Origin of the sequence: Paenibacillus dauci (assembly GCF_000971985.1) — a bacterium.
GTDB classification, from domain to species: Bacteria; Bacillota; Bacilli; order Paenibacillales; family Paenibacillaceae; genus Saccharibacillus; species Saccharibacillus dauci.
In genome coordinates this window covers 519,042-749,727 of the sequence record NZ_LAQQ01000001.1, presented here as the reverse complement: position 1 = coordinate 749,727, position 230,686 = coordinate 519,042, and the positions used below count along the sequence as shown (strand labels likewise).

The following is a 230,686-nucleotide window of genomic DNA, read 5'->3' as shown; positions in this document are numbered from 1 at the left end:
CGGCATGCGTGAGCTCTACTGTACTTGTATTACGCTGAAACAGCAGCACTCCAAGTTCTTTTTCCAGTTTGGATAGCTGCTGACTGAGTGAAGGCTGCGCGATATGTAGCTTCTCTGCTGCCCGTGAAAAATTGCGCTCTGCAGCAATTTGCAGTGCATATTGTAATTGTCTGAGTTCCATAATACGTCCCCTTTAGTTCACATTCTCTTATAAGATAAACCTATAACTTCTATAGATATAATATCTTAGACCTATCGCACACACAATGTTATATTGTAATCATTATAAAAAAGCCTGTTGAAACGATACAGACAGCCGATAAAGTAACTAACCATAATTTCCACAAATTTCAAATTTGAAAAAGTGGAAAGACAATTATTTAGCAGTAAAAGCAGCAGTGCATTTTCAGGTCCGATCTATACGGGAGGCGGGTTGACGCTATCCCACCGAAAATGCAGCTGCTTGGGATTACAATCCATGATGGGGTGAGAATAATGAGCAAAAAGACATTGTATGAGAAAATCTGGGATAACCACGTAATTCATCAGGAAGAAGGCAAGCCAAGCGTATTGTACATCGACCTGCATCTCGTTCACGAAGTAACTTCTCCACAGGCATTTGAAGGACTGCGTCTGAGCAACCGTCAAGTTCGTCGCCCGGAACTTACTTTCGCTACGATGGATCACAATGTGCCAACCTTTGACCGTTACAATATTACCGATCCGATCTCCAAGCAGCAGATTGATACACTGACTCAGAATTGTCGTGACTTTGGTGTGAAGCTGTTCGATCTGGATACAATCGACCAGGGCGTAGTTCACGTTATGGGACCTGAACTCGGTCTGACCCATCCGGGTAAAACAATTGTTTGCGGAGACAGCCATACATCGACTCATGGTGCATTTGGCGCTCTGGCATTCGGTATCGGTACGAGTGAAGTAGAGCATGTACTGGCTACCCAGTGTCTACAGCAATCCACCTCCAAAACGATGGAAATCCGCTTTGTGGGTTCACGCAAGCCTGGTGTAACCGCCAAGGATATGATCCTCGGTGTGATTGCCAAATACGGAACAGACTTTGCGACAGGGTATGTTATCGAATATACAGGCGAGGCAATTCGTGAACTGTCCATGGAAGAGCGTATGACTGTATGTAACATGTCTATTGAAGGCGGAGCACGTGCAGGATTGATTGCACCGGATGAGACGACATTCTCTTATCTGCGCGGACGTCAGTATGTGCCGCAGGGTGCAGCATTTGACGAAGCAGTTGCCCGCTGGAAGGAATTAACTACCGATGAAGGCGCATCTTATGACACGATCTTGGAATTTGACGTAGATGCCCTGATTCCACAGGTGACCTGGGGTACAAGCCCGGGAATGGGAACTGATATTACGTCGGCTGTACCAAATCCTGCTGATTTTACAACTGAAAATGAACGCAGAGCCGCTGAAAAAGCGCTTGAATATATGGATCTCGCACCAGGTACACCAATGTCCGAGATTCCGGTTGATTATGTATTTATCGGTTCCTGTACAAACGGACGGATTGAAGATCTGCGTGCTGCCGCTGAAGTGGCTCGCGGTTACAAAGTATCCGATCGCCTGACAGCGATCGTCGTCCCGGGCTCCGGCCGTGTCAAAATCCAGGCAGAAAAAGAAGGACTGGATGTGATCTTCAAGGAAGCAGGATTTGAATGGCGTGAAGCAGGATGCAGTATGTGTCTCGCGATGAATCCGGATGTACTGAAGCCGGGACAACGCTGCGCATCTACATCCAATCGTAATTTTGAAGGGCGTCAGGGTCGTGGTGGACGTACGCATCTGGTATCTCCTGCAATGGCAGCCGCTGCAGCGATTACCGGTCGCTTTACCGATGTTCGTGATTGGGAATTCAAATCCGAGCCGGTATTGAACTAATTGACTTACGAGCGTGCCGTGTGAACCCAATATAAAATTCATACACACAGTCTCGCTTCATTTATAACGGTAGAGAAAACTGCAGACTTATGTACGGTATTTAGAGAGGAGTCTATATCAATGGAACCATTCAAACAGTTAAACGGTATTGTCGCACCGGTGGACCGGGTCAATGTAGATACAGATGCCATTATTCCCAAGCAATTTTTGAAACGGATTGAACGGACAGGCTTTGGCCAGTTCCTGTTCTACGAATGGCGCTGGGATGAAGAAGGTAATGTGAATGAGAATTTTGATATGAACAAACCGCGTTACCAGGGAGCCTCTGTTTTGGTATCCCGTGCCAATTTTGGCTGTGGATCTTCCCGTGAGCATGCGCCATGGGCGATTATGGATTATGGATTCCGCTGTGTAATTGCACCATCTTTTGCAGATATCTTCTATAATAACTGCTTCAAAAATGGTATTCTTCCTATCAAGCTCTCCGAAGAGCAGGTACAGGATCTGTTCGAACGTACAGCTGAACATGAAGGATACCGTCTCAATGTGGATCTGGAGAACAAGCAGCTCACAGATGAGTATGGACTGCATATTAATTTTGATCTGGACGAGCATCGCCGGCAGTTCCTGCTGCAGGGACTGGACGATATTGGTCTGACGCTGCAGCATGAGTCCGAGATTACAGCTTATGAGCAATCCAGAGGTGCACACCTGTTTGTCTGAGTATCCAGGTCAGCAAGATGCTCCGATGTAATTTGTAGTTGTGTTTTTACAAATAGTTATTACAAAAATGCATAACTCTGTCGATATTAGCTACGACAGAGTTATGTATTTTTTTTGGTGAATGCCAATCCGGCGCAGACGGTGCAGGCTCTGCGATCTCGATCACTTGCGTCCAAAATGAACAGGGGATAATCGAGAAAAGCATCCGGAAATGAAAATTCACTCGCAACTTTTGGAGAGCATAAGCGTCTAATATGTCGTCTGGTAATAACATTTGCCGGTACAGCCGTGCTGGGTAGTTCGGTAATCAAAACGGGAATGGTAGGGGTGAAGAATGAAGAAATTAGGTTTTTTAGTCTTTTTGTTGGTGTTTATGTGGTCCTTTCCCCATATCGGCGAAGCTGCCACAGACACGAAAGTTGTACTGAACGGTCAACAACTCAGCATTCCGGAAGAAGTGCAGAATGTCAAAGGTTCGGTGATGGTGCCGATTCGGGTGATTTCCCAGAATCTTGGTTATCAAGTGAAATGGGATCAATCTGCCGGTCAGGTCAATATTGATGGAGAAGGCAAGTCCATTCAGTTGTATATTGGCAAGAATGCAGCTTCTGTAGACAACAAAACGTATAGCTTAAATACCGCACCGGTAATCAAAAATGGTACAACAATGGTACCGATCCGACTGGTAAGTGAACAGATGGGTATCGGAGTACACTGGAACAACAGCGACAAAATTGTCACATTGACATCGACGGGCACGAGCACCGGCGGAGGAACGACTTCGGACGCGGACAATGCAACTTCCGAAAACGGTCTTGCACTGGTGAACGGCATCAGCTTCAGTGAAAGTCGCCTGCTGGTGACGCTGGACAAGAGCGTGACGCCAAAAGTATCCAAAATGGATTCACCAAATCGGATCGTCGTTGATCTGCCAAATGCTGATTTTGGCGGCGGATTCGCACAGGGACAGAATGCCGAAGCAGGACAGATTGCTACGCTAGCTGTACCAAACAACGATAATGTCTCTCAGGTTCGCTACTCTCAGTATAGTACCGACCCATCGAGTGTACGTATTGTAATCGATCTGAAAAAAGCCAAAAATTACGAAGTCTTCAACGAAGGACAAGGACTGCTGATTGTGGATCTGACAGCAGACAATGGTACGACCAAACAGCCAGATTCCAGCACAGGTGCAACCCAGCCGGGTTCATCGGTAGGTAATTCCGGTAAAAAGGTAGTGGTAATCGATGCAGGTCACGGCGACCAGGATCCGGGTGCCGTAGGCTCCCAAACTACCGAGAAAAGGTTGAACCTTGGACTGGCTCTCAAAGTAGAAGCACTGCTCAAAGATGATCCGAATATTGATGTCATTCTGACACGCTCGGATGATACCTTCCTCGAACTGAAGGAGCGTGTCAAAGTAGCCGAGAAGTTGAATGCGGATGTATTTGTATCCATTCATGCGAACAGCAGCGGTTCATCGGCAGCTTCAGGCACAGAGACGTACTATCAGCGCAGCAGCAGCAAAAAGCTGGCACAGACAATTCACAAGTACTTTGTAGCTGCTACAGGCTTCAAAGATCGTGGCGTACAATATGGTAACTTCCATGTTATTCGCGAAACCACTATGCCGGCTGTACTGCTGGAAGTTGGATTTATCAGCAACAGAACGGAAGAGTCCAAAATGATGGATTCCGCCAAGCAGGATCAGATCGCTGCATCTGTAGTGAAAGGGATCAAAGAATACCTGGGCGTATCCTGATCCATTTTGTAGCAGAAGAATATGAATCTACAATAATTCGTTCTAATCGAACCAGTCGCTCCCATCCGCAGGGAGGGCTGGTTCTTTTTTATTCCATTTTCTGTAATATTGTTAGCGTCTGAGTGATTGTAATCCATGACAATAAAATTACTGAAATTTCATGTAAAGTATAGTGCAATTACAGTCAGAACATGTTAAGATACGAATTGTATTGTCATTGAAGATGGAGCAACAGAGTCTGACACGTAATCCAGCAATCCCATCATCAGGTACCGTGAGACGATACCGTCTGCATCACGATCCATATCGTGAACAGGCGGTTTTTTGCAGGAGGAATGAAAATGAATGCCGCTACCGTAAGACATATTCTGGACACGCTTGCCGGCATGTTTCCCGATGCCCACTGCGAACTTAATCATAGTAATGCCTTTGAATTGACGATTGCCGTTCTGCTTTCTGCACAGTGTACAGACGCAACAGTCAATAAGGTAACGGTTGATTTATTTCAGAAATACCGTACACCGCAAGATTATCTGAACGTGCCGCTGGAAGAGTTGGAACAGGATATACGGCGAATCGGGTTGTATCGCAGCAAAGCCAAGCATATCCAGAATTTATGCCGGATTCTGATCGAACAGTATGGCGGCGATGTACCGAGTGAGCACGATCTGCTCGTACAGCTGCCGGGTGTAGGCCGCAAAACGGCCAACGTCGTAGTATCCAATGCTTTCGGTGTGCCTGCTTTTGCCGTGGATACACATGTAGAACGGGTATCCAAACGACTGGGTCTTGCCAATTGGAAAGACAATGTACTGGAAGTTGAACGTAAACTGACGAAACGGGTACCGCGTGAAGAATGGACGCTATCCCATCATCGATTTATTTTTTTCGGAAGGTATCATTGCAAGGCGCAAAACCCGGCCTGTCAGATCTGTCCATTGCTTGATATTTGCCGTGAAGGCAAAAAAAGAATGAAAACGTCCCTTGTCATCAAGGACAAGCCGGCTAAGCCGCGTGTGTCCAGAGCGAAGGACAAGCAATCTAATACTACAACATAAAAAGAGGTCGAACGTTATGAAATGCATTTCCGTCTACACTGATAACTTTGAACAATTCTCCGATATCTTCGAACAGATCGTTGCCGAAGAATTGGTTGAAAACGAAGAAAAAGTAGTTGAAGGCATTACTGTCAACTATTCTGGTGATGTACCGGAACATTACCTCGAGCGCATGGCACAAAAACGCGATGTCGTGGTTATGAAAGACAAAGGCAGAGGCATTACAATTCTGCAGCACGGCAAATTGTTTGAAGTTCTGGTTCCGGTTGCGGAAACAGAAGCAAGCGTAGTTTAATACAAAATCAATACATGATGTTTACACAGAAAGGCTGCTTGGCCATATTTTTTTGTGTGAACAGCTCCAAAGCTTTTTATACTGCAGGTCCTGTACAGGTACCTATGTATAAAAAGCTTTTTTGCTATAACGCTATAGATGATCTTTAAAATGAATCGCTGGTTTCCGATACATCCTATACAATGCTACAATACAGATAAGGATAAATTTTAAAATAATGCTCCGGAGTGATCGTAATGATCCGTACCGGCTATTAAAAAGAACACAACGATTGGACCATCATCAGAAAGTGACGGAGGACATACTGATGCAAGCGATTACAACGCAGAGAGAAGATTCATTTGAACCTATTCTGGAGCAGCTCGCCCAGGAACTAAACCGACAGGGCAATTACGCAGCTGCCCAAAAAGCACATGATTTGCAGCAGAAATACCGTTCGGAGGAACTGGTACTGGCTTTTTGCGGTCATTTCTCGGCAGGCAAATCCAGTCTCATGAACTGGCTGTGCGGCAAGCAGGTACTGCCGACCAGTCCGGTACCGACTACAGCCAATATTGCTGCGATTCGCTGCGGAGAACCGCGTGCGCTCGTTCATGTACATGCAGGCGACGATCTGGAGATCGATCTGGACAAGCTGGACGAATATTGTAAAAACGGTGGCGATTACGAATCTGTAGAATTATGGGACCAGATTCCACTGCTTGGACAGCATGGAGTACTGCTGGATACGCCTGGCGTGGATTCCACAGATGCTGCTCATGAAGCAGCTACTTATTCAGCACTGCATCGCGCCGATGTGGTCTTTTATGTGATGGATTATAATCATGTGCAGTCCGAGACGAATCTTTCGTTTGCTCGCACATTGTATGAACGTGGCAAACCACTGTATCTGATTGTTAACCAGATTGACAAGCATGAAGATCAGGAGCTGTCTTTTGCAGAATATCGCAAAGGGGTAGAGCAGGCTTTTGCCAGACGGGGCATTGAACCGGCAGGTGTGTTATATGTCTCACGTCAGGTTCCAGAGCATACGTATGGTCGGCTGGAACGTCTTCGTGAAGTGATTGGCGAGCTGCTCGAAGATCATGTGCCACTGATGCGCTACAGCCTGTCTCAGGCTGCATGGGAGCTGGCAGAAGAGCACAGCAAGTGGCTGAATGAACAGATGTCCCACGACTCCGATGATCAGGAGCTCGATCAAGATACACAATATTCTGTGGAAGAAGAGACTGAGGAGGATTCTTTTTCAGAAGAATTGGTGCAGGATCTTCCGAGCTTAAACGGAAAGATCACTCAGCTGCAGCAGCAACAGGATGAGCTGAATGGTAACTTCAAAAAGCTGCGTGACACATGGAGCTGGGAGATTGGCCGATTGGTAGAGCAGGCGAACCTGACACCGGCAGCGCTGCGTGATCTTGCACAGCTCTATCTGGAGGGTGAGCGTCCCGGTTTCAAAAAAGGACTGTTTGCTTCCCGCGAAAAAACGATGCAGGAACGCGAACAGCGCAGGCAGACCTTTTTGCAGGCGTATCAGGAGCAGGTTGCTGCCAACCTGGATGTACATGTACGAGGGCTGCTGCGCGGTTGGAGTCGGGAGCATGAACTGTGGAACGAGGAACAGGAGACAGCTCTGACCGCATCGCTTCCAGAGATTACGGTTGCTGATATCGAAGCAGGTACCGGCAAGGATATGGCGATATCGGGAGAGTATGTGCTCAATTATACACGTGCACTGCGGGAGCAGACGGCTGCGAAGTATCGCCGTGCAGCACTGGAAGCAGCAGATCGTCTATTGGAACAGCTGCAACCGGAAGTAGAACGCCAGACTGCCGATATAGAGGCTGAGAAACAGCAGCTGCAAGCACGTTATGATGATCTTGTCCGTCAGCAGGAAGCGGAGCAGCAGCTGCAACAGCAAGATCTATCAGTGCGCAGTATTCTGCCAAAGCGGGAGACTACAGTGCCTGACTGGCTGCCCCGTATCGAAGCCGGTGTGCAGGCAGGGCAGAATACAGCATCGGATACACAACATGTGAGTTACAATAATCCGTTAAATCCTGCATCTGCCAAAGCAGGAGACACAGAGCAATCGGTGACCAATCAACAGGATAATAACGATAATCAGCTATCAGCGAATGTGCCATCAGCCGAATCAACTGGAAAAGATGCTGATTCGGCTGCTATCCATAGAAATGGATTGCATACAGCTCCACCTTCTTCGGCAGCACAGCAGGAAGGAGCTTCGGCACGCCAGCAGCGTCTGCTGGGTACAGCAGAGCGCCTGCGCAGTACAGCCGGCAAGATTGCTGAACTACCGGGAATGGCGTCCCAGGCGGAAGAATTGCGCCGCCGTGCAGGGATTATGGAAGATGGCAAGTTTACACTGGCCTTATTCGGTGCGTTCAGTGCAGGCAAATCCTCTTTTGCCAATGCATTGCTTGGCGGCTCGGTCCTGCCGGTCTCTCCTCATCCAATGACAGCAGCTATCACCCAAATTATGGGAGCGGATAGTCATCATGCTCATGGAACAGCTGTAGTCTTTTTGAAAGACGCGGAAGAAATGCAGGAAGATATCAGCGGAGCACTGCGTCTACTTGGATTGCCCGATCGCTCGTTGGAGCAGGATTGGCGCAAGGCGGTTGCCGGATTGACTCCTTCACGTATCCATCCTTCGGCACGTGCGCATTACAACTTTATTATGGCTGCGGCAGCAGGATGGGAACAGATGGCGGATCGGCTTGGTCAGCAGGTCGAAGTCGATATGGATGCTTTCCGTGGTTATGTATCGGAAGAGCAGCAATCTTGCTTTGTCCGCCGAATTGACCTGTATTATGATTGTGATCTGACTCGTCAGGGAATGGTACTGGTGGATACACCGGGCGCCGATTCGGTTAATGCGCGTCATACCGGCGTTACTTTTGAATATATGAAATCTGCAGATGCACTGGTATTCGTAACCTATTACAATCATGCGTTTACAGCAGGTGATCGTCAGCTGCTGGAACAGCTTGGACGCGTCAAAGGCAGTCTGGCACTGGACAATATGTTCTTTATCGTTAATGCCTCTGATCTGGCTTCCTCTGAAGAAGAGAAAAATGATGTAGTAGGACGGATTGTTCGTGAACTGAATACGGCAGGCATTCGTGAACCGAATATTCATGCGCTGTCGAGCCGCCGTGCGCTGCACGGACAGGATGAAGGGTTCCGGGGGTTCCAGCAGAGTTTTAATACATTCGCTGATGAGACATTGGCAGGTCTGGCTGTGCATGCAGCGCTGGAAGAGATCGGCCGTATCCGGGATATGATCATATCCTGGGAAGAAGCTGCCAGACAGGGCGAAGCCTACCGTCAGCAGCGCAGACAGCAGTTGATGACAGAGCAGCAGACGGCCCGCGAAGCTGTCAGTGGTATTGCCCGTACGGAGCCTGATCGCAGGGTACAGGAGGAGAGCGGGGAGCTACTGTTCCATGTACGCCAACGTGTACGCCTCAAAACACTGGAATGGATACCGGAAATCTTCAACCCGGCACAGCTGAATCAGGAATCTGCGGATCTCAAAGCCGACTTTGCAGCCTGCGGACGTGAACTGCAGCGGAGAGTTGGTATTGAACTGGAACAGGAAGTGCTGGCAACTACGCTGCGGATGGAGAAGGCTGCGCGTCAGCTGATCAGCGAACGGATGAGAACCTATGGACGTGAAGCGGAAGCTGCTACAACCGGATTGCGTCTGTCCATATATGAACCATCCGGCTGGGAGACGCCACAGCTGCCACCACTGGGCTTGTCCCAGGCAGTAGATTGGAAATCGCTCTGGTCCATGTTCCGGAATCCACGTCATTTCTTTGAACAGGGAGGACGTGAAAAGCTGCGAAACGAGGTGACTGCTCGAATCGACAGTATGATTGGTCAGTTGCTGGAGGAGCAGCGTGAACGACTCGCCATTTATTATATTGACGGTCTGAATACACGCTTCCGGGAGACGATAGAAGAGATGCACCGTCAAATTGCCGAATGGGCAGAAGCAACCGAGGCTTCACTTCGTATGTCCGACGGACCCGAACGGTGGCATCAGCTTGCTGCCGAACTGGATGAACTGGCAGCCGATTCAGCCACATCTCAGCTTCATCATTAACAATATAATTGTGCATTAAACTTATAGAAGACTGTTCATGGTACAGAACAGTCTTCTTTTTTTGTATATTTAATACTTCCTTATTATTATATAAGTAGATAGAAAATTAGTGTTTCAAATTTGAAATTATAACGCTTTTACTTTCAACACTAAAACAATAGTTTACAAAAATCGGGACTGTGGAATAAACCGCTGTTATTAGGAGCATTTTGCATGATTTCATTATAATGGGGTCATTATATATTGATTATGGCATTAATTTAACATCATCGGCTGTAAACGGTCTCTTATCCTCTTTGCGGGCAATTGGCGACGGTGGTAAGCTTCATTATGCTAATTAACCTGACAGGTGATTGAAGGAGGAACAACATGGACGTTCTCAGGCAACTGCAAGGCTTTTACCGTGAAAAAAAGAGCTATTTTTACCTCTCCATCTTTTGTCTTGCAACCGCTACCGCGCTTGGATTGGTTTATCCGAATCTGCTGAGGTACCTGATTGATGATATTATCAGACTCAGGCGGTATGACCAGGTGCCTATGCTGGTTATCGGCTTGTTCATCGTTACGATTTTGAAAGCATGCATGCAGTTCCTGCATGGATTTTTTGGAGGGCGACTCGGTAATTTTCTCGCCTACCGGCTTCGTAATGCCTGCTATGAAAAGCTTCAGTTTTTATCCTTCCGTTATTATGATACTGCCAAAACAGGAGACCTGATGTCCCGTCTGACCGGAGATCTGGAGGCGATCCGTAACTTTATCGGGTTTGGCTTTGCCCAGCTGCTCAATGTATTCCTTATGGTCATCTTCGGTTCCATAGTCATGTTCTCGCTGAACTGGCAGCTCACTCTCGTTACTCTTATTTCGATCCCATTTCTGGTGTATGTCGCTTTGCGTTTTGAATCACGTATCCATCCGGCTTTTCAGGAGATGCGTCTGGCATTAAGTTCCCTTACCACAGCTGTACAGGAAAATATAACCGGTGTGCGCACGATCAAGTCATTTGCCCGTGAAGCACATGAAGTGGACAAATTCTCGCTGCGTAATGAGCGTTACCGCACCAACCAGATTTTTGCTTCTTCCCTGTGGAGCCGCTATTTCCCTGTTATGGAGCTGCTCGCTTCGGTATGTATCGTTATTTTGCTCGGATTTGGCGGTACACTGGTCATTCAGGGTTCTATGACACTTGGGGAACTAGTCGCTTTTTTCACCCTGATCTGGTACATAATTGGCCCGATGTGGGGACTTGGCTTTCACATTAACAACTATACCCAGTCCAAAGCTTCGACCGAACGGATTCTGGAAATCCTGAATCAGCCGGTAGATATCAAGGATGAGCATACAGCCAAGCCTATGCATGAAATCAAAGGCCATGTCGTGTTTGACCATGTGACTTTTGCTTACGGCAACAAGCTGGCTGCCGTTGTGGATATCAACTTGGATGCACCTCCCGGTTCGGTAATCGGTCTGCTAGGCGGCACAGGCTCGGGCAAATCGACCATTATTCAGCTCTTAATGCGTGCTTATAACGTTAACGAAGGACGGATTACACTGGATGGTACCGATATACGGGATATACGGATCGAAGATCTGCGCGCACAGATCGCCTCTGTATTCCAGGAGACCTTCCTGTTCTCTTCCACCATCAAGAATAATATCGCTTATGGCATGGAAGAAGTGACGATGGAAGAGATTATCCGTGCAGCCACACTTGCCAAAGCGCATGAGTTCATTATGGAGCTGCCCAAAGGGTATGATACGATCGTCGGTGAACGTGGTCTCGGATTATCGGGTGGACAAAAACAGCGTCTCGCGATTGCCCGGGCACTGCTCAAAAATCCGAAAATTCTGATTCTGGACGATGCAACCAGTGCCGTCGATATGGCGACAGAACACGAGATTCAATCCGGCTTCCAGGAAGTAATGCGAGGACGGACAACCTTTATTATTGCTCACCGGATATCTTCACTGCGTCATGCGGATGAGATTCTGGTATTGGAAGAAGGGCGTGTTATTCAGCGCGGCAAGCATGAGCAGCTGATTGCGGCTGCCGGCCCTTATCAGGATATCTATCAGGTACAGTATGCTGATCATATTTCCCGTCAGCAGGAAATTGATGATTCGGATCATCCGGAAGAATGGAACAGAGAGATGCCGCAGCCCGGCAGCGGAGAGCAGGTGAGATACCATGAGTAATCCTTCCATGAATAATATATCGGTGGATGACAAGCGAAAGGTCGCTGATACATCCGCCTCGGTACGGGTCGAGGAACGATTCATTTACCAGGATGACGAGCTGATTGATAAAGCATTCAACTGGGGACAATTCAGCCGGCTGTTCAGTTATATGAAGCCATATGCGAGGCAGCTGCTTCCATTTATCCTGCTCATGATGGTGCTGGGTACCGTGACCAAGCTGGCAGTTCCATTGATTACAGGTATGGCGATCGACCGAGCTATTCAGCCGGCCAATGGTATGCCAAGCCTCAAGCTGCTGTATGGGTTGACTGCACTGGCACTTGTACTGTATCTGATTCAGTGGGCAGCCAACGCATACCGGATCAAATACACTAATATTATTGGACAAAGAGTGATCTATGATCTTCGCTCAGATCTGTTCAGTCATATTCAGCGGTTGTCTTTTTCTTTCTTTGACAAAAGGCCGGCAGGCTCGGTACTCGTTCGTGTCACGAATGATGTCAATTCATTGCAGGATCTGTTTACCAATGGAGCCGTTAACGTAATGATTGACTGTGTACAGCTCCTGGGAATAGTCGTTATTTTATTGTTTATCAACTGGAAGCTGGGGCTTGCTGTAATGCTGACGGTGCCGATCATGTTCTTCGTCTCTACCAAGCTTCGCAAAGTGATCCGCCGTTCCTGGCAGGAAGTACGAATGAAGAATTCGCGCATTAACTCCCATTTGAATGAATCGATTCAGGGAATCCGGGTTACCCAGGCCTATACTCAGGAAAAGCAGAACATGAAGTATTTTGACAATATGAATCTATCGAGCAAGCAATCATGGGACAAAGCATCCGCGATGAACCAGATGTTTGGACCGATGATTGAGGTGACTGGAGGACTCGGCTCTGTTATTCTGTTCGGGTTCGGTACGATGCTGATTGCCAGCGGCGAGATTGAGATTGGTATTCTGGTGGCTTTTGCCAACTACGTCAGCAACTTCTGGGATCCGATTAACCGGCTTGGTAATATGTATAATCAGCTGCTGGTCGCAATGGCTTCCTCGGAACGGATATTCGAATTTATGGATGAAGAACCGTCGGTAGCAGACAAACCCGGTGCACAACCGATGCCTCGTATCCGCGGGGATATTGTGTTCAAAGATGTTATATTTGAATATGAGCCCGGTCGTCCGGCACTCAAAGGAATCAATTTGAACGTACAAGCTGGACAATCGATCGCTCTGGTTGGTCATACCGGCTCGGGCAAATCCACTATTATCAATCTGATTAGTCGGTTCTATGATATCAAAAGCGGCCACATTACGATCGATGGCCGGGATCTGCGTGATGTGACCCTGGAGAGTCTACGCAGCCAGATCAGTATCGTGCTGCAGGATACGTTTATTTTCTCGGGAACGATCCGCGACAATATCAGGTTCGGTCGTCTGGATGCGACTGACGAAGAGGTGGAAGCTGCTGCCAAAGCCGTTCATGCGCATGTATTTATCGAGAAGCTGGCCAAAGGATATGATACCGAAGTCGAAGAACGCGGGAACGTACTGTCGATGGGACAGCGTCAGCTGCTTTCCTTTGCCCGGGCACTGCTGGCTGATCCGCGCATTCTCATACTGGATGAAGCGACCGCCAGCATCGATACAGAGACCGAGCTGCGGATTCAGGAAGCACTCAAGGTACTGCTGCAGGGTAGAACATCCTTTATCGTCGCTCACCGATTATCGACGATCCGTCATGCAGATCATATTGTTGTTCTCGATCATGGAGAGATTAAGGAAGAGGGTACCCATGAACAGCTGATTCAGCGTAAAGGGGTATACAACGGATTGATAGAAGCACAATTCCGTTTTTTGTAAAATATAAAATAATAGACATAATTAAAATGATGATATCAACATCCTTTTATTTCCATTCACACCCTTTATCTACTGAAGCAGTAAACAGCAGATAGAGGGTGTTTTATTTTCGAAATGACTTCCTGTAAAAAGCAGGAAACAAGTAAATATACAAAATGTGACAAAATTTTTGAATGAAAGCGTAATCATTTTATAAATTTCGAGATTTGTTCAAAAATTTAAGTAAAGTGGGTTGCAATCTAACTTGGAAGGTAAGAAAATAAGAGTGTCAACACATTGTAAAGTTCATCATCAACATCGTCGGGAATTTTACAATGTGTTAATCACTTAACAGCCAAGAAAATAGACAAAGAGCACAATCTGTACCAACGGAGAGTTTTGCAGTTCGAGTTGTATGCAAGCTTAACGCAGTGTAAAAAGTGGATAAGGGAGTGCTGTTTATTATGTGGGGGGCCCCAATGTCTCGCCAGGCGAAGAAGATTCTGATGCTTGGCAGTGGAGAACTTGGTAAAGAAGTAGTGATCGAAGCTCAGCGTCTCGGCGTGGAATGTATCGCTGTAGACCGTTATCCGGATGCACCTGCCATGCAGGTCGCTCACCGTTCTCATGTCATTGATATGCTGAATGGACAGCAGCTCAGGGAAGTTATTGCCCTGGAGCAACCGGATCTGATCGTACCCGAAATTGAAGCGATTGCGACGGATGTGCTGGTAGAGCTGGAGCAGGAAGGCTATCATGTCGTTCCTACCGCTACAGCTGCGAGATTAACGATGGATCGTGAGGGGATACGCCGTTTGGCTGCCGAGACACTCGGTTTGCCTACAGCAGCGTACCGGTTCGCGGATAATCTCGATCAGCTCAAAGCAGCCGTCGCCGAATTAGGAACACCCTGCGTAGTAAAACCTCTGATGAGCTCGTCCGGTAAAGGACAAAGCGTATGCCGTACTCCGCAGGATGCGGAGGATTGCTGGAACACGGCGCTCGAAGGAGCCAGAGGCAAGTCAGTACGGGTCATCGTCGAAGCCTTTGTCCATTTTGAAAGTGAAATTACACTGCTAACGGTGCGTTCAGCCTCAGGTACCCTGTATTGTCCGCCTATTGGACATATTCAGCGGGATGGAGATTATGTCGAGTCATGGCAGCCGCATTACATGACTGCGGAACAGCTGGCAGAAGCACAGCATATCGCCGGCACTATTACCGGACATCTGGGAGGATACGGATTGTTCGGAGTAGAGCTGTTTCTTACGGCGGATGGAGTGGTATTCAGCGAAGTATCGCCAAGGCCGCATGATACGGGTATGGTTACGATGGTAACCCAGGACTTGTCCGAATTTGCCCTGCATGTGCGGGCGATTCTCGGTTTTGAGATTCCTGGCGTCCATCTGCTTACCCCTGGCGCATCGGCAACACTCAAGGCAACACAGACTTCAAAAGATTTTGTTGTTGGCGGACTGGAAGAAGCATTGAAGCTGCCGCGTACGCAAGTACGGGTATTCGGCAAACCGGAGACCAAACCGGGACGCCGAATGGCAGTGGCACTCAGTGCGGACGAAAGTGTGGAAATCGCGCGGAAGCGTGCCGTAGAAGCGGCCGCTCTGCTAAAAGAGGAGTATGTACATGTCGACTAGTGTATTAATGCCTGTTGCGGAAGTCCGTAAATTCGAAAGTAAAGATGTTCAAGCTTTGACTGGCCTGATGCGTGAACTTTGTTATCCTATGACGGAGAGTGTATTGCGTGACCGGATGGCTGCCCTGGAAGGCAAGCCGCAATTTATGACACTTGTTGCCGAGCGTGAAGGACAGGTTGTAGGTATGATTGCCCTGTATCGCAAAACCTCATATGACACCGGTCATAAGACTTCCCAGATCACAGGTCTGGTTATCTCGGAAGCCTACCGTAACCAGGGAATTGGTCGTGAATTGATTACAACAGCCGAACGCCAGGCGCGTGAAGCTGGAGATCATTCCGTATTTGTCACCGGAATGAACCGTGACGAGCGTCTGTCTTCTTGCTCATTCTACCAGCATATGGGCTATGAGAAGATTGGCTGTAATTTTATCAAGCAAATGTAAGCAAGCACGGATACACAAGAACAGCTCCCTGAATAAGGGGGCTGTTTTTTTGGTTAGCTGATTTGGAATTTATTCTATACATAGAATGATGTAACCCGAATTTATAAAATGCAGCAAAAGGAGAAAAAATGAGCGATAAATATGCTATTTATAATTGGGATGAAGAGAATATAGGCTACTGTCAAAAAGTATGGCTGGAAAATGACGAATCCAGCAGGCAGCATCTGAAGATCTATGAATTTCGTAAAAATCCGGAGTATACCCCTGTCCCAAAACTGGATCGTATTAACCTGGGTATCCTGGATACTTATGGATCAGTGATCGGTTATTATGATTTTCCGATAAAAAGAGTCCTACAGCCCGAAGGCGCCGCTTCTTTTGCTGAAAATGGAGACTGGGAACTGCTGGTTCATACCTATGAACAGGTATCCCGAACCCGGCGTATTCTGGAAATGTGGGATCTGCTTCGCGATCCGGATCTGCGGCAGACCGGTCTATGGGTCGATTTTACCCTGGAAGAACGTAAAATCTGGCAAACGGTTGTCCGGACCTATGCGCTGCAGACCAATTCCTGGAGAAATCAGGGACTGGAGGGGATAACCATTCATCTGGATGGACGTCTGATTACAGATCAATATGCTTTTTTCTTGATGTTGGGCGAACAGCTGAATGGGCCGGCGGGCTACTATGGCAGTAGTCTGGACGCAATGGATGACTGTCTGTGTGGCGATTTTGGACCAGTGCCGCCTTTTACAGTGATCTGGTCACATTATCAATATATGGAGAACAATCAATTGCTGCAGAGACAAAATCAGAATGGTTATACCATGTTGAAGGTCATTCAGACAGCCATCTCTATTCTGGACAATCATGGAGTTACTATCATTAGACAGTAAACCAAGAAAAATAGCGTTTTTTGTCTTTTCACTGCACACATTTCATGCAAAGTTGCCGATATATAGGAATAAATGGTAGAATCTTAGGCGGATTTGAACATACTCATTTCACAGGAGGATTTGTACTTATTATGAAATTCATACAACTGAAACGCATCGCCATGTCGGCAGCGGCTGCCGGACTTCTTGCAGCTAGCCTGGTCACACCAGCAAATGCACAGGCAGCATCTAATCATTTACAGCATACGCATAAGACATACGTTAAATTATCTTCGGAACGCACACTGACTGGACAAAGCGCAGCTACTGCTACAGCGGATACGTATGCTTTTGCCACTCAAGTCGTTGATCTGGTTAATCAGGAACGCAGCAAGGCTGGTCTGAAAGCGCTGGTCGTAGACACCAATCTCCAGACTCTGGCACAGGACAAAGCCATGGATATGTACAAAAACAATTATTTCAGCCATACTTCACCAACGTACGGATCTCCATTCGACATGATGAAGACATACAAAATCAGTTACCGTGCAGCAGGCGAGAATATTGCCAAAGGCCAGACTTCTCCGGCACAGGTAATGAATTCATGGATGAACAGTTCCGGTCACAAAGCCAATATACTGAGTAAAAATTATACGCATATTGCTGTGGGCTATGTGAATGGCATCTGGGTTCAGGAATTTATCGGTAAATAAATATAAATGTGTATACACGTAGACGAACGCTCCGGATGAATCAGAGCTGTAAAGACCCCTGCAGGATGCTTCGCTTGTCGAGCATGCTGCAAGGGTCTTTTTAATTAGAACAGATCTGTACAATCGAAGACTGTTCATGATGATAGGTAGATGAAATGGCGGGAATGTTCATTTCACGTTCTATTGACAATCCAGAGGGTACTCCCTAGTATAAAGTTACATTTCAACCGATGAATAACATCGCAAGATGGGGGAATTACAGTCATGGAGACGATCAAATATTGCAGTAAAAATGATAAGTTAGGCACAAAGCAGGTATATCAGGATATCAAAGAACAGTTTTCCGAAATAGATCAGCAGCGCAAAGGCTGTCTGAGTGAGTGCAAAACCTGCCGCCGTCAGCCTTTTGCCAAAATTGGTAAGAAGCAGCTGGTCTGCGGTGATTCTCCAGAACATCTGTATAAGCAGCTAACAGCAATCATCAGTCAGTCTGCCTCTTATCCAACAGCCGAAAAAAAGCCGAAATCCGGGAAATTCGCAGACTCTGCCCTGATTCACTATACGTTCAATTCACAGGACAAGAATGAACTGACTATATCGCTGGATATGAATTCAGCTGCCAAATTGGCCAAAAAACTCAAAGCACTGCAACAATCTGGTGAATTACGCAAAATGAAAGCAATCCGTTCCAAAAAAACTTCTTCCATCAAAGCAAAGCTCATTCTGGCTATGGCAGAAGGGAATAAGGATCAACTGAAAAGGAAGAAAAATACGCTAAAGCTGCATCTCACAGCCCATACCCTGCAGGAGCTGCAAGCGATACTCATCCGCTATATGCAAAAAGGCGAATTATCTACCTCCCATTCATACACACTGCAGCAGTCGGGATCCAGCGAAGAAGTCCAATTGCATCTGGTAGCATTGAAATCTATGCAGCATGCAATAACCGGTTAACTGCCTTATTAAGATCCTACGATATCAGCAGGAGTACTCATAAGGTCAATATAGCAGGTATAAATAAAAAGCCACAGTGTCCAGAAATCAGACGCTGTGGCTTTTATTTATACTATGGGGTTCAGTCTATACAAGCTGACACACCCTTGGATGGGACATGTGGGGATCGAACCCGCGACCTGCCGATTAAGAGTCGGATGCTCTACCAGCTGAGCTAATGTCCCGCAATAGATGGCTGTACTCTGGTCATTAACAAGCGTAACAGCAAATTAATACGCATAACAACTATTACTCTGGATAGTATACACCTACATCACACATTTGTCCAATTCACTGCCTGATAGCACATAATGAACACCGCACACATAAGGAACTTGCAAAGATACAGATCCAAATAAAGTGAAAAGCAGCCTGTTGTCGAATGAAATTCACATCTTCTGCTGGGTCGCCTGCTTCATCTACAGATAGATGGGGAAATAATAAAGAAGCACTTGCAGCTGGAATCCATTTGTCGGATGAATCAACTACATACAAGAAGAGGTGGAGATGCTATGAAGAAGACCTGGTGGAAAGAAAGTGTCGTGTATCAGATCTATCCGCGCAGCTTTATGGACAGTAATGGAGATGGAATAGGTGATATCCCTGGTATTATCAGCAAGTTAGATTATCTTCAGCTGCTGGGGGTGCATGTGATCTGGCTCTGCCCGGTATATGAGTCTCCCAATGATGATAACGGTTACGATATCAGCAATTACCAGAATATTATGGATGAATTCGGCACGCTGGATGATTGGGAACGACTGCTGGATGGCCTGCATCAGCGCGGAATGAAGCTGATTATGGATCTGGTCGTCAATCACAGTTCCGATGAGCATGCCTGGTTTGTGGAATCGCGTAAATCCACTGATAACCCCTATCGCGATTATTATATTTGGCGACCGGGAAAAGAAGGACGCGAGCCCAACGACTGGAGTTCTTTTTTCAGCGGATCGGCCTGGCAGTATGATGAGACGACAGAAGAATATTATCTGCACCTGTTCTCCAAAAAGCAGCCTGATCTGAACTGGGAAAACCCGACCGTACGGGAAGAAGTATACAAAATGATGACCTGGTGGCTGGATAAAGGGATTGATGGATTCCGAATGGACGTGATCAACCTGATTTCCAAAGATCCCAAGCTGCCTGATGCACGCGAAGAAACGCCGGAGCTGGGCACCGCAGAGCCTGATCACAAGTTTCCATATCATTTTGGCGGCAAACATTTTGTCAATGGTCCACGGGTGCATGAGTACTTGCAGGAAATGAACGAGAAAGTACTGTCCAAATACGATATTATGACGGTTGGTGAAGCGATCAATGTAACGCCGGAAGATGGAGCTTTGTATGTGGGCGAAGACCGTAATGAGCTGAATATGGTTTTTCATTTTGAATTGATGCGGGTAGATGCCGGCAAGGGCGGCAAATGGGATATCCGTCCATGGGAGCTTACCGAGATCAAGGCAATTATCAGCAAATGGCAGACTCTGCTGCATAACAAGGGCTGGAACAGCAATTATATGAACAACCATGATCAGGCGCGAATGGTATCACGGTTCGGCAATGATACCCGTTATCGCAAGGAGTCTGCCAAAATGCTGGGGACGCTGCTGCATACTTTGCAGGGAACACCTTATATTTATCAGGGTGAAGAGATTGGGATGACCAATATCCGTATGCCGTCTATTGATGATTATCAGGATATTGAAACGTTAAACATGTACCAGGAATATACAGCTGCCGGTATAGATCCTGATAAAGTGATGGAGTCCATCTATATCAAGAGCCGGGATAATGCGCGTACACCAATGCAGTGGGATGATTCGGAACATGCCGGATTTACAACAGGTCAGCCATGGATGACGGTTAATCCGAATCATGACAAAATCAATGTAGCCGAAGCATTAAAAGATCAGGAGTCCATTTTCTATTATTATCAGAAATTGATTACTCTACGCGGAGAGAATGATATTCTTGTCTACGGAGATTATCGTCTGCTGCTGCCGGATGATGAGCAGATTTATGCTTATGTTCGCACATATGAAGAAAAGCAGCTGCTGGTTGTGCTGAACTTCAGTGAGCAGCCGGTGCATTTCCAGCTGGAAGACAGTGTGGAGTATGAGCGGTACCAGCTGCTGATCAGCAATTATGCAGTAGATGAACAGCAGGATATCCGCGAGATTGATCTGCAACCCTATGAAGCCAGAGTGTATATACTCAACCAGTAATTCCTAATCAGTAATTCCCAATCAGGCTAACGCTCAGTTTACTGACGGGGTATAAAATAAAGGTGTATGTACCAATAAATTCATTTCATCATGTCGGCAGTATGAACTGCCAATATCATATCGGGAAAGGGACGCTCTAACCGCTTCGCCAATCAAGCACGATCTGCATTTGGCTTCGGTATGACAGCGTCCTTTTCTGTCTTTTTTCACAATAATACCACTTCCAAATGGTCGGCATGTAATAGATAGCTGCTGATCATTTGGAAGTTGTATACATAGTGTATATAATGAAAATTAACACTTACTATTATTCAATACTTGGAGGTCACAGGATGAAACCATCTTCATCATCGGCACGAATATGGAGAATTACCAGCATTGCTTCCATCGTAACAACGTTACTGCTGATTAGCGGTTTTGTATATGCGATAAATGATGTCGTTAATCCGGTAGGTAGTTCCTATACAGCAGAAAGTTCTACGGACAGTGCTGCACAAAATGGATCCCAGGCAGCAGTTGATCCAGCGACAGAAGGAATACGCGTTGCTGCACTTGGTGACTCGCTCGCCAAAGGAACAGGTGACGATGAGGGCAGCGGATTTGTACGCCGTACCGTTAATCTGCTTCAGCAGCAGGGAGTAGATGCCAAGCTGGTGGCCAACCTGGGAATCAACGGACAGAAAACAGGACAGGTCATCGAATCGCTGGATGAATCCGGTGTCCAGCATACCCTTCGCCAGGCGAATGTAATTATGCTGTCGATTGGAGCCAATGATTTGTTCAATGGCGGAGAAGCGCTGGGAAATCTGGATGAACAGGCGCCTACCGCGAACCAGCTGCTGACCAATCAGCCTAAGGCTGCGGCACGATTGCAAAAGATTCTGGATCGATTGGCGAAGATCAATCCAGATGCACAGATTATTTACCTTGGTCTATATAATCCGTTTGGAGACCTCAAGGAACTTCGGATACCAGGCAATCAGGCGGTAAGTGCCTGGAATATGAAGGCTGCAGGGATTACAAATACCAATGAGCATATGATGGTTATCCCTACATTTGATCTGTTCCAGAATAATCTGGATCAGTATCTGTCTGCGGATCATTTCCATCCCAATGGTGACGGTTATGAACAGATTGCCACGCGTATTGTTCAAAGCATCCGTTAACCGCTATCCTGCACAAAGTTGGGAGCTATTATGCAGCAGTCATTTACTCGGTAATTTACAAAATGTTATGTGATGATCTGCTGCTATAAATCAAGCATCCTTTTGAATGAATATAGTACAGGCTACAGGAGGGAAGAGTGACTAATGAATATATCCAATCCCGATTTGACTTCTTCGTCTGCCAGTAGTGAGCAGACAGAATCAGAAATTGTATTATCGGCTATAAAAGTAAAGAAAAAGATCGGCAAGCGCTGGATTATCAAGGATGTGACTTTTAATGTACGGGCAGGCGAAATCTTTGGATTTCTCGGCCCCAACGGAGCAGGCAAGACGACAACGATTCGTATGCTGGTCAATCTGATTCGCCCAACCGAAGGAAAGATTACGATCTGTGGATACGATGTAACCCGTCAACCGGAAAAGGCACTGGCTTACGTAGGCTCGATCGTCGAGAATCCCGAGATGTATCCATATCTGACCGGCTGGGAGAATCTACAGCACTTTGCTCGTATGCAGCCGGGGGTGGACGAGCAGCGAATTCAGGAAGTAACCGAGATCGTACGTCTGGACGAGCGGATTCACGATAAAGTAAGCAAGTACTCGCTGGGAATGCGCCAGCGTCTCGGGATTGCCCAGGCACTGCTTGGCAGACCGAGGTTGCTCATTCTGGATGAGCCGACCAATGGACTTGATCCCAAAGGTATCCGGGATATGCGTCTGTTCATTCGCGAGTTGGCTGCGCAGGGCATGGCTGTATTCGTATCCAGCCATCTGCTCAGTGAAATTCAGCTGCTTTGTGACCGCGTTGCTATTGTAGGCAATGGGAAGGTTATAGCGGTAGGTAGTGTAAATGAACTGGTAGAAGACAGGGAACATCTTGTCGTATGGGAGCTGGAACCTACCGAACAGGGAGCACGCATTCTCGAAGAACTCCCCGATATTACAGTGCTGGATCTGGAATCTGCACATCTGGACAACGACACGGCTGCATCACTGAAGCTGAACAGCATTATTACCCGGACACCGGAAGAACAAATATCGACGACTATTCAGGCTCTTGTCAGCGCCAATATCCAGATTCATAATGTACGCAAATTAAATCCTACCCTGGAGCAGCTGTTCCTCGGCATTACGGAGGGTGAGACGATTGAATAGCATCTGGCCGCTTGTACAGAATGAGACGATCAAGATTATCAAGAAAAAGCGGTTCTATGTCATCCTGCTCGTGCTGCTGGTGCTGGTACCGATGTTTACTTATGCACAGATGCGTCAGGCACAGGAGAACCGTACCAAGTTTGGTGACGACTGGCGAACCGAGCTGCAGCAGGCGATTACCGATAACCAGAACTCACTGGGCAGTGACAGGGTACCGGAAGAATGGAAAAAATACCGTCGTATCTTTATTCAGCAGATGCAGTATTATTTGCAAAATGATGTGAATCCAAATGAACCGGGCGGTGTTACCTTTACCCGTGAATTTCTCAATAATTCCAGCAGTCTGTTTATTCCGCTGCTGATTATGACGATTGCTTCGGATCTGGTATCCGGTGAACGAACGGGGGGCACGATCAAAATGCTGCTTACCCGGCCGGTACGACGATGGAAAATCTTGTTCAGCAAGCTGATTACGCTGACGATGTTTGTGTCACTGATCGTTGTATCGACTTTTATTATCTGTTATGCCATATCGGGACTGGTATTCGGGTATTCGGGCTTTACCATTCCTGTATTTACCGGCTTCCAGCCAAGCGAGGCAGGAGTGGATATGGCTACCGTTCATGCGGTGGATCAGTGGCAGTTTATTCTGATGCAGATGGGATTGATCTGGTTTGTCGGACTGACTGTGGGGCTACTTGCCTTTATGGTATCGGTACTGGTGCGTAGTACAGCAGCCAGTATTGTGATTATGATGGCAGCGCTGATCGCCGGTACAATTCTGACCAATATGGCTTCTTCCTGGAGTAGCGCCAAATATCTGTTTATGGTCAATCTGGGCCTGACCAATTATCTATCAGGTAGTCCTGCACCGATTGAAGGCATGACCCTGCCGTTCTCGCTGGCTGTGCTCGCGATCTGGGCGGCTGCTTCACTTGTCGTATCTTTTGCGGTATTTACCAAGCGGGATGTAATGAACTAGCATAGTATGCATCTTGCCGCCTTGTATTTGCAGATTTCTCGGCAGGTAAAGTAGCGCATTCGATAGTGCAGTAATCATGAGCTGTTCATACATTTGACAATCCGTTACAATGAATAAGTCTGCCCGGTATGATGCCAATGCATCCAGGGCAGGCTTATTTTGGATAGGAACGACTCCTGCAAAAGAAAGGGAGTGAGCGTGAATGAAGAGTGAGCCTGTGCAGGCAGAATGGGAAAAATTGATGCTTACAAGACTGGCTGGCCGTTTTCCTGTATTTGACTATGCGTATGAATGGAATGATGATTCGGTCTATATGTGCTATGGAGGATTTGGTTCTTTTATTCTGGCTATTATTTATGCCTTCAGAGATTGTGACCATACAGAATATAATTACTATGAGCAGACGATTCAAACATTTTATACATCCAAGGACAAGCTGGAACAGGAGATTTCGTTCATTTTTGAGTTTGTGGAGGAACTATTCGACGACTGTGACGAACGAACAAGAGATGTACTAAACTGCTGCATTTTTGAAGCGCTAATGGGTAGCAGCGAAGCGGAACTTGAATTTCTGCACCATATGAGTCCTGAAATTATCAATTATTACAAAGGTATACGCTGGTCTTCCTAATCCTTTGCAACATTTGCTTTACGAATAGCATGGATTGCTTTAGAATAAAGAAATGGAAACATGTGTTTGCATTATGAGCGAACAATGTGCGTATAAATTACATTTTATGTAAATCATAATGTGTGGTAGGCTTGCGCCTTATGGTATGCTTATGCAAAGCTGCAGGTTGACTGGAATGGTATAATGATCCTTTCCGATACCGAAAATGATTGTTCAGCTGGCTATGGCGTAATTTTGGACAAACCATTATACTACTAAAGCGTAGGTTGAGAAGTACGAAGCATGATTGCAATAAATAAAGGGGGGCCATGAATGGTCGAACAGATCGATTCACTTACAAATTCATCCCAAAGCGGCGCTAATCCGCCAGCTACAGGGTATGATGCTGACGACATTCAGGTGCTCGAAGGGCTTGTTGCCGTACGGAAGCGTCCGGGGATGTATATCGGTAGTACAAGTTCGTCTGGACTGCATCATCTTGTCTGGGAGATTGTGGACAATGCAGTCGACGAGCATCTTGCAAAGCATTGCGACAAAATTGAAATTAGCCTAAACAAAGACGGTTCCGTAACCGTATACGATAACGGCCGGGGAATTCCGACGGGAATGCACAAAAGCGGCATCCCAACGCCTCAGGTCGTATTTACCATTTTGCATGCCGGCGGTAAATTCGGCGGCGGAGGATACAAAAAATCCGGTGGTCTGCATGGCGTAGGAGCTTCGGTTACCAATGCACTCTCCGAATGGCTGGAAGTAGAAATTTACCGGGATGGCGGTATTCACCGTCAGCGGTTCGAGTACTGGATGGACAAAAAGGGCAAGGAGCATGTCGGTGAGCCTGTAACCGGTCTGGAAGTGATCGGCAAGACCAAAGTCACCGGTACCAAAGTTACCTTCAAACCGGATATCCGGGTATTCCAGAACGGGATTGCACTTAACTATGATACACTGTCCGAGCGTCTGCAGGAGATTGCCTTCCTGAACTCGGGACTGGAAATTCTGCTCAGCGACGAGCGCAATGACAAAGCTGATCGTTTCTATTACGAAGGCGGCGCCAGCCAGTTCGTCGAATATCTGAACGAAGGCAAGGATGTATTGCATGATGTGATTCATTTTAATGCAGAGCGTGAAGATATCGAGGTAGAGATTGCGCTGCAATATAACGCAGGTTATACCGAGACGATCGCTTCCTTTGTCAATTCGATTCCTACACGCGGAGGCGGTACGCACGAGACCGGATTCAAGACGGCGTACACCCGTGTTCTGAATGATTATGCCCGCAAAAATGCCATGCTGAAGGAAAAAGAAAAGAATCTGGAGGGCGGCGATCTGCGTGAAGGCATGATGGCTGTTATCAGCGTCAAGATGGCCGAAGTGGAATTTGTCGGTCAGACCAAGGATCAGCTGGGTAGCTCCTCTGCACGCGGAGCTGTAGATGCAGTCGTAGCAGAGAGTATGCAGCGTTTTCTCGAAGAAAACCCTCAGGTCAGCCAGAAGCTGATCAAAAAGGCAATCCAAGCATCCAGAGCGCGTGAAGCTGCGCGCAAGGCACGTGACGATATGCGTACGGGCCGCAAACGCAGCGAGAGTTCCAATCTGAACGGCAAGCTGAGTCCGGCACAATCCAAGGACTTTTCCCGCAACGAGCTGTTTATTGTAGAGGGTGATTCTGCCGGTGGATCTGCCAAGCAGGGACGTGACTCCAAGATTCAGGCCATTTTGCCGCTTAAAGGCAAGCCGATGAATCCGGAGAAATCCAAGTTGGCAGATGTAATGAAAAATGAGGAATATCGCGCGATCACTTCGGCAATTGGTGCTGGTATTGGTCCCGAGTTTGCAATTGAAGACAGCAATTATTCCAAAATCATTATCATGACCGATGCGGATACGGATGGAGCGCATATTCAGGTGCTGTTGCTGACGTTCTTCTATCGGTATATGAAGCCGCTGATTGACCAGGGACGTATCTATATCGCTCAGCCGCCGCTGTTCAAGATTACTCAGCGTTCCGGCAAAAAGACCAATGAACGTTATGCATGGACTGATGAGCAATTGGAAAAATCACTCAAGGAATTTGGACGCAATGTAGAACTGCAGCGTTACAAAGGTCTTGGCGAGATGAATCCCGATCAGTTATGGGAGACAACGATGAATCCCGAGAGCCGTACGCTGTTGCAGGTACAGATCGAGGATGCTGCCAAGGCAGAACGTCGTGTATCTACACTGATGGGTGATAAGGTTGATCCGCGCAAACGCTGGATCGTCGAAAATGTCGATTTTACAGAATACGAAGAATAATATTCTAATACAACAATGCACGCTATAGACGGCAATCAGGAATGAGACACACCAGCTTTCAGGGATGGTTTTCATTCCTTTTTGCACGAATAGCTATTTATATGCTGATTATGCTTGATAAAATAATCCGGCTGCGGCCGGAAGGTAAGGTGAACGGATGGCTACAAATGAACAGTATATGCCGGCGTTTCTTGAAGAAGTCGTCGGAGACCGATTTGGTCGTTATTCCAAATATATTATCCAGGATCGTGCGATTCCCGATGTACGGGACGGACTAAAACCGGTACAACGCCGTATTCTTTACGCGATGTACGAATCCGGCAATACACCGGAAAAAGGCTATCGTAAATCTGCAAAAACCGTCGGTGATGTGATGGGTAACTATCACCCGCACGGTGACTCTTCCATCTATGATGGTATGGTACGTATGGCACAACCATGGAAAATGGGACATACGCTGGTTGATGGTCATGGTAACTGGGGTTCTCCCGATGATGATCCGGCAGCAGCCATGCGTTACACGGAAGCGCGCCTTTCGTCTATTGCCATGGAGATTTTGCGCGATATTGACCGAAATACCGTGCAGTTCAAGGACAATTTCGATAACACGACCAAGGAACCAACGGTTCTGCCGGCACGTTATCCGAATCTGCTGGTTAATGGAGTCAGTGGTATTTCTTCCGGTTTTGCGACCGAGATTCCACCGCACAGCCTGCGCGAAGTAATCGAAGCCTGTATTGCTCTCATGGAGAATCCATCGATGGAACTGGATGAACTGATGAACTATGTCAAAGGTCCGGATTTCCCGACAGGCGGCATTATCATGGGCGGCAGCGGTATTCGTGATGCTTATGAGACCGGCAAAGGACGCATCTATGTGCGCTCCAAAACCGAGATCGAGACTATGCGTGGCGGTAAGCAGCAGATTGTCATTACCGAGATTCCATACCAGGTTGTCAAGGTACGTCTGGTGACAGCGATGGAGAATATCCGTCTGGAGAAAAAAGTCGAAGGGATCGCCGAAGTGCGCGACGAGAGCGGACGCGATGGTCTGCGTGTCGTTGTCGAACTGAAAAAAGACGCTGATGCCGAAGGTATTCTGGCTTATCTGCTCAAAAAAACCGATCTGCAGGTAGCTTATAATTTTAATATGGTGGCTATTGTTAACAAAGCCCCACAGCAGCTGGGTCTGAAAAACATCCTGCAGGCGTATATCGCTCACCAGCGTGAAGTGGTAACCCGCCGCACACGCTATGATCTGGACAAACTGGAAGATCGTGCGCATGTACTGGAAGGACTCGCCAAAGCACTGAATATTCTGGATGAAGTAATTGCAGCAATCAAGGCATCCAAAAATCGTCAGGATGCCCATCAAAATCTGCAGTGGATGTTCGGACTGACCGAGCGTCAGGCAGATGCGATTCTGAGCCTGCAATTATACCGTCTAACCAATCTGGAGATCAATCAGGTAGAAAAAGAACTGAGCGATATTCAGAAAAAAATCAAAAATCTTCAATCGATTCTGGACAGTGACAAAAAGCTGATCGGTGTGATCAAAAAAGAATTGATGGAAAGTTATGATAAATACGGAATCGAGCGCCGCTCCGAGATCCGTGATGAAGTGGAAGAATTAAAAGTCAATCTGGAAGTTATGGTGAACTCGGAGGATGTGCTGGTTACTCTGTCCAATGGTGGATACATCAAGCGTACAAGCATGATGTCATTTAATCGTTCAGGTGCAGAGCGCAGCGGTTCAGGCGCCAAGGAAGATGACTTTATTCGTCAGGTGATCGATGTCAATACGCTGGACAGCCTTTTGATCTTCACGCAGCGCGGTCAGTATTTCCTGCTGCCTGTGCATCAGATTCCAGATTTCAAATGGAAAGAGACCGGTACGGCCATTGTCAACGTGATCTCGATGACACGGGAAGACCGAATTGTGGACATTATTCCGGTACGCAATCTTGAAGAAGAGACAGGCAGTCTCGTATTTGTTACCAAGCGGGGACAGGTCAAGCGAACAGAAGTCAAAGATTATGCAACCAAGCGCTCGGGAGCTGTAGCAGCCTGCAAGCTGGGTGAAGGTGATGAAGTCATATCCGTCAGCCGTGGCGATCAGGCGCGTGACCTGATGCTGATTACCCGTAATGGAATGAGCATCCGCTTCCGGGCGGAGGAAGTCAGTCCAATGGGCAGGGTATCGACAGGGGTACGGGGTATACAGTTGATGGATAATGATGAAGTAGCGATTTCCCTATGGGTAGATGGAGAAGAAGACGGACAACTCATGGTCATGACCGATCTGGGTTATGCCAAACGCACCTCCATGCTGCAATATCAGACACAGAGCCGCGGAGGCAAAGGGGTATCGACCTTTGAACTCAAAGAAGGCAAACGCGTGAAGCCAAATGGCAACTGTATTATTGCTGCTTTTATCTGCAGGGACAATCGATCCTTCATAGCGATGGTACCGCCGAACCGTACGATTCCATTTAACAGCAAGCTAGCAGTGCAAACGGATGAACGACGACATATTGGCAAATCGATTGTCACGCTCGACAAAAATGATACGATTATCGCTGTATTGGAAGACTTGTCATCATCGGCTACCAATAAGTAAGCAATCAAAAGGAAAATAACAAGCAACGAACAATAAATACTAAATACAAATAGCCAAAAAAGCTTTTCCCTGTATTCTTTGACTATCCCAAGAATACATGTGGAAAAGCTTTTTTGGTTTGTTCTATCCATTTAATTATTTTATAGACTCATTTATTCTGTGAAATTTATTTCGATTCACCCGATTGATTACTCACCAAGTTGAACCCGAATCTGTTCATATACCGCTTCATTCCATTGCGTCCATGGACGCGTACGCGGAGGAAGCGAGACAAACGTCATCATTTCCTTGGAGACCGGATGTGGTATACCTGTGCATACCGACCAGAGAGCCAATTGCTCGCCTTTGCTGTTAACGTCGGCGCCATATTTCTGATCGCCATACAGTGGATGACCGCTGTGAGCCATCTGCACACGAATCTGATGGGAACGTCCGGTATGCAGATGAATCAGTACGAGAGATAGTTCTCCCGTACTGGCAATAACTTCGTAATCAAGCACAGCATCTTTGCCACCGGCAGTTCCTGGTTTGACGACAGCGACTGTATTCGTCCGCGAATCCTTGAGCAGTGTATCTTTTAAAGTACCCTGTGTACGCGCAGGTACACCTCTTACAACAGCAGCATACTGTTTAATCATACTGCGACTGCGTACCGTCTCAGATAAACGGGAAGCGGCTTTGGACGTTTTGGCAAATACCATTGCGCCACCAACCGGACGATCAAGCCGGTGCACCAGACCGAGAAATACATTGCCTGGCTTATTATGTCGTTCCTTGAGATCTGCTTTGAGCAGGGTCAGCATATCAGGATCGCCGGTATTATCTTCCTGGGAAGGAATATTCACCGGTTTCACTACAGCCAGTACATGATTATCCTCGAATAAAACGGGAATAGATGTGTTCGGTGTACTCATACCTGATCAGCTCTCCCAGCGACCCAGGATACCGCATGGCAGGGTCATTCCGGAATTGGTAATCGGCAGACCAATCTCTCCCGAGGAAATGGTTCCGCCATACTGCTGCTTCATTGTCATACTCAGAATGTTGGACAATACGGTTGGAGCCAGACCCGTAGTATACGAGTTGATCAGCATGAACAGCGGCTGATCAGACATGATGCTCATGCAGGATTCCAGGAACGGATACAGACTCTGTTCCAGTTTCCACATTTCTCCACCTGGTCCGCGTCCATAGGAGGGAGGATCCATAATAATTGCATCATATTTATTACCGCGGCGCTGTTCACGCTGAACAAACTTGAATACATCATCTGTAATAAAGCGTACCGGACGATCGCCGATACCGGACAGTTGATGATTTTCTTTCGCCCACTGCACCATACCTTTGGCTGCATCGACATGTACTACTTCCGCGCCTGCCGAAGAAGCAGCTACTGTTGCTCCGCCTGTGTAAGCAAACAGATTAAGCACAGAGATGGGACGTCCGGCGTTGCGAATTTTGTCCATCATCCAGCTCCAGTTGGCTGCCTGCTCAGGGAACAGACCGGTATGCTTAAAGTTGGTCGGTTTGATGTGGAATTTCAGCTGTTGATAACCCAGCTCCCATTTTTCCGGAATTTTGCGTTTCCATTCCCATTCGCCACCACCGGAGGAACTGCGATGATAATGACCGTGTACCTGATTCCAGCGTGGATCATCGGATTTTTTGGGCCAGATGATCTGTGGGTCGGGACGACGCAGCAGGATTTCTCCCCAGCGCTCCAAGCGCTCTCCATCACCGGTATCGATTAATTCATAGTCTTTCCATTGATCTGCAATATACATGTGTAACCATCCTTATGATTTATTTCTTTCAGAGCCCGGGTAAGCTGTACAAAAATCCATTTATTCTGTAAACAGGAAACATCGTTTCTTGGCAGCTTTGAATGTAGGCTACAGAAACACGAAAATAGACAATAATAACCCGCTCGTCAAATAGGTTTACCGCATTTTATTGTACAACAATAGAAGGATAGGCGCTACAGATGTTTCGGTTTGGACAGCCGGATAAGCAGATGAATCCGAAGTAGGAAGAGACCGATCAACGAAGGAGATACGTGCATATTTTGCTCAGAACAGAGATATAATAAACATAAACAGGATTTATTATCATTAAATGGATAATTCTGTTGGTAAGAAAAGAAGGAGGGCTGGAGAGAAGCAGAGAGACATCGAAGATCAACGCATGGATATCAGCGTCATTTATAGAGCGATCATCCATTCATAATCAAGAGTATCGGTTCGATACATTCGCTGTTTGTGGACATGGTTATATTCTGTTTCCCTGAAAATGATACGAGGAAGGAGCGTTACAATGAAGTCAGCCAACGTTGGATCGGCACTGCATTGCAAAATAAAACAAAATCAACGTTCACGGAAGAAATACGCAGACATTCCTATCATACCGCATGCAGCGATAGACGAACAGACCATTCCGCTTGGTTTGTCTGCTTCTTCGCACAGTTCCCCCAATAAACAGGCAGGTTTGTATTATTGTACATCTCCAGTGCAATATCCCAACACATTGTTGACTGAGCAATGGATCACCGAGCAGCTGCTAACCGAAGAACGACGTCGCATTGCAAGGGATATTCATAATGTTGTCAGTCATACACTGATCATTTCCGTGATCCAGCTGGACGCAGCCCAAAAGCTGCTGGATATCAATCCAACTGTGACACGCGAAAAGCTCGAATCTTCTCAGGAATTGATCCGGCACGGAATCGAGGAGATTCGGCGATTTATTCATCATATGGCCAGCCAGACTCCCTCGATGAATCTAGCCTCCGAAATTGCTCTTATTATTAATAATATTCATAAACACACTTCTATTGAGATTGATTGTGCCGTCGGATCTCTCCCGGAGCTTGCTTATTCCCAGCAGAAATTGATCTGTCAGGCGCTGCAGGAAGGAATTACGAACGGAATCCGGCATGGACGTAGCGGCTGTTTCCGGTTTTGGCTGCATCAGCAGAACGAGCAGATCATATTCAAACTTGCCAATAAAGGTAGCTGCCCATCTCAGGTTCATTTTGGGTTTGGATTAAGTACATTACAGCAGCGGGTCGAAGATTGGGGAGGGATGCTTAATTTGTATTCGAACACTCCTGCCTGGACCCAACTGTTTATTCGGATGCCGGTATGTAATGTGGCGGGAGAAGCTTATGAATGAGCTGAAATTGCTGGTGGCGGATGATCAGACGCTAATGAGGGAAGGGCTAAAGACCATACTGGAATTGGAAGAAGACATCATCGTCGTGAATACAGCTGCGAACGGCCAGGAAGCCTGGGAAATGGTACACCGGAACGAGCCGGATATTGTGCTACTGGATATTCAGATGCCGGTTATGGATGGAATATGCTGCGCCCGTCAAATCAAACAGCATCATCCCGATATAATTGTGCTGCTGCTCTCTACCTTTATGGATGAGCAATATATTATGGAAGGCATGAGAAGTGGAGCCAATGGTTATCTGCTCAAGGATATGGACAGCCGTCTATTGATTCAGACGATTCGCAGTGTGACAGCCGGCCAGTTTACGATGCCGGCAGCTGTCGCTATTCAACTGGCAGAAACGATAAATCGGCGATCGTTAGAGGCTGACCGAGCTGTTTTCGGCCAGTTCGCTGATTTTACAAGGAGGGAGCAGGAGATTATCACGCTTATGAGAAAGGGGCTTTCCAATAAGCAGATTGCCCAGCAACTATATATCCATAGTGGAACTGTACGTAACTACATCAGTATTATTTATGCAAAAATGGGTGTGAATGATCGCACGAGTGCACTCATGTATCTGCAGGCCAAATAACTTCAGACTTTCTGATGCCACTTGACCGGTCTCTATAGACCGGTTTTGCACAGCGTTTGATTACATTACAGTAATGGAATTATATTACATAACGAATGACAGCAATCACTATGAAAATGACTGTGTCATCCTGTATAAAAGAGATACAGCCAATCCCGGGCACACTGGCTGCTGATATCTATAAAATCAGGCATAAAAAAGGCCACCTAGTACAAAGGTGGCCCCATCATAAGCAGTGTATAATACGGTGATTACTCGGTTGGACTAAGAGTCCAGGAATTGTCTGCGTTCAGTGTTGCCGTCATGGAATACACATTAGCCGGGAAATCAATCTGCTGTGTATGTGTAATCCCTTCTATATTCATAACCTGACCCTGAGTGTAGTTGCCGAAAGTGATCCAGTATTCCGGATGGGGGGTGAAAATTTCTTCATAATTGGGCTGTGTGGGAATAATAAAGGTTCCCGCTCCGGACATGCCTACTCCTGCCGCACCGAGAGAGGAAGGGACGGTTTCATCAAAAGCCATCGTCAGCTGACCGGCTACCCCTTTTACAGGAGTCTGAAAAAAGAAGCCATATTGATCACGGGAAAGAGTGATACTGTTGCTGCTTTGCAGGGAAGGAACATCAATCGTCTGAGAAGCATCAAAGATAACGCCGGGCTTCAACGTACCTGTCTCCGACCAGACAAAGCAATAATCAACCGACCAGTCGAAACGGACTTTGGTGTTGCTGTGAGCACCTTCGGTCAACCAGGCAAGTGATTGAATCGAAGAGGAGCTGCTTTGCTTTGGCAGGGTCTGATACAAACAGGCATGTCCCGCATTGGATGAATTATTGACAAAAACCACTTCATATTGCTGTCCCATAGATATTCCTCCCGGATATGTTTTTTTGGAATAGCGGCCGCTATCACTGTTCAGAAGCGGTTTGTCGCTCCTATATAGAATGGAATCGACAGACCTTGATTTACAAACGATTTCCGAAAATAAATTGGTTGAATATGGAAATTACGCTTCGTATAATTGGAGCTAATCCATACCGCAAGTAAATTGCAGCAAAGGAGGTGATATCAAGTGAATCCTGTGTTGTGTACTTATGAGGAATGTTTGGTCGAGCTCAAACGAAGTGCATGGCGTCTGCAGAGCAAGACAAGAGCACATATCAAGCGAGAGTGCGAGTGGGCAGAGGATTACAACGAAGTCGATAGTGCGTGCAGTCAATTGCAGCAGTTATGCGAAGAGGAGTTTATTCAGTATGCACTCAGCCATATTTCCTCATCAAAAGCCAGGCTGATTATTCAAAAGCTGTATGTGGAAGATCTGTCGGAGAAACAGGTGGCAGAGCAACTCAATCTGACCCAGCAGGCGGTGAACAGGTGGAAAAACAAAGCGCTGCAGGAACTAAGGAGCAAAAAGAATTTGCTGAAATATGTGCAGCTATAGTACAGGCAGAGGAAGGAAGCCAGGAGCGGTTGATCGCCTATTTTCAGCAGGATATGCAAAAACTCAGCCGGTATATTCGGCTGCCCGAGGAGGAGATCATGCAGGCCCTGCAGACCGATTTGCTGGAATATGTAATTCGCAAAATAAAAAGCACAGAGTTCCAATCCTAAGATTGAGTATCTGTGCTCTTTGAGACAGACTTAACAAGCGGCAACTTGTTAGGTACACTCCTCTTTGGGAGAGAGGAGATCTATCCGGTACCTGTTCATATTATTCTTGCTAAAACGGCGAACTCCTGTTTAATTTTACAAAAACAAAGGAGCTGAATAACATGAGTACCGAACAGACAGTAAAAGGATTGGATACCACACAATCCTGCATCCATGAAGTGGATAATCTTCACAAGCAAGGATATGCTTTTGTGGGCAGATATTATAATGTCAATCGTCCGGAGAAAAATCTGACATTGGAAGAAGCTGAGGTACTAAGCAGGGGAGGCATAAAAATAGTCGCGGTATGGGAAAATGGTTATCCGACTACATCCGGTTATTTTACGGAATTATCAGGCCGTGAGGATGCTGAAAGGGCTTATGACTATGCCCGAAATGTAATTCGTCAGCCAATGGGATCAGCGATTTATTTTACTATCGATTATGATGCATCTGCAGCGGATCTCGGCCACTGTATTCGTCAATATATGCAGACTCTGGTAAGTACATTCAAGGCACGAGGTGATGCGTACAAGATAGGTATCTACGGTTCGGGCCTTACGTGTGAGTATGCGATTCAGCATATCCCCGGTATTCATTACACCTGGCTGGCAGAATCATCCGGTTGGACGCATTCCCGGATATTTACAGGCTGGAATATCAGACAGACGGGCAGCGGCAGCTTTCATGGTCTTTCGATCGATCTGGATGAAGCTGTCGGCAGCTACGGATCTTTTGGCATTCCTTTGTAAATAGTGGCTCTTCGATTCCATTATAAGTAGACAGCATAATCAGCAAAATGTCTCCGTACAGGCTGTCCATCATAATGAGTTGAGGAGGAAAAGAAGATGAATGAGAAAAACCCGGAAACCATTCCCGATCAAAATTGTACACTCTGTACTATTGCCGGCCTTCATATTCCAGCGCTTACTCCCTATCAGGTTTTCGAGCAAACCGGTTATATGGATGGTCCCCCGCATGATAGCGAAGCGATCTCCGCCATGCTGGTGACGATGAAAATGTCGGATGGCAGCTATGAGCGATTTGCGACTCTGGAAGAAGCTGAACGAGCGATGCTGCAGTTTGGTGATAATCAGAAATTTTGTGTGGGTTATGCCAGTGATCAGGATGTTGGACATATGGTCGCTGCCCAGAAAGCGATGGGTGGGATGTACTATTATGATTTTCAGAATAGTACACCTGCACAGCTGCCGACCAGCACAGGGTATAAATTTTATGTGTGGCCTATATACTCCTAACAACGGTTTATTGCAACAAAATTATGGAAAGGTGGTCTATACTGATGCCCTATACGTTGATATATGCCGATCAAAATCAATTTGATGCAGACTATGAATCTCTTCAGAAGGCAGAACAGGATAAATGCGATCGCTGGCGCAATGAGGTAGTTGAATATGGAGCGATTCAGGCAGCCAGATTAGAGCATATTGAAATCAAAAAAATACGAGGTGCCGCTGAGAATCAATGGGAACTCGTGATTGGCAGAAAAGAAAGAGTGCAGATGTTCCTTGAGGGAGAGAACGTAACTATCTTGGGAATCGGACATTTGTAGATCATTCATTCATTGAGATTCATATCCATCCAATTGAGAAACGCCGGAGCATATTTCGGCGTTTCTTGTTGTATATACAGAGCTTAACCACATAATCGACAGCACGATAAATGACCAAAAAACCGCATAGTAAAAGGAATTATGAAGCCGATCAGATAGGATGATCAAGAAAATAAAAAACAAATTTAAATAAAAAGTTGACAATGATAATCATTATCAATTATGATGTTGTCAGAGAGAAGAAGTGAGAGAAACAACGCACAACAGGAGGATATATATGCCAAAAATATTAATCGTTTTTGCCAGTATGACAGGCAATACCGAAGAGATGGCAGACCTTATTGCAGAGGGTATTACATCCGCAGGTGGAGTTGCGGAACTGAAACAATCCATGGATGTAGATGCCGATATTCTGCTTGAATATGATGCTGTAATGCTTGGTGCTTATACATGGGGAGACGGCGAACTGCCGGATGAATTCCTCGATTTTTATGAAGACATGGACAACCTGGATCTGAATGGCAAAAAAGCTGCTGTATTCGGCAGCGGAGATACAGCCTACGATCAATACGCAGCAGCAGTAGATCTGCTGACCGATAAGCTCAGAGAGCGCGGAGCCGAGATCGTACAGGAAAGTTTGAAGATCGAGCTTAATCCTTCTACAGAAGATAAAGAAACATGCCGCAGCTTCGGCAAACAATTTGCTAGCACAGCGGTTAGTCTCGTATAAGTGAGTGTACGGAAGATGGTGAACACATAATGAATGACCCTTCGACATTGACCGATGATAATGCCGTAATCCGGGACTATCAGCTGGAAGATTGGCTGAGAAGAACCTATACTGCTGAGATTCGTGCAGAACGAACACCACGCCGTACGCAGCAGAAGCCAGACTGGAAGCAGCGTGCACAATATGCTGTAGGACATGCGATCAATCGCTACTACAGTCTGCAGCCGGAACTGCGCGAAATCGCTCATATGGGAGAACTGCTGGATTACCGCTGGCCCAGGCGCTCTCAATCCTTTGAGAGCGAGCAGCATTACTGGGATCTCAAGGACCTGCTCACACAGCGTCTTACCGAAATGCTGCCTTCCAACCAATCCGATGCTTATCCGGTGATGCTGTACGAGCAGCATCAGGTTATGGTTCCGGAACTCGGTACAGAGCTCTCGCTGATTTTACAGGCGGCCTGGCAGGTTCCCTGGACAACAGCGCAACCGGATGCTGAATCATCCGGACACAAGAGCCTGATTGTCCAGAAGTTCTTTCTTGAGCATGAGCCTCAGCTGGAAGAAGCGTTTATTCATCTGTCTTCCGTATTTTGCAAGGCCGCATTTGGTGTTCTGCCGGAGCGGATTGAATTGTTCAATATTATGGAAGGTACAATTCGTCAGCATGTACCTCGTGCAGATCAATACCGTGCTTCCATTGATTATCTTCATTTGCTCCGCCATGCCGTACCGGGCGGAAATCGATTCTGCACCAGCTGCGGAACGAACGCTGGTATGGCATATCTTGCTCCACAATGGAGCCTAATGTAGGTGAAAGAGGAAACGTATCAAAATCCCCCATCATTTTGATGCTGTTATCTTTTCACATAAATGCACTACAGGAACATACGGCTTCCCTGTTACAGGGGAAACAGGACGGTTGAACTTTCTGTCCCAGTCATGTACGGAATGTTCAGCCGTTCTGAGAAAAAGCGTTGATCCTGTTATGGACCGGACCTCCATAACAGTGATCAACGCTTTTTGTATGCGCACATGTAGCATAACGAAAAAGACAGCGGCAGGAATCCGCTGTCTGTGTAGTCTATTATACCTGTGCTGCAGATCGCAGGGGAATTCCTTGATACTCATAGTAATCCTGAATATCCTGATGAACAAACCCGCAGGATTCGTACAAATGAAGTGCCCGGTTATTATCTGCTACAACATTAAGCCATACTTCTTGCCCAAGTCTTTTCTCTTCAGCAGCGACCTGACGCAGCGCACTGCGTCCGAGACCATGCCCTCGAAGAGCAGGATCAATCGCAAACCCGTATATCCAGCTTTGTTTGTCCTCGCGGCTGACTTCGATTTTGCCAGCTGCCAATCCTTGGTGTTCAATAACATGCATAATTTTGGACAGGGGACCATGTGGGCTGGATAGTGCATTCATTGTGGAAGATTCCGGAATATCGAATGCATCGGCATCAAGGCGCGCCCACAGGGGAGCATCTTCTTCCTGGAACAGCCGTAGGGAAGCGATCTCATGCATAACCGGATCAAGCAGTGATCCATGTTCATCCAGCTTCATTGTATACTCTACGCTGTTGAGCGACGTGCGAAGCGTATGAATCCAGTTCTGCCCTGAAGCAGACGCACGCGGGACGTTCAATAACACCCGATGAGCCCCGGAGAAAACACCACTGTCTGCAGCCTGCTGCCAGAGCGATGTGAACAGGCCCTGACGACGATAATCCGGATGTGTCATACCGCATACTTCAATATTGGGACCAAATCGGTAAACAGCCAGATAAGCGACCAGCTGTTCGTGATCATAATGGAAAAAGTCTTCCGTACTGCCTGGAGTACGGTTCTTGAGTATATCCCAATTAAGTTTTAGCATGATCTGTTCATATTTCTCGCATATAACCTGAAGTTCGGAAATATCTGATAATTGGCGAAGTTTTAGCATGGATTTGATGTCCTCTCTTTTGAGCCAGACAGATTATCATAGGCGAAATCTTGTACCTGTTTTGTCGTTCCTGATAAAAAATAACACCGATCCTCTGTCTTTCACTGGATACTTATACGTATGTATACCCTGTTTGTCAGCTTCTGTACAAACGGAATAGTAATTCAATTATATAAAGAAAGAGCTAGATAAAGCTACATTTGTTTCCAATTTATTCATAAGTCGATATTATTCACCTTCTTAACTACTACATATTATAATGTTTGAATTTAGGTATAAAACGACAAAAAATCCGCAGCCTGATTAATCAGTGCCGCGGATTTTGCCTGTTAATAACAGCAGAATAAAGGAAATCAAAATGGTAATAATCGTTAAGCTCCAGGCAAGCTGCATATGACCGGCATCCACAGCGAAATAAATAGCTGTAGGTAGCGTCTGCGTCTTGCCGGGAATATTACCAGCAACCATCAGTGTAGCTCCAAATTCTCCGAGTGCTCTGGCAAATCCAAGTACAAACCCTGTCACAAGTGATCGCCAGGATAGAGGAAGCACCATATACCAGAGTACCTGCAGCTCACTCGCTCCCTGAGAGCGGGAAGATTCCAGCACATCCCGATCGACCAAAGCGAAGCCGGTCTTGAGGGTCTGATAGACGAGGGGAAAAGCCACAACAGCCGAGGCAATTACAGCTCCGGTCACACTGAAGACGATAGGCTGTCTGGTAATCCATTCGGCAGCCTGTCCTATCCAGCTGCGTCTTCCTAGTATCGTTAGCAGCAGCAGACCGACAACAGAGGGAGGCAATACAAGAGGCAGCATAAACAGCGTCTCCAGCAAGATCTTTCCACGAAAAGCATGCCGGTTCATCCAGGCTGCTACCCACACGGCTGCTGCAAAAGAAACAATGCCCGAGATACAGGCAATCCGCAGTGACAGCATAACGGGAAAGCCTATAGCCTCCCAGGACCAGACTTCATTCATGAGCCGCTGGCTGCTCTGCTGAATCCGTATTTCTCAAAGACTGCCTGGGCTTCATCGGTCTGCAGATAGGCATAAAACTGGGCTGCTTCCTCGCGATGGGTTGTACCAGCCAGCACACCTGCTGGATAGACGATAGAGTCATGACTGTTCGGATCGGCTGTAAAAGCGATCTGAACACCATCCGATTCCAGAGCATCTGTTTTGTAGACAAAGCCTGCATCTGCATTACCGGTCTCTACATAAGAGAGTACCTGCTTCACATCCTTGGTCTGTACGATACGGGATTGCAGGGTATCCCACAGTTTGGCTGCCTGCAGCGACTGCTGGGCATACATGCCGGCAGGAACCGATTCAGGCGTTCCAATAGCCAAACGTTTGACAGATGGCTTTTGCAGATCCTGTATGGAAGCTGGAATATTTGTACTGTTTTTGGGCACGATGAGTACCAATTGATTGGTCAACAGATTGGTCTGATGATCGGGATCGATCAGCTTCTGCTGAACCAGAGCCTGCATCTGCTTACTGCCTGCCGACAGGAACAGGTCAGCCGGTGCTCCCTGTTCGATCTGCTTTTGCAAAGTTCCGGAAGCGGCAAAGTTAAAGGTCAATTGGACATTGGGGAATTTCTGTTGATACATTTTTTGAATCTCCTGCAGGCTGTCTGTCAGGCTGGCAGCTGCAGAGACGGTCAATTCTGTTGTGCCACTGGAAGCCCAGCCACCCTGCTGTTTGGTATTGTCCGATTTGGCAGTGCTGCTTGAAGAGCAAGCAGTAAGGGCTGCTACAAGCAGAATCATCAAGATCAATGCAGGCAGCCGATACCTTACAGTACGTGGTTTGTCATCCATATTCTTATGTAGGGATTGCATTGGGGTTCCTCCTTGGGGAAATAGATAATGATTATCCACATTTTATCCTATCTTAATACAACTAATATAAACTAAACTGTACTAAATATCACTACTTATAACTAAATATAACGAATGATATAGAAAAAGCGAATGATATGCAGCTTTTCTGAATTGCAATCCTTACTTTTCGCAGGTAAGATGAACGTATCTTGTCAGCGATACAGGGAGGAACCACCTATGGATGAACAGGTGTCATATACCACGGAAGAGATAGCCAGACTGTTAAAAGTATCCAAGTTAACGGTCTATGATCTGATCAAAAAAGGAGATCTGCCTGCCTACCGGGTCGGCAAGCAGATGCGTGTAGACCATTATGATCTGGAAACCTACAAACAGCGTGCCAAAAATGGCATGATACGCGAAAATAATAATGCAATGAATATCCGCGAGCTGCAAAGCGGAATGCAGCCGGTTCCCTCTTCATCAGAGCGCGCGCTTCAGCCCGGTAAAAGTGGGGTGATGCCAGCGACCAATCCGCTTAACACAGATCCGTCTGCGGTATCAGCAGAATTTGTACATGCGGCCTATGCCCGTCCTGAAGAGATTCTGCGTAATACCGGCACGATGCAGCCGGTGACGCAGGATCTGATTCCTCCGCCAATCAATAACCAGACGATCGTTATTACAGGGCAGGACACAAGCCTGGATCTGCTCGCCCGTTATATGGAAAAAGATAACCGTTATCGTCCGCTGCGCTCTTTTGCTGGCAGCATGAACAGCCTGGTCTCGATGTATATGGGCAATTCGGATATTGTCAGTACTCATCTATTCGATGGAGACAGTGGAGAGTATAATCTGCCCTATATACGCAAAATATTGGTATCCTGTCCATTTACGCTGATTAATCTGGCCTCCCGTCCGGCGGGAATCTATGTGCAGCGAGGTAATCCCCGCCGGATTCGGAGCTGGAGCGATCTCAGCCAGCCGGGATTGACTATCGTCAACCGGGAAAAGGGAGCAGGAGCACGTGTACTGCTGGATGAGCAGTTGCGGCTGCATAATATTCGTCCGTCTACAGTGAGAGGTTATGGTAATGAAGAGACTTCCCATATTGCAGTAGCTGCACGAATTGCTTCGGGACAGGCGGATGTAGGCATAGGAAGTGAACGGGCAGCCACCATGGTAGGCATTGAATTTATTCCGCTCGTTACGGAACGTTATGATCTGGTGGTGCTGAACAAGCCGGATAATGCGGAATGGATTGCGCTGCTCAAGCGCATTTTGCAGTCCGTAGAGTTCAAGCAGGAGCTGCAGGCAATAGGCGGATATGATCTGTCCCGTACGGGAGAAATCGTATACGAGAGTGTGCATTAAGCAATCGTAGCAATAATAGGCTAACCTTCATTTGTATTGACAATGATAATCTTTATCATTTAAAATAATCCTATTCTGTTTGATGTTTATTCATTAAGGAACAGTGACATGGAACAGGGTTCGTATAGCCAAATGAGGAGGTAGAGAATATGTTCGTCATTCTTCGCACTATGACGGTTACGGAAGGCAACTCCGACAAAATCGTTGAACGTTTCAGTAAGCCAGGATCGCTCGTGGAGCAGCAGCCTGGTTTTATAAATATTGAGATCATGGTGAAGCAGACTCGCCGCGGGGAAGAGGAAGTAGTCATTCTGTTCCGCTGGGAATCCGAGGAAGCATGGAAAAACTGGGAGAAAAGCGATGCCCATATTCAGGGGCACCGTCAGAATGCCGGTCAGCCCAAGCCGGAATATGTACTGAATGTAACGCATGCCCGCTATGATGTAAAAGCAATCAAAGGCGCAGCGGAACCTACAGCTTGATCGTATCACCTGAAAGAACACAAAAAGCACCTTTCCCGGACACTTGGAAAGGTGCTTTTTATATAATTTCATGTGATTACTCACAGCTCTGCATTTATGCTCGTGAATCGAACGGTTCGATGGTCGTCATATTTTGATCGATCATTGAAAATTCATACGCTTTTTGGGCACTGGAAATCCGCTGCGATGAAGCCGGTGGCGCGTCTGCAGTAAATGACGGCATTTTGAATCCAACCGGCTCGGGACGCGTTACCTGCTGAACGTAACCGGGCTTGACTGCCTGAATAGCAGGTACCTTCTCCAAAAATTGATCGAAATTGACCGTCTTATCCTGCGTCTGGGCAATTTGCTGTTCAGAACGTTCTGCCTGTTTCTGTTCACGACGAACCAGAATCTGACGAGTATAGGCGGCCACTTCGGCTGTAATACGTCGTACAGCTTCAATAGGGTTAACTCTCATTTCATCTCTCCTTATCCGGGAATTGCTTGATGTCTCTATCCGATCTGCTAAATGGCTGTCTTGCACTACTTATATCGGCAAAAGCGCCAGGTTATATTACTCAATAGTCATAACCGCGCTTACTGAAAACAAAATAAAATTATCATCTTGAAAATCAACTGTCGATCTGCCATATCAATCCAATGGTATACATCTTCCTTCTTCTATTATCCCTCTTCTAACAGTCACATTTCAAGCTTTATCCGTAAATCGTTGACATTTAAATTGATTATTTGATATATTAACTTTATGTTATTAACAAATAGTTAATTAGATGTATATGCAGAACATAAATATTCTGAAACTACATTTATTTTAATAGAGATGGAGGTAAATAGATGCCCAAATCCCAATCCAATTCCTTGAATCATCAGGGGCTTACCGAGCAGCAGTTTCTCGATCAATATGATGCCGGTGTGTATGAACGCCCTTCGGTTACTGCAGATATGCTGATTTTTACAATTATGGATCAGGAGCAGGATAATTATCGCAAGCTCCCGGAGAAGTCCCTGCAGCTACTGTTGATCCAGAGGGGAGAGCATCCTTTTATGGGCCAGTGGGCCTTGCCGGGAGGATTTGTCGGCATGAAAGAGAGCCTGGATGAAGCAGCAGCACGTGAGCTGCGAAGTGAGACCGGGTTGAACGAGATTTATATGGAACAACTCTATACATGGGGAGAAGTAGAGCGTGATCCCCGTACACGGGTTATTAGCACCTCCTATATGGCATTGGTCGATTCTTCAACACAGCAGGTACGTGCTGGTGAAGATGCACAGGATGCCCGCTGGTTTGAGCTGAATTACCGGGTTATGCAGGAGACCAAGACGCATCTGCCCGAAGGCTGTCGTCTGGAAAAGGAAGTACATATTCGTCTGCGTCATCAGGACATCGAGCTGTCCGGAGTAGTCAAAGTAACCCGTACCTATTGCGGCACGATTACCGGTGTACACTGGGAGGTTCTGCAAAGCGAAGGCATTGCCTTTGACCATGCCAAAATGATCGCCTATGGGGTAGAGCGTTTGCGCAGCAAAATTGAATATACGGATATCGTATTCAATCTAATGCCGCCACTATTTACCCTATCCGCATTACAGCAGGTATATGAGACGATTCTGGACCGCGAACTTCTGGCACCGGCATTTCGGCGCAAAATCGCTCCGCGTGTAATGGCGACCAATGAATATACCCGTGATGCCGGCCATCGGCCTTCCCAGCTGTATCGCTTTCGCCCGGAATGGGAGGACGCATAATATTATTGGTTTGTAATGGATAGTCTATGAAGATTAATAAAGCAGTTTGTAGAGATGATTAATTTAGGAAAAGAGTGATTATAATGAGCAAGCAGCAAGAAAAGTTTACGTTCTTTTACCGGAGCGCATCTCCATTTTCGCAGTGGTATCCGGCTGTATTTGTAGTTGGAGAGCACACATTTGACAGTGCCGAGCAGTATATGATGTACGGCAAAGCAATGCTTTTCGGAGATCAGGAAATAGCCACACGGATTCTGACTGCCAAGCAACCACGCCAGCAAAAGCAGCTGGGCCGCCAGGTTCAGCGTTTTGACAAAGCCGTATGGGATGAGCATGCCAGACAGATCGTATATGACGGCAATTACGCCAAATTTACACAAAATAAAGAACTGCTGGAGGTTCTGCTGGCAACTGCAGGCACCACACTTGTAGAAGCAAGTCCTACTGACCGGATCTGGGGAATCGGACTAGCAGAGGAAGATCCTCGCGTTCGTAATCGGAGCACCTGGCGCGGTACCAACTGGCTTGGAGAGGTGCTTACCGAGCTGAGAGAACAGTTGCTAACTGAACCCAAAGCCTGACTACAATGATGATAATCAGCAAAGTATATGCATGAGATAGTTGCTTTTATCATGGATGTTATGAAGATAGTATTCAATTTATAAATATAGTAAGTCTACAAATACAATAAGGAATGATTAGAATGACCCATAATATTAATTCTGCTGAACAGGGCATGAAAAAAGGCCAGGGTGCACGAGAGATTCGCTCCAGATGGGCACAGGAGACACTGAATATTCTGGAAAGCGGACAATATACCAATCCGTCAGGCAGTACCATAAATATTCATAGTCAGATAGAGCATACTATTCATCACTCGCAGCTGTATCGTCCACATGAGCTGCCTGCTATCCAGCATACTGCGGAATCACGTATTCGCGAATATACGGCTGCCATGGATTTGTCAGACAGACATCAGCAAATGAGCAGCCGGATCGAATGTACGAATGAATCTACACTGGCAGCAGCAGAGCGTCTGGTTGTTAACGAGCACTCACAGCATGTGCTGGCACTTAATTTCGCTTCGGCACGCAATCCCGGTGGTGGTTTTCTCGGAGGCAGCCAAGCGCAGGAAGAGAGTCTGGCACGTTCTTCTTCCCTGTATCCGGCTATCGTACAAATGGAAGAGATGTACAAGCACAATCGCCAGGAAAAGAGCTGTCTGTATTCCGATTACATGATCTATTCACCTGATGTAACCATATTTCGTGAAGATCAGGGGCAGCTGCGTGATCAGCCTTATCAGGTGTCGATGATGACTGCTCCAGCTGTAAACGCTGGTGTTGTGCGTGAACGTGAACCGGAGCGGGAGCATGAGATTGAACAGGTGATGAAGCAGCGTATTCGTTATATTCTGGCGGTAGCTAGTAGGCAGGGCGAAGAAAATCTTATCCTTGGAGCCTATGGCTGCGGCGTATTCCGCAACCGGCCCGAAGAGGTAGCCCGCTGGTTCCGTGATATTCTATTTGAAGAGAGCTATGGTCTATTATTTCGCAAGATTGTATTCGCTATACTGGATCGATCCAAAACAGGTGGAGTTATGGCTGCTTTTCGAACTGTATTTCCATCATAATACGGCAGATAAAAAGATAAAAAGATAAAAAGATAAAAAGATAAAAAGATAACCGGATAAGTGGATAAGTAAATAAGCAAGGCCAAGATGAAAACGATGTATAAATATAGAGCAACCACTAACAAAAGCTAATTAGATACTATATAAATATAAGGTGTACGCAAGATACCAAAGTATTTTCGTGGACCGGCAACTTGAAGGAGAACACTGAATAATCAGGATCTTTTTTCAAGCTGTCGGCCTTTTTATTTCAACTAATTATTAAAATTAATTATGTGAAAAATTTACAATAGAAGTTCCAATATTTTGATTATCTCTAGCTACTACCGATTTGCTGTAAAATCAGATATTACTTATATCATTTTTAATTTTGAAAAAAAGGTAAAATAAAACATAAATATGTGATATGATACAACTCGTAAGATAACTAAATAAGTGATATGATACAACTCGTAAGATAACTAAATAAGTGATCTTTTATAGAGGTTCACTATCTGATTACTCAAATATAAAGGGGATATTATGATGAAAATGATGAACAAAGTATGCTCTGGCTTGTTGACAGCAGCACTACTCGCAGGTACAGGAATTGCAGTATCCACTACAGCAGCAGCCAAGCCGTCGCAGCAGGCATCTGCATACACTGCTGTCAAAGGCAAAACCGTATATTACAAAAACTGTACAGCGGTGCGCAAAGCCGGCAAAGCTCCACTATACAAAGGCGAACCGGGATATCGTACTCGTCTGGATCGTGACAAGGATGGAATTGCCTGCGAATAATCGCATGTGATGTCAGAACTACCTCTATTTGTAGAATAATGCTTGATGTACTCACGATATAACTTAACAAGATCGTAAATAAGCCCCAAAGCCCGGATGCAGATGCTGCAGGGCTTTGGGGCTTATTGATGATAAATATACATCGCTAACAGATGCACATAATCTGTACGGCTCGATTCTCTCCGTACATATAAGATCGATACTATACGATTTGAAAGTACGCTGACGTTGTACTTGTTACTCTATCCTCGTATAGATGGCTTCCTCTCAGAATTAGAGCATTGGCAATCAATCGCAACTGTCAATACTTTTTAGGGAGAGCTTCCATATTAAAAGAAGGCTTGGCTGCATAGGTAGCTGGTTGAATAGGTGAGGTATCGCTGGATAGCGGCATCTTCAATACAAAAGTCGTACCCGTAGAAGAGCTATGCTGGAGCACAATTTCTCCATGTTGAGCACGTGCCAGCAGCTGGCTGTAAGTTAAGCCGAGACCCAGACCGCGTACGGCCCGTTTTTTGTGTTCACCACGATAAAAGCGCTCGAACACATAATCCTGCTCTTCCGGGGCAACGCCGGTTCCGTTATCAGTTACTTCAATCTGGATATGCTGCTGTTCGGTATACATTCGAATATGCAGATCCAGCGTCTCACCGGGTGCAGTTGCCTGAAGGCTGTTATTCAGCAAATTAACCATAATCTGTTGAATACGCAGCGCATCTCCCACCGTATAAAGAGAAGATGGAGGCAAGTCAGTCGTAACCCGAACCGTAGTAGAGTCATGCAGCAGATTCCACTGGTAGATGACTTCGGCAATCAGTACGGGAAGATCGATATCATCCTGACGAACTTCCACACTACCGGAAGCAAATGCATTATAGTCCAGCAGATCGGCCACCATACGTTCCATCCGGTCAGATTCCTTAAGCGCGATATCGAGGAATTCCTGGGCTTCTTCCTGGACTACTACTTCATCGCGCACAGCCATAACAAGTCCTTTAATGGAAGTGACCGGAGTCTTCAGCTCGTGGGTGACGCCGGCGAGTGAGAGAGCACGCCATTCTTCCAGGTGTTTGAGCCGTTTGGCCATATCTTCAAAGGAAGAGACCAGCTGCTGAATCTCTCTTTCGGGAGTATGAATATTCAGCTGCACATCATAATTGCCCTGACGAATCTGCTGCGCGGCATCGGCTACGCTGCTGAGCGGACGAGCCAGCTTGCGGGATAAGAGGTAGAGCGTCAGCCAACCCGACAGAATCAGAATGGTCAGCAGCAGGATGGATACCATCATTTCTTGCGGACTGTATGTCAGTGCTCTTTTGGATTGTAAAATGATGACTTTGCCGAGCTGTTCATTATTGCTATCGATCGGCGTCGTAATCGCTACATAACGATCATCTCGCGGTTGACTCAGATCATCGGTCAGCTTGTCATGCATCTGTTGTTCGGTCATGGCAGGACGGGAGAATTTGAGATCGCCCTTTTGGTCAGTAATCATTACGCAGATGTACTCATCGATATTGAAGAAAAAAAGCCTGTTTTTGACGATATAATCGAGCTTGGGCGGGATTGTAAGCTGCCCTTCCGGTGAGGTGACACGATCAGCTACCTCCTGACCGAGCAGACCGGCTGTCTGAAGACGGCTCTCCATCGTGGCATCCCGCATCCAATAGATCGCTGCTGCCGCAATAATAGTGAACCCGATACACAGAATAATGAAATATCGTATTGTCCAATAGGACAGGAGTGATGTGGACCGTGTTCGTTTTACTCGTTTACCCAAAATTGATACCCCATTCCTCGTAATGTACGGATCTCTCCGGTATCTGCCGACCAATGGGAGAGAGATTGGCGAAGACGCTTGATCGACAGATCCACCGCCCGGTCGCTGCCTTCATAATCCATGCCCCAGACTTGTTCAATCAGATGATCGCGTGTAAAAGTCCGATTGGGATATTCGGACAGGAACAGCAGCAGTGACAGATCTCGCGGACTGAGCGGTACCTCTGCACCATTCAGATACACCTGCTTGGCTGCCAGATCAATAACCAGATTGCCAAAATGTCGTTTGCTCTCGCCATCAGTCAAATAAGGACGTCGACGCAGTACGGCATTGACCCGTGCAACGACTTCTTCAGGGGTAAAAGGTTTGGTCATATAATCATCGGCTCCGCTGTCCAGTCCGTTCAGTCGGTCTTCCATCCGGTCGCGTGCAGTCAGCATAATTACCGGACATGCGCCCTGAGCACGAATAAGCTGTAGAAGCTCCCAACCATCCATTCCCGGCAGCATAATATCAAGTACAACCAGCGCAGGAGAACAAGATTGGAATTTCTCCATCGCTGTATGACCGTCTGCCGCATGTTCAATCTCAAAGCCGGCTTTTTTTAAATAAGCGGACAAAACACGGGCAATCGCCGGTTCATCCTCGATAATTAGAATCAGACTCATAAGGGTGATGCTCCTTGTTAAACAGTATCATATCCATACATAATACTTACTTTTTTATACCTATTGTATATGAGCGGGAAATTGAGCTGCAAGCTTTATTATTACAGGTGTTCATTATAATAAAGCAAAATAAAAAAAAGTATCATCGACATATTCCCGACACATTCACCAACTATACTTACGTCATGATCTAACCAAAGGAGAGAATAAAAATGACGAAAAAAACAAGGAATTGGATAATTGCTTCTGCAGTTGTAGTGGTACTGCTGGCTGTTGGTGGATATACATTCATGCAGAGCTATATGGGGAACAAAGTAGAAATACAGCAGGTCATTCCAACGGAAGCAGCAGCTGCCAAGGGCCAGACAGCTACCAGTGGAGCTAGTGTGACCGGCAAAGAACTGAATGGCGACTGGGCGATCAGCACTGGTTCCAAAGTATATTTCTCGGTAACAACTTCGCAGGAAACTGTCAACTTTGTAGATGAAAAAGTAACAGGGAACTGGAAAGTGAATGTGGATGAGCCTGCCCAGATGTCTGCTGAAGGCCAGATCGATATGAGTGCTATTGACTCCGGAACCGCGCAGCGTGACGAGCATGTCAAAGAAGCCGACTTTTTTGACGTAAGTAAATTCCCGAATGCTACTTTCAAAGCAACTTCTTTTGAAGGACTGCCAACTGAATGGACATCCGGTGCAACCAATGCGTTCAAAATGAAAGGTACACTGACAGTCAAAGGTGTAGAAAAAGAAGTAACTTTTGATGCCAAAGGTGTCTATCAGGATGGCAAGATTCTGTTATCCGGTACAACAATGGTTACTTTCCAGGACTTTGGCATGAGTAATCCTCACTCGGTTGTCATGAGCACCGAGAATGATATCAATGTACAGCTGGAACTGGTGCTGAATAAAGGGTAATCCGAATAAATAATCAGGGTTCAAGTATAAACCATGTACCCTATAGAATCAGAATAACAAAAAGCCTATGGATTAAGGGATCCATAGGCTTTTTGTTATGTATTTACATAGAATAAGATAGGCAATCATGCAACTTAATTAGCAAGGGCTGAGTCGGAATGTGCAAATAAGGGTAATTTGCCATTGACCAATAGGAGCACCGGTTTAACCGAGCACTATCCATTAACAATAAATATTTAATTCTACATTATACTTTGGTTAGGAGAGGAGATTCAATGAGTAAAATAATTTTCGTATCCAATCGTCTACCAGTAACAGTGAAAAAAAATGAGTCCGATCTTCAATATAGTAAAAGTATCGGTGGCCTGGCTACCGGACTAAAAAGTTATCATGAGCAGGGGGATAGCCTGTGGGCCGGTTGGCCTGGTATTTCCAGCAATGATCTGACTGAACAGGACGAGAAAGAGATTGATCAGGAGCTGCGTGAAGAGTACAACTGCCTGCCGATCTTCCTGTCCGAAGAAGAAATTGAACAGTATTACCATGGATTCTGTAATGAAACCATCTGGCCGCTGTTCCATTATTTCACCAATGCGACTGAATACAATACCGATACCTGGGAAGCTTACAAAAGGGTCAACCAGAAGTTCTTCGACTCTATTGATCCAGTGATCGAACCCAATGACACGATCTGGATTCACGATTATCAGCTGATGTTGCTGCCACAGATGATTCGTGAGAAGTATCCGGATACCAAAATTGGATTCTTCCTGCATATCCCGTTCCCTTCCTTTGAAATCTATCGTTTACTTATCTGGCGTGAAGAGATCCTCAGAGGACTCATGGGCGCTAACCTGATCGGATTCCATACTTATGATTACGTACGTCACTTCCTGAGCAGTGTACGTCGTCTGCTGGGCAAAGAACATAACCTTTACAAAGTGAATTATGAAACGTACAGTGTTCAGGTCGAAGCCTTCCCAATGGGTATCGACTACGATTATTTCTCCAAGTCTTCGCTGCATAGTGATCTGTCCAACGAAGCAGTGGAATTTATCGAAAGCACCAAATCCGTTCAGAATATTATCTCGGTAGACCGTCTGGATTACACCAAAGGACTGCCGGAGCGTATCAAAGCATTCAAGCAGTTCCTGATCAAATATCCGGAATATCATGAGAAGGTCCGTCTTAACCTGATCGTGGCTCCTTCACGTGTAGGCGTCGAAGCTTACGATAATCTCAAACGCGAGATCGAAGAGCTGGTCAGCGCGGTTAACGGACAATTCGGTACGCTGAGCTGGATGCCGGTATGGTTCTTCTTCCGTACCTTTACCCAGGATGATCTGATCGCGTTCTACCGTAATAGTGATGTACTACTCGTTACTCCGCTGCGCGATGGAATGAACCTGGTTGCCAAAGAGTATATTGCTGCTCGCAATGACTATAAAGGCATGCTCGTGATGAGTGAGACTGCAGGTGCAGCCAGTGAGCTAGGTGAAGCGGTTATCGTCAATGCCAATGATTATGGTGCGATTGCTGCGGGTATCAAAACCGCGCTGGATATGCCGGACCATGAGAAAATCGAGCGCAACAAAATGCTGCATCGCCGGATCTCCCGATATAACGTGAAGTTCTGGGCAGATGAATTCCTCGAAGCTCTCAAAAACACGACTGATTCCCAGGTAGAAACCAAAGATGTAGTCGATATCAAATCCGAGCCTTCTACGGTAGAAAAAGCGTATGTGGAATCCAGCAAACGTGTACTCTTCCTGGATTATGACGGTACGCTGGTAGGCTTCAAACCAACACCGGATCAGGCCAAACCTGATGAGGAGTTGCGCGAGATTCTGAAAGATCTATGTGCTGACAAGCGCAATACGGTTGTTATTATCACCGGACGTGACCGTGATGTGATCGAGAAATGGCTTGGCGATCTGGATCTGCACATTATTGCTTCCCATGGATTGTGGTTGCGTGAGCCAGGCGGCGAGTGGAGAATGACCATGAGTGTCGACAATGATTGGAAAGAATCGATCCGTCATGTACTGGAAATGTACACGGACCGTACACCAGGTTCCCTGATCGAGGAGAAAGAGTATTCTCTTGCATGGCATTACAGACAGTGTGAACCGGAAATCGGTGCATTGAAGCGTAATGAACTGCGTGAAGCACTGCTCTCCATTACTCAATCGATGAGTCTTGGTATCTTGGAAGGCAATAAAGTGCTGGAGATCAAAGATACCCGAATGAATAAAGGTCATGGCGCCCATCAGATGATGCAGGGCAAAGATTATGACTTTATCTTCGGTGTAGGCGATGATCATACGGATGAAGATCTGTTCGATGCACTGCCGGAAGATGCATTCTCTATCAAGGTGGGCGCTGGCAATACACATGCCAACTATCGTCTGCAATCGTTCCGCAATATCCGCCAGCTACTCAAGCGTTTTGTGGATATGAGTAATAAATAATAAAACAGACCTGGCTGCATAAGAAGTAGGTTTGGCATTTACCCGATATATAGTAAAAAGCACTCGGACAAGATCCGGGTGCTTTTTTTATGGAAGAAAAGGAAATTTAATTAAGTTATTTGGGTGAATCATGTGGCGACAACGGACATGAACTAGCAAATTGTCGTGAATATTGGAATTTTATCCTGTCCCTGTGAGGAAGAGACGATTATACTTAGACGAGTGAAGATACATATTTATGAAAGTGGAGGGTATATGATGAGTACATTGGAACAAACACAGCAATATATGCGTCAGGCAGGCATGCAGCAGCTGCTGACTGGATTATATGGACAGGACGAACTGGAGATGCAGCAGTCCCGTTATGAGCAGATGATCGGAAATTTCCTGAATCATTATGGAGTGGATACGAACGGACTTCAGCTGTTTAGCGCATCAGGCCGTGTAGAGATTGGTGGAAACCATACCGATCATAACCATGGTAAAGTACTCGCAGGCAGTATTCATCTGGATACAATCGCAGCAGCCGTACCTACATCGGAACCAGTGATTGTGCTCGTCTCCGAAGGATATGAAGGAGAGTTCAAAGTCAATCTGGATGAATCGGATGTATCGGATTCTGAGAGCGCTACCACTAAGCTGCTAAGAGGAATTGTGTCCGGTTTCCGTGAAAAAGGACTTGAGGTCGGAGGATTCCGCGCCTACGTAACGACCAATGTATTGGCGGCCTCGGGACTTAGTTCCTCGGCTTCTTTTGAAATGCTGATCTGTACGATTCTGAATCATTTCTATAATAAGGGTACATTGGGGGCTGCCGATATTTCCAAAATCGGTCAATATGCCGAGAATCAATATTGGAACAAACCATCCGGTCTGCTGGACCAGATGGCCTGTGCCTATGGCGGTATGGTGGCGATGGATTTTGCCGATCCGTCCCAGCCTCAGGTGGAGCAGCTGCAGTATGACTTCCAGGCGGCAGGATACTCCATGATGGTCGTGAATACAGGTGGTAACCATGCAGATCTGACTGAAGATTATGCGAGTGTACCGAATGAAATGTTCGCTGTTGCCCATGCACTGGGGGCCGAGTTCTGCCGCGATATTACGCTGGAACAGATCTATGCAGAGCTGCCCCGTCTGCGTCAGGAGACAGGTGATCGTGCTATTCTGAGAGCGATGCACTTCCTGGAAGAGAATCGCCGGGTAGACCATCAGGTCGAAGCGCTACGTCAGGATGATATGCCTGCATTCCTTCGTCTGTTGACCGCTTCCGGCAATTCATCCTGGAAATGGCTGCAAAATTGTTATCGCGATTCGGATCATCACGATCAGAGTATGGCGATCGCGCTGGCTATTACAGAGATCTACCTGCAGGATATTGGCTGTGGTGCCTGTCGTCTGCACGGTGGCGGCTTTGCCGGTGTGATTCTGGCTGTCATTCCGAATGAACATGCTGCAGGCTACAGAGCATTGATCGAGAAGACGCTAGGCACATCCATTTTCGATATTCGTATTCGTGAAAAAGGGGCATTCTGTCTGAACGCCTTCCTGTAAATAAACAGACAGTATTTGAAAGATCGGATGGCATCTGCAAAGAGAGCAATCCCATGATGAAATAGATGCTGTTCTGGGGTATATCGATCTTTTTGACTATAGGCACCCGAAAAATATAGGTATGATGTAGGTAAAGTTAAAGGTAATGGTAATGGTTCTTAATTATTTCTTACTTAGACCTTGTAAAAGTAAAACCAGACGCTCTTAAGCAACAAGAGTCTTACGTTATCTTTTTTGATGCATCTCGGTATATACCTAAGAGTGGCACAAATAATTATGAGACAGATAAGGCAATCGTAGTTACAAACGTTGTTATTAATAAAAAATTCTATGATAAAGTCGGCACAATCGATGAAGTGAAAAGCTGGCTCAAAACCTGTAAAAGATTAAACCTAAAGACACTTTGCATTATATTTGCGAAGTGTCTTTAATAGTAACTAGAGATTTTCGTCCTTATACTGACTTTTTTCAGGCACTAGTTTATATTTTAGTTCGAGCTTTGAAAATCATAGTTTAACTTCGATGCGTTTCAATTTTTCTTTGTTGATCATTTATTATATGACTAGGAAATAGAATTGAACAAATAGTTTATAGAGGTAGATATTTTTTTGGTGATTTTCATTTGTCTAGTGCATGGCATCGGCATACAATGGTATTTATAGCTCGCAAATACAGTATATAGGAACGAGGTTAATCGATGAGAGATGAGTTTCTATACAAGAGAGAAAAAATAAAACACGCTTTAAAAGTTCAAGATGCAGCCAAGCAAGGAAATCTTGCCTTTTTTGTAGGAGCAGGCGTTTCACGGCTATCAAGCTATCCTTCTTGGAATGAACTGGTCTATGAATTTGATCAAAAACTTAAAGAACAAGAGCAATCTGAAAGCTCTGTTTATGACGATACAACTTTTGATAGTTTTCAATCACCGCCTACTCCTATACAGATAGATGAGCCATCTAAATCCGTTCCTTTTTATACGTCAGAGCAACTGCTACGGATTCCGGAAAAAATGGCAGCGATTGATAAAGAAGAATATAAGAGGATTGTCGCCAAAGTATTCGATAATCCGTCTATAGAGAGCAACGGCATCCATAGTCGAATCGCTTCTTTTGACCCTCATTACATATTGACTACGAATTACGATCATTTGATTGAGGAAGCATGGCGCAAAAGATTCAACTATATTAACGTTATAAGTTCTGACAAACATATATCGAGCGCTACTTCTGCAAGAAACGTAATCAAAATTCACGGCGGTTTTGAACGCACAAAAAATGGATTTAATTTCGATCCCGACCAAGTGGTCCTAAAAGAATCCGATTACTTTAACTATGACAAAAATTTCGCTTTGATTCGAAATATGACGCGGACTATTTTGGCTACTCACGTTGTCGTTTTTGTCGGTTATGGTCTCCAGGATTATAATATTAACTTACTGTTCAACTGGGTCAAAGATATACAGAAGGAAAAATACATCAATCCTATTTTTATTAATGTAGACCATACACCTACTTCTACCACAGATATTAGGTATTATGAAAATAGAGGTATCGATATTATTGATGCTTGTCTCTTAGACGTTAAGGATAAAGAGGATTATTTTGGCAGGTATGATGATGCTCTACAGTTTTTGCTTAAAGCAGATGAGTTTTCTCATGATTTATATAATTATGAGAGTTTAAATCTTCTATACGATTCATTACTACCAGTTTTTCAGTTAAACAGTATAAAACGGTCAGATTTTAAAAAGTTGTTAGGAATAGAAGATGATTCTTACGAGGTCATCACAAGTGGTAATGAAGAAAATATATCAAATTATTTATCGTCCCTAACCACTTTTTATAATGAAGGACGATACAAAGATGACAAACACAAATTACGTCTCAAAGCGAAGGCAATAATAGATGCATTACAGCGATATGATATCAAAACATCTTATAGCTGGGATCAAACAGCGAAAACTCCTTTTATGCCTAACGATCCTTCCTTTTATTCTGATTATGATGCATTACAGCAATTAATAGATGCAGAGACTAGCAATCCCAAAGAGCTTTTTTTCAAAGCAGCAGCTTTTTACACCTTAGGGGAGCTAAGAAATTCGTATGCATTATATAACGACTTAATCAAAATCGAGTACGCTTTAGAAGATCAATGGATCCTCTATTTTTCACAGCTAAACATAGCGAAGTTATATTCAATGATTGTGTATTACAATCAAATCAATTCTCTTGACAAGACTGAACCAGACTCTTATAGCAACTTCGAAAATGCATATAAGAGAGAGATGGAGGGATTTACACAAGAAGTTCTATTTAATTCAATGCCATATGATTTCAAAAAAACCTTTCATCATCTAAAGAGTTTATCAGACCCTTCTTTTGTAGAAAAAGAGGCTCATTCTATTTTTACAGATTGTATGACTCTTGAGTATAAGAACGATCTGAATGAACCATTTTATTCGCGCAAACGTCTTGTTGATCAAATTTATAACAAAACAATCGAAAGTATTCGTGATCTTTTTGACAACGGGATTCATGTTCGGTATGAAGAGGAATGCTCAACATTTGTTCAAAAGGCTTTTTACACCCTATTTTCAACTTTTAACAGAGAAAGGAATCTGATTAGCAACTCACCTCATACTAAAGACGTTTATAAAATTAATAGTTTTGATTTTATTTGTCTTTGTAAATATTTTAACTCATTTAGTTTAGGAAAAATGGAAGAAAATTTTCATCTTAGTGCATTCGAATTAAACGAGGCTCAAAAGATTGAGAAGTATTTATACAACCTGATCAAGCTAAATGACTTTATTTACCTTAAAGTTGTAAGCGAGAAAAAATGGAATTTTATGAACCGATATAGAGAAATTATATCTGCTTTTTATTTATACAGTCATTTCAATATATCTCATGATGTTGCAGTTAAGATCATCCAATCCATTTTCAAAATTCCTAAAATTTTATTTTTATTTGGGGAAATGGACGATATGATAACTAGGATTATAGTTAAGCAACCACAAGATACTCACCATCAATTCGGCACTTTGATCGAGGAGCGAATGGTTACTGATTTATTGCGATGCAAAAACATTATAGACGAACCAAGAGAACGTTATTTTTATTCATTGAGAGACGTACATCCTGTATTGAATCCGCAATTAACGTTTGATCAATTCTCAAGCGAAGTATTGAATTTAAAGAGCGATCAAAAAGAAGGGATTCGTTTTGCGACGATTCATTATGCGTATCTATCCGCAAAAGCAAAAGAATATTTAAATAGTTTTGAAGAATTAACACCTACAAATTATGAGGAGCTTGATTTTTTGTTGGTTTGCAAGACCATTTCTTTGTGCAATCTTTCATCTTACGAAAATATGGCGATCGATTATATACAAGAGCATATAAATCTCGATTATACGAATCCACACAATCGTATCGTTCCTTATCTTGTCCGAAATATTGGCAGGTATGCATTATTCGGTCATTTTAAATCAGAAAGTTTCTTTCCTTTTAAAAATCAAAATGCTGAATTTGATTTTTTAATCGATCCGATGCACTTTGATTATAAATTATTCGATCCGATGTGGCTTTTAGCATATGAAGAAGAAGTTCATCTTATTTTAGCAATGACACCTTCAGTAAGGAATCAAATCTCGCTATTCAAAAAACAAGCATTACAAAATGATAAACTTATTGAATTGTTCGTGACTTACTATCTTTAATTTCTAGACCGTATAACATAATTATTAGAAATGAGGATTCTTCTATGACAGAGCAAAAATATAAAAAAAGCATTGTGTCATTGGCTTCACGAGTACAGGACGCAGCAAAGCAAGATCGGCTAGCCTTTTTTGTGGGCGCTGGAGTATCCAAAATTTCTAAATATCCTTCTTGGAACGAACTTGTTTACAAGTTCGATTCCAAGATTCAAAAAAGAGACGGCAAGACAGTAGATCCTTCACAGACCATACCTCGTTATAGTACGGAAGAACTCTTACGAATTCCAGAAAAGTATGCAGCTATAGATAAAGATGACTATAACAAGATCATTAAAGAAGTTTTTGATGACAAAACAATAAAGAGTAATGATATTCATAATATGATTGCTTCTTTTAACCCCCATTATGTACTAACCACTAACTACGACCACCTATTAGAAGAAGCCTGGAGAAAAAAGTTCCCTTATATCAGTGTCATTAGTTGCGATAAGGATATTGCGCATTCGATATCACCAAAAAGCGTAATTAAAATCCACGGAGGATTCAAACAAACGAAAGATGGATTTGAATTCAGTGGGGATCAAATCGTCTTAAAAGAATCAGATTACTTGAATTATGAACGCAATTTTCCGTTGATTAGAAATATGACCCGCACCATACTTGCTACACATACAGTCGTATTCGTTGGTTATGGTCTAAACGATTATAATATTAATTTGCTTTTCAATTGGGTTCAAACTATTCAGCAAGATAATTACATCCAACCTATTTTTATCAATGCAGGGCACACTCCATCTTCCAATTCAGACCGCGCTTATTATGAGGGGCGCGGAATTAAGATTATAGACTCTTGTCTTCTTGTAAGTAGCGAAGAAAATGAATACGAAGAAAGATACGAATCTGCACTCAATTTTTTATTGAATGAGAAAGAATCGCACTATCTATCTACGCCGGACGAATGCGCATCATATATATATAACAAAATTGCGCCTACTCAAAATTTAAAAGCATTATTGCTAGACGATTTAAATGACTTATTCGACAATGATTACGATTTCAGAGCGTTCTACCCTCTAAATCCAGCTCTGAATAGTAACTATTTAGAGCTTTTTAGTTTGCATTATGAGCGAGGAGAATATAAAGCTGAAAATCATTCTTTGCACAGCAAAGTTGAAGAAATTATTAGCTTTTTTAATTCACAAGGAATAAACGTTATTAAACGATTTTCTATGATGTCTTCACGAATTATTAATCCAATTAAAAGAATTGAGAACCCGATTGACATAAAAAGTATTGCTTTCAATCATGATTATCAAGCTATATGCAAACTTACCAGCAACCACTCAGAAAAAGAGGAAGATCAATTTTTTAAGGCAAATTTTTTGTATTGTTTAGGTCAATTAGATGAATCCTATGATATTTATACATCACTAATATCAAAGAATTTTTCAATTGAACATTTGTGGATAGTATTCGTTAGTTATTTGAATCGAAGAGAAGTCTATTCAATAATTTGTCACGCAAATGAGTATCAGAACTCCAACGTGAAAAATAATATCGAAGCAATAAATCAAAGAGAGATGGAAGGAATGGATGAAATTAATCTTTTCACTTCTATGCCGTATGATTTTCAACAAAAGTTTCCTATGCTAGCTAATTTAGTAGGTAATGATTTTAATAACTCTGTATTTACTCACTTAATTAAAGATGAAAGATTATTGAGCCGAAAAATAGATTTTCATAGAAGTATTTATGACATACATGAAACGTACTTCCAGCTATATTCCAAATTAATAAATTGGATTCACTTCCTTTATGAAAATGGAATCTATGTTGCTCGCATTAGATTTATAAACAATGTTTTTTCGGATATCTTAGTCACTTTGCTAAAAGCTAATAAGGCACTTGGAGGGAACGAATTTAGTGTAGGTGGTTTTCAATTTATATGCCTTTCCAGATTTGTACCTACTGAGGGCTTATTCTTTTGTGAGAACGAACTTGTTCTTCAGGATTTAATCATTAAAGATGATCCTGCTATTACGAAATATTTATCTAATCTATGCGATTTTATAAGAGGGTGTAATATAGTCGATGAACGTAGTTCTTTCAAATATAGACAGTTCATTAAAGAAGCATTCTCGGCTTTTTACCTCGCGCGCGATTTTAATTTTTCTAGCGAAATAGTAATGGATATAATTCATTTCGTCTTTAACTTTGAATGGATGCACGAGGAACAATTTATTGTTGCGTTAGTAGAGAATATATACCGCAATCAAAATGCAGATATTCGAAAAAAAATCGCAGTGGTTATTGAAAAACATTTAATTGAAATTTTAAATATTAAATTGGTCGGTTTTGAATGGGTATATAATACTGATATATTTAATTTTACAGTGATCAACGATTACGATCATCTTATCTGTTATAATCTTTCAAAAGTTATAGAAAAACAAACTGATTTTCCTTCTGATGCTGTCAGCTTTATCAATGATTATATTTCTTTTTTATCAGATTCTGCCAAAGCTCATTTCGAAAAAATCAGTTCATAACCAATAAAAGTCAATATCAAGTCTCACATCTAATTAATTTAGTTCTAGCTTATTTAAATGCTACGCATAGAAAAGCATTATCAACATCATTAGAGAGAAGGAATAACTTTGGTTAACATACCAACCCATCATTCAAAATATGCATTAGAATATCCAGTTCATTATTGCAGCCGTTAACAAAGCTGTAAAAAACGGCGAAATTATGCTCCTTAGGACGGCTTCAGATCCTGCAGCTCGCTATCACGAATTAACATCCACTCATACAGTAAATCCAGAATAAATAAAAAAAGACCCTATAGGGTCTTTTTTTATTTCAATAAGAACGAAAGGCGAATGTGGTTATAATACTTTTTCGCTTCTTCCGACATCCTGTCTTTGTATTTATTCAACATGCTTATCATTTGAGGGGTGTACAAAATTGCCGATTGAGGGTGTTTAGCGATCTCACAAATCGTATCCGATATTTCGTCAAAATGAGCACCTTGCTCAATAAGGGATTCAACAATGGATGTATAAGGCGTCTTTAAAAAATGGTAGATAATCGTTCCCTTGTTCACCGCACCAAGAGGTCGATTAATATCAAATCCACAATCAATAAGTCTTTGGATTAATTTTTTAAGGCGATGTTCAGGATCTGTTGTCTTTTTGCTTTTAAACAAACTGAGTAGCATGCGAATGTATTCCGAATGGATATCATGGTCATCGGTTATTTCTGAACCAGGCACGTTAGGTGCTTTTTCGAAATGTTCAGATAACATAAGTAGTTCTGTTATTTCATGGTTCAATCCTCGCATAGCTTTTAGTAGCAAATTTTTCGGGTAATACAAATCCACTTGATGTCGCAGTAGCATTTCTACGACCTCTACACGTCCCTTAAATACCGCAATAGAAAGAGGGGTATCACAATTTTCAAATTCACCCTCTGCATCCGCTCAAATCCAATACAAGAGATCTATGGACCTGTGATTTTTTCCATTATAAAGAACGTTATGTGGTCAAGTGTTTTTTAATAAGCTCAAACAATTTCGTGGGATCGCCACAAGTTATGATAAGCTTTCCTGAAATTTCTTGAGCTTTGTTTTTAGCTTCCATTATGATTTTATTAAAGTAATTCGATTAGAATAGACTTTTCAGACACGTCCTAGTCGTTACTGAAAAGCCTGCTGCAGTTTCTGCTCATACAGTGCCAGATTCTCTGCGTCATAGCAGACGAACCGGATACGCTGCATATGTCCTTCAGCACTCAGATGTACATATTCCTTGACCGCCTGAATTGCTACATCGGCAGCCTGGGATTTGGGATAGCCGTAGATTCCCGTACTAATATTCGGAAAAGAAATACTGGTCGCTTCATGTTCATTAGCCAGTGCCAGTGAATTGAGGTAGCAGTTATGCAATAAATTGTCTTCGCCATTGCTGCCACCATTCCACACCGGACCAACCGTATGAATCACATAACGTGCCGGCAATCTGCCTGCGGTTGTAATGACGGCTTCTCCGGTTGCACATCCACCCTGACGGGCGCGAATCTTCTGACACTCTTCCAGAATTTCCGGTCCGCCTGCCCGATGGATCGCTCCATCTACACCGCCACCTCCGAGTAGACTGGAGTTGGCTGCATTGACAATAGCATCGGTCGTTTCACGGGTGATATCACCCTGAACCGCTTCAATAATTGTATCTTTAAATCGTATTTCCATAACGAATCTCCTCCTTCAGCGGGCTGCCTGAACAGATTCGATATCTGCTGATTACGCTGTATACGCGTAGTTCCAATGATGTTCTGCCGACTTATTTATACTGCGGAATATCCAGAATTATGAACATTATGCAGGCATAGATTAGCGCATCGGCGCAAAATCCTTGATTTTCAGCATGATCTGATCGATCTGCTCCAGCACCCCGGTATTCAAAGATATATTTACCGCTTCTACATTCTCCTGAATCTGATGCGGCTTGGTCGCTCCGATAATCGCAGAGCTGACTCCCGGCTGACGCAGTACCCAGGCCAGAGCCAACTGGGACAGTGTAATATCCATGCTGCCTGCCAGTTCATTCAGTTCTGCTACAACACCCAGTACATCTTCGCGCAGATAACTGTTAATCACCTGATTCACCGAATCATCGGCAGCTCGTGTACCTGCTGCCGGAGCCTGACCGGGTTTGTATTTACCGGTCAATACACCCTGTGCGAGCGGAGAGAAGACGACCTGACCCAGCCCATACTGCATGGATACCGGCAGTACTTCCTCTTCGATATAGCGTTCGAACAGATTATAGATCGGCTGATTGGAAGCCAGTGGGCGCAGACGAAGGCGTTCGCTGATTGCAGCAGCACCGGCGATTTGGGCGGCACTCCATTCGCTGACACCGGCATACAGGATCTTGCCCTGTGCTGTCAGATCATCCAGTGCACGCAGCGTTTCTTCAACCGGAGTCTCCTGATCGAACCGATGGCAGAAATAAATATCAATATAGTCAGTACCCAGACGCTTCAGACTGGCTTCGCACTGCTCCATAATATGTTTGCGTGACAACCCTCGATCATTGGGACCCTCACCCATCGGGAAAAAGACTTTGGTGCTCAATACATAACTGGAACGCTCATAGGAAGCAAGGGCTGCGCCAATGGCTTTTTCACCCTCACCACGGTTGTAAGCGTTTGCTGTATCGAAAAAGTTAATACCGTATTCAAATGCTGTACGAATACACTGATCAGCGGCCTGCTGCTCGGCGGCAGTACCATAGGTAAGCCAGCTGCCCAGCGCGATTTCACTTACTTTGAGACCGGTATTGCCAAGATTACGGTATTTCATGGGAACACTCCTTATGTAAGACAGAATAGAGGCAATCATATTGCCGTCTTATCCATCATTGAACAAAAAACAAGATTCGTCAATCTGCTGGATTACTCATCTTGCCCTGAAGCAGGAAAATAGGTGCCTGCCTGCAGTTCATTTACAAAATGCTGCAGCCATTCATAATACTGCTGTGCATGCTGGAGCTTATGCAGATCGCGCAGGCAGCTGTCTCGCTCCTCGGTTGTCGTATGCCGGGAAAGGATAATCTCGGACAGCTCGGGAATCACCTCGTTCATCGAAGCTGTCATGACGTCAATCTCCCGCTGCAGGCGAGTACCGAAAAAGTTCTGAAATGTGCGAAAATAATCGGTCTCCGCCTGATACTGATCTTTGCGATCGCGCTTCTCGTCCAGCTTGTTGATCATACGAGAGTCCATCAGGGAACGGACGGCATAGCTCATATTACTTTTGCTCATATTCATATCATTCTTCATTTCTTCCAGTGTCATGGGGCGATCTTCAAAGTACATTACGCCATATAGCTGACCAAATGAATGATTCACACCATATAGATCCATCGTCTGGGCGATCGCTTCAATCATGTCGGCACGCAGTTCCTGCTGTCTGGAACGAGTATCTTGATCAGGAGTCTTATTAATTTCCTTTTCCATTGCATTCCCTCATTATCTATGGATTATTTTCAGCGAAGCAGAAAAATTTACATGAATCGTCAATGTTTTTACATGGAGATAACTCATATTATTGTAATTGATTGTACAATATTTTTTGTACAGAACACATAATAACATGAAAAAAGACAGATTAAGAGAATTATTAAAGAAAATTTGAACGTAGGAGTGGATGCATTGAAGACGAGAATATTCCGCGAGAGCGAGGCACTGCTGTTTACGCTGCCGGCGGTGATTCCGCTGCTGGTATTCTGGCTGGGCCCTCTTGGATACATATTTTATCTGAGCTTCACGGATTGGGATTTTATGAGTCCGGACAAGCTGTTTGTCGGACTGGAGAATTATCGATATCTGCTGGGGAATCCTGAATTCTATCAGGCGCTGAAAGTAACTGCGTTATTCGGACTGGGAAGTGTTATCCCGATTATGGTAGGTGGACTGCTGCTGGCACTGCTGATGAACAGCAAGCTTCGTACTTCGGGTCTATACCGGGCTTTTATTTTCTCGCCATGGGTAACGCCGACAGTAGCTGTATCCATCGTCTGGTCATGGATTTTCCAGCCGGATGTTGGGTATGCGAACCATGTACTGAGCTGGTTCGGCATTGCCGGTATCGGCTGGCTGCAGGATTCAAATTGGGCATTGGTTGCTGTGCTAATCGTAACCTTATGGAAATCAGTAGGCTGGGCGATGATTTTCTATCTGGTAGCGCTGCGTAATCTTCCATCGGATCTGCTGGAGGCTGCTTCTATGGATGGAGCCAGTGCATGGAGCCGATTCCGTCATATTACGCTGCCGCTGATTTCACCGACTACCTTTTTCCTGGCGGTAATCCTGACCATCCAGTCCCTGCAGGCCTACGATCAGATTAACGTTATGACCCAGGGTGGTCCGGCAGGATCGACGCGTACACTACTGTATCTGTATTATCAATCTGCTTTTGAGGCATTTAATGTAGGGGAGGCTTCTTCTGTGGCAGTCGTTATTATTCTAATCTGTGTCTTGTTATCAGGATGTTCCTTCCTGATCGGACGAAAGATGGTGCATTATCAGTGAATATGACAGGAGCAGACAAAGACACCGCATCCTATCCACCGGCTCATTCAGGGCGCCGCCGATCAGGATTACAGACTGCAGGCAGCAGAGGTAGTGCGGTGCCCCGATACCGCTGGAATGTAGGGACCTTACTGCGATATATAATGCTGACAATAATCAGTCTAATGATGGCTTTTCCTTTCTACTGGATGATTATGAGCGGATTCAAGACCAATGATGAGATTTTCCGTTTTCCGCCGACTTTTTGGCCGGAGACTTTTCTATGGAGTAATTATGTGGATGCATGGCATGCTGCTCCATTCGCCCGTTATATTCTGAACAGTATCGGTGTAGGTGCAGCCATCTCCCTGCTGCAGATTATTAATTCGAGCATGATGGCGTATGCACTGACCCATATGCGATTTCGGCTCAAAGGTCTATTCACCGGTGTCGTGCTGCTTGGTTATATGATTCCGAGTACAGCAGTCTATCTGCCCAGCTATCTGGTACTGAGCAAGCTGCAGCTACTGGACAGTTATACCGGGCTGATTCTCTCGAACTGTGTCAGCGTATTTTCGATCTTTCTGATCCGGCAGGCATTTATGCAGATTTCACATGAACTGGTCGAAGCCGGACAGCTGGATGGAGCTTCTCATTTTCGGATTTTGTGGACGATTATCACACCTCTGGCACGTTCAACTTTTGCAGTGATGGTACTGATTACTTTTATCGAGCAGTACAATAACTATTTCTGGCCCATGCTGATTACCAAGAGTCCTGATCTGCAGCTGGTATCGGCAGGTCTACGAAGTTTCTTTGTAGAGGGAGGCGCCTATGGTCTGAAATGGCCGCAAATTATGGCTGCCAGCGCGTTCACAATCGCACCGCTGCTGATCCTGTTCTTGTTCACCCAGAAAACGATTATGCAGAGTGTAAATATGTCGGCAGGAGTCAACAAGAACTAGCCAAAAGCTGCAAAAGGTACAGATTTAGATCATGCATTATCATACAGACTTATGTGGTCCTTGAACAGGCCACCATCTTATCCATGAGAAGAGGCTGCTATTCATGAAATTATTACGTTTATTCAGAAAAGGAATGGGCAAACGTCGTTCCCTGTTGAAATGGAAATTAGCACTACCGCTTATGATCATTGCCAGCTTCCTGATGATCACGGCCTGCGGTTCACCCAGTAACAGCGCTACTAGCGCAGCAGGTACAGCAGCCCCATCCAGTGGACCTGTTGAAATCGAATTCTGGTACGGATTGGGCGGCAAACTTGGCGACAATATGAAGAAAACCATTGATGCCTTCAATGCCTCCCAAAAAGAAGTTATCGTCAAAGGTATCGTGCAGGCGGATTATGATGAAACTGGTCAAAAATTGCAGGCAGCTATCGCTTCCGGTCAGGTACCAGCTGCGGTGCTAAGCTCCAATGTGGATTGGGCGAAAAAAGGCTACTATGCACCGATGGATTCCTTTATTGCAGCCGACCCTAATTTCAAAAAAGAAGACTTTGTACAGACGTTTCTGACCCAGGGACAGGTAGACGGCAAGCAGTATTTCCTGCCGATGTATGGCACCACCCAGGTCATGTATTATCGCAAGGATACACTCAAAGCTAGTGGCATTGACCCAGCGAGCCTTACGACCTGGGAAGCACTGGCGGCGGCAGCTGCCAAAATGACCAAAAAAGAAAATGGCAAAACAACGTTCTATGGCTGGGAGCCGATGTGGGGCAGTGACAATATGATCGATGCCGTACTTGGCAAAGGTGGCAGTATTCTGAGTCCGGATGGCAAAACGGTCACGATCGATTCACCGGAGTGGGTTGAGACATGGGAGATGTTCCGCAAATGGATTCATGAAGATCAGATTATGGGCATTCATTCTGGCGGACAAGGCTGGGAATACTGGTACAAAACGATAGATGATGTAATGAAAAACAAAGCAGCAGGCTATACCGGTTCAAGCGGAGATCAGGGCGACCTGGACTTCAAGATTGTCAGTGCAATGGAGCAGCCAGGCTGGGAAGGCAAAGGTGAAGGCAAACCGGTCGCCAATGCGATCATGGCAGGTATTCCCGCCAAAGCGAGTCCCGAGCAGCAGCAGGCAGCATTCAAATGGCTGAGCTACTTTTCCAAAGCATCCAATACGGCACAATGGTCGATGAATACCGGTTATATCGCGGTGCGTCAATCCGCACTGGAAGATCCGGAGTTCAAAGCATTCAGCTCGAAAAATCCACAGATTGAAGTACCGCTCAAGCAGGCTGCTCATGCTTCTGCGCCATTCCAGGATCCTACAGGCGGCAAAATCACCGATGCACTCAAAGTAGCTGCTGATCAAGTACAGATCAACAATGTACCAGCTGCCCAGGCACTGCAGGAAGCCAAAGTAAAAGCCCAGCAGGAGCTGGATCGTGCAAACCGTCGCTAACGTCAGGTAAATGCAGGAAAGGGACATACACCGATGACAGAAATCACGACCAATCAACTGAATCTGCCTGAGCAGATCAATGAACAGTTATGGAATCAGCAATCAATTCAGGCAATACTGCTGGACAAGGACGGGACATTGCTCGACTTTAACCGGATGTGGGGATTCTGGACCAATGAAGTATTACGGCTAATGAACCTGCGGCTGGCAGAGCACGGTTGTCTACTGGAGCAAGAGCATATTCCACATATCTGGGGCACGATCCGCGACGAACAGGGACGGATGATTGACTACGATACACGGGGTCCTCTTGCAATGGGGACGATGGATGAAGTCTATGCCATACTGATCTGGCACGGATATCGAGCTGGCTTATCCTGGGCGGTATCCAAATCTATTGTTCGTGACTGTATCCGGGAAGCAGATCGAGCTACCGAGCGTGTCAAGCCGGCGTATCCCCTTCCAGGAGTACGAGAATTTCTGGATCGCTGTAAACAGCAGGGAATACGACTGGCGGTAGTTACAGCAGATGACACGGACAATGCTCGCAAGCATCTGGAATGGATGGGGATGATAGATAGTCTGGATATTATTATTGGCAATGACCGGGTGAGTCAGGGCAAGCCTTTTCCCGATATGGTTATACTCGCCTGTGAAGAGCTGGGGGTAGCCCCCGGACAGACCGCTGTAATCGGAGATACGAACGGGGATATGCAGATGGGCAGAGCGGCAGGCTGTCTGCTTACAATTGGTATTGGTGCAGGTGTGGATGTAACGTCTGCGGATGCAGTGATTACTTCTTTTGCCCAACTATGGAAGCAGGATGGAGCAGGGGAATGACAGGCAGTACAGGCTAGCTACTGCTCCTGCTAGCCATTGTGCTGGAGCTGACCGGTACGATTATGATGAAGATGTCAGATGGATTCAGTCGACTGATGCCCTCGGTGCTGATGTTTGTCTGCTATGGAGCCAGCTTCACCATGCTGAACTACGCGGTGCGGTATATGCCGATCAGTATCGCCTATGCGATCTGGTCGGGTGTCGGGATTACGCTGATCAGCATTGCGGGATATTACTTTTTCGGAGAACGGCTGAGAACGGCATCGGTATGCTGGATGGTATTGATTGTCGTCGGGATTATCGGATTGAAATGGAGCGATGCACAATGAATGAATATGAAATAAATTCGGTAACGCAGTCGAAGCAATCTGATCTGGAAATGCCGCTGGCAAGCTTCCAGGTGATCACGGACACTCATGTCACCGATAATCCGCAGCATATCCATAATCTTCACTGGGAACAGGCGCTGGCGGATATTGCCTCCTACGGTCAGCCCAGTCTCGGCATTATGCATGCGGGAGATGTCACGGATCATGGTCTGGAAGCGGAATACAGGGAAATGCACCGGATATGGGAGAAGTATCGTCACCAGCTGCCATCTTTCTTTTTTACAATGGGAAATCATGATGTAGGCGATTTTATCTGGGAAGAAGCTCCGCAGGAGTTGACAGGGCTCACCGGACAGCAGCTGCTGGAATTATGGGAACAGTACCAGGCACAAATGGCAGCCGAAGCTTCCCAACTTAATCAGGACTATTCTGCTGCCGCTGATGAGCTGTGGCAGCGGCGCATTGGTAATTTTAATGAAGCAACAGGTACAGCAGGTTCTTATTATGATCGCTGGCTTGGCGGGTATCATTTTATTTTTATCGGTACAGAAAAGCCGTTATCCAAAGACTGTCATCTCTCGGCTGTACAGTTGGAATGGCTGGACAGCACACTGGCAGCATCTACTGAGCAGACACGTCCGATATTTCTGTTCCTGCATCAACCGCTTATGAATACGGTCGCTGGTTCGCTGGAAGAGCAGGGCTGGTACGGAGTTCATCAGGATGAAGCCCTGCGCCGTATTCTGTCCGGCTATCCGCAGGTGATTCTATTTACCGGACATACGCACTGGCAGCTGGGGTCACCGCACACCATGTATGATGGACAAGGGGTACTGCCTGCAATGTTCAATGCTTCGTCGGTCGGATATCTGTGGACGGATGCAGATGAATATCTGGAAGGTAGCGAAGGCTATTATGTGGATATCTATGAACGTCATGTTCGCGTACGTGGACGGAACTTTGTTACCGGAACATGGATAGAGCAAGCCGACTACACAGTGGCCTATCCATCCGGTGCCATGGTGACCGAGTAGGACAGAAATCGATCGATCTTTTCCAACCAGAAGCTGGATTACCGACTGCTGTCCGGGATTCTAATCTGTATATTCTAAGATTAGGCTCCCGGCGGCAAGTATGGTATTCTTACTTCTGGTTCTGGTTCTGGTTCTGGTTCTGCTTTTGCGGCAGTCATTCTGTTTAATTATAGAGAAAATAGAATTGGAGAGATGATCGGATGAAACTGGTTCCGCCTCAGTCATTTACCTATCGCGGAGGAACGAAGGCTGTACTACTGCTGCATGGATATACCGGCAATACGCTGCACGTCCGCAAACTGGGACGTTTCCTGAATGATAGAGGATATACATGTCATGGCCCACTGTACAAAGGACACGGCAGTACTCCGGAAGAACTGCTTCACACCAAGCCTTCGGAGTGGTGGAAAAGTGCAGTAGAGGGTTATGAGTATCTGGAGCAGGAAGGTTATGAAGAGATTGCTGTGGTCGGTGTCTCGCTCGGCGGTGTATTTTCGCTGCGTCTGGGTACCTTGTTTCCTGCCAAGGCTATTGTCTCCATGTGCGCCCCTGTACGGGAGAAAGGCAATGAAGATATTCTCAGACGGGTACTGGAATATGCACGCTGGTTCAAGTCAATTGAAGGCAAGGAAGAAATGCAGATCGAGCGGGAACTGGAACAGCTGGCGGAAGAGCCGCTGCACAGTCTGGATCAGCTGCGTGAGCTGATTGCTTCAACTGCCCGTCAAGTCAAGCGGATCTCTGCACCAACACTGATTATGCAGGGAGAGCTGGATGAAGAGCTTTATCTGGAAAGCGCACAGATCATCTATGACGAGCTGACAGTGCCGGTGAAGGAACTGAAATGGTATGATCAATCCGGTCATATCCTGACGATGGACAAGCAGCATGACCTGGTATTTGAAGATGTGTACCGGTTTCTGGAAAGTCTGTAGCAGATTATAACAGATGGATAATCGATAAAGGCAAAAAAGAACAAAACACCGTCATCATACAGGAGATGAGGCGGTGTTTTGTTCTTTCTTGTATGCGTTATTTATAATAACAGGCAATCCAGCATTAGGATAAAAAAAGGAAATCAAGCAGCACGTGTCTATATAGAATTAATAATGCATTGCATCTATGCAGTAGTATACGAATTGATCCCACACTCTGGAATCCTTGCCTAGCCTTAGGTTTGCCAATTATCTCTTGTTGCCATACAATCAGTCTCATAGCTGTCTGTTTCTGGAACATTCATGCAGGAAAGTAAATACAAAGCATAAGGACAACAGAATTCAGCAGATTACGTATCTCGCAGCAGATCATGGCAGCCTATCCGACCTTAGATGAATGCTGACTACTGAATGATAAAAGGAGAGACAACAGCATGGATGAAATGACACAGATGATGAAAGAACTCACCGAGACCGATGGAGTATCCGGTTTTGAACGAAGTGTTCGGGATAAAATGGCAGGTTATCTGGAGCCGTTGTCCGATGAAATTCTCAAGGATCGCCTGGGCAGCATTGTAGGCAAAAAAACAGGAAATGAAGGCGGACCCAAAGTACTGATCGCCGGACATCTGGATGAAATCGGATTTCTGGTGACTGGTATTACTTCCAAAGGATTTCTCAAATTTCAGCAGCTGGGCGGATGGTGGCCGCATTCAGTGATGTCCCAGCGTGTTAAAGTCAAGACGCGTAAAGGCGATTATATCGGTATCGTCGGCTCCAAGCCGCCGCATATCCTGGAAGCCGCCGAACGCGAGAAAGTCGTTCCACTTAAAAACATGTATATCGATATCGGTGCAAGAGATGCCGAAGACGCCAAAGTCATGGGCGTGCGCCCGGGCGACTGGATCGTACCGGTATCCGAATTCACCACAATGCGCGACGATGAACTCTGGGTTGGCAAAGCACTGGACAACCGTGCAGGCTGTGCACTCGCTGTAGAAGTGATGAAGCGTCTGCAAGAGCAGCAGCATCCGAACGTATTGTACGCGGGTGCAACCGTACAGGAGGAAGTAGGCCTGCGTGGTGCGACAACAATTTCCAATCTGGTAGAACCGGATATTGCTTTTGCACTGGATGTAGGTGTAGCAAGCGATATGCCGGGTCAGGAATCCCAACCGTCACAGACCAGTGTAGGTGAAGGCCCGCTGATGCTGCTGTTCGATGCCAGCATGATTCCGCATAATGGTCTGCGTGATCTGGTTATGGACACAGCAGAAGAGCTGAATATTCCGCTACAGGTTGATGCGATCCCGGGAGGCGGAACCGATGGCGGTAAATTCCATATTAGTGGCAAAGGCTGTCCGACTCTATCCTTCGGCTTCCCAACGCGCTATATCCATACTCATAATGCAATTATGGCGAAAAAAGATTTTGATCAGGCAGCCACTCTGCTTACCGCAGTGATCCAGAAGCTGGATTGGGATTTGGTAAACGAGCTGTTTGGCTAATGGGTTAGCTGTTTTGGCAGATATGTATCAAAGAAGAACATTCCACAGCATATGCAGTGGGATGTTCTTCTTTGTTTTATAAATGAAATCTCACTTTAGGGCGTTATAATATCATGCAAATTGCAAATTGCAAATTGCAAATCGCAAATCGCTTTACCAATGCCATTAAGCCTAACCTTTTACAGCCGCTGCATAAATTGCTGCATCCGTTCCAGTGCCTGCTCCAGCTTGGGAACCGAGGTGGCGTAGGAACAGCGGATAAATCCTTCACCGCTCTGGCCAAATGCCGTTCCCGGTACCGCCAGCACGTTCATCTCCTTGAGCAGCTGCTCGGCGAACTGATCGGATGTCAGTCCGGTATGAGCGATGGAAGGGAAAGCATAAAATGCACCTTGGGGTTCATGGCAAGGAAGTCCGATCTGACGCAGCCCGGTCACAAACATGCGGCGGCGTTCATTGTACGATTCCATCATTCGATCCTTGGATTCCAGACCGTGTGGCTTCAGCGATTCGATAGCGGCAATCTGGCCCAGAATAGGCGCGCACATCACCGTATATTGATGAATTTTGAGCATGGGTTCGATGAGCTGTTCTGGTCCGCATACATAGCCAATACGCCATCCGGTCATTGCGAATGCTTTGGAGAACCCGCTGATCAGCAGTGTACGTTCTTTCATACCCGGCATGGAGGCAAAGCTGACGTGCTTGGCTCTATAGGTCAGTTCGGCATAGATCTCATCGGAAAGGACAACCAGATCATACTTTTCCACCAGCTGTGCGATCGGCAGCCAATCATCATAGCTCATAATACCGCCGGTCGGATTGCTCGGATAGCTGAGAATCAGCAGCTTGGAGCGAGGAGTGATCTTGGACTCCAGTTCGGCAGCCGTCAGCTTGAATCCATTATGTGCAGAGGTCTCAATCTCTACGGTTGTACCGCTGCACAGTCCGGTAATGGGAGAATAGGATACATAACAGGGAGAAGGAACCAGAATCTCATCACCCGGATTGATCAATACCCGCAGTGCCAGGTCCAGTGCTTCGCTGCTGCCGATCGTCACCATCATCTCGTGAACAGGATCATAGTCCAGCTGGTAGCTCGTATTCAGATAGCCGGCGATACTTTCACGCAGTTCGAGCAGACCGGCATTGGGTGTATACTCGGTACGCCCTTCTTCCAGCGCGCGGATACAAGCTTCTCGTACTGCCCGTGGTGTTGTGAAGTCCGGTTCTCCAATCCCGAGAGAGATGATATCTTCCTGTCCGGAAGCATAGTCAAAAAATTTGCGTATCCCCGATGGGGGCATTTCCTGTACCAGCGAAGTAATCAGATTGCTCTTGGTCATTGAACTCATTGTAGTTCCTCCTCGGTTAGGCGTATCCGTCAGGGAGCGCCTTTTTTTATTGTTATCCTGGGTTGGATCATATCAAGTCATGGATGATTGAGTTGGGATTATCATGTACAGCCTGTATTTTCGGAATTTGGGAAAACAAAAAGAGCCCGCCCCTGAAAAGGGACGAGCTCTGCCCGTGTTACCACCCTGGTTCCGCTTCATGACAAAGCGGCACTCTGCAACGTATCCATCAATACGTGTTCCCGTTAACGCTGGAAATGCGGCAGTACCTACTGTAATGTTCAGCCTGCTTCTCGGGGATGGCTTCGGTTATATTCTGAACGTTGGCTTGCACCTTACCCAACTCTCTGTAGATCAGAATTATAACGTACTCTTTCCCGTCACGGAATGTATATATGCATCTATAAAACCAAAAGGTTAATGTTCAATCATGTCTATTCAGAACTCCGGAGATTATTCCGGCAATCCTGTTTGTTTCGACCGGTCAAAATCGTAGGCTCATTATAATCCAGCTTTTTGCAGATTGCAATAGATGAATTTTTGTAATTTATTCTTCCCAGATATAAAGTGCCCGGGTAACAAGGTTACAGAGCATGTCTGATATTTGTTCAAGTATTTCTTTATTTTGTTCAATGATACCCAAAATCACATGTTGGTATTTCTGTATATTCTTCAATTTATTCTGTGTATTCTTCAATTTGTAAGCGCTATCTTTGACCTATGATGAAGAAGGATTTAGTTTTCCGATTTTACCCTGATGTCGCGGCACTCTGCATCTGTAAGGCTACTTTGATACGTCGTAATCAACCGACAATGCAGCCACGCCATTATAGAGCGCGGCGTAAAGGATGTACTTACAATATCCGTACACGAAAAGGAGAGGAAGGAATGAACAAAAAAGCGAGGTCGGTATTCAGCATTATGGGCACGTCCATTTTATTGCTTTCGCTTATTCTGCCTTCAGTCAGTGTACCATCCAAAGCAAAGGCAGCAGAGTCAACAGCTGCAGCAGCGGTCACCCGTACGATCAGCATTGATCCGGACAAAGTTATGCATTCGGATTTCCTTGGCGTAGGCGTCAATATTATTCCAACGAATACGATGGATCTGGGTGCAAAATACGGTTATAACGATGCTTACTGGGCGATGGATGTGAACCGGATTCAGAAAATCCAGCCCAAGGTAGCCAGAGTATGGTTCCAGATTGACTGGATGGAGCCGAAGAAGGGACAGTATACGTTTGACAGTCCGAAGATGAAAGAATTCTACCGTTATCTGGATGCTCTTAAAGGCGCCGGTACGGAAGTGGAACTGAACTTTGGCTGGAAGGTCGGCCAGACGGTTCAGGACTGGTTTAACTTCCCGGATCTGAAAGACCCATACGTAAGCGCGCCCACCGACCTCAATGCATATGCAGCTTCCGCCTCGACTGCACTGAATGAATTGATTAACAAACGTGGTTATGACAACGTAAAATATATGACATTTTATAATGAATCCAATGGCAGCTGGGACTTTGAAGGTCCAGCTGATCAGAAAGCCTACTTTGCCGAGATGACGCGTAAAGTCAGTGATCGTCTCCAAGCGGACGGACTGCGCGACCAAATCGAAATCTGGGGTCCGGAAGAATCCGGTGCACTGGACTGGATCAGCTACATGAAGCAGAATGCTGACAGCGTATTTGATGCCTATACTTTTCACGTATATGGAACCAGTTATGACGGGCTGAAAAGTGTAATTGATCAGCGGACCACTATAGCGGGTAACAAGCCGGTTGTAATGACTGAATTCGGCTGGTCTGCCGACGATGCCAGCGGCTGGGATGCCGGGTTTGCCAACTCGATTATCCGTGCTGCGAATGACGGCCTCAAAGGTGCACTGATGTGGCAGATGAATGGCGCCTGGACATCCGATCCCGATGGGGATACGAACGGTACCTATACGATGTGGAGTTCATTGCCACTCGACCGGATGCCGCGGAAAACCTATTATTCTGCCGGATTTCTGAATCGCTACATCCCGGAGCACAGTGATGTACTCGCTGTAGATACCGGAGGTGCCGACGATGTTCGTGCAGCTGCCTTTAAAGGCAAGGATGGCAACTACACTGTACTGGTAGAGTCCAAAGGCGGCGAAGCCAGAAATCTCAATATCAATTTCGGAGATAACACGATTGGTAAAACCTTTTACAAAATGACGTACCGTGACAATGTGAAGCTAGACGCAAATACGATACTTCCACAGGTGGAAAAAGCGTTTGCGGCGACGCGTTCCTTTACGGATAACGATAGTGATACAGCGTATCATTTCTCAATCTATACTACAGCCAAGCCTCAGACTCAGGTGGAAGTTACACCGGTAGAGAAGACAATCACAGGAGCAAGTACACTGCAGATGCAGGCTCGTGTCATTGATGCGACGTACACGGGACAGACCGTTGTAACGGGGGATACGTACGCAGCAGAAGAGCGGGATGCTATGAACGCAGATGTTTCCACTACCCTTTCAACAGACAAAGAAGCAGCTGAATCCACAGACTCTCCAGAAGATTCTAATACCGTAAATACTGGGAGTGGCAGCAATACGCAAGATGATTCTGCAGCAGTCCAAGTAGCGTCTGCAGCTGTAGAAACAGCTGAATCCGAAAATACAGTAAGCAAAGACACCTACGACGCAACAGATGACGAGGAACAGTCACTTGCCGCTGCGAATGGAGTGACATGGACCGTGCTCGGTACAAATAATGGAACGATCGACGCGAATGGTCTCTACAGAGCACCGGATATTGCTTCCGAGCGATTAGTAGCAATTAAGGCCAGCAATGGCCAAGGAGTAGGTGCTTATGGAATAGCACTTATTAAAGTGATTCCGCGTTCTATTCCGACACGGGTAGAGGCACCAACATTCAGCCTGAAGCCAGGTATCTATGATTCGGCAGAAGCTGTATTTATCGAGACGAAGACACCGGTGGCACAAATTTACTACACGATGGATGGCAGCACACCAACTACATCCTCCCGTCTGTATAAGCATGGTGCGATTCTGCCAAATGGTGGCAACCGGATGCTCAAAGCGATAGCGATCAAGCCGGGACTCGATAACTCCGGTATTACCGCAGCTCTGTATAAAACGAAGGATGTGGTGATTGGACCCGACAATTACGAATTCTGTATGTATGAAGGCAAAGTCTGCGACTTCACTGGTAAAGCCATGGTTGCTTATGGAGCAGACGGCATGTTCAAATACAAAGCATTTACAGATGGTGTGGAATGTACAGATGAATCATTTGGCGCCGATCCTGCACCAGGAGTAGACAAGCGCTGCTTCTTCACCAATGATGTTCCGGATGAGACACCGGTAGTGACCATTTATAATGCAGGCTTTGAAAAGCCGGGTACGGCTACTACGCGTACAGGACCATTTACAAATGGCTGGATATTTGATTCCCGTTCAGGGGTCTCTGCTAATGGAAGTCAGCTGGTCAGCAAAGATATCAAAGCCCCACAAGGGCTGCAGGTTGGTTATCTCAAAACAGATGGCGGCGTGAACGGAACAATCAGCCAACAATTGAATTTCCCGGGAGGTACGTATGAATTGAGTTTTGATCTGGCGACACGCTCGGGGTATGGCATACAGACGTTTGATGTGTATGTAGATAATCAGAAGGTCAGCTCATTCACAGCAGATTCCGTCAATTTCCAAAAGGTAACAAGTGCTCCCTTCACAGTTACTGCTGGCAAGCATAATGTCAAGTTTATCGCAACTTCGGCAGACCCTGCACTGCCTAAGCTGGATCGTACCGCTTTCTTGGACAGTCTCTTTATCCGTCCGGCCAACAGCTTGCCCGCTCAATTGAAAAATGGCGGATTCGAGACACCAGTTATTCCGGTCGACAGCAAAGCCAAAACCAAGCCGGGACCGTTCACCAGTGACTGGGTATTTGACAGCCGCTCCGGTGTTCAGGGCAATAATAGTGTACTCGGCAATGTAACTATACCGGAGGGTGCACAGAGTGCCTATCTGAAAACGGATAATGGAATCAACGGTACGATTACGCAAAAGCTAAAATTCTCGGAAGGCTCCTATACACTAAGCTTCAAGGCGGCTCAGCGTACCAATCTGCGGGGAATCCAGAAGTTCAATGTTATGCTGGATAATCAGGTGCTCGGCAGCTATACACCAGCTTCCGGTGCATATGAAGCCTTTACAATCAATGCATTTCCTGTGACAGCCGGCGAGCATACCATCAAATTTGTAGCAACATCCACAACGGGTGATAATACGGCATTTATCGATGATGTGAAGATTACTCCTGTTCAATAAGTGTTTCAGCAATAAGGCAAAACAGAGCCGACGCATCAATGAATCGGCTCTGTTTTGCTGATAGGATAGGGACGGCATATTTACACAGAGAAGGAGAGGATCATCATGAATACCAGGCAGCTACTCAGCAAGGATCTATTGGATCGGCAAAGTTTTGAGGCGCGATATACACCATGGGATCACCCGGTCCAGCAGCTGGAAGCACGCCCTTTGAATACACAGGATAGCACTGATTACTGGCAACAGTTAACCGGTTCGCTACAGACTGCACCGCAGATGCTGCTGGATGGAATATGGGAAATGGTAGAAGGTGGAACAGACGAGATGCGCTTGCAGGAAGATTGGGGGAATGTGATTCCCGTACAGGTACCGGGCAGTATTCATCAAGCGCTGGTGGAGGCCGGAATCATTGGTGATCCAGCTTTTGGCGAGAATGCAGATACCGCCAAGGTATACAGTCATAAGACTTGGTGGCATCGGTGCAGCTTCACTCTGGATCCGAATCGGAAATGGCAGCAACCAAAGCTGAATTTTGCCGGCGTATCCCCAGCTTGTGAAGTGTGGCTGAATGGCCATTCGCTCGGTTATCATAATGGCGCATTCGGAGGACCTGCTTACGATATAAGTGCCATCGTTCAGAAGGAAAATACATTAATCGTCAAAGTCCATCCGGCACCACTCGGCAATGAATGGAATATATGGCATTCTACTGTCGTATTCAACTGCAATTACGGCTGGCATTATGTCAATTTGCCGGCAGTGGGTATCTGGCAGAGTGTACAGATTGAAGGTGAACCGACTGTATCTATAGACAATCCCTATATTGCGGCCTTGAATGAAGACAATGCCATAGCAGGAAGGCTTGATCTGTCGATGACCCTGAGCAGCTCATCAGCGTACTGGGCAGGTACGCTCCATGGCGTGATCGAACCGGATAATTTTGCAGGTACAGCAGTATCCTTTAGCCATGTCATTGATGCAGAGAACGTAGCTACTGACGAAGGGAGCCTGCATCTGCAGTTGCAAATACCGGACCATCAGTTGTGGTGGCCGATTGATATGGGTGAACAGCATCTGTACCGGTTGAAGTTGCTATACATTCCGGACAATACCAAGCAGCAGACAGCGGCACAAGCGGATATAGATCCTATGGATATTTCCACCGTATTAGCCGATAGCAAGGAACTGACTTTTGGCATTCGTGATATCCGGATGGACCCGCTGCCACAGGGTCAGCAGCCGGAGATGTATAACTGGACATTCACAGTAAACGGACAGCCCTTTTTTGCCAAGGGAACCGGTTGGTGCACCATGGATGCGCTGATGGATTTCCGCCGGGAGAAGTATGAGCATTTCCTTGCTCTGACGGCACAGCAGCATGTGAACTTTATGCGTGCCTGGGGAGGGGGGATGCCGGAGACGGATGATTTCTATGATCTCTGTGATCGTCTCGGTATTCTGATTATGCAGGAATGGCCGACTTGCTGGGGCAGTCATGCCAATCAGCCATATGATGCACTGGAAGAGACCGTAATCATCAATACACTGCGTCTACGCAATCACCCATCACTGATTATGTGGGGTGGAGGCAATGAGACAAGCAGTGAGCTGGATCATGAGTCCATGCAGATGATGGGGCGCTACAGTATCGAGCTGGATGGGACACGCCCATTTCATCGTACTGATCCGCTGGGCGGCAGTACGCATGATCATATCGTCTGGAATGGCTGGACACCGGCGTACAGCTTCGACTATTATGCAGGGCTGGACGATAGGATGCTGAGTGAATTTGGACTTGCTTCGTCTCCGAATATGGAATCGGTAAAACGGTATTTGCCGGAAGCCGAGCGCACGGTATGGCCGCCAGAACCGGGCAAAAGCTTTTATCATCATCTGCCGGCATTTGATACCCGGGACGAGATGCGCATTCTGTCCGAGTTTGCCGATTCGTTTGTTCCCTGTGATTCACTGGAGAACTTTGTTACCGGTACCCAGATGGCGCAGGTGGTCTCACTGCGGCACAAGATGGAGCGGGCGCGCTGCCACTGGCCGGAGCAGATTGGCGTGGTGACGTACAAATTAAATGACGTGTATCCCGGTGTCTCCTGGGCAACGATCGACTGGTATGGTGCGCCCAAGATGTCCCATTATTTTACCGCAGACGCGTATGCACCGCTGATGGTCTCTATTGTGTTCGACAAGCTGAATAGTCCGGAGCATCAGCAGTCGCTGCCCGTATATCTGCTGGATGACCGGAAGCAGTTAACCGGAGAATGGACAGCAGGGGTACGGGTATATGATGCGAATCTGCAAGTGATGTTGTCAGAGTCTTGGCAGGATAGTGGCAGTAGTGGGCAGGTACGCCAACTGGGACAAGTGGATATTCCGGCGTGTTCACTGGAAGCGGCTCCACTGCTGGTCGTATCCGAGCTGATACAGGCAGGCAATGTGCTGAACCGTACCTTTTACTGGATAAATTTTGATGCAAGACAGGGTGTGCTGATGAATCTGCCGGATACAGAGCTGGATCTCCATATTCAACCGGATCAGGATAAGGAGAAGATAGAGCAGCAAGTAGAAGCAGAACAGCATAAGCAGCAGAACGGAATGGAACAGGCAGCTGATTCCAACAAGCAACATGGTAAAGTGGAGAGTCGGAGTCAATATCCGTATCAGGTGACTGTTACTAATCGGGGGAATTGCCCGGCTGTAGCTGTAGAATTGTATCAGACTGTAGATTATCAGTTGCTTCCGGGAGAGGCAGAGTATCACGATGAACCTCCGTTCCTGGCAGAGGATAATTTTATCTGGCTGGACAGCGGTGAGAGTCGTACACTGCAGGTCAGCAGTATCCAAAATATAGCGGTACGCGCATGGAACAGCCGTTCATGATTAGTCGATCAGCCAATATGCCAATGAACTCATACAGGAAAGGCGGATATATTCATGCACAGATCCGGACAACGATCTGCAAACGGCACTTCTGGCTACAACAAAAATACTGATCCCAAGATGTTAAATCAGTCTGTTCCGCAGTCTTTATCGTCTTCATACTTCGCTGCGACTGAGCAGAATCCGAACAGTTCTCATTCTGATCAACATGCCGAACCATCAACCGAATCAATCTTCAGTCATCTGGTTGATCCGCCTGCTGTCTACCGGGCTATTCCATTCTGGTCGTGGAATGATCGGCTCGATCCGCAGGAGATTCGCAGACAGGTACGCGAGATGAAGCAGGCAGGACTGGGTGGATTCATCATGCATGCCCGTGCCGGACTCGAGACACCTTATATGGGCGAGGAATGGATGGAGTGTATTGCCGCTGGCATCGAGGAAGGACAGCAGCTGGGAATGCAAGTCTGGTGTTATGACGAAAATGGGTGGCCGAGCGGTTTTGCCGATGGAGTCGTTCCCGAGCTGGGGCTGGATTATCAGCAAAAATGGCTTCGAATGGAAAAAGTTGATCATACATCAGCACATTCCCTTGATCAACAGACTGCTACAGCTGCACATCAAGCAGCTGACACGGAGAGTGAAGGGCATAACAAGTTGGATAACGAGAATCAGCAGCAGTCGGCAGCAGCAGAGGATGATGGTCGCACTATTGCCTGGTATAGATATGAGGATGGACGTTATAGACAGATCTCACATGAGCAGCAGAATCGGGCTGAGCTGAGATTATATTATGAAGTGAATCCGTATTATATTGATACGCTGAATGCCCATGTTGTGGGAGCATTTATTGAATCCACCTACGAGAAATATGCTGACCGGTTCGCAGCGCATTTTGGTCAGTCGGTGTACGGTATATTTACCGATGAACCGCAGTACGGACGCAATCAGATACCATGGTCTTTTACCCTGGAAGAACAGTTTCGTGAGACCTATGGCGAGGAATTGCTGGAGATCCTGCCATTATTATTTCTGGAAAAGGAGGGCTATGAATCGGCGCGGTACCATTTCTGGGAGTTGGTTACCCGTCTGTTCTCGCAGTCCTTTATGAAGCAGATTGGCGACTGGTGCGAAGAACATCAGCTGCGGCTAACTGGACATGTTGTGTGTGAAGATCATCTGACTGCACAGACCGGATCAGTAGGGGATGCCATGGCTTCCTATGCGTTCATGCAGACACCGGGAATAGACTGGCTCGGGCGGTTTATTAGCGATCCGCTGACACCGAAGCAGGCCAGTTCGGTAGCACGGCAGCTGGGACAGAAGTTTGTCTTGTCCGAGACATTTGGCTGCAGCGGTTGGAATGTATCCTTTGCCGATCTGAAGTGGATTGCCGAATGGCAGTATGTGCATGGGATTAACCTGATGTGTCAGCATCTGGAAGGATATAGTCTACGGGGTATTCGCAAGCGCGATTATCCGCCATCTCTTTATTATCAGCAGCCGTGGTGGGAGGAATATAGCCGGTTCAATGATTATTTTGGACGATTATCGATGCTCTTATCAGAGAGCCGGCAGCATGCGGATATCTTGCTGCTGCACCCGATTCGTTCTTCCTGGATTGCCTATAATAATCACACGAGTGAAGAGGGCGAGCAGATTCACCAGGATTTTGTACAGATTAGTGAATGGCTGGGCGCTATGCAGTACAGTCATGATTATGGTTCGGAGAGCATCATTGCCGATCATGGGCAAATACAGGGTGAACAGTTCGTTATTGGCCAGGCGGCGTACCGGTTCGTTATTCTGCCGCCGATGATCACTATCGCAGCATATACACTGGAATTGCTGCAGGAATGGATCAACCAGGGAGGACAGGTGATTGCTCTGGGTACATTCCCAACTATGGTCAATGGACAGCATGATGGGCGATTGGCTGAACTGGAATCCAGTATTTCCTGTCTGCCACTGAACCGCGAGTCTCTTATCACTTACCTTGATCAGCATCTCCAGCCAGACATCATTATTCGGGATCTTGTCCCTGCTTCGGATCATTCCTCAGCTCGCCTGCAACCGTCTCTTGTCCCGGTTGAGCCAGAGGAGATACCGATACGAAGCCAGGTGAGTACACTGGGCGAATATACGCTGTATTATCTGGTCAATACAGACCGCACGGGTAGTTATAATACCGAGATCATATTATCCGGGTCAGGTGATTGGCAGCAGATCAATCTGGAAAATGGACAGATTACACCGCTTGCTGATCATTTCGCATATCAATCCGTCCAAACTAACGAGGAGGAAACATTCCGATCTGGTGAAAGTATCGTCGTCAGACTTTCCTTTGCCCCTGCGCAGTCGTATATGCTGCGTCACTATGCAGGACATACGGAGGGTACGGAACATCCTGCGCTATTATCTGACTCTACTCGAACAGACAAGCCAGCTGATTTATCGGTTGCTTCGGTCCTGCGTACAGCTGATCAATGGCAGCTGATTCAGAGTGATCTGAACAGTCTGACCCTGGATACTTGCCGACTGCGTATCGAGGGAAGTAACTGGTCGGAAGTACAGCCGGTCATTTTCCTGCAGGATCAGTTGGTACGCCTGGGTCATCCGGTAGAGATCGAAATGGAATTTACAGTAGAGGCACAGCCGGGAGATTACCTAAATCGGGACATGTATCTGATCATTGAGCAGCCCGATCAGTACAGAATCAGTATTAATGACCGTATACTAGACCAGCGAGAGCTTGGCTGGTGGAGGGATATCGCATTTCGCAAACTGGATATTACCGGCTATCTGACAGCGGGACATAACCGGATTGTACTGGCACGGCATTTTGCCAATTCCGCCGAGACCTACGCGGCGGTAGCACGAGCACAGGTATTTGAATCCGAGAGTAACAAGCTGTTCTATGATACCGAGATCGAGAGCATCTATCTGCTCGGCGACTTTCATGTGCATAGTGGTACCGGATATATACTATCGGATGATGGCGAGATTTATACCGATGGGCATTTCCGATTACAGGAGCCTGTGCATACAGTACAGAGTGGAGACCTGACGACCCAGGGGTTGAACTTTTATGCAGGTAATGTCCAGCTGCGTCAGCAGCTGATTGTAACGGAGCTGGATTCCGGGCAGCAGGTCTGGATGCGCTTTGAACGACCGGATGCCGTGCTGTCCCGGCTGTGGCTGAATGGGCAGGAAGTGCATACTTTTATGTGGGCTCCTTATGCAATAGAGATTACCGACTATATCCGGACTGGCGATAATGAACTGATGATTGAGCTCATGTCCAGCTGTCGTAATCTGCTTGGGCCCCATCATCATGTACGCGGCGAACTGACCATGGTAGGCCCGGACAGCTTCAAGGATAAGCCGAGCTGGACAGATGGAGATCATCCGGAAGAACATATCTATACCGATCGTTACTGTCTGACTCCTTTTGGACTCAAAGGTCATGTAGAGGTCATCCTGTATACGTAGCACAAATAGGCTGGATATGGAACCTTATACGGTTCCTGACAACCGGAAACAATGACAATTATGAAATGACAAAACGCCAGAAATAATCTTCATGAAGCTGCAAGTATCGACCATACCGTTCGCTATGCAGAGAAGCTTTCCATTCCAATCCCGAAAGGATGATTCCCAGTGACCTCCTATCCATCTCTGCCTCGTCTGCAGATCAGTACCAATCAGCGATTTTTGATTACCGAGGAAGGGGTGCCTTTTTTCTGGCTGGCGGATACAGCCTGGGAGCTGCTGCACCGACTGGATCGGGAGGAGATGCAGCACTACCTGTATACCCGTGCCAAACAGGGATTCAATGTGATCCAGACTGTTGCACTGGCTGAGCTGGATGGCCTGCATACACCCAATGCCTATGGTCGTGTACCTTTGCAAAAGGATTCCTCAGGTCTCCCCGACCCGCTGCAGCCGGATCTGGATGGAGAGTATTCTTACTGGCATCATGTCGATGAGATGATCCGGATGGCTGCTTCAATGGGGATGTATACGGCCTTGCTGCCAACATGGGGAGACAAGTTCTATCAAATGTGGGGCAAGGGGCCGGAGATTTTCACACCGGATAATGCATTTGTATATGGCAAATGGCTGGGTGAACGTTACCGTGATGTTCCCTCGTTGATCTGGGTGCTGGGAGGAGATCGTCCGCTGCAGACTCGCCGTCATTTTGAGATGATCCGGCAGATGGCACTTGGTATCAGGGAAGGGGATCAGGATGGGCATCTGATGACCTTTCATCCCAAGGGCGGTGTATCGTCATCGCTGTATGTGCATGAGGAGTCATGGCTGGATTTTAATATGGTTCAATCCAGTCATAGTGCCGGAGTACGTAATAACTATCGCCTGATCCAGGCAGATTATCATCTTGATCCCGTCAAACCTACACTGGATGCCGAGCCATATTACGAAGATATTCCGATCGATTTCAACCCTGACAATGGTTACTTTGACGAAGCTGATGTAAGGCAGGCTGCCTATTATGCCGTATTCAGCGGCGCAGCAGGTCATACCTATGGTCATCATTCGGTCTGGGCTATGGCGGATGGAATGTACAGCTCTGTTGATATGGAGCAGCAGGGTGCTTTCTTTATAATGTCATGGCAGGATGCCCTGCAGCGTCCAGGAGCCGGGCAAATGAAGTATCTTCATCAGCTGATGACAAGTGTAAACCTTCTAACTGCGCATCCTGCCGGGCATCTTCTGGAAGAATCTCTATCGGGAGCCAATACACCGATGGCAATTAAAGGGGATAATTACATATTCATCTACTGTCCTCAGGGTCTGTATGTTAAAGTTAGATTGGGAGCGCTTCCATACTCCAATCTGACTGTCAGCTGGTATTGTCCGCGTACCGGACAGCATCAGGGTGCAGAGCAGGTAGAGAATATCGATACCCGGCTATTTACTGCCCCTTCCAGCGGCAGGGGCAATGACTGGGTATTGTGTCTATACTCGGGAATCAAGGAGTGACATATGGATGTATACGGTGATGATAGTAGAGGATGAGATGCTGGTACGAATCGGACTCAAAAATTCGGTCGACTGGAACAAATTTAATATGAAAGTAATTGCCGATCTGCCGGATGGACAGAGCGCATGGGAGACTTACATGCAGGACAAGCCGGACCTAATTATCACTGATATACGCATGCCCCGTATGGACGGCATGGAACTGATTGCCCGAATCAGGGAGGAGGATAAGCAGACCCGTATTGTCGTCCTGTCCTGTCTGGAAGAATTCGACCTGGCCCGCAGGGCGATGTCGCTGGGTGTATCCGGTTATATTCTCAAACTGACGATGACCGAAGAAGAGATTGAGAGTGTACTATCCGGTATTCAGCATGAATGGAACGAACAGCAGCTAGCGACAAGTGAGCGTACCAATGGATCGCTGCTGCCTGCCAATCTGGAACTGATCAAGGAGAAATTTCTCAAGGATTTTCTGTTGTATGGCATTTATTCATCCGAGGAATGGGAACGGTTTGTTGTACAGAGTGAGATGCAGCTGTCACCGGTAAGAATCGTTGCCTGTACAATTGAGGTCGATAACTACTCTCATCTCAAGCAGAAGTTCAAGGACGAACATGGACATCTAATCAAAATGACCCTGCTTAATATACTGAATGAAATCACATCGTCTGTGAAACGGGGCGAGGGCTTCTATGTAGATGAGACTCATTATTTGCTGCTGCTGAGCTTTGAGGATGTATTATCCGAACAGGCGATCCGCCAGCAGACTTCCCATATTCTTCAGCGGGTACAGGAAGTAATTCGTACCTACTTCAGCAGCTCGGTATCTGTTGGCATTAGCCAAATGGGTAACGCATACAAAAGTCTGCCAGGACTGTATCATGAGTCCTGCCAGGTGCTGAGTCATAAATTCTGGACAGGTACCGGACTTCATCATGTACGCGGTGAACAGATTGATCTAATGCCTATAGAGAATCAGCTGGAGCAGATCCGGCAGTATGCGCCTGTACGTGAATTGCTGTCCCCTCTGCGTCAGGAACGGTATGAAGATTATATTCGCATTCTGCGCAGCCACCTGCAGGATGATCGCAAATCGATCCAGCATCTGTTGTTCCAGTTTATACAGTGGGTTAGTACCAGTCTGTATGATCACCATCAGAATGAGAAGACGCTGTTGTTCAATATTACCGATCAGTTGGAGCAGTGTGATACCTTGCCCGAGATGCTGGATCAGGTAATGGAATATCTGTCCGAAGTAGTGGAGTATTCACGGAACCTGCTGTATATGAGTAATGAGATTGCCAGAGCACTTCAGTATATCAAGCAGAATTACGCCCAGAATATCAGCCTTCAGCAGGTCGCTGATCATGTGAACCTGAGCTTTGGGTATTTGAGCAATCTGTTCAAAAAAGAGCTGCAGATTACGTTTATCGATTATCTGAACCGGTACCGGATCGAACGGGCCAAAGAGCTGCTGATCGGTACCAATCTCAAATCATATGATATCGCTGTACAGGTGGGATTCTCTCCGGAGTATACGTATTTCAGCAAAGTATTCAAAAAGGTCACCGGCCTAAATCCGAATGAATACCGCAGACAGTGGCTCAGCAGTGCAGGCACGGGCGGCGGGGCAGGAGCGAATCAGAGCCTATGAGAGGATGGCGTCGTTCCGGCAAGACCGGCAAAATTCAGCATCTGGGTACCCAGCTGATCGTCTTTTTTATGGCGGTCAGCATTATTGTATTTTCCCTCGCTACCTATCTGCTCTATACTTTTATGCTCGGGCTGATCAAGGAACAGAATGAAAAACTGCTGTATCAGCAGTTCCAGCAGATCGATCATAATATACACAACTTGATCAGTGATGTAGATCGGTTATCCAAGCTGTTCCTGCTGGATAACGATGTGCAGAGCTATATTCAGAGCAACGCTACCCGTTCCCAGTTGGAGAATATCGACTTGAAAAAAGATATTTACGGACGGATCGCCAACTTTATCAGCAATTACAGCTATATTCACTCCATCTATATTATCTCGGACGCCAACGGGGCACTCGGCGGAGATGCGACCCGGACACTGGTACACTCTGATCGCGCCTGGACAGACAGCTTTTTCCAGTCACAGGGATATGAACGTGCCAAGCAGTCTTTTCCGAATCTGACGGTAGAGGGTGGAATGACCGAATCCTACTATAATCCGTATATTAGCGGCGAGCAGGACGGCAGGCTGATCAGCCTGATCCGGGGTGTGCGCGCACTGTATGATTCACAGACCAGTGCGACACTGATCTTCAATATGGATGAGCAGTATTTGGCTTCGACCTATTCGGCTTCGCTGGATATGGCAGAAGGCAATATGTATATCGTCAATGCAGACGGAAAGATTATCTCCGGCAGCAGCCCGGAAAGTGTAGGTCAGCAGAGTCCTTACCTGCCTCCGGCTCATGATACAGCTGCATTTGGCAGCTATGATGCGGTCAAGAATGGAGACCCGATTCAGATTGTCTACTACAAACTGCAGGACAGCGACTGGTATATGATGCGCGAAGTGCCGCTGGGGCTATTCTCCCAGCAGATCTTCTCGGTACAGCGGATTATGCTGCTGGTATTCGGTCTTAGCATTCTGGTTATTTTTGGCGTATCGTATTTTTCGCTGCGCCGGATGATCCGTCCACTGCATCTGCTTGCCCACAAGATGCGCGATGTGAGCAAAGGCGATCTGGGTGTAACCTTCACCGATATTCCCAATAATGAGTTCGGTACTGTTATGCGCAGGTTCAACGAAATGTCGCTTAGTATCGTTGAGCTGCTGCGCCATAACAATGAGATTCAGGAGAACAAGCGCAAGCTGGAGATCGAAGCGCTGCAGTATCAGATTAATCCGCATTTTCTGTATAACACGCTCAATATGATCCGCTGGATGGCCTCCATGGTCAAAGCGGACAATATCGTCAACAGTGTGGTTGCTCTGGGCAATATCCTGCGCCCGGTCTTCGCCAGCAAGGACAGCATGTGCACACTGCGCGATGAACTGAACTATTTGGAAAATTATATCAAAATCATTAACCTTCGCTTCAATAGCACGATCCAGTTTGAATTCGATGTCGAGCCGGATATGCTGAATTATCGGATCCCGCGTTTTATTTTGCAGCCTGTTATCGAGAACTCGATCAAGTTCGGCAGGGAAGAAGGAGAAGGAATCGAGATCAGTATTGAAGTACACGAAGATGGACAGGATCTCTGGATCTCGGTTATCGATTCGGGCGCAGGCTTTGATCCACAGCGGCGTGAGCAGCTCAATGCACGGCTGGCTGCTGGTGAGAGCTATGAGCCGCCTGATCAGAGTCATCCCGATCGTCCGGAATCGGATACCGGTACAGGAGTGGGATTGTACAACGTGAACAAGCGGATTCAGCTTTATTTTGGTCAGGGATATGGTCTGCACGTGCCGCAGGTACCTATAGGCGCGGAAGTCACTATCCGACTACCCAAAATGGTCGAATCTGCTCAGCAGGACGGCTTGAACGACTATCGTCCTGCCGAATAATTGACGATCAACAGCAATTGCTCGGCCATATAATCCGGTGAAGCTTCAAATTCATGCTGCGCCCAGTTCATAATCAATCCCCAGATCGCGTACGCCTGATAGCTGGCGAACAGTTCGGGATGGATCGAACTGGGCTGCTTATTGTCTGCATAAGGAGAAGAACTGACCTGATTCATTCCCTGGAGACAGAGACGCTGCAGTTGACTGCATATACGTTGCTGAAAGCCGGACATGGAATGCGAATGAATAATGAGCCGGTAAAAGCTGCGGTGTGCAGCCACATGATCAAAAATAGTAATAGCTGAAGATACCAGTTCACTTACATCCAGATAATTATTGCCTCCGTAAGGTTCCATATAGGAATCGGTCAGATCCTGAAGTACCTCTTCGATCAATTCGTCCAGCAGATCTTCCTTGTACATATAGTGTTTGTAAAAGGTACCACGGTTCACATCGGCTGCGTTGACAATATCGGTAATCGTAATAGCACGAAAATCTTGCTGTTCCAGTAATTGCAGCAAGGCCTGGTGAAAAGCCTGCTTGGTTTTGCGAATACGACGATCCATAAGGGATGCTCCTTTCAACATATGCAAAATCCGGACACAGTCAGCCGGAAGATAACGAAAATATGGATTCATAATACGCATCGAAATGAAAGCTGCATAACATAGTAAACAGATCGGCGCTGCTTTGTTGATTAACCAACAGGGAAGCGTCATTTTACTGATTGAGGCGATACAGATGTGTTTGTATCATATTCATAAGGATGTTGGTTAGTCAACATTTGTTCATTTATAAGATTGGATAACAAATGAGGAGGAAATATAATGAGACTGGAAAATAAAGTAGCTGTTATTACAGGTGCCGCTTCGGGAATGGGTAAAGCTTCCGCAATTCTGTTCGCCAAAGAAGGTGCCAAAGTGGTCGTATCCGATCTTCGTCAGGATACCGCCCAGCTAACCGTGGACGAGATTGAAGCAGCCGGAGGTACAGCGATTGCGCTTGCGGTAGATGTTACCCGGGAAGAAGATATCCAGCATATGATCGATACGGCAATCAGCACATACGGAACGGTTGATATCCTGGTGAATAACGCAGGCATTATGGATAATTTTGTACCTGCAGAAGATCTGACCGATGAATTGTGGTCGCGCATCTTCGATATCAATACGACCAGCGTTATGCGTGCCACCCGCAAAGTACTGCCTATTTTCAAGGCAAAAGGCAGTGGCGTAATTATCAATATCGCTTCCAACGGCGGACTGAATGGTTCCCGTGCAGGCGCAGCTTATACCGCTTCCAAGCACGCGGTTGTCGGATTCACACGCAATGTGGGCTTCCAGTATGCGACGCTTGGTATTCGCTGCAATGCGATTGCTCCAGGAGCCGTGAAGACAAACATCAATACGAGTATCACTGCACCGAATCCATTCGGCCAGCAGCAGGCTATGCTGGGCATGGGGTTGAATCCCAAAATAGGCGAGCCCGAAGAAGTCGCGGCAGCAGCTTTATTCCTTGCTTCGGATGAAGCGAGCTTTATTAACGGTACGGTACTCGTAGCCGATGGTGGCTGGAGCGCCTACTGATCATCCGTCTGTGCTTATACGTATAGAAAATGCACCAGAACGGACGCTGCATCACCTGAAGAGCACCAAAAACCCCCTTTACATACCATACAGACTGGATTTACTCTTCCATTTCAGGCGTGTTAAGATGAACGCATAAGCGACGTTTTATAATATGCTGTATCTCGCTGTCTGGTAGTTGTATAGTAATCGAAATGGAAAAGGGAGGTTCTCTTATGCTGCTCTGGAACGGCAAGCTTGTTAATGAAGAAGATGTACATGTATCCTATCATGATCGTGGTTATTATTTTGGGGACGGAATCTATGAAGTATTCCGTATTTACCAGGGACATTTGTTTGAAAAAGAAGCTCATCTGGATCGTCTGTATAACAGTCTCGCCGAGATCAAAATCCAGATTCCGTGGAGTCGGGAAGAGCTGTCTGCCCAGCTGAATCAGCTCCTGGATACATTTGGTGAACAGAATGGGATGTTATATCTGCAGTTGACCCGCGGCGAAGCCAAAAGAGCCCATACTTTTCCTACCAGCAGTACAGCAGTAATGCTGGGTTACTGTGAGCCGCTCGCTCGTCCGGTCGATGCGATTGAGAACGGTATTGCTACGATTACCTGTGAAGATATCCGCTGGCTGCGCTGCAATATTAAATCACTGAATTTACTGCCGAATACACTGGCCAAGCAGGAAGCTGCCGAAGCCGGAGCGACTGAAGCTATCCTGATTCGTGCGGACAATACGGTTACCGAAGGAAGCTCATCCAATCTGTTGATCGTCAAGGATGGCACGATCTATACGCATCCCGATGGTCCACTGATCCTTAGTGGTATTACCAAAAAAGTCATTGAACGTATCGCATCCGAATTGCAGATTCCTTATGTGGAGCGTAGATTCACCCGTGAGGAATTGATGGTCGCTGATGAAGCAATGATTACCAGCACCACGATGGAAGCAGCACCAGTCATCACGATCGATGGTCAGCCGGTAGGCACAGGTACACCGGGTCCGGTTACCCGTCGTCTGCAGGAAGCCTATCTGCAGCAGGTACATGCTTTGTTAGCCGGTGCCAGCCCAGCTTCATAAGATGAATCAACGGATAAGGAATAGGGAGATCTGATATCGTCTCTGCTATTTTGATCATTGCTGTGCAGTAAGGCGAATAATCAAACCATACAACCAATCCTAATTATTTATAGTGAAAACGGTCAGCGATACTGCTGATCGTTTTTTTTGTCTGTATCCTATTTTCTAATTCTTGATATTCAATGTTAAATATCTGTTTTCCTGATAGTTGCTTGTACATTCGGCTTGAGTGTATTTCTTTTGTTCAACCTTATCTGTAGATACTTCAACTTGGTAGTCGCAGCAAGAGACGATCTGTAGATTATTCAGCTTTTTTTACAGATTGTTCATTTAGCGTACTCTTCCTGCATATTAAGATAAGAACATGATAACGAATGATCAACCAGGCCAGTGACTGGAAGAACAGAGGAGGTTCCGCTGTGGAGATTACGTATAAAAAAGGAGAAGTTGTACAAGCGAAAAAGCGGAAGATTCATGCAGACGGAATCAAATTACTGTTAATGACATTACCGTTCATTATTTTTGTAATCGCTTTCAGTTATGTGCCTTTGTTTGGTTGGGTATATGCCTTTTTTGATTACCGGCCGGGTATTCCACTGAGTCAGACTGCTTTTGTCGGGATAGAGCACTTCCGGGAGATGCTCCATGACCGGGATATGCTCCGGGTCATGATCAATACGCTGGCACTCAGTCTGCTGTCGATCCTCGCGGCTCCGCTGCCGCTGGTCCTGGCAATCATGATCTCGGAAGTGAAGAGTGGGTTTTTCAAACGTCTAATTCAGACGACTACCACATTGCCCAACTATATCAGCTGGATTATCGTGTTCTCATTGGCATTCAGCATGTTCAGCTCGGAGGGAGCGATCAATACGATTATTGCGCGATTGGGATTGAGTGATACACCGCTCAATGTGCTAGGCAATCCCGATCATGTATGGCTCGTACAGACCCTGCTGCTGATCTGGAAAACGATTGGCTGGAACGCCATTATCTATCTGGCAGCGATCGTCGGCATAGACGGCGAACAGTACGACGCAGCCAAGATCGATGGAGCAGGTCGGTTCCACAGCATTGTGCATATTACGATACCCAATATCATGCCTACCTTTATCGTGCTGCTGCTGCTGGCAGTGAGCAACCTGTTGTCCGCCGGATTTGAACAGTATCTGGTGTTCAACAATATTATGGTTGCCGACAAAATTGAAGTTCTGGATCTGTATGTATATCGCCTGGGACTCGTAACCAACGATTATCCATATTCAACAGCAGTTGGTATGTTCAAGTCGGTAATCAGCATTATCCTGCTGTTCATGATTAACAGCCTGTCCAAAAAAGTCAGAGGCGAAAGTATTATCTAACAGCAAGTGTGATACGCTGAAAGTTCTGAACACATAATGATAGGAGCAAGTAATAGTGAATCTGCCAATGCATATGAATTGAGCTGGTATTATTCATCTTATTAATACCATATTTATACTTGTTACCATGGGTAACCGTAGGTATGGAATTACAGCCGGAAGGAAGGAATACGTATGGAAAAGATAGCCGGGGTGCGTACCCGTAAACCGATCAATTGGTCGGATATGACCTTCAGTGTGGTCAATTATACGCTGTTGACGATTTTGCTGATTATCACGATTTATCCGTTTTATTATATTTTCATCTATTCGATCAGTGATTCATTTCAGGCACAGAGCGGTGTGTTTCTATGGCCTGCCGGATTCTCTTTGGAGAGCTACCGGGCGACTCTGCAGCTGAATGGATTGCAGGAAGCAGCAGTCGTTTCTGTGCTAAGAACGATTGTCGGTACGATTCTAACCGTGCTCTGCTGCTCCTTTTTTGCCTATCTGATCACCAAGCGGGAGATGCCCCTGCGCAAGCTGATCTATCGTTTTGTACTGATTACGATGTACTTTAACGCTGGTTTTATTCCATGGTATTTGACGATGAAGGCGTATGGTCTGCAAAATAACTTCCTGTTATATGTGCTGCCTACCGCACTCAGCGGATTCAATATTATTCTGATCAAGACGTTTATCGAGCAACTGCCACCTGCGCTGGAAGAATCCGCGAAGATTGACGGAGCAGGATATTTTACTATCTTTACCCGGGTGATTTTCCCTTTGTCTACGCCGATTATCGCTACGATCGCGGTATTCGCTGCTTTGGGACAATGGAATACCTGGTTTGATAATTTCTTTCTGGTGGAAAATCCGAATCTGCAGACACTTCAGCTGGTACTGTACAACTTCCTCAACCAATCCAACAGCATCTCCAGCATGAGTGCTGCCGAAATGACCAACTCGGCGGAAGTGCGGACTATGACACCACAGTCAATCCAGATGACGATCACCATGCTGGTTACTCTGCCAATCGTAGTAGTCTATCCAATGCTGCAGCGCTTTTTTGTCAAAGGTATTATGATGGGTGCGGTCAAAGGTTGAGGCTGGCATATATTTATCCAGACAGGTAAGATAACAATATCAGGGGGTTGGGTTATGAGAAGAAAAGGTAAGGGCAGAGCAGCGGCAGCATTGTTACTTTCATTTATGGTAACGCTTACAGCTTGTTCAGGTGGCGCAGAGAAGACAACTGGTAATGCCAGTCAGGCTGGTACAGCAGACAAGAACGGGATTGTAACCCTGCGTGTACTTGTCAACGAGACCGGTACAAACTGGAATACGTATCCCGACAGCGATATTGCCAAAGAAATCGAGAAAAAAGTCGGTGTGAAAATTGAATACGTCGAAGCCGATGCCAACAAAATGAATGTGCTGCTCGCTGGTGGCGATCTGCCGGATATCGTGCGTGCCGATCCGACTCAGTACGGCAAACAGCTAATTGACGGCAAACTGATTATTCCGATGGATGATCTGCTGGGCAAATACGGCAAGGATATTCAAGAAAGTATCCCGACCGTTGTGGATTATAGCCGGGATAACTGGAGCGAAGGACAGAAAAAGCTCTATTTTCTGCCACCACAAATTCAGGCGGACCCAAGTCCCATCTATCCCAATCTGACGATTGGACCGACTATGCGCTGGGATTATTACAAGGAAGCAGGCACGCCGCCTATCAAGAGTACCGATGATCTGCTGAATGTACTCCAGCAAATCTCCGCCAAGCATCCGACCACCGAAGAAGGCAAAAAAATCTATGGTTTATCAATGTGGCAGGACTGGGGATTATGGCCTTACATTATTCCATTTACATGGATTACCCAGCAGAGTGCTATCGGCAGCTCGGATCTGTTCGCCAAGCCGCTCGGTGAGCATCGTCTGATCAATGTACTGACCGACGAGAATTCCAACTACTGGGTAGCGATGGACTTTTATAACAAAGCCTATCGGATGGGTCTGCTGGACCCGGATGCTCTGACAATGAAAAATAATGATTATATGGCCAAGGCAACAGCCGGGCAGTTCATTCTCGGACCGGCTACCTGGGCAATGGGTGATTATAACGCCAAGTATGCCAAGGACGGCAAAGGATTCATGGTATTGCCGGTAGGCAAGCAGGCTTGGAGTGGCGGAGTTCGTCCCGTAGGCTGGGCCGACAAAAGCTATGCCATTTCCAAAAGCTCCAAATATCCCGAAAAAGCAATGGAATTCCTGAACTATATTCACTCCTACGAGGGTGCCCGAACCCTCTACAGTGGAATCGAAGGTACACACTGGAAAATGGAAAAAGGTAAACCCCAGTTGACCAAAAAAACCATCGATATGAAAGTCAATGGCGGTGATGCATGGGAACGTACCGGAATCGCGCTTGATCAGAATCTGATCGGTCTCGGTGGCAGCGTGATCGATCCCAAAACCAAGACGCCAGTTAACCTGTTCTCCACCGAAGAAGCGATGGCAGCAAGTTCCACTGCATTGGAAAAAGACTTTAGCAAGCACTATGGGTCTTCTTATCCGGGAGAAGTCGTCTCCAAAATGGTGCAGGAAGGCAAGCTTCAGGACGAGAATACCCCACTGCAAAATATGACTGCCGAAGAAATTGTACAGGAGAATACAGTGGTGCTGCCTGTACTGAACGATGATCTGCTCAAGCTGGAGACCCAGTTAAAAGAACTGGCAGCACGTACCGCAGCAACGATGATCCTCTCCAAGTCGGATGAAGATTTTGCCGCAAACAAGCAGGATGCTATTGCAGCGTTTAAGGCAGCAGGTGCAGATCAGCTTACTCAATTCTTGACGACAGAATATAGCAAAGCGCTCCAAACAGCCGGTGTAAAACAGTGATCAGCCAGCATAATACAGTTCGATGGTCTTAATATCGACTTTTATTATGCGATACAAAATAGGGTGCAAATAAAACAGATTGATCAAAGACAGTATCTCTAAAAAACACGAAAAGACCGGTACCCTGTAAAGGTACCGGTCTTTTGGATTGCGCTGGCTCGTTATTAGCGGCTGAGCGATTATACAGAGCAGAACCTCCCAGCATAACGGTCATATAAATACTGCTGGCTGTAGAGTCTGCAGATAATTCGAAATCTATATCAGCGACGGCTTGATCCTCTGGATGTGAACAGGGTTTTGTGACTGGTGCGTGTACCAGAAGTGCGTGCTGCAGGAACTGTGGCAGCAGGTACAGGAAATGCTTCTTTAAAAGAACCAGTGCAGCTGTTGCAGATTCGTCCCTGGCGAATCGGTTGACGGCAGCATTCACAAGGGAAGGTAAGCTTGGGATACGTAAAGGAAAACTTGCCTTCTTTGATAAATTGATACAGCTCTGTAATCTCCACATTAGCAGCCTGGCTGAGTTCTTCGGTTGTGCTATTTGGGTATCTCCAGAGATGATCCATACAGCGTTTCATTGTCGAATCCAGTTCGTTACTGCATCCGTTACACATTTTACGAAAGTTCTTTTGATATACCGTGCCACAACGAGGGCAGTAATCTACCATTAAAGTCATACGGATCACCTCTTTCTATTCGTCATTATATTAAAATTAATTGGATAATTAGTAGTTAAGTAGGTCTATGTGTTCATAGGTCTATAATACTATCTAAGTAGGGATATAGCAACATAAATTATGTGTAAAGACTCATGCATTTTAGTTCCATAGACTTATATAACTATATTTACCAATTTGACATGACAATGGTATATATACATTGGAGCATTCTCGAGAATATCCAGAAAAAAAGTAAGCAAGTGTATTTCCATCTCATTCTTAATATACACAATTATGCAAAAACGAATCAGGTATTAATTTCCAGATTCGATTTTTCAAAGACATATCAAAAAACAGACGTACCTCGGCAGTAAGCCATGTACGTCTGTTTTTGTGATTTTGGATAAAAGTATTTGTACGCTTCGAACTTCTTGCTGTCTCCAAAAATCAAGAAGGAAATCGGTAGATGACAGGGATCATTTCTGTACTAAGCAATTGCTTATCAAATAGCGGTGCAGATTTCGATAAAATGTCCATCGGGATCTGTCACATAAGCGACCGTCTGTCCCCATGGCTTGGTCATGGGCTCACGAATAACAGGAACCTGCTGACTGCGCAGCTCTTCAATTACGGCAGACACATCATCTACGACAAATCCGACTTCAAATGAACTGGCAGCAGGCACGTCTGTTGTTAGTCCCAGATCAAGCAGCTCGTTGACAGATTCGCGCGTATTGATGGACAGTGTAGTCGCTCCTGTATCAAACTCCACATACGTACCTGCTTCCATTTTGATAGGAAGTCCGAGAATATCCCTGTAAAAGCGCATCGATTGCTCAAAATCATTCACATACAAAATCACATATTTCATCGCAAGTTTCATTGTCCTGTCTCCTCTGTAATCATAATCGGCGCCGGGCATTGTCTGTACTCTGTATCAGCAATGCGGCAGGCACTCTTTCCTTTATTTTATCTGTATGTACACTTGATAGATTGTAAAAAACGGTCAATTTTCTACTTCCCAGCATGAATTTACGAGCCAATCGACTTGAACCGCTCCCTATTATTCAACTTTGGCAGAAAAAGCTTACAAATCATCTGCCGATTGCCTGATCTGACCGGGTGTCAAACCATAATATTGGCTGAACGCCCGATTCAGATGGGACTGATCGTAATACCCATGAGCCGCAGCCAGATCGCTGAATCGTAGTCTCGTTACCGTATCGGCAGAAGCGGGCTGCCGTTGCCAACTATGCAGCAGGGATTGGAAGCGAATAATACCGGCAATTTCTTTTGGCGATATTCCCAGTTCCTGATCAAACAACCGGCGTAGGGTACGTTCGCTGTAATGCAGTTCTGCAGCAATTCCCGGGAGTGTGATATTGCCATTCCGATAATGGATATAATGCAGTGCCGCACTGAACAGGGAAGAAGGAATCATAGATTGCTGTTTAAGCCTTTGGCATAGCCAACTGTCAAGTAGCGAGAGGCGTATGCTCATCTGATCAGCACAGAGCAAGGATTCAATCAGATCATTCGCTGCCAAGCCATACAAATCCTGCATTGTTACTTCGTTACCATATAGCAAACCAGCCGGGAATCCAAAGATTCGTGCAGCTTCTCCTGCGTATATTCGTACGCCCAGACAATGCATTGGGTGATCAATCTGCATTACTTCATGTCTGCACATCAGTTCGGATATCCAATGACTGCCTGTCAATTGTTCGGCAGTCAAATCAAAGATTATATCTATACAGCCATCGGGAATGATGCGATGTTCCTGAGGAACAGCACCAGGAGCAGCATATGAGCACCAATAGCAGGCGACGACTTGACGCAGCATGGGAGCCGGGAGATATTCCTCATAGGTATACCCCTGATGCAGCAGTGCACGCTGGATCTCGGGAGGCTGAAGCGGTTGGAAAAAAGTCATCAATTATCCGGCTCCTTTCTCTATTGGAATGGTATATCACCTACATATATGGGCTGTTTGTTACCAGTATAAGTGCAGCAGCGCCTGAGAAAAGCAACTTTTCCGTAGTTCTCTAGGACGTACATTATGCTCAATGATTTTCCAGTACATCCAGTATACTCTCCTCTGCTTAAATAACACTTCCTTTTTCGTCCAGGAGAATTAGTTGATAAAATAAACATTTTGTTATTATCATATTGATATTAACAAAAGTTCGTGTTATTCTAAATCCAACAACTTATTATCATAATGTTAATAACAATAGAGGGGGAGTATGTATAATGTTCGGATTACGATTTGCGAAGTTTCAGCCCAGTGACTATGTGATGAAGATAAAGAACGGCAAAATTGTTAAAGAAGGCGTGGGATTATCCTTTTACTATTATGAGCCGACAACATCGGTAGTAGTAGCTCCTGTATCTTCGATTGATGTGCCATTCATGTTCGAAGAGATCACCCATGATTATCAAATGGTAACTGTACAAGGTCAGTTAACCTACCGAATTACGGATTACCGGCAGACGACCCGGATTCTGAACTATACGTATAATCTCAAAAAGAACAAGTATATCTCTGATGATCCGGGCAAACTCTCCCAGCGTGTTATCCATATTGTCAAAGTCCTGATGAAAAAGCGGATCGAGCAGATGCCGCTGCGGGAAGCGATCCAGTCCAGTGAATATCTGGTTCAGAATATTACCAAAGAGATGCAGGCCAGTGAAGAGCTGCAAAAGCTCGGGATAGAGATTATGGGCCTGTCTGTGCTCGCCATTTTGCCCAACAAAGAGACAATGCGAGCCTTGGAAGCACGGACGAGGGAGCAGATTCTGCGCGATGCCGACGATGCCCTGTATGAACGGCGCAATGCCTCGATTGAGCAGGAGCGTCGGGTACGGGAGAATGAACTAAGTACAGAGATCGCTGTAGAGACCAAGAAACGTCAGATTCGCGAGACCCAGCTGGAGGCCGAACGGTCGGTAAAAAGTAAGCAAAACGAAATGGAGCAGGAGCAGTTGCAGTTTAATACCGGCCTGGAAGAACAGAAGCAGACGCTGATCGAACTGAGTATTGCCAATGACAAGGCTCAGGCGGATGCACGGGCGTACGAATTGTCTGCAGTCATGAAGTCGCTCGAAGATGTACAGCCAAGCGTACTGCAGGCGATGGCCAATATGGGCATGAAGCCGGATCAGCTGATTGCGGTCGCTTTCCAGGGATTGGCAGAGAATGCCAGCCGGATTGGGCAGCTTAATATCACACCGGATCTGCTGCAGGGACTGATGGGTGATGCGGGCAGCCATTCTATAAATGCTAACGCAGAACGGGGAGGTCGGACGAGATGAATCAGCGAATGACGGAGAACAAGATTGTTCTTGTACAGCGACGTACCCGGCTGCAGGAGCTTATCGTTCGCTACAATACCATTCAGCAGGCACAGTTCTATATCGAGCGGATGGGAGCGGATTTTGACGATTATGTGCAGGAAGATCGAAGATATCATCAGGCACTGGATGCGGCACTGGCAGAGCTGCAGCCGCTTGGCCGGGTGCAGCGCCTGGACCGTGAGCACGTACCTAGCTTTATTTTTGGACCGGAAGATGTGGTGGTAGTACTGGGACAGGACGGACTGGTCGCCAATACGATGAAGTATGTGACCGATCAGCCGCTGATCGGTGTGAATCCGGACCCTCAGCGCTGGGATGGTGTGCTGCTGCCTTTTACCGCCAGAGATCTGGGGACAATCGTACCTGAGGTATTTCGGCGTCAGCGGCAGGTCAAGAAAGTACGGCTGGCGAGAGCCGAGCTGAATGACGGACAATCGCTTACTGGTGTTAATGATCTGTTTATCGGTCGGCGCACCCATGTCTCGGCACGATATGAGATTACTATAGGTGAACGCCGCGAGCAGCAGTCATCCAGCGGCATTATCGTCTCGACGGGAATGGGTTCAACCGGCTGGTTCAAAAGCGTAATGGCAGGAGCAGCAGGTATTATGAAAGCTGCCAGTCAGCAGGAGATGCAGATGAATAGTTACGATTCTACTTCGTTTTCCTGGGATGCACCTTACCTCTATTACAGTGTGCGCGAACCTTTTCCGAGCCGGACGACAGCTGCTGAACTGATTTTTGGAAAGATTGATGGCCAGCAGCCGCTGAAGATTGTATCGCAAATGCCGGAGAACGGAGTTATTTTTAGCGATGGGGTAGAGAGTGACTATCTGGAGTTCAATTCGGGGATTGAAGCGACGATCAGCGTAGCACAGCAAAAAGCGCATCTTGTAATCTGATGCGCTTTTTGCTGTGTCTGTATATGCCGGTTAGTGGCTTGTTCATCATCTTATTTGATCCGAACAATCTGTGTATCTTCATATGTGGATGTGCCAAGCGGCTTGACAACCACTTCGAGAGAATCGGGTTCATCCAGCAGATTGCTATAGTACACATGCTCGAATGTATAAGGGTCGTGACTGACGATCCGGCTGCCCAGCGGCTGTAAAGTAATGGACTGGCCATCTTTTTCGGAGATGACTCCTCTTGGACTAAGCCATATCTCGTCCCTTTTGGCCTGTTCTGCAGGTGTATCTTTGTCGGCAGTAAAGCAGACACGCATCTCCAGCGGAGACAGCTCTACACGGGATAAAACGACCCTATGATTGTTCCACTGTATGACCTGATTGGGATAAATAATCTCGGTCTCCTGGGTACGGAACTGGGGAGCCAGCGAGAAGTGAACGAGCAGTGTAGGTGAATAGCGGATACGTCCCGGCTCGGAGGCCGAATCGGGTGTGATGGACATGATCCGAAATTGGGCAGCGATTTCCCGTGGAAAGTTCTGACGATGATCCAGACGCATCGTTGCTGTACCAAAATACTGCTGACGGTTCTCGTTACCGTTCGTGCCGTTCATGCGCACACGGGATGCATTTACTGGCTTGCCTGTAGCAATATTGAGCAGTTTGACGCTGCTTACACGGGGAATCTGGCGGCTGTCATTCGTTTCTGCGGTATACAGCAGAATTAGCCGGTTCTCATCAGCAGTTACTGCATTGACTGTCAGTTTGTAGCCTTGCTGCTCGGCGGTTTTGTTTACCATTTGAATATAGTTATGCTCCACGGCAGAGACGAGACTCTGATTATGCACATCATCCGATTGATAAGCACGGAATGGCTCCAGTTCTCCCCAGCTGGCTGCATAGGTATTCAGATCAGGTACCGGTCTTAGCCAGGTAGTTATCAGCAGGATCATCATAACAATAGTCGTCGCTATAATAACGACCAGCAGTCTGGCATCCCACCATTTTCTTCGTTCAGGAGGATCAGCTGCTTTGCTCTGCTGTAAAGGGATAGAGTCGGATACAGGTACCGACGGATGAACAGAAGGCTGTGTTATAGGCATGCGATCGGTCTCCGCCGGCAATATTCTTTTGTCATGATCGGTCATGCGGACAGTCCTCCTGTTCGTTGGTAGTTGTCTGCTATGCAGGATAAAGCAGAACCGTCTGTTATTGATTTCATTCTAATTTTACCTCGTTCTGCATACATAGTTCCAGCTATTTCTGGTAATGTTATGCCAATTTCATGTCGTTCATTATGTAAAAGCGCCCTAACTGCTGCAGGTACACAGAAGATAGGACGCAAGAGAACCGTAAAAGGTTACATTATACTTTAAATTCGTTGATTTGAGATTGGAGATGCTCGGCGGTGTTGGCGAGTGAAGCGGAAGAAGTGGTGATCTCTTCCATCGAAGCCAGTTGTTCTTCGGTAGCTGCCGATACGTTCATCGTACCGGAAGCTGTCTCTTCGGTAATCTGGGTGATCTCTTTGGAGAAACGTACGATCTCTTCGGTGCTGGCAGACATTTGTTCGGCACCTGCAGAGACATCTTCAATATCGCCTGCTACCTGATTAACAGCTGCCAGAATATCCTGGAAAGCATTACCGGCGAGGGAAACAGATTGAATACCTTTGCGTACTTCCTGGCTGTTTACATCCACCGCCTGAATAGCACGATAGGTTTCTCTCTGGATCGTACTTACCAGCTCGGTAATCTGACGAGCAGATTCAGCGGATTGCTCAGCCAGTTTGCGCACTTCATCGGCTACTACAGCGAATCCACGACCGGCATCACCGGCACGCGCAGCTTCGATAGCGGCGTTCAGAGCAAGCAGATTGGTCTGGGAAGAAATACCGGTAATTACATCCGTAATATTACCAATGGTCTGGGAGCGCTCACCCAGTTCTTGAACGACATGCGCCAGGGAAGTCATGGAATTCTGGATCGAATCCATCTGGGCTACAGCATCACGGATAGCTGCATCGCCATCTGCCGATTTGGAAGCTGCTTCGGCTGCAGATGTGGACACGGTCTGTGCACGGATAGCAATCTGTTCTACACCGATAGACATTTCCTGCATCGCCTGAGCGGATTTGGCGGTCAGATCGACCTGACGTGTTGTACCCTCGGCCACTTCCTGTGTTGTCTCGGCAATCTGACGGGATGCCTGAGTATTCTGTTCACTGCTGGCAGTCAGCTGTTCGGATGAAGCAGCAATCATCTCGGAAGTCGAAGCCACCGATTCGATCAGATTGCGCAGATTCTGCGACATTTTATTAAAGGAATCAGCCAGCAGACCAATCTCATCACGATTGCGGATATCAATAGGTTCGCCGGACAGGTCACCACTGGCAATATGCTCGGCAGCACCTTGCAGTGCTTTGACCGGCCGGGAGATCAGACGTGCGATAAAGATAGCAATGGCAAGTGCCAGTATTACCGATACAATAGTCAGAATAAAGATATTGCGAGAAGTCGATGTGGACAAATCTACAGCATCATTAGTCAGCAGTGACGATTGCTCATTCTCCAGTGCAATCAGTTGGCCAATCGCATCATTGGCTGCATACCAGATCGGATAAGCCTGCTTGTGCAGATCCAGAGAAGCCTGGGTCTGGTTGGCATTACCGGCTTCAATCAATTGCGGCAGCAGGGCAATGTATTTATCATAATTAGAAGTAAATTGCATAAACATCTGTTTTTCCTGATCGGTCTGGATCAATTTTTCATATTCGGTACGTTCTTTGGCAATTTTGTCGAGCAAAGCGGTATAGGACTCATTGAGGCTTTTCAGCTGGGAAGGGTCTGTTTCGAACAAGATATTCAGCACCAGACGTTCCACGTCGGATACATCGCCATTCATGGTGCCGAGCAGGGTTACACTTGGCATCGATTTGGTATTTATCTGTTTGAGCTGGGTACCCAGTTTATTAATTCCCATTGTAGAGATTAATCCCGTAAGGGCAAGAAGTAAAACAACTACGATAAAACCGGTTAAAAGCTTTGTTTGAATATTAAACCTCATAAATTCACGCTCCAGCTGCAAAATATAATGTTGAGTACGTTAGTCATGTATATATATCGTCCTGTTCCCCTAAAAATTTATATATAAAATCGGAATTCAGTAAGCTATTAAAAAAATAACCAAAAGTATTCAGAAAAGGGTATATAGCAGTTCAGTTAGAAAACTGTAAAGTATACATAAATATAATTTATTTATATACATATATCCTTTATATTGAACTTCAATACAGTAAGCGTTATCATCAGGAGAAGAAAGCAGTCATTAATCATCCAACGAAATGGAGTGTATACATATGCAGCATCATCAATGGGCACCTTATCCGCCACTGGGCTGGAACAGCTGGGATTGTTATGGAGCCGCTGTTCGCGAAGAGGAAATTCGAGGAAATGCCGAATATATGGCAGAGCATTTGCAGGCATTTGGCTGGGAGTATGTAGTGGTGGATATTCAGTGGTATGAACCGGGAGCAGTATCTTCTGCGTACCGCTCTTTTGTCCCTTTGGAAATGGATGAATACTCAAGACTGATTCCGGCTGTTAACCGTTTCCCTTCTGCAACAGATGGACAAGGATTCAAGCCGCTGGCAGACTATGTACATAGCCTGGGACTGCGATTTGGTATTCATATTATGCGAGGGATACCGAGACAGGCTGTACATCAGGATACACCGATCAAAGGAACTTCCGTAATAGCACGCCAGATTGCACACTCTAATTCGATTTGCCCGTGGAACACGGATATGTACGGAGTGGATGCTTCGCAGGAAGGTGCCCAGGAGTATTATGATTCGCTATTTGAGCTGTATGCGCAGTGGGGTGTTGATTTTGTCAAAGTGGATGATATCGCTGCTTCCCGTCTGTATGATACTCATTTGGCAGAGATCGAATTGATTCGCCAGGCGATTGATCGCTGCGGCCGTCCGATGGTGCTCAGTCTGTCTCCGGGTCCGGCACCGCTGGAATATCATGAGGAGCTGGCAGCAAATGCGAATATGTGGCGGGTGACCGATGATTTCTGGGATATCTGGCCGTTGCTGCATGCCATGTTCGAACGCTGTGAGAAATGGGCACCGTATGTAGCGGAAGGACAATGGCCAGATTGTGATATGCTGCCTCTTGGTCATATCGGGATTCGCTCGGTGGATGGAGGCGGAAGTGATCGCTGGACACGATTTACCCGTGATGAGCAGCTGACGATGATGACGCTGTGGTCGATTTTCCGTTCTCCACTGATGTTTGGTGGGGAACTGCGGGATAATGATGCATGGACACTGTCTCTGCTTACTAATGATGAAGTGCTGGAGGCCAACCGCAGCAGTCGTAATGCCCGTCAGGTTTTCCGGGATGAGCAGGATCGGATTGTATGGACTGCAGAGCAGGAGGGCAGCGAGGACCGTTATGTAGCACTATTTAATGCAGGCGATGAAGAGGCGCTGGTGCGTGTGACAATGGATCAGCTGAATATCCAGGGAGCGGTGCAGCTGCGCAATCTGTGGGAACGTTCAGATGCCGGTGTCGTGCAGGGAGAGATTGAAGTGAAGCTGGCACCGCATGCGGCAGTCTTTTACCGATTGAGCCAGGTATAAGCCTGTCAGGTAAGCATGGATAAGGATTAGAGTCTGACTGTAAAATATGCTATGATTCATGGATGTGTGCAGCATAGAGACAGGAGGATAACAATGGCTTATCAGATTAGACTGGAGACCGATGATGATTTTCAGGATGCGATGGAGCAGCAGTCGGTTCTACGCATTTTTCGCGGGGATGATTTGATAGAATCTTCGGTGAAGATTGTACGTTTTGATGAGAACCGGATTGTGGTTCAGGCGGATATTAGTGATATGAAGTATTATGATAGATCAGAATGCGAGTTTTTTGAGCAGCGCAAGCGGCGATAACAGAATGAGTAAATATGGATGGCTTAGTCAGGGATCGTACGATAATAATATGTATAACAAAAAGAGCGGTACCCTCACGGGGAACCGCTCTTTTTGTTAGGGGCAGGGTGATTGAGACATTAGATGAATGGTATTATAGGACTCAGTTATATGACAAGCTTCTGTATTTATCAGGCAAGGAATAAGTCAGTATTCATTTCAGAAAAGAATAAGAGCATATTCTCCGATCAAGCCTAAAGATCCTGGGATTAGATATTATAAATGGGGATCATGAAGATTAAATCCAAAGATGTAGCATTCTGCTTCTAGATCTTAGCGGAGCTTTAATGTATGCTTTTGCCCATCTGCTAATGCAATTTGCAAAGTATCGGGTTGTGATAGTAGGTCACTTCCAAATTCATATTCTATTTCGAAACTGCCATCATCTGCTGTGCCTCCTGAATTTCCGCCGGAACGATTGTCTAGAGGCGTGCGTTTTCCACCTTTTTGAGCTAATAAATAAAGGTTGGGGAAAACCGGGTAAGGATCCGATTTAGCAGCTACAGGATCAAGCACTATTTTAATCTTGGTAGATAATGGTGATAATTCTACTTTGGTTACTTTTAAGGTGCCTTTACTCCATTTATAAACTACATCCTTCGGATAATATATTTTGGGTTCTTGAAGACTGAATTGTGGAGCCAAATCAAAAGGGATCTTGAATATAGGCGTGATGTTAATGTCACTTTTTTTAAGTTCCAGATTATGATGATTTAAAAAGTCTATTTTTGTGGTTCGAAGCTGAAAACGTCCAATCATTTTGTGAGGAAAAGCTTGTCCTTCTTCTAGTCGAATCATACCCATTCCTTTATATAGTCTGGGATTTTCCGGAAAAGCGCCTCCCCATATGCTACTGCCTTCACTAATTACATGACGATCATCCGGACTGATAAACCGGGATATACTGGGAGCCATAACAGTTAAATTTTCCTGACTCTCAATAGTGAAGAAATAGATGATTTTCTGGCGATCCGCGGTTAAGGCATGCAGCGTAAACGTAAGTCCATTCTGTGTAACCGATGTGTTCGTTCGCTGAATATAGTTATTTTTAATAGCTGAATTGAGTGAATCATAGATATTCATATGACTGGATAACTCCCGGAAAGGTTCCAGATCTCCCCAGTTATCATTCGCTTGTTGCTCTTCTTCCGACAGAGCTGCGGTCTTAAACAATGGACTCCACTGATTGACTCCCGCCAGAAGAAAAGCAATGACCATTACAGCTGCAGCTGTACTCATCACTACACGCGACGAGCGTCTCTTTAAGACGCTTCCTAACGTATGCGTGCGTCTTGCAGGCTGCTGCATTCCTGCACGAATCGCCCGGATCTGCTCGAAGTCACCTGCAGGAGGCTGTTCAGTGCGCAGCTGCTCTGCATCCTGCTTCAACATCTGTTCCACATCATGTTTCATTATACCAATCCTCCTGTTTGTCCATATGCTTGCGCAGCTGCTTGAGTGCCTGGTGCTGCCAGGTTTTGATCGTGCCTTCCGGTTTGTCCAGGATGCGGGCGATCTCGGGGACGGTCATGTCATTGTAATAACGAAGCAGCAGGATATGACGGTATTTGGGCTTGATCTTCTCCAGCATCGACAGCATCTGCATGCGCCGGTGATCCAGCTGCACAGACGGTTCAGGCATCTGCTCGGGTATAGGAGAGATGCGTTTGCGGCGGCGCTGTTCGTCAATACATATGTAGATCAGAATACGAATTATCCATGGTTTGAAAGCTGCCGGATTTTTGAGTGTTTTACGCTTTTTCCATGCCCGGAAAGTTGCTTCCTGGATGGCTTCCAGCGCGTCCTCCTTATTGCGTAGATAGCTATAGGCAATCTGGTAGAGCTGGTTTCGGTGAGACAGCACCGTCTGGTAGAATCGTTCTTCTTCGCAGGCATAATCTGCATCTACCGACAAAGTATGCAGCTCGGTGTCTGCTTTGGATACAGTCACGATGGTTCCCCCTTTTGGATATCTATACAGTATAGACGAAGCAGACAGGTCATAACGTTTTGATAAAATGACATTTATTACATGGGCAAATACAGAAATAGGATTATAATGAATATAGTTCCTGAGAACTAGAATACATGTTAAGGAGAAAAATGTATTGAAAAGATGGACAGCATGTATCATTATACTGGCTCTGCTGCTAAGTGGATGCGGAGTACACAATTTTACCCGCCAGTCGGTTCCTAACTTCAAAGGGGACCCATCGCGCGATTACGCCAAGGTGATCCGCGAAGCGGACACGATTGTATTAAAGACAGATCGGGATGGAAGCTTTATTTACAGGGTATACGTAAATGATGAGCCTGTCGCACGAATGGATATGGTTCTATTGAAAAGGTCGGGAGACCGGTTCACCCTGTCAGATGCGAATGGAAAAAAGTTGCTTGTCGAAAAGCATCTTCGCCGTGGTACGCTGGGTCTTGCCCGTCTGGGTACAATGAAAGATGGCAGCGGGGCGACGGTCGGTTATATGAAGGAGCAGCTAAGAGGACCTTTGATTAAGTCGGGATATTCATTCCAGCTGCTGGATCGCAACAAGCAAAAGATCGGCAGTACCTCCCTCATTCGCATGCCCTTTAACACAAATATCGAATTCATGAATACTCGGCATGAGCAGGAGTACAGTATTACCAAACAGTCGGGAATGAATAATACATATACGATCAAGAAATTAAGCAAGCACCCGGCGATCAATCCATTGCAGGTCATTATGATGATCTGTGTGCAGGAAAAGATTCATGTACAGGACAAGGAAGAAAATTGGAAAAAGAAAAACCAGCGTGAAGAATACGAGCGCAAAAAAGAGGAGCGACGACAGGCAAAAGTGAACAAACAAGAAAGAAAAGCAGAGAAGAAAAAGAAAAAACGAAGCAGTTCTCATTATTAAAAGGCTGGTCTTGGATAATCAGCGATATAATAATCTTACGATCTCGACTATTCAATGTTATTCTGGTAACCACCTATTCAAACAGCAAAATTCGATCAGCATGCATAAGAGTCTATAAAAAGAAAAAAGGCTTCTATCCGATTAGGGTGGAAGCCTTTTACATGGTTAGACCGATGATTATACCTAATAACTACTCATCTATTCTTGTCTGCAGCTCACTAGAAAATAGATGGTTCGATAATGAGGTAATAGTCACAAACTAACCATAGCAAATACTCAATCTATAATGCTGCTGAATCAACTATCCATTGATCCGTAGCTAATGTTCGTGTTACTTCCTGTCCAATCAGGCTGTGGTATGTGCAGCCGACAGGGTGTTACGCTGGATCGCACTCCAATTGTTCTTGATCCATGCCAGAGCCAGTGTACCTTCACCCGCATGAATACCTGCCACCGGGATAAAGGAAGCAATCTCAATCTGCAAACGCGGTGCCAGATGCGCAATCTCTTCTTTGAGCTTAAAAGCACCTTCCAGATTGTTGGCGTGCATAATGCATACATCGCGAATATGCTCCACATCTTTTTTCAGGATATCAAGCAGACGCAGCTTGGCTTTTTTCATCGTACGGATCTTGTCTTCCACAATGACTTTACCTTCTTCAAAGCGCAGCAGCAGATGAATCGACAGCAATTGGCTGATCATCAGCTGGGTGCCAGATACACGGCCACTGCGATGAAGCTGGCTCAGACTGGCCGGAATCATGTAAAAGGACATTTCCTGAATCATACCGTCGATCTGTTCCTTGATCTCGGCTGCTGTCATGCCCTGTTGCTGCATCTCGATGCCCTGCATAACCATCTCGCGCAGTGGGAATGCACCGACTTTAGAGTCGATACCGATGACACGCACTTCGGCCATCTCGGCAGCCTGCAGGGAGGAGTTGTAGGTTCCACTTAGTTCGGATGAGCAGTGAATAGCAATAATATCATCGTATTGATCCTTGAGTTGTTCATATAATTCTATAAATTCTCCGATCGGCGGCTGAGAGCTACCTACACGGTCATGGATACGCATCTTCTCGTAAAATTGTTCAGCGGTAATATCGATGTTCTCACGATATACTTCATCACCTGCAATCAGGCAAAGCGGAACGATATAAATATGATTCTCGCTTGCAAATACAGGATCGATCATTGCGGTGCTGTCGGTTACCCAGGCGATTGTTCTCATAATAAATCACTACTTTCTCATAGAAGATTCAACAATTCCCTGAAAACCAGCTTAGCTAGCCGCTATTTCCAAAGATTGTGAGCATATGCTTTGCAATAATTAAATGTGCAATATTGCAAAAAATACATATGTAGTGCAAAACCTTGTGATATAGTTATTATAACCACATGTGATGTTGATTACAAACTTGATGCAAGCAGATTAGAATGATATCAAGTTACTGCAAGGCAGTATATCCGTTATAATAGAAAGAAAATAGCAGCGCTATAACAAAAGACACGTTATACGCTTAATTCGTGGCAATCAGGTGAACAGGGTCGTATACATAATGAATCTATATCCTGAATATTCCTACGAGGAGGAGAATCCAATGAAACGACCGACGATGCACTACCCCCTTCTGGATGAATTGAAGGAATGGGGCGAAGCCAAGATTAATTACCGGTTTCCCCGCTGGGAGCAGCTGCCCCAGATTGAACTGTATATGGATCAGATGGTCGCGCTGCTGGAAGGGCAGTTTCGCCAGTTCCCCGGAGATACGGGCAGCAAGCTGATTACTCCATCAATGATTAATAATTATGTCAAACAAAAAGTCATTCCGCCTACTGTGAAAAAGCGCTATTCGCGCACGCATATCGCTTATCTGATCATGATCTGCAATCTCAAACCAGTCCTGCCGATTGCCACCATACAGGCGATGATTGAAGGACAGCTGGAGGTTCGTACACTCGGCGAAATCTACAATCATTTCTGTGATGAACAGGAAGATGCATCCAGCTATACGATGGAGCTGGCCCGCGAGGAAGGCCGTGCGCTGCGCGATAACGCCGGTTCCCAGCAGGAGATGCTGTCCAGCTTCTCACTCAAAATGGCAACCCTCGCCAATGCAGGCAAGATTCTGGCAGAGAAGATTACTGGACTTGAAATGAATGAACAGGCTGAGAAAGAAGTAAATAAACCATAAATAGCGAGTCTGCTGTGCATGCAGCAAATACTACCTTGGGACATCCGTAAACAGGATGTCTTTTTGGTTTAATCGATGCCAGAGTGCAACATTGACTGCTTTATCATCGTTTACTTAATATGGTAATTAACCAAAAGTAAGGAGAGTGATGCTGATGATGTATATAAATAATCGTTTTGTTCCCAAAGAAGATGTATTGATTATAGATGGTGAAGATATTATTTTGCGGGAGTTCAGAGCTGGGGATCTGGATGCCCTGCATACACTGACATGGCAGCACGAAATCTATGGCTATCTTCCCGGCTGGAACGTTCCCAAAGAAGTACGGGCAGATTGGCTGGTCCACTATGAGATTCCCGAGAATCGACAGTTTCTCAATGCAGTGCTAAGCGGTGAAGATGTACAGGATCTATACTTGCGTCTAGCGATTTTCTCCAAAAATACAGGTGAGCTAATCGGCTGGTGCTGTACAGGGATCAAGAGTGAACTGCCTTCACCAAACCGGGAGATTGTATATGCCATTTCCAGAGATTACAGAGGTAGAGGATATGCAAAACAGGCTGTGCAGGGCATGATTATGTATTTATTTGCAAATACCACTATCCCGCTGCTCAATGCGGTAGCACTGACCGAGAATATCGTATCCTGCCAGGTCATCCAAAAATCCGGATTCACCTTGCGGAATATCATCCACATCGAAGGCGAAGAATATCAGCACTATGTACTGGATCGTCAATCCTGGGCAGAGCATATTGGACAGCGACACTGAGAAAAGCAGTCTATGTAGATTCTATACCTTCTATAAAAGGTTAATAATGGAAAGTTAATATAATTCACATTATTAACTAATTTACTAATAGGAGGTATTCAATTGCATATGAACACCAAATGGATAGCTGCAAGTATGGCATCACTGGGACTGGGATTGATAAGTGTGACAGGAACGATATCCGCAGCCGATATTGTGAACTACCAGGCGTCTACCAATTACAGTTCCACCCAGGGTGCCAATCATTGGCAATATGAGAAAGCATCAGGAACCACATACAGCAAGCTTACATATCAGGCGGCGAGCAATCGCTGGGATAACGGTGGCACCTATCCATGGGTATCGGCGAATGCACAGCATCCGGGTAACGATGCCGATGCTGTCCGTACCTGGATTGCACCAGCGAACGGAACGATCACCATCACCGGAGCTATAGAAAAAGGAAGTGCCGATGGAGATGGTATTCTCGCGAGTATCCGCAAAGACAATACAACTCTCTGGAGCCAAAAAGTCCAGTCTACAGCAGGCGTAACACCGACCGGTGTAAGCCAGATTGCTGTCCAAAAAGGAACAGCGATTCACTTTGTGGTTAACAAAGTCGGCTCGATCAGCTTTGACCATACGCTCTGGAATCCGACGATAGCGTTTACCGAGGCAGCAGATGTACCAGATGATCGGAGTCTGTCGATTGTACAATTTGGCGCTGTAGCCAATGATGGCAAAGACGATTATGCTGCTGTTAATGCGGCTATCGCAGCTGCACGCACACAGGGCAAAGACGTATATGTACCAGCTGGTACTTTCCAGCTGAGTGATATCGTAACAGTTAACGGTGTTACGCTAAAGGGTGCAAGCAAGGAAAAATCCATCCTGCTATCGACCAATCCCGAGCGCGGTTCGATAGATCTCACAGGAAGCAATCCAGCGATCCGCAACCTGAAGCATGAGTATCAAAGTGTAGTCCCTCGTGGAAACGGCGCCAATGATAAAAACAGCATCACCGTCAAGAATGCAACCCATTTTACGGTCGATAATATAGTAGTGAACAAAGCCAGTACCGCCGGTATTTATGTGAGCGGATCTGCCGGAGGAACAATTACCAATAACACTGTACAAAATACGAATGCCGATGGTATCCATACGACAGGCGGCAGTCATAATGTAACTGTAGAACAAAATATTGTTCAGAATGTAGGCGATGATACGATTGCTGTAGTCAGCTACGGCGATGATCTGGATGCAGCAGGCAATCCGGAAGCTACGTATGATGTTCGTATTTTGAATAATCAGGTTAGTGATGGTAAAGCACGGGGCATTTCTGTAGTGGGTGGTCATGATGTGCGTATCGAGGCTAATACTATTCAGCGTACGCAATTGGCCGGTATATATATCGCTACAGAAGGCAGCTATAACACTCAATCGGTAAATCATGTAACCGTTAATCGAAATACAGTAGACAGTACAGCTCTATTTTTAGAAAAAGAGCATACCGATATGCTGGTATATGCTGGGTCTGCGCCCATAGACAATATTATTTTTAATGATAATACCAGTCGTAATGCGAGCAGATATGCCGTAGGAGTATGGGGGTCCGGAGGAATGGGGACTGTGAAATTTAATAATACGACAGTTATTAACGCTCCCAATAATAATGCTAATAAATACCGTTTCGCCAGTGGCTTAGTATATTGGAATGACGAGCAAAAATTTCCTGAATAACTTCTCAAGGATTCGCAAGATTTACATCGTTGAATCATAGTATTATTTATAGAGAGATTCATCTGACACCTTTTATGAAAATTAGAAAACCCATGCCAAAGCCAATAGGCTCCTGCATGGGTTTTCGTTATAGTTTACCGAAACGTAAAATCTTCAATATACATATCGACATCAAGGCCAGGTACACACCCATTTCCACGGTTTGTCATCATCCCATCCACATACAGGCTGCGGATCAGGCTTGAAGTTCACCGAAAGGGCATAAGGGACAGTTGGATCGTATTTGGAAGGATTCGGTGCATAAACGCGCGTGTGATAATTATCGAGTGGCAATCGGAACGTCCTGGTCGTATTTTGATACACGGTTTCGATTACATTTTCATTCATATCCAAGACTTCCAGTTTGTATACACTCTTCTTGGAGGGATTATTCAGATTAATCGTAAAGGTGCCCTCCACATCAAAACTAAGCGAATCCCAGTCCTCGTCAAACGGATTGTCAATCGTGTGCATCATAGGATTGGAATGGTCTGCGAGATAGGCTTCCGTAGTAGGACCGTCATCCCAATATTTCTCGTAACTATCATATACGTCCGTTAAGATCACTTTAAAATTGAATGGCAGGGTGAAACTGCCGTTTGACTTATTCGTGGTAATGAAAAAGTAATAAGTGCCGGGATCTACAACATGACTGACCAGCTGGTAAGGGCCCTTGTCCCGGAAAGATACTGCGACTGCATCCACATCCGCTGGTCCGGAACGTTCATAATAGATATACAAGTTGTAATTCAGACTTGGTGGAGTCAGCAGTAATCCCGTGATTTTCTGGGGCTTGTCCACCTTCACTTTGTACCACACACCACCTGGAAAGAAAAAGCAGCCTGGCATATCCGGAGGGAGGTATCCTTCTACGGGTGTGTTCGCTTTCACCTCGATCGCAGACTCTGAAGATATATTGGTAGGCATATGAGGAGGCGCGGTTCCCTTTTTCATAATAGGAGCAGCCAAGGATGCGTCAGTCGAATACGTATCTACGGATACCGTATCATCACCGGGTGGATCCACCGGGTTGGAATACGGCAGACAATCGGATACATCGCCCTGTGTTGTTACTGTATTCGTCTGGGCGGTACGCTGTAGCGTAGGTGCCGGAGAAGAACCAGCGGCATCAGCAGCCAGACTGCTCATAGGCATGCAGGCGGTCAGCAGCAGAGCAGTTATTGTTTTGAGCATTAACGGTCTGAATTTCATGAGGTAAGCTCCTTTGCGATTTGGGATAAAGACAGATGTGCTTGTGATTCATAACAAGTGCGATAAGGTGCGTCATCTCTCTTTATTTAGGCCACGTGCATACCCAAACATCGCCGATTTCCCAGTCACAGACTGGCTTTGGAGGCGTCTTGAAATCCAGGCTTAGCGTATAATACACATCCGGATCGTAAGAGCCTTTGGCAGAATAGACGCGGGTATAGTATCCATTCATCGGAATATCGAATGTCTTTGGTGCATTCTGATAGACAGTTCCGATCAGCCTGGAGCTTTGATCATATAACTCTGCTTTGTATACGCCTTTGGAGTTGGATGGATTGTCCAGAGACAGTATTAATTTACCGTTTTCAGGAATATTCAATGCTTTCCAGTCCTCATCAAAAGGGTTATCGATCGTATGACGTGTCGGACCCCAATCATATACTTCCGTGACAAAGGAATCGTCGGAATACTGCTCATAGTTATCGATTTTTGGACTGAGCACCAGTCTCAGGTTGAATGGCACTGTCAGACTGCCGGGCGTACCACCTTCTGTAACTTCCAGATAATATGTTCCCGGTCCGCCGACATAGTTGAGCTGCTGGTAAGGACCACTGCTGCGGAATCCGGCAGTGGACTCCATGAACATATGGTAATTAATTCCTGGCGGCATGAGCATCATGAACGTCATTTTTTGTCTTTCTGTTAATGTGACTTTGTAATACAGAGCGCCGCCGCTGTAATTCCCATGGCCATCCGAGCTGCTTGGAGGAAGATAGGACTCGATGGGAGTATCGGGCTTGATCTCAATCGCAGTTTCTCTGGTCGTATTGGTAGGTGGCGTCACTACAGCGGGAGGCAGAGTAGGCAGGCTACTGGTTAGATAGGTGGCGGCAGCTGCTGTTGGTTGTTCAGACACAGGTACTGACACATTGCTTGGCTGAAGCGGATTGGTAATCGGATCGGCACGGATTGTAGCGATCGTGCCAGTATCTGGTTGATCCAGACCTGCGGCAGATGTGAGCGATCCCAGCGTTCCCGGAGCCCAGCTGACTACCAGCAGCGCAACCATGATTTTGGATAGGAATGGATTTGATTTCATCGAATAATCCCCTTTAGGAGTTGGAATATAGATCAGAGTCTATTTACTTTTAACGTTTTGGTTTTTACCATTTTTACTTTTGGCAATTTGGTTTTTGTGGAGACAGGGTTCTTTTCCATTATTTGATTAAGGCCAGGTGCATACCCATTTCCATGGTTCTTCTTCATCCCAGTCACAGACAGGCTGCGGATCAGGCTTGAATTTCATCGTCAGCACATAAGGGACATCCGGATCATATTTGGCAGGATTAGTCGCAAATACACGGGTGTAATAGGCGTTGTACATATCCAGCCGGAATGTTTTTGGTTTGTTTTGGTATACGGAGCCAATCAGATGTTCATTCTGATCGAGCAGCTCCAGCTTGTAATACCCTTTGGATGAAGGATTGTCCAGATTGATTGTTAATGCCCCGTTCACACTGACGTTGAACATTTTCCAGTCTTCGTCATACGGATTGTCGATCGTATGGATCATAGGACCGGTACGGTATTCATCATAGTAGGTCTCTGTGGTGGTGGCATCGTCCGTATATTTCTCGTATTCATCATACTTGTCACTCAGCATCACCTTGATGTTGAATGGCTGCTTCATGCTGCCGCCTGTTGCCCCTTCGGTTACGAACAGATAATACGTACCCGGCTGTGCCACATAGGCGACCTGGTCATAGGGACCGGAATTGCGGAAAGAAACCGTACCGGTATTCACATCACCCGGACCATTGCGTTCATAGTACAGATACAGATAGTAGTCGATGCCCGGCGGCGTCAGCAGCAGTCCGGTAATCTTGGTCGGCTTGTCGACAGTGACTTTGTACCAGAGTCCGCCTGGCCAGAAAATGCAGCCCGGCATATTCGGAGGTAGATAACCTTCGACAGGGACACCCGGCGTCAACTCGGTCGCGGCAAAGGTAGAGATATTGGTCGGCATGCCTGGTGGAGCCGGTATGGTAGGGACACCTGTAGTCGGTTTGGTACCGGCTGCATAGGTATCTGCAGTTACATAGGTGGCTGTTGTCGCTGTACTACCTGGGGCAGGTGCTGCCACCGGTTTGGCAAAGGGCAGACATTCCGACACATCGCCCGAGTAAGCTTGCGGCGTTACTCGGTCTTTGCTATTCAGCGGAATCAGCTGGGGATACGCTGGATCAGAAGTATCGGCTGCTACAGCGGTCAGCATCGGACCCGTCATACAAGTGAGCAGCAGCAGAATCGTGACCATTTTGAACATCAACCATTTGGATTTCATCGCATCATCTCCTCGGTAAGCTAGGATGCAGGAACACGAAAAGGATTAATCATAGCGTAAATGGGTTGTTTGCTGTTCTCTAGATCATGGACCCGTACATACCCATTCCCATGGACGTTCCTCGTCCCAGTGACAGACAGGTCGTGGATCGTATTTGGTATCCATGGTCAATGTATAAGGCACATCTGGATCATACTTGGACGGAGCATAGACACGAACAAAATACGAGGTGACCGGCAGCCGCAAGGTTTTGGTCTCATTTTGCTTTACAGTGGCAATCACATTATCTTCCCAGTCCCAGATTTCGACTTTGTATACGCCTTTGGAAGAAGGGTTATCCAGGCGAACCGTAATAGTACCCGGGTAGTCGAGACCGAACATTTTCCAGTCTTCGTCATACAGATTGTCTATCGTCTGCACCGAAGGCCCCCGGTAATAGGCATCTGTCGCCGAGCTGTCGTCGGAATACCGTTCATAATCATCGAACTTGTCAGACAGCATGACTTTCAGATTGAACGGTTGAGTGAGACTGCCACGCGTATGTCCTTCGGAGATGCGCAGATAGTACGTTCCCGGCTGGGCGACATAGCTGAGCTGGTCATAAGGACCCTTGTGCCGAAAAGAAGCCGTGCCTTCCAGATACATACTGTAATCCAGACCCGGTGGAACGAGCATCAGGGCAGTAATCTTCTGTGTCTTGGTAACGGTGATTTTGTAATAGAGTGCATCCTGGAACCAGACGCAATCCTGATCATCCGGAGGAAGATAACCTTCGACCGGTACTCCTGGCGTCAGCTCGATAGCTGTTCCGTAGGAGGTGTTAACAGGCAGGGGAGCCACTGTGGAACGGGAGGAAGGAGGAGAGGCAGTCGTGTCCGGTGTTATGTATGTATCTGTAGTTGCATCCGCTGAATCGGAGGTCAGATAAGGAAAACACATGCCACCTCCTCCGGTCGATCGTGTAGCTGGTTGGGATGAACTCTCTTCAGCGGGCTGCGGTGTACCGGCAGCATTGACGGAAGAACTGAGTTCCGGGGATACCCAGCTGAATAGCAAGAGCATGATCATTGTCCTCAAAAGAACATAAGTTAACTTCATAGCATCGTCTCCTTTGTATTGGATTGCGAATAGGTGATTTCGAGTTGATTATAACTGATTTATGAATGTTTTCAACTTATATTTTACTTTAGTGTATAAATTATCCAATTATTAAAAAAGTGTGTAATTATAGTTTGCAAATGGGCTTTGAAAGGCGGTTTTAGGGAGGATTTACCAGGTCATTTACAGTTTCTTTATACATTCCTAGTTAGCGAAAAATAGTCACCTATGAATCTTATAGAGTGGCAGGAGGAGAATAGGATGAACTGAAAAAGCCAGAGCAGATAATGCGAATCATATTTATCTAATTATTCCCATAATAGTTCCCATGATAATTCCAAATATGTTCATACAAAAGCTGTCTGCATCCTGCTCTGTTAAAGGGATTTAGGTAGCTTTTGCTGTATGAAAGAGATATAAAATACACAAATTAACAAAAAAGGTATTTCCAATATAGTTCAAAAGATGTATGATTAAGGCGGCTAATCTGCTTAATAGTGTCTATTTACGCAAATCAATATACCTACAAATTTAAAATAAATCCCCGTCCGCATTCCAGAAGCACTGGAACTCATATCTACGGAATCGACGGCAGCAAGGAGCATACACCCATGGCATACATGATTCCAGAGACGATCCGCGGCAGCGCAACTGCTGGCGAACGTACCCTATTTAACACCTTCAAAAAACATCTACCTGACGAGTATGTTGTCTACTATGAACCTCATATTAATGGCAGACGACCCGACTATGTCATTATCGGCCCCGATTTTGGCTTGCTTGTACTGGAGGTCAAGGATTATACCGAGAACACCCTCTACCAGCTTAACCCCGAAGAATGGCAGCTACATACACAAAAAGGAACCGGCACCCTGGAGACCGTCATCAACCCGATCTCACAGGCCCGAAATTATTCATTTCATATTCAGAAAAAACTCAAAAAAGACCGTAATCTGCTCCAGCAAACAGGGGTCTATTCAAATAATCTCAAGTTCCGTTATGGACACGGAGTCGTCTTCACCCGTATGAAAGAGACCCATATCATTCGTAATGAAATTCACCGCTGTATCGATATGCATCTCCTTCTGACAAGGGAAGAAATTGACACGGAAGACGAACATTTCAACCGGGATCGTCTACTAGAAAGACTGAACGGCATGTTCCCGGTTGCTTTCCATCGTAATCAGATGCTCAGCGAAGAAGACATGAAAGCGATCCGCTATCATCTGTTTACCGAGGTACGGATTAGCGCAGATATAAGGGATCACGGCTATTACCAGGACGACCTGCTGCTGTCGCTGCATAACATTCAAGCAATGGATCTGCATCAGGAATCACTTGCCCGGCAGATCGGTGACCGTCATCGACTCATTCGCGGTGTCGCTGGCAGCGGCAAGACACTTATTCTCGCGAGTCGCGCCCGGACGCTGCTGCATGAACATCCGGATTGGCGCATTCTCGTCCTCTGCTACGGCAGTCCGCTGTCCTGCAACATCCGCAGTATGATCATGCACAAGCTGAATGAACCGGAAGATCTGTTTGAATGGTCGGAGATGGGATCGGAATCATCCGGCGATACAAGAGATGACCGATTGCCCGAGTAAATGGAGATTACGACATTCCATGACTGGCTGTACAGACGCTTTCCTATTAAATTCTCCAATAGTGAACTGGGAAATGAACGCCAGATTAACAATCTACTGGAGCAGATAGGCGAAGGAACGCTAACCGCGCCGCAGTATGACGCCATCCTTGTGGATGAAGGTCAGGATCTGGAGCCCCAGTGGCTGGAGCTAATTAGCAAAGCGCTCAATCCCGAGACCCAGTCCCTGCTGATTGTCGAGGATAAAGCGCAAAAGATCTTCCGCCGCAAAGTCAGCCTGTCCCGCAACACCGGACTCGACTTCCGCGGACGCTCCAAAGTATTGAGCATCAACTACCGCAATACCGCGCAGATCGTGAATTACGCATGGGATTTCTACCGCTCGCACTCCAAGCTGCGCGACAAGTTCCAGACGACAGTCACGACCAGCGAACCCGCCGAGATTATCCCGCCGCAGGGCACCAAACGGAGAGGACCGGAGCCGCAGTCCCGTCACTGCACGTCCATTCAGGAAGAGATGCAGTGGGTAGTGGAGCAGATACAGCACTTGCACGAGACAAAGAAAGTCAACTACGCCGACATGGTGATCCTGTACCGGATCAAAGGCAGCTACAACAATAACTACATCATCGACGCGATCCGCGAGGGACTCGACCATAGCTATATTCCCTACAACTGGTTTACCGAGAACAAGCGAACCAAAGACAGCTTTGATCGCTATGAAGAGACGGTGAAGATCTCCACGATCGACAGCGCCAAAGGGATGGACTTCCAGGCGGTATTTATTGTGAATGTGGACGGCATGCCGAGAGAGAAGGCGAAGGAAGAAGAGTGGGACGAGGAAGTATCGCGGTTCTACATTGGGATGACGCGGGCGATGGAACATTTGTATCTGAGTTACAGCAGGGTGGAAGGATTTGCGAAGTGGGTAGATGAGAAAGCTCATACGGCTGCAGATCAGGGTAAGGACAGACCATAAAAGCAATAAATACAACTAGAACAGAGATAAAGGGGAAGTACGAATGGCACGGAGAAAGAGTAAAAAGAAACAGCAGCAGGAGACAGTCAATGCGATAGGCAGCCTGGTTATATTGGGCGGACTCGGCATGCTGTATTACACCAAAAGCCTCATGATCGCCGCTATGGTAATCGTGATCGGGATTATCGTGGTAGCGCTGGTTAGTCGTCTGATCAATGAAGCGAGAATCAATCGACTGCGTCGCTCCGGTATTGCCGAGATCGACAAGATGGACGGCATCCAATTTGAAAAGTATCTGGAGCAGCTGTTCCGGCTGCAAGGATACAAAGCAAATGCTACACAAGCGCAAGGCGATTACGGCGCGGATCTGGTCATCAGCCGAAATGGCGAGAAGATCGTCGTGCAGGCCAAGCGGTATAGCAAGAATGTTGGGTTGAAGGCAGTGCAGGAAGCTTATGGAGCGGTAGCGCATTATAAGGCTTCAGCGGCTTGGGTAGTGACGAACAGCGGGTATACGCAGCAGGCCGTTAATCTGGCGCGGTCGAATAATGTGCGGCTGATTGGGCGGGATGAGTTGGTGGAGATGATTTTGAGAGTGAAAAATGAGAAGAAAAAATATAATATGGAGGTTTAATATGAATCAACATTATGGTGCAACATGGAAGAAATTTGATTTTCATACTCATACACCTGCCTCTAACGATTACAGACAGCTAGATCAAGTAGTTACTCCTAGAAATTGGTTGTTGAAATATATGGAAAAAGAAATCGATTGTGTAGCAGTCACAGACCATAATTCTAGTGAATGGGTAAATCTTTTAAAAGACGAGCTTGTAGCTATGAGAGCTGAACAATGTGATGGATTTAGAGAGCTGGTTATATTTCCTGGAGTTGAAATATCAGTAAATGGAAATATCCACTTATTAGCTATATTTTCTCCTGAAGTTTGTGGACGAGCGATTAATGATGTGTTAGCACGTTCTAAATATTTTGGTGCGTATGGACATTCAGACACATGTACTGAATGTTCGTATAATGATGTTATTAATATAATTCATAGCCATGGAGGTATAGCAATACCTGCTCATGTAGACGGTCCAAAAGGATTATTTGAAGAAGAAAAAGGACTATCACTCGAAACATGCCTAAATGCAAAAGGAGTATTAGCTATTCAAGTATGTAATATTACTTATGAAAAGCCACAAGTTTATATTGATTCAAAATTGAATTATACAGAAATATCCGGTTCCGATAGTCATTCTATTGATACTATAGGACAAATTTATACATGGGTTAAAATGGATAACCCTAATATTGATGCTCTTAGATTAGCTTTACATGATGGTGAAGATGGAATAATTAGAAGCGATGTGAGTCTCAATAACCCAAACGATATAAATCAAAGATTTTATATTAAATCTATTGTTATTGAGAATGGTGCAAAAGCAGGCAGAGGAAAACCTTTAAAAATTGATTTTAGTCCCTGGCTAAATACAATTATAGGCGGTAGAGGATCTGGAAAATCTAGCATTATTGAATATCTGAGATTGCCGTTTAATAAAGTTTCAGGATTGCCAGGTAAAATTAAAGAAAGCTTTGAAGAGTTCAATCAAGTACCTAAAGAACGTGGTAAAACAGGGATGCTAACAGAGGGAACAAAAATTAAAGTGTTAATGCAAAAAGATGGAAGAGAAGTTGCACTTACTTGGACAAATAGTGGTATAAAAGAAGAATTTCAAAATGAAAATAAGAACTGGGAAGAAAAAGAATTAAGCGACAATGTGAGTTTACGATTTCCATTAAGAATATTTAGTCAAAAGCAATTGTATACTTTAACTGAAGATCCTCATCATATTATGAATATAATAGATGAGCAATTTAATAAAACTGAATGGGATCAGCAATATGAAGAGTTGTCAAATAAATGGATGCAAAATAGAGCTCGCAAAAGAGAATTGTTTTACAAAGTAAAAGAAAAAGGAAACTTATTATCAGAGTTAGATGATATATTAGCAAAAATGAAAGTTTTCGAAGAATCTGGTTATAAAAGTATTCTTGATAATTATGCTAAAGCACAATCTGCATTAAGCAAATTTGAAGTTGAAAAAGTCAAAATTGATAATTTAAATGTCCAAGTTCAAGAACTGGTAAAAGTATATCCTATAGATATGCTTGAGTTCAATCAATTTGATGAGATAGACGTAGAATCTAACACTCAATTACATGAATTATCTGAGGAAATAAATAATATTATTATAGAATTTAACCTTATTAGCAGTAAAATTGCTGATTTCAATAGTCGAATATCTTCAAAAATTGAATCGATACCGTACTATGAAAAAATAAATAACCATTGTAAGGATTATGAGGAGTTTGTAGAAAGATTAGAAGAAAGTGGAGAACAAAATCCAAATGCTTATGGTGAATTAGTATTTAAACAACAAGAGATTGAAAAGAAATTGAAAAGAACTTCCGAATACGAAGAAGAAATGCAAGCTTATGAGAACGAGTCTACTATGTTGCTTACAGAAATTAATCTTCATCAACAAAATTTGCGTAAATACCGCCAGAATGTTATAGAAAGATGGCAAGGAAGCAACTCGAATATAAAAATTTACCTAAATGTAATGGGTAATATTGAAAATGCTGAGAATACCTTTAGAAATATTATACGCAAGAATGGAAAGGAATTTACTAAAGATATATTAGAAAAAGATGATGATAATATTCCTCATAGTGGAATTCTTTATAATTTATCAATGTCGGCTTCTATATGGGAAGACAGAATTAAATTAATAAATGATATCCAAAACACTTCTAACTTAAAAACAACAAAACGATTTATTATGCATATTGATTCACTGCTTATTAATACGCCTGAGGATATTGATAGATTAAGCTTATGGTACCCTGAAGATAAAATAGTCTTAAAGCTGGCTAGCAAAAACAAAGAAGAAGATATTGAAACTGGATCAGCAGGCCAGCGTACAGCTGCAATGCTTTCTTTGATGCTCTTGTTGGATGATTCGCCTATAATTATTGATCAACCAGAAGAAGATTTAGATACAAAGAGAATAACTGACTTAGTTGTTTCCGGATTACGAGAGTTTAAGAATAAGCAGCAAGTTATAATTGTAACGCATAATCCTAATATACCTGTAAACGGTGCCGCAGAAAACATTATACAAATGAATTTTGCAGGAGGAATGATTCAAAAGCAAATAAGTGGTGCCTTACAAAAAAATGATGTTAGAGAAGCTATATGCGAAATTATGGAAGGTGGAAAGGAAGCTTTAAACAAAAGATATTTTAGAATTTCCAAAGCATTAGGCGATTAGATAGTAATAGATTTTCTAATGATAAAAAAATAAGTATTATTTCGATTTATATTTTAATTAATATGCTTCGTAATTAAATTAATAATAAGGGTATAATTTACTGTAGACCTTGAAGCTAAATTATTACTCTATAACTTTTTTGGATAAAAACAATTGGTTATTTCTTTTTCAGTCTCTTTTACAATAATTTGTTTCCTCATACTCCTAACTCATCAACCTCATCCTATACTCCTTTCATAGCACTTATTGAGAAGAGTATAGATCAGCCAAAATGTCAAAGTCATTGCCCTTACCGCCGAAATATCAGACACAGTAAGAGTCTTGTCTGCCTATGGTAGAGATGGAATGGTCGAATCAGCCTTTACCGTGGGCATCTTCCAGAAAGAGCAGCGGGCGATGGAGGAATTGCTAAGGTTTCGCCAGTACCTGAGTCTGATCGTCATGGAGCCTTTTCACATTCAACCGGATCATTGAGGAGGCATGAGTAGCTAGGTAAAGGAGAAAAGTGAATCCCAACTTGATTGGGAACACCACCTTGTCCTGACTTCACTGGATAGAGTTCATCCTCTGAAACCTGTAGTTCATTTGAAAATAGCAGTGGAAAGAGGAAATGTCAAAAAGATCTATAAAGTAGAAGAGTGAAGATGAGAAAACTCATTTTCCATTTATGTATTTAATTTTACAAATTATGTATAATATGATAGGATAGAAAGGATTTTAATAATGAGAGGAGACATGTAGAATGAAAAAGAAAATTATTGCATCTGTTATGTCCCTGGCTTTATTATTACCCGCCACTTCCGGATTTGCGGCAGCTGATTGGTATTGGACCAATAGTGTGACGCGTCTGGTAGCTTCCAATCAGGCATGTGGAACGATCGTACATGATGATGGCAGAGGCTACATTGGTACACTTACTTCCTATCAATATTCTACTTATGGCAATGAAAGACAATGTTGGTACCAAGGACGTATGGAATACCGTTATTAGTTCATACTCTTCCAAATAAAATAAAAGTCTCTGGCAGAATTTGAGCCAGGGACTTTTTTTATATACGATCCAGACTATAATAACGAGAGGACGTTAGCCTATTTAATGCGAGTAATTCTTCTCTTTTGGCTACATATTTTCTGCTGTAAGCTATAGCACTGAAAGGAATGTACACAATGTTCAAAATTCTCGTTGCGGAAGACGATACCAATACGGCGAAATTAATGAAAACAATTATTGGGACAGCTGGTTATAATGTGTTTTTGGCCGAGAATGGCATAAGGGCACTAGAAATACTGGACAGACAGCATATTGATCTGATTGTACTAGATATTATGATGCCTTACCTGGATGGATTCGAGTTGACACAAATGATCAGAGATGGTAGAAATGATATCCCCATTCTGATGGTTACAGCAAAGCATCTACCTGTTGATAAGCGAAAAGGATTCCTCGTGGGTACAGATGACTATATGGTCAAACCGGTGGACGAGGATGAGCTGCTTCTGCGAATTCGTGCCCTACTGCGAAGAGCCAAGATTCTTTACGAGCGTAAGCTTCATATCGGAGAAGTTTGTCTTGACTATGATTCTCTCACTGTATCCAGATACAACGATGTACAGACATTGCCACAGAAAGAATTCTATCTATTGTACAAGTTGCTGTCGTATCCAAACAAGATTTTCACCCGAATTCAGCTGATGGATGAGATCTGGGGAATGGATTCGGAGACAAGTGATGTAACGCTCAATGTTCACGTCAATCGGTTGAGAAAGCGATTCGTTGATTACCCGGAATTTGAGATTGTGGCGATCCGAGGCGTCGGTTACAAGGTTGTAAAACATGTTGATTAGACGAATGGGTAAGCTCAGGCAAAAGAGTTATATTCACGGTTGGGGACTGACCTTTATTTTTACATTTATTGTTTTGTTTATTCTCCTTGTATCCATTTTTCTTGCGCTATTGATTATTGTATTTCTTTCTTCCGTTGGACTATATACTCCGTCTCCAGTCGGAACATCTGATGCAGGAAGTGGAGTATGGCTTATGATTTATTTTGGCACAGTCAGTGTACTCGTAAGTATAGTGGCCTCTTTGATCTTTAGCCGGATTCCTCTTGCTCCGATCCGACAAGTAATTCGTGCTTCCGAAGAACTGGCTGCAGGTAATTTTTCTGTCAGAATTCATCTCAAAGGGCCCAAAGAACTGAGAAACCTCAATCGTAGCTTCAATCATATGGCAGAAGAACTGGATAGTCTGGAAATGCTACGTTCGGATTTTATCAATAACTTCTCTCATGAATTTAAAACGCCGATTGTGTCTTTAAGGGGATACGCCAGGATACTAAAAAAAGATAATCTATCTGCTGAAGAGCGCAACGAATATTTGGATATCATTATTAATGAGTCGGAACGTCTGGCTGAGCTGTCGACGAGTATCCTTCATTTATCCAAACTCGAAACCCAGACGATGATTATGGAAAAAGAATGGTTTAACCTAACGGAACAAATTCGAACTGCTGTTATACTTCTACACCCCAAATGGTCTGCGAAAAATATTGGTTTTTTATTCGATTCGCCTGAATTTATGGTTACTGCAAACGAAGATATGCTCAGCCAGGTCTGGATCAATCTTTTGGATAATGCGATCAAGTATTCACCTACGGATTCAGAGATCCAGATCAATATTGTCTCTGAAGACCAAGGAATTATTGTAGCTATTCATGACGCTGGTCCAGGGATTGAACCAGATAAGCAAAAATACGTTTTCGATAAATTTTATCAAGAGGATGACTCGCACTCGTCTTCCGGCAATGGATTGGGACTGAGTATTGCTTACAAAATCGTCGCACTGCATGAGGGGACAATTAGAATTGCCAGATCGGATAGGAACGGTACAATATTCGAGATTATTCTCCCTTCAGGCTAGATGACTGATATTATCTCCCAGGCGAATAATAAGTAAACAAATGGTGTCCATTGATTGTTCAAAGAGATAACTTTACCAGCTGGATAATCATACACTGCTTTATTAAAGGAACTCCTATAAATATGTAGGAGTTCCTTTGTCGTTTATTTTCAGTTTACTTGGACAAGCTATAATCTAACAGCCAGGATTAATTGATTCATTTATATAGTAATCTCTCTGGCGCACTACACGAACGTGAATGAAAGGAAATAAAAACAATGAACACAGAAAAATTAATAAGCTCTCAAGAAAATCATTTTAGAAAAAAACGAAAGCTTCTAAAAATCTTTGGAATAGGTTTGCTGTTTATCGCCGTGCTTCTTATAACGGTGGTCATTAATATCGCCACTCATCCTACGCTTGCTGTCATCGCGATACAAAAAATATTTTATAGCCATTTTCTCGGTAGGGTACCCAATTCGTTTGAGCCTGTACGTGAGCCTAATATTATTATGAAAAAAAATGGGATATGGTACCGAAATGATTTGAAGTATGACAGTACCTACCCGAACAGCTACCTTGATATATCTTATCCTGATAAAAATATCAGCGTGAAAAGGCCTACAGTCCTGTATATCCACGGTGGTGGCTTTTTCGCCGGAAGTAAATACGATGGAGATCCCCTGGCCATTGGAACCAAAGTCTGCAACAGTCTATTCGATGAAATTGTGCTAAAAGGATACAATCTGGTCAATATTGATTATGCCTTGGCACCAGAGTACCATTATCCGGTTCCGCTAATTCAATTGAATCAAGCCATTCATTTTGTAAAACAGCATAGTAAAGAACTGGGATTGGATATGAAGAATGTAGTAATAATGGGTGGATCTGCGGGTGCAGTTATGACCGCTCAGTATGGATTGATTGTGACACAAAAAAATTATGCCAGTGCCCTTGGTATTGAGCCTGCTATTTCACAAGATCAGATTAAAGCGCTTGTTATAGATGATGGTCCTTTAAAAACGAAATGGATGAACTGGGGAACGGCAGCGATGATCAAAAACTATTTTGGCACTAATGACCTTGATGGAGAACAAGGAAAGCAATTTGATGTGGCTTCCTATGTGGATGGCAGCTATATTCCTTCATTTCTGGGAGCTGGTAATACCGGTAGCTACTCCAGGGACATGCAGCATCTATACCGTACTTTACAGGAAAAAGATGTGGATACCGAATACTATTATCGTGATCAGACCTATGGAGAATTAGGGCATGGATTCTTGATTCAGTCCACTTCAAACCAGTATGCAAAAGAGTATTTCGAGCAGATTATGGCATTTGTAGGTCGGCATATTGAGTAGAAAGGTTCTTGATATTGGATTCGGAGGTTGAAAATTGCGATTTCTATAAATTGTTTTAAATGCATTTGAGCGAATGTTCGGGATCATTTTACAAAAGCAAGGATATGTGAGTGTAGAGCAATTTTTAAGGAGTGTTCGCTTTATAATCAGTTTAATATGGAAAGGTGGTTACTTCACCGCGATGGACGAAAAAGTATATATATCTACAAAATCCAAAAAACTGGATTTTTTACTTTGTTTATTTTTTGGTGTGTTTGGTATACATCGATTTTATGAAGGGAAAATAATTACTGGTGTGCTGTATCTTGTTACACTAGGCTTTTTGGGATGGGGTATACTAATGGACTTGATGCAAATCATCCTAGGATGCAGGCTGGATAAGCAAAAGCTACTTATTGGAAATCGACATACAGATAATGGTAAAAATTTAAAAATTTTATCCATTATCGTAGCAACCATCCTTTGGCTTCTGATCGTCTTTTTGGTAGTAAGATATATCACCGATATGCCTATGGTCAAAGAGAACTATTACAACGAAGTTAATGCTGCAGCGAAGCTGGAAAAGAAATATACACAACTCGGAGAATATAAGGTTCATTTTGTTGAGTTTGATAGTCAGGAAAAGTTATATGCTCAGTATAAAGTTTGGTATCCATCTGTACTGAAACAGAGCAACAGTGTGAAATTGCCAATTGTAATTATAGCCAATGGTACTGGTGTTCCCTTTTCCAAATTTAGTCCAATATTTGAACATTTGGCTTCCTGGGGATTTGTAGTAGTCGGTAATGATGACGATGCTTCATGGACAGGGCTGTCTTCTTCCAAATCCCTAACTTTTATTCTCCGGTTAAATGAAGATAGCAAGAGTCTTTTTTATCACAAACTGGATGTGAAAAATATTGGAATATCTGGACACTCACAAGGCGGCGTCGGTGCAATAAATGCTACAACTGCTTTCCCTAATAGTAACAGGTATACATCGATCTATACGGCTAGTGCCACATCCCTAGAGCTTGCTAATGCGCTCAAATGGAAATACGATGTGACAAAAGTCAATATACCTTATTTTATGGTTGCTGGGACGGGTGATATAGATGGCAAGACGATTACGCCCCTTGCTTCCTTGAATAAAAATTTTGATAGATTGAATAAGAAGGTACCTGCTGTTATGGCACGAAGAAAGAAGGCCGACCATGGTGAAATGCTGACTTATGCGGACGGATATATGACGGCGTGGTTCCGTTATACGCTTATGAATGACAAAGAAGCAAGTATAGTATTCAGTGGACAGCATGCTGAAATTGCCGAAAACTCAACCAATTGGCAGGATGTACGAATCCAGAATATGCATTAGAAACTCAAAATATGGATCGGATAAATTCCTGTTGGTAGATTGTTAATTTGATATTGAACAAAGGAGGGATTTACCTATCAACGGTAAGTTCCTTCTTTGTTGTTATTATAAATCATTTCCATATTATCTTATTCAAGAAGAAGACAAACTCTGCTATATTCCTTCTGTAAGCGCTTTACATATTGAGTTGATTGATAACCTGCACTGTATGAATTCTATACCGTGATCTAATTTATTAAACCCCACCCATCCCAAAGGAGCGATGTAAATGAGCAATCTCAGGCACTGCACCATCGGTATCCTCACCGCCATGCTGGCACTGACGCCTACCCTGTCAGCCATGGCACAATCCGTAAGTACACCATCTTCATCCGTAATTATAGAGAACCGTAACGCCAAGCAACTAACGGTCGATCTGGCAGATCGCAATGCGACCCGATCGACCAGATCCCTGTTTGTCTATCTGGATCAGCTGCAGGGCAAGGAAATCATCTTCGGTCACCAGCATGCGACAACCGAGGGGATTGCTATCACTGCCCATGACGGCAGCCAGTCGGAGGTGCAGAATTCGGTCGGGGATCTGCCGGGGATGTTTGGCTGGGATACGCTCAGTCTGGAGGGCAAGGAGAAGCCGGGTGTATACGGCGGAACGGCGGAGCAGAGCCGAGATGAGCTGGTACGGGTGATGAAGTCGGCTTATGAGCAGGGCGGGGTGCTGGCACTCAGTTCACATATGCCGAACTTTGTGACCGGCGGTGACTTTTATGATACCAAGGGCAATGTAATCAGTCATATCCTGCCAGGTGGAGACAAGCACGCGGAGTACAATGCTTTTCTGGACAAGATCGCGGACTTTGCCCTCCATCTAAAAGATGATCGGGGTGAGGAGATTCCGGTGATCTTCCGACCGTTCCATGAGCAGAATGGTGGATGGTTCTGGTGGGGTGCGCCGTACCGGACAAATGAGCAGTATATCGAGATCTATCGCTACACCGTTGAATATCTGCGTGATGTCAAAGGGGTACACAATTTCCTGTATGCGTTCTCGCCAAATGTTCCTTTTAACGATAGCCGGGAGACGTATCTGGCTACCTACCCGGGAGATGACTATGTGGATATTCTCGGACTGGATGCCTACTATGACGGTAACACGCCAACGTGGTATGACAACGTGGTGAAGGACGCGCGTCTGGTCGTCCAGCTGGCCGAGGAAAAAGGCAAAGTTCCGGCATTGACAGAATTTGGCTATTCCAATGTGAAGCCAATGGGTACCAGGGACCTGCAGTTCTATACCCGGCTGCTGGCTGCGATCAAGAACGATCCTCAGGCGAGCAAGCTAACGTATATGCTGACCTGGGCGAACTTTGGCACGGATTCGATCTTTGTCCCTTATCGCAATGCACCGAATGGACTTGGCGATCATGAGCTGCTGCCGGACTTTACCGACTTTTACGCTGATCCATATACCTCCTTTGACCGAGAAGTGCAGGCTGAACAGCCGTATGATCTGCGGGTGAAGACAGAGCAGGAGCAGCCGTTCCTGCATATTGTCTCTCCAACCAATAACGAGACAGTACGGCTGAGTGAGCCTTCGACACTTCGCGTGCGTATTCTGGATGCCAAAATAGATCGGGTGACTTACCAGACCCGTACCGATTTGGCCGAACACAAGCTGACGCGCGATCGAAAGGGAATGTACTATACGGCTAGCTGGCAGCCGGATGCTGCGCTTGCGGAAGAGGGTACTCCGCTGACCGTCAAAGCCTATCTCAAAAACGGACAGGTGCTTACTCAGACGATTCAGGTCTATGTAAGCGACAGTGAAGGCAATATTGATCCACTGGTGGTGGATACTTTTGAGACGTACAAAGGAAGCAATGAACTACTGGATAATGCCTATACACCGGCAGGCGATCCTAATACGATCTCGCTGGATGCCGTGCAGAAGCAGGATGGACGCTATGGGCTGAAATATGACTATACACTGGCTGCACAGGGATACACCGGAGAGTCACTGAATATGCGGGGTGCCGATTGGACCGGCGCGGATGCGCTGCAGTTCTGGATAAAGCCGGATGGTAGCGGTAACAAGCTGGTGATTCAGGTCAATGCAGGTGGAACTTCCTTTGAAGCGTATCCTTCACTCCGCGGTACAGAAGCAGGCGTGGTGAAGATTCCATTTAGCGAATTCAAGCCTGCATCATGGGATACGGCGAACGCTGGCAAGACGATGGATGCAGATGCACTGCAGGATATTCGTATGTTCTCGATCTATGTGAATAAAGGGGGAGATGTGGACGTGCCTGAGGGTACGCTGTATTTTGACGATATTCGTGCTTATAACGAAGGAGCAGCAGTCAAATAGCCTACTGGTAAAAGCGGGATACATTGCATTTGCTGTCGCTCATCCTTTGTGACAGAATCCACGGAATTTGACTTCCTTTTGCCTGGGCTTTTATAATATGAGGCATCCGCAAAATCAGCAGGTGCTAATTCAGGGTAATAGAACCTGTGAAGAACAAGCGACCTGTCACAAATCAACGGAGGTGCGAACATGAGCCAACCTATCGAACTATTCGCAGATTATGAACAAATTATAGATTATTATACGATTGTCGGAGAATGGGAAATCTGGCTGCAGCATGCCAAGCTGGGCAAAAGCCAGGTAGCGATCCGGGTCAAACAGGATCGTAACGGACAGTATTTCCATGACGTCAGCCACTTTTACCAGCCGGGCAAGCAGTCGGCACCGGATGTACTGGAGCAGCCGGGACAGCATAGTCCGGAAGCGGCGATTCGCCACGCGATGAATCAGCTGCTGACTCATTACCGCGCAGATGACGCCGAAGCAGAATGGATTGTGAATGAGAATTTCTGAGGAATAAAATGAGTAATATACAGCAAGATAATATACTACTGCAAATGACAGGAAAGAAAAGCCGGGAGAAGGATTACCTTTTCCCGGCTTTTCTTTGCGAAGTGAATGTGAATAGGTACGAAAACAGAATAGAGATCGTCGCTGTCCTCTAATAGTTACTAATTAGATATGGTGCTATTGGTAGCTGCTGCATGCAGATGGTATTAACGGCTCGGTCCGGATAAGCGTCGAATCGTCAGCTGATCGAAATCAATCTCAACCGTAAGATCATAAAATTGGTCACTGTAGCCATCCATCCAGTTCTCGGGACCCTCCTCGGAGTAGAACCAGAAGGTCAGCCAATGCTCATGCTTGAGATAACATTGCTCCGCACAATCAATCGAGCAGAGCGATAGGTCCATAGATAATGGATGGGACCGAGGAAGAGACCATTTCGAAGTGATAGGTGCCAGTTCATCAGCTAGCTGCTGTGCAGCTTCGACAGCCAGAATGAGATATAGTGCATAATCAGCTCCAACGAGCTGCTCTGCCATCTCGTCCTGCCGCTCTGTACCCATAGCAGCCAGCAGTGCAGGAACATACTGACGATTGATATTAAAAATGCTATTCGGAAATTTAAAGTTGGGATGGGAAAAATAATTAGATGCATACATAGCATTCACCTCGGTGTGAGTTGGTTATTTTTTTGATACAATACAAATGAAGTTAATATCAGCAGGAAAAGAGGATTTAATGTATGAAAGACAAAGTTAAAGGGTTAGTCATAGGTATAGCGATAGGCTCCCTGCTCACAGGCGCTACCGTTGTAGCTGCTCAGGATGTACACGTACAAGCGATCAAGGAGAAAATCAGTATGTTCGTTGACGGCAGCTCCAAAGGCAGTACACAAGCGCTGATCTATCAGGGAACAACGTATGTACCGGCGCGAAGCATCAGCGAATCACTGGGCAAATCGATTGGTATGTACGATCAGAATCTATACATAGGCAAGCAGCCTGTTGTAAAAGTCACTGAACAGCAGGCTATTCAGCTGGTACGCAAAAAATACAAAATTGCTGAATCTTCCTATCTCTATGTAGAAGTCGATTCCGAGACGTCGACCAAATATACGGTACATGTATATGAAGTTGTCCAGGACGATGCGGAGACCAGTCACACTGCAACCTATGGCTGGTACGATGTGGACAAGTTCACTGGCAAAATCACATCCATGTTCTAAATAAGAAGAGGTAGTCGCTTAACAAGGCTACTAGGTATCACGTGACATACCGATTCTACTGTTGTTCATGGTACCGGAAGATATGGCATAGACGCAAATAGATAGAGGTTAATCCTGTCTATGCGTACTGTGCAGATCCTGCATCAGCCGAATCATATCCCGACACTGAATTCCATTCTCGTAGATCGGTTCCTCATAATGACGGACAAAGAAATCCAGATCTACGCCAACAATTCGGAATCCACATTTCTGATATAAAGCAAGCTGATGGATACTGGAATTGCCGGTACCCATCTCGATTGTATGATAGTGCTGCTCCTGTGCAGTGTGGATAGCATGCTGCACGAGCTGCTTGCCAATGCCCTTGTTCTGGTGGGATTCGGCTACGGCTACATTGACCAGTTCAACCGTATGCGGACGTGTCGGCAGCAGTACGTACACGCCGATGACGTCTTGCTCTTGGCGGGCAATATAGCATTGGCCGCGTGTGAGATAGTCTTTTATGATAGCCGGTGAAGGATCGGCAGATAGCAGCAGTTCCATGGGTGGAGTTTGTTCGGATGATAGAAGGTCAATAGATATCATATTCTGCACCTCGCTTGGTATGTAAATCGTTGTTTTTTAAGCTAAGACACGATTAGTATTGTAATAAATATACTGTGCAAGTCATTAAATCGGCAAGAAATACATACTTGAATCACATACATTAGAGAATAGAAGTTCGATTTGACATAAAAAGCTCAAACATCAGTCTCGATATGGTCTCAATCATTATTGATGCCAAGAAATCGCTGCTGATCCGAAGCAAGGATTAAACAGTTATTTGAATGAACTGTTAATAATATAGCTATAGATAAAAACGATTCAATAGACGAGGAGACTGAGATTATGGGATGTGATATTACACTTTTTTGTGAAGGATATCTGTGGAGGAAATGGATTAATATCGACTCTTACTATAGAAGTGATGATTGGGCAGAGTATATGGTTACAGAAGATCAGGGTTTTATTCGTACAAGTCTGCTCAATGGAGTTCGCGATTATGGGCTTTTCTTTTTATTGGCAGGAGTGCGAGGAGACGGGGATAAGGAGAGCTATCTGCCTCTTGATTTTGTCAGAGGTATTCCGGATGATATGGATCAGTTGATAAGAAAAAGATACGAAGAAGATTACGATATAGATTTCGATAAAGAAGAAAATGGAGATTATCATCATGCTTCTTATTTTACTCTCAAAGAATTAAAAGATAGTGGATACGGTGATATTATGCCACTTCAAGGTTGGGTAGAGCCTGACGATTATGCTAAGCATGAAGAATGGATGGCGAATGGGAGGAGATACCAACTCCCTTTTATTGATGTCAGATGCGGCCAACCGGACAATGAAAATCTGATCCTCAAAGAATGGAATGGGTATCTTAATTTGAATTTTACTGATCTGATAGAAGAAATGGAAAAGATGAAAAAAGAACGAATGATTCGCAGCGATGAGGAAATAAGAATTATTTTCTGGTTTGATAATTAAATGATAGGTGGTTTTCAACTAACTAAGAAGAACTAAAAACAGGAAAAAGCCACTACGTACTGCAGCTGCTTTTTCCTGTTTTGCTATAAGATTGCAACTGTAATCCATTGTGAATACAAAGACGTATTGTTACCCCTTCACAGCTCCAGCTGTTACCCCGCCAATAATCCATTTCTGCGCAAACAGATAAAAGATCATGATCGGAATCATGGATAGAATAATCGCGGCAAACGCCATGTTCACCTGTGAAGTATACTCTCCGAAGAACTGGAACTGCACCAGCGGCAGCGTGGAGGCTTCTTTCTTTTGCACCAGAATCATGGATACGACAAAGTCATTCCATGCGCCGAGCGCACTGAGTACCAGAATCGTCGAGTTGATCGGCTTGAGCAGCGGGAAAATAATGCTGTAGAACGTCCGGTACCGTGATGCTCCGTCGAGCACGGCAGATTCTTCCAGCTCTTTGGGTACCGTTTTGATAAATCCTACATACAGAAATGCAAAATATCCAATCTGCACTCCGGTTAGCGCAATAATCAGTCCCGGAATGGTATTAAGCAGACTCAGCTCACTCCATGTTTTGTACAGCGGGAACATTAGCACCTGGAACGGCAGCATAATACTGGACATGAACAGATAGTAGAAGAAATTATAAAAACGCGTATTATTCCGGGCAATCACATAAGCAGCCATCGAACAGACCGCAATCGTCAGTGCGACTGTACCGACCGTTGTCAGCACACTATTGCGCAGCGCGAGAAAGAAGTTCGAAGCTTCGATCGCTTCCGCATAGTTGGACCAGGCGATATGCGTTGGGAAAGCGAGTGGACTCTGTGCCGTCTCAACCGGTGTCTTGATCGAGTAGACTACAGCAATGTAAAAGGGGAACAGAAACAATATCGCGATCAGATACAGTAGAGCGACACGCAGAATCTGCGACCATTTGCGGCGCGGACGAGGTTCTTGTACCTGGACGGCAGCAGCGGCTGGATGAGTTGTATTCAATACTCCACTTCCCTTCTGCGGAAATAGCTGGTAATAATGACGGTTACGATCAGGATAAAGATAAACAGCACCAGGGCTGCCATTTGTCCGTAGCCGGCTTTGAAATAAGGGAATTCATAGTTATAGACATACATGGCGAGCGTCTGGGAAGAGGTACCAGGGCCACCTTTGGTAGCGACCATCGGATAATCGAACTGTCTCAGTCCGGTACCGATCCAGAGCGGAATACAATAGGTGAAAGCCGGCAGCAGCAGGGGTACTGTGATCTTGGTGAATTGCTTGTAGCTAGTAGCACCATCGATGCGGGCCGATTCGTACATGTCTTTGGGAATCGTCTGCAGTCCGGCATAGTAGATCACCATGGCAAGACCGATTTCTTTCCAGACACAGATAATGGCGATCCCGATCATGACGGTAGTCGGGTTACCGAGTAGTCCGCCATCGGTCTGGAATAGAATCGGGAAGATATCGCTGTAGATGTACCGCCAGATAATCGCTGCCAGTACGAGACTGATCACCATGGGCATAAAAATAAAGCTTTTGAGCAGATTCACGCCGGGGAACTTGGTGTTCAGCGCTACCGCGAGCAGCAGACCGAATACATTGATACAGATTGTGGTGATTACGGTGAATAGCAGTGTATTCTTGATCGGATCGAGCAGCTCGGTATCGGTGAACAGCAGCTGCAGATTACGCAGCCCGACATAGTCATACGTTGGCGCGATGCCATCCCAGTTGGTAAAAGCAATATTCAGGCCGCGTATAAACGGAAAGACCACGACGAGCACAAAGAACAGCAGGGCAGGAATGATAAAGGTAAACTTGACCCATTCATCCCGGATTCGATGCGTCATAACGCTCACCTCCATAGTTCATCAGGATTAAAATTCATTGCATCGTCTAACTTGTATGTAGTATCAGGCGGATACCGATAGAGAGCGGTAGTCGCCTGATACTGTAGATTGAGGAATTAATTCATTCGGTTGATTTTGCCAAAGTCGTCATCCAGTTTTTGCAGCAGCTCATCGACGCTGCGGGTAGCCGGATCGGAGACGAGGAAGAACGTCATATCCTGTCCGAAGGTAGTATCATACTGTCCATACCAGAGTGGTTTCACCTGGTTGTTGACCACTTTACCTGATTTGAAGATTTCCTGGAATTCGCTAGCAATCGGGTCTTGTTCTTTAGGTTTGATATCGTCAGAGATCGTGCTGATCGTCTGTACGCCATCTGCCCAGATCTGTGCACCTTCATCGGAAGCCATGAATTCGAAGAACTGCTTGGCAGCATCGAGATGCTTGGAGTTAGCGCCGATCATCCATGTATCATCGGTAGAATAAGTCATTACATTCTCATCTGGGTTGTCAGTCGCGGGATACATGAAGACACCGAAGTTGCCTTCCGGATTGTAGCTGCGAATCGTACCGATTGCAAAGCTGCCCATAATATCCATGGCTGCTTTACCCTGGGCGAAATACTGCAGTGAACGGTCATAGTCGATATCTTTGGCATCTTTGTTGGCGTGACTACTCAGTTCATTGAGACGCTGCAGGAAATCACGATAGCCCGGGATATCGGAGAATTTTTTCTCGCCGGACATGATCTGTCCAGGGTAATCCGGGTTATCCTTGAGCAGGTTGCCGAACATATCCGGGAACATGAAGCTCATGTAAGAAGCGCTATCTTTCCAGGAAGCGGCAAATGGCGTGATTCCTTTGGCTTCCAGCTTTTTGGTCACATCGACCAGCTCGGAGTAGGTTTTAGGCACTTCTACACCTGCTTTTTTGAACAGGTCTTTATTGTAAATAACAGCGTTGGTCATCAGATCAATCGGCAGGCCATATACTTTGCCATCATAGGAGACATTGGGCAGGTAATCCGGTTTAACCCGTTTCATAAAGGACTCATTGGTCAGATCGAGGAAGGCACCGGACTTGGTGATATCGACCATTCCCTGAGGACGTCCAAAAATGATATCCGGCTGATCATCGGCAGCCACTTTCATTTTGATATTGTCGTTATATTTGTCTACCGGCATCACCTGGATATCAAAATTGATATTCGGATGAAGCTCGGTAAACTTGTCGGTCAGTTTTTTGAAGGTATCGACTTTGGGCTTCTCGACCATATAGTGTGTGACTGTGAGTGTTACTTTGCCATCCGCGTCACCATTTGAGCCCGAAGATGCTCCGGAATTGCCGCATCCTGCAAGACCAATCGAGCATACAAGCAGCAGTGATAAAAAGAATCCGGTTTTTTTCATTATTCAACCTCCAACAATGTATTATTGTAAGCGCTTTATTCGTGTATTATAGAATGCACCATCCATAATTTATATAATCAATTGGTTATAAATTTATAAAAAATATATTTTTATATTAACTATGAATTTAGTATTGAAAGCGTTAACATTTTGTAAGATAATGTCAGCACTAATATGAACGTGCAATGGAGGAGAGATTTTTATATCGGTGGAATAATCAATAGATAACACGTATAAACGTATATTTGTACCAGCATATAGGATTTCTATTTTCAGGAAAATGAGGTGGTAGTTAATGAAAAAGATTCCTCTCTACAAACAGATCAAACAGCATATCCAGCAAAAAATCACATCCGGTGAACTACGTTACCGTGACCGTGTACCTTCGGAACAGGAGATGATGGAAGAATACCAGGTCAGCAAAATCACCGTCAAAAATGCAATGATCGAACTGGCTGAAGAAGGATGGGTCAAGCGAATTCAAGGGAAAGGAACTTTTGTGTCGCTGGAGCCGGGAGCACGTCCTCTGACAGCTACCCAGACAGGAACCGCTTATTATCCCTATAACCAGCATGCTGCTCCAGCTCCGGTAATTGGTCTGATTATTCCGACTATGAAAACACGCGTAATCCAGAAGCTGATCGATTATACAGAGTATTATGCCAACCAGGCAGGCTACCAACTTATTCTCCATATTACACGTGAATGCGCTACTAATGAGACGGAAGCGATTCGCCAGCTCACGGATCGTCATGTGCAGGGAATCATTGTTTTTCCAACCGAGGACGAGAAATACAGCGAATCACTGCTCAGGCTGTCGCTGGACAAGTTTCCTTTTATATTCATGGATCGGTACTTACGCAATATTGAGACATACCGGGTAACCTCGGATAACTTTGCAGGTGCCTACCAGACCGTATCGTATTTGCTGGAAAAAGGGCATCGGCATATTGCTTTGATCTCGCCGGACAATACGAATACAGCGATTCAGGATCGTACACTTGGACTGGAGCATGCTTATATGGATCAGCATATTTCGATTGATAAAAATCTGCTCTGCCACGTACCGCTGGATATTTTAAGAACAGCTGGAGCGCAGGAGTATGTAACTGATTTTTTGCAGCGTTATCCGTATAGTACGGCAGTATTTGCACTCACGGCAGAAGCAGCAGATCTGACGCTTGCTTCTTTGCACAGGCTGGGCAGGGTAGAGCAGACCGAGATTATTTCATTTGATGATCCGGGCTTACCGGGTGTCGCCTGTATCATGCAGGATGAGCAGACGATGGCGATGTGGGCAGTCAAATTGCTGCAATCCCAAATGGAAGGAGAGTACAGCCCTCAGGAATATGTAGTTCCTGTACGGCTGAATTTTCTGGAAAATACACTATAAATTACGGTTATGCGTAATATATTAATTAAATAAAGTGAAATAATTACAGTAAAGTTAGATTCAATGGGTACTTATACAGGTGAATGATTGCTAACAGATTGAAATATCAATATAGATGACAGGATAGGAGGAGTGAGAAAAATGAGCTGGGCTGAAGTAATCTCCCAGAGATACCGAGTGCACAAGGAATTCAAGGAAGAGATTGAGGAGGTACTGAAGTCATGCTTGCAGGAACTGGAGGATTTAAGTGTACCTACCAGTCTTAGTCTAACCAGCCATTACCCACTGGAGTGGATGGTTTGTATTGGTCTCAAAAAGTTTATTCTCAAAGGCGATGACATTTACCGTGCCAAGGAAATGCATGATGGCAATGGGCTAGTGCATAGTCATGATCGGGATACGCAGGAAGTCATACAAGAACTACTGTTGGAGGAATTCTCCAAAAAGTTCTGAATGATGAACATGAAATCCTGCGAGGCTAGTAGCAATCATTCGGCAACTAACTTCAAATAGACTACATATAGCATCCGCGAGGGTGCTATTTTTTTGTCGTATGATCCGGTATGCTGGCGACAATCAGGACAAATAGAGAAGATCTGCAGTACAGCTAGTCTGGAAGGCGCATCCTGGTTTATGTGAACAAAGTCGCGAAAATAAATAACAGCAGAATAGCCGTTTACGCCAGAGGGCAAAGGGTAATAATACACTGTAATATATTACATTATATGGAATATTACAAAATGACTTCAAGGAGTGAGCACAATGGCAAATGATAATGATAACAAAATGAACAGAGAAGAAGCAGGACGTCTGGGTGGCGAAGCAACTTCGAATAATCATGACAAAGAATTTTATCAGGAAATTGGCCAAAAGGGTGGAGAATCCACTTCTGAATCTCACGACAAAGAGTTCTATCAGGAAATCGGTGAAGAAGGCGGCAAGTCCCGCAGTGACTCCGATGGTATGAGCCGCGAAGACGCAGGACGTAAAGGCGGACAGACACGTTCCAATAATGATATTAATAATATTAATAACAACGACTAAGTACTGTTATGGATTAGATGATCCCAATCATATAGAAGAACTGAATACACAGCTAGAGTTAAACGGGCCGTTATCCTTACGGCTCGTTTTTTTGTATACATAGTGTTATGAGTCTATTCTGCCTATCGAGATCGCAAAAATTACTGCAGCTGTATATTTAAGGTTTATGAAAGGTTGGCATCAATAAGGTGTAAGGTTGCCCGCCTATACTTATCCTTGTGAGCACGAACAAGGAGGAATATACATGACTACTATGCTAAAAGCGGTAAACATTCAAAAAACATACGGCAGCCGGGGCAATCTCTATCCGGCATTAAACGGGATTGATCTGGAGATTCAAAAAGGGGAATTTATCGGTGTAATGGGACCTTCCGGAGCAGGAAAATCTACGCTGCTTCATGTACTGTCCACTATCGATAGCCCTTCATCCGGTGAGATTCAGATTGCCGGTCAGCAGATTCTGTCCATGAATGACAGCCAGCTGTCCGACTTCCGTCGCGAGTCACTCGGATTTATTTTCCAGGATTATAATCTGCTGGATACATTGACCGTACAGGAGAATATTGCACTTCCGCTGGCACTGTCCCATGTGCCGGCGCGGGAGATCAAGCAACGTGTGCAGCAGATAGCGTCAACCTTTGGTATAGATGATTTGCTGGATAAATACCCGTATCAGATCTCTGGCGGACAAAAGCAGCGGGCCGCCGCTTCCCGTGCCATGGTGAGCCAGCCGGAACTGATTTTTGCAGATGAGCCGACAGGAGCACTCGATTCCAAATCAGCTGCCAATCTGCTGGATAACCTGGCTCTGCTGAATGAACAGGAACAGGCGACGATTATGATGGTTACGCATGATGCTTTTGCTGCAAGCTTTTGCAAGCGGGTGTTGTTCATTGTAGATGGATGCATAGCGATGGAGCTGCACCGAATGGATAGCAAGCGGCAGCTATTTCTGCAGCGAATTCTCGATGTGCTTGCTTCATTCGGAGGTGATCCGCAATGACGCTGCTCCGGCTGGCGAGTCGCAATCTACTGAATAATTTCCGCAGTTACTTTTTGTATTTTGCTTCGATGGTATTCAGTGTATTGATTTATTTTATGTTTGTCTCGTTAAAATATGACACTACGATCCAGCAGCAGGTAAGTGGATCGCTCAAGATTGGTTCTGCATTTAATGGAGCTTCGATTGTACTGATTATTTTTGTGGCTATATTCATCTGGTATTCGAACAGCTTTTTTACACGCAAGCGCAAAAAAGAAGTAGGTATGTATTCCTTACTCGGTGTAAGCAAAAAGCAGATTGGCTGGATGTTATTTTATGAAAATTTCATGATGGGTGTGCTTGCACTGGCTGTAGGAATCATCATGGGTGCTTTTCTGTCAAAATTCTTTGTGATGCTGTTAATGAAAGTAATGGGCTATGAAGCAATTGGGCATTTTGTGCTGTCTGCGCCGGCTGTTATCAATACAGGTATCGTCTTCCTCATTCTGATACTACTGACCTCGCTGCATGGTTACCGGCTCATTTATCGATTCCGGCTGATTGAATTATTCCAGGCCGATCAACGTGGAGAGTTGGCACCGCGTGCTTCCCTGTTGCTGGCGCTGTTATCTCTGATCATGATCGGTACGGGGTATGGACTGTCTCTTCAGAATTATATGGAATCAGTCATCTGGCGGCAGCTGGGATTTGTGATGACACCCATGTTAATTCTGGTCCTGGTGATCTCCGGCACGTATCTGCTGTTCAATACGCTCACTGTGTATCTGCTGGGATTAATGCGCAGCCGCAAAAGCTATTTCTGGCGAGGGATTCATCTGGTCAGCATCTCTCAGCTGCTCTACCGGATCAGGGGAAACGCGATGATCCTGACAGTGATTACCGTGCTTAGTGCCACTACACTGACAGCAGGAGGCATGGCATACAGTCTGTATTATCAAAATGAAAAGAGCATCTTGCTCTCCGATCCCAACAGTCTGATGTTTCTCTCGGGGGGCGATGCTGCAGATACCAAGATCGAACGATTGATTCATGAAAGTCGGGGAGTGGATGTACGTTATCATGAGAAGCTCTCTGCACTGGAAATGACTGTAGATATGAGCTCGATTCCCAGTGCGATTACCGGTTCCAAGCAGGTATTTACAGTTATTCCGGTGAGTAGCTATAACCAGCTGGCTGATTGGCAGGGGAACAAGGAGAAGCTGAATCTTCGCGGTGAAGAAGCGGTAGTACTGGATGCAGGTTATTCACAGCAATTTTCACCCGCTTATCAAGGGGCATCGCTTCATTTGCATGCCGGTAAAGTTACTCGCAATATTCATGTAATCCAGCTGTGTCCCTATAATGTACTGAATTCAGGGATAGCAGGAACGGTCATTGTACTGCCAGATGAAGCCTTTACTATTCTGGCTGCACAGACGACTCCTGTACCGATGCAAATATACGGCCTGGATGGAGGTCGTCAAGAAGCTCGGCAGCTTGCAGATACACTAAAGCAGCATCTGTCCGAATCTTCCCATTTGTCCAGCCAGGCAGAAGATTATTCTGCAGGCATGCAGGTATTTGGAGTATTGATCTTTATGAGTGGTTTTCTGGGTCTTGTATTTCTGGCGGCGACAGGTAGTATTCTTTATTTCAAGCAGCTGACCGAAGCGCATGCCGAAGTAGATCGTTACGCCGTTCTGCTCAAGATCGGGGTCAAGCGCTCTGAGATCCGCAAATCCGTGTATCAACAGATGTTGTTTATTTTCGGACTTCCTCTAATTGGAGGGATGGCTCACTGCGTTGTAGCCCTCACCGGTATCTTCCGGCTGATGTCTGCCAATATAGCGGTTCCGGTGACCATCTGTATGGTGGTATATGGCATACTCTATCTTGTATATTACCTATTCACCGGTCATCAGTATTACCGGATTGTTACACAGTCCGCAACCCACTAAATGATATTCAAGGAGACTGAAAATGATGAAAAAATGGATGATACCCGTATCCGTAGTGATCGTTATTCTTATGGCAGGTGTTGTTATTCTTCAGAATGTTAATTTTAATCGTCTGGGCACAGATCACTATTATGTACACACCCAGGGACAAGGCAAGAAATCGGAAGACCGAACCAGTAATGGCGAGATTTATACCAGTTATGAATATACATTGCCTGCATCCGATACCGACGGAGCAGGGATGACGCTTACTTTTACTGCTGGCAAGCAGCTACGCGAGGGAGCCTGGCTGATGGTATATGTCAAAGATGGCGTAGTAACTTCCTATCAGGAGGTACAGCAGGCTGACGTGCCGGCTGCGGCGCAGAGCAAGTTGGCTGCGTCCAGTCAGGAGGGAACGCAGTGATTCCATCTATTCCGCAAAAAGAACGTATTGTCTCACTCGATATTATCCGTGGTATTGCCCTGTTCGGTATTTTACTAGTCAATATCAAAGGGTACATTGTCTATACAGAGGAGTTCCCATCTTTTCATGGTATCAACCACTGGCTGGAAATGCTATTTGATGTGCTGATCGAGAAGAAGTTTTTCTCTATATTTTCTTTTTTGTTTGGTGTAGGATTTTATATATTTGCTTCACGGGCAGAGCAGCGGGGAGATCGTCCACTATGGCGATTTACCCGCCGCCTGATAGCGATGCTGCTGATAGGTATTGTGCATCTATTCTTTTTCTTTGGCAGTATTTTGCCTGTATACGCTGTGGCAGGACTGGTATTGCTGCCATTTTACCGTGCTCGTGTGGTGACTATAGTCTGGTGGCTGATCGGTCTGGTGATTGTGTATGAAATGGGAGCAATCGCTGGCTTGCTGCTGCAGCTGAATGATATTCCAGGCCAGCTGGTGCTGCCCTGTCAGTATCTGAATAGTCTCAGCAACGATTTGTTATTGATTATCATTATGTTTATGGCTGGTTTTGCGGCAGCCAAGTCAGGCATGATCCAACATATGGATCGCTATCGTCATCGTCTGGGTCGCATCAGTCTGGGTGCGCTGCTGCTCTTCCTTCCACTGGCAGCCGGCAGTTTTTATACTGCTATCGTGTATGGATATGAGCTGGAACAGAATATGCTGAGGCTGGAAACGATACCGGGAACCGTTTTTTACCTGGCTTCGCTGTTTTGGATCATGAATTCGTCCCGGATGCAGCAGATGTTCCAGCCAGTGGCTCGTGTAGGGCAGATGGCACTGACCAATTATTTTACCCAGAATCTGATCGGTAATGCTATGATTGCCCTGATGGGAATGACTATAATTTCTCCACTGGCTTCAATAGGTATGGCACTGGTAATTTACGGTATACAAATGGTAGGGACATTGATATGGTTCCGATACTTCACGATGGGACCGATGGAGAAGCTGTGGCGATGGATGACGTATGGGCGTCAGTTGCCGGTCAAGAGTCAGGGTTGACTCTGTATAGTTATTCGAATAATCAGGAGGGGTGTCATGTCTGCAGCTGGCAGGAAAGTATTAATTATTGACGATGAAGAAGATATTCGAAAATTACTCAAGACTGTTCTGGACAAGGAAGGTATCCCGCAAGTGATAACCGCGGGAAGTGTAGCGGAGGGAATGCAGCAGTTCCGCGAGCAGCAGCCGGATCTGGTACTGCTTGATATCATGCTGCCGGATGGAGAGGGATATGAAGTCTGTCGCCAGATCCGGAGCATCTCACGGGTACCAATTCTGTTCTTGTCCGCCCGTAATGAAGAAGTCGACAAGCTGCTAGGTCTGATGATCGGCGGCGATGATTATATTACCAAGCCATTCAGCCCGAGAGAAGTAGCTTACCGGGTAAAGGCGCAACTGCGTCGCTCGGAATATTTGCAGCCGGAAGCCGAACAGGATTTCATTTTGGAAGCAGGTCCATTTGTATTCAATGAGCAAAAAGCCGAACTTGTCAAAAATGGCCGTATTATCGAACTTAAGCCCAAAGAGCTGGGGATGATGAAGTATTTTATGCAAAATATCAATCGGGTAATCAGCAAAGAAAGGCTGTATGATGTCGTCTGGGGAGAGGACTTTATCGGGATGGACAATACGGTAATGGTGCATATCCGCAGATTACGGGAGAAAATTGAAGAACAGCCATCCCAGCCGGAATATCTGATTACGATCAAGGGACTGGGCTACAAGCTGATGATCGGGGATTGATACATTATGAAATGGAAGCTTACCGGACGCTATCTGTTGTCTGTAGTGCTGGTCGTTATCGTGGTTGTAGGGATTAATCTGATACTCTTGATCAGCGGTCTGATTATGCGCAGTGCTGTGCAGGTACCTCAGCTGCTGTCCAGTTCCACAGCAGCTGAAGAGTTTACCCGTTCTTTTGGCGATCAGATTGAGAGCAAGGCCGGACAGGTCAATATTACACCAGAAGGCAAGCACCAGCTGGAGCAGCAAAATGCCTGGGTGCAGATATTGGATGAGCAGGGCCGACAGCTCTATACTTACCGAACTCCTGCCGATTTGCCGCAGGCGTATACGCCCGCCGAGATTATCCAGATGTACAAGTACAAGGAGCTGGATATGGAGACGACCCTGTTTATGGGCAGTCGGAGTGAAGGGACTCACAAGTACAGTTACTTTATAGGTATTCGTGACCGTAATTTAAGCCGGTATGTATTTTTCCTTGATCTGGGCGCTTTTCTGTCTATTGCCCATATTGGCACCTATATTATCGTGCTGGATATACTGATTGCGCTGCTGATCGGTTACTTTTTCAGTAAGCGGTTAACTCAACCTCTGTATGCATTGATGGATAAAATCAAACGGCTGGCGAGCAGTGATTATTATGTGGATGATGCTCCTAAAGGAATCTATGCCAGTGTATTCTCCAATCTGAACGATCTGTCCAACCGGTTGCAGGCCAATGAAGCAGAGCGCAGCAAGCTGGATCGTATGCGCGAAGAGTGGATTGCCAATGTATCTCATGATATCAAGACGCCGCTCGCATCTATCCAGGGATTTGCCGAGATGCTCCGGGATGCGGATTATCAATTCACGCTGGAGGAGATCCGCGAATATGCCGGGATTATCGAGAACAAATCCGTATATATCAAGGAAGTGATCGAGGATCTCAATCTCACCACTCGTCTACGCAACAAAGTGTTGATACTTAACAAGCAGGAAGTCAATCTGGTCAGTCTGCTGCGCAATATACTGATCGATATTATGAATGATCCGCAGTATGCTGCGCGTGATCTGGAACTGGAAGCCGGAGAGGAACCGATCATGAAGCAGGTGGATGAACTACTGCTGCGCCGAGCCATCAACAATCTGGTGTATAATTCCATCCTGCATAATGAGCCGACCGTACAAATTAGAGTAACGGCCTATCAAGCAGAGCGCATTCACATCATTATCGAAGACAACGGCAAAGGAATCAGTCCCGAGGAACTGGATCAGATCTTCAACCGATACTACCGGGGAACGAACAGCGGCGAAGCACACAAAGGCTCCGGACTGGGCATGGCAATTGCCAAAGATATTATTCAGGAGCATAACGGCAGTATTTCGATTCAGAGTACACCGGGACAGGGCACACGTATCGAGATTATTTTATAAAATGGTAAAGGATATTCGGAAATTCGTTGCAGACTGTTCGTTTATTCATTTCCGCTTAGTTCCAGTTCAGATGTTCCCTCTCACACGTGATATTTAATAGAAAGTAATTCTACAAAATGAAATATTTTCAGTACAAATGGTTGTATCGAAGCAGCTCCCAAACCAGAAGGGGATGGAGGTAATTGATACAGCCATTTTTGTTATGCCACCGTATAGAAGAGTAAAATTGCAATTCTGAGCTATCCATGCTATATTTTGACCAGAAAACCAAAATAGTTTTTTGGTCAAATCATAATATTAGATTAGATAAGGATAAGATCTATAGGAGTAAAAGTATGATAAAGCCTGGCAATGGCGGATGGTCTGTTGTGTACAGAAAGGGAGGGAATCATGCAACAAATGGACGATATGGATCACACGATCAAATTATCATTTATGCTGGATCATTTACCTGAGGGAGGATATACACAGATGACCGATCATCGTTCAGATGAGAGATATATCAAAATTATCAATACAGCGCGGGAGGTATTCTCGATGCTGGGTTACAAGGCAACGACGGTTGACCGCATAGCCAAAAGCGCAGGTATCAGCAAGGGAGCAATTTATCTATTTTTTGAGACCAAGGAAGAGATTCTGATTGCGGTTATGGATAATTATATCCGCGAGATGATCAGTAATGCTGAAGAGGCGATGAATGGAGAAGGTACACCGACGGAGCGTCTATACCGTGCTATTCATGCCTGTATTGTCTATCGCAAAAATCTCTGCATTGTCGACAAGCTGCTACTGGAACAGGGACAATTTGGCACACCGGTATCACAGAATGCATTAAACAAATTCAGCGAAGCAACGATCTCTTCCGTCCAGCAGTTACTGGACAAAGCCATCGCGCAGCAGCTGATCCGGGAGCAGAATACGCAAGTGACGGCTTTTGCGCTGGCTCATCTGTATGAAGCGCTCACTTCGCAGTGGGAACTGAGCCATGAACCGCTGGAAGATAGTGTTATTTTTGAAATGCTGCGCAAAGTATTGATGTAATACACAGAAAGTGCAGCCGCCGGATGGGAAATAGTCATTGTACAGTGAAGGAGTCCATATACATGAGTAAACCATATCGTTCCATATGGATCAGTGGAGTTGTGCTGAGTATGATGCTGACAGGATGTTCGGCAGCACCTGCTGCTGTTCATCCTGCCAATACGGTATCGCTGATCCAGGTCAAGGAAACACCACTGACGACTATTTATGATCTGTCAGGCACTCTGCAAGCCAGAACGTCTTCGCCGGTATCTTTTGAAATGGGTGGTACTGTTGATTCACTTGGCGTTGATATCGGAGCTACGGTTAACCAAGGAACCATACTGGCCAGGCTGGATACCGATGATCTGGATCTAAAAGTAGCCGAAGCGCAGCAGGCTGTACAGCAGGCAGCTGCCGGCCAGAGCAGTGCTACTGCGTCGCTCAGCAATGCACGAGCTGTACGAACAGCCGCCGAAGCCAGTGTAGCAGCTGCTCAGGCACAGGTAGAAGGTGCACGTAGCAAGCAGCAAGGTGTACTGGATGGAGCACGCAGCCAGCAGAAAGCCCAGGCCCGCAATGCAGTCAGCAAAGCACAGGCAGCTTATAATCAGGTTCAGTCAGCAGCCAAGCGGGCAGAAGCACTGTATCAGAATGGCCTGCTGTCCCAGCAGGAAAATGAACAGGCACAGACGGCGTTATCCAATGCAGAGGCAGTCTTGAACGATGCCAAAGAGCAGCTATCCCTCACCGTGGAAGGCGCAAGTACTTCCGATCGTGCCAGTGCTGCTGCTGCGGTCAAACAGGCCCAGGTTGGTATCGAGTCTGCACGTGCCAGCGTATCACAGGCAGAAGCAGGCATCCAGCAGGCAGAGGCTGGTGTCGAACAGGCGCAGGCCAGCTATGATCAGACAAGGGTCGCGCTGGATCAGGCACGTCTTGCCCGATCCAAGTCAATGCTGAAGTCGCCTCTAAGCGGCGTTGTTTTGGACAAGACCATTAGTGCAGGACAGGTAGCTGGTGCAGGAACAACCGCATTTACAATCGGCGAGATTGATCATCTCAAAGTGCTGCTGCCTGTACCGGATAGCGAAATCGGTCAATGGAAAAAAGGGCAACAGGTAAGTATTACACTCTATGATGAACAGCGTACCGGTACAATCACAACCATTTATCCCAAAACCAACGACAATACCGGATCGATCAGTGTAGAAGTACAAATTGCCAATCCCAAGCATGACTGGAAGCCCGGTCAGGTGGTCAAAGCTTCCCGCCAGATCGGAGCGAAAAAGGGGATTATGGTACCTATCGCCGCCGTGATCAGCACGGATGATGCTCCCTATGTATTTCGAAATATCAATAGCAAAGCAGTACGTACTCCGGTTCAAACCGGCAGTCTCTATAATAATCAGCTGGTCATCACGAGCGGTCTGAAGCCTGGCGATCAGATCGTCACATCGGGAGCGGATCGGTTGTTCGATGGTGACCCGATTCAGGGACAGAACAAGTCGTCTGCGCAGGGGGCTGGACAGCAATGATTGAATATATTGTTAAAAAGCGCAAAATTACGCTGTTGTTCTTCGGCATGCTCATTCTGGTAGGGGCTGTTAGCGGATTCGGACTGCCCAAGCAGCTAATGCCCGATATTATCGTCAAACAGGCTACGGTCACTACTACGTATGCAGGAGCGACACCGGAACTGATGGAGACGACGGTAACCCGTGTACTGGAATCGAAGATCAAGGAAGTATCCAATCTGAAGACGGTAAGTTCCATCTCAGGAGCAGGTATATCGGTTATTACGCTGGAGACCCAGCCAACAGCAGATGCACCGGCTGTATGGAATGAACTTCGCAAAAAGGTAGAAGACGCAGAATCCGATCTGCCGGATTCCGCCGACAAGCCGGTTATCAATGATAATCTGACCAAATCGTTTGTGCAGTCATTTGCCATTTACAACAAAGACTATAATCGTCTGCTCGGACTGCAGGATCTGATGACAGACTGGAAAGATCAGCTGCGTTCGGTAGAAGGCGTGACTGATGTAACAGTCAATGGACTGCCGGAGCAGCAGGTGCGTATCGAAGCGGATATGTCCAGACTTCAGCAGTATGGTATTCCCTGGGAAGCGGTTATGAAGGCTATCCAATCCGAGAATGACCGGATACCTACGGGTACGCTGGACTATAAGGATCGCAGCTACCAGCTAAAAGTACCGCTGAATTATCAGGTGGATAGTCTAAAGGATATCGTGGTGTTCCGATCTTCCAAGGGAACGCCTGTATATCTCAAGGATGTAGCTACAGTCAAAATGACGATCGAAAAAGCCGAGTATATGAGCTATTATAACGGCCAGCCGTCGATCTCGATTCTGATTAACAGCGAAGTGGGTTCTGACGTGCCACAGGTCTATGAACGCGTCAATGCCAAAATGGCAGAGCTGGAGCCGACACTGCCTGCTTCTATGAAGATCACTTCGTTATTTGCCCAAAAAGACGAGACGGATCGCATATTTGGCAATCTGCTGCATGAGACCATGATTGCGATTGCTGTAGTTGTCATTGTATGTATGCTCGGTCTGAACTGGCTGACCTCATCCTTTGTCGCTCTGGCGATTCCGATCTCGGTTGCGATTGCGATGATCCTGCTGCCTGTAATGGGAATTACGCTCAATCAGATTACGGTGGTCGGACTGATTATTGTACTGGGGATTCTGGTCGATGATGCGGTCGTCGTTAATGACAATATTGAGAGGCGGCTGTCCGTGCTGCGGGAGAATCCGCATGATGCCGCTATTCGCGGAACCAAGGAAGTAGCGATCTCGATTCTGACCGCTACTTTATCTACGATCGCTGCCTTTGCGCCTCTAATGTTCCTGAGCGGGGATGTGGGTGCCTTTATCAAGCCGATTCCGGTCGTTATCTCACTGGCAATGCTTGCTTCTATGGCGATGTCGCTGACCATTATTCCGATTTTTCGGGAATGGTATGAACGCCGCAATCTAATAAAAGGCAAAAAAAGCCGCAGCGACAAGCCGGTTGGCCTGCTGGGCAAACAGATCCAGATGGCATCGGATGCATATGCCCACAAAATGATGCCACGTGTATTGAAGCGTCCTACGCTGATTGCACTGCTTGGGCTGATTATCAGTACAGCCATATACGGATTGGCGGTATTTACACCTGTTCAGCTGTTCCCGCGCTCCAGCAATGCGGAGCTGACGATGGATATTACGATGCCTACCGGTTCGTCTATCAAAGATACCAACAAGACCGTACAGCAGATCGCCGCTTGGGTCAAACAGCAGCCCGGTGTACAAAATATGTCCTATTCTGCTGGAGGAACAGCCCCGCCGCTATTTTATAATATTACGAATATTGCCAGTTTCTCGACCAATCATGCACAGATTCTACTTAAGGGAGACAATAATCAGCTGGACAGCACGCAGGCAGTTACCGATTGGCCACTGCTGCTCAAGCAGAGGTTCCCTCAGGTTAGCACCGCTGTCAAGCAGACCGAATTGGGTATTCCGGTAGGTAAACCCGTCTCAATCCGGGTCACTGGTACCGATCTCGAAGAGCTGCGCAAGCTGACCGAACAGGTCAAGAATGTTGTTGCTTCCGCCAGTGGTACCAGCAATATTACAGACACTATGGGAATTCAGAATTACACGCTTGATTTTGAAGTCAACAAGCCTGCTCTGGATCGTTACAATGTGAGCTACGAGAACCTGACCCGTACACTGCTAATGATGGGAACGGGTGTCAGTGTAGGCGATTTTGATAATGGCAAGGATCTGGTCGATATCAAAATTTTTATGAAAGATGCCTCTACGGTCGATCCGTCAATTTTGTTCCAGCAGGTCAATGTGACTAACGCCGATAATGTACAGGTGCCGCTGTCACAGCTGGTTGAGATTCGTCCAGCCTTTTCGATCAAGCAGATTAATCACTACAATCTGTCACGTGTCAATACGATTGAAGCGGATGTAACCGGTCGTACCGCTACAGAGGTTATGAAGGATGTGAAAGCTGGACTGAACCAAATCCAGTTCCCGCAGGGATACTCATGGGAAGCAGGTGGAGAGACGTCCAAACAATCGGATATCTTTATTGATCTGGCCAAGCTGTTCGCTGTCGTGGTTGTACTGATCCTGATCCTGATTACGATGCAATTCTATTCGTTGTGGATTCCGCTGATCGTGATGACGACAGTCTATCTGGCTGCGGCAGGTGGCGTACTGGGCTTATTTATCAGTCAGACGCCTATCGGCTTTATGTCGATTATGGGGATTATCTCGCTAGCGGGTATCGTTGTACGTAACGGTATTGTACTGATTGAATTTATCGAGGATGCCCGGAAGGAAGGAATGGAGATGAAGGAAGCGATTATTCAGGCAGCTTCTGCACGTTTTCGTCCGATTCTACTGACATCGCTTGCGGCAATTGTAGCACTGCTGCCTATGGCGACAGTAGGGGAAGAGCTGTTCCGTCCACTGGCAATTGCGATTGTGTTTGGATTGGTTTTCTCGACTATACTGACATTGTTCGTCGTTCCGTCACTCTATATGGTACTGGCTAGACGCGATGACAAACGCAAAGCCCGGCGTGTGCAGGAAGAAGCGCAGTATCAGATCAGACTGGCTGAATCTGGCAGAGAAAAATGATCTATCTATAGGAGCAGAGAGCGCATCATTCTCCAATGGTTCCCGTAATGCTGTTGATTGACATCCATTACAGCATGCCAACCAACGATTTGATCTACACTACGAAAAATAAAAAAAGCAATCGCTCGCTCGCGGGAATGACGAAGCTGCTGTCATTTCACCAGATCGGGTGATTGCTTTTTTTGACATGCTCTCTATCTTTGCCAGTCTTAACGGGAGATGCCGACAATATTAGTCACGACTTTCTTATCTTCCATATAAACCGAGAGATGAGTGCCGTCGGGACTCCAGCGGGTCGACTGATTATATTCCTGAATCTCGCTCGTGAGGGGAATCGTCTTGCCTGTACGCTGGTCGAAAATGTACAACCCTTTAAGACCCTGCTGACTCTCCTGATAAATAGTAAAAGCAAGCAACTCTCCATCAGGAGACCAGGCTGGACGTCCAAGCAGCGTTCCTTCGCCGATCGTTCCTTTAACTTTGCCGCTGCTATCGATTACAAGCAGCCGAAATGGCTCTGACGTATTCCATTTGACCTTCTGGATGACGATAGATTTACCGTCTGGAGCGACAGAGAAATCGGCGACATTGGAAGCAACCATGGTAGCCTGCAAGTCATCCGTCGTAAAGCTGTTCAGCGTAGTATATCCTTGACCGTCACTTGCCAGATAATAGATACGCTTGCCGATCTTCTCGACATGCTGGATGGCTTCGGTGGCATGAGGTTCATGAAATTTCAGTAGGGTGGACTTCCCTTGCAGATCGATCAGCCGGACGCCGGTTCCTGTCGATCCGGCGATCAACTGCTCATTGTCTGCCCAGCGGACTTCATTTACCATATCCATGTCTCCGATTTTGGCAATTTTGCCGGTAGTACGGTTCAGGATATATCCATGAATCACATATTTATCATCTTCTCGGCCCTCTGTAAAATAAATATGTTTGCCATCGGGAGACGCTTCTGCCAGATACTGAGGAGCTTGGCGATCCGGCGTCAGGGGTGTGCTTTTGCCGGTAGAGAGATGATAGACCAGCAGCCGATTATCTTTGTTAAGCAGCAGTTCATCGGGGCTGAGCCAGGTACGGGCGTATACATTATACAATGTATCAACAGAAGTCAGCATCACATTGGGCTGTTGTTCGGCAGAGGCGTCATCCGGTACCACAGTCAGCTGCTGTCCTGAGCTACCTGTTACGGTCGCATCGTTGCCGCATCCGCCAAGCAGCAGCATCATGGCCAGCATCGCACAACCTATTGCCGATACCGGTAATAGTGAAGTGTGTGACGATGAAGTATATTTTCTAGAAGATTGTCTGAAATTACGCATCGGCGCATCTCCTTTATTAGTAGACTGAAATTACTGTATGGTACATACAAGTCATATGCACAGCAGCATTACAGCCATCATACCCATCAAAAGTTGCTACAATATATCGAAATGTATCCAACTTGTAAATAAATCAATCTACAAACTTTCGTACAGCAACATACAAATGGTTCACTTCATGCTATCATTAGATCATGTATGACGCTTACATACACCCAGCAGATCGTAGGATGCTCTGGCTGGCGATGAACGCTGCACTGGAGGTGAATATATCCATGACGATTGAAGAGAGAAAGCAATTGCGAACAAAGCTGCTCCATGATCTGTATGATTACCACTTCGGCCCGGATGAGAAGTCTTATAATCTGCCTGGACCGAAAAAGAATAACGGTCCTCTTACGGACAAGGAGACAAGGCTCGCCTACGACTATCTCAGCAAAAAAGGATTGATCGAGATCAAGGATGTGGTCGGGTTTATCCACTTTTCGATTACGCCCTACGGGATTGACGTGATCGAAGAAGCTGCCGGCCAATCATGAGAATGTAATATATTCCCCAAGTCGCTCCCGCTTTTGCCGGAACGGCTTTTTTCATATGCGTGGCAGTTCCAGTATCATCTGGTTCCCTTCAGGATTGGATGATGCAATATACAGACGACCGCCCATCCGTTCTGCCAATCGCCGGGCGAGCGGAAGACCGAGTCCGGTCCCACTGCCAGTCCGCGAACGATCGCTGCTGAGTGTAGCATAAGGCTCGAAGACAGTCTCCCACTTTTCCATTGGGATATGTGGACCGGAATTGCTGATCACTATCTGTACATAACCTGTGGAAGTAACGGTATCATCGATCGGGGCAATATGAATCCAGCCGTTATCCGGCAAATTATACTTCACCGCATTATCCAATAGATTGAGTAAAATATGCATCAGATGTCCATAATCGGCTTGCACCTCTACAGCGACTGTTTCGGCGGTAAGCTTAATTCCGGCAGCAGCAGCCTTGCCGCGCGTGCGTTCGATTGCTTCCTGCAGCACGATATCCAACTGCAGCTGCTCGGTATTCATCTCGAAATCGTACTTTTCCAGCAGAGAGAGACGGATCGAATCCTCGATCAGGCTGATCAGCCGCCGAATCTCGGACGAAATGCTGGTACTTGCTTCATGAACCAGCTGGGGATCATCCCCATACATCTGCAGTAGATCGGCATAGGCCTGAATAGAGGTTGCGGGTGTTTTCAGTTCATGACTGATATTGCCGATAAATGCTTTTTGCAGCTGCTCCAATTCACTCAGACGTGTGACGGCCTGCTCCAGCTGCTGCTTCTCACTTTGCAGCTCCTGTATACTGCGATTGATTATGCCGCCCATATGCACAATACCATCACCGAGCTGCCCGAGTTCATCGCGGCGCCGCAGCAGGCTGTGCTGCTCGTCCGGATAATGACCGTTCGCTATTGAACGTGACTCGGCCATCAGTGTCTGAATATCCGAGGTCTGCCGACGGATATAGATCCATCCGATTACAAAGCTCAGCAGCAGTACGACTGCTCCGGTCCAGATACACAGCAGCAGGGTATTATGATAAAAAGTCTGCTGTTCGAGAATCGATAGATGCAGCTGTACAGCACCGAGTAGCCCATCCGGTCCCTGTACCGGAGCCAGATAGAGAATAGAGGAACCCTGCGTAATATAGGCTGTTTTGCCTTGCAGGGCATAATGCAGTGCTGAGGTCACATCGGTCCGGCGAGCGAGTGGGAGTGAGTCGCCAACCAGCTGTCCGTGTGCATCATAGAGGATCACACGCATATTACCGGACAGGCCCAGATCGACAGCCAGCTCGGAGCCGCGGCGCTTCATGAATTGCTCCGGGGTCAGACGAGTACCGGTCAGATATTCCTGGCGAATGCGCATCTCCATATTCTGACTCTGGTACTGCAATTGATATTCGGTCTGCTTCTGCTGATTGGCACGAATACCGGATAGAACGAGCGTACTGAGAATCACAATAGTAAATACAAGCAACGCTCCGAGAAAAAGCGGAAACTTCCAGCGCAGACTAAGGCCCTGGCGACGGTTTACTGCTGTATGAAATGAATCGGACGAATGCGTATTCCTGGCATTGTCATCCTGACGCTGCGTAGCAGAATCGGAGAAAGGTGAAACAGGAGAGTGTCTGGTCATTAGACCGATTCCGCCTTGTAGCCAACTCCGTATACCGTCTGCAATATTCCTTGATCTTCACCGAGCTTTTTGCGCAGCCGCTGGATATGAATATCGACAGTTCGTGTCTCGCCGGGAAAGTCGATTCCCCAGACCAGCTCCAGCAGTTCCTCCCTGGTATAGACACGACTCGGATGCGTAACCAGCAGTGCCAGTAGATCGAATTCTTTGGGAGTCAGTTCAAGCGCGTGCTGTCCGGCTGTTGCCCGGCGGCTGGATAGCTGTACTTCTACAGCTCCCAATCGCTGCGGGCCGGGAAGCGAATCAGGGGTATTTTCACGTTCCACACGCCGAGCCAATGCTTTGATTCGCGCGATCAGCTCGCGGATATCAAAGGGCTTGGACAGAAAGTCGTCTGCTCCCAGCTCCAGACCAATCACTTTATCCACGATATCCGATTTGGCTGTCAGCAGCAGAATACCCAGCCCTTTACGATGGTCGAGCTGTCTGCATACGTCATATCCGTCCATTCCTGGCATCATGACATCAAGTACCAACACATCCGGACGAAAGGTAGATACGCGTGCCAGCGCATCCCGTCCATCCTCGGCCGTTTCTACAATAAAATGTTCTCTTCGCAGTGCATAGGCAATCGAATTGCGGATACTGACTTCATCATCCGCGACTAGTATTTTTTTGGACATATTCATCTTCCTTTGATCTGAATGGGAGTGTTTTATTTATGGATTCCTTTGTTATACCATACACAGTCTTATCGTTAACAGGAAATGATCCATTTGGACAGAGAATGCATACATACTTCTTCGGATATGCCAAGAAGCCCTGCTGCAGAGCAGAGCTTCTGTATGGTTGGACCTTTTCGATGATATACAAGATTGGTATCCAAATGATATCTGTTTACTCAGACAATCGCCAAACTTGCATCAAACGGCAATCGTCGAGACGAGATGGTTAATCGGTAATATTATCGGTATAATAGGCGATGATATCCTTACGGCGAATAATGCCGAGGAAGATTCCCATACTGTCGACGACTGGTACAAAGTTCTGATCAGCAGCCAGCGTAAGCATATCCTCCATATTGGCAGTAATCTCTACGCTTTCATTATGTACACGCCGCTGCAGCTGACTGATAGGGATATCACGCATTGCTTCAAAATTCAGGTTGAGCGAATTTTTTAGTTTCCAGAGCAGATCGCCTTCGGACAGGGTGCCCACGTATTTACCCTCTTCATCGATGATCGGGATCGCCGTATAGTGATGCCGTTCCAGATCTTCCATGGCCTCCATCATGGATATGGAGGAAGTTATATAGGCTACCTGCTCTTTGGGAAGCAGAAAGTAGGATATTTGCATGGGATGACACTCCTTTACATTGAATGTAATCAATAATAGTTTTATTAAACCACATTTTGGGGTTCGTGTGTAAAGGTTTACAGCTTTGTATCCACCATCACCAGCAGGAAGGAAGATTATACAGATTACAGACAGGACTATACTACACAAAAAAACGACTGTATACATACCTGTTTAATCCAAACAGCAAAAGAAAAATAAGCCGATTGTCTGGATATCTAACTTCATATCATCATCAACTCAATCAAAAACAATAGATTAAAATGCTGGCAGCAATGTTGCATTTTTTGGCTATGCATCCATTATATTTACAGAAAGGAGAATAGGTATGACCCTAATCTATACCGAATCACAGTTGATCCAACAGATTATCGATCTCCTGCAGCTAACAGATATCTATCAGGAGAATCATCCTGAAATGGTTGCCAGTGCATTCAGTCATACTTGGCGAGGGGATTTGGAACCTCATATTGAGGTGGAGCCGGAACGTTATCGTATTCAATTGTATGAGCGTGGCATATTGTCTGTTGATCGCCCTACTCTTGAAGCCGCTGATGTGATCTATTTTGTGCTGGAAGATATTATTTATGCGACGGTTCATATTGGACTGCTGCGCAAATATAAAGTGAATAATCGGGATCGGCATTTGCAATATACAGCAGATGTGCTCGCTGAGATTAGCGAAGGGGTGGATCATGCGTTTCACCAGATTGGCGGGATCTATGAACAGTGGCACCGGGCTGGCAGGCGCCATGAGCTATAACAAGGATACATACAGAAAAGGAGTGCAACTATGATCATTATGATCAATGGCGCGTTTGGCACAGGTAAGAGCACAGTAGCCGAGAAGCTCCATACTATGCTGCCCGGCAGTATGATTTATGATCCGGAGCAGGTAGGTTATATGCTTCGCGAGATCATTCCATCGGCTATCCAGCTTTCCCACGAGCAGACAGGTGATTTTCAGGATATGGATATGTGGCGATTGCTGGTTGTACAAGTTGCAGCGTCGCTGCGTCAGCAATACCATCGCCATCTGATTGTGCCTATGACCCTCTACAGTCAAGACAATTTCCAGTGGATTCAGCAAGGTTTTACAGAAATGGACCCACATACTTACCATTTCTGTCTGCTGGCTTCCAAATCGGTTATTCACCAGCGGCTTCGGGAGCGTGGAGAGGTAGAGGGCAACTGGTGTTTCCATCAGACGGACCGCTGCCTGGAAGCATACGATGCAGGAGGCTTCGAAGAATATATTCAGACCGATCAGATGAGTATCCTGGATATCGCTCACTACATACAATCAAGGATAGCCACCCCGAATGAATGAAAAAAAAGCGGCTGAGCTCAGCCGCTTTTTTATGATATAAAATGCATCGTTGTCAGATTAACTTCGTCTATGATCTACATGTACAACCCAATGTACAACCATATCTATCCGTTACTTCAGCCTGTCTTTTTAAAAATCACGCAGTTCATCAAAAAGGGCATTAAGCTGATCTCTGTTCATCACTTTCGACTTATTATGCTCATTCAGACGCTGCTCTGCCTGATCCAGCAGCTGCTGCAATATCGTATCGATTTCTTCACATTCTATCGTTTCGATAAATCTTTTGCGTTGATCCATTTTGTTAAAAGTCATCGTGTAGTCGGTTACCATAACGGTTAGCTGCTCCAGGATAGAGGCATCTTCTGCTTCCATATCCAGTTTGCGAATACCTCTCAACACTTTTTTATAGAGCTGTGCTGCTTTGCGGGCATGTGCCGCAGTTATAGATTCACGACCCTCCCAATCCCGAAAAGGATTATCCACATTTTCTTCCAGCCACTCCGGTTTACGGGGCTTGGTTACCGACAGATCCAGTCCGAGCGGCACGCGGGCTTTATAGATTTTTTGGATATGTCTGGCTGCATCGGCTGGCAGACTGCTAAGCCATAGTCTTGACAGATGATGCAGCTGATCCGGCGTAGGGAATTCTTTGCCGGTAAAGCCGAACAGGTCATGTGTACTGAAGCTGGAGAGATCAGTTAGTTGTTGTAAGCTGTTCACATGGTGCAGCATACCTGGTTTGCCTTGGAGCCACAGCTGCTTCAGATGAGGAAAGCGCCGAACCAACTGACGGATATCCAGCTGTTCTATATTATTGATATACAGACTTTCCAACTGTTCCAGCCCTTTAAAATAAAAAAGAATATCCGGATTATTTACGGACAAAGTCATACCCTGACCTTGATCAGGAGCGGTAATTGTCCACCGCGCTGATGGGTTGCCTGACAGATTCAGCTGCGTCATATCCTGGTTGACCATCAATTTCTCCAGATGGTTTACATGATGGATACTCAGATCGCTGATATGTGTACTCGAGAGATCCAGAACAGAGGGATACTCACCGGATAAGAATAATCTGATCCGGAATGGATTGCTGAGCAGGTAGGCGAGCAGTTCTTCATCATAACGGTTGGTATGAATCTCGGTCAGACATGGTAATTTTTTTAATTCTGACCAGTCCTGTAATCCTTCTAGAAATGATTCGCTCAGGCGATGCGTACGTCGAAGTACCGGTACTCCACCAATCTCCACTTCACTGTAATCGTCGGCTGCTTCTTTGAACTTGCGGCGCAGTGCAGGATCAATCTGTTCCCATTGATGCTGTCGGTAGACACTATCTCCATTGCTCCATCCGCCACCATAGCTATTGGTCTTCTGGGTAGTAAGCGGCGGAATATTACCTACATACATGTAACCATTGGGTACCTGGGCTTTTACATAGCTATGATCGAGCTTGTCATTCCAAAAATAATAATTGCAGATCAGGGGCTTCATACGATACAGCTGATCAGTATCAGGCAGTTCCTTGCCGGTCCAATCCAGCGTCAGTACCGCGGCGAGCAGGCCAGTGCCTCCGGATTCATCCTCCTCATAATCCGTTACCTGACACGCGGTATACTGCTGAAGTTGCTTCGAATAGACACAATATATATCTCCGATTTGTGGGATCATGACGAATTCCTTTCTTTTCGAACTATATGACACATTGCCTTACAGTATAGTATGTACCGTTCCGTAATTTCAACACCTATGCATAGCAGGATTACCCGCAGATCGAGAAGAGTATACCTATTTATGAACAGATAGCCAAAGAATGACGTTTGCTTCCATTTTCGTTCTATCACAACTTCACCTTTTCGCAACTTCTTCGTACTTCTCAAAAAAGGGCTGTGTCAGTCACTAAGTGAATCAGTGTCTGACACAGCCCTTTTCCTAATGATTCCGAGTCGGTTATTAAATCTCCCGGTGAATTACCTGATTCTGTTCAGCCGCTTCAAATAATGTCTCGATCAGCACCAGTACACGATGGACTTCGGTATTTGGTACTGCTGGCTTGGCTGTACCTTCGAGTACAGCGACGAAATTATTATAGAATTCCTCGGGAATTTTCTCGGCACGTTCGATCGGACCACGAATCGTGGATTCTTCCGAAGGTGGAGCCATTGTCTTGGTCAGGCCGCGTCCTGCCTGAATAGGCTTGGGTTCCACTTTCTCGACATCCGGATTACTGCGAACGACTTCACCGCTTAGATCCCAATCCCGGATGACCGCGGTACCTTCAGAGCCTTTTACATACCAGCGCGGCAGCTTGATATAGTTGGTAGTACCGACTTCAACCAGCGCGGTTAGCCCATCTTTGAAACGGATAAAGGCAGTGAATCCGTCGTCGACTTCGGTATCCAGAATAGTACTCAGGTGGGCAGATACGCTGTCGATCTTACTGTCAGTGAGTAGCAGCAGCTGATCCAGCAGATGCACGCCCCAGTCCAGCAGCATACCGCCGCCATAGGCTTTGAGCTGACGCCAGTCACCAGGAATACCGTTTGCGCCCTGTACACGGGATTCCACGTGGAATACATCCCCGATCGTATGCTTTTGAATAAGTTCACGTACAATAAGGAAGTCTTCGTCCCAGCGGCGGTTCTGGTGAACCATGAAGACGCGGCCGGTTTCTTCGGCTACTTTCATAATGTCCAGCAGGTCAGCACTGTAAATGGTAACCGGCTTTTCGCAGATCACATGTTTGCCGGCACGAAGTGCTTCGATCGCCAGATCTTTGTGCACATCATTGGGTGTAGCGATCAATACAATGTCAACGTTCTCATCAGATAGTACAGCCTGCATGCTGTCATAGGTCTCGTACCCTTTGCCTTTGGCCAGTTCCATACGATAGTCGGCAGTATCAAACACCCCGAAGACATTCAGACGATCTGTTTTCTCTATCAGTTGTCCATGGTAGCTGCCCATGCCGCCATATCCGACAATGACAAGATTATAAGCCGATTTGGTTTCCATAGTATATTGGACTTCCTCTCTGTATTTGATTAGATTCATTGTACTCTTTTTCCAAATATTTCAAAAGAATGATTCTACAATTTGTAGATTGGCAGGTCTATAGGCTAATTGTGCGTGCAATCAGCTGCCGCAAGTCAGCGATACGAATAGGCATGGATGCTGTCGAGTGGCTCAGCATATCCAGCAGAGCGATCAATTCCTGCAATCTGGACAGTAGACGCCACTGTTCATCCAGCTGTCCACCAGCCTGACGATAAGCCTCAATAAAGTGCTGCTCGTACAGTGACTGTTCCTCTTCATAACGCAGCATATTGCCGATATCCACATACCGGCTGCCCGAAAAAGCAAACTCCCAGTCCAGTACAGCCGCTACTTGAATTCCATTCGAATCCGGTCTCATTAGTACATTAAGACCATTAAAATCCGAATGTACCAGTATCGGCGTCTCCACGGTACCGGAGAGTAGAGGAGCATGCAGCAAGCAGAAATTCCATAGCGCTTTCTGCTCCGCCTTGTCCAGCCATTGACCGGCTTGTTCGGTCTTCAGACTATCTGTAATAAAGGAAAGAAATCCGTCCGCACCCATTTCCAGAGGATGGGCAATATGCAGATCTGGTGCCAGAAATCCATGGCTCGCAAACTCGTATTGGTGGATGCGAGCCAGCACGGTACCTACCGCTGTCGCAGCATCAGCAATTATCTGATTGTCGGAAGATTGCAGCAGATCCCGTAGCAGAATGCCTTCTTTCCATTCCAGAATAGCCCATGGCTGCGGGAAAAGGCTGCCACTTGTATCCAGATGAAGATAGCGGGCTATTGGAACATTTGCATCTATTCTCTCGGTAATTGCTCGTTCCATCAGGGCGACATCAGCATGACCAGCCGAGATACGCAGCAGATAATGAATGTCTGCATGTTCCAGTCTTATTTTGTAAGTTCCGCTGCTAAGTCCGGTACCCGTGCGCTCCGCCAGGAGCAGCTTTTGCTCGGGAAAAGCAGAAGCTATCATTTTTTCCAGCTGTGGCTTTGCCATTTCCCTGGCGCCGGAGGCATGTTCCCAGTTTGTTTTCATTGGATTCGCTCCTTTACTCAAACAATCGGACACCAGGCTCGATCTTCATTACATGTACCATCATGGCATGGAGTTGTCCGCGATGATGATAGAGATGGGCCTGGGTATCCAGCAGCCACTCGAACCGGGTATGAACACCTCCCCAGAACGCCGTAGTTTGCTGCATCAGCTGTTCGTCACTTAGTGCAGCGATACCCTGACGCAGAAAGTCGTAATTGTCCATCAAAGCTTGTTCCAGCGCGGCTGTTTGCATAGACGGCTCGGCTTGCTCATAAAATAAATCTATTTCTTCTTCTGTACCCCCGGCACCAATCAGGAAATCCGCTTTGCAAAGTACAGCAATATGCGCAATCAGTTCACCGATCGACATTTTGCCGGGAGTCGGGCGGAGTTGCAAATCCTGTTCATCCAGAACACGAATCAGCTCTACCATGGATTGAATAGCCATATCCATCTGTTCGAAAACGCTTTTGCAGTATGTATTCACCAATCAGACCTCATCTCAGTGAAAGTGGTATGTATATAGCTTAATCGTTTTCCCAGCAAAGAGGAATGAACGATCTTGCTATTCATGAACAATCTGGCTAATGACTTATTAGGATCTTTTTGGAATTTATTAAAATTATAGTAATCATTATCTATATTTTGCTTTATAATGGGTAATATTGGTACTTATGATTTTAATTGATATTGCAACTGTTATAATGCAGCAGTACAAGCAACTCACCAATAGATGCTGGAGGGTCCCTATGGAAAATGTAAATCAGCAGGTCACAGATGAACTGGTTGTACGTGCTTTGCAGGATAATCTAGCAATTATAAGGTTTGATACGAATCATAAGATTGCTTATGTCAATCCGATTTTTGCCAAGGTAGTTGGTTATACAGTGGAGGAAATGATAGGCATGTACCATAAAAATCTTTGTTTCCCCGAATTTTATAACAGCCCGGAATATGGTCAGTTCTGGAATAACCTGCTATCCGGCAAAACGTTTCATGATAAGATAGAGCGCCGCAACAGTCAGGGTAATGCCGTCTGGCTGGATGCTACCTATATACCGGTCTGGGATCAGAGCAGACGCAATGTACTTGGCGTAACCAAGGTGGCGACAGATATTACCGCCCGTCATACCGAGCTGTCTTCAGTGGTGGATGGACTGCAAAAAACAGCACAGGTGTTGAATATACGCTCTGCTGCAGGTATTGAGCACAGTGAGGGGCTGCTGCACAGTATGAATCGCATCGTCGAATCATCAGGTGTAAATACAGCGACTCTGAGTAATCTGCAGGAGCAGGCATACGAGATTCAGGATGTAGTACAGACGATCCGCAAGATTGCTTCTCAGACCCATATGCTGGCGCTCAATGCAGCGATCGAAGCGACTCATGCAGGGGAGTTTGGCAGAGGATTCAATGTAGTTGCCCGGGAAGTACGCAAGCTGTCTTCCATGGTGGAAGACTCCATTATTCAGGTCAAGCAGAGTGTGGATTCGATGAGTGTAGAAGTACAGAAAATAGTCAATGGTACTACCGATGTTCAGCAGAGTGTGGAATATGGACAGCAGCAGGTACAGACTGCTATGGAAGCTTTTAATGCGATTGCCACGTCGGCGCATGTGCTGGATGAACAGGCACAAAAAGTAGCGAACCGGATATAATCAGAGATCCGGGCATCTGATCTTATCAGACACTATCGAAACATAAATCATTCGGATCATCAGTAATGATAATCAAATAATATAGCGGCTTACCCGTACAGATCCAGCCGCAATCCTGCTAACCCTGATATTGTACCCGGTTAAAAAGGATTGCGGCTCTTCGGATTGCTAAGGTACTACAGCCAGTATCCGAAAATCTGCTGCAATCTGTCTTGATTGACTTGCAGTTTACCATGCCAGCCGGCCCAGGGCATCTGCATGTCCGAGCGTCCACGGGTATTGTTTAGCTGTAGCTCCCCATCCAAAATAGTCTCCCAATTCGTCCAGTGGTCTGGAGATAATTCTACGATGACATTGGGCAGAATCCCTATAGTAGAGAGTGACTGCAAAATACCACGTCGTATTCCTTTTGTTCCTTTGATCAGTTTAAGCGAAGTAAGCCTTTTTTCCAGTTGTCCAGGTGTTTCTTCCGGATCTGCTTCTTCCAGTAGTTGCAAAAGTCTGCGGAATACTTCAATATCTTCTGCAGAAGGATGTACAGGCTGTTGATCCTGAATCACAGTCAGTTCATTTAGATCAGTCCATGCGCCAACCGGATCACTGCCATAGGTATTGCCCAGATAAAGAACATAGCGCAAATAGGATAGATTTTTCCAGCCTCCACTATAGGTATTGAATCCGCATACTTTACAGCATACAAATCGTTCTGCCTGTTCATAGGGATGGGCATATGCATGAATCATCCGGTGATAGCTTTCCAGGGAGGAAATACCGCGCAGGAAGCTACCACCTACTCCGGCGAGAAATGCAGCAGTGACTGACTCCCATGATAGACCGGGATGAGATTGTAGTGTGATGAGCCGTTCATGAATACTCTCATGGGTAAAGTTGTCCAGCTCATTGGCTTTCCATTGGTGCTGGTTCAGCAGTTCCTGCTCTGCCGGGAGAAGTGTATCGGTCTGGTAAATACTGACCTTGCGATCTGCATCATACGTATAGTTGGAATAGTTGTATAGCTTTTTGAGTACTTTTAACAGTTTGGGGTCCATGAGTTACTCCTTTATGTAATGAAATGAGAATCGTTTATCATCGGGTTGTCTGAATATTGTACCATCCAAACCGATACTTTTATCAAAATAAAAAGAGCAAGGGAGGTCAATCATGCGAGCAGTAATATGTACCCGGTACGGTTCAGCCGATTTTCTGCAAATGGCGAATCTGGATACTCCGGTTCCCGGTAAAAAGGATTTGATTATCCGAATTCATGCGACGACGGTATCAGCAGGCGATATACGAGTACGCAAGTTTCAAAGTCCCCCTCTGCTCTGGATTCCGATGCGATTGGTACTGGGGGTGCGAAGACCGAGAAATCCGGTACTTGGCGTCGAATTCGCTGGTGAAGTTGTCAACTGCGGCAGTGAAGTTACACAGTTTCAGCGGGGTGATCGCGTGTTCGCACTTACAGGTATGCGTTTCAGCGCTCATGCCGAGTACATACGTCTGCCTGAACATGCGCAGATTACACATATGCCTGCCGGTATGGACTATGAGCAGGCGGCGGCGTTACCATACAGTGGTACATCCGCTTTGTGCTTTTTGCGCCGCGCGCGTATTCAGCCCGGTCAGCGTGTATTAATCTATGGAGCATCAGGCGCAGTAGGGACCACTTCGGTCCAGCTGGCTGTCCATTATGGAGCGGTCGTAACAGGTGTATGCGGTCCGGATCATGTATCTCTTGTACGTGAGATGGGGGCTTCAGAGGTACTTGATTACACTCAGCCTTCGTTTCGCGAGCAGCTCAAGCGATATGATGTGGTCTTCGATGCAGTAGGGAAACTTCCAGAAAAGCAGGCGCTCAAAGTATTGGTTCCGGGCGGAACTTATATTACTGTTGATGGACAGGGAATGATTCGTACTACGAGAGAAGATCTGATATATATTCGTGAGAGAGCTGAAGCAGGTGAGATCTGGCCGGTTATTGATCGCTTTTATACGCTGGATGAGATTCCCGAAGCACATCGGTATGTAGAACAAGGACATAAAAAGGGAAATGTAGTTATCCGCGTACAATCTCATCATTCAGAAGAATAGTTTTAACGTATGTATAAATTTATTAATAAAATCATATATTATTTTAATATATATAACTTATAATGATAATTATACCAAGTTAAGGAAGAATAGGTGCTAGGAGGGATTGGAAATGTTTATTTGTTCACAAGACAAGTTATCTCTTGTTGAGTTGAAGGAAGCGACAGTAGATATCTCGCATTCTCCATGTATTGTGCGAATCAATGGACAAGTGTACGGCAAATATAGTCAGGTTCATGCAGAGAAGATCATCGACGATATTGTCTATTATTTACGAAATGGCGAAGATGTTTATCATATGCCAGAAAACCGATAAACAGGAACCATAGGGAGAAGAAATAATGCACTCAACGTACTACAACAGTGAAGAATATGATCAACCTCAATTATATGACGAAGAAAATGGCAGTTATACCGAAGATATTGCTTTTCTTCGGCAGCTGGCAGAACAGGTACAGGGACCAATCATCGATCTGGCCTGCGGCACAGGACGTGCTACAATTCCGCTTGCACGGGCAGGTTATCCGATGATCGGGATCGATATTCATCAAGGCATGCTGGATCAGGCCAAAGCCAAGTCTGCTGTTTTGTTAAAAAATCATCATCATAGTATACAGTGGCTGGAGCAGGACTGTACTTCCTTTCAACTGGATCAGCGCAGTGATTTCATTTTCACAGTAGGGAATTCTTTTCAGCATTTTCTGACGAACGAAGAGCAGGATGGACTGCTTCACTCGGTAAATCATCATCTGAATCCCGGCGGATGGTTTGTATTTAATACACGATTTCCTTCGGCAGAAGAACTGCTTCAACCCGAGACAGAAGAATACTGGCGTAGTTATAAAGATACAATTACCGGGCAACAAGTAGACGTGTATACGATCAGCCAGTATGATCCACTGGAGCAGATTCAACATTATCAGACCATCCGGCGATTCAGAGAAACTATAGATCATAGTGCCGATGAACGAACTACTCATATCTACCTGCGTTATGTCTATCCGCAGGAGATGAAGCGGATGCTCCGTAGTCATGGGTTTGAAGTCGTGAATTGTTACGAAGATTGGCGGAAGACACCACTTTGTCCGACCAGTGAACAGATGATCTATGTATGCAAAAAAAATAAATGCGTTTGCCGAGAAGGTTAATAACTCTTTCAATCTATCAGTAGGAGGCATTTTGTTGGCGAATACCGTTTATCTGACCAGCCATAATCGAATCGATCAGCCGGAACTTGATATGAGCAATGTGTTAACACGGATATTTATCGATACTCTCGTACTCAGTGGTTCCTTGTTGGCAGAGACGGATCGGGAGAAAGAATTCGTCATATGGTTGGCTCAGCATGATCAGTATGCAATAGGTAATGGAACAGTGAGCTTTAGTCTGGATGAAATGCCATGGGAACCGAACCATTTTAAAGAAAATAAATTTTTTATGCTGCGGATGATCGAACAGGCGCTGCAAGGAGCAGGCTGGGAGAGGTTAAGTTATACGCCAATAGATAAAGATATTCGTTATGCATTAACTGCATTCCGAGAACTGATATTGTTATTTGGCAAAGACGATATCGACACGAATCATTATAAATATTGGCGTACAATGGAGGAAGATGATAGCAGTCACACTATTTCTGAAGGATATCCCAAATGTGACAAACATGAAGTATACTTGTCCTGTTTTGGATGTGTCTTATGTAACGGTGAGACTTAATCTGCATCTTCTATGCTACTCTAAATACTGCAAAGCACTCTACAGAACTTACTAAATAGACAATAATGAATCCTTACAGAAAGCCCGCAATTTCTCTCCAACGATTGGAGAAGTTGCGGGCTTTTTTTCACCTTATTTAACTGCGGGCTGTATGCCCAATACCATTCAGAAATACTTTCCATACAATCGCCAGTGTCTGCTCATAAGCCTGACGGGTTTCATACACCAGCTGTACATCAAGTCCATCCAGCATTGGGATGCAGGCGATCATACATTCTTCGGGTGGCAAATTGCCGACTTTTGCTTCAGCAAATAGTGTGATTAATTCTGTTTTCAGTACAGCCAGATAGCGGCGATACTGGGTCAGTACAAAATCATGAACTTCAATAGGTGTAGTAAAGGAGAAGACGAACATCAAGTGCACATTGGGGCTGGTCAAGAAACGATTTTTGTGTTCGATAAGAAATCCATGCAGCCGTTCTTCCCAGGCTATATGTACATTCTTGTCAAAATAATCGCGAACAAAATTAATTTCTTCCTCGACAATCTCTTCGTATAACTCCATTAGCATCTCTTTTTTACTCGTAAAATGATAGGAGAGAGATTGCTTGCGAATACCGGCTTCTTCGGCGATTTGTACCATTTTGGTGCCTTCATAACCATAACGGTTGAACAACGCAATCGCCGCATCTTTGATTGCTTTTCTACTCACGAATAGACCTCCGACTGCGAGGCTAAGCTTTTTGGATAGCCTCAGCCTTCTTTTTCCCGGTATGAATGGCATATCCTGCATACATTAGCAGGTAGGCGACCATAACGACGATAGCTATATCATACACCAATTTGTATGAAAATGCCGAAGCAAGCATACCCAGAATGACAGCACCTCCGCCAATGCCCAGATCGAAAAAGTTAAAGAAAGAAGCCATCGCATTCTCATGCTCATGTTCTTCTACCAGATTGACACACCAGGTCTGGATCGCCGGGAATACGGCTCCAAAGCCTAAACCATACAACGCCGCCGATAACAGAAATACGGTTTCACTGTTGGACAAAGTCAGTATCCAGATTCCTGCAATAATCAGGAAGGCAGATGGAACCAATACCGAACCCGGTCCAAGTCGGTCAAACAAACGACCCGATACGAGCCTTACCAGAAAACTTGCTGCAGCGACGATAAAGAAAAACCAGGCGACTGTATGGAATCCTTTTTCTGCAGCGTATAGAGCGATAAAGGACATGATCGAACCCGCTGCAATGCCGATAAGCAGAATCAGCAGCGAAGGGAACAGAACTTTCCGTTCGATCCATTTGATAGAAGTGCCTGCATGCAGCGCAGCTTCTGTTCCAGTATGTTTTTTACGGGAAATGAAAAATGTCATGACCAGTGCCAGCAGCAGGATAGATGCGCCACCAAAGAACAGATAATGAAAATCATAACGCAGCAGAATGCTCATCCCGATCAGTGGTCCAACCGAGACAGCGACCGTCTCGCCTACACCAAAGTAACCCATGCCTTCTCCGCGACGTTCTTTGGGAATATTCTCGGCAGCGAGTGTAGCAAAATACGTAGTAGCCAGACCAAATCCAGCGCCATGCAGAAGTCGAAAGATCAGCAGCATGCCAACGCTGGTAGACAGGTAGTATGCTCCGGTCATCAGAGTACAGATAGCCAAACCGATCATTAGCAGGTATTTTTTATCGATTTTCGTTGCCAGTCGTGCTGCGAATGGGCGAATCAGAATGGCAGAGACCATAAAGATACCCGTCACCAGTCCGACCTGTGAAGCTCCGCCTCCCAATTTGGATACAAATAAAGGCAGGGTCGGCAGCATCATTTCAAAGATCATGAACAACAGAGCATTGGCTGTCATAATCAGAATAAACGATACACTCCATAATCGGAGTGTCCCCATGTGTGTTGATTTCATATTTATTCTTCCCTTCATTGCTGTTCCAGCATTATTCATATATGCATTCTATCTGACTATAGTCAGTTTGTAAACCATTCAGGAAATGAGCTGTGAATGAAATGAGATCGGTAGTGTAATAAATAAATTCTTCTTACTTCATGATATTTACTGATAATATCTGATGATAATAGTATGGTTTATTTTTATTATAGATATGGAGTTTGGATTGGGATAGGTATCTGTAAAAAGAATAAAATCATAATTATCTGACAATAGTAAGTCTAAGCTTTCTGGCTGGGATATTAAATCCAAAAATATCGTATGTATATATAGACAGTAAAGATAGTAGAAACAGCAGCGTAAAACAGAAAATGTGAAATCTAGACAGCTTCATAAGAATTCACATTAAAAAATAACGAAAATGTAGAATCATTTCATATCGTTAGGGAAAGAATATGAAAATACCCGAAAAAAATACTTTGTAAAAATTCAGAAGATATTTGTTCAGAGATTTTCAAAAGACGAATGAATTATGGGTGAATATAATAAATAGTTCGTGAATAAAGATGAAAAACACGAAAAATCATTGACATTAGCTTCCGGATTCATTAATATTCGAAAGGGACATCAGGTTACAAAATAATAAATGCCTTAATTTTATTCATACATTACATTTCGAAATCCTGTTACCAATACACCCATGTACGAACGCGGTCTTGTGGAAAAATCAGGATTTTTAAGCTTTGATGAATAACCAATGGCGTGGAGGCTGGCTTTACATGGATAACTGGTTCAAGCTCAAAGAAAGAGGAACGACCGTTTCAACAGAGATCATCGCAGGACTGACTACCTTTTTTACGATGGTGTATATTGTTATCGTAAACCCGGGGATTCTGAGCAGTACGGGGATGGACTTTAATGGCGTATTTATTGCTACTATTCTAGCCAGTATTGTAGCGACACTGATCATGGGGTTATGGTCCAACTATCCGATCGTACTGGCACCGGGAATGGGACTGAATGCATTTTTTGCCTATAGTGTGGTCAGTGGATATGGAGCATCCTGGCAGGTTGCGCTGGGTGCGGTATTTATTGCAGGTATTTTGTTTGTTATTTTATCAATTACGTCTTTCCGGTATATGCTGCTGGATGCCATTCCAGCCAGTCTGAAGCATGCGATTACAGCAGGGATTGGACTTTTTATTACCACGGTAGGATTGCAGAACTCAGGTATTATTATTGCTTCCGAATCCAACCTGATTACCATCGGTAATTTGGCATCACCAATGACGTATCTGACGATTATTGGATTGCTGATCACTGTTGTGCTGATGGCGTATAATGTCAAAGGCTATCTGTTTATCGGTATGGTGATTACAGCGATTCTGGCATGGATACTTGGACTATTCCAAATGCCGTCATCAATCGTGTCCATGCCGCATGGTCTGGCAACAACCGCATTCCAGCTGGATCTGTCCGGGGTATTCTCAAGCGGACTGTATACCATTATCTTTACCTTCCTGTTGATCACTTTGTTTGATACCACAGGAACGATGCTCGGTGTAGCAGAGCAGGCAGGCTTGCTTAACAAAGATGGCAAGTTCCCGCGCTCCCGTGGCGCGCTGCTTGCAGATGCAGTCGGAACAACGGTGGGTTCTTTGCTCGGTACGAGTCCAACCTCAGCGTATATCGAGTCCAGTACAGGCGTAGCGGCAGGAGGAAGAACTGGACTGACAGCAGTAGTAGTGAGTGTACTGCTGGCGCTGACGTTGTTTTTCTCCCCGATTGTAAGTGTCATTTCCGGGATTCCGGCGATCACTTCACCGGCATTGATCATTGTAGGTTTCTTTATGATTAGTGCGATCAGCAAGATCGACTGGAAAGAACTTGAAGAAGCTTTTCCTGCTTTCCTGATTATTATTCTGGTACCACTGACGCACAGTATTGCGACAGGTATCGGTTTCGGATTTATTTTCTATCCGGTGCTCAAGCTACTTCGCGGCAAAGGCAAAGAAGTTCATCCAATCTTTTATATTTTCGCAGTATTGTTCCTGATTCAATTGGTCTTCTTGGATCATTAGAATAGAGTTTTATCAGAATTAAATTAGAAGGAGAACTATCTATAAAAAGATAGTTCTCCTTTTTGTATATGATTCTCTTGTATTTACCGAGACTATTTATTAATACGTGAAAGTTTTTTCTTTCCATACATATTCGGTTATATTATCAATAACAAACCCGAGGAGGAATTAATCATGCGCGAATTCATCGAAGGAAGTCACAAACATACAAATAGCCTGATTCACGAAAAATCTCCTTATCTCCTGCAGCATGCTCACAATCCGGTTAACTGGATGGCATGGGGCACTGAAGCCTTTACCAAAGCCAAACGGGAAGGCAAGCCGGTATTTCTGTCTGTAGGTTATTCCTAGTGGAGATATACATCTACATGCCATTGGTGTCACGTCATGGAGCGCGAGAGCTTTGAAGATGAAGAAGTAGCTGCGCTCTTAAATGAATACTTTGTTCCAATCAAGGTTGACCGCGAGGAGCGACCGGATATCGACAATCTGTATATGGCTTACTGTCAGGCATTGACCGGACAGGGCGGCTGGCCGCTGACCGTCATGCTTACTCCGGAACAGAAGCCTTTTTTTGCCGGGACTTATTTTCCGAAAACGACACGTTACGGCCGGGTTGGTGTGATGGATATGCTCAACCAGATTCGTGAGAAATGGAGCGGAGACCGCGACCGTGTTCTGCAGGCAAGCAATGATATCGTCGAGCGAATGATGATGTATGCAAATGAGACCCAGCATGGGGAGTTTGGCGAAGAAATCATTCATCGGGGGTACAAGTCATTCGTCAGTTCCTTTGATGAAGTATATGGCGGCTTCGGTGCAGCACCCAAATTTCCGACACCCCACAATCTAATGTTCCTTAGCGCCTATTACCAGACATATCAGGAGCCGCAAGCACTGGAAATGGTGAAACATACCCTCGACAGCATGTACCGTGGCGGGATTTATGACCATATTGGATTTGGATTTTCCCGATATTCGACAGACGAGAAGTGGCTGGTGCCGCATTTTGAGAAAATGCTGTATGATAATGCGCTGCTGGCGATTACGTATCTGGATGCGTACCAGCTGACCAATGAGCGGCAGTATGCCCAGATCGCCGAATCGGTATTTACGTATGTACTGCGTGATATGACTTCTCCGGAAGGTGCTTTCTATTGTGCAGAGGATGCTGACTCCGAAGGGGAAGAAGGCAAATTCTATGTATTTGACCGTGAAGAGATCGAGGAAGTACTGGGTCTTGAGGAGATGCACAAGTATTGCAATATCTACGATATTACGCCGGAAGGCAATTTTGAAGGCATGAGTATTCCGAATCTGATTCCTTTTACTGCTGCCGAGATCGCCGAACAGCGTGATCTGAATGTACTGGCTCTGCAGACCGATCTGGAAGAAGCACGTCAGAAGCTATTTGAATATCGGGAACAGCGCATTCACCCTTCCAAGGATGACAAGGTACTCATCTCATGGAATGGTATGATGATCGCTGCTCTCGCCCGCGGCAGCAAGCGTCTGCAGAAGCCCGAATATGCACAGGCAGCTGTGCGTGCAGCGGAGTTTATCTGGAATCATATGCGCCGCGAAGATGGACGACTGCTCGCCCGCTACCGGGATGGACATGCCGCTTATCCGGCGTATCTGGATGATTATGCCTATCTGATCTGGGGACTGCAGGAATTGTATGAAGCGACAGGCCAGACGGTGCAGCTGGAACGTGCGCTGGTATTAAAAGATCAGCTGATTCAGCTGTTCTGGGATAGCGAGAATGGCGGTTTCTACTTTACCGGAACAGACAATGAACAGCTACTGACCCGTACCAAAGAAACCTATGACGGCGCCATGCCGTCCGGCAACTCGGTCGCAGCCTGGTCGTTAGCCCGTCTGGCGGCTGTAACTCAAGATGAAGAACTGCGTGAATATGCAGCGCGTACTGTCGATGCATTTGCCGGAACAGTCAAACAGTATCCACCAGGCTATTCCATGATGCTGCTGGCAGGTATGCAGCTGCTGCAGGGTACGGAAGAGATTGTATTGGCTGGTAAGATCGAAGACATGTCCTATCAGGAAATGGTAGCCGAAACGCAAAAAGCATATCGTCCGTTTGCCACACTGCTGCTGAACAATGCAGGTGAAGATGGTGCCGCTACCCGTGAACTGCTGCCACATCTGGCAGATATGAGCATGCAGGGTGGTGCGACTGCTTATATTTGCGAAGGGTTTGTCTGTCATGAGCCGCTGACTACCGTAGAGGCATTGCGGGAAGCTTTGGTGAAGAAAGGGAATTAGATTATCATTATCAAAAAAAATGAACATAAAAGCATGATGAATTATGAATATAAAAATGGTGAAAAAGGAGCAGCTATAGTCTGCTCCTTCTTTATGTATAAGCATTATGGATATATTGAAGTCATATAAATTTATATTGTTTTGTATTATTAAGTGAGCCCACCAAAATTCTCAATAAACTGTACGAGCTATAGACTTTACTTTTTATAGCTGTTAGAATTTAAAACCTACTTCCAACTAATAAATTGACAAATTAGTTATGCGTATCATCATCTGATTTACCCAAAGTACATACAATTAGGAGTAAGTAGTAAAACAATACATAGGATGTGAATGCATTGAGAGTACATCGATTTTATCCAATTATTATTGCTATGGGGTTGATTACAACAGGTTGCCAAACGGAATTATCTTCTACGGATAAGGCAGCTCAGACGAATCTTTCTCCAAGTGCAGAGGTAGCTAGTGAACAAGCAGCGATTGACCCTCTGGCAGCTCCTGTCCCTGTATACGTAAATGTGAAGGAACCGACAACATCTACTCAAACCGAGCAAGAGCCGACAGATATTGCACAATCAGCTGAAAAAGAGTACATTCAAAAGCTTCTACAAGCTGGTGCCGCACAACTGGATCAACAAGGACAATTCAGACCCGAGCAGCCTATTACACGGGCAGAGTTTATTAATTGGATGTACAACTATAACAACAAGCATATCAAACCACATAACGCAGAGACGCCAAGTTTCAACGATCTTACACCGGATAACTCCAATTATGGCTTGATTGAAGGAATGAAGGCAGCTGGCGTAATTACAGGGTTTCCTGATGGGTCGATGCAGATGGACAAAGATCTTACCCGACAGGAACTTACTTTGTTATGGGGATGGTACACGCCAGAATATCTGATCATTGATCCTGTATTAAATAAAAAGACGGCCCGAACCTATGGATTAAGGCCCTATTCTGATCGTGATCAGGTAGGCGAACCTTATGTGACTTCCATGAATTTTTATTTGAATGGAACACATGATATTTACTTTGATATTTTTCCAAAAGGAAAAGAATTACAGCCGCAGGCGTCAGTAACCCGTGCCCAAGCTGCTCATTGGATTATAGAAAATAATGAAGTCAACGAGGCGCAGAAGAAACAGGATGGACGGATCGCCGAAAACAACAGTAAATCCACGCCAGCAGTTGATACGACTTCAATTGATTCTGTAACGGTTACCGATATTGCAGATAGTCCGGTAAAGGGACAGATTATACGGCTGCTTCAGTCAGGAGCAGCTTTGGTAAATGATCAGGGCGAATTTCAACCGAATGAAGTCATAACACGGCGTGATTTTATTCGCTGGCTGTACAAGTTTGATTTCAAAAAAATGAATCCTGTATCTCCAACGAATCCGAGTTACCAGGATGTTCCCGTAACTGATCCCGATTATGGGATTGTTGAGACGATGAAAGCAGCAGATGCTATTATTCCACTGGATAATAACAAACTTGAGCTGGATCGTCCTTTAACGCGTGAACAACTGGCTTTGTTGTGGTACTGGTATCAGGATGAAGATCGGATCAAAGATCCAATATTAAATTTGAATACCGTCAAAGCAGGAACGTCTACTATACCTGATTTTGATCGCATTGGTACAAACTATGCTGATCCAGAACCTTATATTCGCGCAGTAGCAGCTGCGGAATACTCCAATGGAATTTATCGTAATGTATTTGGTTATGTGAAAAGTTTGAATCCGCAGCAGACAGTTACTCGTGCAGAAGCAGCACAATGGCTGGTAGACGGTAAAGACAGTTAGCGTTATATTTTATAGGCTGGTAGTTGTAGAATTGCTAACTGCTGAATAGCTACATTGCAAATAAGAAAGCAAGGTGCATTGTCGTCGTAGACAATTGTTCCTTGCTTTTGTTATATGAATATCGAAATTTGTTTATCCGTATTTCATTAATAGGCACTTTGCAAACCAAAATATAGGACCGGATGCGGACTGCGATCTATCCTAAAACATGGTAAAATAGAGATCAATTCCATGGTTAATTTGTATCTATTTATTGGTGTATATCCAGAATTGTAATAAAGCGATAACATTTGTTATTTATCATAGAAAGTCCAGCTGTTACTACTGCTCAATGTACAATATATCAGGTAAATAGGCGTTTCAATACATATGCACAGACAGCAGTTATCAACGGTTTGGAGACTGAATATGATTCGATTGTCATCATGGAATTCTTATTAAATTTGTACCCTACTAACCTACAATAAACGACAATTCAATATCCATATGGTTCATTAGACTTACTAATCAGTAATTCGAACAAAGGGGGAACATCATGAAATACGATGATGAGAAAATTATGGAACTGCTGAACCAGGCCGAGCTGGCTCAGAAGAACAAGGATATCCTTGCAGGGACGGTAGAAGCGGAAGGACAGGAGTACACTTTTGAGCAGAGATCCTTTTTTGGTGATCAGCTGCATATACATATTCCTTCCAGCTTCAAGCCGATGTCTAGGGACATGCAGCGGGTCAAATATCCATACGAGGATCGTCCGGCAGTTATTCTCACCAATGCCAGAGGCGAAGTAGATATTACCCTGCAGCATGTGGATCAGCCACTGCAAGACAGCTGGGTACAGGAGCTTACAGCCGGCATGAAGCAAATGATCAAAAACATGCAGCCGACCAACGTATTTTATGATGAGAAGATTATCAGCGTTCATGGCAAAACGATCGGCTATTTCGATTTCAAAAGCCCTGCACTGGATCAGCCTGCTTATCGGCTACAATTTTTCCTGGAGTTAAATGGGGAGACGATTATTGGAGGCTTTACCTGTCCATACAAGAGTTACCAACAGTGGCGTGATCTTGTGCTGCAGATGATACATACTATTCAGACCGGTTCCTTGAAAGGAGAATAATACGAATGACTTTTGCATCTACCCGTACGCAATCCATGTCGGATATCTTAGCCGGCCGTCCTCTGCTGCCGACGATCTTCACCAAGGCAGATATCCGTATTGAACCGTATCAATTCGAACGTGTTCTCAAACTAGGTATCGTCAAAAAACTCAATGAACATGTGACCTTCACGCTTCAGGGAATTGTGCCGGAAGAACTGATGGACCAGTATGTAGAACGCGCAGATGAAGATGAAAGAATCCGTGTATTTATCAGCAATCCGTATGAGGAGATTCTGTTATTCCAGGGCGTAGTCACTGATATTTCGGTAAAAGCAATTAACGACGTGCGTGAACTCCATATCGAAGCGCAGAGCATGACTTTCCTGATGGATATCAAGAAAAAGCAGCGCTCTTTTCAGAAGATCGAGGAGGCCTACCGGGATCTATTTAATCACCTGGCGAGCAGCTATCCCCAGGCAGAGATCCGGGACGAAGCTTCCCATGGCAAGTATCTGGAAGAACTGTTTGTGCAATATAACGAGACCGATTGGGTATTTGCTAAGCGGCTTGCTTCCAGATTGAATGCACCGCTGATTCCTACATCTACTCAGGCGGGAATGAAGCTGATGGTGGGTGTACCGGAGGGGAATTCTCCGATTCTGCTGAATGAGCATAATTATACCGTCAAAAAAGATCTGATGGAGCATAAGCTCAAAGCCAACAACGGTATTCCTGACGATCGGGAAGAATCCAGTATCAGCTACGAAGTGAACAGCTATGAATTGCTGGAATTGGGCAGTCCGGTTCGCTTTCAGGACAAGACGCTATACATCGCATCCGCCGAGATTGTAACCGAAGGTGAGCTTCTGGTTGGACGCTATGTTCTGCGTGATCGTCCGAGCTTCCGCTTGCGTACGATATGGGCACATGAATTGTCAGGTGCTTCGTTGTTCGGTAAAGTCACCGAGATTATGAAAGACCAGGTGAAAATCAAATTGGATATCGACCAAGGTTCGGACGAGAGTGGCGCCAAGTGGTTCGCATACTCTACCGTCTATTCTTCTCCAGACGGCAGCGGTTGGTATGCGATGCCGGAAGCAGGCGACCAGATTCGTCTGTATTTCCCCGATGAACGTGAGAAGAATGCTTTTGTGGCAAGTTCGGTGGATCTGAAATCGTCTGATCCGGTCAAACGCAGCGATCCGGCGATCAAAAGCATCAGCACCAAATATGGCAAACAGGTCGTCTTCAAGCCGGGTGCGGTAGAGATTATCGCCAATGGACAGCTGCTGATCCGTCTGACGGACGAAGGTGGTATAGAAATCAACAGCAACAAAAAGATCATCATGACTGCAGACGAGGATATCCAGATTACCGGCAAAACCAAGATTACCATCGAAGGTCAAGAGGGCGTTGATTTCATTCAGGCTGGAGCTACCGTCAATATCAAGGACGATGTGAAATTGACCGGGGGCAAGGTGAATATCGAATGAGGCTGCCGGATCGTGACAGCGCGCTGGATGAATTCCTGCAGGAGCATGTGCTGGAAGGCTGGCTCGGCGATCTGCACATCATCGAGAAAAATTACGAAGACGACAAAGAGGATATTGAGCAAAGCCTGATTGACTCGCTGCACGAAGCATGCCAGCGTGCCCAGGAACTACAGTCTACCGGACAAAAAGGTCCTATTCGCTATATGTATATTTCACTATTACGCACTGCCATTATGAACAACCAGCCCACTTACCGAATCGATTGTTATGATGAACGCTGGTTTCTTGACCCCGTCGAATGTACTGTACACTGGGATGCCGCTTTCACGTTCCGACCATTATTTGACCGGATGAAGCAACTGGATGAGCTTCGTCGTCCGTATGGCCGCCGGATTACAGTAATGGATATCGAGAAAATACAGCAGATCGAAGCGGTGAAATATCATACGCTGACTGTGGAATTTATCAAATCGATGATGCCGGTCTGGGTGGAACATCCCGATTGGACCAAACTGAGCAAAGCAGCTGGCTGTACTATTCTGGCCGGGGAGTTCCGGGACGAGAGCGAGCTGCTCTGTCAGCTGGAGAATTCTGCGGAATCTCCTGATCGTCAGGCATCAGCAGAGCAAAAGGAGGCAGCAGAGCAATGGACTATTTTCTCCTGAAGCAGGATATGCGTTATACCGATATTCCGCGGCTTGAGCCGATTACCCAGCAGATTCCGGTATGGAAGCTCCCGCATCTGCAGCCGGATGATATCAGGGAGCCGCTCGGATTATATATGCGTTCCGGGGAAGATACGGAATTTCTCGATTATATGGAAGAAGCGGTACCTCTGCTATCCGAGCGAATGATGAAGCTTTGGGCGATGTATGATCCGGCAATGGCTTTTCGCATAACGGTACTGCTCGATCGGGAGCGGATGCTGCAGTTGCCGTATTATATTCCTTTTCCAACTGTAGCGGATGTGCTGCATCCAGACAGTGAGTGGAATCAGGATCATAGTATGCTCAAACAAATTGTGCTGGACGAAGCCAAACTGCAGCAGCGCCGGATATTCCGTATTGCGGGCAGTGCCCGTCCCGAAATTGTGGTTCGACTGGATATGGCAGAGAGCATGCTGCGTCGCGATATGACGGGCATACGCCTAGAGCGTCTTGCTGTTCATGCTGCCCAGTATCGGTAACACTCTAGAAATAAGGATTCCACACCCAATCGTATACAGAAAGCAGGAACAGCCTACCCATCAAATAAAGACATACCTTCGGTTTATTGAACCAACTACACTAATCTGAAACAGGATTTGCAGTAAAGGAGGGAAATTACGTGGCAGATGAATACTATGTTGTCCGCGGTGCGTCCATGCGTTGCAGTTATGGATCCCATCCGCGCAAGATCAACCTGCCGGCCAGTCACGGATCTTTTGTCAAAACTCAGCCGATGATGAATGAAGATGATTATAAACCCGAAAATGTAGCCAGCTTTGGCGTATGCAGCAGCTCACTTAATCCCAGTTCGGAGACAATATATTTGGTAGCTGAAGGCGGCGGGCAGGTGCAGGGCAAGCCATGTCTGCCGCAATTGTGCCAGCCATGGATGATGACCAAGGAAAAGACACGGGTCGAGGGCAAGCCTGCGCTAACAACATCTTCCTGCCATTTATGCATGTACAAGGGAAGCATCAAATTCGAAACGAGTGGACAGGAATGATGAGAGGAACCGAGATGATAGAGACGATTATGGATGCACTGGGAATCGGCAGTCCGGAAGTCATTGGCTACGACCAGCTCAAAGTAAAATGTCCGTATCCGCTTCAACACATTCATGGGCTTGAGATCGAATGGAAGCCTGGAGAACATGCCAAGCTGCAGTTGACCGGCTGGATGGACGAAGACATTCAGATGCAAATGCCGCTTGCCGCTTCGGTACAGGATCAAATCGAAGTTACATATGGTTCCTTTGGAGCCGAACAGCCGCTGTTCCGCGGTCTGGTTAACAAAGTAGAAGCGATTCGTCAGAATAACAGGCATGAGATTGTCATTGAGGGCATTAGCGCTTCCTCACTATGGGATATCCAGAAACGCAAGCGTACGTTCCCGGAACAGACACAGACGTATGAAGAATTAATCAGCAAAATCAATACGGATTATCCGGGCAGTTCAATTGCTTTTCATAAAGGAAGCGATCAGGAAACAGGCGAAGCAATCCTGCAATATGAAGAGACGGACTGGGCGTTAACCAAGCGTCTGGCCAGTCGGTTACAGACTGTTGTGGTCTGTGATATGCTGGAATCTGTAAAGCCTAGGCTGCATTTTGGGCTGCCGGAAGGTAAAACTGTGACTGTACCGGATGACGTCCCTTATACAGCACGCAAAGATCTCAAAGCCTATCAGCAGGCAGGCGGTTCGGAAGCCGGCCTGCATGATACGGATTTCTTTCGCTATGAGCTGCAGCATATCGAGCCATTTGCGATTGGAGATCGGGTAACCTTTCGAGATAAAAAGCTGGTGGTACGCGAAGTCCATGCCATTATGGATAAAGGCCAGCTGCTGTTCAACTATGTACTTTCCCGTGAACCGGGTGTCCGTAGCCTCCTGATCACCAATCCTAAAGCAATCGGCGTATCGCTGGAAGGAACCGTACTCGCCGTACGCGGTGAAGAAGTGAAACTCAAACTCGATGTAGATAAAGACGACGGCAAAGCCGATCCGCACTGGTACCCGTTCGCACCGCCAACGGGCGGCCCGATGTACAGCATGCCACAGGTTGGTACTAAAGCCAGTCTGTACCATCCGGATGGTACCGGAACCAGGGCGCAGATCATTGGCTCAGTGCGTACCAATGGAGCGAGTGCGCCCAAGACAAGCGACCCCAATATCCGGTATTATGGTAGTGAACATGGCAGCGAACTGAAAATGGCCCCTGATCATGTGCATGTCCATGGGAATCCGGCAGGCACGATGGCTATCAGTCTGGAAGACGGCGTAGGTGTCACGATCCGTAGTCCCAAAAAGCTGACCATAACGGGTAAAGAAGATATTGTGCTGTTCAGCAAAAAGAAAGTAATCATCCAGGCCGGTGAGCAAATCATGGCCTACAAAACAGGAGGCACATCGGGCATTGCTATAGAAGGGGAATATCATCTGCTCGGCGAAAAGGTCTGGGCGGATGGTAGCGACCGGACAGCTTATGCAGCCTATCAGGATGAACCGCAAAAAGGTACACCACCCCCACCACCTGATCCACCAAAGCCGTTTGACTGGGGTAAGCTCGGTCGCAACGTGCTGGGTGGACTGGCCATTGTGGTAGGTGTGGCTGCGCTGGCGGCATTTACTGTAGCGACGCTGGGAGCTGGACCGGTAATTGTAGGAGCGGTAGCCGTTGGAGCTATGGCTGCAGGCGGAATTGCAGTGGGTGTTCAGGCCGCTTCCGATATCGCTCGAGGGGAAGTGAGCGACTTCGGGGAATATGCGAAGACCGCTCTGCGGGAGTCGTTGATTGGAGCCGTCACCGGAGCGATATTTGGCCCACTCGGGGTTGGAGGATCGATCGCTGGTAAAATGGCCCTAGGCGGTGCTGAAAATGCTGTATCCGATATCGCCAGTCAGATGATGCAAGGGAAAAAGTTCTCCGAAATTGACTGGAAGTCGGTCGGAATGAGTGCAGGACTCGGTGTAGCGACTGTGGGCGTTGTTAATTCCAAAGCAGGCAAGGCGCTAGGAAATGCAATTGTTACTGGAGCTAAAAAGACTCCCACCTTTATTAAAAATGGAGCTAAGGCTTCTGTAGAGGCTTTCCAAAATTCATTGAAAAAACTCAGTGAAACAGGAAGTAAACTGAGTCAGAAGATAAAAAGCGAATTAGATAATATGATGAGTCCTCAGATGATGACTGCTGAGGGTTTACCCATAAGATTAAATGAATCTGCTAATGTAAAAAATGTAGAAATACCAAAAACAGAAGTACAAAAAAATTATCTTAAAGTTATGGAGCAAGCTGAAGGAACTAGTCTTTCTGTAAAGGAAAAACAGAGGCTGATTCCAGGTACTCCAGGTGAAATCGAAATTAGTGATTCAACAAAATTAGGCAAAAATTTATTGGAAACTATGGGATTAAAGAGATCAGATAGTTGGAGTGGTTATCAAGCACAACATATTATTCCAGGTGAATTATACAACCATCCTATAATAGAAAAAATTGGAATGGAGATCAATCATGCTTCTAACGGCATATTTTTACCAATTCCTTCTTCGAAAATAAGTCCTATGAGTAGACACACTGGATACCATAGTATCTACAATAGAGTAGTAAAGAAACAACTTGATAAAATGGATATTAATGCTAGTGTTGAAGTGCTTGAAAATCAAGTTTATGAATTACAACAGAAATTGAAAAAAGCAGTTGAGCAAGGGCTTCCTTTGTACAAATCTAAGATTCCTAATCAAAGACAACTAAAACGTATGTTGAAGAAACCAGTGGAAGATAGGATGGAAATATGGGACAGAGGCGGAGGAGCCACAGAAGAATTATGGGAAAGGTGGATAAATAAATGAAATATGGAGAAAACACCATTTTAGTACAAGAGGTTATTGATTTTATAAATAATAATCTTTTATTTGGTAATGAGAATAAAAGCAAGTTAAGTAGTTTGATAATTAAGGATTTTGAAAAAGCGAAAAATCTGGCATGGTCTCAAAATTCAGAATCAGTAGATGTACTCTGGCAAGATATTAAATCAAATGAAAGTTCTAAGATATTAAGTATCATATCTCGTAACGAAGATCTGAAGATAATGGAAGACGAACTATACGATATATTTTTGAACGAAGAGAATTATAATGAAGAATTTTTTCCTATGGAATTCTGGGATATAAATGAAGAAGTACAGTCAGATCTGTATAAATGTGCCTTGAATCGTTTGGTAAATGGACAGAAAGAAAGCTTTTATGAATATATCTTTGAAATTTATCAAGCGGGTGGATGGGCATGTGGATGGGAAGGACAATATCCTGAAGGAAAACCTATAATTTTTATTCCTAATGAAGGATTTGAAAGATGATTAATACGTAAAAAGGATAATTAAATATAATCTATTTATACTAATTGGAAAATTAAAAGTTACTAATAAATTCATAAAAATATGCGCTCTTTACAATCTATAAAACGAGTAAAGCATGAAACATTGTTAATTTACTACAAAATAATTAGAATTAATTACTTTGTAGATATAAATTTTAAAAATAGAGTATGTTTAAGTATAGTTAAACATACTCTATTTTTTTTAAATAATTAGCTTGTAATTAATGAATCAGTAAACTTTGAACATAAAAAAGCCAGCTGTACATAAAATTTGTATCTTAGATGAACATGTTAATTTCCTTAAAAATGATGAAATTAAAAAACCTGTAGATAAAAATGGACATGGCGGAGGAAAATATAAACCAGATGTAATTAGTGCTGCTGTTGATATAACTACATTAAGCAATAAAGAAATTAAAATACAATTTGGCTATAATGGAGCTAGAGAAGGACAATTTAATCCAAGTGTAATGGAATTGCATGATGATTTAGTTAAAATAGCACAGGAAACAAGAATGAAGGCCAAAAACGATCCTAACAATCCTTACAAGGACGACGAAAGTTTCGAGATTTGGCATGTTGAAAACTGTGTTGAGATTCAAGCGGTTAATCAACTATTGCATGCAGGTTCAAAGTTAGAAGACATATTAATAAGTACAGTTAATAGTAATGGGAAATATAAAGCCTCGTGTAAAAATTGTCAAAAAACGTTTTTTGATTTCATTAATGATTTTCGTGAATAGAATTTTCAATGACTAAGGAGAATGTTTATGCGGAATTTATCAGATAAAACAAGAGATATCCTGCTACAAGCAGGATGGAATCCAAATAGTAAAGTTGAATTAACTGAAACGTTAAAATTTTTAGAAAATATGGGATATCAAATTTTTGATCCGGTAGTTGATATACTATCTCTATTTGGTGGAGTAGAATATAAATTTAAGCATCCAGATGGAAGTCTGGAAACCTTTCATTTTATTCCAGAAGAAGTTATGAGGGATTATTATGAAAAAGAAGACTTTGAGGAATTTGAGGAACGAGCAAAAGAACCGCTTGTAGTAATTGGAGAAGCATACAGAGGTAATTTAATAATGTTTATCTCAAAATCAGGAAAAGTTTTTGGGAAAAATGGATATTCATTATTTAAATTTGGAGATGACATTTACGAAGCATTAGACACTCTTTGTTTATTTAGAAAGCCAGAAGAAATAGAATAGCAGAACTATTTTATAATACTCAAATAAATAATAGTTCAATGAGTTTGGAAGATAAGGTCAATCATGTTTCTTAATAGACGTGATTGACCTTTTTGAATAAAACAATTGTTAGAGTCGGACATTATAAATAAAATATGTTAATAAACATAAAATTAGCGAGGAAATAAAATGATATGGAAGAATTAAAAAATCTTCAAAAATATAGATAAAAAGCGTTTTAAAAAGACCTGTTAGCTAATCAGGGAAATATAAATACTTATAAAATTTAAATGATGTCAGTTCTGTAGCGACAGTATGAGAATTTAGCATATGTCATCCAATCAATATTATAATGCAAACTGAATAGGAATTCTAAAAGATAAAGATTAAAGAAAATCTATCAACTATGAGAAAAATACAAAGAAAATTTATGAGAATAAATATTTTTTCTGAAATATATACAAAAATAAAAAAATACATCATTTTATATAAGTAAGTAGAATAATATAAGAATTACTACAGATTTTAATTGTCTATGTGGAGGTATTTATTTTGCAAACGATATTCATATAAACTGTTTGTATGAAATAAGACTATTAAAAACTCAAGAAGAATGTGAAGAGTTTGATGACTTATTAGAAATATTAGATAATGAACAAAATATTAAATTGAAAAATCTATTTAAAGTTTTTGATGAAAATACAGATGAAGAAGAAGTAATGTTTGGATTAGTACACTTTCTAGAATCTTTTGAAGCGGAAGAATATTTAAAATCTTTACTGAATTTTTTATTTGATATGCCTGTACATTCAGTTTATTGGATAGAAATACTTGTAAAACGTATTCTTAATAGTTCAGAATATAAAGCTAGACTGATTGATCTGATTGGGAATCAAGATAAGAAAGTTAAACTTCAACTTGCAGATATACTTTACTCAATAGAACAAGATAATCCTGCTCGTTTTAGTATGACCGTCCACGAATTTTTGAAAAGATTAGATGAGGAAATTAGAGAAAAAGAATGAAAACTTCATTGATCGTCATCTGCTCCCTAGGATATGGAATTATTTTAAAGATATTAAAGAGATCCTCTTAAAGGATAAGAAATATAAATTAAAAGAAGATAGTATTTGTTCGGAAGAAAATAATGATTTTTATAAACTACGTTTTGAAACTTGTGATAATGAAATGGCTGAAGCGTTTGAATTTGCAGGGAATAGAAGTTCAATCTATTATGCAATATTTTGGGTTGTACACTATTTTAGAAAAACCTGCATTAAATACTAATGATACATTTAGTATCAATAAAGATTGTTCTAATTTCTTACTCAAGCATAGCGAATATGGAGGTTTTGAAAAAGATGATTTATTTTATAATCCTTATGGAGTATGGGCATTGATTAAAAAATAAATATGAAATTATATACCTAGAGTGTGTAATTATTCACTGTTCTAAAATACGATTTATAAAATTCATAAAACAAAAAGGCTGCAGCAGAATATCACATTCTGCTGCAGCCTTTTTTATACTTTATATTACATAACAGCCACTTTATGACGATGAATAAATATACTGACTTTAAGGGAGCGGTCTTATGAGCGGCATACTGGTTGTAGACGATTCCCGGTTAAATATCGCTTATCTGACAAATGTACTTCAGACAGCAGGATACGAAGACATCCAGTCGGCCTATTCGGCGCAGGAAGCCTACACCATTCTCGGGATTCATAATGGACAGCCACCGCGCAAGCCCGCTTCGGTTGACCTGATTCTGCTGGATATTGTTATGCCGGATATTGATGGAATCGAAGCCTGCACAATGATCAAAAGTTTGGCTGTTTACCAGGATCTGCCGATCATTTTCCTTACAGCGGATCGTGTTCATTTCCGTGAAGCCTTCAGTGCAGGGGGAATGGATTTTATCGAAAAAGGCGGACCGGACTATGAGCTGTTAACCCGTGTACAATCCGCACTAAAGCTCAAAAAAGAAATGGACGCTCGTAAAGCCTGGGAGGAGAAAGTACAGATTGACTTGCAGCTGGCTAAACATCTGCAGCGAAGTGTACTGACACCGCCGCTGACCGAACCGGGAATTCACATCCACAGCTGGTATATGCAGTCATCCGAAGTATCCGGCGACATGTTTTACTGGAAAATGTTCAATCCCGGCCAATATGGAGTGCTGTTGATCGATGTCTCCGGGCACGGCATCCCAGCTGCGCTAATCAGCATGTCGATCCGTTCGCTGCTCGATGGCATTGTCGGACTATACCGCAAGCCACGGGAAGTATGTGCAGAGCTTAATCGCCAGATGCGGCATCTGTTTGGCAAAAGCAGGCGTACTGCCTATTTCACAGCCATTTACTTATTTATTGATAGAAACAAACAGGAAATTGAATATTTCAATGCCGGTCATCCACCAGGCTTACTGCTGATGCAGGATGGATCTCCTATCAAACTGAGTGGTACTACCGTACCGATCGGTATCAAGCAGGATATGAAACTGGATACGGTTACAGTCACATACGATACACCTACACGAATTGTACTCTACACAGATGGATTGGTAGAACGTCCGGGACTGTCTATCCATACCGGCATTGAGAAGCTGGAGCAGTATGCGCAAAGTCTGCATTATCTGGATAATGAAGCCTTTGTTGGCAAGCTGGAACGTCTGAATCGCCAGCGTGATGATGATATTTGCATATTGTCGATTGAACTGGAGTAATACAGGAATGGAGGAGAAGGATATGGAACGAAGTGTGATTTCCAAGGGCAAAACGGTAGAACAGGCAGTAGAACGGGCACTGGCACTGCTGGAAGTCAGTAAAAAAGAGGTGAGTATTGAGATCATCGATAACGAGAGCCGTGGCTTCCTCGGGTTAAATGCCAGACCAGCTGTAGTTCGTGTCAGCCTTCTTCCTATCGGTATACCAGAAATGGCAGCTCCATATTCTTCTGTCAATACTCCTGCTACAGTAATCTCAACCGACAGACGTGCAGTAGGAGTGCTGGGTCAAAGTACAGCAGCCGAATCTACAGCGGTAGTTACTTTACCAGCGGAAGAGTCCGGTCATGATTCTCTTGGACCCACTCCAATAGCAGACGAGGGCAAGATATGGATCGCAGAGGGACAGATTGCCATGCATATTCCAGACGGAGCCAGCCTGCCCATGATTGATGCATTTAAAAGTGGAGATATATTGATCAATGGGACAGCACTACTAGCTGGTCAATCGGCCGCAGTAAGCGGCGAAGATGTTATCGATATCCGGCTTGCAGGTGAATCCAAAGATTCCACATGGCAGTTGGATATCGATAATGACGGAATGAAAGCTTCTCTGCAGATCGAGCCAGGTTATCATATTACACGTACGTTAATGGATACAGAACCCAATCCCCGGCTTATGCTGCGTGTTGCCCAGAACAAGAAACCGGCTGCTATTGATCCGCAAGAGATATATCAGCAGCTGCGTGCCAAAGAAATTATCTTCGGCATGGATTCTTCCATGATCGAATTGGCATGTCGTGCGGAGAAAGCCGGTCGATTTGTTATTGCATCTGGACAACCTGTTATACATGGACAAGATGGCATATTTGAGCTTCAGACTGATGCAGCTGCCCGCAAAGTGCAGCCAAAGCTGCGGGAGAACGGTACGATTGATTACCGGGAGACCAGAGAGTTTCCTTCTATTCTGGAAGGAGAACGGATTGGTACTATTATACCGTCGCAACCGGGTATAGATGGCAGGGATATTTACGGTAATTTCATTTTGGCACCTGTTGTGCATGACATTCAGATTATACCAGGCAAAGATGTACAGCTGTCCGAAGATGGACGAGATGCATTCGCACTCAAATCGGGTATGCCCAGCCAGACCCGGCAGGGACATTACGTCAAACTTTCCATGATTCCAAAGCTTATGCATAGCGGAGATGTTAATCTGGCGTCAGGCAATATTCATTTCCGCGGTGATGTCGAGATCAGTGGTGCTGTACAGGATACGATGGAAGTAGAAGCCGAAGGCAATATTCGCGTTCGCGGGAATATTAATATGGCTCAGATTATGGCTGGCGATTCACTGATTGTCCATGCGAATGTACTCAGCAGCCGTATCATTGTGGGACAGCTGCAGCTGTTCTACGGACAGATGACGCCGATGCTAATTTATGTACGCGAGCAGGTGGAACTGATGAAACAGGCTGTTCACCAAGTGAGCAGTGCCTCTGCCTTCAAAATCAATGACTTGGATCAGACTGGACTGGCACCATTGTTCCAGGTTCTATTTCAGGGACGTTTCAAATGGATGATGGAGCAGCTGGAACGTCTGCTTCGGCTGGAAGAGCAGTATCAATCGGCATTAAAAGAAGAATGGACCCGATATTTTCAGGAAATTCGCAATGGGTTTATGAATAAAGAGAATAGTACATTCCGTACAGCAGAAGATCTGGAGAGCTTTATTCGGCGTACCAACTATCTATACACTCTGGCTTCTGCTCCGGTAGTAGAGCGTAACTTTGCCAGACTGCATTTTGTTCAGAACAGTACAGTTCGCTGCGGCGGAGATGTAATTGTGGAAAAAGGTGCCTATAATGCCCATTTGCATTGTGAAGGTACACTCGAATCAACCGGAACGCTGCGAGGGGGAACTTATTTTGCAGCAGAGGGCATGGTTCTGCAGGAAGTTGGCTCTCCGGGTACAGGAACGACAAAGCTTCATGTGGATGCCAAAGCACGAATCAAAGCGGCTCGGATATTGGCAGGAACAACAATTCAGATCGGGGAACGGATTCATCAGTGTATGGAAGATGTAGAGCATCTGGAGATTTGGCTGAATAGTAATGATCAGATCGTATGGAAAGGGAGGGAATAGCATGTTTACGTATCGTCTCGAATTAACCGGGCAGCAGATCACCGTCTATTGTGAAGGGGATATTGATATTGATGCCGGAGATACTTTTGAGGAACAGCTGGAACCGGAACTCGCAGAAGCATCCAGCGTTATCCTAAATCTGGGAGCTGTACAGTTTGTAGATTCATCGGGTATTGGACTGTTGATCAAGCTGGTGCAAGATCTGCAAGAGCAGGAACGCCAGGTATGGATTGAGCAGACACAACCAGAAGTGATGGAGGTATTCCAGTTGCTACAGCTGGATGAGATTCTGGGCAAGGATACTTTTCGTTAAATGAAAGAGAAAAATGTCTATACGATCCCGCTCAGCCTGCTCGGGATTGCCAGTCTGCTGTATGTAGGACTGGAAGGCAGCGGTAGTCTGGTTCATATCTTGCCCCTACTGCTGCTGATTGCCATACTGGATCTGTTCCCGGTCCGTCTGCTGAGCGGGGAAGAGTACAGCGGCAGTCTGGCTGGCTTTCTGATTTTGCTGCTGGCTTATGGACCGGTACCGGCTCTTTATGGGATTTTAGTAAGTAATGTGGTCAGCCATTTGCGCAGTGCAGATTTTATCTGGCGAAAGTTCAATATATTCCGGCTGCTGTCAGCTCAAGGGAAATATAGTATATGCCTCTATGCTGCACATATGATAATGGAGCGTCTGGACGGCACCTCGATTTATGTGCAGGCTGGAGCAGGTGCTTTGACTTTTAGCCTGCTGTATATGCTACTGGCAGCGATAGTGAAGAAGACCATTAGTGGTATCCCGCTGCTTAACAATCTGGTGATTAAATGCAAGGAAATTGCAGTTCCTGTCGTACTCTGTACCATTATTGTTCCTCATTTTCTAGTGCACCTGTCACTGAATTATATGGTTTATGAGACGATTTATATTTTGCTTTTTCTGATGCTTATTATTTTTTTCTCGTATGGTTATATTCGCCAGGTCAGACTTCGCCGCCGGGGTGCAGAAGAATTTATTCGCATTGGAGAAATGCGCATTTCCAATCGGATGGAAGGACATGGTCATAATGTAGGCATTATTTGCGAGCATGTACTGGAGCTATTGGGATATCCCAAAAAAAGACGTGTGGATCTAATCAATATGGCAGCCATACATGATATCGGTAAAATGATGCTGCCGCTGGACATCCTGACCAAGCGGGGTGCCAGATCACTCAGCGAAGAGCAGCAGTATCAGTCTCATCCTGTGCACAGCTCCAAGATTGTGCTTAACGTCAGCGGAGACAAAAAAATGTCGGATTGGATTCTTCACCATCATGAACGATACGATGGCAAAGGGTATCCGGATGGGCTGCAGGAAAAGCAGATTCCGTATGAATCCAGAATTATTCATATGTGCGATCAACTCGAATATTTAATGCGTCATTTTGAGCAGGATGAGGAAGTCATTCGGCGGCTGGAAAATATGTCCCATAAGGAACTGGATCCAGAACTGGTCAGCCATATTCATACAGGCACGGTTGCCGGGTTAAGGCAGTATATGGCGTATATTGAGACACCGGGGGCAACAGAACTCACGTCTGTCATTGAGCCGGACAAGCAGCAGCATCGGGAATTATCCAGTATTACGGGAGGAACACGATTGCTGAAGTATATGGGTACTGGCAGCTTGCAAAGACATGAGGATTTACCGTCTACCGTTGTCTATGATTTGGAGATACTGGCTGCGCGCGCGCTCGTATTATCAGAAAGTTTTTACGAAGTACTGGTCAGCCAAGGAAATACGTACGAAGCTCACTTCTATCCCGAGAGTGACTGGGTGGCTGTTGTGCTTAACGATATTACACCTGCACTTCAATATCGTGAAGATATGCACCTGCATACACTTCGCGCTTACAGAGACGTGATTCGAACTTTGTCCCACAGCAAGATTGATATCTGTCTGAAGTCCGAGGAGATTGTAGGGGAGCTGGGTGAGTGGATAGATGAGATGGAAGTTAATACACGTGCCGATGTTGCTTCCAGTCGTACACTGGTCGTTCAGCATATTCCGGAGAATTTTCGGCTGGAGCATTCCAAAAAGGTTATGAGTATCAAGCTGGCTGTCTCGGAAGCTGTGACCAATTTGATCAAACACGCTGAAGAAGGCAAAGTGGCTGTTTATCAAAAAAGTGGCTGTTATCAAATTTATATTACCGATCATGGATCAGGTATTCCGTTGCATGAACTGCCCAAAACGATTCTGATTTCGGGCTATAGCAGTAAAAGCTCATTGGGCAAAGGGTTTGCACTGATGTATGCATCCGCAGACCGGATTATGCTGCATACGAGTCCGGAAGGCACAGCTATTTTGCTGGAATTCAATGAAATTCTGGAACAGGCCATTTGATTATTCGACTGCGGAATGATCAAATGGCTTATTTGTTGTTCGTCATTTCTTAGGGCTATGAGGATCATGATTTCCTTTTGGATTTCGGAATTTTGCTAACTGTTGTAGTGGATATATTATTTAAGATTCTTACTTACTGGCTATTACATAATCAGGCAGTTTTGACGAAAAATAAGTATACTGACTTCGGAGGAGAGCTAATGAGCAGCATATTAATTGTTGATGATTCCAAATTGAATGTAGCATTTATGGAGAACGTACTGAGAACTGCGGGATATGAAGATGTACAAAAAGCAACCTCAGCAGAGGAAGCTTACCAGATTCTAGGAATTTATAATAATCAGCCACCACGCAAAGCCGCGTCGGTCGATCTGATTTTGCTGGATATTGTTATGCCGGAGATCGATGGTATTCAGGCCTGTACTTTTATCAAAAGTCTGCCGGTCTATCAGGATCTGCCGATTATTTTTCTGACTGCAGACCGTGTTCATTTCAAAGAAGCATTTGGTGCAGGTGGGATGGATTTTATTGAAAAAGGCGGTCCCGACTATGAACTGCTGGCTCGTGTACAATCTGCTATTCGGCTGAAAAAGGAAATGGATTCCCGTAAAGCATGGGAAGAAAAAGTACAAAAAGATCTGCAGCTTGCCAAACATCTACAAAACAGTGTGCTGACTCCTCCGCTGATCGAACCGGGTATTCAGATTCACAGCAGTTATTTCCAATCCTCGGAAGTATCGGGAGATATGTTTTACTGGAAAATGTTCAACAATCGTCAATGCGGTGTACTGCTGATCGATGTACCTGGCAGTGGTATCGCTGCTGCGCTAATCAGCATGTCCATCCGTTCACTGCTGGATGGCATTGTTGGGATGTACCGCAAGCCCAAGGAAGTATGTGCCGAATTGAACCGTCAAATGCGTATGCTGTTTGGTAAAACGCGTCGAACTGCTTATTTTACAGCAATTTATATGCTGATTGACCTGGACAAGAAACAGGTGGAATACTTCAATGCCGGTCATACACCGGGCATGCTGCTTGCCAGCGATGGGCCGGGATCAAGACTGAATGTCACAACAGATCCGGTTGGCATGAATGAAAATGTTAATGTAAACACGCAGACACTGGAATATGACGATGCTACACGGATCGTTCTATATACCAATGGGTTGATATCCCGTCCGGGTAGTAATCCCAAAGTAGTAATCGGTGAATTGGAGCAGTATGCACACAGCCTGCTGGACATCGATAACGAGAAATTCCTGACCAAATTAGCTCGCCTAAGCCGTAATCAGGAAGATCTGTGTATCGTATCCATTAACCTGGATCGCACTGCAGAATAGTAAGCTATACACAAGACAAACGACTGTCTCGTATGATAACGAGACAGTCGTTTTTTTGTTGACTATTTTGTGAAATCGCCTGCTTTATATGCCAGCTTTTTTTCGGCTAAATAGGATGGGATGGATAGATTACAGCCCCAGATCAGAGCCGTTGGAAGCAATAACCTTTTTGTACCAGTCAAAGCTCTTTTTACGACTGCGCTCCAAGGAACCATTGCCTTCATTATCACGATCAGTATAAATATAACCATACCGTTTGCGCATTTCACCGGAAGAAGCGCTGACAATATCAATCGGTCCCCAGCTGGTATAACCGATAATTTCTACACCATCTTCAATGGCTTCACGCATCTCGGCGAGATGCTGCTGCAGATAATCGATTCGGTAATCGTCCTGTATGGTGCCATCATCAGCCGGTTCATCGGCCGCACCCAATCCATTTTCCACTACAAATAATGGTTTCTGGTAACGGTCATGCAGCTGATTGGCTGTAATGCGGAATCCTTTTGGATCAATAGTCCATCCCCATTCGGATGCGCTCAAATACGGATTGGACACCGAGCCAAATACATTACCCGCAGTCATGTTTTTGATCACTTCCGGATCAGTACTGGTTGTACGACTGGAATAGTAACTGAATCCGATATAATCCACGGTGTTGCGTTTTAGAATTTCGGTATCTTCCGGCTCCATCACAATATCCAGCTGATGATCGCGGAAGAATCGGCGTGCATAACCCGGGTATTCTCCGCGGGACTGAACATCAATAAAGAAGTAGGATTCGCGATCTTTTTTCATACCCTGGTACACATCCTCGGGATTACAGGTATACGGGTAAAAGCTGCCGGCAGCCAGCATACAGCCGATCTGTGCATCCGGAATTAGCTCATGGCAAGCTTTGACAGCCAGTGCACTGGCAACGAGCTGATGATGGGCAGCCTGATACTGAATCTGTTTCACATTGTCGCCTTCTTTGAATACAAGACCAGCCCCGAGGAAAGGAAGATGCAGCAGCATATTAATCTCGTTAAACGTCATCCAGTATTTCACTTTGTGCCGGTAGCGTTCCAGTACAGTACGTGCATAAGTCTCAAATAATCCAACCAGCTTGCGATTGCGCCAACTTCCATACTTCTCGATCAGATGTACTGGCACATCAAAATGGGCCAGAGTTACAACCGGCTCGATATTATAGTTGAGTAATTCATCGAATAGACGATCATAAAAGGCAAGGCCCGCTTCATTCGGTACAGCATCTTCGCCGGTTGGGAAAATACGTGCCCAGGAGATTGATACCCGCAGCGCCTTGAAGCCCATTTCAGCAAACAATGCAATATCTTCGGCATACCGATGATAAAAATCGATGGCTTCATGTGCCGGATAAAATTCTCCCGGTTGCGGAGTAAGGGAGTCAATATATCCTCGCATCATATCGAATCTTTTCTTGCCTGTAGGCAGAAGATCGACTACAGTCAGTCCTTTACCATCTTCAAGGTAAGCGCCTTCAGCCTGATTCGCGGCAATAGCGCCACCCCACAAAAAGTTCTCGGGAAAGTGTAGTGTTGTCATCGTTTTTCTCCTTTCGAATATATATAGAGTAGAGGGAGTTTGGGCAAATAAAAAACCTGAATCCTCCTGACAGCTCGTAAAAGCCGACAAAAGAATCCAGGTTATGCCCAACAGGTAACATCCCTGATCCATATTCATTTTCAATAAAACTCTAACAATCCTTATCCATAATGTCAATAAGAAAGCGTTTCATCTTTTATATGGTCTTTTGTATTCACAAGAACAAGAGAGACAAAAATCCTGTTATTGGCTCTTCATATCATCTGCCCTGCATAACAAAAGCCCCTTCACCTACCAGAAGGTAGAGTAGAGGGGCTTATGAGAAAATATATTATGCTGGAAGTAATAAATTACTTAATTGTCGTGAATAATAGCCTGAATCTCTTCTACGTCATCGTTGATAATCAACTCAACCTGTTCCCGGAATACTCTCGCGTTGTATTCAGAGAACATATAACGCAGAATCGCTTCAATGAGATTGCTTTCAATCAGGTACTGACTGCGACCTTGCGCCCAGACCTCTGCTGTATAGCCTGTATCTTCTTCCCAGGCGAGCTGAACCGTTACGTCCGTCGGCTGAATGCCTTTACGTTCGGCGATATTCAGACATACTGCATTGATAATCTCATCCATGCTAAGCCGCATTGCCATTAACGTCTGTTGTAAGGGTCAGCGGATTTCTTACGCTGACGGATCATACGATAGATGCCGCGAGCTGCAATAAAGAGTACATAGATAGCAATCAGGTTAATCAGCAGGCCCATAAAGTTGCCCATAAAGCCCATGTTAGCGAACATGCTGCCGAATAGCATACCGGCCAGACCGCCGACCATCATGCCTGTAAAGAAGTTACCGCCACTGAAAAATCCGCGTTTGCCATTAGTAGCTGCTGTACTGCGGTTATTGGTAGTAGAGCGGTTGGTACTGTTAACGCTACCGCTGTTATTATCCGCACGGTTCGGTGTATTGGTATATGATTTTGGTTGGGATTTGAATCCGCCGCCACCACGTCTTGCATCTGCATCACTGGCAAAAACGCCAAGGGATGCGAAAACGACTGTAAATGCCATGAAGATCATAAGCACTTTTTTCATTATGTCCATTATCCCCCTAGTTGGTAGTGTGTGTTTGGTTATTCTTACCGTAATACGTAATTACGATCGACCGGTTTCAGAATTTCCAGATAAATTTAAAATAAATTCGGTGGAGTAGATGGACCCTAGTGATGCTGAGGTTCGGAAGACACTTCCGGTGGAGCCGCATTTTTCAGCATATCGATTACCCATGTTGTCCATTCCATATTCGATCTTGCCGTTCCCAGAGCTTTTTGACGCAAAATGTACAATCCAAAATCTTGAGAACCAAATTGATGGCTTTCGTCAGGCATTTTGTGAATAGCCTGTTCGAAATAATGAATTTGTTCCTGATAAAAAATAGATCTTTTGCGGAACAGAGCGAGTGCCGTGTCTTTGTCTGTAATCCACAGACAGAACGCTTTGAGTACCAGCTCATCCCGTGTGACCGGTTCACTGGCAGGCATTTGCATCCATTCATGCAGACGCTGTTCACCCAGTGGAGTGATCGCGTAGATTTTTTTGTCCGGTTTATCAGTTTGTTTTACCCATTCTGCAGTTAACAGTTGTTGCTCTTCCATACGTGAGAGCAGTGGGTAAATCTGACTGTGCTTGGCTTGCCAGAAAGGCTGAATTCTGAGCATCAGGTCATATCCGGATGAACGTTTGCGTGCAAGTAGTGCAAGTAAACCATACGATAGCGTATTCATAAGCAGTCTCTCCTATCTCTAAAACAGCGAATCGGCCGATTTAAAATAAAGTGTACACTACAACTGTATGCTTTCGCAAGAAACCAACGAACAAAATAGAAGAAAGCATACAAAAGTAAGTACACATCAGACAAAAAATAGTCATATTTAAGCTTACGGATGAAAAAGAAAAAGGATTCATTCCTTTTAAATAAATATATACAGTAGTTAAAAAAAATAGCCCGGATGAATTCATCCGGGCTTTAGCAGTAAATCGGGTTGTGCTAATTCCTCATTATGTAAGGAGCCGGCTCACGATTTCTGCTACAATGATGTCTCTTGTTGGGAGTACCCATTCACGAGCAATTCCAATTGACCTGTTGCGGGGTCAATGATCATGCCGTGTACTGGTACATGGGGGGGAAGTAATGGATGATTCTTAATAATCTCCACACTGTTTATTACCCCTTGCTTTTCATTACCAAACCCTTGCAACCAACTTTTTAAATCAATTCCAGAATGTTCCAGAGTTGACAATACAGTTGGTGAAACACCACGTTCTTTGATTTCGTTAATCATATGATCGGCATTGAGTGCAGCCATCCCGCAGCCGTGATGACCTACAACGATCACTTCCTCCGCCTGAAGCTCATAGAGCCCTACCAGCACGCTGCGCATAACACTTCCATAAGGATGGGAGATAACAGCACCGGCATTTTTGATGATTTTGGCATCGCCATTACGAATATTCATTGCTTTGGGCAGCAATTCGGTAAGACGAGTATCCATGCAAGTTAGAATAACGAGCTTTTTATCAGGAAAAGGGCTTGAACGATAAGCTTCATATTCTTTGGTCTGAACGAACTTTTCGTTGTGCTGCAAAATATTTGTAACTGAATCCATTGTAATTCCTCCTCATTAAGAACCTTAGATGGTGAACCTGGAAGCTTGGAATCATTAATCATCTGCTATCAGCGCATGATAATTTTTTTCATTACTTTTCCTGGACAACCATGTATTATTTTCTCATGTAAACGAGTAGATTTTACACCAATTTGCTCAGTCTGTAAATGTCTTGATTCCAAAATATTAAATTATGTAACATTGATTATACGGTTTGAAAAACGTATCATCAAGATGGATAAAGTTACAAAATACAAATAACGAGGTGGACCCGATCATGGAACAAAATGTAGAACAGGTATTAAGCTCATTCCGTCAGCTGGTCCGCAAGATCAGCAGCTATCATGAAGCACTTGGCCTGCTGGGCTGGGATCTGCGTACTGGCGCTCCGCGCAAAGGTGCAGAGATGCGTGCAGACACGATCGGGATGCTCTCAACAGAAGTATTCAAGCTCTCCATATCCGAAGAAATGGGCGGGTATATTGATTTTCTGTCCCGTTCGGACGTATTCGATCAGTTAAGTGATATCGATCAACGCTCTGTAACTGAATGCCGCAAGGAATATGAGCGCAGTCAAAAAGTACCACCTGAAAAAATTCAGAAATACTCCAGTCTGACGACACATGGCCAGACGGTATGGGAAGAAGCCAAACATAATAACGACTTCAAGGGCTTTGAACCAATGCTGGCAGAAATCGTGGAGATGAATCGCGAATTTATTGATTATTGGGGTGTAAAAGACACTCGCTATGATACATTGCTCGACATGTATGAGCCGGACATGACAGTAGCCAAGCTGGATGCTGTATTTGACCGTTTAAAATCCCGTCTCGTTCCCTTGTTGCAAAAAATTCAAGAGTCCAGCGACAAGCCCGATAATTCATTCCTCAAGCAGGAATATGACCTGAAAAAGCAGGAGGAGATCGGTTTGTTCCTGTTGGAGCAAATGGGTTATGATTTCCAGGCAGGACGTCTGGATGAGAGTGAGCATCCTTTTGCAACAGGACTCAATCCGGGGGATGTGCGTATTACCACGCATTATTATCCGGAAGATCTAATGAGCGCTATCTTCAGCTCTCTGCACGAGGGCGGTCATGCGCTGTATGAACAGAATATCTCGGCAGATCTGGTAGGTACGCCACTGGCAACAGGGACGTCAATGGGTATTCATGAATCCCAGTCCCGCTTTTGGGAAAATGTTGTAGGCCGGAGCCGTGTATTCTGGGATCATTATTATGATAAGCTGCAATCCTTGTTCCCCAAGCAGTTGTCTGGTGTAACCAAAGAACAGTTCTATCGTGCTGCCAATGTAGTAGAGAACTCGTTGATCCGTATTGAAGCGGATGAACTGACTTATAATCTGCACATTATTGTTCGTTATGAAATCGAGAAAATGATTTTCAACGAGAATCTGGCTGTTGCCGATCTTCCACAAGTATGGAACAGCAAATACGAACAATATCTGGGTATTACGCCTCCAAATGATGCACAAGGTGTTCTGCAGGATGTACATTGGTCCGGCGGCGACTTTGGTTACTTTGCTTCGTATTCGCTAGGTAATATGTATGCGGCCCAGATCACTCAGACTATGCGCAAAGAGCTGCCTCAGTTTGAGGATTGGATTGCGGCAGGTAATCTGCTGCCGATCAAGGACTGGTTAAGCGACAAAATTTACCGTTATGGCAAGAGCAGAACACCATCCGAATTGATTATGGCCATTACCGGTGAAGAGCTTAATCCTGATTATCTGGCTGATTATCTGGAGCAGAAATATACAGAGATTTATAAGCTTTAATCATCCAATTTTTAGGTGTGAATGTATTAATTTATAATAATCATCTCTATATTATAGTAGGAAAAAATCAGAAACATCGATTCTGTTCCTAAAGTCAATAGGTCTGACTGTTGAGTATGGCTTCATTAAATATGTAACTAATTACCTATCGATTTCGAATGAAAAGTTTAAATAGAGATGTGGATTTAACCAGAGACCCATATCTATGGCAAAGCCTTTCTCTCACAGCTGTGCAGGTGTGAGGGAAAGGCTTTTGCTCCTATACCCACATTGTAGGATGCGACGAAATCAAGTAGGATAGATGTTATATGAATTTGGATAAATATCATCTGGGTAAAGCAGGTCATTCGGCTATGCAGGATACCCTTTTAACAGATGTATTATAAATAAATAGATAAATACTACTAAGAGAAGAGTGTAAGGAGAGAACAATCGATGGGCTTTCGCGTGATCAAGACCGCCATTGCTGCACTGCTGGCTGTTGTTGCAGCAAGCACGCTGGGAATCAGCAGCGCAATGTCGGCGGCACTGCTCGCCATACTGGGAGTAGATGTTACACGCAAACGCAGCCTTCAGACCATATCAGCCCGTTTTTTTGCATCGTTGATTGGAATGATATGTGCGTTTGTTTTATTTTCAATTTTTGGATTTCAGCACTGGGTATTTGCATTATACATTTTGCTGGCTTTTCCGATTATCACGCGTGCAGGATTCAGCGGAGGGATTGTAACCAGTTCGGTGATTGTCGTCCATATTTATAACGGTGGGTTGTTAACAGCCCATGCGATGCTCGTTGAAGTGGAACTGCTGCTGATTGGACTCGGATCGGCGGCTATTGTCAATCTGGTATACATGCCAAATCCGTATAAACGTCTGAATGCTATTCGCCGCGAAGTGAATGAGCTGCTATCCCAGATGTTTGAGCAGATTGCTCGTACACTGCATGAGCCTGCCTATGTATGGGATGGGGAAGAAGTGATTCAGGCGACTGCCAAAGTCGAACAGGGGCATACAGCAGCCAAGCGTGAGCTTGAGAATCAGATGCTGCATCCCGATGAATCGTGGATTGTGTACTTTTATATGCGCAAGCAGCATCTGGACTCTATTCAGAATATGATGCAGCTGGTTGCCCAGGTATACAGCAAGATGCCTCAGGGAGATCAGGCTGCCCAGATCTTCGAACAGCTGGCACAGGATGTCAAAACGCCTTATTACACAGGCAAGACAGAAAAGCTGCTTTTACAATTCGAAGAAGATTTCAGTAAAACGAGGTTACCGGTTACACGTGAAGAATTCGAAGTATATTCCGCTATTTTACAGCTGTGCAGGGAGCTGGAACAGTATCTCAAAATTTCTAAGCGGGATAAAGCAAGAAACCCCTTGCTAACTCAGGATAATAAGGTAAAATAAGGATAACGCTATAGGCATAAGCTATCACCTTTATTACATTTGGTGATAGCTTTTTTGCTAAAAACTTTCATCCGTTTTGATAAAAAGTTAAATTTTATTGACCTGTGGAAGATTATGAATATAAAATGATAACAATCTTATGAGGAATGTTTACATTGCGTTAAAGTTTGAGATGAGGGGGCAACCAGAATTTTGAATACAGAACCGGTATTACAAATCAAAGATCTGACGGTGTCTTTCCGCATTAAGGATGAGTATTATCCGGCTGTTGACCAGCTTGATTTAACCATCAACAAAAATGAAGTTTTGGCTATCGTAGGTGAATCGGGTTGTGGAAAAAGCGCCTTGGCACTTTCTCTGACACGACTGCACGATACCAAAAATACACGGATTGATGGAGGACTCATTTTTAAGGGTCAGGATCTGAACAAGCTGTCACCTGGACAGATGAACAAAATTCGCGGCTCGGAGATTGGTATGATTTTTCAGGATCCATTAACGGCACTTAATCCGCTAATGACAATCGGCAGGCAGATTGAAGAGAATCTGGATTATCATACAACCCTGTCCAAAAAGGAAAAAACCAAACGCATTTATGAATTGCTGGAACATGTAAACATTACGAATCCAGAACGTGTATACAACCAGTATCCACATGAATTGTCCGGAGGTATGCGTCAACGTGTCATGATTGCTATCGCGATTGCCTGTCGTCCTTCGTTGATTATTGCCGATGAGCCAACAACTGCACTGGATGTAACGATTCAGTCCCAGATCCTGGATCTGCTAAAGCAGCTGCAGGCGGAGACAGAAGCCGGTATTGTATTAATCACCCATGATCTGGGCGTTGTTGCCGAGATGGCGGATCGGGTAGTCGTTATGTATGCGGGAGAGGTTGTAGAGGTTGCTAGCGTAATGGATCTGTTCAACAATCCAATGCATCCGTATACACGCTCATTGCTGGCTTCGATGCCGGGCGCCAATGCGGGACAGGATCAACTTCATGTTATTCATGGACGCGTTCCATCCTTGCAAAATATCCCACGCGGTTCCTGCCGATTCTCGGAACGTATTCCTTGGATTCCGCAGACGGCCCATGCACAGAACCCTCAGTTGGACGAAGTGAGTCCGGGACACTGGGTACGCTGCTCATGTTATCAGCATTTTCATTTTGAAGATGAAGGAAAGGGGCTTGTAATGGATGGCGTTGCTGGAGCTAAATAACCTCAAAGTGCATTATCCGATTCGCGGCGGCTTTTTCCAGCGTGTAGTGGATCACGTCAAGGCAGTAGACGGCGTGTCAATCCAGATCGAGCCTGGCACTACATATGGATTAGTGGGTGAATCGGGTTGTGGCAAAACAACAACCGGACGCGCGATTATCGGTTTGAACAAAATAACAGACGGAACTGTTACGTTTGAAGGTCAGGATCTGACCCGCATGGCCCACAAAAATCAACATCCGCTGCGCAGGGATATTCAGATGATCTTTCAGGATCCGTATTCTTCGCTCAACGGTAGAAAAAGAGTTATGGATATTATTGCAGAGCCATTGCGTAATTTTGAGAAGCTTAGTCCCGACGAAGAACGGCGCCGCGTTCAGAATCTGCTCGACCGAGTAGGGTTGAATCCCGAGGCAGCTTTCAAATATCCGCATGAGTTTTCCGGGGGACAACGCCAGCGGATCGGAATTGCACGGGCGCTAACACTGAATCCCAAGCTAATCATCGCCGATGAACCGGTATCGGCACTCGATGTATCGGTACAGGCACAGGTACTTAACTTTATGAAAGAGATCCAAAAAGAATTCAATCTTACGTACCTGTTTATCAGTCATGACCTTGGTATTGTTCGTCATATGTGTGATGAGATCGGAATTATGTATCGTGGTCGCCTGGTTGAACAGGGAAATACGGATGACATTTACGAGAATCCACAGCATATTTATACCAAACGTCTGATTACAGCGATTCCAAACATAGACCCGGCCCAACGCCAGGAAAGTGCACGGACAAGACAGCAGATTATGGTGTCATATCAGCAGGACCTAAAAGAGCTTATGGATGCGGAGGGCAAGCCGCTGGCTTTGAAAACAATCAGCCCATCACATCAGGTAGCACTACCGTAACGTAAAGGGGATAACTATTATGTGGAAATTTACGCTTCGCCGTATCCTGATCATGATTCCCCAGCTGTTCGTGCTCAGTGTATTGATCTTTTTTGTAGCCAAAGCGATGCCGGGTGATGCGCTCAGTGGAGCTATTGAGGCCAATCCAAAGGTCAGTGCACAGGTTCTGGAAGAACAGCGTGAGAAGCTGGGACTGAACGATCCGGCATGGGTACAATACGGCCGCTGGCTCGGTAATTTATTCCAGGGTGATCTTGGTAAATCCTATGTACATAAAGTAGGGGTAACCGATCTTATCGGAAGCAGACTGGCCAATACCTTTTATCTGGGTGTGGCGATTCTGATTCTGACTTATGTGATTTCGATTCCGCTGGGCATACTAAGCGGAAGGTATCAGAATACATTGCTTGATAAGACAATAACAGGTTATACCTATCTCAGTTTTGCTACTCCAATATTTATTTTCTCGCTACTCGTGTTGTTCGTATTTGGCTTCCGGCTCGGCTGGTTCCCAACAAGCGGAAGTGTGGATGTAGGCGTGCAGCCTGGTACATGGGCTTATGTTGTGAATAAGTTCTATCATCTGATCTTGCCGGCATGTGCAGGTGCGCTCGTTAGTACAACAGCGACAATCCAGTATCTGCGTAATGAAGTCATCGATACACGACTCAAGGATTTTGTAAAAACAGCACGTTCCAAAGGTGTACCGGAATCCAAAGTATATTCCCGTCATATCCTGCGTAACTCGCTGCTTCCGATTGCTGCTTTTCTGGGCTATGATCTGACGGCTGTACTGGCAGGCAATCTGTTTATTGAATCCATTTTCGGTTATCCGGGACTTGGTCAGCTGTTCTTGCAATCTATTACACAACGCGATTTCTCCGTTGTTACAGCGCTGGTTATGTTGTCTGGCCTGCTCGCGCTAATCGGTACTCTGTTATCTGATCTTATTCTGAGCTGGGTGGATCCGCGTATTCGAATGGGTTAAGACATGCAGGCTAACCAGCGAATCTAACCATTCAATATCTGAATAAGAACGGAGGAAGAGACACATATGGGTATGCGTGTAGAGACTGTTGCACCTATCGAAACGATTCAAAAATCGCCTTCAAACTGGTCTATTCTGGGTCGAGAGCTACTAAAAGACAAGATGGCGATTGGTTCACTGATCTTTCTGTTTTTGTTCCTGATTGGCATATACGGTTCGATTGCACTGATTAATCAGGATGAAGTAACCAAAATTGATCTGATGGCTATCCAGGCTGCTCCAAGTGCGGATCACTGGCTTGGAACCGATGATGCCGGACGTGATATTTTTGGTCAGCTGGTAATTGGAGCACGTAACTCATTTACGATTGGTTTTATGATTACGATCTTGTCTGCGGCGATTGGACTGACAATTGGTCTGATTGCAGGATTTTTCGGTGGACTGGTAGATAATGTAATTATGCGTTTTATTGATTTTATTCTGGTACTTCCTTTCCTGATGCTGGTCATTGTTTTTGTGACCATTATTCCTAAATATGGAGTCTGGGAGTTTATCGCTATCATGACCGCTTTTCTCTGGGTAGGCAAAGCAAGATTGATTCGTGCCAAGGTACTGGCGGAACGTGAACTGGATTATGTTCAGGCTTCCAAAACACTCGGCACGCCCAACTGGAAAATAATTACATTTGGGATATTGCCTAACCTTAGCTCTATTGTCATTGTTAACCTTACTCTGAATCTAGCCGGTAATATTGGTATTGAGACAGGGTTGTCTTACTTAGGTTTTGGTCTGCCTGATGGAACACCGAGTTTGGGTACATTGGTGAGCAGTGCAACCAACCCTGTAATATTGGAGCAATATTGGTGGATGTGGTTACCGGCATCGCTGCTGATTCTGGTTTTGATTTTGGCGATCAACTTTATTGGACAGGCACTTAAGCGTGCTACTGACGCCAAGCAGCGATTGGGATAATAAATTAGAGCTGTATATTCAAAGGAGGAAGGTTTATGTGGGGAAGTAAAAAGAAAAAATCAATATCCATTCTGTTAATGTCTATGGTTCTGGTATTATCTGCATGTAACAGTGGCGGCAATTCGGCTACACCAGCTGCAGATGCACCAAAAACGAATGAAAGTGTCAAGGAAACCGGTAAATTTGCCAGCAAGACTTCGAATAGTGCAGCATCTATTCAGGGTGGTATTCTGAACTATGGACTGGCCTCGGATACTCCTTTTGAAGGAATCTTGAACCCTATATTTTATGAAGGACAACCCGATTATAGCGTTCTCCAATTTTTCTATCCATCTCTGTTCGCCCTTGATAAAAACTTTGACATTATTGATGGCGGAGGAGCGAATATCAAGCTATCTAACGAAAATAAAACCGTCACAGTTACTATCAACGATAAGCTGAACTGGACAGATGGTAATCCGGTTACAGCCGAAGATTATGCTTTTGCTTTTGAAGTTATCGGTAATAAAGATTACGAAGGTGTTCGTTATGATGAATTGATGATGAACATTGTTGGTATGGAAGATTATCATGCTGGTAAAGCTAAAACAATTTCAGGTATCAAAATTCTGAATGATAAAGAAGTACAGATCGACTTTATTAAAGCTACTCCTTCGGTAAAGTCAGGACTGTGGAGTTATCCGCTTGAGAAAAAAGTATTCGCAGATGTTCCGATTGCTGATATGTCTGCATCTGCACCAGTACGTAAAGATCCTATTGGTTATGGACCATTCAAAATTAAATCCATGGTTACAGGAGAATCAGTTGAATTTGAAGCTAATAAAGATTATTTCCTAGGTGCACCGAAACTGGATGGCATACATTTGAAAGTCGTTAACCCGAATGTACTGATTGAATCGCTGAAAAAAGGCGACATCGATTATGTTGATAGCTTTAATGTAAGCTTGTACGATGAAAAAACGAATCCAACTAATATCGAATTCTTGGGTCGTCAAGAGCTGGCTTACAGTTATATTGGATTCAAACTTGGTAAGTACGATAAGGCTAAAGGCGAAAGCATAATGGACCCTAATAGCAAAATGGCAAACAAATCTCTGCGCCAAGCTATGGGTTATGCGATGAACAATGCACAGGTAGGCGCGCAGCTGTATAAAGGATTGCGTACACCGGCTACATCATTGATTATTCCTGCATTTGCCAACTACTATGATTCCAGTCTGGCAGGTTACACCTATAATCCGGAAAAAGCAAAACAATTGCTGGATGAAGCAGGTTACGTAGACAAAGATGGCGATGGACTGCGTGAAGATCCAAAAGGACAACCGCTTGTCATTAATTATGCTGCCATGAGTGGTGATCCTGTTTCTGAGCCACTGGCTAAATTCTACATGCAAAATTGGAAAGATATTGGTCTGAATGTTCAACTGGTAAATGGAAGACTACAGGAATTCAACTCTTTCTACGATAATATTAAAGCAGATAGCCCTGATATTGACGTATTTGGTGCAGCATGGGGTACAGGTAGCGATATCGATCCATCGGGTCTGTATGGTCGTCAGGCAGCATTTAACTATTCCCGTTTCACTAGTGAAGAAGCAGATAAACTGCTAGAAGAAGGTACTTCACCAAAAGCATTTGATATTGACTATCGTAAAGACGTCTACAAACAATGGCAGCAGCTGATGTTTGAAGAAGCTCCAGTTATCCCGACTTTATATCGTTATGAACTGCAAGCAGTTAACAAACGTGTGAAAAATCTGGATATTAGCTATGATGCAAGTTATGATACGCTGGCAAAAGTCGAACTGTCCGCTGACAAGCCAGTAACTCAATAATCAAGTATTTCAATTAAAGAACTAACAGTACAATCATAAGATTCAAGCAGAAAAGATCGGGAGCTAGGCTTCCCGGTCTTTTTTGCATTTCTGCGCTGGATCGGGCTGGTTGCTGAATATTATTTTATATAAAAGAAACAGTGAGCTTTTGATATGAATTGCGAATAATAAATCAAAAAGTAATCATGGTAGATCAAAAAGTAATATAAAAAAGTAATATAAAAAAGTATTAATCTATTTTGCATCACAACCGCTCTCATTTCATGAGCTTGGGAAGCGTAGAACTTTTCGGGTTCTTTCGTTATAATAGATAGACGAACACGCATTTGCATAGTCTGGCAGCAGGGTACCGGTGCAGTCTTACTATTTTAATAGTAGAAAAAGGTTAAACATATAGCACAACATAGCAATAGACAAACAGGTTCATTTCAGAATTCATACAGAAATACAGGTTGGTTTGGAGGGGCATAATGAGTCAATATACACCAATGATGCAGCAGTATCTGCAGATTAAACAGCAGGCTGAGGATGCATTTTTATTTTTCCGTCTCGGAGATTTTTACGAATTGTTTTTTGATGACGCCATTCTGGCTGCGAAAGAACTCGAGATTACGCTGACAGGCAAAAATGCCGGCGTACCGGAACGGGTACCGATGTGTGGAGTACCTTATCATTCTGCAGAAAACTATATTCACCGTTTGATTGAGAAGGGCTACAAAGTCGCTATTTGTGAACAGGTAGAAGATCCCGCGACTGCCAAAGGGATCGTTAAACGCGAAATTATCCGGGTCGTAACTCCGGGTACCATGATGGAAAGTAAAGCACTGAGCGATAAGGCGAATAACTATATGGTCTGTATCACTGAACAGGAAGGTAAAATGTCTTTGGCTGCTTGTGATTTGTCCACCGGAGAACTGCATGTCACTTCGGCATTATCTTCACAGGAATGGCTGCGTGATGAACTGGGATTATATGAGCCTTCCGAGATCATTGGACGGATTGACCTGATCGATGAGGTGTACAAGCAGGCTTCGCAGATGGGCCGTAAAGTGCTTTATACCGAGTGGGACAAATCGCGTGAAGAATTAGCGCGGCGCCAATTTGGGGAAGCCGTCTGGGCGAGGCTGGATGAGGAACGGCAAGCTTGTATTGCACTGTTGATTGCTTATCTGAGCGAGACACAGAAGCGTTCATTGGGACAACTGACACATATTAATGCCTATGAACCAGAAAATTACATGATTCTTGATCCCTTTACCCGTCGTAATCTGGAGTTGGTGGAGACGGTACGCGAGCGTTCCCGCAAAGGAACCCTGTTATGGCTGCTGGATCGCACAGAGACGCCAATGGGTGGACGTCTGCTACGCCGCTGGATTGATAAGCCGTTATTATCCCGCCGTCTGGTAGAGGAACGTCTGGAAGCGGTAGACAAGCTGCATCAAGGGTTTATTTTACGGGATGATCTGAGAGGTCAGCTCAAAGGCATCTACGATCTGGAACGTCTGGTTGGACGTATGGCTTTTGGGACGGCGAACGGCCGGGATATGCTTGCCCTGCGGGATTCGTTGCTGCGTATTCCAGATCTGCGTCAGCTGTGTGAAGATTCACCGTCCAGTACATTGAAGGCGGTTGCCGCGCAAATGGATGCCTGCTCCGATCTTGCGGAAGCGATTGGTTCGGCGATTGTCGATGATCCACCGATCTCGGTACGGGATGGAGGATTGATCCGTCAAGGTTATCATGAGCATCTGGATGAGCTGCGTGAAGCAAGTGTGAATGGCAAGCAATGGATTGCTGAATTGGAAGCTGCAGAACGTCAGGCTACAGGCATCAAGTCGCTTAAAATCGGCTATAACAAAGTGTTTGGCTATTATATCGAAATTACACGTTCCAATCTGGGCACGTTGCCGGAAGGTCGTTACGAACGTAAGCAGACGCTGGCCAATGCCGAACGATTCGTCACTCCGGAACTGAAGGAAAAAGAAGCACTGATTCTGGAAGCTCAGGAGAAAATGGTTGATATCGAGTATGATTTGTTCACTGATCTGCGTACACGGGTATCCAATGAAATTGCCCGTCTGAAGTTACTGGCTGAGAAAGTGGCGGAGATCGATGTCTATCAGTCTTTTGCAACGGTCAGTGCTGAGCGTTCCTTTGTGAAGCCTATATTGACAGATCGTTACGATCTAGTGATCGAAGATGGACGGCATCCGGTAGTGGAAGCGGTAATGGATCATGCGAGCTTTATTTCCAATAGTACGGACATCACCGAAGAAGAAGCTAATATTGTACTGATTACCGGACCGAATATGGCTGGTAAAAGTACCTATATGCGTCAGGTCGCTCTATTGTCGATCATGGCACAGATTGGCTGCTTTGTACCTGCGCGTCAGGCAGAAATCCCGATGATTGACCGAATCTTCACCCGGATCGGGGCAGCGGATGATCTGATTGGAGGCCAAAGCACCTTTATGGTGGAAATGGCGGATATCCAGGTTATGACCGAGCGGGCTACCCGGCGCAGCCTCATTATTATTGATGAATTGGGTCGCGGAACTTCAACGAGTGAAGGTATGGCGATTGCCCAGGCAGTTATTGAATATGTTCATCATGAGATTGGCTGTAAAGCATTGGTATCGACGCATTTCCATGAGCTGGCTCATCTGGAGGAGACGCTGGAACATTTGCGTAACTTCTCGATGGCAGTCAAAGAAAGCGGCGACAAGGTACATTTCCTGCGCAAGCTGGTCCCTGGTGCAGCCGGTAGCAGTTATGGCATTTATTGTGCCCAACTGGCCGGATTGCCAGGCAGCATTATCGACCGGGCCAATCTGCTGCTGGATCGAATGGAACAGGCGGCTACGATCACAGTCGTAGCAGATGACAAGCATACGGATCATACTGCAATCAAGACACCGGCAAGCATTAAGGCTAACCAAGAGCAGAATTTGCAGTCGATCGAAAAAGCTTCTCTTCCAAAAGATAGCGACGCTATACAAGAATCAGTGTCAAATTATAGCTATGATGAACGACATTCTACAGCTGCAGAAGGTGTACCTGTACTGGCAGTTGGCGGCTTCTCATCGGAAGATACAGACAAGTCGGTAGTCAGAGCCCAGCAGAACACAGCTGGTCAGCAGGAAATTGTACAACTGTCTATTTTTGAAGAGGAAGAAATTCCTCAGCCGGTGAAAATAAAAGAAGATCCGGTAGCCCGTCAAATTGTCCACCAGATTCAGAGTGCGGACTTGATGAATATGACGCCGCTGCAAGCAATGCAGCTGCTTAATGAATTGAAAATGAAAACGATGCGCTAAGTCGCCTATAGAATTAGGATGCAAAATAAATAGATAAATCCGGATTGCTGAAGGGAGGAGAAATCATGGGTCAGATTCGTGTACTGGATGAACATATCGCTAACCAGATCGCAGCCGGTGAAGTGGTAGAGCGGCCTGCCTCTGTCGTCAAGGAACTTGTCGAGAATGCGATTGATGCGCGTTCTACCCGTATTGATGTTCATATCGGTGAAGGTGGATTGGAATCAATACGTGTACATGACAATGGACAGGGGATTGCTGCCGATGATTGCGAGACTGCCTTTTACCGTCATGCAACGAGCAAGCTTGTAGATGATCGGGATTTGTACCAGATTACCAGTCTGGGTTTTCGAGGTGAAGCACTGCCAAGTATTGCAGCAGTCTCCAAAGTGGACTTACTAACCAGTGCTACAGACGATGGGGCAGGCAGACGCCTTATTATTGAAGGCGGTACACTGAAAAGCAATGAAGATGATGCCGCTCCGCGCGGAACCGATTTTCGGGTTAACTCGTTATTTTATAATACGCCGGCACGGCTGAAATATATGAAAACCGTCCAGACGGAGCTTGGACATATCTCGGATATTATGTACCGGATGTCGCTTGCTCATCCGGAGATTGCTTTTACTCTGCGTCATAATGGCAACCTGCTGCTGCAGACGCCGGGTAATGGTGATATGCTGCAGGTAATTGCTGCAGTCTATGGTACATCAGCTGCCAAAATGGTGCTGCCGATTGAGCAGGATCATCTGGATTATCATATTAGCGGATATATCGGCCGACCAGAGATAGCAAGGGCCAACCGTAATGCCATGTCAGTCATTGTCAATGGCCGTTATATCAAGAGTTATACGGTCAACCAGGCTATTCTGAGAGCCTATCACACACTGCTGCCGATTAATCGTTATCCGCTTACTGTACTGCGCCTGACGATGCATCCATCACTTGTCGATGTGAATGTGCATCCGGCCAAAATGGAAGTGCGGTTCAGTAAGGAAGCTGAATTGATGATGTTTGTGGAAGAATCTGTGCGCCAGACGTTGCGCCGGGAAATACTAATTCCTCATGCGACCAAGCAGACGATCAAGCGAGGCAGCAGCGAGTCGATTATTCAGGAGCAGTTTAATTTTAATCGTACAACGGCTGGACAGCCGGAGAGCAATCCGATAGAGCCGGACCAACAAGCGGGAGCAACTTTATTCATTCCCCGCGATTCTCTGCCCATTATTCAGACAGAACTGGGCGATTTGGATGCTCCTTATATGCCTCCTTTTGCGGATCAGGATATACCAGGTCCTGAATCACAGAACAATATGGATCTGCCAGAGAATCGTTATCAGGATCAGTCTCCAACTCAAGGCGCAAACATCGAGCAATCCCAACCTACAACAGGAACATCTCAGGCAGGTAATCCTGCAGGATGGTCTCGTACCGATTCTCTGATATCCGAAAAAGAAGCTGAGCAGGCAACAAGAGATTTGAACGTATCTGCCAAGCAAGAAATACAGGATCCAATCAATCAGCAAACGAATCCCACAGAGAGTTCACAACAGACTTTTGGTCATACAGATCGTAAGATAAAAGACTCTGTTGGCACAGATTCACAAAAATCTGCCAAGGCGGATTCAGGTTCGCTTAAGGCCACGCAAGTCGATCTTCCTGTTTATGAAAATAACGGATCTTCTGCGGGTCAGTCAGCATCTGCTTTCCCGAATGCTTCGGCGCATTTGCAGCCGCCTTATACAGATGCGCAGCAGGTTAAAGAACCTTCGTATGCTCGCGAATATAATCGTGCAGCTTCCAAAGCATCTTCCCGACCACCACAACGGGGCGGCGGAGCAAATCGCAGTATTCCGGCAGAGATGATTTATGGTACGGCTGAAGAGCCTGGACTGCCTCAATTTCCGGAAATGAATCTAATCGGTCAGCATCATGGTACGTATCTGATTGCACAGAATGCAGAAGGACTTTTTCTAATCGATCAGCATGCTGCCCATGAACGGGTCAATTATGAATATTACTATGAGAAGTTTGGTCAGCCGGAGTCAGCATCCCAGGAGCTTCTGCTGCCGATTACGCTGGAGTTTACGCGTGCTGAAGCAGACAAGCTGAAAGATCGTCTGCACTGGTTTGAACGAGTGGGTGTATATCTGGAGCATTTTGGCGGTCAGACCTTCCGGGTGCGTGCTTATCCTTATTGGTTTCCCAAGGGAGAAGAAGCCCGTGTTATTGAAGAAATGGCAGAATGGGTACTGAGCGAGCGCAAGATTGATCTTGCCCAGCTGCGAGAACAGGCATCTACGCTATGTTCATGCAAAGCATCCATCAAGGCCAACCAGCGAATTACCGAGGCAGAAGCGCAGGCACTGCTGGATCGTCTGGCTGCATGCAGACAACCATATACCTGCCCACATGGACGTCCGATTGTGGTGTCTTTCTCCAGTTATGATCTGGAAAAGATGTTCAAACGGGTCATGTAAGCGAAGTGTAAAGAAGAATGGAGAATGAGCAATGATAATTACAACAGGCGATGATGCTTCACCGGCTACCCTGCAGCGTGCACAGCAGCTGGCAGCAGAATTCGCTGTATCTTTTGTTCCGAGGCAGGGTCAGTCGATCGCCAAGCTGGCTGCCCGCCACGAAGACCGGGACGTTATTGTACTGGTAGAAAATGAAGCGAGATTAGTCCGTCCGGGCGAGTCTGCGATGTTTTTCCATCCCAGTATGGCTTTTGTACGAGCCAAACGATTGCTGCGTAATGACGAAGATCCGATGATCACACTTTCGCGTCTACAACCAGGAGATAGCGTACTGGATTGTACAGCCGGCTTGGGCTCGGATTCACTCGTCTTTTCACTGGCAGCAGGGCCGGAAGGGCAGGTTACTGCCTTGGAAAGTTCTGCTCCCCTAGCAGCACTGTTAAAAGAAGGATTGCGCATTTATGCAAGTAATCTGGAGCCGGTTAATGCGGCGATGCGGCGTATTCAGGTAGTACAGCAGGACCACAAGACCTATTTGAGCCAGCTGCCGGATAAGAGTGTGGATATTGTTTATTTTGATCCCATGTTCCGTGAAGCATTGCATGAATCTGCCGCTATAGCTCCGCTACGTGGATTTGCCAACGACCATGCGCTGGATCCCGAATCGATCTGCCATGCTGTGCGTGTAGCCCGCAAAACCGTTATGCTTAAGGAAAAATGGGACAGCCCCGAATACGAGCGTCTTGGTTTTGAACGCATTCGGCGCAAAAATTCCAAAATTGAATACGGAGTGATTTATCTATGAATCCGGCAGTAGAAAAGCCGAAATTACTCGTTCTGGTCGGCCCTACAGCTGTAGGGAAAACAGCGATCAGCATTGAGATTGCCAGAAGATTTGGCGCAGAAATTATCTCCGGTGATTCTATGCAGGTATACCGTGGTATGAATATCGGTACGGCCAAAATCAGGCCTGAAGAAATGAAGGGTATTCCCCATCATCTGATCGATATCCATTCGCCGGATGAGCCATTCTCTGTGGCTGAATTCCAGCAGCGCTGCAGAGCGTTGATTCCGGATATTGCTTCCCGGGGCAAGCTGCCTTTTATCGTTGGAGGTACCGGTCTATATGTAGAATCTGTCAGCTACGAGTTCCAGTTTAGCGAGAATGGAGCAGATGAAGCGTTCCGTCAGGAACAGACTGATTATGCGCTTCAGAATGGTGCCCAGGCGCTGCATGACCGTCTGGCAGCGGTTGATCCGGAATCTGCTACCCGACTCCATCCCAATGACCAGAGACGTATTATACGGGCGCTGGAAGTGTATCATATGACTGGAGTGAAACTTTCGGACCAGTTATCCCGGCAAATGAAGCAGTCTCCCTATCAGTTATGTATCGTCGGTTTGACAATGGATAGGGAAATGCTATATAAACGTATTGAAGCGCGGATTGATCAAATGCTGGAAGAAGGCCTGCTGGAAGAAGTACAACATCTGCTTGATCAGGGATATACTCCCGGTATGGTAGCCATGCAGGGACTGGGATACAAAGAAATTGCTGCGCATCTGTCAGGCGGGGTACCGCTGCAGGAGGCTGTCGTACTCCTCAAGCGCGATACGCGCCGTTTTGCAAAGCGCCAGCTGTCCTGGTTCCGTCATATGCAGGATATTCACTGGGTAGATGTGTCGGATACGACTCATAGTGAACAGCATATCGACAAAGTATATGACATCGTAGCAGGAAATTTATACAGAGACAGGGAATATACTTCAACAACTTAATTTGACATTCAGCTTAGCCAGGTATCATATTCGTATTACAATTGAGCATTTGCTAATGCTGAATTAATAATCATTTGGGGGTACGGTCAATGAACAAGTCGATTAATATCCAGGATACTTTTTTAAATCAACTGCGCAAGGAAAATATTCCGGTAACTGTGTATCTGGTAAATGGTTTTCAAATCCGTGGTACAATCAAGGCTTTTGACAACTTTACCATTATGGTAGATAGTGAAGGACGCCAGCAAATGATCTACAAACATGCGGTTTCCACCTTCACACCATCGCGCAACGTATCCCTTATGCAGGATAACCAGAGCGAAGGCTGATGCAAAAAACGAAACCTTTACGCTTCATATAGCGTCTTAATGAAGAGAAAGAAACGGACAACCTCTCCAAAAGGGTTGTTCTTTTCTTTCCGTTAAAGGGGTTCAATTTGTTTTACCGAAAGGGAGTCAGAATAAGATATGCCTAGACAGAATCTATCCCGCAGTGACAAAAATCAACCACCTAAAAGAACAAGACCGGGACAATCCAAGCCCGCGCCCAAAACAAAAAAGAAGAAAATAACAGCCAAGCGCGTGTTCTGGACGTTGTTCGGTGTAACAGCTTTGGGTGTTTTTTGTGCACTGGCCGCCTATCTGTTCATCATGGTAAGTGGGGAAAAAATCTACAAAGCAAATATCGATAAACTTGTGATCAACGAACCAACCAAAATTTATGATCGCAACGGTACGCTGATCCTCGAACGTTCTGCACGTCAAGGTGATCCGGTCAAGTATGAAGACTTGCCTCCAATGCTGGTTAATGCTTTTGTAGCTACCGAGGACAGGCGCTTTTTTGATCACCAGGGGGTAGACTTGTGGTCGGTCGGACGTGCCGCAGTTAAAGACGTCATCGCGCGATCTGCTGTAGAGGGTGGTAGTACCATTACTCAGCAGCTGGCCAAAAACGTATTCCTGAATGATGACAAAACGTTTTTCCGTAAAGCAACCGAACTTTCGATTGCGCTCGCGATTGAGCGTGATAAAACCAAGCAGGACATTATTACAACTTATCTGAATCGTATCTTTTTCGGACGGGGAGCTTATGGGATCAAAGAAGCCTCCGAGACGTATTTTGGTACAAGTGATCTCAACAAGCTGAAGCTGTGGCAGATCGCTACACTGGCAGGACTTCCAAAGGCGCCTTCACGTTACAATCCGTTGACCAATCCGGATTTGTCAACAGAACGCAGAGCGGTTGTACTGCAGCTAATGGCGGATCAGGGCTATATCACCAAAGCCGAGGCAGAAGAAGCCAAAGCGGTAGTGTATAAGAGTCCAGCCAACAGTTCGAGTAAAGAGTCGCATTATCAGGCCTTTGTCGAATATGCAATGCAGGAAGCTGAGGATGTCACCGGATTGTCTTCGGATGATCTGACACGCGGTGGATACAATATCTACACCACGATGGATGCCAAAGCCCAGCAAACGCTGGAAGATGCTTTCAAAAACAAAGATTTGTTTGAGAAGAGTGCAGATGACGTTCCGGTACAAGGATCCATGGTTATTGTAAATAACGATACTGGTGGTCTGGTCGCTCTGCTGGGTGGCAGAAATTACCGTGAAGGTGACTTTAGTCGTGTCAACAGCCGCAGACAGCCAGGATCGGCATTCAAGCCGATTGTATCTTATGCTCCGGCACTGGAATCAGGCAAATTCACACCGACATCGCAGCTGAGTAATGAAAAGCAGTGTTTTGGCAGCTATTGCCCGAGCAATTTGCATGGTTATTCCGGTACGGTCACTATGGCCGCAGCGCTGGAAGATTCCATTAATATCCCTGCAGTATGGACACTCAATCAGATAGGTGTAGATACCGGCGTTAATTTTGCCAAGTCACTTGGTTTCAAATTTACGGACGCTGATCGTAACCTGGCGATTGCACTGGGGGGACTGAGCAGCGGTACGAATACGCTGGAAATGGCTCAAGCCTATCGTACTTTTGCGGATGGTGGTAATTACACACAAGCTTATGCCGTTAAGAGTATTACAGATAATTCAGGCAAAGAGATCTACAAAAATGCAGGAGAGTCCAGCGAAGTCATGAGCAAACAAACAGCAGACGAAATGACTTCGATGCTGCAAACCGTTGTCACCGATGGTACAGGTAAGCGGGCACAAATCAATCGTCCGGTAGCCGGTAAAACAGGTACCACACAGCATGGTATCGAAGGACTGCGCAGCAGCGCCAACCGTGATGCCTGGTTCGTGGGTTATACCAAAGAATGGACAGCCGCTGTATGGATGGGCTATGACAGACCGGACCGCAATCACCTGCTGAATGAAAGCAGTGGACGGGCAGCAGCAATGTTTGCTGCAGTTATGGGTCCGGCACTGGAAGGTTATCCGGTGCAGAACTTTGATGCACCGAAAGTAACTGAGCCGGTTCAGCCGGTACAACCGGTTGAAGAAGAACCGGAGACTCCAAAAGTAGTAACAGGTCTATCCGCTTCTTATGATCAGGATAATCAGGCAGTTGCTCTTTCCTGGTCTGGTGTAGAAGGAGCTTCAGGTTATACCGTATACCGTAAGGAAAGCACAGAATCGAAGTTTACTGCTATATCCAGCGGATCATCAGGGACATCACTGCAAGATGGCAGTATTACTCCCGGTGCAACTTACGAATATTATGTAACAGCAACCACTGCTGATGGCGGTGAATCGGATGCTTCGGATACGGTACAGATTACTGTAGATCAAGCACAGGAGGAACCTGTAGAACCGCCTGTTGATAATCCGGATGGCGTAGTGCCGCCAGAGGGAAATCCGGCGACCCCACCTACAGGTGAAGAAGGAACCGATAACGGCGAAGGCACAGAAAACAATAATGGTAATAACAATAATGGAAATGGTAACAGTAATGGGAATGGAAACAACGGTAACGGTAATGGAAACGGTGGGCCGAACGGCACACCTCAGACACCAACCGATAATGGAGGAACTACCAATCCGACGACTACGCCGGGCAATGAGGGAACTCCTACCGAAACAACCACACCATCTACTGGCGTTACCGATCCTGCTGCAGCCACTGGAGATACAGCGAATACCCAGGGAGATACAGCACCAGCAGATACCCAGTAAGACGTAATTTCAAAAGCCTCCAATCTTATCGGTTGGAGGCTTTTTGAGTGATACGCGCAAATATGCTATTCTGAAGTTACTTTGTAGGAAAGGGACACTTCCATGAAACGTAAATTTGCAGATAGAGCGAACTGGCGGCGCGTAATTCAGCGCAGCTATACACGTCGATACGTAAATAATAGTATTTTCACCGGATATGTGACACTGTACCATATGAATCGTCTGCGCGAACCGCTGTACAAAATTTATGGCGGGCGACGTTTCTGTATCGCAGCAGCGGAATATTCGTGGATGCAATATTATCCCGAAAACGCCAATTATGTCGTCACTGCCATGTTCGATGACAAGCAGGAGATTATTGAATGGTATATCGATATTTGCAAAACGCAGGGAGTGACCGATCAGGGGGTCCCCTGGTTTGATGACCTGTATCTGGATATTGTTGTCATGAAAGACGGACAGATTTTCCTGTTGGATGAAGATGAGCTGGACGATGCGCTGCGTCGACGGGTGATTACCGAACAGGATTATGAGCTTGCTCATCGTACAGCACGCAAGCTGCTCAAACAAATTGATGCCCATGCTTTTCCATTATTCTCGTTATCCCTTAAGCATCGTCAGAATCTGTTCAACAGAGATCATCGCTAGATTGCCCGGTGCACCAACCTATATCCGGCAGCTCAGATAAGATGGTACAGGCTATCCGGATATAGGTATAACCCCAAATAGTATGACTTCTATGGAACCGATTCATCTGCAGCAACAATGGTAAATATACATCAAGTACATCATTGCCCAATGAAGCGGGTGCTAAAAGCAAAACAAAGGGAAAGCATCCCTGTGCTGCAAGACCCGAGCCATTATATATTACAAGGAGCAGGATAATATGAAAAATGAAACTCACGATACACAGACTGAGCAGCAGGCGAGAGCCATACTGGTCAGTCTGTATACCCAGCAAGATAAAAGAAATGGTGTGAATGCGGAAGGTTCGATGGAAGAACTGGTCAGTCTGGCAGAAACCGCAGGCGTAGAAGTATTAGAGCAGTTGACCCAAAATAAGGAAAAACCCGATTTTCGCTGGTTTATTGGTAAAGGTAAAGTAGAAGAACTACGCATTCTGGTAGACGCTTTGGAAGCAAATACCGTCATTTTTGATCAGGAATTATCCGGTGCGCAGGTACGTAATCTGGAAGAACAGCTGGATGCCAAGATTATTGATCGCACTCAGCTGATCCTGGATATTTTTGCCCAACGTGCAAAAACACGTGAAGGTATCCTGCAGGTAGAGTTGGCACAATATAATTATCTGCTGCCTCGTCTATCAGGACAGGGCAAAAATCTCTCCCGTCTGGGTGGTGGTATTGGTACGCGTGGTCCCGGTGAGAGCAAGCTGGAGATTGATCGTCGTCATATCCGTACTCGTGTAACAGAGCTAAAGCGTCAACTCGAAGAAATTATGCGTCACCGTACATTGTATCGCGAGCGTCGTAAAAAAACGGGAATCGTACAGGTTGCGCTGGTTGGTTACACGAATGCAGGGAAGTCCACACTGCTCAAACAGCTGACGGATGCAGATGTATATATCCAGGATCAGCTTTTTGCAACATTGGACCCTACTTCACGCAATCTGGAACTTCCAGGAGGCAAAGAGATTGTGCTGACCGATACGGTTGGATTTATCCAGAATCTGCCGCATGATCTGATTGCTGCTTTTCGGGCCACTTTGGAAGAAGTAAATGAAGCTGATCTGATCCTTCACGTGGTCGATGCTTCTGCTGAGCGAAGAGACGAGCAGATGCAGGTGGTCGACGAGATTCTACAGGAGTTGGGTTCCGGGAACAAACCACAGGTTATTTTGTATAACAAAATTGATCTGTGTACTCCCCAGCAGCTGGAGATGCTGCCTGCCGATCAGACTCATCTGCGTATTAGTGCCTATAATGAATCGGATCTGGAAGCTGTCAAAACGATTATTCAGGATCAGCTGGCAGGAGGAACACGCATTTATCGTATTCCAGCAGAGCGGGGGGACCTGATTTCGCAGCTGTATACGTTCAGCAGTGTCATTCATCAGGATTATGAAGATAATGATGCTTTGTTTACGGTGGAGATCAACCAGACGGATTATGATAAATTTGGTTATCGACTGCAGGAATATGAAGTGAAGTGACAGAATTACGACATTTTAAATAGCGACTTTCCCTCACTCTACCTTTCCATGTAAAATATGAAGCGTGAAAGTTTACATTTTGTAGCGTACTTCTCATGAGACGTTGTGTTAATGGGAAGAATGTAGTGTGAATTTAGCTAATCGTATAACTTTGTGGTAGAATGATGGAAGATGAATACACTGATAGCCCGCCTTATATGTATAAGGGCGGGCTATCATTATGGGGAGAGACAGAAATGGCAGTTTTCGATACACAGATAATGAACTGGTCCAAACAAGCTGAACAGATGATAGGTGAAGCTGTCAAAGGGATGGACCAGATTGTAGATACCAACCAGTGGAAAGTAATTGAAGCTTTTCAAAAACATCGCGTGAGTGATTATCACTTCGCCGGTTCGACAGGTTATGCTTATAATGACCGTGGAAGAGAAGTACTTGATGAGGTATATGCTGAAGTGTTTGGTAGTGAAGCTGCTCTGGTACGTCCGCATTTTGCTTCAGGCACACATACGATTTCTACAGCTCTATTCGGTGTACTTCGTCCCGGTGATGAGCTGCTTTATATTACAGGACAACCTTATGATACACTGCACAAAGTAATCGGCAAACCCGGCGATGGTAAAGGTTCATTGGCTGACTTTGGGATTACTTATCAGGAAGCTTCTTTAACCGAGGATGGACAGGTGGATTGGGAGCAGGTGTCTTCCCTGATTAACGAGAAGACACGAGTAATCGGGATCCAGCGTTCGCGTGGATATGATTGGCGCTCTTCTTTTACTATTGAGCATATTGCGGAGATGGTACGCCGAATTCGTGAATACCGCGAAGATCTGATTATTTTCGTCGATAATTGTTATGGTGAATTCACAGAGACACGCGAACCGACAGAAGTAGGCGTTGATCTAATGGCAGGCTCGCTGATTAAAAACCCCGGTGGTGGTATTGCCGAGACCGGTGGTTATATTTGCGGCAAGCGTCAATATGTAGAACTGGCTTCCTATCGGCTGACGGCTCCAGGTATTGGCAGTGAAGTAGGTGCCATGCTGGGGACTACACGCGGTATTTATCAAGGATTATATATGGCACCTACTATTGTGGGGCAGGCACTGAAAGGCAGTATCTACGCTGCAGCGATGTTCGAAGTAGCCGGATTTAACAGCAAGCCCGGCTGGAACGAACCGCGTACCGATTTGATTCAGGCAGTATCGTTTAAGGATGAGCAGCAGCTGATCGCGTTTGTACAAGGGATTCAGCGAGCAGCAGCGGTAGATAGTCATGTGGTGCCGGAGCCATGGGATATGCCGGGCTATGAGCATCCTGTTATTATGGCTGCAGGTACATTTATCCAGGGAGGAAGTCTGGAGTTGTCCGCAGATGCACCAATTCGTGAACCCTATATTGGTTATATGCAGGGCGGTTTAACTTTTTCTCATGTGAAGCTGGGGGTACTAATGGCTTTGCAGACGATGCTGGAACGTAAATTATTATAATTTTTGTTGAATCTTTTCTCTATGAGCTTTCTTCTTAAACGGAATATATTGATCTCGCCAGATTTGGATAAAATAAAGATAAATGAATGATCTGATCAAATGGATGGACAAAAATCGTTGTATCTTCGTTTTGAACAATATCATCAGTAAATTACAAAGTATGAACAGTTGAGTAGAGAAAAGATGTCACGAAATATCCATAGACTATATAAGAATAACGCTATAAATAACACAAATTTCGAGGTTTATTAATTTCATGTTAACTGAACATAAAATTATTGTGAGTAAACTTAACATGTTATTGACGCTTGATATCAGGATATGTACAATAGGATACAGATAACTTAAAAGTGAATTGGAAGGTTGATGAATATATGGGTGATGAAATTCGGAGAAATATGGCGCTGTTCCCTATCGGGATCGTAATGAAGCTGACAGATCTGTCAGCACGGCAGATCCGTTATTATGAACAGCATAATCTGATTGTACCAGCGCGTACATCAGGGAATCAGCGTTTGTTTTCTTTTAATGATGTAGAACGTCTGCTGGAAATTAAGGCTTTGATCGAAAAAGGGGTAAATATTGCAGGGATCAAGCAAGTGATGAATCCGGTATCCAAGGAATCGGAGGAGGCTACAGTGATCACGGCAGATACGGAAGAGCGCCGCAGGGAATTGTCAGATTCGCAACTTCATCGTATGCTTAAACAGCAGCTTGTCACAGGCAAACGTCCTGGACAGGTATCACTGATCCAAGGGGAATTATCCCGGTTCTTCAATAAAAAATAAAAAGAGCACAGAGGAGAGGGTAACGTGAGTTATACAAAAGACGATATTTTGCGTATTGCCAAGGAAGAAAACGTACGATTTATCCGCCTGCAATTTACTGACTTGCTGGGTACGATCAAGAACGTCGAAATTCCTTTGAGCCAGTTGACCAAAGCACTGGATAACAAAATGATGTTTGATGGTTCCTCTATTGAAGGATATGTACGTATCGAGGAATCCGATATGTATCTGTATCCGGATCTGGACACATGGGTTATTTTCCCGTGGGTAACAGAGAACCGGGTAGCACGTTTGATTTGTGACGTCTATATGCCAGACGGTACACCGTTCGCTGGTGATCCGCGTGGTGTTCTGAAGCGTAACCTGAGAGAAGCGGAAGCGATGGGCTTTACCGAAATGATGGTTGGGCCAGAGCCGGAATTCTTCCTGTTCCGTACAGATGCCAATGGTAATCCAACCGAAGAGTTGAACGATCAGGGCGGTTACTTCGATCTGGCGCCAACCGATTTGGGCGAGAACTGTCGTCGCGAGATCGTTATTACGCTGGAAGAAATGGGCTTTGAAATCGAAGCTTCCCACCATGAAGTAGCTCCGGGACAGCACGAAATCGACTTCAAATATGCGAACGCATTGCAGGCAGCTGACCAGATTCAAACATTTAAACTGGTTGTTCGCACAATCGCTCGCCAGCATGGTCTGCATGCGACATTTATGCCAAAACCATTGTTCGGTATGAACGGATCGGGTATGCACTGTCACCAATCCTTGTTCCAGGACGGCAGCAATGCATTCTATGACGAATCCGATGAATTGGGTCTGAGCCAGGTGGCTCGTCATTATATGGCAGGTATCCTGCGTCATGCACGTTCTATGGCAGCAGTAACCAACCCGACAGTAAACTCTTACAAACGTCTGGTGCCTGGTTATGAAGCACCTGTATATGTAGCATGGTCTGCAAGTAACCGCAGCCCAATGGTTCGTATCCCGGCTTCCCGTGGTCTGAGTACACGTATCGAGGTTCGTAACCCGGATCCTACAGCCAATCCGTATCTGGCGCTGGCTGTTATGCTGAGAGCCGGTCTGGATGGTATTGACCGTCAACTGAATCTACCAAAACCAATCGATCGTAACATCTACATAATGACCGAAGATGAGCGTATCGATGAGGGAATTCCGAGTCTGCCAGGCGATCTGAAAGAAGCTCTGCATGAACTGCTGCGTGACGATGTAGTTGTTACTGCACTTGGAGAGCATGCAACGGCTCACTTCTATGAGCTGAAAGAGATCGAATGGGATATGTATCGCACACAGGTTCACCAATGGGAACGCGACCAATACATGACACTGTATTAATTTTTTGAAAGCTCTGGTACTGCCGATTTTCCGGCAGCCAGGGCTTTTTTTATAAAATAGAGTGTATTCAGACAATAGTTCATTTCCGTATAGGGAAATGAGATCATCTGTCAATTTACAAATCAATAAGCTGCATAAAGACGATGCTTACAAAAGCATCGTTTTTTTAATATAGCCAATTATAAAAAAGAACCAAACAATATTGCAGAAAAAATATATATAAGAAAAAGAGGAGATTATAATAAAATAATTCTTGAAATTTCTTTAAATTAAAAATTATAGAGGGTAAAATGATATAATGATATTAATACCTTAAATACCAATTTATTACATATATCAATTCCTATATATTCTTTACTATACAAAAGGAGGGTATTAGATATGATCAATGTACTGGTTGCAGATGATAACAGGGAATTTACGCAAATGCTGTCAGACTATATTTCGAATCAGGAGGATATGCTTCTTGCAGGAATGACTTACAACGGGGAACAGACCTTGCAATTGATTGAAGATCTAACGGAACCACCGGATGTTGTGTTACTGGATATCATTATGCCACATTTGGATGGATTAGGTGTATTGGAGAGGCTTCCGGATATGCATATCATCCCCAAGCCCAAAGTGATTATGCTTACTGCATTTGGACAGGAGCAGATAACTCAGAGGGCACTGGAGCTGGGAGCCTCTTATTTTATGCTTAAACCTTTTGATCTTCAGGTATTAGGCAGCCGGATCAGACAGCTGGCAGATGTACCGGCAAGTGAGAGAGCAATGCGGCCACCATCAGCTATATCGGTGTCTCGTCCTACAACTACACCGGCAGTAACTAATGTCAGCAAAGAACAGCGTTTAGAGGCATCTATTACCAGAATATTGAATGAAATCGGTGTACCTCCGCATATTAAAGGTTACCAGTATGTCAGGGAAGCTATTGCAGAAGTATATCACAATATTGATATACTCGGATCAGTAACCAAAGTGTTGTATCCTCAAATAGCAGAGAAATTCAACTCCAATCCAGCCCGGGTAGAACGAGCAATCCGCCATGCTATTGAAGTGACCTGGAACCGGGGAGATATGAGCCATATGAGTCATCTTTTCAATTACGAAATTAATGTAAGTAAAACAAAGCCAACCAATAGCTCTTTTATCGCGGCCATTGCGGATAAGCTGAGAATAGATCATAATATTTTTCCTTAGAGGGACAGTGAGTAATTCAATAATCACTATTATTCACACTGCTCTCTATCTAAATCAAAAGAGTTTAGTATAAGTGCATCTAGTATTATATTTTAATGCTGATCCATTTGTATTCAAATAATTGCATAAACATATTTCTGAGATGAAATAAAACATTACGATTTGAGATGACCAGTCCTATTTTGAACGATATAGATAACTCTGCGGTCAGTGCGGGTAATAAATGACTGACCACTTACTGCAGCATCAGTCGGACAAACAAAGGAGGCATTTCAATGGACAAGGAAGTCAGGAAGCGTCTGGTTACTATTTGTGAGATGCATATCAGCAATCTGGAGGAACAACTGCGCAAGCTGTACACGATCGAGAATCCGCTTCGTGGAAGCGATGTAGCTGGCGGAGAGATTATTGATGTAAGAGTAGAATTGGAGATTTGCAGACGATTGGAAGAAATCTACCAACGCATTGATATTGATGGAGCTAATGAAGGTGAGACATACGATATGTATCATTCCTATTCTTTCCATACTACGAAGGCCAAAGAAGTATTTGAAGCAAGAAAATTAAAGCTGGAATTACAGCATGCTGCTGAGATTAAAAATATTAATTTGCTGTTAGAAGGTTTCATTTTGGAATTGAACAGACTACACAAGATGTAACAGAATGAATGGCAATACAAAAAAGACTCCTGAGAGGAGTCTTTTTTGTGTTATAGGCAGGTTCATCAGAAAAATGAACTTGCAACAAGATTAATCATATCGCATAAAGTCGAATAATTTGCCTATCCCAACACTTAGTGCAGGTTGCGGAACAAACCTACTACTTTACCGAGGATCGTTACACGAGTCAGACGAAGAGGCTCGTACATCGGGTTCTCCGGCTGCAGACGAATATGATCTTTTTCTTTGTAGAACGTTTTGACAGTGGCTTCGTCTTCCTCTGTCATGGCAACTACGATATCGCCGTTATCAGCAGTCTGCTGTTGACGAACAATAACAAAGTCACCATTATGAATACCGGCGTCAATCATGCTGTCTCCGACAACGGAAAGCATAAAGATCTGATTGTCACCTGTAAATTGTTGTGGAAGAGGGAAATAATCCTCGATATGTTCAGTAGCAGTGATCGGTACGCCGGCGGTAACTTTGCCGATAATCGGTACACGAGACACAGTCTGCGCGAACAACAGATTATTTTCGGTTTCTTCCTGACCCAGCAACTCGATAGCACGAGGTTTGGTAGGGTCGCGGCGGATCAATCCTTTTTTCTCCAGACGATCCAGATGACCATGTACAGTAGAGCTGGAAGCCAAACCTACAGCTTCACCAATCTCACGGACGGACGGCGGGTAACCTTTGAGTTTAACTTCATTCCGGATGAATTCCAGAATTGCCTGTTGGCGACTTGAAATCTTGGACATGCCGTATCAACCCCAATACTAGTAACGTTTGGAAAAAGTATAACATAGAACTTCCGTTCGTACAAACATAAGTTCTAAAAGCCAGCAACTATTTCCCAAGTGAAGCAAAGCAGTTAATCCAGCCATTCAATAGTACTGGTATCTCCTGCTGTATCTATCATACACTTCATTCAAAAAAAGCGAACGAAAGTTCGTAAAAAGGTGTTGATCAAAACATATGTTCGTGTTATATTATTGACGTAGAAACAAGAACAAACGTTTGGGGTGTGGTATTCATGTTAAAATACAGTACATACAAAAGTATACACAATCAGCCGGAGCAGCAGGATCAGTCCGCCGCTTCCATCAAAAACGATACTCAACATACACCTGCTGCATCAGAGACTCGCAAAACTGCGCGAATCGCATCTTCATCCATTCCATCTGCACAAACAGAAAAAGGGCTTACAGTTGATGCCTGGACCTATGCTTCGGAGCCAATCGAAGATACCCGTCAACAACGCAAATCGGCTTCACAGCCCAAAAAAGCTAAAAAATCCCTTCGTCAAAAAACGCTTAATCTGATCGAAATGACTGTACAGAAATCAAAATGGAAATCCAGTGGACGTCTACTGATTTGTGTACTGTTTGCTTCTATTGTTTTATATGGTGGTTTTCAGCATCTGGTGATTGCTGATGAGGTACCTGACAATGAACAGCATGTTATCGTCAAAAGTGGCGACAGCCTATGGGCAATTGCTTCCCGATACAAATCGGATGAAACGGATATTCGTGATTACGTGGATGAAATCCGTAACCATAACCAACTGGCCTCTTCCCAAATTCAGAGCGGCGATGTACTGGTCATCCCGTACGATTAACGAGTATATTTATAGGATATTTCTATATTGATATATAAAAGGCTTGTCAGGCTCTAATAGCCTTGACAAGCCTTTTTTTCCATGTCAAAGTTAATAAAGATAAGAATGGGAGGTTAGTCATGGACATCGATGTACTGATTGCACGTATTAATGAATTGGCACGCAAAAAAAAGGAAACCGGTCTGACCGCAGAAGAAACAATCGAGCGGGATGAACTTCGTGCCGTCTATCTTGGTAATATCCGCCGCAACTTCCGTCAGCAGCTGGACACTATTGAATGGGTTGAGGATGCTGAAGAAGGTACGCAGGGCAAGCGCTGATCTGCAGCATCTTGTCCAGGATAGTTCACACAAATAAGATGGTATTGTTAGATCTTCATTTATAATAAGATGCAACAACCATACAGGGATGTCATAGCTGATCATGGCTGGACATCCCCTTTCATTTCAATAATTTTACAAAATGTAAGCGTGTTGAGATTGTTAAATCGTATATCAGGAAGCGATCGATTGCGGTTCAATCAATCTGAATATAGAACAAACATCTTTTATATTTTATTTAGGGGGAAATCGCATGTCCCGTTCCTGGGAGAGGCAAGTCAAACGCAACACCAAGCAGGTCAATGCCCGCCGTAAAAAATCTGGTCAGAGCGAAGTGGGCAGCAAGAGTCCCAAAGCTTCCGAGTATACTACTTACAAAGGCCGGAACTTCGTATTCCCGGCTACCCTGGTACTGTTAGGGCTGGCTTATGGAGCAATGGGGCTGATGTATCCTGCTTCTATGGGCAGCACCGTACTATTTATTGTAACCGTAGTGATGTATCTGCTGCTGGGAGTTATCTTGTATCTGCGCAGACCGTATCTAAAAGTTGGCAGAGATGCCGTAATTACGACCAAGTTCAATCGTGAGCGTCTGGTGACGGCAGCACAGATCAAAAAGATCCGTTTGCAAAAAAACTACGTGGTAATCGAGCATAGCGGTAAAGGTGGCGCATGGGTATTCGCGCGTACACTGAATCGCTATGATACCGATGCAATGGCTGTTCAACTGAGAACTTTTGCAGCAGCTAACCAGGTTACTCTTGAAGATAAATTGTAATACAGACTAAGGGGGATTTGATGTTGAGTATTGAAGCGGTTTTATTCGACCTGGACGACACCTTATTATGGGATGAACGCAGTATACAGGAAGCTTTTGAACAGACCTGTCTAACGGCACAGCAAACGGTAGGTGTAGATGCCTCTGCTCTGGAACAAGCTGTGCGCCGTGAGGCCAGAGCACTGTATGAATCGTATGAGACTTTTGCTTTTACTCAACAGATCGGGATCAATCCATTTGAAGGATTGTGGGCGCAGTTTTCGGCAGGCGAGCAGCCTGAATTCCGTCAGTTGCAGCAGCTTGCACCAATATACCGCCGTGATGCATGGCGAAATGGATTAAGTGCGCTGAATATCCAGAATGAGCAGCTGGCTGACCAGCTTGCCGAGCAGTTTGTACAGGAACGTCGCAGCCGTCCTCATATATATGAAGAGACGCTGCAGATTCTGGGCGAACTGCAAGGAAAGGTCAAACTGCTGCTGCTTACCAATGGATGTCCTGCTTTGCAGCAGGAAAAGTTGGATGGTGTACCCGAGCTGACTCCATTTTTTGACCATATTGTGGTGTCTGGCGCATTTGGTAAAGGAAAGCCAGATCCGGCTATTTTCCATCATGCACTGGAACTTCTGGATGTACAGCCCCAGCATGCATTAATGGTAGGAGACAAGCTGACTACGGATATAAAAGGAGCTCTTGCAGCCGGGATCAAAGCTGTCTGGGTGAACCGCAATCACAAGGTGAATGATAGTGAGATTCATCCCGATTACGAGATTGAGCGTCTGACCGACCTTCACGGGATCACTGCTCAACTGGTCTGATCTTTCGCTGGTCTACTGTATAACAACAAAACAACCCCCTGCGGCTTAAGTGCACAGGGGGTTGTTTTAGTGAATATTTTTCTGTGATATCTGTAATCTCTGCTTTTGGTAAATGATATTAAAGCTATCGATGATAACCAATTAGGCTTTTTGGAAGGATGAATCTGCGAATGGGTGTGCTACCCAGCCGTCGGTTTCTACAAACAAGCGAACAGCAACGATTTTGCGATTATCCACCAGTGTGAAGAAGTGAGGTGTATTCTCGGGCAC

General features: G+C 45.4%; 192 protein-coding genes, 1 tRNA gene, 3 pseudogenes and 1 other annotated feature (2 of these 197 only partly in view). Of the genes and pseudogenes, 144 read left to right on the top strand and 52 right to left on the bottom strand.

All coding sequences use genetic code 11. The annotated features are described in order from the left end of the window. Positions 1-181, bottom strand: the start of a protein-coding gene (locus WH46_RS10610) for a LysR family transcriptional regulator (protein WP_017812930.1). The gene continues 746 nt to the left of window position 1, outside the view; the window shows 181 of its 927 coding nt (coding positions 1-181); its start codon is at positions 179-181; the stop codon falls past the left edge of the window. Positions 182-495: 314 nt separating this feature from the next. Between WH46_RS10610 and leuC the strand changes: the two genes are divergently transcribed. From leuC to WH46_RS23365, 13 genes are all read left to right on the top strand, one after another. Beyond that, entirely contained in the window at positions 496-1,920 is a 1,425-nt protein-coding gene (gene leuC, locus WH46_RS10605; RefSeq protein WP_046226679.1) for a 3-isopropylmalate dehydratase large subunit, read from the top strand. 120 nt (positions 1,921-2,040) lie between these two features. Continuing rightward, positions 2,041-2,643, top strand: coding sequence for a 3-isopropylmalate dehydratase small subunit (leuD, locus tag WH46_RS10600; protein WP_017812932.1), 603 nt, complete (start codon positions 2,041-2,043; stop codon positions 2,641-2,643). A 334-nt stretch (positions 2,644-2,977) separates the two neighbouring features. Next, complete coding sequence (locus tag WH46_RS10595; protein ID WP_046226678.1) at positions 2,978-4,405, top strand: N-acetylmuramoyl-L-alanine amidase family protein; 1,428 nt, start codon at positions 2,978-2,980, stop codon at positions 4,403-4,405. Between the two features lie 341 nt (positions 4,406-4,746). Beyond that, positions 4,747-5,463 (top strand): endonuclease III, encoded by a 717-nt coding sequence (nth, locus tag WH46_RS10590; protein WP_017812934.1) that lies wholly within the window; start codon positions 4,747-4,749, stop codon positions 5,461-5,463. A 16-nt stretch (positions 5,464-5,479) separates the two neighbouring features. After that, a complete protein-coding gene (locus WH46_RS10585; RefSeq protein WP_017812935.1) occupies positions 5,480-5,758 on the top strand; it encodes a hypothetical protein in 279 nt (92 codons plus the stop codon). 307 nt (positions 5,759-6,065) lie between these two features. Next, on the top strand, positions 6,066-9,890 hold the full coding sequence (locus WH46_RS10580; protein ID WP_052714198.1) for a dynamin family protein: 3,825 nt from the start codon (positions 6,066-6,068) through the stop codon (positions 9,888-9,890). A 369-nt stretch (positions 9,891-10,259) separates the two neighbouring features. After that, positions 10,260-12,083, top strand: coding sequence for an ABC transporter ATP-binding protein (locus WH46_RS10575; protein WP_017812937.1), 1,824 nt, complete (start codon positions 10,260-10,262; stop codon positions 12,081-12,083). 7 nt (positions 12,084-12,090) lie between these two features. Continuing rightward, complete coding sequence (locus WH46_RS10570) at positions 12,091-13,944, top strand: ABC transporter ATP-binding protein (protein ID WP_407944411.1); 1,854 nt, start codon at positions 12,091-12,093, stop codon at positions 13,942-13,944. A 443-nt stretch (positions 13,945-14,387) separates the two neighbouring features. Further along, positions 14,388-15,575, top strand: a complete 1,188-nt coding sequence (gene purT / locus WH46_RS10565; protein ID WP_046226677.1) for a formate-dependent phosphoribosylglycinamide formyltransferase — start codon at positions 14,388-14,390, stop codon at positions 15,573-15,575. Beyond that, a complete protein-coding gene (locus WH46_RS10560; protein WP_052714197.1) occupies positions 15,565-16,020 on the top strand; it encodes a GNAT family N-acetyltransferase in 456 nt (151 codons plus the stop codon). Before purT ends, WH46_RS10560 begins: the two co-directional genes overlap by 11 nt. A gap of 128 nt (positions 16,021-16,148) precedes the next feature. Further along, on the top strand, positions 16,149-16,916 hold the full coding sequence (locus WH46_RS23370) for a barstar family protein (RefSeq protein WP_052714196.1): 768 nt from the start codon (positions 16,149-16,151) through the stop codon (positions 16,914-16,916). Between the two features lie 131 nt (positions 16,917-17,047). Continuing rightward, entirely contained in the window at positions 17,048-17,608 is a 561-nt protein-coding gene (locus tag WH46_RS24585) for a CAP domain-containing protein (RefSeq protein WP_046226675.1), read from the top strand. Between the two features lie 264 nt (positions 17,609-17,872). Continuing rightward, on the top strand, positions 17,873-18,562 hold the full coding sequence (locus WH46_RS23365; protein WP_052714195.1) for a DUF1450 domain-containing protein: 690 nt from the start codon (positions 17,873-17,875) through the stop codon (positions 18,560-18,562). Between the two features lie 151 nt (positions 18,563-18,713). Here WH46_RS23365 and WH46_RS10540 read toward each other — a convergent pair. Beyond that, a tRNA-Lys gene (locus WH46_RS10540) sits at positions 18,714-18,786 on the bottom strand. Positions 18,787-19,113: 327 nt separating this feature from the next. Between WH46_RS10540 and WH46_RS10535 the strand changes: the two genes are divergently transcribed. The 7 genes from WH46_RS10535 (at position 19,114) to gyrA (ending at position 29,678) form a co-directional block, all read left to right on the top strand. Next, positions 19,114-20,826, top strand: coding sequence for a glycoside hydrolase family 13 protein (locus WH46_RS10535; protein ID WP_046226674.1), 1,713 nt, complete (start codon positions 19,114-19,116; stop codon positions 20,824-20,826). A 332-nt stretch (positions 20,827-21,158) separates the two neighbouring features. Further along, positions 21,159-21,992 (top strand): GDSL-type esterase/lipase family protein, encoded by an 834-nt coding sequence (locus tag WH46_RS10530; protein WP_052714194.1) that lies wholly within the window; start codon positions 21,159-21,161, stop codon positions 21,990-21,992. 144 nt (positions 21,993-22,136) lie between these two features. Then, positions 22,137-23,147 carry an ABC transporter ATP-binding protein gene (locus WH46_RS10525; protein ID WP_046226672.1) on the top strand — a complete coding sequence of 337 codons (1,011 nt, stop codon included), beginning with the start codon at positions 22,137-22,139 and terminating at the stop codon, positions 23,145-23,147. Next, a complete protein-coding gene (locus WH46_RS10520) occupies positions 23,140-24,129 on the top strand; it encodes an ABC transporter permease (RefSeq protein ID WP_046226671.1) in 990 nt (329 codons plus the stop codon). Before WH46_RS10525 ends, WH46_RS10520 begins: the two co-directional genes overlap by 8 nt. A gap of 202 nt (positions 24,130-24,331) precedes the next feature. Next, positions 24,332-24,760, top strand: coding sequence for a DUF7674 family protein (locus tag WH46_RS10515; RefSeq protein ID WP_052714193.1), 429 nt, complete (start codon positions 24,332-24,334; stop codon positions 24,758-24,760). A 312-nt stretch (positions 24,761-25,072) separates the two neighbouring features. Beyond that, the gene (gene parE / locus WH46_RS10510) at positions 25,073-27,058 is read left to right on the top strand and encodes a DNA topoisomerase IV subunit B (RefSeq protein WP_017812949.1); all 1,986 of its coding nucleotides are present in this window, start codon (positions 25,073-25,075) and stop codon (positions 27,056-27,058) included. A gap of 157 nt (positions 27,059-27,215) precedes the next feature. Continuing rightward, entirely contained in the window at positions 27,216-29,678 is a 2,463-nt protein-coding gene (gyrA, locus tag WH46_RS10505; RefSeq protein ID WP_046226670.1) for a DNA gyrase subunit A, read from the top strand. A 188-nt stretch (positions 29,679-29,866) separates the two neighbouring features. Here the strand turns inward: gyrA and WH46_RS10500 are convergent, their stop codons facing one another. Beyond that, positions 29,867-30,592, bottom strand: a complete 726-nt coding sequence (locus WH46_RS10500) for an RluA family pseudouridine synthase (protein WP_046226669.1) — start codon at positions 30,590-30,592, stop codon at positions 29,867-29,869. Between the two features lie 6 nt (positions 30,593-30,598). Continuing rightward, a complete protein-coding gene (locus tag WH46_RS10495) occupies positions 30,599-31,462 on the bottom strand; it encodes a class I SAM-dependent methyltransferase (RefSeq protein ID WP_046226668.1) in 864 nt (287 codons plus the stop codon). Between the two features lie 529 nt (positions 31,463-31,991). Between WH46_RS10495 and WH46_RS10490 the strand changes: the two genes are divergently transcribed. Continuing rightward, a complete protein-coding gene (locus tag WH46_RS10490) occupies positions 31,992-32,849 on the top strand; it encodes a sensor histidine kinase (RefSeq protein ID WP_046226667.1) in 858 nt (285 codons plus the stop codon). Then, positions 32,842-33,486 carry a response regulator transcription factor gene (locus tag WH46_RS10485; RefSeq protein ID WP_046226666.1) on the top strand — a complete coding sequence of 215 codons (645 nt, stop codon included), beginning with the start codon at positions 32,842-32,844 and terminating at the stop codon, positions 33,484-33,486. Before WH46_RS10490 ends, WH46_RS10485 begins: the two co-directional genes overlap by 8 nt. 251 nt (positions 33,487-33,737) lie before the next feature. On the opposite strand, the gene WH46_RS10480 is transcribed toward WH46_RS10485, so the two are convergent. Then, positions 33,738-34,355: a hypothetical protein gene (locus WH46_RS10480; RefSeq protein ID WP_046226665.1), complete on the bottom strand. Its 618-nt coding sequence runs from the start codon at positions 34,353-34,355 to the stop codon at positions 33,738-33,740. 207 nt (positions 34,356-34,562) lie between these two features. Between WH46_RS10480 and WH46_RS10475 the strand changes: the two genes are divergently transcribed. The 7 genes from WH46_RS10475 to WH46_RS10450 all read left to right on the top strand — a co-directional run bounded on the left by WH46_RS10475 (position 34,563) and on the right by WH46_RS10450 (position 38,255). Beyond that, positions 34,563-34,931, top strand: coding sequence for a sigma factor-like helix-turn-helix DNA-binding protein (locus tag WH46_RS10475; RefSeq protein WP_017812957.1), 369 nt, complete (start codon positions 34,563-34,565; stop codon positions 34,929-34,931). Then, positions 34,865-35,101: a hypothetical protein gene (locus tag WH46_RS24055; protein ID WP_156172250.1), complete on the top strand. Its 237-nt coding sequence runs from the start codon at positions 34,865-34,867 to the stop codon at positions 35,099-35,101. The genes WH46_RS10475 and WH46_RS24055 overlap by 67 nt, the downstream gene beginning before the upstream one ends. 161 nt (positions 35,102-35,262) lie before the next feature. Next, entirely contained in the window at positions 35,263-35,892 is a 630-nt protein-coding gene (locus tag WH46_RS10470; RefSeq protein WP_046226664.1) for a DUF1906 domain-containing protein, read from the top strand. A gap of 96 nt (positions 35,893-35,988) precedes the next feature. Then, complete coding sequence (locus WH46_RS10465) at positions 35,989-36,399, top strand: hypothetical protein (protein WP_046226663.1); 411 nt, start codon at positions 35,989-35,991, stop codon at positions 36,397-36,399. Between the two features lie 44 nt (positions 36,400-36,443). Continuing rightward, positions 36,444-36,713, top strand: a complete 270-nt coding sequence (locus WH46_RS10460; RefSeq protein WP_046226662.1) for a hypothetical protein — start codon at positions 36,444-36,446, stop codon at positions 36,711-36,713. A 277-nt stretch (positions 36,714-36,990) separates the two neighbouring features. Further along, the gene (locus tag WH46_RS10455; RefSeq protein ID WP_017812962.1) at positions 36,991-37,443 is read left to right on the top strand and encodes a flavodoxin; all 453 of its coding nucleotides are present in this window, start codon (positions 36,991-36,993) and stop codon (positions 37,441-37,443) included. A gap of 29 nt (positions 37,444-37,472) precedes the next feature. Beyond that, positions 37,473-38,255, top strand: a complete 783-nt coding sequence (locus WH46_RS10450) for a hypothetical protein (protein WP_046226661.1) — start codon at positions 37,473-37,475, stop codon at positions 38,253-38,255. A 274-nt stretch (positions 38,256-38,529) separates the two neighbouring features. Here WH46_RS10450 and WH46_RS10445 read toward each other — a convergent pair whose 3' ends face one another. From WH46_RS10445 to modA, 3 genes are all read right to left on the bottom strand, one after another. Further along, complete coding sequence (locus tag WH46_RS10445) at positions 38,530-39,393, bottom strand: GNAT family N-acetyltransferase (protein ID WP_046226660.1); 864 nt, start codon at positions 39,391-39,393, stop codon at positions 38,530-38,532. Positions 39,394-39,696: 303 nt separating this feature from the next. Further along, positions 39,697-40,374 (bottom strand): molybdate ABC transporter permease subunit, encoded by a 678-nt coding sequence (gene modB, locus WH46_RS10440; protein ID WP_046226659.1) that lies wholly within the window; start codon positions 40,372-40,374, stop codon positions 39,697-39,699. Continuing rightward, positions 40,371-41,243 carry a molybdate ABC transporter substrate-binding protein gene (modA, locus tag WH46_RS10435; protein ID WP_046226658.1) on the bottom strand — a complete coding sequence of 291 codons (873 nt, stop codon included), beginning with the start codon at positions 41,241-41,243 and terminating at the stop codon, positions 40,371-40,373. Before modA ends, modB begins: the two co-directional genes overlap by 4 nt. A gap of 219 nt (positions 41,244-41,462) precedes the next feature. On the opposite strand from modA, the gene WH46_RS10430 reads away from it, so the two are divergent. Together WH46_RS10430 and WH46_RS10425 are read left to right on the top strand one after the other, a co-directional pair. After that, positions 41,463-42,599, top strand: a complete 1,137-nt coding sequence (locus WH46_RS10430) for a substrate-binding domain-containing protein (RefSeq protein WP_046226657.1) — start codon at positions 41,463-41,465, stop codon at positions 42,597-42,599. 149 nt (positions 42,600-42,748) lie between these two features. After that, complete coding sequence (locus WH46_RS10425) at positions 42,749-43,081, top strand: antibiotic biosynthesis monooxygenase family protein (RefSeq protein WP_017812968.1); 333 nt, start codon at positions 42,749-42,751, stop codon at positions 43,079-43,081. A gap of 94 nt (positions 43,082-43,175) precedes the next feature. Here the strand turns inward: WH46_RS10425 and WH46_RS10420 are convergent, their stop codons facing one another. Further along, positions 43,176-43,541 carry a hypothetical protein gene (locus WH46_RS10420; protein ID WP_017812969.1) on the bottom strand — a complete coding sequence of 122 codons (366 nt, stop codon included), beginning with the start codon at positions 43,539-43,541 and terminating at the stop codon, positions 43,176-43,178. Positions 43,542-43,918: 377 nt separating this feature from the next. Here WH46_RS10420 and WH46_RS10415 point away from each other — a divergent pair, with 377 nt between their 5' ends. The 4 genes and pseudogenes from WH46_RS10415 to WH46_RS24390 form a co-directional block, all read left to right on the top strand. Next, the gene (locus WH46_RS10415; RefSeq protein WP_017812970.1) at positions 43,919-44,830 is read left to right on the top strand and encodes an NUDIX hydrolase; all 912 of its coding nucleotides are present in this window, start codon (positions 43,919-43,921) and stop codon (positions 44,828-44,830) included. A gap of 83 nt (positions 44,831-44,913) precedes the next feature. Then, complete coding sequence (locus WH46_RS10410; RefSeq protein WP_046226656.1) at positions 44,914-45,411, top strand: NADAR family protein; 498 nt, start codon at positions 44,914-44,916, stop codon at positions 45,409-45,411. A 122-nt stretch (positions 45,412-45,533) separates the two neighbouring features. Then, a complete protein-coding gene (locus tag WH46_RS10405; protein ID WP_082208374.1) occupies positions 45,534-46,463 on the top strand; it encodes a TIGR02452 family protein in 930 nt (309 codons plus the stop codon). Positions 46,464-47,078: 615 nt separating this feature from the next. Then, positions 47,079-47,243: pseudogene (locus tag WH46_RS24390) on the top strand (excalibur calcium-binding domain-containing protein); the annotation flags it as partial. A 301-nt stretch (positions 47,244-47,544) separates the two neighbouring features. Here the strand turns inward: WH46_RS24390 and WH46_RS10395 are convergent. Then, positions 47,545-49,023 carry a HAMP domain-containing sensor histidine kinase gene (locus WH46_RS10395; RefSeq protein WP_231584322.1) on the bottom strand — a complete coding sequence of 493 codons (1,479 nt, stop codon included), beginning with the start codon at positions 49,021-49,023 and terminating at the stop codon, positions 47,545-47,547. Beyond that, positions 49,008-49,691 carry a response regulator transcription factor gene (locus WH46_RS10390; RefSeq protein WP_017812975.1) on the bottom strand — a complete coding sequence of 228 codons (684 nt, stop codon included), beginning with the start codon at positions 49,689-49,691 and terminating at the stop codon, positions 49,008-49,010. Before WH46_RS10390 ends, WH46_RS10395 begins: the two co-directional genes overlap by 16 nt. Positions 49,692-49,903: 212 nt before the next feature. On the opposite strand from WH46_RS10390, the gene WH46_RS10385 reads away from it, so the two are divergent. From WH46_RS10385 to WH46_RS10365, 5 genes are all read left to right on the top strand, one after another. Next, the gene (locus WH46_RS10385) at positions 49,904-50,608 is read left to right on the top strand and encodes a YceI family protein (RefSeq protein ID WP_046226654.1); all 705 of its coding nucleotides are present in this window, start codon (positions 49,904-49,906) and stop codon (positions 50,606-50,608) included. A gap of 275 nt (positions 50,609-50,883) precedes the next feature. Further along, positions 50,884-53,079, top strand: a complete 2,196-nt coding sequence (locus tag WH46_RS10380; protein WP_017812977.1) for a bifunctional alpha,alpha-trehalose-phosphate synthase (UDP-forming)/trehalose-phosphatase — start codon at positions 50,884-50,886, stop codon at positions 53,077-53,079. 258 nt (positions 53,080-53,337) lie between these two features. Then, positions 53,338-54,633 (top strand): galactokinase, encoded by a 1,296-nt coding sequence (locus WH46_RS10375; RefSeq protein ID WP_046226653.1) that lies wholly within the window; start codon positions 53,338-53,340, stop codon positions 54,631-54,633. 697 nt (positions 54,634-55,330) lie between these two features. Beyond that, positions 55,331-58,354 carry an SIR2 family protein gene (locus WH46_RS10370; protein WP_046226652.1) on the top strand — a complete coding sequence of 1,008 codons (3,024 nt, stop codon included), beginning with the start codon at positions 55,331-55,333 and terminating at the stop codon, positions 58,352-58,354. 44 nt (positions 58,355-58,398) lie between these two features. Further along, positions 58,399-60,900, top strand: coding sequence for an SIR2 family protein (locus WH46_RS10365; protein WP_046226651.1), 2,502 nt, complete (start codon positions 58,399-58,401; stop codon positions 60,898-60,900). 308 nt (positions 60,901-61,208) lie between these two features. Here WH46_RS10365 and WH46_RS10360 read toward each other — a convergent pair. From WH46_RS10360 to WH46_RS10345, 4 genes and pseudogenes are all read right to left on the bottom strand, one after another. After that, positions 61,209-61,790 (bottom strand): annotated as a pseudogene (locus tag WH46_RS10360) (hypothetical protein); the annotation flags it as partial. Positions 61,791-62,048: 258 nt separating this feature from the next. Further along, positions 62,049-62,600, bottom strand: coding sequence for an O-acetyl-ADP-ribose deacetylase (locus tag WH46_RS10355; RefSeq protein ID WP_046226649.1), 552 nt, complete (start codon positions 62,598-62,600; stop codon positions 62,049-62,051). A gap of 141 nt (positions 62,601-62,741) precedes the next feature. Continuing rightward, positions 62,742-63,716, bottom strand: coding sequence for an aldo/keto reductase family protein (locus tag WH46_RS10350; RefSeq protein WP_046226648.1), 975 nt, complete (start codon positions 63,714-63,716; stop codon positions 62,742-62,744). 92 nt (positions 63,717-63,808) lie between these two features. Continuing rightward, complete coding sequence (locus WH46_RS10345) at positions 63,809-64,372, bottom strand: GbsR/MarR family transcriptional regulator (RefSeq protein WP_017812981.1); 564 nt, start codon at positions 64,370-64,372, stop codon at positions 63,809-63,811. 195 nt (positions 64,373-64,567) lie between these two features. Here WH46_RS10345 and WH46_RS10340 point away from each other — a divergent pair, with 195 nt between their 5' ends. The 8 genes from WH46_RS10340 to WH46_RS10305 all read left to right on the top strand — a co-directional run bounded on the left by WH46_RS10340 (position 64,568) and on the right by WH46_RS10305 (position 72,510). Beyond that, positions 64,568-65,446: a carbohydrate ABC transporter permease gene (locus WH46_RS10340; protein ID WP_046226647.1), complete on the top strand. Its 879-nt coding sequence runs from the start codon at positions 64,568-64,570 to the stop codon at positions 65,444-65,446. Positions 65,447-65,589: 143 nt separating this feature from the next. Next, a complete protein-coding gene (locus WH46_RS10335; protein ID WP_036629777.1) occupies positions 65,590-66,390 on the top strand; it encodes a carbohydrate ABC transporter permease in 801 nt (266 codons plus the stop codon). A 133-nt stretch (positions 66,391-66,523) separates the two neighbouring features. Then, complete coding sequence (locus tag WH46_RS10330; protein WP_407944410.1) at positions 66,524-67,864, top strand: ABC transporter substrate-binding protein; 1,341 nt, start codon at positions 66,524-66,526, stop codon at positions 67,862-67,864. Positions 67,865-67,897: 33 nt separating this feature from the next. Beyond that, positions 67,898-68,704 (top strand): HAD family hydrolase, encoded by an 807-nt coding sequence (locus WH46_RS10325; RefSeq protein ID WP_082208372.1) that lies wholly within the window; start codon positions 67,898-67,900, stop codon positions 68,702-68,704. Positions 68,705-68,724: 20 nt separating this feature from the next. Beyond that, entirely contained in the window at positions 68,725-69,033 is a 309-nt protein-coding gene (locus WH46_RS10320) for a DMT family transporter (protein WP_156172248.1), read from the top strand. Next, positions 69,030-70,067: a metallophosphoesterase family protein gene (locus WH46_RS10315; RefSeq protein ID WP_052714192.1), complete on the top strand. Its 1,038-nt coding sequence runs from the start codon at positions 69,030-69,032 to the stop codon at positions 70,065-70,067. Before WH46_RS10320 ends, WH46_RS10315 begins: the two co-directional genes overlap by 4 nt. A gap of 200 nt (positions 70,068-70,267) precedes the next feature. Next, positions 70,268-71,002: an alpha/beta hydrolase gene (locus WH46_RS10310; protein WP_046226645.1), complete on the top strand. Its 735-nt coding sequence runs from the start codon at positions 70,268-70,270 to the stop codon at positions 71,000-71,002. Positions 71,003-71,436: 434 nt separating this feature from the next. Continuing rightward, entirely contained in the window at positions 71,437-72,510 is a 1,074-nt protein-coding gene (locus WH46_RS10305) for a M42 family metallopeptidase (protein WP_046226644.1), read from the top strand. Positions 72,511-72,689: 179 nt separating this feature from the next. Here WH46_RS10305 and WH46_RS10300 read toward each other — a convergent pair whose 3' ends face one another. Beyond that, positions 72,690-73,865, bottom strand: a complete 1,176-nt coding sequence (locus WH46_RS10300; protein ID WP_046226643.1) for an aminotransferase class I/II-fold pyridoxal phosphate-dependent enzyme — start codon at positions 73,863-73,865, stop codon at positions 72,690-72,692. Between the two features lie 155 nt (positions 73,866-74,020). Then, positions 74,021-74,258 (bottom strand) — a binding site (T-box leader). Positions 74,259-74,753: 495 nt separating this feature from the next. On the opposite strand from WH46_RS10300, the gene WH46_RS10295 reads away from it, so the two are divergent. The 6 genes from WH46_RS10295 to WH46_RS10270 all read left to right on the top strand — a co-directional run bounded on the left by WH46_RS10295 (position 74,754) and on the right by WH46_RS10270 (position 89,630). Continuing rightward, a complete protein-coding gene (locus WH46_RS10295) occupies positions 74,754-78,188 on the top strand; it encodes a chitobiase/beta-hexosaminidase C-terminal domain-containing protein (protein WP_046226642.1) in 3,435 nt (1,144 codons plus the stop codon). Between the two features lie 105 nt (positions 78,189-78,293). Further along, a complete protein-coding gene (locus WH46_RS10290) occupies positions 78,294-81,080 on the top strand; it encodes a glycoside hydrolase family 2 protein (RefSeq protein ID WP_046226641.1) in 2,787 nt (928 codons plus the stop codon). Between the two features lie 54 nt (positions 81,081-81,134). Continuing rightward, positions 81,135-84,572, top strand: a complete 3,438-nt coding sequence (locus WH46_RS10285) for a glycosyl hydrolase (protein WP_046226640.1) — start codon at positions 81,135-81,137, stop codon at positions 84,570-84,572. A 168-nt stretch (positions 84,573-84,740) separates the two neighbouring features. After that, positions 84,741-86,084, top strand: a complete 1,344-nt coding sequence (locus WH46_RS10280) for a glycoside hydrolase family 140 protein (RefSeq protein WP_052714191.1) — start codon at positions 84,741-84,743, stop codon at positions 86,082-86,084. A 7-nt stretch (positions 86,085-86,091) separates the two neighbouring features. After that, on the top strand, positions 86,092-87,738 hold the full coding sequence (locus tag WH46_RS10275; protein ID WP_046226639.1) for a response regulator transcription factor: 1,647 nt from the start codon (positions 86,092-86,094) through the stop codon (positions 87,736-87,738). After that, positions 87,735-89,630 (top strand): cache domain-containing sensor histidine kinase, encoded by a 1,896-nt coding sequence (locus tag WH46_RS10270; RefSeq protein WP_046226638.1) that lies wholly within the window; start codon positions 87,735-87,737, stop codon positions 89,628-89,630. The genes WH46_RS10275 and WH46_RS10270 overlap by 4 nt, the downstream gene beginning before the upstream one ends. Here the strand turns inward: WH46_RS10270 and WH46_RS10265 are convergent. After that, positions 89,612-90,196: a TetR/AcrR family transcriptional regulator gene (locus WH46_RS10265; RefSeq protein WP_017812997.1), complete on the bottom strand. Its 585-nt coding sequence runs from the start codon at positions 90,194-90,196 to the stop codon at positions 89,612-89,614. The genes WH46_RS10270 and WH46_RS10265 overlap by 19 nt on opposite strands. A gap of 258 nt (positions 90,197-90,454) precedes the next feature. Between WH46_RS10265 and WH46_RS10260 the strand changes: the two genes are divergently transcribed. The 5 genes from WH46_RS10260 (at position 90,455) to WH46_RS10240 (ending at position 96,536) form a co-directional block, all read left to right on the top strand. Further along, a complete protein-coding gene (locus tag WH46_RS10260) occupies positions 90,455-91,216 on the top strand; it encodes an SDR family oxidoreductase (RefSeq protein ID WP_197088279.1) in 762 nt (253 codons plus the stop codon). A 215-nt stretch (positions 91,217-91,431) separates the two neighbouring features. Next, on the top strand, positions 91,432-92,292 hold the full coding sequence (gene dat, locus WH46_RS10255; RefSeq protein ID WP_046226636.1) for a D-amino-acid transaminase: 861 nt from the start codon (positions 91,432-91,434) through the stop codon (positions 92,290-92,292). 419 nt (positions 92,293-92,711) lie between these two features. After that, entirely contained in the window at positions 92,712-93,650 is a 939-nt protein-coding gene (locus tag WH46_RS10250; protein ID WP_017813000.1) for an ABC transporter permease subunit, read from the top strand. Between the two features lie 174 nt (positions 93,651-93,824). Further along, positions 93,825-94,736, top strand: coding sequence for a carbohydrate ABC transporter permease (locus tag WH46_RS10245; protein WP_046226635.1), 912 nt, complete (start codon positions 93,825-93,827; stop codon positions 94,734-94,736). A 54-nt stretch (positions 94,737-94,790) separates the two neighbouring features. After that, entirely contained in the window at positions 94,791-96,536 is a 1,746-nt protein-coding gene (locus WH46_RS10240; RefSeq protein ID WP_046226634.1) for an extracellular solute-binding protein, read from the top strand. Between the two features lie 260 nt (positions 96,537-96,796). Here the strand turns inward: WH46_RS10240 and WH46_RS23360 are convergent, their stop codons facing one another. From WH46_RS23360 to WH46_RS10225, 3 genes are all read right to left on the bottom strand, one after another. After that, a complete protein-coding gene (locus tag WH46_RS23360) occupies positions 96,797-97,213 on the bottom strand; it encodes a flagellar protein (protein WP_152425868.1) in 417 nt (138 codons plus the stop codon). Between the two features lie 484 nt (positions 97,214-97,697). Beyond that, positions 97,698-98,078 (bottom strand): VOC family protein, encoded by a 381-nt coding sequence (locus WH46_RS10230; RefSeq protein ID WP_046226633.1) that lies wholly within the window; start codon positions 98,076-98,078, stop codon positions 97,698-97,700. 204 nt (positions 98,079-98,282) lie between these two features. Further along, positions 98,283-99,128 (bottom strand): helix-turn-helix transcriptional regulator, encoded by an 846-nt coding sequence (locus tag WH46_RS10225; protein ID WP_046226632.1) that lies wholly within the window; start codon positions 99,126-99,128, stop codon positions 98,283-98,285. Positions 99,129-99,448: 320 nt separating this feature from the next. On the opposite strand from WH46_RS10225, the gene WH46_RS10220 reads away from it, so the two are divergent. Together WH46_RS10220 and WH46_RS10215 are read left to right on the top strand one after the other, a co-directional pair. Further along, positions 99,449-100,510 carry an SPFH domain-containing protein gene (locus WH46_RS10220; protein WP_046226631.1) on the top strand — a complete coding sequence of 354 codons (1,062 nt, stop codon included), beginning with the start codon at positions 99,449-99,451 and terminating at the stop codon, positions 100,508-100,510. Then, positions 100,507-101,454, top strand: a complete 948-nt coding sequence (locus WH46_RS10215) for a diacylglycerol kinase catalytic domain-containing protein (protein ID WP_046226630.1) — start codon at positions 100,507-100,509, stop codon at positions 101,452-101,454. Before WH46_RS10220 ends, WH46_RS10215 begins: the two co-directional genes overlap by 4 nt. Before the next feature lie 50 nt (positions 101,455-101,504). On the opposite strand, the gene WH46_RS10210 is transcribed toward WH46_RS10215, so the two are convergent. Continuing rightward, the gene (locus WH46_RS10210) at positions 101,505-102,608 is read right to left on the bottom strand and encodes a DUF4179 domain-containing protein (protein ID WP_046226629.1); all 1,104 of its coding nucleotides are present in this window, start codon (positions 102,606-102,608) and stop codon (positions 101,505-101,507) included. A 217-nt stretch (positions 102,609-102,825) separates the two neighbouring features. Continuing rightward, positions 102,826-104,526 carry a methyl-accepting chemotaxis protein gene (locus tag WH46_RS10205; protein WP_046226628.1) on the bottom strand — a complete coding sequence of 567 codons (1,701 nt, stop codon included), beginning with the start codon at positions 104,524-104,526 and terminating at the stop codon, positions 102,826-102,828. Positions 104,527-104,818: 292 nt separating this feature from the next. Between WH46_RS10205 and WH46_RS10200 the strand changes: the two genes are divergently transcribed. Both WH46_RS10200 and WH46_RS10195 read left to right on the top strand, forming a co-directional pair. Beyond that, a complete protein-coding gene (locus tag WH46_RS10200) occupies positions 104,819-106,111 on the top strand; it encodes a glycoside hydrolase family 27 protein (RefSeq protein WP_046226627.1) in 1,293 nt (430 codons plus the stop codon). Between the two features lie 93 nt (positions 106,112-106,204). Next, positions 106,205-106,423: a hypothetical protein gene (locus tag WH46_RS10195; protein WP_017813011.1), complete on the top strand. Its 219-nt coding sequence runs from the start codon at positions 106,205-106,207 to the stop codon at positions 106,421-106,423. 312 nt (positions 106,424-106,735) lie between these two features. On the opposite strand, the gene WH46_RS10190 is transcribed toward WH46_RS10195, so the two are convergent. Beyond that, complete coding sequence (locus tag WH46_RS10190) at positions 106,736-107,875, bottom strand: DUF4179 domain-containing protein (RefSeq protein WP_046226626.1); 1,140 nt, start codon at positions 107,873-107,875, stop codon at positions 106,736-106,738. Beyond that, on the bottom strand, positions 107,865-108,413 hold the full coding sequence (locus tag WH46_RS10185; protein WP_082208370.1) for a sigma-70 family RNA polymerase sigma factor: 549 nt from the start codon (positions 108,411-108,413) through the stop codon (positions 107,865-107,867). Before WH46_RS10185 ends, WH46_RS10190 begins: the two co-directional genes overlap by 11 nt. 157 nt (positions 108,414-108,570) lie before the next feature. On the opposite strand from WH46_RS10185, the gene WH46_RS10180 reads away from it, so the two are divergent. Next, positions 108,571-109,359 (top strand): hypothetical protein, encoded by a 789-nt coding sequence (locus tag WH46_RS10180; RefSeq protein ID WP_046226625.1) that lies wholly within the window; start codon positions 108,571-108,573, stop codon positions 109,357-109,359. A 346-nt stretch (positions 109,360-109,705) separates the two neighbouring features. Here the strand turns inward: WH46_RS10180 and WH46_RS10175 are convergent, their stop codons facing one another. After that, the gene (locus tag WH46_RS10175; RefSeq protein ID WP_017813015.1) at positions 109,706-110,590 is read right to left on the bottom strand and encodes a DegV family protein; all 885 of its coding nucleotides are present in this window, start codon (positions 110,588-110,590) and stop codon (positions 109,706-109,708) included. A 370-nt stretch (positions 110,591-110,960) separates the two neighbouring features. Between WH46_RS10175 and WH46_RS10170 the strand changes: the two genes are divergently transcribed. The 3 genes from WH46_RS10170 to WH46_RS23825 all read left to right on the top strand — a co-directional run bounded on the left by WH46_RS10170 (position 110,961) and on the right by WH46_RS23825 (position 114,042). Beyond that, positions 110,961-111,554 (top strand): DUF1836 domain-containing protein, encoded by a 594-nt coding sequence (locus tag WH46_RS10170; RefSeq protein WP_052714190.1) that lies wholly within the window; start codon positions 110,961-110,963, stop codon positions 111,552-111,554. Positions 111,555-111,708: 154 nt separating this feature from the next. Then, positions 111,709-112,323 (top strand): GNAT family N-acetyltransferase, encoded by a 615-nt coding sequence (locus WH46_RS10165; RefSeq protein ID WP_046226624.1) that lies wholly within the window; start codon positions 111,709-111,711, stop codon positions 112,321-112,323. Positions 112,324-112,431: 108 nt separating this feature from the next. Next, positions 112,432-114,042: a right-handed parallel beta-helix repeat-containing protein gene (locus tag WH46_RS23825; protein WP_046227201.1), complete on the top strand. Its 1,611-nt coding sequence runs from the start codon at positions 112,432-112,434 to the stop codon at positions 114,040-114,042. A gap of 171 nt (positions 114,043-114,213) precedes the next feature. On the opposite strand, the gene WH46_RS10155 is transcribed toward WH46_RS23825, so the two are convergent. From WH46_RS10155 to WH46_RS10140, 4 genes are all read right to left on the bottom strand, one after another. Beyond that, positions 114,214-115,293 (bottom strand): hypothetical protein, encoded by a 1,080-nt coding sequence (locus WH46_RS10155; RefSeq protein ID WP_046226623.1) that lies wholly within the window; start codon positions 115,291-115,293, stop codon positions 114,214-114,216. 82 nt (positions 115,294-115,375) lie between these two features. Beyond that, a complete protein-coding gene (locus WH46_RS10150) occupies positions 115,376-116,392 on the bottom strand; it encodes a hypothetical protein (RefSeq protein ID WP_046226622.1) in 1,017 nt (338 codons plus the stop codon). Positions 116,393-116,518: 126 nt separating this feature from the next. Beyond that, the gene (locus WH46_RS10145) at positions 116,519-117,637 is read right to left on the bottom strand and encodes a hypothetical protein (RefSeq protein ID WP_046226621.1); all 1,119 of its coding nucleotides are present in this window, start codon (positions 117,635-117,637) and stop codon (positions 116,519-116,521) included. A gap of 84 nt (positions 117,638-117,721) precedes the next feature. After that, positions 117,722-118,735, bottom strand: a complete 1,014-nt coding sequence (locus tag WH46_RS10140; protein ID WP_156172247.1) for a hypothetical protein — start codon at positions 118,733-118,735, stop codon at positions 117,722-117,724. Positions 118,736-119,346: 611 nt separating this feature from the next. Between WH46_RS10140 and WH46_RS24385 the strand changes: the two genes are divergently transcribed. From WH46_RS24385 to WH46_RS10090, 12 genes are all read left to right on the top strand, one after another. Beyond that, a complete protein-coding gene (locus WH46_RS24385; protein WP_231584321.1) occupies positions 119,347-120,339 on the top strand; it encodes a nuclease-related domain-containing DEAD/DEAH box helicase in 993 nt (330 codons plus the stop codon). Continuing rightward, the gene (locus WH46_RS24380; RefSeq protein ID WP_231584320.1) at positions 120,340-121,317 is read left to right on the top strand and encodes a 3'-5' exonuclease; all 978 of its coding nucleotides are present in this window, start codon (positions 120,340-120,342) and stop codon (positions 121,315-121,317) included. 43 nt (positions 121,318-121,360) lie between these two features. Further along, positions 121,361-121,951 carry a restriction endonuclease gene (locus tag WH46_RS10130; RefSeq protein ID WP_046226619.1) on the top strand — a complete coding sequence of 197 codons (591 nt, stop codon included), beginning with the start codon at positions 121,361-121,363 and terminating at the stop codon, positions 121,949-121,951. A 1-nt stretch (position 121,952) separates the two neighbouring features. Continuing rightward, on the top strand, positions 121,953-124,655 hold the full coding sequence (locus tag WH46_RS10125) for a TrlF family AAA-like ATPase (protein WP_046226618.1): 2,703 nt from the start codon (positions 121,953-121,955) through the stop codon (positions 124,653-124,655). A gap of 345 nt (positions 124,656-125,000) precedes the next feature. Continuing rightward, the gene (locus WH46_RS24500; RefSeq protein ID WP_269430601.1) at positions 125,001-125,129 is read left to right on the top strand and encodes a hypothetical protein; all 129 of its coding nucleotides are present in this window, start codon (positions 125,001-125,003) and stop codon (positions 125,127-125,129) included. 268 nt (positions 125,130-125,397) lie between these two features. Further along, entirely contained in the window at positions 125,398-125,646 is a 249-nt protein-coding gene (locus tag WH46_RS10120; protein ID WP_046226617.1) for a hypothetical protein, read from the top strand. Positions 125,647-125,822: 176 nt separating this feature from the next. Beyond that, the gene (locus tag WH46_RS10115; protein ID WP_046226616.1) at positions 125,823-126,500 is read left to right on the top strand and encodes a response regulator transcription factor; all 678 of its coding nucleotides are present in this window, start codon (positions 125,823-125,825) and stop codon (positions 126,498-126,500) included. Further along, the gene (locus tag WH46_RS10110) at positions 126,490-127,575 is read left to right on the top strand and encodes a HAMP domain-containing sensor histidine kinase (protein WP_231584319.1); all 1,086 of its coding nucleotides are present in this window, start codon (positions 126,490-126,492) and stop codon (positions 127,573-127,575) included. The genes WH46_RS10115 and WH46_RS10110 overlap by 11 nt, the downstream gene beginning before the upstream one ends. A 257-nt stretch (positions 127,576-127,832) precedes the next feature. Beyond that, on the top strand, positions 127,833-128,915 hold the full coding sequence (locus WH46_RS10105; RefSeq protein WP_046226615.1) for an alpha/beta hydrolase: 1,083 nt from the start codon (positions 127,833-127,835) through the stop codon (positions 128,913-128,915). Between the two features lie 181 nt (positions 128,916-129,096). Further along, a complete protein-coding gene (locus WH46_RS10100; RefSeq protein WP_231584318.1) occupies positions 129,097-130,269 on the top strand; it encodes an NINE protein in 1,173 nt (390 codons plus the stop codon). Positions 130,270-130,537: 268 nt separating this feature from the next. Next, the gene (locus WH46_RS10095; RefSeq protein ID WP_052714187.1) at positions 130,538-132,634 is read left to right on the top strand and encodes a glycosyl hydrolase; all 2,097 of its coding nucleotides are present in this window, start codon (positions 130,538-130,540) and stop codon (positions 132,632-132,634) included. Positions 132,635-132,823: 189 nt separating this feature from the next. After that, complete coding sequence (locus WH46_RS10090) at positions 132,824-133,147, top strand: hypothetical protein (RefSeq protein ID WP_046226614.1); 324 nt, start codon at positions 132,824-132,826, stop codon at positions 133,145-133,147. Between the two features lie 203 nt (positions 133,148-133,350). Here WH46_RS10090 and WH46_RS10085 read toward each other — a convergent pair whose 3' ends face one another. After that, positions 133,351-133,800, bottom strand: a complete 450-nt coding sequence (locus WH46_RS10085) for a hypothetical protein (RefSeq protein WP_046226613.1) — start codon at positions 133,798-133,800, stop codon at positions 133,351-133,353. A gap of 83 nt (positions 133,801-133,883) precedes the next feature. Between WH46_RS10085 and WH46_RS10080 the strand changes: the two genes are divergently transcribed. After that, a complete protein-coding gene (locus WH46_RS10080; RefSeq protein ID WP_046226612.1) occupies positions 133,884-134,366 on the top strand; it encodes a hypothetical protein in 483 nt (160 codons plus the stop codon). A gap of 108 nt (positions 134,367-134,474) precedes the next feature. Here the strand turns inward: WH46_RS10080 and WH46_RS10075 are convergent, their stop codons facing one another. Further along, on the bottom strand, positions 134,475-134,948 hold the full coding sequence (locus WH46_RS10075) for a GNAT family N-acetyltransferase (protein ID WP_197088278.1): 474 nt from the start codon (positions 134,946-134,948) through the stop codon (positions 134,475-134,477). 306 nt (positions 134,949-135,254) lie between these two features. On the opposite strand from WH46_RS10075, the gene WH46_RS10070 reads away from it, so the two are divergent. Beyond that, complete coding sequence (locus WH46_RS10070; protein ID WP_046226610.1) at positions 135,255-135,890, top strand: hypothetical protein; 636 nt, start codon at positions 135,255-135,257, stop codon at positions 135,888-135,890. A gap of 129 nt (positions 135,891-136,019) precedes the next feature. Here the strand turns inward: WH46_RS10070 and WH46_RS10065 are convergent, their stop codons facing one another. From WH46_RS10065 to WH46_RS10055, 3 genes are all read right to left on the bottom strand, one after another. Further along, positions 136,020-136,895 carry a carbohydrate ABC transporter permease gene (locus WH46_RS10065; RefSeq protein WP_052714186.1) on the bottom strand — a complete coding sequence of 292 codons (876 nt, stop codon included), beginning with the start codon at positions 136,893-136,895 and terminating at the stop codon, positions 136,020-136,022. Beyond that, on the bottom strand, positions 136,892-137,749 hold the full coding sequence (locus tag WH46_RS10060) for a carbohydrate ABC transporter permease (RefSeq protein WP_046226609.1): 858 nt from the start codon (positions 137,747-137,749) through the stop codon (positions 136,892-136,894). Before WH46_RS10060 ends, WH46_RS10065 begins: the two co-directional genes overlap by 4 nt. Before the next feature lie 116 nt (positions 137,750-137,865). Next, positions 137,866-139,158 carry an ABC transporter substrate-binding protein gene (locus tag WH46_RS10055; RefSeq protein WP_046226608.1) on the bottom strand — a complete coding sequence of 431 codons (1,293 nt, stop codon included), beginning with the start codon at positions 139,156-139,158 and terminating at the stop codon, positions 137,866-137,868. 295 nt (positions 139,159-139,453) lie between these two features. Here WH46_RS10055 and WH46_RS10050 point away from each other — a divergent pair, with 295 nt between their 5' ends. The 12 genes from WH46_RS10050 to WH46_RS09995 all read left to right on the top strand — a co-directional run bounded on the left by WH46_RS10050 (position 139,454) and on the right by WH46_RS09995 (position 153,848). Then, positions 139,454-140,551 carry a GntR family transcriptional regulator gene (locus WH46_RS10050; RefSeq protein WP_046226607.1) on the top strand — a complete coding sequence of 366 codons (1,098 nt, stop codon included), beginning with the start codon at positions 139,454-139,456 and terminating at the stop codon, positions 140,549-140,551. Between the two features lie 141 nt (positions 140,552-140,692). Next, positions 140,693-141,004, top strand: a complete 312-nt coding sequence (locus WH46_RS10045; RefSeq protein ID WP_017813037.1) for a hypothetical protein — start codon at positions 140,693-140,695, stop codon at positions 141,002-141,004. Between the two features lie 309 nt (positions 141,005-141,313). After that, positions 141,314-141,595, top strand: coding sequence for a KGG domain-containing protein (locus WH46_RS10040; RefSeq protein WP_017813038.1), 282 nt, complete (start codon positions 141,314-141,316; stop codon positions 141,593-141,595). 244 nt (positions 141,596-141,839) lie between these two features. After that, a complete protein-coding gene (locus tag WH46_RS10035; RefSeq protein WP_017813039.1) occupies positions 141,840-142,598 on the top strand; it encodes an ABC transporter ATP-binding protein in 759 nt (252 codons plus the stop codon). Beyond that, entirely contained in the window at positions 142,595-144,535 is a 1,941-nt protein-coding gene (locus WH46_RS10030) for an FtsX-like permease family protein (protein WP_046226606.1), read from the top strand. The genes WH46_RS10035 and WH46_RS10030 overlap by 4 nt, the downstream gene beginning before the upstream one ends. A 22-nt stretch (positions 144,536-144,557) precedes the next feature. Then, positions 144,558-144,941 carry a YxeA family protein gene (locus WH46_RS10025; RefSeq protein ID WP_017813041.1) on the top strand — a complete coding sequence of 128 codons (384 nt, stop codon included), beginning with the start codon at positions 144,558-144,560 and terminating at the stop codon, positions 144,939-144,941. Further along, positions 144,938-146,005: a DUF418 domain-containing protein gene (locus tag WH46_RS10020; RefSeq protein WP_017813042.1), complete on the top strand. Its 1,068-nt coding sequence runs from the start codon at positions 144,938-144,940 to the stop codon at positions 146,003-146,005. The genes WH46_RS10025 and WH46_RS10020 overlap by 4 nt, the downstream gene beginning before the upstream one ends. Before the next feature lie 36 nt (positions 146,006-146,041). Beyond that, positions 146,042-146,749 carry a response regulator transcription factor gene (locus tag WH46_RS10015; RefSeq protein ID WP_046226605.1) on the top strand — a complete coding sequence of 236 codons (708 nt, stop codon included), beginning with the start codon at positions 146,042-146,044 and terminating at the stop codon, positions 146,747-146,749. A gap of 6 nt (positions 146,750-146,755) precedes the next feature. Further along, the gene (locus tag WH46_RS10010; protein ID WP_046226604.1) at positions 146,756-148,162 is read left to right on the top strand and encodes a sensor histidine kinase; all 1,407 of its coding nucleotides are present in this window, start codon (positions 146,756-146,758) and stop codon (positions 148,160-148,162) included. Between the two features lie 390 nt (positions 148,163-148,552). Then, positions 148,553-149,203 (top strand): TetR/AcrR family transcriptional regulator, encoded by a 651-nt coding sequence (locus tag WH46_RS10005; RefSeq protein ID WP_046226603.1) that lies wholly within the window; start codon positions 148,553-148,555, stop codon positions 149,201-149,203. Between the two features lie 62 nt (positions 149,204-149,265). After that, positions 149,266-150,720 carry an efflux RND transporter periplasmic adaptor subunit gene (locus WH46_RS10000; protein ID WP_046226602.1) on the top strand — a complete coding sequence of 485 codons (1,455 nt, stop codon included), beginning with the start codon at positions 149,266-149,268 and terminating at the stop codon, positions 150,718-150,720. Continuing rightward, positions 150,717-153,848, top strand: a complete 3,132-nt coding sequence (locus WH46_RS09995; RefSeq protein WP_046226601.1) for an efflux RND transporter permease subunit — start codon at positions 150,717-150,719, stop codon at positions 153,846-153,848. The genes WH46_RS10000 and WH46_RS09995 overlap by 4 nt, the downstream gene beginning before the upstream one ends. A gap of 209 nt (positions 153,849-154,057) precedes the next feature. Here WH46_RS09995 and WH46_RS09990 read toward each other — a convergent pair whose 3' ends face one another. Next, complete coding sequence (locus WH46_RS09990) at positions 154,058-155,176, bottom strand: WD40 repeat domain-containing protein (RefSeq protein ID WP_231584317.1); 1,119 nt, start codon at positions 155,174-155,176, stop codon at positions 154,058-154,060. A 230-nt stretch (positions 155,177-155,406) separates the two neighbouring features. Here WH46_RS09990 and WH46_RS09985 point away from each other — a divergent pair, with 230 nt between their 5' ends. Next, positions 155,407-155,715, top strand: a complete 309-nt coding sequence (locus tag WH46_RS09985) for a hypothetical protein (protein ID WP_046226599.1) — start codon at positions 155,407-155,409, stop codon at positions 155,713-155,715. Positions 155,716-155,766: 51 nt separating this feature from the next. On the opposite strand, the gene WH46_RS09980 is transcribed toward WH46_RS09985, so the two are convergent. From WH46_RS09980 to WH46_RS09970, 3 genes are all read right to left on the bottom strand, one after another. After that, on the bottom strand, positions 155,767-157,356 hold the full coding sequence (locus WH46_RS09980; RefSeq protein WP_052714185.1) for a sensor histidine kinase: 1,590 nt from the start codon (positions 157,354-157,356) through the stop codon (positions 155,767-155,769). Further along, positions 157,356-158,039 carry a response regulator transcription factor gene (locus WH46_RS09975; protein WP_046226598.1) on the bottom strand — a complete coding sequence of 228 codons (684 nt, stop codon included), beginning with the start codon at positions 158,037-158,039 and terminating at the stop codon, positions 157,356-157,358. Before WH46_RS09975 ends, WH46_RS09980 begins: the two co-directional genes overlap by 1 nt. Positions 158,040-158,307: 268 nt before the next feature. Next, positions 158,308-158,712 carry a CBS domain-containing protein gene (locus tag WH46_RS09970; protein WP_017813052.1) on the bottom strand — a complete coding sequence of 135 codons (405 nt, stop codon included), beginning with the start codon at positions 158,710-158,712 and terminating at the stop codon, positions 158,308-158,310. Positions 158,713-159,040: 328 nt separating this feature from the next. Here WH46_RS09970 and WH46_RS09965 point away from each other — a divergent pair, with 328 nt between their 5' ends. Together WH46_RS09965 and WH46_RS09960 are read left to right on the top strand one after the other, a co-directional pair. Next, on the top strand, positions 159,041-159,475 hold the full coding sequence (locus WH46_RS09965) for an Imm63 family immunity protein (RefSeq protein ID WP_046226597.1): 435 nt from the start codon (positions 159,041-159,043) through the stop codon (positions 159,473-159,475). Between the two features lie 30 nt (positions 159,476-159,505). Beyond that, positions 159,506-160,042: an AAA family ATPase gene (locus WH46_RS09960; RefSeq protein ID WP_046226596.1), complete on the top strand. Its 537-nt coding sequence runs from the start codon at positions 159,506-159,508 to the stop codon at positions 160,040-160,042. Between the two features lie 129 nt (positions 160,043-160,171). Here WH46_RS09960 and WH46_RS09955 read toward each other — a convergent pair whose 3' ends face one another. The 4 genes from WH46_RS09955 to WH46_RS09940 form a co-directional block, all read right to left on the bottom strand. Continuing rightward, a complete protein-coding gene (locus WH46_RS09955) occupies positions 160,172-161,713 on the bottom strand; it encodes a hypothetical protein (protein WP_046226595.1) in 1,542 nt (513 codons plus the stop codon). 282 nt (positions 161,714-161,995) lie between these two features. Then, positions 161,996-163,057, bottom strand: a complete 1,062-nt coding sequence (locus tag WH46_RS09950) for a Gfo/Idh/MocA family protein (protein WP_046226594.1) — start codon at positions 163,055-163,057, stop codon at positions 161,996-161,998. A gap of 97 nt (positions 163,058-163,154) precedes the next feature. Then, positions 163,155-164,129, bottom strand: coding sequence for a phosphotransferase family protein (locus tag WH46_RS09945; protein ID WP_046226593.1), 975 nt, complete (start codon positions 164,127-164,129; stop codon positions 163,155-163,157). Between the two features lie 13 nt (positions 164,130-164,142). Beyond that, complete coding sequence (locus tag WH46_RS09940) at positions 164,143-164,616, bottom strand: DinB family protein (protein ID WP_046226592.1); 474 nt, start codon at positions 164,614-164,616, stop codon at positions 164,143-164,145. Between the two features lie 262 nt (positions 164,617-164,878). On the opposite strand from WH46_RS09940, the gene WH46_RS09935 reads away from it, so the two are divergent. After that, a complete protein-coding gene (locus WH46_RS09935) occupies positions 164,879-165,787 on the top strand; it encodes a methyl-accepting chemotaxis protein (RefSeq protein WP_017813059.1) in 909 nt (302 codons plus the stop codon). Positions 165,788-165,963: 176 nt separating this feature from the next. Here the strand turns inward: WH46_RS09935 and WH46_RS09930 are convergent, their stop codons facing one another. Next, positions 165,964-166,836 carry a hypothetical protein gene (locus WH46_RS09930; RefSeq protein WP_046226591.1) on the bottom strand — a complete coding sequence of 291 codons (873 nt, stop codon included), beginning with the start codon at positions 166,834-166,836 and terminating at the stop codon, positions 165,964-165,966. Positions 166,837-166,948: 112 nt separating this feature from the next. Between WH46_RS09930 and WH46_RS09925 the strand changes: the two genes are divergently transcribed. From WH46_RS09925 to WH46_RS09910, 4 genes are all read left to right on the top strand, one after another. After that, positions 166,949-167,878 carry an NAD(P)-dependent alcohol dehydrogenase gene (locus WH46_RS09925; protein ID WP_046226590.1) on the top strand — a complete coding sequence of 310 codons (930 nt, stop codon included), beginning with the start codon at positions 166,949-166,951 and terminating at the stop codon, positions 167,876-167,878. Between the two features lie 112 nt (positions 167,879-167,990). Beyond that, entirely contained in the window at positions 167,991-168,194 is a 204-nt protein-coding gene (locus WH46_RS09920) for a hypothetical protein (RefSeq protein ID WP_017813062.1), read from the top strand. Between the two features lie 25 nt (positions 168,195-168,219). Beyond that, a complete protein-coding gene (locus WH46_RS09915) occupies positions 168,220-169,026 on the top strand; it encodes a class I SAM-dependent DNA methyltransferase (RefSeq protein ID WP_046226589.1) in 807 nt (268 codons plus the stop codon). Positions 169,027-169,060: 34 nt separating this feature from the next. Next, on the top strand, positions 169,061-169,591 hold the full coding sequence (locus WH46_RS09910) for a hypothetical protein (RefSeq protein ID WP_046226588.1): 531 nt from the start codon (positions 169,061-169,063) through the stop codon (positions 169,589-169,591). Between the two features lie 136 nt (positions 169,592-169,727). On the opposite strand, the gene WH46_RS09905 is transcribed toward WH46_RS09910, so the two are convergent. Then, entirely contained in the window at positions 169,728-170,303 is a 576-nt protein-coding gene (locus tag WH46_RS09905) for a TetR/AcrR family transcriptional regulator (protein WP_046226587.1), read from the bottom strand. A 22-nt stretch (positions 170,304-170,325) separates the two neighbouring features. Further along, complete coding sequence (locus tag WH46_RS09900) at positions 170,326-171,522, bottom strand: MFS transporter (RefSeq protein WP_082208366.1); 1,197 nt, start codon at positions 171,520-171,522, stop codon at positions 170,326-170,328. A 761-nt stretch (positions 171,523-172,283) separates the two neighbouring features. Here WH46_RS09900 and WH46_RS09895 point away from each other — a divergent pair. The 19 genes and pseudogenes from WH46_RS09895 to WH46_RS09805 all read left to right on the top strand — a co-directional run bounded on the left by WH46_RS09895 (position 172,284) and on the right by WH46_RS09805 (position 195,147). Further along, complete coding sequence (locus WH46_RS09895; protein ID WP_046226586.1) at positions 172,284-173,585, top strand: NCS2 family permease; 1,302 nt, start codon at positions 172,284-172,286, stop codon at positions 173,583-173,585. A 174-nt stretch (positions 173,586-173,759) separates the two neighbouring features. Then, positions 173,760-175,871, top strand: a pseudogene (locus WH46_RS09890) (thioredoxin domain-containing protein). A 338-nt stretch (positions 175,872-176,209) separates the two neighbouring features. Then, on the top strand, positions 176,210-177,682 hold the full coding sequence (locus WH46_RS09885; RefSeq protein WP_046226584.1) for an S-layer homology domain-containing protein: 1,473 nt from the start codon (positions 176,210-176,212) through the stop codon (positions 177,680-177,682). A gap of 535 nt (positions 177,683-178,217) precedes the next feature. Then, entirely contained in the window at positions 178,218-178,805 is a 588-nt protein-coding gene (locus WH46_RS09880; RefSeq protein WP_046226583.1) for a hypothetical protein, read from the top strand. A 5-nt stretch (positions 178,806-178,810) separates the two neighbouring features. Next, positions 178,811-180,280: a phage baseplate assembly protein V gene (locus WH46_RS09875; protein ID WP_197088268.1), complete on the top strand. Its 1,470-nt coding sequence runs from the start codon at positions 178,811-178,813 to the stop codon at positions 180,278-180,280. Beyond that, the gene (locus WH46_RS09870) at positions 180,277-180,945 is read left to right on the top strand and encodes a hypothetical protein (protein ID WP_046226582.1); all 669 of its coding nucleotides are present in this window, start codon (positions 180,277-180,279) and stop codon (positions 180,943-180,945) included. The genes WH46_RS09875 and WH46_RS09870 overlap by 4 nt, the downstream gene beginning before the upstream one ends. After that, positions 180,927-181,466 (top strand): hypothetical protein, encoded by a 540-nt coding sequence (locus WH46_RS09865; protein ID WP_046226581.1) that lies wholly within the window; start codon positions 180,927-180,929, stop codon positions 181,464-181,466. The genes WH46_RS09870 and WH46_RS09865 overlap by 19 nt, the downstream gene beginning before the upstream one ends. Before the next feature lie 140 nt (positions 181,467-181,606). Further along, the gene (locus tag WH46_RS09860) at positions 181,607-181,990 is read left to right on the top strand and encodes a DUF4280 domain-containing protein (protein WP_082208365.1); all 384 of its coding nucleotides are present in this window, start codon (positions 181,607-181,609) and stop codon (positions 181,988-181,990) included. Continuing rightward, positions 181,987-184,833 carry an AHH domain-containing protein gene (locus tag WH46_RS09855; protein WP_197088267.1) on the top strand — a complete coding sequence of 949 codons (2,847 nt, stop codon included), beginning with the start codon at positions 181,987-181,989 and terminating at the stop codon, positions 184,831-184,833. Before WH46_RS09860 ends, WH46_RS09855 begins: the two co-directional genes overlap by 4 nt. Beyond that, positions 184,830-185,339, top strand: coding sequence for a hypothetical protein (locus tag WH46_RS09850; protein ID WP_046226580.1), 510 nt, complete (start codon positions 184,830-184,832; stop codon positions 185,337-185,339). Before WH46_RS09855 ends, WH46_RS09850 begins: the two co-directional genes overlap by 4 nt. Positions 185,340-185,598: 259 nt before the next feature. Then, complete coding sequence (locus tag WH46_RS09845; protein ID WP_052714184.1) at positions 185,599-186,102, top strand: hypothetical protein; 504 nt, start codon at positions 185,599-185,601, stop codon at positions 186,100-186,102. Between the two features lie 27 nt (positions 186,103-186,129). After that, a complete protein-coding gene (locus tag WH46_RS09840; protein WP_046226579.1) occupies positions 186,130-186,576 on the top strand; it encodes an SUKH-3 domain-containing protein in 447 nt (148 codons plus the stop codon). 557 nt (positions 186,577-187,133) lie between these two features. Beyond that, on the top strand, positions 187,134-187,580 hold the full coding sequence (locus WH46_RS09835) for an Imm30 family immunity protein (protein WP_052714183.1): 447 nt from the start codon (positions 187,134-187,136) through the stop codon (positions 187,578-187,580). Positions 187,581-187,738: 158 nt separating this feature from the next. Next, positions 187,739-187,966, top strand: a complete 228-nt coding sequence (locus WH46_RS09830; RefSeq protein ID WP_156172246.1) for a hypothetical protein — start codon at positions 187,739-187,741, stop codon at positions 187,964-187,966. 184 nt (positions 187,967-188,150) lie between these two features. Then, positions 188,151-189,284, top strand: a complete 1,134-nt coding sequence (locus WH46_RS09825) for a PP2C family protein-serine/threonine phosphatase (protein WP_046226576.1) — start codon at positions 188,151-188,153, stop codon at positions 189,282-189,284. A 22-nt stretch (positions 189,285-189,306) separates the two neighbouring features. Next, a complete protein-coding gene (locus WH46_RS09820) occupies positions 189,307-191,430 on the top strand; it encodes a FapA family protein (protein ID WP_197088266.1) in 2,124 nt (707 codons plus the stop codon). Position 191,431: 1 nt separating this feature from the next. Next, complete coding sequence (locus tag WH46_RS09815) at positions 191,432-191,743, top strand: STAS domain-containing protein (RefSeq protein ID WP_017812483.1); 312 nt, start codon at positions 191,432-191,434, stop codon at positions 191,741-191,743. Further along, the gene (locus WH46_RS09810; protein WP_046226574.1) at positions 191,744-193,804 is read left to right on the top strand and encodes an HD domain-containing phosphohydrolase; all 2,061 of its coding nucleotides are present in this window, start codon (positions 191,744-191,746) and stop codon (positions 193,802-193,804) included. A gap of 200 nt (positions 193,805-194,004) precedes the next feature. Then, on the top strand, positions 194,005-195,147 hold the full coding sequence (locus WH46_RS09805; RefSeq protein WP_046226573.1) for a PP2C family protein-serine/threonine phosphatase: 1,143 nt from the start codon (positions 194,005-194,007) through the stop codon (positions 195,145-195,147). A gap of 129 nt (positions 195,148-195,276) precedes the next feature. Here WH46_RS09805 and WH46_RS09800 read toward each other — a convergent pair whose 3' ends face one another. The 5 genes from WH46_RS09800 to WH46_RS09780 all read right to left on the bottom strand — a co-directional run bounded on the left by WH46_RS09800 (position 195,277) and on the right by WH46_RS09780 (position 199,381). After that, positions 195,277-196,716, bottom strand: a complete 1,440-nt coding sequence (locus WH46_RS09800; RefSeq protein ID WP_046226572.1) for a 6-phospho-beta-glucosidase — start codon at positions 196,714-196,716, stop codon at positions 195,277-195,279. A 354-nt stretch (positions 196,717-197,070) separates the two neighbouring features. After that, entirely contained in the window at positions 197,071-197,361 is a 291-nt protein-coding gene (locus tag WH46_RS09795; RefSeq protein ID WP_026136098.1) for a YxcD family protein, read from the bottom strand. A gap of 5 nt (positions 197,362-197,366) precedes the next feature. Next, positions 197,367-197,810 carry a hypothetical protein gene (locus WH46_RS09790; protein WP_017812478.1) on the bottom strand — a complete coding sequence of 148 codons (444 nt, stop codon included), beginning with the start codon at positions 197,808-197,810 and terminating at the stop codon, positions 197,367-197,369. Between the two features lie 125 nt (positions 197,811-197,935). Continuing rightward, a complete protein-coding gene (locus WH46_RS09785; protein WP_017812477.1) occupies positions 197,936-198,499 on the bottom strand; it encodes a PadR family transcriptional regulator in 564 nt (187 codons plus the stop codon). A 303-nt stretch (positions 198,500-198,802) separates the two neighbouring features. Continuing rightward, on the bottom strand, positions 198,803-199,381 hold the full coding sequence (locus WH46_RS09780) for a beta-class carbonic anhydrase (RefSeq protein WP_017812476.1): 579 nt from the start codon (positions 199,379-199,381) through the stop codon (positions 198,803-198,805). Between the two features lie 277 nt (positions 199,382-199,658). On the opposite strand from WH46_RS09780, the gene WH46_RS09775 reads away from it, so the two are divergent. The 20 genes from WH46_RS09775 to WH46_RS09680 all read left to right on the top strand — a co-directional run bounded on the left by WH46_RS09775 (position 199,659) and on the right by WH46_RS09680 (position 226,879). Further along, positions 199,659-201,176, top strand: a complete 1,518-nt coding sequence (locus WH46_RS09775; RefSeq protein ID WP_046226571.1) for a carboxypeptidase M32 — start codon at positions 199,659-199,661, stop codon at positions 201,174-201,176. Positions 201,177-201,611: 435 nt separating this feature from the next. Then, positions 201,612-202,586, top strand: a complete 975-nt coding sequence (locus WH46_RS09770) for an aromatic acid exporter family protein (protein ID WP_046226570.1) — start codon at positions 201,612-201,614, stop codon at positions 202,584-202,586. A 192-nt stretch (positions 202,587-202,778) separates the two neighbouring features. Further along, positions 202,779-203,810 carry an ABC transporter ATP-binding protein gene (locus tag WH46_RS09765; RefSeq protein ID WP_017812473.1) on the top strand — a complete coding sequence of 344 codons (1,032 nt, stop codon included), beginning with the start codon at positions 202,779-202,781 and terminating at the stop codon, positions 203,808-203,810. Then, entirely contained in the window at positions 203,788-204,714 is a 927-nt protein-coding gene (locus tag WH46_RS09760) for an ABC transporter ATP-binding protein (protein WP_017812472.1), read from the top strand. The genes WH46_RS09765 and WH46_RS09760 overlap by 23 nt, the downstream gene beginning before the upstream one ends. Positions 204,715-204,733: 19 nt before the next feature. After that, positions 204,734-205,702 (top strand): oligopeptide ABC transporter permease, encoded by a 969-nt coding sequence (gene opp4B / locus WH46_RS09755; RefSeq protein ID WP_046226569.1) that lies wholly within the window; start codon positions 204,734-204,736, stop codon positions 205,700-205,702. Positions 205,703-205,774: 72 nt separating this feature from the next. Further along, positions 205,775-206,674 (top strand): ABC transporter permease, encoded by a 900-nt coding sequence (locus tag WH46_RS09750; RefSeq protein ID WP_026136097.1) that lies wholly within the window; start codon positions 205,775-205,777, stop codon positions 206,672-206,674. Positions 206,675-206,709: 35 nt separating this feature from the next. Beyond that, the gene (opp4A, locus tag WH46_RS09745) at positions 206,710-208,509 is read left to right on the top strand and encodes an oligopeptide ABC transporter substrate-binding protein (protein ID WP_046226568.1); all 1,800 of its coding nucleotides are present in this window, start codon (positions 206,710-206,712) and stop codon (positions 208,507-208,509) included. 470 nt (positions 208,510-208,979) lie between these two features. Continuing rightward, positions 208,980-211,826: a DNA mismatch repair protein MutS gene (gene mutS / locus WH46_RS09740; protein WP_082208361.1), complete on the top strand. Its 2,847-nt coding sequence runs from the start codon at positions 208,980-208,982 to the stop codon at positions 211,824-211,826. A gap of 65 nt (positions 211,827-211,891) precedes the next feature. Continuing rightward, positions 211,892-214,306: a DNA mismatch repair endonuclease MutL gene (mutL, locus tag WH46_RS09735; RefSeq protein WP_046226566.1), complete on the top strand. Its 2,415-nt coding sequence runs from the start codon at positions 211,892-211,894 to the stop codon at positions 214,304-214,306. Between the two features lie 31 nt (positions 214,307-214,337). Further along, positions 214,338-215,111, top strand: a complete 774-nt coding sequence (locus tag WH46_RS09730) for a class I SAM-dependent methyltransferase (RefSeq protein ID WP_046226565.1) — start codon at positions 214,338-214,340, stop codon at positions 215,109-215,111. Next, complete coding sequence (gene miaA / locus WH46_RS09725) at positions 215,108-216,085, top strand: tRNA (adenosine(37)-N6)-dimethylallyltransferase MiaA (RefSeq protein ID WP_046226564.1); 978 nt, start codon at positions 215,108-215,110, stop codon at positions 216,083-216,085. Before WH46_RS09730 ends, miaA begins: the two co-directional genes overlap by 4 nt. Before the next feature lie 89 nt (positions 216,086-216,174). Then, positions 216,175-216,414 (top strand): RNA chaperone Hfq, encoded by a 240-nt coding sequence (gene hfq / locus WH46_RS09720; protein ID WP_017812464.1) that lies wholly within the window; start codon positions 216,175-216,177, stop codon positions 216,412-216,414. A 138-nt stretch (positions 216,415-216,552) separates the two neighbouring features. Then, positions 216,553-219,213 carry a PBP1A family penicillin-binding protein gene (locus WH46_RS09715; RefSeq protein WP_046226563.1) on the top strand — a complete coding sequence of 887 codons (2,661 nt, stop codon included), beginning with the start codon at positions 216,553-216,555 and terminating at the stop codon, positions 219,211-219,213. A 102-nt stretch (positions 219,214-219,315) separates the two neighbouring features. Beyond that, entirely contained in the window at positions 219,316-219,861 is a 546-nt protein-coding gene (locus tag WH46_RS09710) for a ribonuclease FAU-1 family protein (protein ID WP_046226562.1), read from the top strand. A 238-nt stretch (positions 219,862-220,099) separates the two neighbouring features. After that, complete coding sequence (gene hflX, locus WH46_RS09705; RefSeq protein ID WP_017812461.1) at positions 220,100-221,386, top strand: GTPase HflX; 1,287 nt, start codon at positions 220,100-220,102, stop codon at positions 221,384-221,386. A gap of 260 nt (positions 221,387-221,646) precedes the next feature. Further along, entirely contained in the window at positions 221,647-222,876 is a 1,230-nt protein-coding gene (locus tag WH46_RS09700; RefSeq protein ID WP_231584349.1) for a methionine gamma-lyase family protein, read from the top strand. 374 nt (positions 222,877-223,250) lie between these two features. Next, entirely contained in the window at positions 223,251-223,664 is a 414-nt protein-coding gene (locus WH46_RS09695; protein ID WP_017812459.1) for a MerR family transcriptional regulator, read from the top strand. Between the two features lie 24 nt (positions 223,665-223,688). Next, positions 223,689-225,017 carry a type I glutamate--ammonia ligase gene (gene glnA / locus WH46_RS09690; protein ID WP_017812458.1) on the top strand — a complete coding sequence of 443 codons (1,329 nt, stop codon included), beginning with the start codon at positions 223,689-223,691 and terminating at the stop codon, positions 225,015-225,017. Positions 225,018-225,398: 381 nt separating this feature from the next. Further along, positions 225,399-226,220 carry a sporulation transcription factor Spo0A gene (spo0A, locus tag WH46_RS09685; protein ID WP_046226560.1) on the top strand — a complete coding sequence of 274 codons (822 nt, stop codon included), beginning with the start codon at positions 225,399-225,401 and terminating at the stop codon, positions 226,218-226,220. A gap of 275 nt (positions 226,221-226,495) precedes the next feature. Next, positions 226,496-226,879, top strand: a complete 384-nt coding sequence (locus WH46_RS09680; RefSeq protein WP_046226559.1) for a hypothetical protein — start codon at positions 226,496-226,498, stop codon at positions 226,877-226,879. A 134-nt stretch (positions 226,880-227,013) separates the two neighbouring features. Here WH46_RS09680 and lexA read toward each other — a convergent pair whose 3' ends face one another. Next, positions 227,014-227,640 (bottom strand): transcriptional repressor LexA, encoded by a 627-nt coding sequence (gene lexA, locus WH46_RS09675; RefSeq protein ID WP_017812455.1) that lies wholly within the window; start codon positions 227,638-227,640, stop codon positions 227,014-227,016. Positions 227,641-227,915: 275 nt separating this feature from the next. On the opposite strand from lexA, the gene WH46_RS24035 reads away from it, so the two are divergent. The 4 genes from WH46_RS24035 to WH46_RS09655 all read left to right on the top strand — a co-directional run bounded on the left by WH46_RS24035 (position 227,916) and on the right by WH46_RS09655 (position 230,416). Then, a complete protein-coding gene (locus WH46_RS24035) occupies positions 227,916-228,500 on the top strand; it encodes a LysM peptidoglycan-binding domain-containing protein (RefSeq protein ID WP_156172245.1) in 585 nt (194 codons plus the stop codon). Positions 228,501-228,619: 119 nt separating this feature from the next. Continuing rightward, positions 228,620-228,820, top strand: a complete 201-nt coding sequence (locus WH46_RS09665) for a DUF896 domain-containing protein (RefSeq protein WP_046226558.1) — start codon at positions 228,620-228,622, stop codon at positions 228,818-228,820. 253 nt (positions 228,821-229,073) lie between these two features. Further along, on the top strand, positions 229,074-229,598 hold the full coding sequence (locus WH46_RS09660; protein ID WP_046226557.1) for a hypothetical protein: 525 nt from the start codon (positions 229,074-229,076) through the stop codon (positions 229,596-229,598). Positions 229,599-229,618: 20 nt separating this feature from the next. Then, positions 229,619-230,416: an HAD family hydrolase gene (locus WH46_RS09655; RefSeq protein ID WP_197088265.1), complete on the top strand. Its 798-nt coding sequence runs from the start codon at positions 229,619-229,621 to the stop codon at positions 230,414-230,416. Positions 230,417-230,557: 141 nt separating this feature from the next. On the opposite strand, the gene WH46_RS09650 is transcribed toward WH46_RS09655, so the two are convergent. Beyond that, positions 230,558-230,686, bottom strand: the 3' end of a protein-coding gene (locus WH46_RS09650; protein WP_017812450.1) for a cupin domain-containing protein. 411 nt of this gene lie beyond the right edge of the window; the window shows 129 of its 540 coding nt (coding positions 412-540); its start codon lies beyond the right edge, outside the window; it ends in the stop codon at positions 230,558-230,560.

Bases quoted from the DNA above. Each gene is read 5' to 3' on its own strand.
- leuC (WP_046226679.1), top strand. From the start codon at position 496: ATGAGCAAAAAGACATTGTATGAGAAAATCTGGGATAACCACGTAATT.
- leuD (WP_017812932.1), top strand. From the start codon at position 2,041: ATGGAACCATTCAAACAGTTAAACGGTATTGTCGCACCGGTGGACCGG.
- WH46_RS10595 (WP_046226678.1), top strand. From the start codon at position 2,978: ATGAAGAAATTAGGTTTTTTAGTCTTTTTGTTGGTGTTTATGTGGTCC.
- nth (WP_017812934.1), top strand. From the start codon at position 4,747: ATGAATGCCGCTACCGTAAGACATATTCTGGACACGCTTGCCGGCATG.
- WH46_RS10585 (WP_017812935.1), top strand. From the start codon at position 5,480: ATGAAATGCATTTCCGTCTACACTGATAACTTTGAACAATTCTCCGAT.
- WH46_RS10580 (WP_052714198.1), top strand. From the start codon at position 6,066: ATGCAAGCGATTACAACGCAGAGAGAAGATTCATTTGAACCTATTCTG.
- WH46_RS10575 (WP_017812937.1), top strand. From the start codon at position 10,260: ATGGACGTTCTCAGGCAACTGCAAGGCTTTTACCGTGAAAAAAAGAGC.
- WH46_RS10570 (WP_407944411.1), top strand. From the start codon at position 12,091: ATGAATAATATATCGGTGGATGACAAGCGAAAGGTCGCTGATACATCC.
- purT (WP_046226677.1), top strand. From the start codon at position 14,388: ATGTGGGGGGCCCCAATGTCTCGCCAGGCGAAGAAGATTCTGATGCTT.
- WH46_RS10560 (WP_052714197.1), top strand. From the start codon at position 15,565: ATGTCGACTAGTGTATTAATGCCTGTTGCGGAAGTCCGTAAATTCGAA.
- WH46_RS23370 (WP_052714196.1), top strand. From the start codon at position 16,149: ATGAGCGATAAATATGCTATTTATAATTGGGATGAAGAGAATATAGGC.
- WH46_RS24585 (WP_046226675.1), top strand. From the start codon at position 17,048: ATGAAATTCATACAACTGAAACGCATCGCCATGTCGGCAGCGGCTGCC.
- WH46_RS23365 (WP_052714195.1), top strand. From the start codon at position 17,873: ATGGAGACGATCAAATATTGCAGTAAAAATGATAAGTTAGGCACAAAG.
- WH46_RS10535 (WP_046226674.1), top strand. From the start codon at position 19,114: ATGAAGAAGACCTGGTGGAAAGAAAGTGTCGTGTATCAGATCTATCCG.
- WH46_RS10530 (WP_052714194.1), top strand. From the start codon at position 21,159: ATGAAACCATCTTCATCATCGGCACGAATATGGAGAATTACCAGCATT.
- WH46_RS10525 (WP_046226672.1), top strand. From the start codon at position 22,137: ATGAATATATCCAATCCCGATTTGACTTCTTCGTCTGCCAGTAGTGAG.
- WH46_RS10515 (WP_052714193.1), top strand. From the start codon at position 24,332: ATGAAGAGTGAGCCTGTGCAGGCAGAATGGGAAAAATTGATGCTTACA.
- parE (WP_017812949.1), top strand. From the start codon at position 25,073: ATGGTCGAACAGATCGATTCACTTACAAATTCATCCCAAAGCGGCGCT.
- gyrA (WP_046226670.1), top strand. From the start codon at position 27,216: ATGGCTACAAATGAACAGTATATGCCGGCGTTTCTTGAAGAAGTCGTC.
- WH46_RS10500 (WP_046226669.1), bottom strand. From the start codon at position 30,592: ATGAGTACACCGAACACATCTATTCCCGTTTTATTCGAGGATAATCAT.
- WH46_RS10495 (WP_046226668.1), bottom strand. From the start codon at position 31,462: ATGTATATTGCAGATCAATGGAAAGACTATGAATTAATCGATACCGGT.
- WH46_RS10490 (WP_046226667.1), top strand. From the start codon at position 31,992: ATGAAGTCAGCCAACGTTGGATCGGCACTGCATTGCAAAATAAAACAA.
- WH46_RS10485 (WP_046226666.1), top strand. From the start codon at position 32,842: ATGAATGAGCTGAAATTGCTGGTGGCGGATGATCAGACGCTAATGAGG.
- WH46_RS10480 (WP_046226665.1), bottom strand. From the start codon at position 34,355: ATGGGACAGCAATATGAAGTGGTTTTTGTCAATAATTCATCCAATGCG.
- WH46_RS10470 (WP_046226664.1), top strand. From the start codon at position 35,263: ATGAGTACCGAACAGACAGTAAAAGGATTGGATACCACACAATCCTGC.
- WH46_RS10465 (WP_046226663.1), top strand. From the start codon at position 35,989: ATGAATGAGAAAAACCCGGAAACCATTCCCGATCAAAATTGTACACTC.
- WH46_RS10460 (WP_046226662.1), top strand. From the start codon at position 36,444: ATGCCCTATACGTTGATATATGCCGATCAAAATCAATTTGATGCAGAC.
- WH46_RS10455 (WP_017812962.1), top strand. From the start codon at position 36,991: ATGCCAAAAATATTAATCGTTTTTGCCAGTATGACAGGCAATACCGAA.
- WH46_RS10450 (WP_046226661.1), top strand. From the start codon at position 37,473: ATGAATGACCCTTCGACATTGACCGATGATAATGCCGTAATCCGGGAC.
- WH46_RS10445 (WP_046226660.1), bottom strand. From the start codon at position 39,393: ATGCTAAAACTTCGCCAATTATCAGATATTTCCGAACTTCAGGTTATA.
- modB (WP_046226659.1), bottom strand. From the start codon at position 40,374: ATGAATGAAGTCTGGTCCTGGGAGGCTATAGGCTTTCCCGTTATGCTG.
- modA (WP_046226658.1), bottom strand. From the start codon at position 41,243: ATGCAATCCCTACATAAGAATATGGATGACAAACCACGTACTGTAAGG.
- WH46_RS10430 (WP_046226657.1), top strand. From the start codon at position 41,463: ATGGATGAACAGGTGTCATATACCACGGAAGAGATAGCCAGACTGTTA.
- WH46_RS10425 (WP_017812968.1), top strand. From the start codon at position 42,749: ATGTTCGTCATTCTTCGCACTATGACGGTTACGGAAGGCAACTCCGAC.
- WH46_RS10420 (WP_017812969.1), bottom strand. From the start codon at position 43,541: ATGAGAGTTAACCCTATTGAAGCTGTACGACGTATTACAGCCGAAGTG.
- WH46_RS10415 (WP_017812970.1), top strand. From the start codon at position 43,919: ATGCCCAAATCCCAATCCAATTCCTTGAATCATCAGGGGCTTACCGAG.
- WH46_RS10410 (WP_046226656.1), top strand. From the start codon at position 44,914: ATGAGCAAGCAGCAAGAAAAGTTTACGTTCTTTTACCGGAGCGCATCT.
- WH46_RS10405 (WP_082208374.1), top strand. From the start codon at position 45,534: ATGACCCATAATATTAATTCTGCTGAACAGGGCATGAAAAAAGGCCAG.
- WH46_RS10390 (WP_017812975.1), bottom strand. From the start codon at position 49,691: ATGAGTCTGATTCTAATTATCGAGGATGAACCGGCGATTGCCCGTGTT.
- WH46_RS10385 (WP_046226654.1), top strand. From the start codon at position 49,904: ATGACGAAAAAAACAAGGAATTGGATAATTGCTTCTGCAGTTGTAGTG.
- WH46_RS10380 (WP_017812977.1), top strand. From the start codon at position 50,884: ATGAGTAAAATAATTTTCGTATCCAATCGTCTACCAGTAACAGTGAAA.
- WH46_RS10375 (WP_046226653.1), top strand. From the start codon at position 53,338: ATGAGTACATTGGAACAAACACAGCAATATATGCGTCAGGCAGGCATG.
- WH46_RS10370 (WP_046226652.1), top strand. From the start codon at position 55,331: ATGAGAGATGAGTTTCTATACAAGAGAGAAAAAATAAAACACGCTTTA.
- WH46_RS10365 (WP_046226651.1), top strand. From the start codon at position 58,399: ATGACAGAGCAAAAATATAAAAAAAGCATTGTGTCATTGGCTTCACGA.
- WH46_RS10355 (WP_046226649.1), bottom strand. From the start codon at position 62,600: ATGGAAATACGATTTAAAGATACAATTATTGAAGCGGTTCAGGGTGAT.
- WH46_RS10350 (WP_046226648.1), bottom strand. From the start codon at position 63,716: ATGAAATACCGTAATCTTGGCAATACCGGTCTCAAAGTAAGTGAAATC.
- WH46_RS10345 (WP_017812981.1), bottom strand. From the start codon at position 64,372: ATGGAAAAGGAAATTAATAAGACTCCTGATCAAGATACTCGTTCCAGA.
- WH46_RS10335 (WP_036629777.1), top strand. From the start codon at position 65,590: ATGCTGACAATAATCAGTCTAATGATGGCTTTTCCTTTCTACTGGATG.
- WH46_RS10330 (WP_407944410.1), top strand. From the start codon at position 66,524: ATGGGCAAACGTCGTTCCCTGTTGAAATGGAAATTAGCACTACCGCTT.
- WH46_RS10325 (WP_082208372.1), top strand. From the start codon at position 67,898: ATGACAGAAATCACGACCAATCAACTGAATCTGCCTGAGCAGATCAAT.
- WH46_RS10315 (WP_052714192.1), top strand. From the start codon at position 69,030: ATGAATGAATATGAAATAAATTCGGTAACGCAGTCGAAGCAATCTGAT.
- WH46_RS10310 (WP_046226645.1), top strand. From the start codon at position 70,268: ATGAAACTGGTTCCGCCTCAGTCATTTACCTATCGCGGAGGAACGAAG.
- WH46_RS10305 (WP_046226644.1), top strand. From the start codon at position 71,437: ATGGATGAAATGACACAGATGATGAAAGAACTCACCGAGACCGATGGA.
- WH46_RS10300 (WP_046226643.1), bottom strand. From the start codon at position 73,865: ATGAGTTCAATGACCAAGAGCAATCTGATTACTTCGCTGGTACAGGAA.
- WH46_RS10295 (WP_046226642.1), top strand. From the start codon at position 74,754: ATGAACAAAAAAGCGAGGTCGGTATTCAGCATTATGGGCACGTCCATT.
- WH46_RS10290 (WP_046226641.1), top strand. From the start codon at position 78,294: ATGAATACCAGGCAGCTACTCAGCAAGGATCTATTGGATCGGCAAAGT.
- WH46_RS10285 (WP_046226640.1), top strand. From the start codon at position 81,135: ATGCACAGATCCGGACAACGATCTGCAAACGGCACTTCTGGCTACAAC.
- WH46_RS10275 (WP_046226639.1), top strand. From the start codon at position 86,092: ATGTATACGGTGATGATAGTAGAGGATGAGATGCTGGTACGAATCGGA.
- WH46_RS10270 (WP_046226638.1), top strand. From the start codon at position 87,735: ATGAGAGGATGGCGTCGTTCCGGCAAGACCGGCAAAATTCAGCATCTG.
- WH46_RS10265 (WP_017812997.1), bottom strand. From the start codon at position 90,196: ATGGATCGTCGTATTCGCAAAACCAAGCAGGCTTTTCACCAGGCCTTG.
- dat (WP_046226636.1), top strand. From the start codon at position 91,432: ATGCTGCTCTGGAACGGCAAGCTTGTTAATGAAGAAGATGTACATGTA.
- WH46_RS10245 (WP_046226635.1), top strand. From the start codon at position 93,825: ATGGAAAAGATAGCCGGGGTGCGTACCCGTAAACCGATCAATTGGTCG.
- WH46_RS10240 (WP_046226634.1), top strand. From the start codon at position 94,791: ATGAGAAGAAAAGGTAAGGGCAGAGCAGCGGCAGCATTGTTACTTTCA.
- WH46_RS23360 (WP_152425868.1), bottom strand. From the start codon at position 97,213: ATGACTTTAATGGTAGATTACTGCCCTCGTTGTGGCACGGTATATCAA.
- WH46_RS10230 (WP_046226633.1), bottom strand. From the start codon at position 98,078: ATGAAACTTGCGATGAAATATGTGATTTTGTATGTGAATGATTTTGAG.
- WH46_RS10225 (WP_046226632.1), bottom strand. From the start codon at position 99,128: ATGACTTTTTTCCAACCGCTTCAGCCTCCCGAGATCCAGCGTGCACTG.
- WH46_RS10220 (WP_046226631.1), top strand. From the start codon at position 99,449: ATGTTCGGATTACGATTTGCGAAGTTTCAGCCCAGTGACTATGTGATG.
- WH46_RS10215 (WP_046226630.1), top strand. From the start codon at position 100,507: ATGAATCAGCGAATGACGGAGAACAAGATTGTTCTTGTACAGCGACGT.
- WH46_RS10210 (WP_046226629.1), bottom strand. From the start codon at position 102,608: ATGACCGATCATGACAAAAGAATATTGCCGGCGGAGACCGATCGCATG.
- WH46_RS10205 (WP_046226628.1), bottom strand. From the start codon at position 104,526: ATGAGGTTTAATATTCAAACAAAGCTTTTAACCGGTTTTATCGTAGTT.
- WH46_RS10200 (WP_046226627.1), top strand. From the start codon at position 104,819: ATGCAGCATCATCAATGGGCACCTTATCCGCCACTGGGCTGGAACAGC.
- WH46_RS10195 (WP_017813011.1), top strand. From the start codon at position 106,205: ATGGCTTATCAGATTAGACTGGAGACCGATGATGATTTTCAGGATGCG.
- WH46_RS10190 (WP_046226626.1), bottom strand. From the start codon at position 107,875: ATGAAACATGATGTGGAACAGATGTTGAAGCAGGATGCAGAGCAGCTG.
- WH46_RS10175 (WP_017813015.1), bottom strand. From the start codon at position 110,590: ATGAGAACAATCGCCTGGGTAACCGACAGCACCGCAATGATCGATCCT.
- WH46_RS10170 (WP_052714190.1), top strand. From the start codon at position 110,961: ATGAAACGACCGACGATGCACTACCCCCTTCTGGATGAATTGAAGGAA.
- WH46_RS10165 (WP_046226624.1), top strand. From the start codon at position 111,709: ATGATGTATATAAATAATCGTTTTGTTCCCAAAGAAGATGTATTGATT.
- WH46_RS23825 (WP_046227201.1), top strand. From the start codon at position 112,432: ATGAACACCAAATGGATAGCTGCAAGTATGGCATCACTGGGACTGGGA.
- WH46_RS10155 (WP_046226623.1), bottom strand. From the start codon at position 115,293: ATGAAATTCAGACCGTTAATGCTCAAAACAATAACTGCTCTGCTGCTG.
- WH46_RS10150 (WP_046226622.1), bottom strand. From the start codon at position 116,392: ATGAAATCAAATCCATTCCTATCCAAAATCATGGTTGCGCTGCTGGTA.
- WH46_RS10145 (WP_046226621.1), bottom strand. From the start codon at position 117,637: ATGAAATCCAAATGGTTGATGTTCAAAATGGTCACGATTCTGCTGCTG.
- WH46_RS10140 (WP_156172247.1), bottom strand. From the start codon at position 118,735: ATGAAGTTAACTTATGTTCTTTTGAGGACAATGATCATGCTCTTGCTA.
- WH46_RS24385 (WP_231584321.1), top strand. From the start codon at position 119,347: ATGGCATACATGATTCCAGAGACGATCCGCGGCAGCGCAACTGCTGGC.
- WH46_RS24380 (WP_231584320.1), top strand. From the start codon at position 120,340: ATGGAGATTACGACATTCCATGACTGGCTGTACAGACGCTTTCCTATT.
- WH46_RS10130 (WP_046226619.1), top strand. From the start codon at position 121,361: ATGGCACGGAGAAAGAGTAAAAAGAAACAGCAGCAGGAGACAGTCAAT.
- WH46_RS10125 (WP_046226618.1), top strand. From the start codon at position 121,953: ATGAATCAACATTATGGTGCAACATGGAAGAAATTTGATTTTCATACT.
- WH46_RS24500 (WP_269430601.1), top strand. From the start codon at position 125,001: ATGGTCGAATCAGCCTTTACCGTGGGCATCTTCCAGAAAGAGCAGCGG.
- WH46_RS10120 (WP_046226617.1), top strand. From the start codon at position 125,398: ATGAAAAAGAAAATTATTGCATCTGTTATGTCCCTGGCTTTATTATTA.
- WH46_RS10115 (WP_046226616.1), top strand. From the start codon at position 125,823: ATGTTCAAAATTCTCGTTGCGGAAGACGATACCAATACGGCGAAATTA.
- WH46_RS10110 (WP_231584319.1), top strand. From the start codon at position 126,490: ATGTTGATTAGACGAATGGGTAAGCTCAGGCAAAAGAGTTATATTCAC.
- WH46_RS10105 (WP_046226615.1), top strand. From the start codon at position 127,833: ATGAACACAGAAAAATTAATAAGCTCTCAAGAAAATCATTTTAGAAAA.
- WH46_RS10100 (WP_231584318.1), top strand. From the start codon at position 129,097: ATGGACGAAAAAGTATATATATCTACAAAATCCAAAAAACTGGATTTT.
- WH46_RS10095 (WP_052714187.1), top strand. From the start codon at position 130,538: ATGAGCAATCTCAGGCACTGCACCATCGGTATCCTCACCGCCATGCTG.
- WH46_RS10090 (WP_046226614.1), top strand. From the start codon at position 132,824: ATGAGCCAACCTATCGAACTATTCGCAGATTATGAACAAATTATAGAT.
- WH46_RS10085 (WP_046226613.1), bottom strand. From the start codon at position 133,800: ATGTATGCATCTAATTATTTTTCCCATCCCAACTTTAAATTTCCGAAT.
- WH46_RS10080 (WP_046226612.1), top strand. From the start codon at position 133,884: ATGAAAGACAAAGTTAAAGGGTTAGTCATAGGTATAGCGATAGGCTCC.
- WH46_RS10070 (WP_046226610.1), top strand. From the start codon at position 135,255: ATGGGATGTGATATTACACTTTTTTGTGAAGGATATCTGTGGAGGAAA.
- WH46_RS10060 (WP_046226609.1), bottom strand. From the start codon at position 137,749: ATGACGCATCGAATCCGGGATGAATGGGTCAAGTTTACCTTTATCATT.
- WH46_RS10055 (WP_046226608.1), bottom strand. From the start codon at position 139,158: ATGAAAAAAACCGGATTCTTTTTATCACTGCTGCTTGTATGCTCGATT.
- WH46_RS10050 (WP_046226607.1), top strand. From the start codon at position 139,454: ATGAAAAAGATTCCTCTCTACAAACAGATCAAACAGCATATCCAGCAA.
- WH46_RS10045 (WP_017813037.1), top strand. From the start codon at position 140,693: ATGAGCTGGGCTGAAGTAATCTCCCAGAGATACCGAGTGCACAAGGAA.
- WH46_RS10040 (WP_017813038.1), top strand. From the start codon at position 141,314: ATGGCAAATGATAATGATAACAAAATGAACAGAGAAGAAGCAGGACGT.
- WH46_RS10035 (WP_017813039.1), top strand. From the start codon at position 141,840: ATGACTACTATGCTAAAAGCGGTAAACATTCAAAAAACATACGGCAGC.
- WH46_RS10030 (WP_046226606.1), top strand. From the start codon at position 142,595: ATGACGCTGCTCCGGCTGGCGAGTCGCAATCTACTGAATAATTTCCGC.
- WH46_RS10025 (WP_017813041.1), top strand. From the start codon at position 144,558: ATGATGAAAAAATGGATGATACCCGTATCCGTAGTGATCGTTATTCTT.
- WH46_RS10015 (WP_046226605.1), top strand. From the start codon at position 146,042: ATGTCTGCAGCTGGCAGGAAAGTATTAATTATTGACGATGAAGAAGAT.
- WH46_RS10010 (WP_046226604.1), top strand. From the start codon at position 146,756: ATGAAATGGAAGCTTACCGGACGCTATCTGTTGTCTGTAGTGCTGGTC.
- WH46_RS10005 (WP_046226603.1), top strand. From the start codon at position 148,553: ATGCAACAAATGGACGATATGGATCACACGATCAAATTATCATTTATG.
- WH46_RS10000 (WP_046226602.1), top strand. From the start codon at position 149,266: ATGAGTAAACCATATCGTTCCATATGGATCAGTGGAGTTGTGCTGAGT.
- WH46_RS09995 (WP_046226601.1), top strand. From the start codon at position 150,717: ATGATTGAATATATTGTTAAAAAGCGCAAAATTACGCTGTTGTTCTTC.
- WH46_RS09990 (WP_231584317.1), bottom strand. From the start codon at position 155,176: ATGCGTAATTTCAGACAATCTTCTAGAAAATATACTTCATCGTCACAC.
- WH46_RS09985 (WP_046226599.1), top strand. From the start codon at position 155,407: ATGCTCTGGCTGGCGATGAACGCTGCACTGGAGGTGAATATATCCATG.
- WH46_RS09980 (WP_052714185.1), bottom strand. From the start codon at position 157,356: ATGACCAGACACTCTCCTGTTTCACCTTTCTCCGATTCTGCTACGCAG.
- WH46_RS09975 (WP_046226598.1), bottom strand. From the start codon at position 158,039: ATGTCCAAAAAAATACTAGTCGCGGATGATGAAGTCAGTATCCGCAAT.
- WH46_RS09970 (WP_017813052.1), bottom strand. From the start codon at position 158,712: ATGCAAATATCCTACTTTCTGCTTCCCAAAGAGCAGGTAGCCTATATA.
- WH46_RS09965 (WP_046226597.1), top strand. From the start codon at position 159,041: ATGACCCTAATCTATACCGAATCACAGTTGATCCAACAGATTATCGAT.
- WH46_RS09960 (WP_046226596.1), top strand. From the start codon at position 159,506: ATGATCATTATGATCAATGGCGCGTTTGGCACAGGTAAGAGCACAGTA.
- WH46_RS09955 (WP_046226595.1), bottom strand. From the start codon at position 161,713: ATGATCCCACAAATCGGAGATATATATTGTGTCTATTCGAAGCAACTT.
- WH46_RS09950 (WP_046226594.1), bottom strand. From the start codon at position 163,057: ATGGAAACCAAATCGGCTTATAATCTTGTCATTGTCGGATATGGCGGC.
- WH46_RS09945 (WP_046226593.1), bottom strand. From the start codon at position 164,129: ATGAAAACAAACTGGGAACATGCCTCCGGCGCCAGGGAAATGGCAAAG.
- WH46_RS09935 (WP_017813059.1), top strand. From the start codon at position 164,879: ATGGAAAATGTAAATCAGCAGGTCACAGATGAACTGGTTGTACGTGCT.
- WH46_RS09930 (WP_046226591.1), bottom strand. From the start codon at position 166,836: ATGGACCCCAAACTGTTAAAAGTACTCAAAAAGCTATACAACTATTCC.
- WH46_RS09925 (WP_046226590.1), top strand. From the start codon at position 166,949: ATGCGAGCAGTAATATGTACCCGGTACGGTTCAGCCGATTTTCTGCAA.
- WH46_RS09920 (WP_017813062.1), top strand. From the start codon at position 167,991: ATGTTTATTTGTTCACAAGACAAGTTATCTCTTGTTGAGTTGAAGGAA.
- WH46_RS09915 (WP_046226589.1), top strand. From the start codon at position 168,220: ATGCACTCAACGTACTACAACAGTGAAGAATATGATCAACCTCAATTA.
- WH46_RS09900 (WP_082208366.1), bottom strand. From the start codon at position 171,522: ATGAAATCAACACACATGGGGACACTCCGATTATGGAGTGTATCGTTT.
- WH46_RS09895 (WP_046226586.1), top strand. From the start codon at position 172,284: ATGGATAACTGGTTCAAGCTCAAAGAAAGAGGAACGACCGTTTCAACA.
- WH46_RS09880 (WP_046226583.1), top strand. From the start codon at position 178,218: ATGAAATACGATGATGAGAAAATTATGGAACTGCTGAACCAGGCCGAG.
- WH46_RS09875 (WP_197088268.1), top strand. From the start codon at position 178,811: ATGACTTTTGCATCTACCCGTACGCAATCCATGTCGGATATCTTAGCC.
- WH46_RS09870 (WP_046226582.1), top strand. From the start codon at position 180,277: ATGAGGCTGCCGGATCGTGACAGCGCGCTGGATGAATTCCTGCAGGAG.
- WH46_RS09865 (WP_046226581.1), top strand. From the start codon at position 180,927: ATGGACTATTTTCTCCTGAAGCAGGATATGCGTTATACCGATATTCCG.
- WH46_RS09855 (WP_197088267.1), top strand. From the start codon at position 181,987: ATGATGAGAGGAACCGAGATGATAGAGACGATTATGGATGCACTGGGA.
- WH46_RS09850 (WP_046226580.1), top strand. From the start codon at position 184,830: ATGAAATATGGAGAAAACACCATTTTAGTACAAGAGGTTATTGATTTT.
- WH46_RS09840 (WP_046226579.1), top strand. From the start codon at position 186,130: ATGCGGAATTTATCAGATAAAACAAGAGATATCCTGCTACAAGCAGGA.
- WH46_RS09830 (WP_156172246.1), top strand. From the start codon at position 187,739: ATGAAATGGCTGAAGCGTTTGAATTTGCAGGGAATAGAAGTTCAATCT.
- WH46_RS09825 (WP_046226576.1), top strand. From the start codon at position 188,151: ATGAGCGGCATACTGGTTGTAGACGATTCCCGGTTAAATATCGCTTAT.
- WH46_RS09820 (WP_197088266.1), top strand. From the start codon at position 189,307: ATGGAACGAAGTGTGATTTCCAAGGGCAAAACGGTAGAACAGGCAGTA.
- WH46_RS09815 (WP_017812483.1), top strand. From the start codon at position 191,432: ATGTTTACGTATCGTCTCGAATTAACCGGGCAGCAGATCACCGTCTAT.
- WH46_RS09810 (WP_046226574.1), top strand. From the start codon at position 191,744: ATGAAAGAGAAAAATGTCTATACGATCCCGCTCAGCCTGCTCGGGATT.
- WH46_RS09805 (WP_046226573.1), top strand. From the start codon at position 194,005: ATGAGCAGCATATTAATTGTTGATGATTCCAAATTGAATGTAGCATTT.
- WH46_RS09800 (WP_046226572.1), bottom strand. From the start codon at position 196,716: ATGACAACACTACACTTTCCCGAGAACTTTTTGTGGGGTGGCGCTATT.
- WH46_RS09795 (WP_026136098.1), bottom strand. From the start codon at position 197,361: ATGCGGCTTAGCATGGATGAGATTATCAATGCAGTATGTCTGAATATC.
- WH46_RS09790 (WP_017812478.1), bottom strand. From the start codon at position 197,810: ATGAAAAAAGTGCTTATGATCTTCATGGCATTTACAGTCGTTTTCGCA.
- WH46_RS09785 (WP_017812477.1), bottom strand. From the start codon at position 198,499: ATGAATACGCTATCGTATGGTTTACTTGCACTACTTGCACGCAAACGT.
- WH46_RS09780 (WP_017812476.1), bottom strand. From the start codon at position 199,381: ATGGATTCAGTTACAAATATTTTGCAGCACAACGAAAAGTTCGTTCAG.
- WH46_RS09775 (WP_046226571.1), top strand. From the start codon at position 199,659: ATGGAACAAAATGTAGAACAGGTATTAAGCTCATTCCGTCAGCTGGTC.
- WH46_RS09770 (WP_046226570.1), top strand. From the start codon at position 201,612: ATGGGCTTTCGCGTGATCAAGACCGCCATTGCTGCACTGCTGGCTGTT.
- WH46_RS09760 (WP_017812472.1), top strand. From the start codon at position 203,788: ATGGCGTTGCTGGAGCTAAATAACCTCAAAGTGCATTATCCGATTCGC.
- opp4B (WP_046226569.1), top strand. From the start codon at position 204,734: ATGTGGAAATTTACGCTTCGCCGTATCCTGATCATGATTCCCCAGCTG.
- WH46_RS09750 (WP_026136097.1), top strand. From the start codon at position 205,775: ATGCGTGTAGAGACTGTTGCACCTATCGAAACGATTCAAAAATCGCCT.
- opp4A (WP_046226568.1), top strand. From the start codon at position 206,710: ATGTGGGGAAGTAAAAAGAAAAAATCAATATCCATTCTGTTAATGTCT.
- mutS (WP_082208361.1), top strand. From the start codon at position 208,980: ATGAGTCAATATACACCAATGATGCAGCAGTATCTGCAGATTAAACAG.
- mutL (WP_046226566.1), top strand. From the start codon at position 211,892: ATGGGTCAGATTCGTGTACTGGATGAACATATCGCTAACCAGATCGCA.
- WH46_RS09730 (WP_046226565.1), top strand. From the start codon at position 214,338: ATGATAATTACAACAGGCGATGATGCTTCACCGGCTACCCTGCAGCGT.
- miaA (WP_046226564.1), top strand. From the start codon at position 215,108: ATGAATCCGGCAGTAGAAAAGCCGAAATTACTCGTTCTGGTCGGCCCT.
- hfq (WP_017812464.1), top strand. From the start codon at position 216,175: ATGAACAAGTCGATTAATATCCAGGATACTTTTTTAAATCAACTGCGC.
- WH46_RS09715 (WP_046226563.1), top strand. From the start codon at position 216,553: ATGCCTAGACAGAATCTATCCCGCAGTGACAAAAATCAACCACCTAAA.
- WH46_RS09710 (WP_046226562.1), top strand. From the start codon at position 219,316: ATGAAACGTAAATTTGCAGATAGAGCGAACTGGCGGCGCGTAATTCAG.
- hflX (WP_017812461.1), top strand. From the start codon at position 220,100: ATGAAAAATGAAACTCACGATACACAGACTGAGCAGCAGGCGAGAGCC.
- WH46_RS09700 (WP_231584349.1), top strand. From the start codon at position 221,647: ATGAACTGGTCCAAACAAGCTGAACAGATGATAGGTGAAGCTGTCAAA.
- WH46_RS09695 (WP_017812459.1), top strand. From the start codon at position 223,251: ATGGGTGATGAAATTCGGAGAAATATGGCGCTGTTCCCTATCGGGATC.
- spo0A (WP_046226560.1), top strand. From the start codon at position 225,399: ATGATCAATGTACTGGTTGCAGATGATAACAGGGAATTTACGCAAATG.
- WH46_RS09680 (WP_046226559.1), top strand. From the start codon at position 226,496: ATGGACAAGGAAGTCAGGAAGCGTCTGGTTACTATTTGTGAGATGCAT.
- lexA (WP_017812455.1), bottom strand. From the start codon at position 227,640: ATGTCCAAGATTTCAAGTCGCCAACAGGCAATTCTGGAATTCATCCGG.
- WH46_RS24035 (WP_156172245.1), top strand. From the start codon at position 227,916: ATGTTAAAATACAGTACATACAAAAGTATACACAATCAGCCGGAGCAG.
- WH46_RS09665 (WP_046226558.1), top strand. From the start codon at position 228,620: ATGGACATCGATGTACTGATTGCACGTATTAATGAATTGGCACGCAAA.
- WH46_RS09660 (WP_046226557.1), top strand. From the start codon at position 229,074: ATGTCCCGTTCCTGGGAGAGGCAAGTCAAACGCAACACCAAGCAGGTC.
- WH46_RS09655 (WP_197088265.1), top strand. From the start codon at position 229,619: ATGTTGAGTATTGAAGCGGTTTTATTCGACCTGGACGACACCTTATTA.